A 224,003-nucleotide genomic window follows, 5' to 3' on the forward strand; every position below is an offset into this window, starting at 1 on the left:
GAGGAGTTCACCAACGAGTTCATCAACTCCATCCGCGACGGCAAGGGCGACAGCTTCCGCAAGCGGTACCGCGAGATGGACATCCTGCTGGTCGACGACATCCAGTTCCTCGCGGACAAGGAGTCGACGCAGGAGGAGTTCTTCCACACGTTCAACACGCTCCACAACGCCAACAAGCAGATCGTGCTCTCCAGCGACCGGCCGCCCAAGCAGCTGGTGACACTGGAGGACCGGCTGCGGAACCGTTTCGAGTGGGGTCTGATCACCGACGTCCAGCCGCCGGAGCTGGAGACGCGTATCGCGATCCTCCGCAAGAAGGCGGTCCAGGAGCAGCTCAACGCCCCGCCGGAGGTCCTGGAGTTCATCGCCTCCCGCATCTCGCGCAACATCCGCGAGCTGGAGGGGGCGCTGATCCGGGTGACGGCGTTCGCGTCGCTCAACCGGCAGCCGGTGGACCTGGGCCTGACCGAGATCGTTCTCAAGGACCTCATCCCCGGCGGTGACGACGGGGCACCCGAGATCACCTCGACGGCCATCATGAGCGCGACCGCCGACTACTTCGGCCTCACCGTCGAGGACCTGTGCGGCACCTCACGCGGCCGCGCACTCGTGACCGCCCGCCAGATCGCCATGTACCTGTGCCGGGAGCTGACGGACCTCTCGCTGCCGAAGATCGGCGCGCTGTTCGGCGGCCGCGACCACACCACGGTCATGCACGCGGACCGCAAGATCCGCAATCTGATGGCCGAGCGGCGCTCCATCTACAACCAGGTCACGGAGCTCACGAACCGCATCAAGAACGGCTGACGGCCGCAGAGACACCCGCTGAGGGCGCCCCGGGACGAGTTCCCGAGGGCGCCCTTCTTCATGACGCCGTAGCCCGGTGTTCGAATAGCCGCCGCGTTACGGCCTCCCTCCACAGATTCGGTGACTTTTTCCCGTCCACACCCTGGGGACTGGGAAGTTGTCCAGACTGTGTCCACAGGTGCCCGTGTTGAAAGACCATCAGGGCAGGTCACCTGGTTGTGGATTCGTGGATGAAGGATCTCCACAGACTGTGGACAGAGAAAAGATCCACAGGCTGTGTACGAAGTTGTCCACCGGCAACCCACAGGCTGAGGCGCGTTGTCCCCAGCGATCACCAGTTTCTCCACACCGCTGTCCACTGTTCGGCAACGCGACGCGGCTGCTCACCGGGTCGAGTGAAAGGCGTCACACGAAGGTGCCGGGTTGGCCTGTGGGAAACGTGGGTAAAGCTGGGGACGGCGTTGGGGAGAAGTCGCCTCAGGCTGTGCACGGAGTGTGCAGAACTTTCCGTTCTCCACAGATGAGGCCAGTTGTCCACCGCCTCCGCCCACAGGGCCAGTGGACAAAATTTCCGGTGTGACCTGCGCAAACGCAGTTATCCACCGTTTCCACAGCCCCTACTACTACTCCCAACTAGAGAGAGCTGGGAATCCGTTTCGAAGCGGGCCCTGTGCACAACTCGCTGTCCGGCTCCCGGCTGCCCCTCGTCACGACTTGACCCCGAGAGGCACCTACTGTCAGTGGGGTGCGTCAGACTGTTCCCCGGTGTCCTTCCCCTCACCGGGGCTGACGACACCGAGTCAGACGACGAGGGCCAGGCAGAGCGAAGCGCCGGCAACAGCAGGAGGCGGCAACAGTGAAGATCCGGGTGGAACGCGACGTACTCGCGGAGGCAGTTGCCTGGGCGGCACGCAGCCTCCCGGCCCGTCCGCCGGCGCCTGTCCTCGCCGGCCTTCTGCTGAAGGCCGAGGAAGGCCAGCTGAGCCTGTCCAGCTTCGACTACGAGGTCTCGGCGCGGGTGTCCGTGGAGGCCGAGGTCGAGGAGGAGGGCACGGTCCTGGTGTCCGGTCGGCTCCTCGCCGACATCTGCCGCGCGCTCCCCAACCGACCGGTGGAGATTTCCACAGACGGTGTACGGGCGACCGTGGTCTGCGGCTCCTCGCGATTCACACTCCACACCCTGCCTGTGGAGGAGTACCCGGCGCTGCCGCAGATGCCGACCGCGACCGGCACCGTCCCGGGTGAGGTCTTCGCCTCCGCCGCCGCGCAGGTCGCCATCGCCGCCGGCCGCGACGACACGCTGCCCGTCCTGACCGGTGTGCGCATCGAGATCGAGGGCGACACCGTCACGCTGGCCTCCACCGACCGCTACCGCTTCGCGGTCCGTGAGTTCCTGTGGAAGCCGGAGAACCCGGAGGCGTCCGCGGTGGCCCTGGTGCCCGCCAAGACGCTCCTGGACACCGCCAAGGCGCTCACGAGCGGCGACAGCGTCACCCTGGCGCTCTCCGGCTCGGGTGCGGGCGAGGGCCTGATCGGCTTCGAGGGCGCCGGTCGTCGTACGACGACCCGCCTCCTGGAGGGCGACCTCCCGAAGTACCGCTCGCTGTTCCCGACGGAGTTCAACTCCATCGCCGTGATCGAGACCGCCCCCTTCGTGGAGGCCGTCAAGCGTGTTGCCCTGGTCGCCGAGCGGAACACCCCGGTGCGACTCAGCTTCGAGCAGGGCGTGCTCATCCTGGAGGCAGGTTCCAGCGACGACGCACAGGCTGTGGAGAGGGTCGACGCCCAGCTGGAGGGCGACGACGTGTCGATCGCCTTCAACCCGACGTTCCTGCTGGACGGCCTGAGCGCCATCGACTCCCCGGTCGCCCAGCTCTCCTTCACGACGTCCACGAAGCCCGCGCTGCTCAGTGGCAAGCCGGCGCTGGACGCCGAGGCGGACGAGGCCTACAAGTACCTGATCATGCCGGTGCGCCTCAGCGGCTGACCCTTCAGAGAACCCGCAGGTCGGGGCATACGTTTGAGCGGGTATGCCCACAGGTGTGCGTGAGCGTCCGGGTTTAGGCTCGGACGTGGGTACGAAGGTGCCTCACACGCCACAGCAACCTAAGGAACAACTGATGGAGCTCGGTCTCGTCGGCCTCGGCAAGATGGGCGGCAACATGCGCGAGCGGATCCGCCGCGCAGGCCACACCGTCATCGGATACGACCGCAACCCGGACCTCGCCGATGTCCACAGCCTGGAAGAGCTTGTGGGCAGGCTCAAGGGCCCGCGCGTGGTCTGGGTGATGGTCCCGGCCGGTGCCGCGACCCAGTCGACGGTCGACGAGCTGGCCGAGCTCCTGGAGCCCGGTGACGTCGTGGTGGACGGCGGCAACTCCCGCTGGACGGACGACGAGAAGCACGCCGAGGAGCTCGCGGCCAAGGGCATCGGCTTCGTCGACTGCGGTGTCTCCGGCGGTGTGTGGGGCCTGGAGAACGGCTATGCGCTGATGTACGGCGGCGACGCCGAGAACATCGCCAAGGTGCAGCCGGTCTTCGACGCGCTCAAGCCCGAGGGCGACTTCGGTGCCGTGCACGCCGGCAGGGTGGGCGCGGGCCACTTCTCGAAGATGGTCCACAACGGCATCGAGTACGCGATGATGCAGGCCTATGCCGAGGGCTGGGAGCTCCTGGAGAAGGTCGACTCCGTGACGGACGTCCGGGAGGTCTTCCGCTCCTGGCAGGAGGGCACCGTCATCCGCTCCTGGCTGCTGGACCTCGCGGTCAACGCCCTCGACGAGGACGAGCACCTGGACAAGCTGCGCGGTTATGCACAGGACTCCGGCGAGGGCCGGTGGACCGTGGAGGCCGCCATCGACAACGCGGTACCGCTTCCGGCGATCACCGCGTCCCTGTTCGCGCGGTTCGCGTCCCGTCAGGACGACTCGCCGCAGATGAAGATGATCGCGGCGCTGCGCAACCAGTTCGGCGGCCACGCGGTCGAGAAGAAGTAATCCACAGGGCTGCGCCGCGATCCACAGGACGCAAGGCGCAGTCCACAAGCTGGGGGAGGTCGGCGCCCGACCATGCACGTCACGCATCTGTCGCTGGCCGACTTCCGCTCGTACGCCCGGGTCGAAGTGCCACTTGACCCGGGCGTCACCGCCTTCGTCGGCCCCAACGGACAGGGCAAGACGAACCTGGTCGAGGCCGTCGGCTATCTCGCCACCCTCGGCAGCCACCGCGTCTCCTCCGACGCCCCCCTGGTCCGCATGGGCGCCGACCGCGCGGTGATCCGGGCACAGGTCAAGCAGGGCGAGCGGCAGCAGCTGGTCGAGCTGGAGCTGAACCCGGGCAAATCCAACCGCGCCCGTATCAACAGGTCCTCGCAGGTCAGGCCGCGTGACGTGCTCGGCATCGTGCGGACCGTGCTGTTCGCGCCGGAGGACCTCGCGCTGGTCAAGGGCGACCCCGGTGAGCGGCGCCGCTTCCTCGACGAGCTGATCACCGCGCGCTCGCCGCGCATGGCCGGCGTGCGCTCCGACTACGAGCGGGTCCTCAAGCAGCGCAACACCCTGCTGAAGTCCGCGGCGCTCGCCCGACGGCACGGCGGCCGCTCCATGGACCTGTCCACCCTCGACGTGTGGGACCAGCATCTCGCGCGTGTGGGCGCCGAGTTGCTCGCCCAGCGGCTCGACCTGATCGCTGCGATCCAGCCGCTGTCCGACAAGGCGTACGAGCAGCTGGCCCCCGGCGGCGGCCCGATCGCCCTGGAGTACAAGCCGTCCGCGCCGGGCGAGGCGCACACCCGCGAGGACCTCTACGCGCAGCTGATGGCGGCGCTCGCGGACGCCCGCAAGCAGGAGATCGAGCGGGGCGTCACCCTCGTAGGACCTCATCGAGACGATCTGCTTCTCAAACTCGGCCAGTTGCCCGCCAAGGGATACGCCTCGCACGGCGAATCCTGGTCGTACGCGCTGGCGTTGCGCCTCGCGTCGTACGACCTGCTCCGCGCGGAGGGCAATGAGCCGGTGCTGATCCTCGACGACGTCTTCGCCGAGTTGGACACCCGGCGCCGGGAGCGGCTGGCGGAGCTGGTGGCGCCCGGTGAGCAGGTGCTGGTGACGGCCGCGGTCGACGACGACGTACCGCATCTGCTGGTGGGGGCGCGGTACTCGGTGTCCGAAGGGGTGGTGGAGCGCGTATGAGCAGCCCTCAGGAACCCGCTCCCGAGAAGAGCCCCGAGCCCTCCGGTGTCGACCTCGCGCGCGTGGCGCTCAGGGCGGCCAAAGAGCAGGCGCGCGCGCGTGGGGACGCGGCGCAGCAGAAGAAGCAGGCGCGGCGGGGTGGTCTGCGCTCCGGCGCGCGCGCCGACGGGCGCGACCCGATGGCGCTGGGCTCCGCGATCAACCGGCTCATCAGTGAGCGCGGCTGGGAGGCCCCGGCGGCGGTGGGCGGGGTGATGGGGCGCTGGCCGGAGATCGTCGGCGAGGACGTGGCCAAGCACTGCGAGCCGGAGCGGTACGACGAGGACGAGCGGGTCCTGATCGTGCGCTGTGACTCCACTGCCTGGGCGACCAATCTGCGGCTGCTCGCGCCGACGCTGGTGGCCCGGCTCAACGAGGATCTCGGGCACGGGGCCGTGCGGGTCATCAAGGTGCAGGGGCCCGCGGGGCCCCCGCGGCGCTATGGCCCCTTGCGCGCCCCGGGCAGCACCGGCCCTGGTGACACCTACGGGTGACCGGCAAACCTGTGGGTGACAGACATCACATCCAAGGCCGTCGACGGCTGCGAAGGACCGTCGGCGGCCTTCGTGTCGCAGGACCCCACGCGGTTGCGAACACCGACGTGACTCCCAAGTAGCCAAGGGTTGACAGCCCGAAGCGCTGAGTGCCTCCGTGAGCCTCTTGGAGCCCTCCTCCGTATATGGGGACCCGGAGGAGGAGGATTTAGGGCGGCACATGCGGACTCAGGTACCGGCAAACCCCCATCACTGTCGGCGCTACCGGTAGACTGGAAGCTAATCCCGCCCCACTCGTGGGGACCGCCGGGACAAGCTGAGCAACGCTGAACAAGGCTTACCAACGCAACATGCCGCAGCCGCTCCGGCAAACCGCCGACGAGCCTGGCTCGTGCTGTGCCAGAAAGGGCGCTTCGTGGCCGATTCCGGCAACCCCAACGAGAACATCCCGTCCACCGGCGTCGGAGCGAACGGCGAGGTCACCGCCTCGTACGACGCCAGCGCCATCACCGTCCTCGAGGGTCTGGACGCGGTTCGCAAGCGACCCGGTATGTACATCGGCTCGACCGGCGAGCGCGGCCTGCACCACCTTGTGCAGGAGGTCGTCGACAACTCGGTCGACGAGGCGCTGGCCGGTCACGCGGACACCATCGACGTCACGATCCTCGCCGACGGCGCCGTGCGCGTGATCGACAACGGCCGTGGCATCCCGGTGGGCATCCACCCCGTCGAGAAGAAGCCGGCCGTCGAGGTCGTGCTCACCGTGCTGCACGCGGGCGGCAAGTTCGGCGGCGGCGGCTACGCCGTCTCCGGTGGTCTGCACGGCGTCGGCGTCTCCGTCGTGAACGCCCTCTCGTTCAAGCTGGCCGTGGAGATCAGGACCGACGGCTACCGCTGGACGCAGGAGTACAAGGCGGGCGCGCCCACCGCTCCGCTGGAGCGGCACGAGGCCACCGACGAGACCGGGACCTCGGTCACGTTCTGGGCCGACCCCGACATCTTCGAGACCACCGTGTACTCCTTCGAGACGCTCTCGCGGCGCTTCCAGGAGATGGCCTTCCTCAACAAGGGCCTGACCATCAATCTCACGGACGAGCGTGAGTCGGCGAAGGCCACCGCCGGTGCGGACGAGGCGGGCGAGGACGAGAAGCACGAGGTCAAGACCGTCTCGTACCACTACGAGGGCGGCATCGTCGACTTCGTGAAGTACCTCAACTCCCGCAAGGGAGAGGCGGTCCACCCCTCCATCATCGACCTCGAGGCCGAGGACAAGGAGCGCAACCTCTCGCTCGAGGTCGCGATGCAGTGGAACGGCGGCTACACCGAGGGTGTGTACTCGTTCGCCAACATCATCCACACGCATGAGGGCGGTACGCACGAAGAGGGCTTCCGCGCGGCGCTCACGAACCTGATCAACAAGTACGCGCGCGACAAGAAGTTCCTTCGGGAGAAGGACGACAACCTCACGGGTGACGACATCCGCGAGGGTCTGACCGCGATCATCTCGATCAAGCTGAGCGAGCCGCAGTTCGAGGGCCAGACGAAGACCAAGCTGGGCAACACGGAGGCGAAGACCTTCGTGCAGAAGGCCGTCTACGAGCACCTCAACGACTGGCTGGACCGCAACCCGGTCGAGGCCGCGGACATCATCCGCAAGGGCATCCAGGCGGCCACCGCGCGCGTGGCGGCCCGCAAGGCCCGTGACCTGACGCGTCGCAAGGGCCTGCTGGAGTCGGCGTCGCTGCCGGGCAAGCTCTCGGACTGCCAGTCGAACGACCCGACCAAGTGCGAGATCTTCATCGTCGAGGGTGACTCCGCCGGCGGCTCGGCCAAGTCCGGCCGGAACCCGCAGTACCAGGCGATCCTCCCGATCCGAGGCAAGATCCTCAACGTCGAGAAGGCGCGGATCGACAAGATCCTGCAGAACCAGGAGATCCAGGCGCTGATCTCGGCCTTCGGCACGGGTGTGCACGAGGACTTCGACATCGAGAAGCTCCGCTATCACAAGATCATCCTGATGGCGGACGCCGACGTCGACGGACAGCACATCAGCACCCTGCTGCTGACCTTCCTGTTCCGCTTCATGAGGCCGCTGGTCGAGGCCGGCCACGTGTACCTCTCCCGTCCCCCGCTGTACAAGATCAAGTGGGGCCGGGACGACATCGAGTACGCGTACTCGGACCGCGAGCGCGACGCGCTGATCGAGATGGGGCGCCAGCGCGGCAAGCGCGTGCGCGAGGACTCGATCCAGCGCTTCAAGGGTCTCGGCGAGATGAACGCCGAGGAACTGCGCGTGACGACCATGGACCAGGAGCACCGCGTCCTCGGCCAGGTCACCCTCGACGACGCCGCCCAGGCCGACGACCTGTTCTCGGTCCTGATGGGCGAGGACGTCGAGGCCCGCCGCGCGTTCATCCAGCGCAACGCCAAGGACGTCCGCTTCCTCGACATCTGAGTCGGTCTCAGCTGACCGCACCAGGAAGGATCTTCACCAGCAATGGCCGACGAGAACACTCCTGTCACCCCTGAAGAGGGCGGCATCATCGCCCAGCGTGTCGAGCCCGTCGGGCTCGAGACGGAGATGCAGCGCTCGTATCTCGACTACGCGATGTCCGTCATCGTCTCCCGCGCGCTCCCGGACGTCCGGGACGGCCTCAAGCCCGTCCACCGCCGCGTCCTGTACGCCATGTACGACGGCGGCTACCGACCCGAGCGCGGCTTCTACAAGTGCGCCCGTGTCGTCGGCGACGTCATGGGCAACTACCACCCGCACGGCGACTCCTCGATCTACGACGCGCTGGTCCGCCTCGCGCAGCCGTGGTCGATGCGGATGCCGCTGGTGGACTCCAACGGCAACTTCGGCTCTCCCGGTAATGACCCGGCCGCCGCCATGCGGTACACCGAGTGCAAGATGATGCCGCTGTCCATGGAGATGGTCCGCGACATCGACGAGGAGACCGTCGACTTCACGGACAACTACGACGGCCGCTCCCAGGAGCCGACCGTCCTGCCCGCCCGCTTCCCGAACCTGCTGATCAACGGCTCGGCAGGCATCGCGGTCGGTATGGCGACCAACATCCCGCCGCACAACCTGCGTGAGGTGGCTTCCGGCGCCCAGTGGTACCTGGAGAACCCGGAGGCCTCGCACGAGGAGCTCCTGGACGCGCTGATGGAGCGCATCAAGGGCCCCGACTTCCCGACCGGCGCGCTCGTCGTGGGCCGCAAGGGCATCGAGGAGGCGTACCGCACGGGCCGTGGCTCGATCACCATGCGCGCGGTCGTCGAGGTCGAGGAGATCCAGAACCGCCAGTGCCTGGTGGTCACGGAGCTGCCGTACCAGACCAACCCCGACAACCTCGCGCAGAAGATCGCCGACCTGGTGAAGGACGGCAAGGTCGGCGGTATCGCGGACGTCCGGGACGAGACCAGCTCCCGTACCGGTCAGCGTCTGGTCATCGTGCTCAAGAGGGACGCGGTCGCCAAGGTCGTACTCAACAACCTCTACAAGCACACGGACCTGCAGTCGAACTTCAGCGCCAACATGCTGGCGCTGGTCGACGGCGTTCCGCGCACGCTGTCGCTGGACGCGTTCATCCGCCACTGGGTGACGCACCAGATCGAGGTCATCGTCCGCCGGACGAAGTTCCGGCTGCGCAAGGCCGAGGAGCGGGCGCACATCCTGCGTGGTCTGCTGAAGGCCCTGGACGCCATCGACGAGGTCATCGCGCTGATCCGGCGCAGCGACACCGTCGACATCGCGCGCACGGGCCTGATGGACCTCCTGGAGATCGACGAGATCCAGGCCAACGCCATTCTCGAGATGCAGCTGCGCCGACTGGCCGCCCTGGAACGCCAGAAGATCATTCAGGAGCACGACGAACTCCAGGCGAAGATCACGGAGTACAACGCGATCCTGGCCTCGCCGGTTCGCCAGCGCGGCATCGTCAGCGAGGAACTCGCGGTCATCGTCGAGAAGTTCGGCGACGACCGCAAGACGATGCTGGTCCCCTACGACGGTGACATGTCCATCGAGGACCTGATCGCCGAGGAGGACATCGTCGTCACGGTCACGCGCGGCGGCTACGTCAAGCGCACCAAGACCGACGACTACCGCGCCCAGAAGCGCGGCGGCAAGGGCGTGCGCGGCACGAAGCTCAAGGAAGACGACATCGTCGACCACTTCTTCGTCTCCACGACCCACCACTGGCTGCTGTTCTTCACGAACAAGGGCCGGGTCTACCGAGCGAAGGCGTACGAGCTTCCCGACGCCGGACGTGACGCGCGTGGACAGCACGTCGCGAACCTGCTGGCCTTCCAGCCGGACGAGGCGATCGCCGAGATCCTCGCGATCCGCACCTACGAGGTGGCGCCGTACCTGGTGCTGGCCACGAAGGGCGGCTTGGTCAAGAAGACGGCTCTGAAGGATTACGATTCGCCGCGTTCCGGTGGTGTCATCGCGATCAACCTGCGGGAGACGGACGACGGTTCGGACGACGAACTGATCGGAGCCGAGCTTGTTTCGGCCGAGGACGATCTGCTTCTGATCAGCAAGAAGGCCCAATCGATCAGGTTCACTGCCACTGATGACGCCTTGCGACCTATGGGCCGTGCGACCTCGGGTGTCAAGGGCATGAGTTTCCGCGGGGGAGACGAGCTGCTCTCGATGAATGTTGTTCGACCCGGTACGTTCGTGTTCACTGCCACAGACGGCGGGTACGCGAAGCGGACCGCCGTCGACGAATACCGCGTCCAGGGTCGCGGCGGCCTCGGCATCAAGGCCGCCAAGATCGTGGAGGACCGTGGTTCTCTCGTCGGCGCGCTGGTGGTCGAGGAGACCGACGAGATCCTCGCCATCACGCTGGGCGGCGGTGTGATTCGTACGCGAGTCAACGAGGTCAGGGAGACGGGCCGTGACACCATGGGCGTCCAACTGATCAACCTGGGCAAGCGCGATGCCGTCGTCGGTATCGCACGTAACGCCGAGGCGGGACGCGAGGCGGAGGAGGTCGAGGGCATTGACGCCGTCGACGAGACCGCCGAGGGTGCCGCGACCACCGGCACGGACGAGGGTGAGGCGCCCTCGGCCGAGTAGCACGAGGAGTGAGTCAGCGTGAGCGGAGCCACGGGCGCCGGATCGTCCGGTACCTCTACCGGTTCTCAGGCCGGTACGGACACGGACGGCGGCGGCCGTGGCTCCGCCGCGCAGGCGACAGATTCGCACACGACCCAGCTCAAAGCGATCAAGTCGCCCGCGAAGGACTCACCCTCGCCCGACTCGCATGGATCCCAGGGGGGAACTGTGACGGACACCCGAGGCCCGCAGACCCAGCAGTACGCGGCCGGCGCGGGCTCGGCTGCTCCGGGCGCACAGCCGCAGCAGCAGCCTTCGGCCGAGCAGCCGGCTCCGTCCCCGCTGCCGGGAGAGCGCGGGCCCCAGCAGGCCGCCGGGCCGTACCACCCGCCGCAGGCCTACCCGGCGCAGGCCGCCGTCTCCGCGGGCGCCGTACGCCGCCCGCGCACCGGCGCGCGCACCACGCCGCGCACCCGAAAGGCGCGGCTGCGGGTGGCCAAGGCCGACCCGTGGTCGGTGATGAAGGTCAGCTTCCTGCTCTCCATCGCGCTCGGCATCTGCACGATCGTGGCGGCCGCGGTGCTGTGGATGGTCATGGACGCGATGGGCGTCTTCTCGACCGTCGGCGGCACGATCTCCGAGGCGACCGGCTCCAACGAGTCGAACGGCTTCGACCTGCAGTCCTTCCTGTCGCTGCCGAACGTCCTGATGTTCACGACGATCATCGCGGTCATCGACGTCGTCCTCGCGACGGCTCTCGCGACCCTCGGCGCGTTCATCTACAACCTGTCCGCGGGCTTCGTCGGCGGTGTCGAGCTGACGCTCGCCGAGGACGAGTGACATTAACTCCGATCGCCGTTTCAAACCCCTCCTGAGGGACCGCGGACAACCGATTTTGGGACTGCCCATGTCGTGCGCTAATCTTCAGGAGTCAGCGCGCGGGACACACACCGCAGAGCGCGGCGGGGCTATAGCTCAGTTGGTTAGAGCGCATCCCTGATAAGGATGAGGCCACAGGTTCAAATCCTGTTAGCCCCACCAGCACAAAGACCCCCAGGCGATCACGCTTGGGGGTCTTTGACATCCACGGCTGACATCAACCAATGAGTGGATCTTCCAGCAGCTCGGCGAGCATCGCGGTTGCCTCGCGCTGGTCGGAGCCGACCACGTGCGTATAGACGTCCATGGTCATGCTGATCTGGCTATGCCGGAGGATCGTCTGAGCGACCTTGGGATGCACCTTCAGGAAGGCGAGCAGGGTCCCGCAGGTGTGCCGTGCGAGCCGGACCGTGATCCGACGCACACCGGCCCGCTTCACGAGAGCGTTGAAGGCTCGGGAGAAGCCCACCGGGTCGGTCAGCCCGCCGCGCTCCGACGAGAAGATCACGTCATGATCCGGCGCCTGCTCCCAGGAGTCCCTGACGATCTGCCGCTCTAGATCTTGCAGTTCCCGGCGCTCTTCCAGGGCGCGGGCGCAGAACTCCGGAAGCGGCAGCACGGCCGTCGAAGAATCGGTCTTGAGGTCCTTAAGGATCAGCCCCACGCCCTTCTCCCGCTGCACCTGCTTGGTCGGGGTGAACTGTCGGTTCTCGAAGTCGATGTCTTGCCAGCGCAGGCCCAGCACCTCACTCCGGCGGAGACCGAGGACGAGGATCAGGACGCAGGCCGCGTAGAAGCGGTGAGCGCGGGCGGTCCGCAGGAAGCTGATCGCCTCGCGGGCACTCCAGGCCCGTCCCTTGTCCTTGCTGACCTTGGGCATGTCGACCAGCAGCGCGACGTTGCGCGTCAGCAGTTCCTCGCGGATGGCGCGGTTCAGGGCGTTCCGGAGGGTCCGCAGCACCTCGAAGCGGGTAGCCGCGGGAACCTTCTCGCGAGTCAACGCGGCCATGCACGTACGGATCTGCGCCGGCGAGAGCTTCACCATGGGCTTCTTGCCGAGGTGAGGCACGAGGTAGAGCCGTACCTTCGACTCGTACTTGACGTACGTGTTGTGCTCGCGATCCGGCTTCACGATGTGCTCAAGCCAGTAAGCCAGCCACTCCCCGAGGCTCCAGGACCGGGACGGCACCGGGATGCCGTTGCGCTCCTGGTCTTGAAGCTTGCCCAGCTTCTCAGCGGCTTCGTCCCAGGTCGCCCCGTAGACGTACTTCCGGACGCGATTGCCGTCCGTGTCGGTGACGTACGCGGCTCCCTGGTAGCGGCCGTCAGCCCGCTTGGTGATCGTTCCGCCGCCGTTGGGGCGCCTCTTAGCCATCAGGCAGCCCTCTCGATCTGTCCTCGTATGAAGTCCGCGACCGCATCGGCCGGTATGCGGCGGCAGCCGTCGACCTTGATCGAGACCAGGCGGTGTGTGCGGATCAGGTCGTAGACCTTGGTCCGGCCGACCTTGAGCCGTGCCATGACCTCCGGGACCTTCAGCAACTCGGGGGGAGCGGTGACGGTGGTCATGCGGCGGCTCCTTCCTGATCGAGCACGGTGGGTAGTTCTTCGCGGGCGGTTTCGCGGTTGCGTTGGATGTCGCGGTGGATGTTGGCGGCGAGCCAGGATTCGCCGGGGGTGTAGCCGTGGCCGGCGTAGGTCCAGTGGGCGAGGGTGAGCGTGGTTGCCTCCGCGTCGTCGTCGGGGTCGGGCAGGCCGAGGGCTTGGCGTTGCTGCTGTGCGCGGTAGTCGGCGCGGACCTGGCGGAGGGCGCCGAGGGTGGTGGAGTAGCGGCGGGACTTGGTGGAGAAGTGGCCGCGGAAGCCGAGCATGTGGGCCCAGTCGCGCAGCTTGCGGTCCGGGTAGAGCGCGTGCAGGTCGAGGCACGCTTCGATCAGCCGGCGGGGATGGTCCGGGACGCCGAGCAGGACCAGGGCTTCCTTGTTGCCTATGCGGCGGTCGACGGTGCCGGTGGTCTCGGCGGCTTTGGTGGCGTACTTGGCGACGTAGGAGGCAACGGCAGCTTCAGTGATCTCTTCGCCGTGGCCGAAGGCGCCGATCGGCTGCACGTCGAGCTGAGTGCCCCAGCGCAGCGTGCGGGCCGGCTCATCCCCGGCTGGCGGCACGGCGACTGCGACGCGAGCGGCGGCGGCATGGACCGCGTCGGTGAGCAGGTCGAGGGTGGCCCATGCCGGGGGCGGATCGTCGGGCCCGTGGGGTCCGTCGAAGCGGATCACCGCATGGAAGTGCACAGCTCCGCGCTTCTGGTACTCAGCGACTTTCCCGAAGGCGACCTTCGACTGTTCCCGAGCGTCCTTCTGCGTGAGTCCGGCACGTCGGGCAATCTCGCGGCGGAGGTAGATCGTGAAGTAGCGCCACAGTTCGGAGGCGTGGTTGTTCCACAGCACCGCGCCCGCGTAGTCGTACGAGGCGGGATCGAGCGGGGTGCCGAGTTCGGGTGCGTCCTCGCTGTGGCGGACCCCGCAGCGGCAGGGCCGGTTCCCGGGTCGGTTGTGGACCGGGCCGAAGGAGGGCGCGGTGAGGGTGGCGAAGACCCGCGGGTGGTCCCGGATCGTGGGCGGGGTGCCCTTGTCCGGGTCGCCGACGAGGCCGGCGCGGATGAGGTGGTAGGTGTCGCCGGCGTAGGTCCAGGCGCAGGCCGGGCAGCGCGAGGCACGGCGGTTGCCACAGGCGATGCGGAGGATGCCGCCCGGCTCGTGCTCGGTCGTGTAGGTGTGCAGCACGGTTCGGGTCGCAGGGTCGATCGTCTTCGTGGCGCCCATGAGGCGGATCGGGTCGGAGCATCCGCCGGTGCGCTTGATCTGGTCTTGCCAGCGGTCGAAGTCAGGCTTGCCGGCCACCCTCAGCACGTCGGTGAGGGTGGCCGGGTCTAGCCCCGCCGCCATGGCGGTGTCCGTCACGCGAACACCTCCTGCCGGGCGGTCAGGAAGGCGGTACCGATCCACGTCGTGAAGGCAGGCGGGATCGCCTCGGTCAGTTCCTCGCGGACGTCGGTCCACGTGATGCCCATCGCGGCTTGCATCTCGGGCACGGTGGCCTTGCCGCCGCCATCCCCGTACGCGGCCACGTAGGGACCCTCGCGGTAGACGCCGTGGCGGTGACCGCGCACGTAGCCCCGATGCCGAGGGTGGGCCGGCCGAGCGGTGGCCCAGCGGCCTAACTCGAAGTTGCGGTGACGCAGCACCCCGAGGCCGAACATCTCCCCGCACAGCGACAGGTCTTTGCGGATCTCCGCCTGGCCGTTGGGCTGTTCCATCACGTACGGCAGCCCGGAAGCGTCGAGCAGCACACGGGTGGGCGCCACGAGGTCTTCGTGCTCGCCGCCCCAGCCCTGAGAGGAGTTGGTGCCCACGGTCAGCGCGCACTTGTCCTGGCAGGGCGGGGAGGCGTGCACGAGGGCGTACCGCTCGATGTCGCCGGTGGTGATCAGGCGGGCCAGGTAGTCGAGGGCATCACCCCGGTAGTAGGCGAAGGGGTAGTTGGGGCGGTCGGCGATGTCGCAGCCGTCGACCGCGTACCCGGCAAGGTGGTAGCCCCAACTGGCACCGCCAGCGCAGGAGAACAGGTCGAGGACCCGAGGGCGGGTATCGAGCACGCCGGTCACCTCCCGGCCCGCACGAGGGCGGCACGGGGGGTGTGGCCGGTGCCCTGGCAGACGTGGCAGACGACGCGGAGCAGGGTGCGGGAGCCGTCGTTGTGGCGGTCGCTGATGGCGATCGAGACGACGGGGAAGCCGTCGCAGTTATGGCAGACCGGACGGTTCAGCAGACGGACAGGCATGATGAGTGAAGCCCTTTCGGATCGGAAGATCGGGAAGAGGTGGAGCCGTCCGGGGCGGCGGATACTTGGCGGTAGAGGCCGCCCCGGAGGGCGCTATTTGTGCTTGCTGCGGCGGTTGATCGTGTAGCTGATGCCGCCCGTGGCGGAGAGGACCGCGACGGCCGCACCGGCGACGATGTGAGCGACGAACGCGATCACCAGCAGCACGGCGACGGTTCCGGCGGTGGCGACCAGGGTGAGGACGATCGGACCCGTGTAGTTGCGCGGGGCTTCCTGGACGATCACGACCTTGCGTATGTCGGTGCCGTTGGGGATCTGCCGGTAGAGGTCGGCAGGGATGTGCCCGGCGCGGAACTGTTCGTCGGGCAGTCGCATGGGATCTCTCCTTTGACCGGTCAGGCGGAGCAGCGGTGGGTACGGGCGGCGAGTTCGGCGGCCGAACGGTCCTTGTGTTCGGTGGAGAACCCGCACTTGGGGGCCGTGCATGCGGCCGTGTGCTTGGTCTGGCCCCGGCCGTTGTTGAACGTGCCGACCTGGACGGGGCCGAGGCGGATCACGTCGTAGAAGCGGTTCGGGCGCATGGTGAACCTCCTTGTCGGTTAGGCGAGTTGGGCGACGATCGCGCCGGCGAGGTCTTCCGGGACGCCGAGGCGGACGCGCAGGGTGGCGGTGTCGATGTCGCTTCCGGTCCGCGTGCGGTGTTCGGTGGCGACCTTGCGCGCATGGTCGACCAGGGCCGGCGGTACAACCGGGGTAGGCGCTTCGGGCAGTGCCGGAGCCGGTTCCGGCGCGGTGATCTCCGGTGCCGGGTCGGGAGTTTTGGTCGACTCGACGACCGGTGCGGGTACCGGGATGTTGGGTTGGTGGGCGAGGAGAGTTCCGCCGAGGAAGGCCAGGGCGGGCCAGCCGGCGACGACGATGCGCAGCCAGGCCGGGACGTCGTCGAGGTCGAAGATTCCTGCCGTGGCGATGTTGGCGCCGAGCGAGGCCACCAAGGCGATCACGAACCAGAACCAGGCCGCTGCGGACTGGTCGGCCCGCAGCCGATGGAGCACGCAGACCAGAAGCAGATCGACAGAGACGGGGTAGGCCCAGGCCTTCCAACCGGTCTGTCCGGCGGCGTGGGCCAGGTCTTGCAGGTGGGCGAAGGACAGGGCACCGGCGATCAGGGCCAGGACGAGAACGGCGGCTCGGACCATGCGGGACACAGCTCTTCACCTCCCTTCGGAGATCAGTCGTCGGTGGGGATCTCGCAGGCGCCGAGGCAGGCGAGGCAGATACCGGTCTGCTTGCCGACCGCCCGGCGCTTGCGTCCGACGAGGACGGTGCGGGATACCTCACCGGTGCCGTGGCAGGTCGGGCAGGGCTTGGTCCGGGGCTTGGTGGTCTTGCGGGCCATGGGCGATGTCCTTCCGGTTTTCGGCATGGCTCGGGTAGGGACTTGGCGCGAGGCGGCCGCGCCGACCGTGGAACAGGGGATTCGCGCCGGGGCTACGGCCGCACGAGCGGCGGCTTGGCGGGCATCGGCGGCAGGGCGATCCGGCCGACCGGACGGAACGGTGCCAGGAACGGCAACTCCGGGGTGAGGTCGGCGAATTGGCGGCACACGGCAGCCGCCTGATCGGGCGTGACCTCGGGGGTGCGGATGCGGGACCAGTAGCCGGAGGCGTCACCGGCCACCGCGACACCGGGCCGATCCGCGCGGATGCCGGTCACGGAGACCACCGCGTCCGGGGCGATGTCGCCGAGGCCCATTTCGGCGGTCTGCTTGTCGTTGACGCGGTGCACCACCCGGCCGGTGAGCTGAGCGCGCAGGGCGGTTGCGCCCTTGCCCAGGTCGGAGCCGAAGCGCTGCCCGCAGACCTCCAGGTAGATGCCGACCGCGCGGGCCATCTGCCCGAGCCGGACCAGTTGCATGACCATGTGATCGCGGTCCGGTTCGTCCTTCCTGGACATCACCAGGAACAGTTCCGCCACCTCGTCGATCAGCACGACCAGCGGCACCGGGCGCAGTTCTTCCGGCAGCTCCCACAGATCGGACACCCCGTACAGGGCGAGCAGGTCGAAGCGCTCTTCCATCTCCGTCACCAGCGCGTCGACCAGGCGGCCGGCGGACTCGCGGTCGGTCGCCAGGGCCGACAGGCGCGGCGCGTAGCGGGACTGCTCGACACCGCGCTTGCAGTCGATGCCGACCAAGCCCACCGGCAGCTTCGCCAGTCCCTTGATCAGGTTGCGCTGATACATCGACTTGCCGGACTGGTTGGCGCCCAGCGTGAGGGCGTGCGGGATCTTGCGGTAGTCCCGCTCGAAGACCGTGCCGTCCTCCCGCAGCGCCACCGGCACGATCAGGTCGTGGGATATGGCCTTGCGCGGCATCTGCACCCGGTTGAGCACGTCATAGCCGGTCATCCGCATCTCGACGTACCCGGGCTTGGTCTCCGCCACCATCACCGAGTGCACCCCGAAGGCATGCCGGAGACGCTCGGTCGACGCGGCGATGTCGGCCGGTTCGAGGCCGGCGGGGAGCCGCAGGGTGATCCGCAGGCCGGTCGAGGTCGGGCGAACCCGGCGGACCTTCGGCGGCACCGGACGGACCTCGCTGCGGGCGATGTTGCGCTTGACGAAGGCGCGGAAGCCGGACGGCTGCACCGTCAGCCCGCACACCTCCATCGTGTCCCGGTAGGACCAGGTGAACCGCCCCCAGGTGACCGGCAGACCCACCAGCGACCAGTACAGGCGCGGAGCACGGGACTTGGCGTAGCCGAGCCCGCCCGCGCCGGCCGCTAGGCCGCCGATCTCCAGCCAACTCCCGATGTCGGTCATGGTCAGGCACCCGCCGTGACCGCGACCGCGCGGAACGAGATCCCGTGCCGCTTCTGGCCGTTGAACTCGTTCTCCCAGTCACGGGCCACCAGCCCGATCACCCGCACCGGCGTACCCGGCACCAGGCCCTCGGGGATACCCGTCTCGGGCACGGTGACCTGGTAGAGGTTGCCCTCCCCCTCGTCCGAGACCAGCAGGCCCATCGAAGACAGGGCCGCGCCGGTCTGCGAGTCCATGGCCCGCTCCCCCGTCTTCTTGCTGATGAGCTTCGGCTCCGGTGCCGTCGCCACGAACACCACGGCGGTCGACAGATCGATCTTGAAGCGCATGAGTGCATCCCTCAGCTCTTGGAAGCCGCCCGTTGGCGACCTCTCTAGACATCTTCAAGTAGAGCGCACGTCTCTAGAGACGTCAAGGAAATCTGTATAGAGATGTTGAGGGAGCGGGAATGCGGCTACACGACAGGGCGGGCCCTGCACCCATGGCCTAGGCTGTCTAGAGAAGAGAGGAGGGCTCCCGAATGACCACCACCGACGACGACCGTCGGCCGAAGTACCAGCGGATCGCGGACTCTCTACGCGAGGCGATCCAGTCGGGCGAGTACGGTCCCGGTGATCGGCTTCCGGGAGAGAACGACCTGATGGCCGCGCATGGCGTGGCCCGGATGACGGCCCGTCAAGCCCTGAGCGTGCTCAAGGACGAGGGCGTTGCCGAGTCCCGCAAGGGCGCCGGCGTGTTCGTCCGGTCTTTCCGCCCCTTGAGGCGCCGAGGCATCCAGCGACTTTCGCAAGAGCAGTGGGGCAGCGGTCGGTCCATCTGGTCTGCCGACATCGAGGACCGCACGCTCGTGGTGGACCAGGTGACGGTGTCGGAAGAGGCCGCGCCTGACCAGATCAGGCAGGTGTTGGGCTTGGCGGACGAGGAGACCGTTTGCGTACGACGCCGGCGGTTCGTCCTGGACGGGAAGCCCGTTCTTCTCGCGACGAGCTATCTCCCCACCTCGGTGGTCGCCGGTTCAGCGATCACCCAAGAGGACACGGGCCCCGGCGGAACGTACGCGCGTCTGGCCGAACTCGGCTACAAGCCAGTGCACTTCCGCGAAGAGATCCGCTCCCGCATGCCCACGAAGCACGAGGCGGCACAGTTGAGCATCTCAGCCGGCACCCCGGTCATCCTGGTCTGCCGAACGGCTTTCGCCGACGAGGGGCGCCCCGTCGAGATCAACGAAATGACGCTCGATGCCGCCTCCTACATCCTGGAGTACGACTTCGACGCGTAGGCGACTACGCCCACGTGGCGGGATCCCGGGCCACTTCGTAGATGCGGGCAACCTGGTCGGACGAGAGCAGGGGAGTCAGGCCGGAAAGCACTCGGTCCAACTCGTTGACCGCGAGTACGAGCACGGGTGGCGCAGCGCCCTTCACCTTCAGCGACGCGGCATGCACCACCGAGATGACGGGACGAACGGCGACGGTCATGCCGCACTTGCGGGACAGGACGGCAGAGGTACGCCGGGCCTCGTGCTGGCTGATCGGTATGTGACGCGTCGGTGTCCGGTTCACCGTGATCGCGGAGTCTCCGTACCAAACGGCCTTGCCCCTGTGTCGCTTCGAGTTGATGGTGAAGACGCCCGCGGGGCCGATGGCAAGGTGGTCAATGTCTGCGCCGCTCGCCCACTGCACCGCATGAAGGGTGAACCAGCCGTGATGACGGAGTCTGCGGAGTCGACGCCCCGTCACTTGTTCGCCGACGAGCCCGTTCGCCCAACTGTGGATCTCAGAGCTGCGTGACCAACGGCCCAGCATGCGGCGCAATGGGTTCGGTTCCAGCTCGATGATCTTGCGTCTCACCGCGTCACCCGGTCTATTGGCCGCTAAGTCTCCGATCCCAGGCTGCACCATGCCCCTCCCGGATGAGCCGACTCACTCAGATCACCACGGAGACACGACCGACACCAGATCCGTACCGGCCACGCAGTTGTTACAGGTTTCTCTACCTCATCAAGCCCCGGCTGCGCTTCGCTCCGCCGGGCGCGCTTCCCGGCTCTGGCTGCGCCCGCGCTCCTGCCTTCGGCCCGCTCGGCGCTGCCGCCGCCGACGCGCGCCCACATGTGGATAGGGCCGGTGGCCATGAGTCGATCACCGTATAGAGCGGCCCACGGTCAAGACGATGCCTCCGGCGGGGGATCGGCCGGCACCGGGATGGAGGGGGCGCCGTTCCCGACTGCGGGTCCGTAGTGGCGTGCGCGGGGAGCTCCCATCCCGACCACCATCGACCCAGGCAGAGCCGAGCAGACGCGGCCCATGGCGTCCAGGTCGTTCGTACAGTGGCGCGCTCCACCTGGACGCCATGAACCACGCCCGCTCCACGGTGTGTGGGTCGACGGCGGACGGGATGGGAGCTGGGGTGAGTTGTGGGTTGAGGCATGGAGGATCTGTCACCGTCGAGGAATGTTGCACTTGGCCAGGTCACGACTGCGACCATTGAGGAGTGACTTCAACTCCCCTATGGGTACCGCTAGTAGTCGCTGGTGTCGGCGTCGTAGCGACGCTGGTCGCAGGGACCGTTGGCGCTTTGATCACGCAGCGCTGGTCAGACCGTCGCGAAACAGTCGCCTGGGAGCGTGAGCGACAGCGCGAGCGCGAAAACTGGGCTCGTGAGGACGAGGCCCGTACGTTCGAGCACCGCAGACAGGCGTACGTGGAGTTCTACGAAGCGGTAAAAGCCCTGGCCAGGACCGCTTACAACCATTGCTACGGCTTCACAGAAGAGCCTGAGCTCGAAGAGGGCTGGCAGTCCGATGCTTTCGCCAAGCTCGCGCAGTTGCAGTTCTACGCCGATCGGGCCGTGGCCGCTGCTGCTTCCGCTGCCTACGGCGCCGCCTGGTCGTGGGGTCAGTTCGGTGTACACGATGCTCCCGACGACCCGAGCTTCTACGAACGGCAGGAGAAGTTCGACGAGGCTGAACTTGAGATGCTCCTCCTGATGCGAGAGAGCCTGTCGATTCCCGAAGCTGACCTCACACTTCCACCTCCTGGCTACAGCTACCACGGGGACCGAGGCGGAGACGAAGGACCAGGCGACGAGAGCTAGGGATCGGAAGGTGCCCGTGCCCCTGCCGTGCCCGTTCGACCAGTAACTGACAGGGAACCACGGTGATTGACGGACAGCGCAGGTGAGAGCGGCCCCCGACCGATCTACCTGGTCAGGGGCCGGGATTTGAACCCACGGTGACATCGCTGCCACGACGGTTTTCAAGATCGACCATGGGTTTGACTCACCCATTGAGACTCCATCGATCACGTGGGCCAGCCTGCTGTGGTCGGTTTCACGTGAAACACGAATCGAAGGTATCTGCTCGTTTCACGTGAAACATCAAAGGTGAAGTGGCCCCTGTGAGTTGCCAAACCTTTGATCCGAAGGCTAGGGTCCTTGGATGATGGAGCCGCCCGCAGCGGTGGCCGGGGGTGCGCCTGCGTGCCCTCCGGTGCGGATGGTTGCTCACCCCCTCGACCTGCGCAAACTTTCGCGTGAGCGTGGGTCAGGCGGGGGTGCGGCAGGAAAAACATCGTTCAAACGAGAGGGTAGCCGGAAAATTTCCGGCGTCGACCCTTGCAGGATGCCGTCCTAGCACCTCATGATGGGCGGCACAAGAGAAAAACCCGTCCATGTCGCTCTGCCGGGAAGCTGTCGCGACGTGGACGGGCATCAAGCCTGAAAGGCCTTCGTATGTATCTGTACCTTCCATGTCTTGTACCGTCAACCCCCACGTTCCGGCCTTGGCCCACCAGCGTAGTGATCGTGATCATTCTGCTGTCGGCAACAGATCCAGGAGTGATCAGTGCGGTCGTCGACGCAGTCACCCTGCTGACGTGGCTGCTAGCGGGCGGTAGCCCGCAGCTCACTGACTGCCGGACCTGTCAAGTGAGTGGCTGATGTCTGACATCACCGGCTGACACCAACAGGGGCGTACAACAGCGGCCGACGCCGAACTTCGGCGGAACATCAGTCCAGTCAGGACGGCGATAAGTCCAGCACCCCGAGCGGACGTGATCGACCTGATAAGGATGAGGCCACAGGTTCAAATCCTGTTAGCCCCACAGACAAAGATCGAGAAGTCGGGTGTCTCCCAGTGGGAGGCACCCGTTCTTTGTTTTGGCAGCAGTACGAAGGCCGGGTGATGAGCCCAGTCACCCAAGCACGATGACCCCCCGGTCGATGGAGACCGGGGGGTGTCGCTTGTCTGTACGTCTATGTAGCGGGCGTGTACGCAAGTTCGCCGTTACATCGTGGTGGGGACGGCGCTTGTCAGCGCTGGAGGGGGGTGGCCGGCTCGGCGGCCGAGTCGTCGCAGGGGGACGTGGCCCCGTCGGTGTCCTCCGTGTCCGCGGGCGGGCGGTTGCGGCAGCTGGGGGTCTTGCCGTGCGCCTCGGCTCGGATGCGCTGCTTCATCGTGGGGGGCAGGGACCTGGTGTAGGACCAGGGCCAGAGGGATGACGCCGGTGTCGTGGCCTCGGTGCTGCTGTTGCGGGTCGGCTCGGTCTGCGGTACGGCCGCGGCGGCGGTCGTGGTGATGAGTCCGAGCGTCGTGCACAGCGCCAGAAGGGCGGTGACGATGGCGGTCCACAGGTTCATGACCTTGTTCTGGGCCATGGCCCCTCACTTTCAGGTTGGGCGATTTGCGTACTTTCCTCATGATGTGTATGGGTGCTGCGAAATCACGGACCGACGCCCGTGGCGCGTCGATGTTCAGATGAACACCACTCGGATGGGTGCAAGGAGCCAGAAAAGTGGAGGAGAGTGGAGGAGGCGGTCCAAAGTGACCGTCCGTGGAGATGTGATCACCCTCAGATCGGACGGGCGTCATCCGCTTCTACTGCGGTGTGCAGGACGGAAGTTGAGGGGCTGACGCAGGTCACCGATCGGTATCGGTCGGTGTGTATAGTCGGGCGCCAGAGGTCCCCTACGTCAAGGAAAGACGAGGTCGCACGGTGAAGAAGCTTCTCCTGGTCGCACTGGCCGCCATCGGCGGGCTCCTCGTGTACCGCCAGATCCAGGCGGATCGCGCCGAGCAGGATCTGTGGACGGAGGCGACCGACTCCGTGCCCACGGGTTCGTGAGTACCGATATTCGGTTCTGAACAGACCCCGGCCGCCTCGCGGTCGGGGTTTTGTGTTGCGTGAGACGCAGCCGGGCAGGATGAGCCACGATCAGGCGACGGCGAGGGGTGGCGCGTGATGGGGCGGCGTACGGTGCGGTGGCGCGGTGTGTGCGCGGCTGTCGTGGGAATGGCCCTGGCCGCCCTGCTGCCGGGACAGACGGCCCTCGCGGCGAGCACACCCAGCCCCTCTTACGGGTTCGCCCCCGACGTCCGGTCGGTCACCGGCTCCGCGACCACCTCGGACGCCGAGTCCCTCGACATCGGCGAGACGTACAGGAGCACCCTCCCCGCGAGCGGCAAGCTCCACTACCGCCTCGTACTCGACGAGACGTCGGACACGTACGTCTCCGTCACCGCCGTCCCGCGCGCGGGCACGACGGTCTCCGCCGGCAGCGGCATCAGGGTGTACCTGCAGGACGCCGACAGCCGCTCCTGCTCCTTCGAGAGCGCCTACTTCGGAGCGAGCCGCAGTCCTCGGCCGATCGTCGCCTGGGGGGCGAGGGAGGCCTCCTCCGAGCGCGCCCAGTGCAAGGGCGGCGGTCTGTACTACGTGCGCGTCGAGCGCATCGACGGCACGGACACGTCGCCGGACGACTGGGAGCTGGAGCTCGCTCCGGTGTCGGAGCCGGGCCTGGACCAGGCCGAGGGGACGAGCGCGCCGCAGAGCTGGAACTCCACGCCCCCACAGCCTCCGACGGACCAGGCCGTACGACGTCCGGGCGGCGCGGGCTTCGACGAGGCCGTGCCGGTGAAGCAGGGGGTCTGGAGCGCCGACGTCGCGCCCGGGCAGACACTCTTCTACGAAGTGCCGGTCGACTGGGGGCAGCAACTCCACGTCACCGCCGAACTGGGCAGCACGACCCGCGGCAGTTATGTGGGCAGTGCGCTCATCACGTCGCTGTACAACCCCGCACGCATGCCCGTCGACGACGTGGGCATCGGCTACAACGGCACCCAGAAGACGGACTCCCTCGACCCCTTGCCCCCGGTCGACTACACCAACCGCTACGACTCCTCCCGACAGGTCAGAGCGATGCGGTTCGCCGGCTCGTACTACCTCGCCCTCCATCTCTCGTCGGCCATGGCCGAGAAGTACGGCGACAAGCCGTTCGGCGTGACACTGCGGGTGCGGATCGACGGCACGACCGAGACGGCACCCGCCTACGCGGCACCGTCCGATCCGCGGGGCCTCTTCGAGGTGTCGGCACAGGACCGGGAGGCGGCGGCCGAGGGCGGGGGCGCGGGAGGCGACGCGGTGATGAAGGTGGTCGCCGTGGCGGGGATCGGGGGCGGGAGCCTGGTGCTGGTGGTACTGGGGGCGTGGACGGTCTTGGCTCGACGGAGGGCGGCCGGGGCCGTCGGGTAAAAGCGGGGATTCTGGTGCCGTGCCTGCTCAGATCCGGGTCAGTGCCCAGAAGCCCACGGCGTAGCAGACCAGCGCGAGAAGCAGCATCGGGACGACCACCTTGGCCGGAGGGCCGGGACGCCGTCGTGCCCTGCGCGCTCCTCTGCCTGCGCGGTGCCGCGAAGTTTCCTGGGCCGGAGGTGGAACCTGCGGGACCTGAGCGGTGTACGAAGCAGTAGAGGCATCGGCGCGATGGAGCGGCGGTGACGCCAGGGGCCGCGTCGGGTAGGGCGGAGCCTGCGGTCGGGGGGAGGGCAGCACATGCGTGGGGTCATCGGGGGAGACGCCGGAGGGCTGGTGCTGCGCGTCCTGCTGCGCCGGTGTCCGGGCGTCCGGGGGGCGCACCTGAGGGGAGGAGCCGGTGGCCTGCGGGGGTGGCAACTGGAAGCTGCCGGTGTCCGACATGCTGGGCGGCCGCGCGGCACCGGAGGACTCGGACAGGGACGTCGTCGGCCGCGGGCCGGTGCTCTGACGGGGATCGGGCGGTACGGCACCGGGGGCCTGGCCCCGACGCGGATCAGTCGGCACCGAGTCGGTGCCGGGCCATGCGGAGGCGGAGTCGTCGTCCCGCGCGGACCGTCGGACACCGGTGTCCGCTCCCGGGGCTGCCTGTCCGGACGGTGGGAAGCCGGCACTCGGTCCTGGGCCGGCCTGCCCGGACAGTGGCCGGGGGACGGTTCCCGACCCCGAGGAGTCCCAGCCCTGCCCCGTGTCCGAGAACCCCGTCCGCACCCCTGGAGCGGGCTTGAGCGGACCCGTCGGCCCGAACCCCGGTGGCAGTGGCCCCAGTTGGTCGAAGATCTCGATCAGCTCGTCGTCGGGGCCCGGCTCCGGCAGGAGCTCCGCGGCGGCGGCGAGCGCCTTGCGCGCCCCCGTGGCGGTGCGGAACCGCGCCTGCGGATCCGGCTGCACCAGCGTCGCCACGACCTGCCACAGCGGCTCGGAAATGCCCTTGGGCGCACTCGGCGTCCCATGCGCCGCGAAGTACTGGACGAGAGCCTTGGCGTCCGGCTTGGCGCCCTCCAGGAGATACAGCGCGACCAGGCCGACGGCGAACAGATCGGCGGGAAAGTCCGGCTCCGAGCCCATCATCTGCTCGGGCGAGATGTAACCCGGCGTCCCCACCACGAGGTTGGTCTCCGTCAGCCGCGGTTCGCCCAGCCGCATCGCGATGCCGAAGTCGGACAGCCGCAGCCGGGGCCGACCGGTACCGGTGGCCTCCAGGAGCACGTTGGCGGGCTTGATGTCCCGGTGCACCACATCCTCCGCATGCACCGCGGCCAGCCCCGACAGGAGTTGGTCGAGGAGCGTGCACACCAAGGACGGCGGCAGGGGACCGTAGTCGCCGATCAGATGGGCCAGCGAACCACCGCCGACCAGATCCATGGTGAACAGGACCTTGTCGTCGTCGGCGGCCCAGCTGGCGGGCGCGAGCACATGGGGGTGGTCGATCCGCAGCGCCTGTTCGCGGACGAAGCGCAGCAGTGAGTGCGCGTCGCTCTGCTGCAGCACCTTGGCGGCGACATACCGACGGCGGCGGTGGTCCCAGGCGCGCCACACGGCGCCGACACCTCCGCGCCCGATCGGATCGACGAGTTCGTACCGGCCGGCGAAGACCTCACCCATGGCAGTGCGTCGCTCCTCCCCCTGCGGTCTCCCCCCTTGCCTCCCCCTCCACGAGCGATACGACTCCCGCCGCACCGCTCCAGGATGAGTGACACCCCTCGCACCGCCCTCCGGCGAGTGACAGGGCCCGTCTCCCGGCCGGTGAGTGACACGCCCCCACGTGTCCCTCCCCGGATGAGCGACGACCCCCGTGCCCTCTCCGCGCGGTGCGACTCCCTCGCGCCCCCTCGGCCCGGCTGCCGAACCCCCTTCAGTGACCGGGCCGCGGGGTCAGCTCTGGTGGGACTGGTAGTGCGAGACCGCGTCGGAGGTGCGGCCCGCGCCGTAGACCCGGAGGAACTCTGCCAGTTCCGGATGGGTCGGGGCGAGAGTGTCCGCCGCTTCGATGATGTCCCCCGCGGCCGCGACCGACCGCAGCAGCGACTGGATCTCACGGACGACCCGCTTGACCGTCGGCGCTCCCGAACTGCTCGTCGTGGTCGTGGCGTTGCTGAGCACGGAGCCCCCTTGCGACTTCTTGATCTCGTCCATCCGCTCGGTCGCCTCGGCCGCGCTGACGCTGCCGTCCGCGACCTGCCTCGCCAGGTCCTGCAGCAACTGCACTCGCTGGACCACGGCCGGATTGCCGATCTTCGCCCGCTGACCGCTCATCAGCTGCGACAGCATCGGTGCGGACAGTCCCAGCACCCCCGCGAGACGAGCCTGGTTGAGACCAAGATCGTCGATGAGCTTACGGAAGAGCGCCCCCAGCGGCTCCCCGTACCAGTTCCGCTGCAGTTCCCGCGCTCTTGCGGTCGCTTCCTGCTGTGCGGCGTCCATTGCGTCTCCCCATCGCTTCCCCAAATACCGCGGTTCGCTGTAGCGAACCACGCCGAGCATCTTACGGAGAGTGGTCGTTCATCGGGACCCCCAATCTTTTTGCGAGATACCGGGGGCGACCCGGTACTCTGGTCTGCGACGCCCACCGGTATGAGTCACTTCCGGTCGGACGCTCCCCTTCCGGGGCCTTAGCTCAGTTGGTAGAGCGCTGTCTTTGCATGGCAGATGTCAGGGGTTCGACTCCCCTAGGCTCCACACCTCGGACCGGTCAGACGCCCTTCACGGCGGCTGGCCGGTTCTTGCATGTGCCGGTTTTTCACGCGCTGGATCCGCGCTTGCGGCGGGTGTGGACGGAGAAGGGCCCGCGAGGTGACGTGCGTCACTCGGCAGCGTCTGAGTCGTTGCGGATATTTGCGCAAACGCGAGAGTCGGCAAGGTGTCGGAGGCCTGTCGCGCGAGTAGCCGGCTGAGTTCCGGAGGCAATGATTCCGCTGGTGGAGGCCTTGTGGGGACTGGTGGCGGCGTGCGCCGGTAACCAGGGCGATGCTCTCCGTCAGCGCAGTCTGTACGGAACTTGCACATCCGAACCGTTGCAAACGTCATCGTGGGTGCAGAGGGCAAGCATCCACCGTTCCACGTGAAACATCGTTGTGGGGCAGGAGACCCTCAAGTCTCCTGCCCCACAACGATGTTCGGAGTGCCGGACGTCAGTGCCGTTCGTCGCGGTGTGCGGCCTCTTCCTCGGCTTCCTTGGCCTGCACCTCCGGGTCGAGCACGGACTGGCCGCTGCCGTCGACCGACGTCAGTCGACTCGACTCCGGGACCTCCGTCGCGGCGGGCGGCTCGACCAGCCAGTCGGGGTTGGCCTGCTTGTCCCACCACTTCCAGGCGGCGAAGGCACCGCCCGCGAGGACACCCGCGATCACCAGTGCCTTGGCAAGACGACCGGCCCTCGCCCGACGCTCGTGCTTACGGACCAGCTTCTCGATCTGCTTGGCCGAGACCTGACCGCGCAGCGCGAGCAGCGCGGCCGCACCACGGGATGCGGCCTCGTCCCTCACGGGCCCGGCCGCGGCCACGGCCTGCTCGATCCTCGGACGTGAATAGTCGGCGGCCTGCCGGGCAGCCTTGCGGGTGCGGACGGCAGCCTCATGGGCGGCCTGGTCGACCTTCGGCGGCACATGCGTCAGAGCCTGTTCCAGACGCGGCGCGAGATGCGCGTCGTACTGGACGCGAGCCTGCTCGGCCGCCTGCGACACCTTCGGCGCGAGCCGTACGCGTGCCTCGTGTGTGTAGTGAGCGGCCCTGTCCTTGGCCGTGTCGGCGTAGGGCGCCACCACTTCCGCGGCGTGCAGCACGCTGTCCTTCGCCGAACCGGTCGCGGCGCGCACGCTGTCGATGCGGGTCACGGGAATCCTCCTCCTCGGTGGCGTACGGTAATTCGACTTTCCACCCTTTTACGGATCATGCCTGCCAACGGGCACCTGGGCATGTGAGGGCGGGCATCCGGGTCATGGACGCTGACTCCGGACCATCTCCGATCAAGCGCTGCTGAAGAACCGATCACATGCAATAGCGGATGAATACAGGGCAACGGGAGCTTGTCGTCGACAATGCCACGGATCGCCGACGAACGCCCCCGGCCCGGAACTACTCGACCGGTTTTCTGCAGGCGACATCCCGCGGCGGACACCCGGAGTGGGACGACGGGGGATGGATCGCGTCGACCGTGCGAGGATCGGGGAAGCTACAGAAAGACAACGGAAGGCAGATCGTGGCCGAGCAGCTCTACGCCACCCTGAGGACCAACCACGGCGACATCGAGGTCCGGCTCCTCCCGAACCACGCGCCGATCACGGTCAAGAACTTCGTCGAGCTCGCCACCGGCGAGCGCGAGTGGACCAACCCCGCCACCGGCGAGAAGTCCACGGCCAAGCTCTACGACGGCACGGTCTTCCACCGGGTCATCAGCGGCTTCATGATCCAGGGCGGCGACCCGCTGGGCAACGGCACCGGCGGCCCTGGCTACCAGTTCGCGGACGAGTTCCACCCGGACCTCTCCTTCGACAAGCCCTACCTGCTGGCCATGGCCAACGCCGGACCGGGCACCAACGGCTCGCAGTTCTTCGTCACCGTCGGCACCACGACCTGGCTGAACCGCAAGCACACCATCTTCGGCGAGGTCACCGACGCGGCCAGCCAGAAGGTCGTCGACGCCATCGCGGGCACGCAGACCAACCCGCGCACCTCCCGCCCCCTCAACGACGTCATCATCGAGTCGGTCGTCGTCGAGACCCGCAAGGGCTGATCACCGAGCCCCGCAAGGGCCGAGGCGAACGCCCCGGCCCATCGGCGCCCGGTCCACCAGGGAACCAAACGCCCCGCTCGTCCGTAAGGATGGGCGGGGCGGTTTCATTGCATACGACGACTTAGGGGACCCCATGGACCAGGCGCCAGGCAGCCCACAGGGCCCGGAGGACCAGGGCCCCCAGCAAGCCGAGGGACTGCCCGGCTGCTACCGCCACCCCGACCGCGAAACCGGCATCCGCTGCACCCGCTGCGAACGCCCGATCTGCCCCGAGTGCATGGTCAGCGCCTCCGTCGGCTTCCAGTGCCCCGACTGCGTCCGCGGCGGCTCCGGCACCGGCCACCGCCCCGACGCCGCGATGCCCCGCACGATCGCCGGCGGCACGATCGCCGCCGACCCCCGGCTGGTCACCAAGATCCTCCTCGGAATCAACCTCGCCGTGTTCATCGCCGTCCGGGCATCGAACTCACTGCTCGGCGACCTGGTCCTCATCGGCACCTGGCCGCCGGCCCCCTTCACCGCCACCGAGGGCGTCGCGGACGGACAGTGGTACCGCCTGGTCACCTCGATGTTCACGCACCAGGAGATCTGGCACATCGCCTTCAACATGCTGAGCCTGTGGTGGCTCGGCGGCCCACTGGAGGCGGCCCTCGGCCGTGCCCGCTACCTCGCGCTCTACCTGGTGTCCGGCCTCGTCGGCAGCGTCCTGGCCTATCTGCTGGAGTCCCCGACCACGGCCACGCTCGGCGCCTCCGGCGCCATCTTCGGCCTGTTCGGCGCCACCGCCGTCCTGATGCGCCGGCTCAACTACGACATGCGGCCGATCATCGCGCTCCTGGTGATCAACCTGATCTTCACCTTCAACCCGGCCTTCGACATCTCCTGGCAGGCCCACATCGGCGGCCTCGCCGGAGGCGTGGTCATCGGCTACGCCATGGTGCACGCCCCGCGCGAGCGACGGGCCCTGGTCCAGTACGGCACCTGCGCCCTGGTCCTCGCCCTGGTCGTCGTATTGACGCTGGTGAGGACGGCCCAGCTCACCTGAGCGGGGCAGTTGTCCACAGCGGGTGGCGAATCTTGTGCATAGTGTGCGCGAACAAGCGTGCCCCCTGTCGCTGACCTGTGTTTCCGCAGGTCGGACAGGGGGCGAACATGCTTTCGGGTGACCGGTAGTTCCGTCACACCGGCGTCAACACTGGATGGGTTATCCACAGATCGTCGTTCTTTTTCCCCACTGTGGAAAACGTTGTGGATAACTCAGCGGATAGCCCTGGGCAGAGCTGTGTTCACCGCGAAGCAGCCACTACTTCCACTGCGTGGAGACGCCGAATCCCGCGGCGATGAAGCCGAAGCCCACCACGATGTTCCAGTTGTCGAGCTTGTCGATGGGCAGCGAGCCGTCCGTCACATAGAAGACGACGATCCAGGCCAGCCCGATGACGAACAGGGCCAACATGACGGGTGCGACCCAGGCGCGGTTGGTCAGCTTGATGCTGGTCGCCTGCTTCGCCGGCGGGGGCGTGTAATCGGCCTTCTTGCGGATACGTGACTTCGGCACGAGGGTCTCTCCTGTCGATGCGCTGCGTGGCCGCGCAGGTAACTAGGTCGGGCTCGGGGCAGCGTACAAGGGGACACTTAGTGCTCCCCCGGGCGTCCGTTAGCGTAGTGCTTCCGCGGCGCCGAAGGAGATAAGGGTACGTTGAGCAATTCTGCCGACTCCCCCCAGGCCGGATCCAGCCCTGTCCGCAGACGGGGTTTCCGGCCCGTGCGGCTGCTCACGATGGCCGTCTTCGCTCTCGCGGGCCTCATCTTCTTCACCAGCTTCAATACAGCCAAGGGCACCAATATCCGCACGGATGCCTCACTGCTGAAGCTGTCCGACCTCATCCTGGAGCGCAGCCACAAGAACGGTCAGCTGGACGAGACCACCGGGACGCTCAGGGACGACGTCGAGGCGCTGGCCGAGCGGGACGACGGCAGCACCAAGGCCGAGGACGACAAGCTGGCGGCGCTGGAGAAGAAGGCGGGGACTCAGAAGCTGAAGGGCGAGGCGATCTCCGTCACGCTCAACGACGCCCCGCCGGACGCCACCGCCAAGCTCCCCGGCTATCCCGAGCCGCAGCCCGACTACCTCGTCATCCACCAGCAGGACCTGCAGGCCGTGGTGAACGCGATGTGGCAGGCCGGCGCCCAGGGCATCAAGGTCATGGACCAGCGGCTGATCTCCACCAGCGCCGTGCGCTGCGTGGGCAACACGCTCATCCTCCAGGGCCGGGTCTACTCACCGCCGTACAAGATCACGGCGATCGGGGACCCGGAGAAGCTGCGGACGTCGCTCGCGGCGAGCCCGGCGATCCAGAACTACATGGTGTACGTCAACGTCTACGGGCTCGGCTGGAAAGTCGAGGACGAAGGGACGGTGACTCTGCCCGGCTACTCGGGCACAGTGGATCTGCAGTACGCCAAGCCTGTGGAGTAGGCCTCTCTGGAGCCGCCGGTGCGTGTCGTCGTCAGGACCGTCAGCGAACTCTGCATCACCGTCGGCACGGTCATAGTGCTCTTCGTCGTCTACGTGCTGTTCTGGACCGGCGTGAAGGCCGACGACGTCATGGGCGAGCAGATCGACCAGTTGCAGGACCAGTGGTCGAAGGGGAGCGTGCAGCAGCCGACGGGGGGCGCCCCGTCCGGTGTGCCGGAGCCGACGGCGTACAAGAGCGGCAAGCCCTTCGCGATCATGTACATCCCCCGGCTTGGTTTCACGTGGAACAAGCCCGTGCTGGAGGGGACGGCCGTCGGCACGCTGAAGAAGGGGCTCGGGCACTACGCGCGGACCGCGCAGCTCGGGGAGAAGGGCAACTTCTCGGTGGCCGGTCACCGGCGTACGTACGGCGACCCCTTCAAGGACTTCCCCAGGCTGCGGCGCGGGGACGCGGTGGTCCTGACGGACGGGACGACCTGGTTCACGTATCGGATCGACAAAGGCCCCTACAAAACCGTGCCCACGGACGTTGAGGTGATCGATCCTGTGCCACGTAAGTCGGGGTATACGCGCTCGGGCCGCTATCTCACCTTGACCACGTGCGATCCGGAGTGGGGGCACAGCCACCGGCTGATCGTGTGGGCGCATCTGGACTCCACACAGCCTGTGGAGGAAGGGAAGCCGACGGCCCTGCGCCGTTAGTCTGGTGCGGTACGGCGTGAGTCTGGTGCCGTGGTGCGACGGAAGGGACGGCATGTACGGCTGGATCTGGCGGCATCTGCCAGGGAACGCGTGGGTGAGGGCTTTCATCTCACTCGTGCTGGTGCTTGCTGTGGTCTACGTCCTTTTCCAGTACGTCTTCCCGTGGGCCGAACCGCTGCTGCCCTTCAACGATGTGACGGTGGACAACCAGTGAGTGCGCGGATTCTCGTCGTCGACAACTACGACAGCTTCGTCTTCAACCTGGTGCAGTACCTGTACCAGCTGGGCGCCGAGTGCGAGGTGCTGCGCAACGACGAGGTGTCGACGGCGCACGCCCAGGACGGCTTCGACGGTGTGCTGCTGTCGCCGGGGCCGGGGACGCCGGAGGAGGCGGGCGTCTGTGTCGAGATGGTCCGCCACTGCGCGGCCACCGGGGTGCCCGTCTTCGGTGTGTGCCTGGGGATGCAGTCGATGCAGGTGGCGTACGGCGGTGTCGTGGACCGGGCGCCGGAGCTGCTGCACGGCAAGACGTCGTTGGTGGAGCACGAGGGCAAGGGGGTCTTCGCGGGTCTGCCGACGCCCTTCACGGCGACCCGCTATCACTCCCTCGCGGCCGAGCCGGAGACGGTGCCGGCCGAGCTGGAGGTGACCGCGCGGACGCACGACGGGATCATCATGGGGCTGCGCCACCGTGAACTGCCCGTCGAGGGTGTGCAGTTCCACCCCGAGTCGGTGCTGACGGAACACGGGCACCGGATGCTGGCCAACTGGCTGGTGGAGTGCGGCGACCAGGGTGCGGTGGCGCGAAGCGCGGGGCTGGCCCCGGTGGTGGGCAGGGCCTCGGCGTGACCGCACTGCGCCCCGAGCGCGAGTCCGGGACCTCGTACGGGGAGCAGTCGTACGAGGATGCCGGTGCGCTTGGGGAGTGGTACGACAGCGCGTCGTACGACGCGGGCGGCGGCGGGGCGGATGTGGATGAGCCCTGGGTGCCGCCTGCCGACGACGAGACGGTGGCGCTGCGGATACCGGAGCCGCCGCCGACGCGAATAGACGGGTCCGTGTCGGCGTCTGGATCGGTGTCTGACGCCTCGTCCGCCACAGGAGCCCCCGGAACCCCTGCGGGGGGCCGTGCGGCCCGTAGAAAGGCCGCCAAGCGCCGTGGTGGGCGTCATGGGGGTGGAGCGAGGACTTCCGCGGAGTCGGTGGAGGCGTCGGACGGCGGTAAGCCGTCGGCTCCGCTCTCCCGTGTCGAGGCCCGGCGGCAGGCGCGGGCGAGCAAGCCGGGTCCGGCGGTGCTGGCGAGCCGGGCGGTCGGTGAGGTGTTCATCACGACCGGCGTCCTGATGCTCCTGTTCGTCACCTACCAGCTGTGGTGGACGAACGTGCGGGCGCACGCGCAGGCCGGCAAGGAGGCGAGCACGCTTCAGAACGAGTGGGCGAGCGGGAAGCGGGCGCCGGGCGAGTTCGAGCCGGGGCAGGGGTTCGCGCTGCTGCACATTCCCAAGCTGGACGTGGTCGTGCCGATAGCGGAGGGCGTCAGCAACAAGAAGGTGCTCGACCGGGGCATGGTCGGGCACTACTCCGAGGGTGCGTTGAAGACGGCGATGCCGAGCGCGAAGACCGGGAACTTCGGACTCGCGGGGCATCGGAACACACACGGCGAGCCGTTCCGGTACATCAACAAGCTCAGCAAGGGCGACGAGATCGTCGTGGAGACACAGGACGACTACTTCGTCTACAAGATGACGTCGATGCTTCCGGTGACGGCGCCGAGCAACACGAGCGTGCTCAATCCGGTTCCTCCGCAGTCGGGTCTCACCGAGCCGGGCCGCTACATCACCCTGACGACCTGCACGCCGGAGTTCACCAGCAAGTACCGGTTGATCGTCTGGGGCAAGATGGTCGAGGAACGGCCGCGCAGCAAGGGCAAGCCGGATGCGCTCGTCCAGTAAGGGCAGATGAACAGTGGCAGCGACCGCGGAGCAGCAAGAGGTCACCGACACCACCCCCGCGCCGCGCCGCCGCGGCATGGGCCCGATCGCCACGGCGGTCAGTGTCTTCGGTGAACTCCTCATCACGGCGGGCCTGATCCTTGGCCTGTTCGTCGTCTACTCGCTGTGGTGGACGAACGTCATCGCCGACCGCGCGGCGGGCAAACAGGCCGACAAGGTCCGCGACAACTGGGCCCAGGACCGGGGGCCGGGTGCGTTGAACACCAGGAACGGCATCGGCTTCCTGCATGTCCCCGCGATGAAGAACGGTGAGGTCCTCGTCGAGAAGGGCACGTCGGCGAAGCAGCTCAACGACGGTGTCGCCGGCTACTACACCGACCCGGTCAAGGCGACGCTGCCGATGTCCGGCAAGGACGGCAACTTCTCCCTCGCGGCCCACCGTGACGGTCACGGCGCCAAGTTCCACAACATCGACAAGATCGAGAAGGGCGACCCGATCGTCTTCGAGACGAAGGACAAGTGGTACGTCTACAAGACGTACGCGGTCCTTCCGGAGACCTCGAAGTACAACGTCAAGGTCCTGGGCGCCGTCCCCAAGGAGTCCGGCAGGAAGAAGGCCGGGAAGTACATCACGCTGACGACCTGCACGCCGGTGTACACGTCGCGGTACCGGTATGTGGTGTGGGGTGAGTTGGTGCGGGTGGAGAAGGTGGACAGCGCGCGGACTCCACCGAAGGAACTGCGCTGACCGAGCTCCTTGGAGGAACTCAGTCGCCTAGCATGACGGAGGCCCGAAGCCGCAACTATCTCTTGCGGCTTCGGGCCTCTTGCTGTCTACGCTGCTACTGGCCCAGGACGTTCAGTGGGTCCCCGGCACTCCACTTCTCCAGCGAGGCGCCGTCCGTCGGCGGTGAGCGCGCTGATGTCGACGCCGCGGTCACCGCGGCCTCCTTGTACGGCGATGTTGGTGCAGCCGTCGCGGCGCAGGAGTTCAGCGATGTGGTACTCGAACCTGCGGCCGGTCATGGCGTCCATGGCGGCCATGACTCCGGCGAGGGGGCGGTCGTTGTGCGGCGACTCGAGCCTTTGCAGGCGGGCATGGTGCTGCTGGAGCCGCCGTTCGATTCGCTGGACTCCGGTTCGTAGAGCGATCAGCTCACTGCGGTGCTCGCCTGACGTCTCGATCAGGGCGTTGAACATGGGGACGACGGTCTTGCCGAGGATGTGGGTGATGCGCTGGTCGATGCGAGCGTCGAGGTTGTCGGGGGCGACAGGGGCTGTAGGGGCGGGAGCTTCGGCGGGCAGTGTCCGCGTCAGGTATTCCATGTCCAGCAGGTCCGTACGTACTTGACGGGCGACGTCGCTGTCACGCAGGAGCATGGCGACGTTGAGGATGGCCCGGCGGGAGTAGATGGTGAGGCTCCGGCGGGCCTGTGGATAACTTCCCAGCGAGAGTGACATGTTGTCATTCTCGAATTTCCGCAGGTCAGCACCTCGCAACACTGCCATGCCGTTGACTTCCAGCTCTTCGCGGTGGCGCTTGGTGAGTTGCCGGATGACCTCGACGGTGACGCAGAAGTACGCCGCCATCATCGCCGTAGTCACATGCATGCCGTCCGGCAGCAGCGACAGTCCCTTGACTCTGTCGAGCACATCCGTCCGCTCCAGCACGCTGTCGCGCAGGCTCTTCGATTCCAGCAGCGCCGATTCGTTGATCATGTTCTGCCCTTCTATTTGTGGCGTGGCCACATGACAAGGCAGAGCTCCGGCACCCCACCCCACCCGATCAACGAGTCGTCACATATGAAGACACGATCTATGTGCGCACTAGGGTCCGTCTTCAAAGATCATCGGGTGGTGGATCATGGCGGGGTGATACGCCGCCATGAACTCACCGATCAGGAGTGGGAGTTACTCGCTCCGCTGATACCGCGGGCCGCGACGGGTCGGCCGCGGGTGTCGGACCGGCAGGTCATCAACGGGATGGTCTACAAGATCCGGACCGGGATCTCCTGGCGTGACCTGCCGGAACGCTACGGCCCCTGGCAGACGGTCTACACCCGTTTCCGTCGTTATGCGCTGGATGGCGTGTTCACCCGTGCCTTGCAGGAGATCCAGGCCGGTGCGGACGCGGCCGGTGACATCGACTGGCTCGTCCAGATCGACTCCACCATCGTCCGCGCCCACCAGCACGCCGCCGCCACCGGCCGAAAAGGGGGATCAACCGGCCGGACGACGAACCGGACGATCACGCCCTCGGCCGATCCCGAGGCGGACTGACCAGCAAAATCCACCTCGCCTGTGACGGCAAGGGTCGCCCGCTCGCCGTCCTGGTGACACCCGGCCAACGTCACGACAGCATCTGCGCGCGACCTCTTCTGGAGCGCATCCGGGTCCCGCGCACCGGACCGGGCCGACCCCGCTGCCGGCCTGACCGAGTCACTGCGGATAAGGCCTACAGTTCCCGCGGCTTCCGCGCCTACCTGCGCAAACGCGGCATCGCATGCACCATCCCGGAGAAGACCGACCAGCAGCGACACCGGCATAACCGCGGCCGCCGCGGCGGGCGGCCGCCATCGTTCGACCGGCAGATCTACCGTCAACGCAACGTCGTCGAGCGCTGCTTCAACCGGCTCAAAAGCTTCCGCGGAGTCGCCACCCGCTACGAGAAGACCGCCACCTCCTACGAAGCGGCGGTCACACTCGCGTCATTCCTACTCTGGGCAAGATCCGTTTGACGACGGACCCTAGTTTGCGAGGGGCGGTGGGCGACTTTGGTTGCCGTAGCCCGCTGCTGGAATTCATCCAGCGGCCTCCACGCCGACAGAGGTTGGGGTGGATGGAGAAGGCGGGTGATGAGCGGACGTCTCCGAGGGCGTTGGCTGAGCGAGCACCCTTCGGGAGTTGCCGGGGAGATCATTTCTGGTCATCGAAGAGAGCCGGTGACCGGCTATACCTGGCGTTGATGAGTCGATCCCAAGGGGGTGTTTTGATCGAACTCGACGCGCTTAAGCCCGGGGAGTGGTGTCAGGGCACAGGTTTCTCCATCCGTTCATGGCATAGCCAAGTATCGGCCAATTGTTCGATTACGACTTGTGGTTAACCAAAACTTTAGGTGATCATCGCCGTCGAACGCCGGGAGGCCACGGCATGAGGGAGAGCCGGGCCACCGGCAACCAATGGGGAGGAAACAACGTGAGAAATCGCACGCGTATAGCTGCTACCTGTGCCGCAGTGGCTGGAATCACGATCGGGTTCACCGGTCAGGCGTCCGCGGCGACGCAGACCGCCAGCTGTTCGACGACCGGGGCGCGAGGCAGCATGGGGGCGACTTACCCCACCGGGGACCAGTGGCCGTACGGAGAGTTCAAGATCGCGCTGTCGGTCACGGACACGTCCGCCGATGGTCACCATGTAAGGGTTCGCCTCCTCACCAAGCCGGTCGGGAGCCAGCAAATTTTTACGTGGAAGTGGCACTCCCTCACCTCGGGCTCGGGCGACACTTACACGGTCAGTACCACCGCCGGGAGCTCGTACGGCATTTATGAAACTGGGGTCGAGGTGGCGCGATTCGAAGGCGACACCAAGCTCAACTCCTGCACCGACTGGACCTGACCGCCCAGCAGGATCGAGGCGGCGGCCCTTGGACTGCCGCCTCGATCCTGAACGAAAAGTCCCGGAACTACTTGAGTTCCGGGACTTTTCGTTCAGGGCAGGCGGCTCAGCCCTCCGTGCGGGCCGCCGTTCCGGTGGTTCCGCCGAAGAACGTGCCGCCGTTGCCGTTGCCGCCGTTGTTGTTGCCGCCGACACTGACCGTCGTCAGGGTGATCGTGGTGCCTGCCGGATCGTCGACCTCGTTGTCCGCGTCCGGGTCCTGGTCGGAGACGAACGCGGTGTCGCTCTGGTCGCTGCCGTTGGCGAACTGGATGTTGGTGAAGCCCTGGGCCTGCAGGATCTGCTTGGCCTGCTGCACCGTCCGTCCGACGACGTTCGGGACCTTGGCCTTCTCGGACTTCTTGCCGAGGTGGATCGTCACCGTCGAGTTCTTGTCGACCGAGGAGCCGGCCGTCGGGTCGACGCTGATGACCTTGTTGACGAGGTTGTCGTCCTCGGTTTCCGTGTCGGTGACGCAGTTGCCGGTGAGGTTGCTCTCCGTCATCCGGGCCTTGGCCTCATCGCAGCTCAGGCCGCTGACGTCCGGGACGGTCGACTTCTGGATCTCGGTGGCGACGGTGAGGGTGATCTCCGTGCCCTTCTCGACTTCCTTGCCGAAGACCGGGTTCTGGTCGAGGACGGAGCCCGTTTCCTCGGTGGACTCCTTCTCCTTCTTCTTGACCTTCAGTCCGTAGTCGTCGCCCTCGAGCTTCGCCTTGGCGTCGTCGAACTGGTCGCCGATGACGCTGGGGACGGTGACCTTCGGGGCGCCCGTCGAGACCACCAGTTCGACGGTCGACTGCTTGTCGACCTTGATGTTGGGATCCGGATTCTGGGTGCAGACGTTGCCCTTGGGCTGGTCCTCGCAGGTCTTCTTGGTGATCGACACCTTCAGATCGCTGTTCGTCGCCATGCCCTGGGCGCTTTCCTCGGTCTCACCGATGAAAGTCGGCACCGCCACCTTGTCGTCCGCGCTGTTGTTCCCGCTGAACGCCCACTTCCCGATCAGGATCGCGCCGATCAGAACCAGCACGGCCGCGACGACCAGCAGGATCGTCGAGGTGTTGTTCTTCTTCGGCTGGCGCCGTCGGTCCGGGCGGTCGTCGTAGCCGTAGCCGTCGTCGCCCGGGTTCATGGGCGGGAGCATCGACGTGGCGCCGGCGTCCGCGGAGCGCAGGGCGGTGGTCGGCTGGTCGTCCGGGTAGGCGCCGTAGCCGACCGAGCCCATCGCCGCGGTGGCCGCCACCGGCTGGCCGTCGAGGCACGCCTCGATGTCGATGCGCATCTCGTCGGCGGACTGGTAGCGGTAGTTGGGGTCCTTGACCAGGGCCTTGAGGACGATGGCGTCCATCTCGGGCGTGAGCTCGGGGTCGAAGACCGACGGGGGCTGCGGCTCCTCGCGGACGTGCTGGTAGGCCACGGCGACGGGGGAGTCGCCCACGAAGGGCGGACGTACCGTCAGGAGCTCGTAGAGGAGACAGCCCGTCGAGTACAGGTCGGAGCGCTGGTCGACCTGCTCGCCCTTCGCCTGCTCCGGCGAGAGGTACTGGGCCGTGCCGATGACCGCCGACGTCTGGGTCATCGTCATGCCGGAGTCGCCCATGGCGCGGGCGATGCCGAAGTCCATGACCTTGACCTGGCCGTTGCGCGTGAGCATGACGTTGGCCGGCTTGATGTCGCGGTGGACGATGCCGGCCCGGTGGGAGTACTCCAGGGCCTGGAGGATGCCGATCGTCATCTCCAGCGTGCGCTCCGGCAGCAGCCTGCGGCCGGAGTGCAGCAGCTCACGGAGCGTGGAGCCGTCGACGTACTCCATCACGATGTACGGGATCGAGACCCCGTCGATGTAGTCCTCGCCCGTGTCGTAGACCGCGACGATCGCGGGATGGTTGAGCGAGGCGGCCGACTGGGCCTCCCGGCGGAACCGGGCCTGGAAGGACGGGTCGCGTGCGAGGTCCGCGCGCAGCGTCTTCACCGCCACGGTGCGGCCGAGCCGGGTGTCATGCGCGAGGTAGACCTCCGCCATGCCACCACGGCCGAGCACCTGGCCCAGCTCGTACCGGCCGCCGAGGCGACGCGGCTCTTCCATAGCTACCTACCAGCCCTCTCCGTCGGTCCCGACCGGCACTGGTGTGCGGTCGGAGGCTGCCGTCCGGGCCTACCGTACCCGGCTGGCTTTGTGTGACCTGGCCAAGCCCGTCACCCGATACAGGACCGGTATCGCAACGTGCACCGATGTGAAGGGGACGTGATCGGGGTCACTTGTTGGAGTTGATGACCGCCTCCATCACGCTCTTGGCGATGGGGGCCGCGAGGCCGCTGCCGGAGATGTTCTCGCGGACCGCGTCCTCGTCCTCGACGACCACGGCCACGGCGACCGGCTTGCTGCCGTCGGCGAGCTTGGCATACGAGATGAACCAGGCGTACGGGTTCTTGCTGTTGTTCTCGCCGTGCTGGGCGGTGCCGGTCTTGCCGCCGACCGTGACGCCGCCGCCGATCTGGGCGGTCTTGCCGGTGCCCTTCTCGACGACCGTCTCCATCATCGACTGCAGGATCTGCGCGTTCTTCGCCGACAGCGGCTCGCTGTACTTCTCCGGGTCGGTCTTCTCGATGACGTCGACATTGCTCGCCTGGAGCTCGTCGACCATGTACGGCTTCATGAGGGTGCCGTCGTTGGCGACCGCGGAGGCGACCATGGCCATCTGCAGCGGGGTGGCGGCGGTGTTGAACTGGCCGATGGAGGACAGGGCGACCTGCGAGGGCTCCATGTCGTCGGAGAAGACGGAGGCGCTGGAGCGGACCGGCGTGAACTGCTCCTCGGTGAAGCCGAACTTCTTAGCCTCTTCCAGCATCTTGTCGTTCTTGAGGTCAGCGCCGATCTTGCCGAAGACGGTGTTGCAGGAAACCCGCAGCGCCTCACGGAGCGTGGCGTTCTTGCAGGGGATGTTGCCCTCGTTCTTCAGCTCGGTCGTGGTGCCCGTCATGACCCAGGGCAGCGGCGAGTCCGTCTTCTCGTCGGCGTCGGAGTACAGGCCGTTCTCCAGTGCCGCGGCCGCGGTGACGACCTTGAAGGTGGAGCCGGGCGGGTAGACCTCGCGCAGGGCCCGGTTGAGCATCGGGTCGTCGGGGTTGTTCTTCTTGTCGAGGGCCTTCCAGGCCTTCTCGTCCGACTCGCCGCCGCCGGCGATGGTCCCGGGGTCGTACGACGGGTAGGAGGCCATCGCCAGGATCTTGCCCGTGGACGGCTCAAGGGCGACGACCGCCCCCTTGCCGCGCTTGGCGAGGCCCTCGTACGCGGCCTTCTGGGCGGCGGCGTTGAGGGTGGTGACGACGTTGCCGCCTTCCTTCGCCTTGCCCGTGATCATGTCGAGGGTGTTGCGGAAGAAGAGCCGGTCGTCGTTGCCGGTGAGGATGCCGTCCTCGAGGTTCTCCAGCTGGTTGGCGCCGTAGGCCTGCGAGACGAAGCCCGTGACGGGCGCCCACATCGCGCCGTCCTTGTAGGTGCGCTTGTACTTGAAGTCGCCGGTGGTCGTCTCTTTGTGCCCGGTGATGGCCTTGCCGTCGACGATTATGTCGCCGCGCGGGGTGGCGTACCGCTCGATGGCGACCCGGCGGTTGTCGGTGTCGGTCCTCAGGTCGTCGGCCTTGACGTACTGGAGCCAGTTGTCACGGATGAGCAGGGCCATGACGAGGAGGCCGCAGAAGATCGCGATCCGGCGCAGGGGCTTGTTCATGACGGGCGGACCACCTGGGTCATCTCGGCGTCGGGGCTGGGGGCGGGCGCGGGCGCCGGACGGCGTGCGGTGTCGCTGATGCGCAGCAGGATGCCGATCAGGGCCCAGTTGGCGATGACGGACGAACCGCCGTAGGCCACGAACGGCAGCGTCATACCGGTCAGCGGGATGAGGCCCATGACACCGCCGGCCACGACGAAGACCTGGAGGGCGAAGGCGCCGGACAGGCCGACGGCCAGCAGCTTGCCGAACGGGTCGCGGGCCGCGAGGGCCGTACGCACACCGCGCTCGACGATCAGCCCGTAGAGCAGCAGGATCGCCATGACGCCTGCCAGGCCGAGCTCCTCGCCGAACGTGGCGAGGATGAAGTCGGAGTTGGCGGCGAAGCCGATGAGGTCGGAGTTGCCCTGGCCGAGACCGGTGCCGAGGGTGCCGCCGGAGCCGAAGGCCCACAGGGCCTGCATGGACTGCTCAGTGTGGCCCGCGACACCCTGACGGGAGAGCGTGTACTCCTTCATCGGGTCGAGCCAGGCCTGGACGCGCTGCTGGACGTGCGGTTCGAAGCTGGCCACGCCGACCGCGCCGGCCGCGGACATCAGCAGACCGAAGACGATCCAGCTGGTCCGCTCGGTGGCGACGTACAGCATGATGATGAACATCCCGAAGAACAGCAGGGATGTACCGAGGTCGGTTTCGAAGACCAGGATGAGGATCGAGATCATCCAGACGACGATGATCGGGCCGAGGTCGCGGCCGCGGGGCAGGTACAGGCCCATGAAGCGGCGGCTGGCCAGCGCCAGGGCGTCTCTCTTGACCATGAGATAGCCGGCGAAGAACACCGCTAGGGCGATTTTCGCGAACTCACCGGGCTGGACCGTGCCGAGGCCCGGGATCTTGATCCAGATCTTGGCGCCGTAGATGTTCGCGCCGAGTCCCGGCACGAGCGGCAGAACCAGCAGGAACAGCGCGCCGGCCATCGAGATGTAGGTGTAGCGCTGCAGGACGCGATGGTCCTTCAGGAAGACGAGCACGGCCACCAACAGGGCGACGCCCAGCGCGGAGTAGAGCAGCTGGCGCGGCGCGGCCTCGACGTAGAGAGGGCTCTGCTGGAGCCGCTTCGACTGGTCCAGACGCCAGATGACGACCAGGCCGAGCCCGTTCAGCAGGGTGGCCAGCGGCAGCATCAGCGGGTCCGCGTACGGCGCGAATTTCCGTACGACGAGATGGCCGACGCCCGCGAGCAGGGCGAGGCCGAGGCCGTAGCCCAGCAGGCCGGTGGGCAGCTCGTCGTTGATGGCGAGGCCTACGTTGGCGTAGGCGAACACCGGGATGACCACGGCGAACACCAGCAGCGCGAGCTCGGTGTTGCGTCGGCTCGGTGTGCCGATCGAGCCGATCGTGGACGTGTGGTGCGTCGACGTGTTGGAAGTACTGCTCATCGTGTGACAGGGCCTCTCACGGCTTGCCTACTGCGTACCGCACTGCCCGACGACCTGCTTCTCTTCGTCCGAGAGGGTGGGGCCGGGGGTGGGAGTGGGCGCGGTCGGGGAGGCGGAAGCGTTCGGGGACGGTGAGGTCGTGGTGGACGGGGTCGGTGAGGCCTTGGACGTGAGGGAGGTCTTGGTGGTTCCCGTGGTGCCTCCGGCCTCGCCCTCGCCGGTCTTGGAGTTCTGCTCGCTCTCGGCGGCCTGCTGCTCGGAGCGCTTCTTGCACGCGGAGGCCTGGAGCTTGAGCTCGTCGATTTTCTTCTGGGCGGTCTTGAGGTCGCCTTCGGCGATGGTGCCCTCGACGAGCTTCTGCTGGTACGGCGGCAGGTACTTGAGTTCGATCTCGGGGTGGTCCTTCTCCACCTTCGACAGCGACACCCAGGCCAGGTCCTGGCTGATGCCCCGGTACAGCGCCACGTGCTCGTCGTTGGTGGCCACGTAGTACTGGGTCTGGGTCCAGCGCCAGCCGCCGTAGAGGCCGCCGCCGACGACGGCGAGCGTGAGGGCGATGTAGAAGGATCTCTTCAGCCACTTGCGGCCCTTGCGGGGCTTGACGAAGTCCTCGTCGCTGTAGTCGCCGAAGCCGTCGGTGGGGATGAAGCCGGTGACGTCGCCGGAGCCGGGCGGGCCGAACTGTCCGCCCCCGCCCTGTCCGGGCACCTGGCGGCCTAGCCCGGAGGCGCGGCCCGCGGGGGTCTGCATGATGCCGTTGTCGTGCAGTTGGTGCTGCTGGTTCTCGGCGACCGCGCCGACGACGACCGGGGTGTCGGAGAGCTGCCCGGCGAGGGTGTCCCCGGTGTCCAGGTCCAGTACGTCGGCGACGATGACCGTGATGTTGTCGGGGCCGCCGCCGCGCAGGGCGAGCTGGATCAGCTCCTGCACGGTCTCCTGGGGGCCCTGGTAGCTGGCGAGGGTGTCCTCGAGCGTCTGGTGGGAGACGACCCCGGACAGTCCGTCGGAGCAGATCAGGTAGCGGTCGCCGGCGCGGACCTCGCGGATGGAGAGGTCGGGCTCGACGTGCTCGCCGCTGCCCAGCGCGCGCATCAGCAGGGAGCGCTGCGGGTGGGTGGTGGCCTCTTCCTCGGTGATGCGGCCCTCGTCGACCAGGCGCTGCACCCAGGTGTGGTCCTGTGTGATCTGGGTGAGGACGCCGTCGCGGAGCAGGTACGCGCGCGAGTCGCCGACATGGACGAGGCCGAGGCGCTGGCCGGTCCACAGCAGGGCGGTGAGCGTGGTGCCCATGCCCTCGAGCTGGGGGTCCTCCTCGACCAGGGAGCGCAGTTGGTCGTTGGCGCGCTGGACGGCGGTGCCGAGGGAGGTGAGGACGTCGGAGCCGGGTACGTCGTCGTCGAGGGCGACGATGGTGGAGATGGCCTCGGAGGAGGCGACCTCACCGGCGGCGGCGCCGCCCATCCCGTCGGCGATGGCGAGCAGGCGTGGACCGGCGTATCCGGAGTCCTCGTTGCCCTCCCGGATCATGCCTTTGTGCGATCCGGCGGCGAAGCGCAGTGACAGACTCATGCGCACCTCGCCCGTCGGCTCCGGATACATCCGCACGGTGCCCACCCTCCGGTCGGGAGCGCGCCGGGGCCCGGGGTGGGGGCCCACTCCGCGTGCTCGCTCCGCTCGCGCCTATTCATGATGTAGCACTACTTCCGCAGCTCGATGACGGTCTTGCCGATGCGGATCGGCGCGCCCAGCGGAATCGGTGTGGGGGTCGTCAGACGACTCCGGTCCAGATAGGTGCCGTTGGTGGACCCGAGGTCCTCGACGATCCACTGGCCGTCCCGGTCCGGGTAGATCCTGGCGTGCCTGCTGGAGGCGTAGTCGTCGTCCAGCACGATGGTGCTGTCGTGCGCCCGGCCCAGGGTGATGGTCTGGCCCTGGAGCGCGACGGTGGTGCCGGTGAGGGTGCCCTCGCTGACGACCAGCTTGCTGGGGGCGTTACGGCCGCGGCGGCCGGCGGCGGGCTGCTGGCGCTGCTGCGGGGGCGCCTGTTGGCGCTGGGCCTGCTGCGGCCGGGCGGCCTCTCGCCTGGCCCCCCGCTGGGTGACACGCGTACCGAACAGGTCGCTGCGGATGACCTGTACGGCCACGATCACGAACAGCCACAGTACGGCTAGGAAACCCAGCCGCATGACCGTCAGGGTCAGCTCTGACATTGCCCCCGCTTCACCCTTCGGCTTGCCGGTAAATGATGGTGGTGTTGCCCACGACGATCCGCGAGCCGTCGCGGAGCGTAGCGCGGGTGGTGTGCTGCCCGTCCACCACGATGCCGTTGGTGGATCCGAGATCCTGGACGGTCGAGGGCGTTCCGGTCCGGATCTCACAGTGCCGGCGGGAGACGCCGGGGTCGTCGATCCGCACGTCGGCCTCGGTGCTGCGACCCAGCACCAGCGTCGCGCGGGAGATCTGGTGGCGGGCGCCGTTGATCTCGATCCAGTGGCGGGTGCGTCCGCCTGCCGCGGCTGCGGGAGCGGGTGCGACAGGGGGCCGCTGGCCGCTCGCGGGCTGCGGGTATCCGTAGGCGCCGGGGCGGCCGCCGGGCGGCGGCGCGGCCGGCATGGGCGGGGCGCCCGGGGCTCCGGCGGGAGCCCCGGCCGACGCGGAGCCGTAGCCGCCGGGGGCCGCGGGCCGGCCCGCCGGGGCGGCCGCGCCGGGGGCCTGCTGGTCGGTGGAGGAGGCGAGCGTGCGGCTGCGCACCCGGTACAGGCCGGTGTCGAGGTCGTCGGCCTTCTCCAGGTGGACCTTGATGGGGCCCATGAAGGTGTAGCGCTGCTGCTTGGCATAGTCGCGCACCATGCCGGCGAGCTCGTCGCCGAGCTGGCCGGAGTACGGGCTCAGGCGCTCGAAGTCCGGTGTGCTCAACTCCACGATGAAGTCGTTGGGGACGACCGTGCGGTCGCGGTTCCAGATGGTCGCGTTGTTGTCGCACTCGCGCTGGAGTGCTCCCGCGATCTCCACGGGCTGTACCTCGGACTTGAACACCTTGGCGAAGGTGCCGTTGACCAGACCTTCGAGGCGCTGCTCGAACTTCTTCAGGACTCCCATGGGGCACCTCCTCCGTAGCTGCTGCCGTCCTGCACCCCGCAGAGCGGGTACTGCCTTACCTGGTACTGCTTACTGATCGTATCCACGCGCCGGTCAATCGGCTGGTTCCCCCTGTCGGCCTCGTCGACAGGTGTCGACGCCTCCGAAGTTCCCTGTGGAGCTCCTCTTCGAACTCCCCAGGCCGACTCCTCCTGTCAAGGATCGTAGAGGTGGCCGCAGACAAGTGTCCCGCACCTGACTGTGGACCCCGACCGGCTCCTGGGGAGACGGGCGGTACCGGTACGAGGTTGATACGTGAACAGACACGTGTTGATACGTAGCCGGAAGGACGGTGGGTTGGTGCGGGATGTCTACGGCCCTGGTGAGCGGCTGCCCCTCGATAAGGGATGTGAACCCACCCCTGCCCGCGTGCTAATGTTCTGGGTGTCGGAAGGCGCCAGCCCCAAGGGGAAAAAGCCCGAAGACACACCCAATGCGCGGGTGGCGGAATAGGCAGACGCGCTGGATTCAGGTTCCAGTGCCCGCAAGGGCGTGGGGGTTCAACTCCCCCCTCGCGCACAGCTGAAAGCCCCGTAGGTCTCAGACCTACGGGGCTTTTGCGTTGCCCTCCGGGCGCTGTCTGCCGTGAGGACAATCACACGGCGTGGTCCCGGCTGGAGGCCTACGCGGCCACGCGCTGGGCGAGGTGCTTCGCCCTGGTCTCCGCGTCCTGGTGGGCACGCGCGTGGGAGGCCTCGTAGAGGGGGACCAGTTCGGTCATCGCCGGGTTCTGCGGGGCCATGGTCAGCTCCGGGACGATGAAGTCGACGTCCAGGGCGAGGGAGTCGCCGAGTACCGCCTGCAGGTAGTTCTGCACGTACTCGAAGCCCTCGCGCGGAGTGCCCGGCGCGTAGGAGCCGCCGCGGCTGGCGACGACGGTGACCGGGGTGCCGGTGATCTTCGAGTCCTCGGTCAGGAAGGTGCGGCCCACCAGCATCACGTTGTCCAGCCAGGCCTTGAGGGTCGAGGGGATCGCGAAGTTGTACATCGGGGCGCCGATCAGCACGGCGTCCGCCCCCTCCAGCTCCTCGATCAGCTGCACGCGAGCGTGGAAGGCGGCGGCCTGCTCGGGGGTGTGCGTGGCGGGATCGGAGAAGCCGGCGATGTGGGCGTCGGCGGTGATGTGCGGCACGGGGTCCGTGGCGAGGTCGCGGTAGATCACCGTGCCCTCGGGGTGCTGCTCCTCCCAGGTCCTGCGGAAGGCGTCCGTGACGGAGCGGGACGAGGAGGCGCCGTGGGGGAACACGGAGGAGTCGATGTGCAGCAGGGTGGCCATGGGGATCTCCTGAGGAGCGGTGCGTGGCTAATAGTTCGTACACAGCTATTGATAACACAGGGACTTACTTTTTTTCATCCCCATACGTGAGCGCAGTACCCTGAAGGGCATGACGGTCGAGGAGAGTCACGGCACGGAGGCGTGCAAGCAGGTGGACGACGGGATCACCCGTGTCTTCCAGTTGCTGGGGAAGCGCTGGACCGGGCCGATCGTGGCCGTCCTGACCCCGGGGCCGGCGTACTTCGTCGACCTGCGCCGGGCGATTCCCGGCATCAGCGAGCGGATGCTGTCCGACCGTCTCACCGAGCTCGTCTCCGCGGGGCTCGTGCTGCGCGAGGTCGCCGAGGGGCCGCCGCTGCGGGTGTCGTACCGGCTGACGGCGGCCGGGGCGGCGCTGGAGCCGGCGTTCGCGGAGCTGAAGCAGTGGGCACAGCAACACTTGCCGGAGGGGCCCGCGAGCGGGTGCTGAGGAACTCCGGCGCGGGGCGGGTGCCAAGGAGAGCGGCTGCGGGGACGGTTTTCCACAGCCATGGGGTTGTCCACAGGGTCTGACGCGTTTCGGCCACCGGCTGTACGGTCTGCACGAGTTGATGTTCGGGCGCGTGCATGGTCGGAGAGGCGGTCGCAATGACCGAGGTCGGGGTGGAGGCTTCTGGCGAGGTTTCCGTGGGCGTGGCGCGCAAGCTGCCGCGGGCGCGGGGCTTCGCCGAGTGGCCGGTGCAGGGGTCGCCCAAGCAGGAGGGCAAGGCGCTGCGCAAGCGGGTCCCGCGTGGTGCGCACACCGCGCTCGACCTGGACGGCTCGCGGCCCGACGCGGTGAGCGCGGTCGAGGAGTCCAGCCGCGACCGCATCCCCGGACTCACAGCGCTACGCGTCGGGCGGATGGCGGCCACGCCCTTCGCGTTCCTGCGCGGCTCGGCGGGCCTCATGGCCTACGACCTGGCGCGCACCCCCATGACCCGGATCCGCGCCCAGATCTGCGGCGACGCCCACGCGGCCAACTTCGGTCTGTACGGGGACGCGCGCGGCGATCTGGTCATCGATCTCAACGACTTCGACGAGACGGTCCAGGGCCCCTGGGAGTGGGACCTCAAGCGGCTCGCGGCCTCGCTGGTGCTCGCAGGCCGGGAGGCGGGCGCGGACGAGGAGACCTGCCGCGGTGCGGCGCACGGCGCGGTGGGCGCCTACCGCCGCACCATGCGGCTGCTGGCCAGGCTCCCGGTGCTGGACGCCTGGAACGCCATCGCGGACGAGGAGCTCGTCTCCCACACCGACGCCCACGATCTCGTCGGCACGTTGCAGCGGGTCTCCGAGAAGGCGCGGGCCAACACCAGCGGACGGTTCGCGGCGAAGTCGACCGAGCAGACCGACGACGGCGGGCGCCGCTTCGTCGACGCCCCGCCGGTGTTGCGGCGCGTGCCGGACGCGGAGGCCGCGGCGGTGGCCGGGTCCCTGGAGGAGTACCTGGAGTCGCTCTCCGAGGACCGTCTTCCGCTGCTGTCCCGGCACTCGGTGCACGACGTCGCGTTCCGGGTCGTCGGTACGGGCAGCGTCGGTACACGGTCGTACGTCGTGCTGCTCCTCGACCACCGCGGTGAGCCGTTGGTGCTCCAGGTGAAGGAAGCCCGCCCCTCGGCGCTGCTGCCGCACCTGGTGACCGCCGGGTTCGAGGCGCCCGCCGTCGAGCACGAGGGCCGCCGGGTCGTCCTCGGGCAGAAGCGGATGCAGGTCGTCAGCGACATCCTGCTGGGCTGGACGTCGGTGGAGGGACGGCCGTTCCAGGTACGGCAGTTCCGCAACCGCAAGGGCAGCGTCGACCCTGCGGCGCTCGCCGCCGACCAGATAGACGACTACGGACGTATGACGGGGGCGCTGCTGGCCCGCGCCCACTCGCACAGCGCCGACCCGCGCCTCGTGGCCGGGTACTGCGGCAAGAGCGAGGAACTGGACGAGGCGATGGCCGCGTTCGCCATGGCGTACGCCGACCGTACGGAGGCGGACCACGCGGAGCTGGTGGCGGCGGTGCGGTCGGGGCGGCTCGCGGGGGAGATGGGGGTGTGAGGGGCTTGCGGCCGGTGGGGGGTCTTCGGTGAGGTACGTGGATCTCGACGGGCGGGACGGGGACATCACGGGAATCGTCGACCCGCGGCCCTACCTCGCGAAGCTGCCCGAGTTCGCGGAGAAACTCCCGCCGGGGGCACGCGCCTTCGCCACCGACCCGGGCCACTACGCGTTCTCCGGCAGGCGGTGTGTGAAGGATCTCAAGCCGCAGCGGGTGCGGCGCCTGGGGGACGAGGAGATCGAGATCCGGTTCGGCCACAACTGCTGGAAGCACGACGAGGACCTGGTCGTTCGGTACGAGGGGGTCTCGCGGTTCCAGGTGGATGTCCTGGACGTCTGCGACGTGGCAGCGCTGGGGGACGTGATCCTCGACGAGGTGCTGCCGCACGACGGGGGCTGCACCCATGAGGTGGTGTGCCGGCCGGGGACGCTGCTCGTCGCGTGCCGGGACCTCGCGGCGCAGTGGGTGGCGGCGGATTGCCCGGATGCGCGCGAGGGCTGACACCGGCCGTCCGAGGGCCGACCCGGCCGTGGCCTACGCTGGTCGGGTGACGACCCCGGAAGCTGAGCAGGGTGGTGTCGCCGGCGGGACGCGGGCGGCGCCCGAGGAAGGTGCGCCCCGGCCCGAGGAGCGGCTGGAGCGGGCCGTGCGGGCCGCCGAGCAGGCGCTGATCGAGTACGAGATCGCGGTGGAGACCTTCCGGGTCGAGGTCGAGAACTTCTCCCGGCTGCACCACCAGAGACTCGGCCCGATGTACACCCGGCTCGACGAACTGGACGCCCAGATCGCCGAGGCCACGGCCGAGCGCACCGGTGACCCCGAGGACCGGCGCAAGGCGGACGAGGCCCGTGCCCGGGTGATGCCGATGCCGGCGGTGGAGGAGCTGTTCCACGGCTGGATGGACGGGGACGGGCTGTTCCCGGAGGCCGTGGCGATGCTCACGGAGCAGCCGGTGCGGCCCCCGCAGCGGGTACGGCCCAGCGACGAGGCCCGCAAGCTCTACCGCGAGCTGGTCCGCAAGGCCCACCCCGACCTGGCGCAGGACGACACCGAGCGGGCGCGGCGCGACGAGTTCATCACCCGGGTCAACGCCGCCTACGCCCGCGGTGACGAGACGCTGCTGCGGGAGCTGGCCGAGGAGTGGGCCGCCGGGCCGAAGCCGCCGGAGCAGGGGCCGACGCCGAGCGAGGAGCTCTACGCCCGCCTCGAGTGGCTCGCCCAGCGCAAGGAGCTGCTCAGTGTGGTCGCGCGGGAGCTGGAGGAGAGCGCGATCGGGGCGATGCTGCGGCTGGCCCCGGACGACCCCGACCGGCTCCTGGAGGAGATCGCCGAGCAGCTGCTGGCGCAGCTCGCGGAGCGGGAGCGGGAGCTGGCGGAGCTGCTCGGGCAGTAGGCGGGCCGTTCGCCGGGCGGGCTGGGTGGACTTCGGGTGTCGGCGCGGTGGGTGCGGATCCCGAGGGCGCAGGGCTCGGATGCCAGCGCGATGTGCGTGGGTCCGGTGGCCGCAGGGCTCGGGTGTCGGCAGGTGCGTGCGGGTCCCGTGGCTGGGGGGCTCGGGTGTTGCTCAGGTAGCCTCGGGCCATGAGTTTCGGAGCTTCCCTGCCCTCGGTCGACGTCGCCGGTGTTCCGGCCGACGGTCTCGTTGTGGATGTCCGTGAGGCCGACGAGTGGGCCGCGGGGCACGTCGAGGGTGCGCTGCACGTGCCCATGAGTGACTTCGTGGCCCGGTTCGGCGAGGTGACCGAGGCGGTGGCGGAGGGTCGGCGGGCCTTTGTGATGTGCCGCGTCGGCGGTCGCTCCGCGCAGGTCACCCAGTACCTGGTCCAGCAGGGCATCGACGCCGTGAACATCGACGGCGGCATGCTGGCCTGGGACGGCGCCGGCCGCCCCATGGTCACGGACAACGGTTCGCCGGCGTTCGTCCTCTAGGGCAGGTGCCCGGGCGCGTGTCAGGCCAGAGGGTGCGCCGCCAGCAGGTCGCCCAGCGCCTCCTCATGGGCGGCGGCCGGGCCGAGCGAGAGTTCCAGGTGCTTGGCCCAGGCGTGGTACCGGTGCAGTGGGTAGTCGATGTCGGCGCCGAACCCGCCGTGCAGATGCTGCGCCGTCTGCACGACCCGCCGTACGCCCTCGGAGGCCCAGATCTTCGCGACGGCGACCTCACCGGAGACCGGCAGCGCGCCCTGCGTCCCGGAGCCGGTCCGCCAGGCCGCCTGCCACAGCGTGGCCTCCATCGCCTTCAGATCGATGTAGCGGTCGGCGGCCTGCACGGCGACGGCCTGGAACGTGGCGACCGGGAAGCCGAACTGCTCCCGCTTGCTGGTGTATTCACTGGTCATCCGCAGGACCTGACGGCCCAGGCCGAGCGCCTGCGCACACGTGCCGACGGTCAGCAGATGCCGTAGCGACTCCCACGCGCCGTCCGCGTCGACGATGTCCCGGGCCGTGATCCGCGCCGACTCCAGCCGTAGTTCGCCGAGCCGCTCGCCCGTGGTGGAGAGCTGCTCGGCGAGGGCGACCCCTTCGCCGGCGGGTGCGACCAGCGCGAGCACGGTCTGCCCGGCCGCCGTGTGCGCGGGTACGACGATGCGGTCCGCGTCGAACGCCCACGGCACCGCCGTCTGCACGCCGTCCAGGATCCACTCCGCGCCCTCCTGCCGTGCGGTCACGGCGAGTTCGGCGGGGTCGTGGCCGGTACGGCCGCTCGAGGCGACGGTCAGGACGACCTCGCCGCGGCCCGCCCGGGCGAGCAGGCCGGACCTCGACTCCTCGGTGCCATGGGCCTGTACGGCCGCCGCGGCAGCGCTGCTCTCCAGCAGCGGCACCCGCGCCAGCACCTTCGCCGACTCGGCCAGCACGAGGCACAGCGCGACCGCGTCCAGACCGGCCCCGCCGTACTCCTCCGTCAGCAGCAGGCTCAACAGGTCCGCGTCGGCGAGTCGGCTCCACAGCTCGGTGTCGAACGTGTCGGCGACGGCGCCCGTGGCGAGCGCGGGGCTCGGCACCCCGTCCGGCGCGACCCCGGCGAACACACCCCGTGCCGCCTCTGCCGCCGCCTGCTGCTCCTCGGTGAAGGTGAAGTCCACGGTCCCTGTCCTCCCGACGCGTCAGCCGATCGACGGGTGAGCCGATCTGACGGACCGTCAAGATAGAACAGGTTCTAGAAGAAGGGAACGGGGCGGCCCGCCTCGGGTGCCCTCACCTGTCGAAGTCCAGCTCCACCGTCTCCGTAGCCGGATGCGACTGGCACGCCAGTACGTACCCGGCCTCCGTCTCCTCCGGCTCCAGTGCGAAGTTGCGGTCCATGCGGACCTCGCCGGAGACGAGGAAGGCGCGGCAGGTTCCGCACACCCCGCCCTTGCAGGCGTACGGCGCGTCGGAGCGGTTGCGCAGGACCGCGTCGAGAAGGGACTCGCCGTCCTGGACGGGCCAGGTCCCGCCGCGGCCGTCGAGACGGGCGGTCACCGTGCTGTGCGCGGGCGCGGGGGCCCTGGGCGGCGGGGCCGCTCCCTCGTCGACGTGGAAGATCTCCTCGTGGACGCGGCTCCGGGGGACGCCGAGCTCCCGCAGGGCTCGTTCCGCACCCTGCACCAGCCCGAACGGCCCGCACAGGAACCAGCCCGCCACATCCGCCACCGGCAGCAGCGCGGGCAGCAGTCCCGTCAGCCGCTCCCGGTCGAGCCGTCCGGACGGCAGCCCGGCCTGCTGCTCCTCCCGGGAGAGCACCGTGACCAGCTGCAGCCGCTCCGGGTAGCGGTCCTTGAGGTCGGCGACCTCGTCCAGGAACATCGTCGAGGCGGCCGTACGGTCACTGCGGATCAGGCAGAACCGGGCCTCGGGCTCGCGCGCCAGCAGCGTCGACACGATCGACAGCACCGGGGTGATGCCGCTGCCGCCGACGACCGCCGCGTACAGGCCGGGTGCGGGGGCGAGGGTGAAGCGCCCCGCGGGAGTCATCACCTCCAGCTCGTCGCCTACGGCGATCTCCTTGAGCGCGTACGTCGAGAAGGCTCCGCCTTCCACCAGCCGTACACCGACGCGCAGTCGGCGAGGGGCTTCGCCGTCCGGTGCCGGGGAGCAGATCGAGTACGTGCGCCGGATCTCCTCGCCGTCCGCCGCGCGGCGCACGGCGAGGTGCTGGCCCGGTGCGTACCGGTAGGCCTCGCCGAGCTCCGGCGGCACGGTGAAGGTGAGGGCCACGGAGTCGTCGGTGAGCCGGTCGACCGCCGCCACCTGGAGCGCGTGGAAGCGGGCCATCACAACTCCTTGAAGTGGTCGAACGGTTCACGGCAGTCCAGACAGCGCCGCAGCGCCTTGCAGGCCGTGGAGGAGAAACGGCTGAGCAGCTCGGTGTCGGCGGATCCGCAGTGCGGGCAGCGGACGGGGTCGATGGTGTCGAGCGTCCGGGTGGGGCCCAGGGACACGGTCACCGGTTCTGCCGTCCGCTGCGTGCGCGGCGGGGCGATGCCGAACTCCCGCAGCTTCCGGCGGCCTTCGGCCGAGATGTCGTCCGTCGACCAGGCGGGTGCGAGGACCGTGCGCACGGTGACCTCGCGGACGCCGTGGGCGTGCAGCACCCGCTCGATGTCCACGGACATCGCCTCGATCGCCGGGCAGCCGGTGTACGTCGGGGTCAGTTCGACCTCGGCGGTGCCCTGGCCGCGGACGTGCACCGCGCGCACGACCCCCAGCTCCCGCAGGGTGAGCACGGGCAGTTCGGGGTCGGGCACCGAGCCCGCCACCTCGAGGAGTTCCGCCTCCAGCGGAGTCACGGTCACCATGACGCCCCCGGGTGGCTGCGGTGCAGATGCTGCATCTCGGCGAGCATCCGCCCGAAGGACTCGGTGTGCAGGCCCTGTCGGCCCGCACCGGCCGCCCACGCGCCCGTGCGCGGTCCCTCGGGGACACTCAGGGTGGCGCGGCCCAGGACGTCCGTGACGGACGCCAGCCACGTCGTCTCCAAGGCGGCCCAGTCGACGTCGACGCCCTCCACCGGCTGGAACATCTCGCCGGTGAACCGCCACAGCGCCTCGCACGCCCGGCGCATCCGCTCGTGGCTGACGTCCGTGCCGTCGCCGAGGCGCAGGGTCCACTGCTCGGCGTGGTCGCGATGGTAGGCGACCTCCTTGACGGCCTTCGCGGCGAGCGGGGCGAAGGGGCCCTCGCCCGCGGCCAGTTCGGCGTGGAGCAGGTGCTGGTAGGTGGAGAAGTACAGCTGGCGGGCGATGGTGTGGGCGAAGTCGCCGTTCGGCTGCTCCACCAGCTGGAGGTTGCGGAAGGCGCGCTCCTCGCGCAGATACGCCAGTTCGTCCTCGTCGCCGGCCATCGAGAGCAGGACGCGGGCCTGGCCCAGGAGGTCCAGCGCGATGTTGGCGAGGGCGAGCTCCTCCTCCAGGACGGGGGCGTGTCCGGCCCATTCGCCGAGGCGGTGGGAGAGCACCAGAGCGTCGTCGCCGAGGGCCAGCGCGGCGGCGTGCGTGGTCAGGTCGACGGTCACAGGTGCTTCACTCCGTCCGGGATCTCGTAGAACGTCGGGTGGCGGTAGGGCTTGTCGGCGGACGGTTCGAAGAACGGGTCCTTCTCGTCCGGCGAGGACGCGGTGATCGCGGAGGACGGGACGACCCAGATCGAGACGCCCTCACCGCGGCGGGTGTACAGGTCGCGGGCGTTGCGCAGGGCGAGGTCCGCGTCCGGTGCGTGCAGGCTGCCGGCGTGGGTGTGCGAGAGGCCGCGGCGGGAGCGTACGAAGACCTCCCACAGAGGCCAGTCGGTGTTCGTCATGCGCGCGTGGCTCCCGTCTCGGTGTGCTTGCCGGCGTAGGCCGAGGCGGCCTCGCGGACCCAGGCGCCCTCGTCGTGGGCCCGCCTGCGCTGGGTGATCCGCTGTTCGTTGCAGGGGCCGTTGCCCTTGAGGACGTTCTTGAACTCGGTCCAGTCGATCGGGCCGAACTCGTGCCGGCCCAGCTCCTCGTTCCACTTCAGGTCCGGGTCGGGGAGCGTGAGGCCCAGGGACTCGGCCTGGGGGACGCAGATGTCGACGAAGCGCCGGCGCAGCTCGTCGTTGGAGTGCCGCTTGATCTTCCAGGCCATCGACTGCGCGGAGTGCGCGGACTCGTCGTCGGGCGGGCCGAACATCATCAGGGACGGCCACCACCAGCGGTCCACCGCGTCCTGGGCCATCGCGTGCTGCTCGGGGGTGCCCTTGCTGAGGGCCAGCAGGAGCTCGTAGCCCTGGCGCTGGTGGAAGGACTCCTCCTTGCAGACGCGGACCATCGCGCGCGCGTACGGGCCGTAGGAGCAGCGGCACAGGGGGACCTGGTTGGTGATCGCGGCGCCGTCCACGAGCCAGCCGATCGCGCCGACGTCCGCCCAGGTCAGCGTGGGGTAGTTGAAGATCGAGGAGTACTTCTGGCGGCCGGAGTGGAGCTTGTCCAGCAGTTCGTCGCGGCCGGTGCCGAGGGTTTCGGCCGCGCTGTAGAGGTAGAGGCCGTGCCCTGCCTCGTCCTGGACCTTGGCCATCAGGATGGCCTTGCGGCGCAGCGAGGGCGCGCGCGTGATCCAGTTCGCCTCCGGCTGCATGCCGATGATCTCGGAGTGGGCGTGCTGGGCGATCTGGCGGACCAGCGTCGCGCGGTAGGCGTCCGGCATCCAGTCGCGCGGTTCGATGCGCTCGTCGGCGGCCACGGCGGCGTCGAATGCGCGCTCGTACGCGTCCTGGTCGACGGCGTCCTTCCTGTCGTACGCCTGCGCTGCTGTTGCCATGTGGCCCCCTCGACCCTGTGCGCCGTCCCGGCTTCTGCCCGGAGCCGGCGCCCGACCGATCGTTCGGTTCGTCGATTCCATGGTGTGCCGGGCGCCGTAAGGTGTCAACCGCTGTGGATAACCTGCCGACGGGCTGTGCGGGCGGGAGGGCCTGAGTACCGTTCCCGTGCGAGCGCCGTGGAGTGGTGCGCAAGGGCGGTGGAGCGCCCTGCGGCCTCGTGGCCGGAATACGGAGCGGACATCGGGAGACGGGGCGGAATGGACGCGTACGACACAGGCTCGGGCGCCCGGAACGGGCCTGCCGACGAGCCGGGGGCGCCGAAGGGGGGCGCCTGGCCGCCAGCTGCCCTGCCCGCAGCCGGCGATCCCGCGGACGCGGCTCCCCCGCCCTCGCCGTACGACCTGCCTCCCCCGCACGGCACCGAACCCCGCACCGGTGTGGCCGCCCTCTCGCTCCGCTACCAGATCGGTGCCGCGCTGGCGCTCGCGATCGTGGCGGTCACCGTCTGCGTCCACCTGGGGATGACGTTCCTGCACGTCGCGCCTGCCAACGCGGTCACCAAACAGCACGGCAAGGCGATCGACGACTGGATCTACCCGGAGTTCGAGCAGAACTGGAAGCTGTTCGCGCCGAACCCGCTGCAGCAGAACATCGCGGTCCAGGTGCGGGCCCAGGTCCTCACCGCGGACGGCACGGTGCGGACCACCGGCTGGTACGACCTGTCCGCCGAGGACGGCCGGGCCATCGACGGCAATCTGCTGCCCAGCCACACCCAGCAGAACGAGCTGCGCCGCGCGTGGGACTTCTTCACCGCCACGCACGGCACCGACAACCGCCCCGTCGGTCTGCGCGGCGCCCTGTCCGAGACGTATCTGCGCCGCATCGTGGTGATGCGCCTGGACCGTGACGACGCGGCCGGGTCCGACGGCAGCGTCGAACGCGTACAGGTCCGCTCCCGTACCACCAGCGTGCGACCGCCGAAGTGGAGCCAGGAGCAGGTCTCCGAGAAGCCCCTGTACCGCGAGCTGCCCTGGTGGTCGGTCACGCCGGCCGATCTGCCGGGAGGTGGGCGATGAACCGCTTCGCCCTGTCGCTCTCCACCGCCATCGCCCGTATCACCGAGTCGGCGCTGGGCCCGTACCAGAGCGCCGTGGTCCGCATCGGATTCAGCGCGACCTGGCTGCTCTTCCTGCTGCGCGAGCTGCCCCACCGCCAGGAGCTGTACGGCCCCGACGGCCCGTGGAGCTGGGACCTCGCCGAGCAGCTGATCGCAGGAAACGGCGCCTTCACGGCGCTGATCTGGTCGGACGGCCGGGTCTGGTTCGAGAGCGTCTACGGCCTCGCCGTGCTGTCGAGCGTCCTGCTGCTGCTGGGCTGGCGCACCCGCACCATGTCGGTGCTCTTCATGGTCGGCGTGCTGTCGCTGCAGAACCGCTCCATCTTCATGGGCGACGGCGGCGACAACGTCCTGCACCTGATGTGCGTCTACCTCGTCTTCACGCGCTGCGGCCAGGTCTGGTCGCTGGACGCGCGCAGGGCGCGGCGCGAGAACGAGGCACGCGCGCGTGGCGAGCGGGTCGTGGACCGGGTCGGTCCGGTCCTGTGGATCGTGCTCGGGCTGACGCTGATCGCGGTGACCGGGGCCGGACGGCTGCTGGAGGGCGATCCGTTCATCCCCGCACTGCTGTGGGCGGTGTGGCTGGGGCTCGGCGCGTGGTGGACGGTCCGGCGACTGGCGCGGACGGATCAGCCGCGGATCCTGCTCGACGTCATCGGCAACATCGTGCACAACGGCGCCCTGCTCGTGATCATGGCCGAGGCCTGTCTGATCTACGCCACGGCCGGCTGGTACAAGATCCAGGGCACGCGCTGGCAGGACGGCACCGCCGTCTACTACCCCCTGCACCTGGACTACTTCTCGCCCTGGCCCGCCCTCGCCGACGCGCTGTCGTCCAGTGCCACGATGGTGCTGCTCGTGGCGTACGGGACCGTCGTGGTCCAGGTGGCCTTCCCGTTCACCCTGTTCAACCGGCGGGTCAAGAACGTCCTGCTGGCGGCCATGATGACCGAGCACGCGGTGATCGCGGTCGTCCTCGGGCTGCCGTTCTTCTCGCTGGCGATGATCGCCGCCGACGCGGTGTTCCTGCCGACGCCGTTCCTGCGCCGGGTGGGTGGCCGGGTGGCACGCGCGCGTGAACGGCTGACGGCGGGACGGGGCGGTCCCGCGCCGGTGCCGGAGCCGCGCGCCCAGGAGGGCGCCGAGGAGACGCACGTAGGCTTCACGGCATGACCGACCCCGCCGGGCTCTGGCACCGGCTCGCCGACTCCTCCGTCCTGCTCGACGGCTTCCACGCCCTCAAGCACGCGGTGCGCTTCGGCGCCGAGGTCCCGGTCGCGGTCACCACCGACCGGGAGGCCACGCTCGCCCTCGCGGACGAGCTCGCCCCCGACGTACGCCGGACGCTGGACGCGCTGCTGACCGAGGTCCCGGAGCCGGTGTACGCCTCGCTGGTGCCGCGCCCGCATCCGACCGCGGTCGCCGCCCTGGCGGTACGACCGTCCCGCGCGGCCAACCTGGAGCGGCTGGCCAGGATGGAGCGCACCGCCCCGGTGGTGGTCCTCGACCAGCCGCGCAACCTCGGCAACGCCGGGGCCGTGATCCGGCTGGCGGCGGGCTTCGGCGCGACGGGCGTGGTCACCACCGGCACGCTCGACCCCTGGCATCCGACGGTGGTGCGCGCAGGCGCCGGGCTGCACTTCGCGACGGCGGTGGAACGGGTGACGGTCGGGGAACTGCCTCCGGGCCCGCTGTTCGCCCTGGACCCGGAGGGCGACGACATCCGGGGCACGAAGCTCCCGGACGACGCCGTCCTCGCGTTCGGCTCGGAGCGCAGCGGCCTGTCGGCCGACCTACGCGCGCGTGCCGACCATTTGCTGGCCCTGCCGATGCGCCCGCAGGTGTCCAGCTACAACCTGGCCACCAGCGTGGCGATGACGCTGTACCACTGGAGCGCGGCCGGCTTCTGACCGCTCAGGCCTCCCGACGTACCTCGACCACCCGGAAGCGGTTCGCCACGAACGCCCCGTCGCACAGCGCGGCGTTCGCCGCCGGGTTGCCCCCGGAGCCGTGGAAGTCGGAGAACGCGGCAGTCTGGTTGACGTACACCCCGCCCGTGAGGTTCAGCGACAGCTGGGCCGCCTCCTCCAGGCAGACCTCCTGCACGGACCGCTCGACGTCGTCGTCGGTGGTGTAGGCGCCGACTGTCATGGCGCCCTTCTCGCGGACCGTGCGCCGCAGCAGCTCCACCGCGTCGGCCGAGGAGTCGACCGCGACGGCGAAGGAGACGGGGCCGAAGCACTCGCTCATGAAGGCGGCCTCGTCGTCCGGCTTGGCGCCGTCCAGCTTGACGATGACGGGGGTGCGCACGACCGCGTCCGGGAACTCCGGGTTGGCGATCTCGCGGGAGGCGAGGGCGACTTCGCCGAGTCCTGTCGCGGCCTCCAGGCGGGCCTTGACGTCCGGGTTCACGATCGCGCCGAGCAGAGCGTTCGCCCGCGCGTCGTCGCCCAGCAGGCCGTCCACGGCGCGGGCGAGGTCGGCGACCACCTCGTCGAAGGTGCGAGGGCCCTCGTCGGTGCGGATGCCGTCGCGGGGGATCAGGAAGTTCTGCGGAGTCGTGCACATCTGGCCGCTGTAGAGCGACAGCGAGAACGCCAGGTTGGAGAGCATGCCCTTGTAGTTGCTCGTCGAGTCGACCAGCACCGTGTTGACGCCGGCCTTCTCCGTGTAGACCTGCGCCTGGCGGGCGTTGGCCTCCAGCCAGTCGCCGAACGCCGTGGAACCCGTGTAGTCGATGATCCGGATCTCCGGGCGGCCGGCCAGGGTCTTGGCGATGCCCTCGCCGGGACGCTCGGCGGCCAGCGCGACCAGGTTCGGGTCGAAGCCGGCCTGGCTCAGGACCTCACGCGCGACCTGGACGGTGAGCGCGAGCGGCAGCACCGCGCGCGGGTGGGGCTTGACCAGGGCCGCGTTGCCGGTGGCGAGGGAGGCGAACAGGCCCGGATAGCCGTTCCAGGTCGGGAAGGTGTTGCAGCCGATGACCAGGCCGATGCCGCGCGGGACCGGCGTGAACTGCTTGGTGAGCGCCAGCGGGTCGCGCTTGCCCTGCGGCTTGCTCCACTCCGCGGTGTCGGGCGTGCGGACCTGCTCCACGTACGCGTAGGCCACCGCCTCCAGACCGCGGTCCTGCGCGTGCGGGCCGCCCGCCTGGAACGCCATCATGAAGGCCTGGCCGGAGGTGTGCATGACCGCGTGCGCGAACTCGTGCGTCCGGTCGCTGATCCGCTTGAGGATCTCCACGCAGACCACCGCGCGGATCTCCGCGCCCGCCTCGCGCCACGCGCGCTGTCCTTCGCGCATGGCGGGCAGCAGGGTGTCGATGTCCGCGTGGGGGTAGCTCACCCCCAGCTCGATGCCGTACGGCGAGACCTCGCCGCCCACCCAGTCGTCCGTGCCGGGCTGGCCGAGGTCGACGCGGGTGCCCAGCAGCGCGTCGAAGGCGGCCTTGCCCGCGGCCGCGTCCAGGCTGCCGCTCTCACCGTAGGCCTTGGGGTGCTCGGGATGCGGCGACCAGTACGCGCGCGTGCGGATCGCTTCGAGCGCCTGGTCGAGGGTGGGCCGGTGCTTGGCGATCAGCTCGTGGGCGGTCAGTTCGGCGGCCATGCGGGACCAACTCCTCGTCTTGTGAACTCTTCGTCGAGCTCATGACCTGGGCAGAACCTGGGCAGATACAGCCAGACAGAGTTAGAGTAACCGAACGATCGGTCGGGACAAGGGGGTCCGCCGCAACTGTGGAGAACCCCGTGCGGGAGGATCGCGCACATGACAGCACTCGACCTCAGCAGCCCCGTGGCCGTCGTCGGCACCGGCACCATGGGCCAGGGCATCGCCCAGGTCGCGTTGGTCGCCGGCCATCCCGTCCAGCTGTACGACGCCGCTCCCGGACGCGCCCAGGAAGCCGCTGACGCGATCGGCGCGCGGCTCGACCGGCTCGTCGAGAAGGAGCGTCTCACCGGCGCCGACCGGGACGCGGCACGCGCGCGTCTCACGGCCGCCGACAGCCTCGCCGACCTCGCGGACTGCGCCCTGGTCGTCGAGGCGGCCCTGGAGCGGCTGGACGTCAAGCAGGAGCTCTTCCGGGAGCTGGAGGACGTCGTCGGTGAGGACTGTCTGCTCGCCACCAACACCTCGTCCCTGTCGGTCACGGCCATCGGCGGCGCTCTGCGCAACCCGGGCCGTTTCGTGGGCCTGCACTTCTTCAACCCCGCGCCGCTGCTGCCGCTCGTCGAGGTCGTCTCCGGCTTCGCCACCGACGTCACCTCGGCCACGCGCGCGTACGAGACCGCACGGGTCTGGGGCAAGACGCCGGTCGCCTGTGCCGACACCCCCGGTTTCATCGTCAACCGCATCGCCCGGCCCTACTACGCCGAGGCGTTCGCGGTGTACGAGGCCCAGGGCGCCGATCCCGCCACCATCGACGCGGTGCTGCGTGAGTCGGGCGGGTTCAAGATGGGCGCGTTCGAGCTCACCGACCTGATCGGGCAGGACGTCAACGAGTCGGTCACGCACTCGGTCTGGAAGTCCTTCTTCCAGGACGTCCGCTTCACGCCCTCGCTCGCGCAGCGGCGGCTGGTGGAGTCCGGCCGGCTCGGCCGCAAGAGCGGACACGGCTGGTACGTGTACGGACCCGACGCCGAGCCCGCCGATCCGCACACCGCCGAACCGGCGCAGGCGCCCGCGTACGTCGTCGCCGAGGGCGACCTGGGCCCCGCGTGCGAGCTGCTCGCGCTGATCCGCGAGGCGGGCATCCCGGTCCGCGAGGACGACGAGGACCACGGCACCCGGCTGGTGCTGCCGAGCGGGGGTCAGCTGGCGCTCGCCGACGGGCAGACCTCGGTGGAGTTCCGGGACGTCGTCTACTTCGACCTCGCGCTCGACTACCGCCGGGCCACCCGTATCGCCCTGTCCGCCTCCCAGGACACCGCGCAGCAGACCCTCGCCGAGGCGATCGGCCTCTTCCAGGCTCTCGGCAAGGACGTCAGCGTCATCGGTGACGTCCCCGGCATGATCGTCGCCCGCACGGTCGCCCGGATCGTCGACCTGGCGCACGACGCCGTCGCCAAGGGCGTGGCCACCGAGGAGGACATCGACACCGCGATGCGCCTCGGCGTCAACTACCCGCTGGGCCCCTTCGAGTGGAGCCGCAGGCTCGGCCGCAACTGGGCCTACGCCCTCCTCGACGACCTGCACCTGCGCGATCCGAGCGGCCGCTACGCACCGTCCCTCGCGCTGTACCGCCACGCGTACGCCACCGACAAGAGGGAGGGCAGCACCTCATGACCACCGCCAAGCGCGACACGTACACCCCGGAGACGCTGCTGTCCGTCGCCGTCCAGATCTTCAACGAGCGTGGCTACGACGGCACGTCCATGGAGCATCTCTCCAAGGCGGCCGGCATCTCCAAGTCCTCGATCTACCACCACGTCGCGGGCAAGGAGGAGCTGCTGCGCCGCGCCGTGAGCCGGGCCCTCGACGGGCTCTTCGGGATCCTCGGTGAGGAGCACGCGCGCGTGGGGCGGGCGGTCGAGCGCCTGGAGTACGTCGTGCGGCGCATGGTCGAAGTGCTGATCACCGAGCTGCCGTACGTGACGCTGCTGCTGCGCGTGCGCGGCAACACCGACACCGAGCGCTGGGCCCTGGAGCGGCGCCGCGACTTCGACCACCGGGTCGCCGAGCTGCTGAGGGCCGCGGCCGCCGACGGCGATGTGCGCGGCGATGTGGACGTGCGGCTCGCGACCCGGCTGGTCTTCGGAATGATCAACTCGATGGTGGAGTGGTACCGGCCGGACGGGCGGGGCGTGAGCGAACGCGAAGCGGCCGACGCCGTCGTGCAGTTGGTGTTCTCGGGGCTGTGCAAGGAGCACTGAGCCGCACGCACAAGGCCGCACGCACAAGGCCGCACGCACAAGGCCGCACGCACAAGGCCGCACGCACCAGGCCGCACGCACCAGGGACACGGAAAGGGTTCGCCCCGTCCGGCCCAGCGCAGCCCTGTTCAGCCCTGCGGCTCCAGGTCCTCGTCCTCGAAGACCAGCAGGGTGCGGGTGCTGAGGACCTCCGGGATGGCCTGGAGGCGGGTGAGGACCAGTTCGCGCAGGGCCCTGTTGTCGGGGGTGTGGACCAGGAGCAGGACGTCGAAGTCGCCGCCGACCAGGGCGATGTGGGAGGCGCCGGGCAGCTGGATGAGCTGTGCCCGGACCGTGCGCCAGGAGTTCTGGACGATCTTCAGGGTGATGTACGCCGATGTGCCCTGACCGGCGCGTTCGTGGTCGACACGGGCGCCGAAACCGCGGATCACGCCGTCCTCGACGAGACGGTTGATACGCGCGTAGGCATTCGCGCGCGAGACGTGCACGCGTTCGGCGACCGACCTTATCGACGCGCGGCCGTCCGCCTGGAGCATCTTCAGGATGTCCTCGTCGATGGCGTCGAGGGGCCGAGGGGGCGGCAGCGGGCGACCGCCGTCCGGGCTTTCGGCCATTTGTTCAGGTGCCATGTCCCCCCGCCTCCCTACCATGGACGTACTGCGTTCATTGCAGGCTGTGGAGAACCGTTTGTCCACAGCCTGAGGGTGCCTGTAGCCAAAATGTGCCGACGACCGAACAATCGGTAGGTGAGGCGCATCACAAGCCGTGACGCGCCTGAAGCCGCTCCCACGAGGAGGTGCCGTCATGACGGTCATGGAGCAGCGGGGCGCGTACCGGCCATCGCCGCCGCCCGCCTGGCAGCCCCGTACCGACCCCGCGCCGCTGCTGCCCGACGCGGAGCCGTACCGCGTCCTCGGCACGGAGGCGGCAGGGAAGGCCGACCCCGGCCTGCTGCGCCGCCTGTACGCCGAACTGGTGCGCGGCCGTCGGTACAACACGCAGGCCACCGCCCTCACCAAGCAGGGCCGCCTCGCCGTCTACCCCTCCAGCACCGGCCAGGAGGCCTGCGAGGTCGCCGCCGCGCTGGTCCTCGAGGACCGTGACTGGCTCTTCCCCAGCTACCGCGACACCCTCGCCGCCGTCGCCCGCGGTCTGGACCCCGTCCAGGCGCTGACCCTGCTGCGCGGCGACTGGCACACCGGCTACGACCCGCGCGAACACCGGGTCGCCCCCCTGTGCACCCCCCTCGCCACCCAGCTCCCGCACGCCGTCGGCCTCGCCCACGCCGCCCGCCTCAAGGGCGACGACGTGGTCGCGCTCGCCATGGTCGGCGACGGCGGCTCCAGCGAGGGCGACTTCCACGAGGCGCTGAACTTCGCCGCCGTCTGGCAGGCGCCGGTCGTCTTCCTGGTCCAGAACAACGGCTTCGCGATCTCCGTCCCGCTCGCCAAGCAGACCGCGGCCCCGTCGCTGGCCCACAAGGCCGTCGGCTACGGCATGCCCGGCCGGCTGGTCGACGGCAACGACGCGGCCGCCGTGCACGAGGTCCTCGCCGGCGCCGTACGGCACGCGCGCGAGGGCGGCGGCCCCACCCTCGTCGAGGCGATCACCTACCGCGTGGAGGCCCACACCAACGCCGACGACGCGACCCGCTACCGCGGTGACGCGGAGGTCGAGACCTGGCGGCAGCACGACCCGATCGCGCTCCTGGAGCACGAGCTGACCACGCGCGGTCTCCTCGACGACGACGCCGTCCAGGCCGCGCGGGACGCCGCCGAGACCATGGCCGCCGACCTGCGCGAGCGCATGAACCAGGACCCGGCACTCGACCCGATGGACCTGTTCGCCCACGTCTATGCCGAGCCGACCCCGCAACTGCGCGAGCAGCAGGCGCAGTTGCGGGCGGAACTGGCGGCGGAACAGGAAGGGGCGCACTGATGACGACCGTCGCCCTCAAGCCGGCCACCATGGCGCAGGCCCTCACGCGCGCGATGCGCGACGCGATGGCCGCCGACCCGACCGTGCACGTCATGGGTGAGGACGTCGGCACCCTCGGCGGTGTCTTCCGGGTCACCGACGGCCTCGCCAAGGAGTTCGGCGAGGCCCGCTGCACCGACACCCCGCTGGCCGAGGCCGGCATTCTCGGCACCGCGGTCGGCATGGCGATGTACGGCCTTCGGCCGGTCGTGGAGATGCAGTTCGACGCGTTCGCCTACCCCGCGTTCGAGCAGCTGATCTCGCACGTGGCGCGCATGCGCAACCGCACGCGCGGCGCCATGCCGCTGCCCATCACCGTCCGTGTGCCCTACGGCGGCGGCATCGGCGGCGTCGAACACCACAGCGACTCCTCCGAGGCGTACTACATGGCGACCCCGGGGCTCCATGTCGTCACGCCCGCCACCGTCGCCGACGCGTACGGGCTGCTGCGCGCCGCCATCGCCTCCGACGACCCGGTCGTCTTCCTGGAGCCCAAGCGTCTGTACTGGTCGAAGGACTCCTGGAATCCGGACCATCCGACGGACGTCGAACCGATAGGCCGCGCGACGGTGCGGCGCTCGGGGCGCAGCGCCACGCTCATCACGTACGGGCCGTCCGTACCCGTCTGCCTCGAAGCCGCCGAGGCGGCACAGGCCGAGGGCTGGGACCTCGAGGTCGTCGATCTGCGCTCGCTGGTGCCGTTCGACGACGAGACGGTCTGCGCGTCGGTCCGGCGGACCGGGCGCGCGGTCGTCGTGCACGAGTCGGGCGGGTACGGCGGGCCGGGCGGGGAGATCGCGGCCCGGGTCACGGAGCGCTGTTTCCACCATCTGGAGGCGCCGGTGCTGCGCGTGGCCGGGTTCGACATCCCTTACCCGCCGCCGATGCTGGAGCGCCACCATCTGCCCGGCGTGGACCGGATCCTGGACGCCGTGGGGCGTCTGCAGTGGGAGGCCGAGGGCTGATGGCACAGGTCTTGGAGTTCAAGCTGCCCGACCTCGGGGAGGGGCTCACCGAGGCGGAGATCGTGCGCTGGCTGGTGGAGGTCGGTGACGTGGTCGCCGTGGACCAGCCGGTCGTCGAGGTCGAGACGGCCAAGGCGATGGTCGAGGTGCCGTGTCCGTACGGCGGTGTCGTCACGGCTCGGTTCGGCGAGGAGGGCACGGAGCTTCCCGTGGGGGCGCCTCTGATCACGGTGGCCGTCGGGGCACCGGTCGCCGACGGTTCCATCGACGGCTCCGCCGGGAAGAGCGAGGGCTCCGGGAACGTGCTGGTGGGGTACGGCACGTCCGAGGCGCCCGCGCGGAGGCGCAGGGTGCGGTCGGGGCAGGGGGTGCCCGTGGCGTCCCAGGCGGCGAACGGGCAGGCCGCGGTGCGCGAGGTGGTGGAGGGTCCGGTTCCCGTGATCTCGCCGCTGGTGCGCAGGCTCGCCCGGGAGAACGGCCTGGATCTGCGGGAGTTGACCGGTTCGGGACGCGACGGGCTCATCCTGCGGGCGGACGTGGAGAATGCGCTGCGGTCCGCCGCCGCGCAGGACAAGGCCGCGGAACCGACGCCGACAGTGCTGCCGCAGACGTCGGCTCCCACCTCCGGCGGCATCCGCGTCCCCCTCAAGGGCATCCGCGGTGCCGTGGCCGACAAGCTCTCCCGCAGCCGGCGTGAGATCCCCGACGCCACCTGCTGGGTGGACGCCGACGCGACGGAACTGATGCGCGCGCGTACGGCCATGAACGCGGCGGGCGGAGCGAAGATCTCCCTGCTCGCGCTCCTCGCCCGGATCTGCACGGCTGCCCTCGCCCGGTTCCCCGAGCTCAACTCCACCGTCGACATGGCGGCCAGGGAGGTCGTCCAGTTCGACCATGTGCACATCGGGTTCGCGGCGCAGACCGAGCGCGGGCTCGTCGTGCCCGTCGTACGGGACGCGCACGCGCGGGACGCCGAGTCGCTGACCGCGGAGTTCGCCCGGCTGACCGAGGCGGCCCGGACCGCAGGCCTCACGCCCGGGGAACTCACCGGCGGGACCTTCACGTTGAACAACTACGGGGTCTTCGGCGTCGACGGTTCCACACCGATCATCAACCACCCCGAGGCCGCCATGCTCGGCGTCGGCCGGATCATCCCCAAGCCGTGGGTGCACGAGGGCGAGCTGGCGGTGCGGCAGGTCGTCCAGCTGTCGCTCACCTTCGACCACCGCGTCTGCGACGGCGGCACGGCGGGCGGCTTCCTGCGGTACGTGGCGGACTGCGTGGAACAGCCGGCGGTGCTGTTGCGCACCCTCTGATCCCACGGACCGCACATGCACTGATTGCACGGCCTCCCCTGCGTTCCCTGTGATCGCCACGGCACGCATACTCGGGGGGTGACCGCTTACGACGTCGTCGTGCTCGCCGGGGGTGCCGCCCGGCGGCTCGGCGGTGCCGACAAACCCGGGGTGCGGGTGGGCGGCCGGGCGCTGCTCGACCGGGTCCTGGCGGCCTGCGTCGACGCGCGCACGACCGTCGTCGTCGCCGATCCCCGGCCCACCGCACGGCCCGTGACCTGGGCCCGCGAGGACCCGCCGGGCGGGGGGCCGCTCGCAGCGCTCGGCGCCGGGCTGAGCCACACCACGGCACCGGACGTCGTCGTCCTCTCCGCCGACCTGCCGTTCCTCGCCGCCGACACCGTCCGGCACCTGCTGACCGCCCTGCGGACGGGGGACACCGAAGGCGCGCTGCTCACCGATGCCGAAGGCCGTGACCAGCCGCTCGTGGCCGCGTACCGCGCTGCCGCCCTCCGCCGCGAGCTGGTCGCGCTCGACAAGGAGCACGACGGCCTCACCGGCCTCCCCCTGCGTCGCCTCACCGCAGGCCTCCACCTCACTCGTGTCCCGGACCCCGTCGCGTCGTTCGACTGCGACACCTGGGACGACATCGCCGCCGCCAGGGCACGTATCAGGGAGCATGGGCACGTGTTGGATGAATGGATTTCCGCAGTCAAGGACGAGCTGGGCATCGATCTCGACGTCGACACCGGCGTCCTGCTCGATCTCGCCCGCGACGCCGCCCACAACGTGGCCAGGCCCGCGGCGCCGCTGACGACCTTCCTCGTCGGCTACGCGGCCGCACAGGCCGGGGGAGGCCCGCAGACGGTGGCCGAACTCGCCCGCAAGGCCGCCGACCTCGCACTCGGCTGGTCCGAGGAGAGCGCCCCGGACGCCGGGCCCAAGCCCGACACGGACGCCGGATGACCGCCCGCACCGGCGCGGACGCCGAGGACGCCGAGGATCTGGACGTAGAGGAGGTGCTCGCCCTCGTGAACGGCGACAACGGCCGCACCCCCGCAGACCGGCCGCCCCCGCCGCAGCCCACGTCGCCCACCGGCGGCCACAAGCCCGACACCCACCACCGCGCCACCTCCTGGCCCGAGGCCCGTGCCGTCGCCGGACGCGCCGCCCGGGCCGGGACCCGGGCCGCCCGCCGCGCCCCCGTCTCCGTACCCCTCGGCACCGCCCTCGGCCTCACCCTGGCCGCCCCCCTCACCGCCCTCACCGACCTGCCCTCCTTCGACACCTCCGCGATGGACGGCTGGGCGGTCGCCGGACCGGGCCCCTGGGACGTACGGGACGAAGGCGTCCTGGCCGGGCACGCGGAGCCGCAGCCGCTCACCGACGGGGAGGCCGTCCGGATCGCCACCGGCGCCCGTATCCCCCTGGACACCACCGCGGTCATCCGCAGCGAGCACGGCCGTACCGATGCCCAGGGCCGGCTGCACGCCACCCGCGACACCCGCCACGGTCAGGACATCCGCCCGCGGGGCCAGGAATGTCGTAGCGGAGACCAACTCCTGCCCGTCGGCACCCTCGTGACCCCGGCCGTCCTCGGGCTCGCCGCGGCCGCCGGATACGACACCCTCACCGCGGTCCCCCGCCCCCGCGCCGAAGTCCTCGTCCTCGGCGACGAGTTGCTCACCGAGGGCCTCCCGCACGACGGCCTCATCCGTGATGCGCTCGGCCCGATGCTGCCGCCGTGGCTGCGCGGACTCGGCGCCGAGGTCATCGCCGTACGCCGGCTCGGCGACGACGCCCAAGCCCTGTACAAGGCGATCACCACCTCCGACGCCGACCTGATCGTCACCACCGGCGGTACCGCCTCCGGTCCCGTCGACCACGTCCACCCCACGCTGAAGCGGATCGGCGCCGAACTCCTCGTCGACGGCGTCAAGGTGCGCCCCGGCCACCCCATGCTGCTGGCCCGCACCAAGGAGAACCAGCACCTCGTCGGCCTGCCCGGCAACCCCCTCGCCGCCGTCTCCGGTCTGCTCACGCTCGCCGAGCCGCTGCTGCGGACGCTCGCGGCACGCCCCGCGCCCGAGCCGTACACCCTGCCCGTGCGGGAGGAAGCGCACGGGCACCCGTACGACACCCGGCTCATCCCCGTCGTCCTGCGCGGCGACAGTGCCGTCCCGCTGCACTACAACGGGCCGGCCATGCTGCGCGGCATCGCGGCGGCGGACGCGCTGGCCGTCGTACCTCCCGGTGGTGCCCGCCCCGGTCAGGAGCTGGAACTGCTCGACCTGCCCTGGGCGTCCGCCGGAATCGAGGTGTGTTTCACGTGAAACTTCCGGGCCATGACGCGATCGCCCGCCAGGCGGACGAGCATCTCGTGACTTATCGGGTGAAACTCCCGAGGAAAGTGGTGGAGCACCCGTTCCGGCAGGTCGCCAGGCGGGTCATCATGGCGCTGCTGCTCCTCGCGGGCACGGCTCTGATCGTCTATGCCGACCGTGGCGGCTACAACGACAGCTCCGACGGCTCCGTCGACCTGCTCGACGCCGCGTACTACGCGACCGTCACCCTCTCCACCACCGGGTACGGCGACATCACGCCGGTCAGCGACGGCGCCCGGCTCACCAATATCTTCGTCATCACGCCCATGCGTGTGCTGTTCCTGATCATCCTGGTCGGAACCACGCTCGAGGTCCTCACCGAACGCACCCGGGAGGAATGGCGCCTGAATCGCTGGAGGTCCACCTTGCGCGACCACACCGTCGTCGTCGGCTTCGGTACGAAGGGGCGCTCGGCGATCCAGACCGTCTGTGCGACGGGCCTGAAGAAGGAGCAGGTCGTCGTGGTCGACCCCAGCTCCAAGGTGATCGAGGCGGCCACGGCCGACGGCTACGCGGGGATCGTCGGTGACGCGACGCGCAGCGAGGTGCTGAAGCGGGCCGAGGTGCACAAGGCCCGGAAGATCATCATCGCGACCCAGCGCGACGACACGGCGGTGCTGGTGACGCTGACGGCCCGGCAGCTCAACAAGGGCGCCAAGATCGTGGCCGCGGTGCGCGAGGAGGAGAACGCGCCGCTGCTGAAGCAGTCCGGCGCCGACGCGGTCATCACCAGCGCCAGTGCCGCCGGGCGGCTGCTCGGACTCTCCGTGCTGAGCCCCGCCGCCGGCATGGTGATGGAGGACCTCATCCAGCAGGGCACCGGGCTCGACATCGTCGAACGGCCGGTCATAAAGGCCGAGGTGGGCAAGAAGCCGCGGGAGACGGAGGACCTGGTGGTGAGCGTCGTACGCGGGCATCGGGTGCTCGGATACGACGATGTGGCCGTCGGGACGCTGGAGCTGACGGACCGGCTGATCACCATCGTGCGGGCGACGCCGGGCTCGCAGATCGCGCCCGACGTCCGCCCGATTCCCCAGGACTGAGGCCTACTTCTTGTTGTACAGCCGCATCGTGATCGGCCCGAAGACCGCCACGAACAGGCCCGCCCACCCCAGCGACCAGGCGATCTCGTCGGCGGGCCAGTCGCCCGCCATCAGTTCGCGGACGGCCGAGGAGAGATGGGTGATGGGGCTGTTGTTGACGAAGGCCTGCAGCCAGCCCGGCATGGTCTTCGGGTCGACGAAGATGTTCGACAGGAAGGTCAGCGGGAACATCACCATCATGCTGACGCCCATCACCGACTTCTCGGTGCGCAGCAGCAGTCCGAACATCGTCCAGATCCACGAGAACGCGAACGAGAAGACGATCAGCAGCGCGATTCCGGCGAGCACGCCGCCGAACCCGCCGTCCGGGCGGTAGCCGAGAATCAGGCCGACGGTGAGCATCACGACGGACGCGATCGTGTAGCGCAGGGCGTCGCCGAGCAGATAGCCGACCATCGTCGACGGCCGCCAGATGGGCAGCGTCCGGAAGCGGTCGAAGACGCCCTTCTCGATGTCGGTGTTCACCGAGACACCCGTGTACATCGTGATCATGACGACCGACATCACCATGATGCCGGGCAGCAGGAACTGGATGTACTCCTTCGGGGAACCGGCCAGGGCGCCCCCGAACAGGTACGTGTACATCAGCACCATCATGATCGGGAACGCGGTGACGTCGAAGAGCTGCTCGGGGACGTGCTTGATCTTGAGGATCGCCCGCCAGCCGAAGGTCAGCGAGGCGGACAGGGCGCTGGGCCGCGCCGGCCGTTCCCCGGAGACGAGCAGCGCGGCGAGGGACTCGGCGCTGACGGGGGCGAGGTCCTTGGTCTCGGTCTGCGTCACGGTGCTCATGCCGCGACCTCCTCGTCCTTGGAGGGCTTCGGGTCGTTCTGCGAGTCGTCGCGGGTGTCGTGTCCGGTGAGGGCGAGGAACACCTCGTCCAGGCTGGGCTGGCCCAGGGAGAAGTTGTCGACGGTGATGCCGGTGCGGGCCAGTTCGGCGAGGGCCCGGGAGGCCTGCTCGGCCGCGCTGTCGCTGGTCGTGCCGCCCAGGCGGGCGGTCAGTGCCACGGGATCGGGCTCCAACTGCACGTCCGTGTCCAGCGCCAGCCGCAGCACCTGTTCCGCCTCGGGCCGCTGGGCCGGGTCGCGCAGTCGCAGATGGACGGATCCGGCGCCCACGGACGCCTTCAGCTCGCCCTTCGTGCCCTCGGCGATCACCTTGCCGCGGTCGATGACGGCGATCCGGGACGCCAGCTGGTCGGCCTCGTCCAGGTACTGCGTGGTCAGCAGCACGGTGGTGCCCTGGGCGACGACCGCGCGCACGATGTCCCACACCTGGTTGCGGCTGCGCGGGTCGAGGCCGGTCGTCGGCTCGTCGAGGAACAGCAGGTCGGGAGTATTGAGGATGGACGCGGCGATGTCGATGCGGCGCCGCATGCCGCCCGAGTAGTGCTTGACCTGCTTCGCGGCCGCGTCCGTCAGCCCGAAGGCCTCCAGGAGCTGTCCGGCGCGCACTCGCGCGGCCTTCTTGTGGTGGCCGAGGAGACGGGCGAGCAGGATCAGGTTCTCGGCGCCGGTGAGGTCCTCGTCGACGGAGGCGTACTGACCGGTGAGGCTCACCCGGCCGCGCACCGCGTCGGCCTCGCGGACGACGTCGTGGCCGAAGACGTGGGCCTGGCCGCCGTCGGGGCGCAGGAGGGTGGCGAGCATCTTCACGGTGGTCGTCTTGCCGGCGCCGTTCGGGCCGAGGACGCCGTAGACCGTGCCGGCCGGGACGGAGAGGTCGACTCCGTCGACGGCCCGGGTCTCGCCGAACGTCTTCACCAGTCCCGCCGTCTCGATGGCCAGGCCGGAGGTGTGCTGGCTCATGGTGGGTTGTCCTTCCGCGTGCTTGGGCTAGCGCGTGCTTGGGCTACGCATGGGGAGACCTTTACCGTCGCGCAAACTCATCGGTTCCGCACAGGGATTTCCGAGCGGATCCGCCCAATTGCCGGGGGCGGCTCCGTCCGACGACCGAGGGGGCTGCGACCGGGGACGGAGGAGTAGCGTCCCTCTCATGCGTGCGATCACGATTCCCGAACCTGGTGGGCCCGAGTCGCTGGTGTGGGACGAGGCCCCCGATCCGGTGCCCGGCGAGGGCGAGGTGCTGGTCGAGGTGGTGGCCAGTGCCGTCAACCGGGCCGACATCCTGCAGCGCCAGGGCTTCTACGACCCGCCGCCCGGCGCCTCCCCCCACCCCGGCCTGGAGTGCTCGGGCCGTGTCGTCGAAACCGGACCCGGTGTCTCCGGCTGGGCGGTGGGCGACGAGGTGTGCGCGCTGCTGTCGGGCGGCGGCTACGCGGAGAAGGTCGTCGTGCCGGCCGGTCAGCTGCTGCCCGTGCCCAAGGGCGTCGATCTCCGGCACGCCGCCGCGCTGCCCGAGGTGACCTGCACGGTCTGGTCGAACGTCTTCATGATCTCCCACCTGCGCCCCGGCGAGACGCTGCTCGTGCACGGCGGTTCCAGCGGCATCGGCACGATGGCGATCCAGCTGGCGAAGGCCGTCGGTGCGAAGGTCGCGGTCACGGCGGGCACGAAGGAGAAGCTGGACCACTGTGCCGAGCTCGGCGCGGACATCCTGGTCAACTATCGCGAGCAGGACTTCGTGTCCGAGGTGAAGCAGGCGACCGGCGGTGCCGGAGCCGACGTGATCCTCGACAACATGGGTGCGAAGTACCTCGACCGCAACGTGCAGACGCTCGCCGTCAACGGGCGCCTCGCGATCATCGGCATGCAGGGCGGCATCAAGGGCGAACTGAACATCGCGGCGCTCCTGGGCAAGCGCGCCGCCATCAGCGCGACGTCGCTGCGCGCCCGTCCGCCGGCCGAGAAGACAGCGATCGTGGCGGCGGTACGGGAACACGTCTGGCCGTTGCTGGACGGGGGCCATGTCCGTCCCGTGGTGGACCGCGAGATCCCGATGAGCGACGCGGCGGCGGCCCACCGGGTGGTGGAGGAGAGCGGGCACGTGGGGAAGGTGCTGCTGGTCGTGGAGTAGGGGTGCGCGCGGCAGGCCGGGCCGCAGGGTCCTCAACCCCGTCGCACCCGCAGGCCGACGAACGCGAGTCCCAGACCGAGCCCGATCAGGACCAGACCGCTGCCGAGCGGCAGGATCCGCAGTACGGGCTCGGTGGGGCTCTCGGCACGGGTGACGGCCTCCCGCACGGGCTGCCGCGGTGGCGGGGAGGCGTTCGGTACGGCTTCCCGCGACGGTTCCGGTACGGCGGTGGCGGCACCGTCGGCGGGCTGCTCGGCCTCGTTCCCGACGCCGGCACCCGCGTCCTCCTCTCCGGTCTCCGCGGTCTCCGCTGCCTCCCTCCGCCCCGGCCGCTCCCGCCCCTCACCCGCCCGGCTCCCGGCCCGGGACGGCTCGGCCGAGGGGGGCGCGGTGCCTTCGACGCGCGGGACGGGCCGGGCGCCGTGCAGCGCCGGTCCGGACCGGACGGCCTCCGCCTTCGGCGTCATCCCGCTGTCCGGTACCGCCGACGCTGTCGCGCTGCCTCGCACTCCGGGTACGGCCTGGCTGCCCGGCACCGCCGGTGTCGAGGGGACGTCTCGCGTTTCCGGACCGGCCGCACCGCCTCGCGCCCACCCCGGGGACTCGGCCCACCGGTCCGCCGCGGCCCCGCCCTCCTGCGCCGTGGGCGCGGACTCGCTCTCCCGTACCCTGTGCGCGGGCTCAGCGCCTCGTGCCCCTACTGAGGGCTCCATCCTCCGGTTCGCCGCGGCCTCGCCTTCCTGCGCCCCGCGTGCGGGCACACGGCCTCGCGCCCCGGCCGACGATTCGACGTCCCCCGCCCCCGCCACGGCCCCGCCCCGCACCCCCCGTACCGCCTCGGCGCCGTACGACGTCCCCGCCCCGCACGGAACCGCGACCACTCCCGCTCCCAGGGCGATCACCAGTCCCGTAGTGCGCACGGTGCGCAACCATCGCGTCACGGGACCAGCGTCACACCGGGCCGGGCTTCCGGCATTCCGGGCGCCGCCGAAGTGCCGAAACGGCCGCACAATCCGGGTATGTCGATACGACACGGACTGCTGGCGCTCCTGGCACGCGGCCCCCGTTACGGTTCGCGGCTGCGGACCGAGTTCGAGGCGCGTACGGGCGGGACCTGGCCGCTCAACATCGGGCAGGTGTACACGACGCTCGGCCGGCTGGAGCGGGACGGGCTGGTCGTGCAGGACGGCGTGGACGAGGCGGGGGGGGGGTGCTGTACGCGCTCACGGACGCGGGGCGGGCCGAGCTGCGGGCCTGGTTCGCGCGGCCCGTGGAGCGGGGGATTCAGCAGCGCGACGAGCTGGCCGTCAAGCTGGTGATGGCGGTGGGTGTGGCCGGTGCCGACGTCCGGGAGGTCGTCGAGGCCCAGCGGCGGCACGTCGCGCGGGCGCTGCACACCCATTTTCAGCAGCGGGCCGAAGCCCTCGCGCGGGCGCCCGAGCACCCCGACGAGGTGGCGCGGCTGCTGGTGCTTGAGCAGCTCGTCTGCCACACGGAGGCCGAGCTGCGCTGGCTGGACCACTGCGAGGCGCGTCTGCTGCGGCTCACCCGGTCCCGTGACGCCGGCGAGTGACGGAAACTTCCGCACCGTAAACGGTGGATCACCCTCCACGGGGGGCACCCCAGTGATGAGGTGTACCGGTGCGAGAGAATGGCGGCATGGAGATGCCGAGGAACGAACGGTCGCCCGAACAGCCCCAGATCCTGGTCGTGAGCCAGGACGGAATGGCGCTCGGCGGCACCGGGGACGAGGACTCCCGCGAGATTCCGGTGACGGAGATGGTGGAGCAGCCCGCCAAGGTCATGAGGATCGGCAGCATGATCAAGCAGCTGCTGGAGGAAGTGCGCGTGGCTCCCCTGGACGAGGCGAGCCGGGTCCGGCTCAAGGAGATCCACCGCAGCTCGGTGAAGGAGCTGGAGGACGGTCTGGCCCCTGAGCTCGTCGAGGAGCTGGAGCGGCTCTCCCTGCCCTTCACGGACGAGGCGACCCCGAGCGACGCGGAACTGCGGATCGCGCAGGCCCAGTTGGTCGGCTGGCTGGAGGGTCTCTTCCACGGGATCCAGACCACCCTGTTCGCCCAGCAGATGGCCGCGCGGGCGCAGTTGGAGCAGATGCGGCGGGCCCTGCCGCCCGGCGTCGGCCACGATGGCGAGGACGGCCACACGGCCGGCCGTTCGGGCGGGCCCTACCTGTAAACCACGTAAACGAAGGGGCCGGCGAAGAACGCCGGCCCCTTCACTCATGCCTCACGGCACTCATGCCTCACGCCCAGGTGATCAGCCGCTTCGGCTGCTCCAGGATCGCCGCCACGTCCGCCAGCACCTTGGAGCCCAGCTCCCCGTCCACCAGCCGGTGGTCGAAGGAGAGCGCCAGGGTGGTCACCTGACGCGGCTTCACCTTGCCCTTGTGGACCCACGGCTGGAGCTTGATCGAGCCGACCGCGAGGATCGCGGACTCGCCGGGGTTGAGGATCGGCGTACCGGTGTCGACGCCGAAGACGCCGACGTTGGTGATGGTGACGGTGCCGCCCTGCATGGCGGCGGGCGAGGTCTTCCCGTCCTTCGCCGTCACCACCAGCTCACCCAGCGCCTGGGCCAGCTGCGGCAGCGTCTTGGCGTGGGCGTCCTTGATGTTCGGCACGATCAGACCGCGCGGAGTGGCCGCGGCGATGCCCAGGTTCACGTAGTGCTTCTGCACGATCTCCTGGTTCGCTTCGTCCCAGGACGCGTTGACGTCCGGGTTCCGCTTGATGGCGACCAGCAGGGCCTTGGCGATCAGGAGCAGCGGGTTGACCCGCAGGCCCTGCAACTCCTTGTCCTGCTTCAGCTCTTCGACGAGCTTCATCGTGCGCGTCACGTCGACGGTCACGAACTCCGTGACATGCGGCGCGGTGAACGCCGAGCCGACCATCGCCGCAGCCGTCGCCTTGCGGACGCCCTTGACCGGGATACGGGTCTCCCGTGCCGTGTCGTACGTCGGTACGGGCGCGGGCGCCTGGGCGGGGGCGGCGGTGGGCGCCGGGGTCTCGACGACCGCCGGCTCCGGGGCCGCCGCCGCGTGGACGTCCTCGCGGGTGATGATGCCGTCGGGGCCGGACGGGACGATCGTCGTCAGGTCGACGCCGAGGTCCTTGGCCAGCTTGCGCACCGGCGGCTTGGCCAGCGGGCGCTCCTTGAGCGCCGTCGGCGGTGCCCCATGGCCGTTCAGCTCGGTCTGGATCACGGCCGAGGTCTCCTGGACCGGCGCGGGCTCCTGGACCGGGACCTGGGGGCCCTTGCGGGGGCGCCGCTTGGTCGAGGACACGGCGACGCCGTACCCGACGAGCACGGGCTGGCGGCCCTCGGGCTTCTTCTCGGGCTCGGCAGCGGGTGCCGGTGCCTCGACGGGAGCCGCCCCGCCCGACACGTCCACCGCGATGATCGACGTGCCCACGGCGACCGTGGTGCCCTCGGGGAAGTGGAGCTCCCGGACGACACCGTCGTAGGGGATGGGCAGTTCGACGGCCGCCTTGGCGGTCTCGACCTCGCAGACCACCTGGCCGTCGGTGACCTCGTCACCGGGCTTGACGTACCACTTGAGGATCTCGGCCTCGGTGAGGCCCTCGCCCACGTCCGGCATCTTGAACTCGCGTACGGACGCTTCCGTCATCGTCGTCACGACCCTCTCCTCAGTACGCCAGGGCACGGTCGACGGCGTCGAGTACCCGGTCCAGGCCCGGCAGGTACTCGTCCTCCAGGCGGGCCGGCGGGTAGGGGGCGTGGTAACCGCCGACCCGGAGCACCGGGGCCTCCAGGTGGTAGAAGCAGCGCTCCGTGATCCGCGCCGCGATCTCCGCGCCCGAGCCGAAGAACACCGGTGCCTCGTGCACCACCACCAGGCGGCGGGTCTTCTCGACCGAGGCCTGGATGGAGTCGAAGTCCAGCGGAGACACCGAGCGCAGGTCGAGAACCTCGAGGTTCCTGCCTTCCTCGGCGGCCGCGTCGGCGACCTCCCGGCAGAGCTTCACCATCGGGCCGTAGGCGACCAGGGTGAGGTCGGTGCCCTCGCGGACCACCTGTGCCTTGTGCAGCGGGCCGGGGATGGCTTCGGTGTTGACCTCGCCCTTGTCCCAGTAGCGCCGCTTGGGCTCGAAGAAGATCACGGGGTCGTCGCTCTGGATGGCCTGCTGCATCATCCAGTACGCGTCGAACGGGTTGGAGGGGCTGACGATCTTGAGGCCCGCCACGTGCGCGAAGAGCGCCTCGGGGGACTCGGAGTGGTGCTCGACCGCGCCGATGCCGCCGCCGTAGGGAATGCGCACGACGACGGGGAGCTTGACCTTGCCCAGCGAGCGGGCGTGCATCTTCGCGAGCTGCGTGACGATCTGGTCGTAGGCCGGGAAGACGAAGCCGTCGAACTGGATCTCCACCACCGGGCGGTATCCGCGCAGCGCGAGGCCGATCGCGGTGCCGACGATGCCCGACTCGGCGAGCGGGGTGTCGATGACCCGCTCCTCACCGAAGTCCTTCTGCAGTCCGTCCGTCACCCGGAACACACCGCCGAGCTTGCCGACGTCCTCGCCCATGATGAGGACCTTGGGGTCCGTCTCCAGGGCGCGGCGCAGCGATTCGTTGATCGCCTTCGCCAGAGCCAACTTTTCGGCTGCCATGTCAGACCCCCTCTTCCTCTGCGAACGACGCCTGGTAGGCGGCGAACTGGGCGCGCTCCTCGTCGACGAGCGCGTGTCCGTCCGCGTACGCGTGCTCGAAGATGGCGAAGTGGTCCGGGTCCGGCATGGCGCGGACCGCTTCGCGTACTCGCTTGCCCAACGCCTCGCTCTCGGCCTCGAGTTCCGCGAAGAATCCGTCGTCCGTGTGGTTTGAGGCCTCCAGGTACCGGCGAAGGCGCAGGATCGGGTCCTTCGCCTCCCAGGCCACGCGCTCCTCGTCGGCCCGGTACTTGGTCGGGTCGTCGGAGGTGGTGTGGGCGCCCATCCGGTAGGTGTACGCCTCGACCAGCGTCGGGCCCTCGCCGTTGCGGGCGCGTTCCAGCGCCCACTTGGTGACCGCGAGGCAGGCCAGCACGTCGTTGCCGTCCACGCGCACGCCCGGGAAGCCGAAGCCCTGGGCGCGCTGGTAGAGAGGCACCCGGGTCTGCTTCTCGGTGGGCTCGGAGATCGCCCACTGGTTGTTCTGGCAGAAGAACACGACCGGGGCGTTGTAGACCGCGGAGAAGGTGAAGGACTCGGCCACGTCGCCCTGGCTGCTCGCACCGTCGCCGAAGTAGGCGATGACCGCGCTGTCCGCGCCGTCCTTGGCGATGCCCATGGCGTAGCCGGTGGCGTGCAGGGTCTGGGAGCCGATGACGATCGTGTAGAGCTGGAAGTTGTTGGTGTTGGGGTCCCAGCCGCCGTTGTTCACGCCGCGGAACATGCCCAGCAGGTTGGTCGGATCGACCCCACGGCACCAGGCGACGCCGTGCTCGCGGTAGGTCGGGAAGACGTAGTCGTCCTCACGGGTGGCTCGTCCGGAGCCGATCTGGGCGGCCTCCTGGCCGAGCAGTGAGGCCCACAGGCCCAGCTCGCCCTGGCGCTGCAGGGAGGTGGCCTCGGCGTCGAAGCGGCGGGTGAGCACCATGTCGCGGTACAGACCGCGGAGCTCTTCGGGGGTGATGCCGGCGACGTACTTGTCGTACGTGGCGTCCTTGACGCGCTTGCCTTCGGGCGTCAGCAGCTGCACGAGCTCGGGCTCGGTGCCCGACTGCTTCTTGGCGGTCGTGCGCTTGCCGGCCGTGCTCTTGGTACTGGCGCTGCGTCGCGATGTGCGCGCGGCAGTGCTCTCCACGGTCACGTGTGCTCCTCCGTCGGTCCGGCTACCCGGGTTCGCCGGGCGCCAGTGCGGCTCACCTGAAGCCCTACGGACGCACGGGGTGGGTGCGGCCCGGTCGGGAACAGGCGTGACAGGTGCCCCGGCGAGCGCCCTGCACGATGCACGTTACCCAGTGCCTCACATTTCTGTGAAACCCCTCCTGACCTGCGATTTTGCTTGGATTTCCAAGTAAATCGCGAAAGTCGGGAACAACTCCTGGTCACAGCCTTGCAGGGGGCCGGAACAACGGCACGTTAACCCGGTGACCCAGGTCACGGGAAGAGGCTGCCTGGGGCGAGGTCTCAGAGGCTGTGTGACACTGACCTCGTGCGCGAAGACGGAAAAATCCGGGTATTTCTCCTCGACGACCACGAGGTCGTCCGCCGGGGTGTCCATGAGCTGCTCTCGGTGGAGGACGACATCGAGGTGGTCGGTGAGGCCGGTACGGCGGCCGACGCGCTGGTCCGGATCCCGGCCACCCGGCCCGACGTGGCCGTCCTCGACGTACGGCTCCCGGACGGCAGCGGGGTGGAGGTCTGCCGGGAGATCCGGTCCGGGGACGAGAACGTCAAGTGCCTGATGCTGACGTCGTTCGCCGACGACGAGGCCCTCTTCGACGCGATCATGGCGGGCGCCTCGGGATATGTCCTGAAGGCCATCCGGGGCAACGAACTCCTGGCGGCCGTACGTGATGTCGCCGCCGGCAAGTCCCTCCTCGACCCGGTGGCCACCGCGCGCGTGCTGGAACGGCTGCGGGACGGCGGCAGCGCCAAGGGCGACGACAGGCTCGCGCACCTCACCGAGCAGGAGCGCAGGATCCTCGACCTGATCGGCGAGGGGCTCACCAATCGCGCGATCGGCGAGCGGCTGCACCTGGCGGAGAAGACGATCAAGAACTATGTGTCGAGTCTGCTTTCCAAACTCGGTATGGAGCGTCGCTCGCAGGCGGCGGCGTTCGTGGCGCGGATGCAGGTCGAGCAGGAGCGTCGCTGAGGATCGTGGCGGGCGCATCGCGGGCGTATTAGGGACCAAAGACCCCTGCCCCGGGAAGCGTGTACGACCGACATTGGTCGTATGCCCTCCGACGAACAGCTCGCCGTCGAACTGCTCGCCCGCACCGACTACGGTCGGGTGGCCACCAGCATGCGCGCCCTGCCCTTCCTCGCCTTCGCCCGGCACGTCGTGGACGACGGGCGGGTCCTGCTGCGGCTGCCCAGGAGCTGCGGCTACCACCGGGCGTGCGTCGGCGGGGTCGTCGCGTACGGCGCGGACAACCTCAGCTCGGCCCGGCCGGGCGAGGGGCTGTGGTCCGTCCAGGTCGTGGGCGAGTGCACGGCGTACGAGCCGACGGCCGCCGAGCTCGAGCGGTTCGGGCCCACGCCCCGGGTCGCCGACGGGGAGCCCTACGAGCCCGTCTATCTGCGCGTCGAGCCGCAGTTCGGCACGGTCCACTCGACCGACGGCGCTCTGGAAAGTCGCTTCGCGCACATGCCGTGACCGAAAGCGACTGTCTGTGACAACGCCCAGCTCACAGGCCCGGCTCGTGCCCTAGCATCTGGCGCGTGCCGCGCCCTTGTGTACCACCCCCCATGCCTCACGCGCCCCCGTTGCGGGCCCTCCTCAGCCAGTACGCCGCCGGCTCCGCCGTCACCTGCGAACCCGTCGACCAGGGGCTGCTGAACCGCGGCTACCGCCTGCGCACGACCCGCGGCCACTACTTCCTCAAGCACCACTTCGACCCCGAGACCGCCGACCCGGCCGCCATCGCCCGCCAGCACCGCGCCACCGAGCGGCTGGCGGTCCTGGGCGTCCCGGTCGCCCCGCCCCTGCCCGACCGCCACGGACGCACGGTCGCGGTCGTCGGCGGCCACTCCTACGCACTCCACCCATGGATCGAGGGCCGCCACCGCCACGGGGGCCAGCTGACGCCGCAGCAGTGCGGCCGGCTGGGGGCGCTGCTCGGGGTGGTGCACGCGAGTCTGGAGCGGGTGATGCCGGTGCAGGGGCGAGTACCGGGCGCGCGCAGTGAGGCGTGCGCCGGGCCTCAGGACCGCACGCCCGCGCCCACCGCGGACCCCCGCGCCGGGAGCGCCGACCCCGCCGACACCTTCGCCCTCATCGACGACCTGCTCACCCGCGTACGCCGGCACCGTCCCGCCGACTCCTTCGACGAGCTGGCCCGGCACCGGCTCCTGGAGCGGCGGGCGCTGCTGGAGCGGCACGCGGACCGGCGGCCGCCGCGGGGCGGGTGCGTGGGGTGGGTGCACGGGGACTTCCACCCGTTCAACCTGCTCTACCAGGGGGATGCCCCGGCCGCGATCGTCGACTGGGACCGGCTGGGCGTGCAGCCCCGCGCGGAGGAGGCCGTACGTGCCGCCGCGATCTTCTTCGTACGGCCCGCGGGCGCGCTCGACCTGCCGAAGGTGCGGGCGTACGCGCGCGCGTACCGGCGTACGGCGGGTGCCACGCCCTCGGAGTTGACGGCGGCCGCCCATCGGGTCTGGTGGGAGCGCCTCAACGACTTCTGGATGCTGCGCTGGCACTACGAACGCGGCGACACCCGCGCGGACCCCCAGTTCCCGGCGGCCTCGGCGCTGGTGGTGTGGTGGACGCGGGAGTACGAGGCGGTGTGCGAGGCCTTCGCCGACTGAGCCGCCCGTCCGGGAAAACGCCACGCGCGCGTACGGTCCGTTTCCGGTCCGTACGCGCGCGTGGTGGCGTACTGCTGCGTCAGCCGCCCTCTACGTCACCGGTGGTGCCGCCCGCGTCGGTGCCGCCGTCCGTCTCCGTCGGCTCCTCCGTCGGTTCCGTCGTCGTCGGCTCGGCGGTCGTCGGCTCCGCGGTCGTCGGCTCGCCCGTCGGCTCCGTGGCCGTCGCCGTGGGGGTCGGCGAGGGCGTGTACGACGGGGTCGAGGTCGGGGACCAGGACGAACCGGTGCTCACGGAGCCGTCGTCGGTCTGTTCGTCGGTCGCCTCGTCCGTCGGCTCGTCGCTCGGCGACTCGCTGGTCGTCTCCGAGGGCGTCGTGGAGGTGGTCGGCTTCTCGGTGGTGTCGTCCCCGCTGCCGTTCCCGCCGCCGCCGTTCAGCGCCAGCGCGACACCTGCCGCTATGGCGACCACCGCGAGCACGGCGAGGATCCACAGCTTGCCGCGGCCGCTGCCCCGGTTGCCGTGCCCCTCGAAGCCGCCGTCGTCCCCGCCGCCGTAGCCGCCGGGCAGGATCGGCTGCGGGATCTGCGTGGTGCCGGAGGCGTCGCCGGAGTGGTGCATGACGGTGGTGCCGGCGAAGCCGCCCGAGGGGGTGTGCCGGCCGTCGTGCATCGCGACCGGCCCGGTGTTCCAGGTGCCGGTGTGACCGCCCTGCTCGTACAGCATCTGCAGCCCGTACTGGATGAGCCCGCGCATCTCCTCGGCCGTCTGGAACCGGTCGTCCGGCTCCTTGGCGAGCGAGCGCATGACCAGGCCGTCGAGCTCCGGAGGCGTGGCGTCGGAGACCTCGGACGGAGGCGTCGGGATGTCCTGGACGTGCTGGTAGACGACGGACAGCGGCGTCTCGCCGGTGAACGGGGGCCGCAGCGCGAGGAGTTCGTAGAGGAGGCAGCCCGTCGCGTACAGGTCGGAGCGGTGGTCCACCGCCTTGCCGAGCGCCTGCTCGGGCGACAGGTACTGAGGGGTGCCCATGACCATGCCGGTCTGCGTCATCGTCGACTGCGCGCCGTGCAGTGCGCGGGCGATGCCGAAGTCCATCACCTTCACGGCGCCGCCGTGGGTGATGATGACGTTGGCCGGCTTGATGTCCCGGTGCACGATGCCGTGCTGGTGCGAGTAGGCGAGCGCCTCCAGGACACCGGAGACGATGATCAGAGCCTGCTCGGGCCCGGGGGCCTCGGCGTTGATCAGCAGGTCCCGGATCGTGCGGCCCTCGACGATCTCCATGACGATGTACGGAACGGCATGGCCGTTCACGAAGTCCTCGCCGGAGTCGTAGACCGCGACGATCGCGTGGTGGTTGAGGCCGGCCACGGACTGGGCCTCGCGGGTGAAGCGGGCCTTGGAGACCGGGTCCTCGGCGAGGTCGGAGCGCAGCAGTTTGACCGCCACGGTGCGGCCGAGACGTACGTCCTCGGCGGCGAAGACCTCGGCCATGCCGCCCCGGCCGAGTCTGTGTGTCAGCCGATACCGGCCATCGCCGACCAGTCCGCCGTTGCCCCACATCTCCGGCGCGTCTGACATCCCGCCGCCAGTCGCCTCGGGGTCGGACGGGCCCTGAGCGCGCTGCTGCTGTGCCATCGGTCCTCGCCGTCGTTTCTGCCCGCGGTGCGCGCGGTGTTGTTACGGTCTCCGTCGGCCACGCTACAGCCTCCACGCAAGCCTCCGGTCCGGGATGAGCCCGGGGACCGGTCCGAGACGGACCGGTCATCAAAGCGGTAGCACGCGCTGTCGTGCAAATTCTGTGTACCGGCGGTACGCCACCTGTAACGCTTCCGCGACGCTTCTTTCGCGTACGGTCACGGAACGGGCACCCGGCTTGACCTGTCAGTGCCGTGGGGCAGACTTGGCCGGGAATGAGCCATTCGATCAACGACAGTCGGGCCGGCGCCTGATGGCCGATGGGGGACGCGGAACATGAGCCAGGACGGCGCACACGGCCGGTATGCGGGGCGGGCGATCGCCAACAACCGCTATCAGCTGCGCGACTTGCTCGGTGAGGGTGGCATGGCCTCGGTGCACCTCGCGCACGACACCGTGCTCGACCGCCCCGTCGCCATCAAGACCCTCCACACCGAGCTGGGCCGGGAACAGGCCTTCCGCGAGCGCTTCCGCCGCGAGGCCCAGGCCGTGGCCAAGCTCACGCACACCAACATCGTCTCGGTCTTCGACACCGGCGAGGACAACCTCGACGGCATGACGATGCCGTACATCGTCATGGAGTACGTCGAGGGCCGCCCGCTCGGCTCGGTGCTCGACGAGGACGTACGGCAGCACGGCGCGATGCCCGCCGACAAGGCGCTGAAGATCACCGCGGATGTGCTGGCGGCGCTGGAGATCAGCCATGAGATGGGCCTGGTCCACCGCGACATCAAGCCCGGCAACGTGATGATGACCAAGCGCGGCGTGGTCAAGGTCATGGACTTCGGCATCGCGCGCGCCATGCAGTCGGGTGTCACGTCGATGACGCAGACCGGCATGGTGGTCGGCACCCCCCAGTACCTCTCCCCCGAGCAGGCGCTGGGCCGCGGCGTGGACGCCCGCTCCGACCTCTACTCGGTCGGCATCATGCTGTTCCAGCTGGTCACCGGGCGGCTGCCGTTCGACGCGGACTCGCCGCTGGCGATCGCGTACGCGCATGTGCAGGAAGAGCCGGTGGCCGCGTCGCAGGTCAACCGCGCGCTGCCGCCCGCGGTGGACGCGCTGATCGCCCGCGCCCTGAAGAAGAACCCGAACGAGCGCTTCCCGAGCGCCGAGGCCATGCGCACCGAGTGCCTGCGGGTGGCGGCGTCCTTCCAGGCGGCCGCGCCGAGCATCGTCCCCGGCGCGCAGACGTCGAGCGGGGCGGGCGTGGGCTCGGCGGTGTTCCCGCCGGTGGACCAGGGGACTCCGGCGCCGACGGGCCCGGTCCAGACGCCGTACCAGCCGACGCCGAACCCCTACGGCACCCCGCCGCCCTCGACCCCTTCCCCGGCGTACGGATATCCGCAGCAGGGCGGGTACCAGACCCCCACGCCGGCGCCGAACGCGTACGCCTCGACCCCGCCGCCGTACAACCTCACCCCGCAGCAGGCACCGCCCTCGGGCGGCGGCCGCAGGAGCAACAAGCCGGTCATCCTCGGCTCGATCATCGTGTCCGTCGTGGCGGTCGGCGGTCTGATCGCGGCGCTGGCGCTGAACGGGGGCGGGACGGACGACGACGCCGGCGGTGACACCACGCCGACCACCTCGTCGACGCCGTCGGGATACCGGACCGGGGATGCGAACCGGACGGTCGAGACGACCGAGTGCACCGAGCCGCAGGAGTCGAACAACGACCCCGACCAGGTGCAGATGCCGGACTTCGCGTTCAAGAACTGGGACTCGGTCAAACTCTGCCTGCAGGCGGCGGGCTGGTCGTACGACCCCAATGACTACGCCGAGAACACGTACGGCCAGGGCACGATCATGAACCAGTTCCCCAAGGCCGGGACGGACTTCGACCCGAAGAACCCGCCGGACATGCAGTTCGACGTCTCGACGGGCGTCTCGGCCGGCTAGCCGACGGCCTGTTACCCCCGTCACAGGTACGTCGATCACGGGGGTGGCATGGTCATGCCCCTCATAGGATCCCGCCTGCAAGACAATCGATCTTGGACACAGGGGGAACCCTTGAAGAAGAACCTCAGCAGAATCCTCGCGGTGGGCGCCGCGGCCCTGGGCGCGTTCGCCTTCTCCGTGAGCCCGGCGGCCGCCGGCGGCGTCGCCGAGTCGATCTCCGGGGCCCAGGGCACCGGGGACTTCTACTACTCGAGCAAGACCGTCGCCAACAAGATCTACCTCACGGTGACCGACACCGCCCCCGACGGACACCACGTCCGGATCCGGGCGCAGTCCCTCACCCCGGAGCGCGTGGTGACCAGCTACGCCTGGCGCTCGGTCACCGCCGGCTACCAGCACTCCGACACCTGGGTGACATCCCTGACGGACACCCGTGGCATCTGGGCGATGCGCATCCAGGTCTGCGTCTACGAGAAGGACGACCAGCTGGGCTGCGACGAGTCGGACTGGGACGGCAACACCTACTACTAGGCCGAAGCGGGTGCGGGGCGCGTGGCAGGTTCGGGGCGAGGCGGCAGGGACACCTACACCGGTACGTGCACCGTCTCCACCCGGCTCGCCACCAGCCGCTCCCGCTCCCGGCGGATCGCCCGCTTGCGCAGCCGCAGGATCTGGCTGATCCCCAGCGCCTGCAGCACGAAGACCGCGGAGAAGGCGACCCGGTAGTTGTTCCCGGTCGCGTCCAGCAGCACCCCGATCGCGAACAGGGTCGTCATCGAGGCGACGAAGCCGCCCATGTTGGTGATGCCGGACGCGGTGCCCTGCCGCCCCGGCGGGTTCGCCGGACGCGCGAAGTCGAAGCCGATCATCGAGGCCGGCCCGCAGGCGCCCAGCACCGTGCAGAGCACCACGAGCAGCCACATCGGCGCATGCTCGCCCGGGTACGCCAGCGTCACCGCCCACATCAGCCCCGTCGCCCCCACGGTCCCCAGCGCCAGCGGCAGCCGCGCCTCGTGGTGCCGGGCGACGACCTGGCCGTAGACCAGCCCGATCACCATGTTCGACAGCACGACGAGGGTCAGCAGCTCACCGGCGACCGCCCGGGACAGCCCCTGCGCCTCGACCAGGAACGGCATGCCCCACAGCAGCAGGAACACCATCGCCGGGAACTGGGTCGTGAAGTGCACCCACAGGCCGAGCCGCGTGCCCGGCTCCCGCCAGGAGGCGGCGATCTGCCGTCGTACGTAGGCCGCGCCCTGGTGCGGGAAGGGCTCCGGCTCGTGTCCCTCGGGGTGGTCCTTGAGGAAGAGCAGCAGCAGGACCAGCACGACCACACCCGCGACCGCGCTGCCCGCGAAGGCCGCCGTCCAGCCGATGCCGTGCAGCAGCCGGGCCAGCACGAGGGTGGAGACCAGGTTGCCCGCCATGCCGACAAGACCCGCGAACTGCGCGACCATCGGCCCGCGCCGGGCCGGGAACCAGCGGGTGCCGAGCCGCAGCACGCTGATGAACGTCATCGCGTCACCGCAGCCCAGCAGCGCGCGCGAGGCGAGGGCCATGCCGTACGAGGGGGAGAAGGCGAAGCCGAGCTGTCCGGCCGTGAACAGCACCACCCCGATGGCCAGCACCTTCTTGGTGCCGAGCCGGTCGACGAGCAGGCCGACGGGTATCTGCATGCCCGCGTACACGAGCAGTTGGAGGATGGAGAAGGTCGACAGCGCGGAGGCGTTGACGTGGAAGCGGTCGGCCGCGTCGAGGCCGGCCACCCCCAGTGACGTACGGAAGATGACGGCGACGAAGTAGACGGAGACGCCGATGCCCCAGACGGCCATCGCGCGGCGGCCGCCCGGCGGGTCACCCGGCAGAGTGGCGCTCATCGGACCTCGCCCCGCGCCAGGTGGGAGAACCACTCGACGTGCCCGTGGATGAGCCCGACGACCGCCTCCGCGTCGCCGGAGCGCAGCGCGTCGAGGATCTGCTCGTGCTCGGTGAGGGTCTTGGTGATGCGGTCGGGGTGGGCGTGCATCACGGCGACGCCCATCCTCAGCTGCCGGTCGCGGAGCTGGTCGTAGAGCCGGGACAGGATCTCGTTGCCCCCGCTGCGGACGATCTCGGCGTGGAAGCAGCGGTCGGTGACGGCGGCGCCGGCCAGGTCCCCGGCGGCGGCCTGCTCCTTCTGCTGGGCGAGGAGCTCCTCGAGCCGTGCGATGAGCCGCGGTGACGCCGGTACGGCCTTGCGCGCGGCGTGTTCCTCGACGAGCTGGCGGGTCTCCACCACGTCCGCGATCTCCTGTGCGGAGACGGGCAGGACCAGCGCGCCCTTCTTCGGGTAGAGCTTGATCAGCCCCTCCACCTGGAGCCGCAGCAGCGCCTCGCGCACCGGTGTCCGCGAGACCCCCACGGCGTCGGCGAGCTCGCCCTCGGTGAGCAGGGTGCCGCCCTCGTAGCGACGCTCCAGGACACCCTGCTTGACGTGGTCGTAGACACGGTCGGCGGCGGGCGGCTGCTTGGTGTGAGCGGTGGACGGGGCGGGTGGGGCTGAAGGCATGCGCACATCATAGATACAACGCGTACGCATGTCGGAGACCCGTCCATATCGCGGACCCCAGGGGTCCCGCAGGACAGGGAAACCCAAACCCGCCCCAGCGGTCGCACAACCTTCTGTGCTACTTACGAGTCAGACACGTGCGGCCCCAACAACTTTCAGGTCTCAACTCGGCCGCACGCCAGGGGCATTCAACGTATTCGGGGTACCTCACTTGATTACCGGCATTCAGGGCATCCGTATCCGCAGAGCCGTAGCCGTGGCCGTGACCACCGGCTCGCTGCTCGCCACAGGAGCCCTCACCGCGGCGCCGGCGCAGGCCGTCACCGCGCCCACCATCACCGCCAAGGGCGGGTTCCTGATGAACAGCGCCACCGGCACGACGCTCTTCGCGAAGGCCGCCGACACCAAGCGGCTCACCGCGTCCACCACGAAGGTCATGACCGCGAAGGTCGTCCTGTCGCAGTCGAACCTGAACCTGGACGCCAAGGTCACGATCAAGAAGGCGTACAGCGACTACATCGTCGCCAACGGCGCCTCGTCCGCGAACCTGATCGTCGGCGACAAGGTCACCGTCCGCCAGCTGCTCTACGGGATGCTGCTGAAGTCGGGCTGCGACGCCGCGATGGCGCTCGCCGACAAGTACGGCTCCGGCTCGACGGTCGCGGCCCGCACCAAGAGCTTCATCGGCAAGATGAACACCATGGCCAAGAGCCTGGGCATGAAGAACACGAAGTTCGACTCGTTCGACGGCATCAGCAGGGGCGCCAACGCCTCGACGCCGCGCGACCTGACGAAGCTCGCCCGCAGCGCCATGAAGAGCTCCACCATGAAGACGGTCGTCAAGACCAAGTCGTACACGGCGAAGACGATCACGAAGACGGGCTCCACCCGCACGATGGCGGCCTGGAAGAACACCAACACCCTGCTCGGCTGGAACGGCACGCTCGGCGTGAAGACCGGCTCCGGCACCGAGGCCAAGTACTGCCTCATCTTCGCCGCGACGAAGAACGGCGAGTCGGTGATGGGCGCGGTCCTCACCGCTTCCTCGGAGGCCAACCGCACCGCCGACGTGAAGAAGCTCATCAACTACGGCTACACGAAGATCAGCTGACGCAAGAACGCGAACATGAGTAAGGGGCCTGCACCGCAGGCCCCTTACTCATGTTCCGGACTCATATGACGGGCAGAAAGAACCGCCGCTTGTCCTTGGACGTGGCCCCGATCCGCCCGTAGAAGCGAATGGCCCCGTCGTTCCACGCGGGCGTCTGCCACTGCACCTGTCCGAGCCCGAGAGCCCGCGCCTCGTCCCGTACGGCGGTCATGAGCGACTCCCCGATGCCGAGCCCGCGGTGCCCGTCGCGCAGGAACAGACAGTCCATGTGGAGGTACTCGGCACCGTCCCAGGTGGACACCTCGGCGGAACAGGTGGCGTAGCCGACGACGGTCCCGTCCACCTCCGCGACGAGACACCGCAGCCGCGGCTCGGGGCTCCCGAACAGCAGGGACCGCAACCGCTCCTCGAGCCCGGGGGCGGGCGGCTCGGCCTTCTCGTACACGGCGTGCTCGGTGATCAGCGCGACGACGTCCGCCAGCTCCTCGGACCGCACCCGCCGCACGACGGGATCGCCGCTCACCGGACCTCCCCCTCCAGCACATCCACGGACCAGGCGGCGAGCCGTGCACCGATCTCCCCGTCCCCGTCCAGCACATGCCGCACCCAGGCATCCCGCTCGTACGCGAACACGGCCGCCTCCCACACACAGGGAGCCAGCCCCAGCCGCCCCGGCCGCAACCCCTCCGGCTCACCGACGGGCCCGACGAAGACGGCGAGGTCGGACATGTCCCCCTCGATCCACGTGTGCACGAGCACATAGTCGCCGTCCCCACCGGCGTGCACCAGCAGCACGGCGACCCCGAGAGAGCCCCGCAGACCGGCGGTGGCGAGGTGCGCCTCGGCGATCGCCAACGCCGCGTCCGCCCCCTCGACCTCCCGCCCGGGCGCTTCGATGCCGTACGCCTTCACCAGATGGCCGGCGACCTCGTGCGTCCCCAAGGGCCTTACGGCACGGGCGTGATGAGTGTCGGCGAGGTTCTTCATCGCGGACACGTCCATGGCTGCGGGCACCTTTGCGACTGTTCGAAGATCGGCCATACGGCCATGATGCCCGGTCACGCCACACGAGCAGGTGAATCGTTCAGCCACTCCGTCATACACTGCCCGGCCACGCCCCGTAGTGGAATCGCTGGATCTTTCCCTCGCAATCGCGAACATCCCTGCGCAGACTGGATAGTTCGATTTGCTCCGCTCTACGTTCCGCAGCGGAGGTGGTTCATATGATCGAACCCAGCAAGCATCAGCCCGACCCCCGGACGCAGCGTGACGCGATCGACGTCAGCGACTTCGTGTACGCGGCCACCGGAGTGCGTGTCCGGCGGCTGACGATGCCGGACGGGACGCATTGGTTTCCGGCGGTGGACGTCTGTAAGCGATTGGGGCACAGCAATCCCCAGAAGGCACTCTCCGACCATGTCCCGGAAGGCCATCGAGAGACTCTCGAGACCCTAACTGGAGGTTATGGTCTCAGCATTCCCGCAGGTAGAGAGTGGCGCCGAGACCTGAATGTCATCTCTCTCCAAGGTCTCATCCTCCTCGTCAACGCCTGCACCAAGCCGGCCTGTGCCCCCTTCAAGGAGTGGGCCACGGAGGTCATCGTGACCGTCCAGCAAGAGGGTTCCTACACCCTCGAAGAGGCCGAGGTGCAGTCCGCCGAGCCGGGTGCGCCGATCGCCTACGCGATGCCGGAGCAGGTCGCGGAGGCCATCGTCCGGCTGGAGGCGCACAACCTTCAGGTCGACGAAGAGCTCGCGAACGCACAGCGCGAATCGCTCGCGCTGCATAGGGAGATGCTGGAGATGCAGCGCGCGACGCTCACGGCGCAGCAGGCCATCGCTCAGGCCATGGACCGCATCGCGAACCGACTCGACGTCATCGCCCTCGACCGTCCGACATCCACCGCCGGCCTCTCCGCCCACCCGACCGCCGAGGCCGTACTGGCCGACTGGCGGCAGCGGCTCTCCGTGACCGCGGACGTCTGGGCAGTGGCGGTGGTGATCGCTCCCGTGCTGGTCGAAGAGGGCGAGCTGCGGCAGCCGCTCGACTCGATCGCCGCTCGCACCGGCTTGTCCGTCCACCGCGTCAACGAATGCCTGCGCCTGCTGCGCAAGCACGCCTGCATCCACCCCCGGGGCGGTGACGAGGACGGGACGCCGATCTACGTACTCAGGCGTTCATGACCGAGTCCTCGCTCGCAGGTGCTCATAGGTGAAGGGGCGGCCGCAATCCGAAGTTGCGGCCGTCCCTTCGGGTTGCAATCTACTGCTTCGGAGCGCCTCGGCGTGACTACCGCGTCACCGTGAAGTTCCGCAGGATCGCCGCCGTCAGGGCCGGGTCGCCCTCCGCCTTCACCCGGTCCGGTACCGCGTCCGCCGTCACCCGGCCGCAGGCCAGGCGGACGTAGGTCTCCCAGTCGAGGGTGAGGGTGGCGGCGGGGCCGAGGGCGGGGGCCGTTTCGAGGGTGCCGCGGCCCTGGATGTCGACGCGGATCGTGCGCAGGAACTCGATCGGGCCGTGGACGTCGAGGACGATCGCCGAGCTGCGAGGGGCGTCGGCCTTCTCGGCGACTATGGCGGGCAGCTCGGCGAGCAGGACGTCACGGGCGATGTGCGCGCCGGGGGAGTCCAGGTTGCCGGGGCGGCCGAGGGCGGCGCGGAGGTCCTGCTCGTGCACCCAGACGTCGAAGGCGTGCTTGCGCATGGACTCTTCGAGCGTCAGTTCGCTGCCGAGGGGGCCGCGCACCTTCGTGCCCGGATCCCGCGACTCGTTGCGCAGCTGGCGGTTGCGGCGGATGATCACGTACTCCAGCTCGGACGTCATCTCCGGCGCGGTGTGGTGACGGCGGACGTCGACCTGCATCTCCGTGTACCGCTGGTGCTCATTGGTGACGTGGTAGAGGTCGCGAGGCAGTGAGTGGATGGGGCGCGGGTCCCCCAGCATCTCGGTGTCCAGACCGATGACGTGGGACACGACGTCCCGCACCGACCAGCCGGGGCACGGGGTACGCCGGTTCCACTCTCCCTCCACGAGCGGGGTCACCAGCTCGGATATCGCGTCGATGGAGTGGGTCCAGGCGTCGGCGTAGGGCTGGAGGGTGGGATGCAGACTCACGGAACGGGACCCCTCGGCGGTCGGTGCACGGGCTGGTGATGGCGTCGTTGCCAGTGGGAGTGTGGCTGTCGGCGGGTGTCTTGGAACGCTAAGTTACGCTGCTGTGAGGCACCCCGGCAGTGCTTTCGTGTGACGATCGTAGGCCCGTGTGAACGGCTCGAATGCCAGGACGGTGGTAGTGTGCGCGCCTCGTTGATTCAGATCGCCGTAAGTGAGGGCGAATCGGTCGAATCGCGCCGACGGCGGGTGGCCTCCCTGGTACGGGACCAGGCCGGTGCCGATCTGGTCGTGCTGCCGGAGCTGTGGACCACGGGCGCGTTCGCCTACGAGGGGTTCGCCGGCGAGGCCGAGCCGCTGGAGGGACCGACGTACGAGGCCATGGCGAAGGCCGCGAGCGACGCGGGCGTCTGGCTGCACGCGGGCTCGATCCCGGAGCGCACCGCCGACGGCACGCTCTACAACACCTCTCTCGTCTTCTCCCCCTCCGGCGACCTGATCGCCGCCTACCGCAAGATCCACCGCTTCGGCTTCGACAAGGGCGAGGCCGTGCTGATGGGCGCGGGCCGGGACCTGGTGACGGTCCGTCTGCCCGAGACCACCCTCGGCGTGGCCACCTGCTACGACCTCCGGTTCCCCGAACTCTTCCGCGGCCTCGTCGACGCCGGTGCCGAGACCCTGGTGATTCCCGCGGGCTGGCCGGAGCGCCGCCGGGCGCACTGGACGCTGCTGGCCCAGGCGCGGGCGGTCGAGAACCAGGCGTACGTGCTCGCCTGTGGAACGGCCGGGACGCATGCGGGGGTTCCCCAGGCCGGTCACTCGATCGTGGTGGATCCGTGGGGCGAGGTACTGGCCGAGGCCGGCGCCGGCGAGGAGGTCCTCAGCGTCGAGTTCGACCCCGCGAAGGTGGCCGTGACACGGGATCAGTTCCCGGCGCTGAAGGACCGGATGCTGGGACTCGACGCACCCCGGCGCTAGGCCTGTCCGGCGGGCCCTAGTCCTCCCGCTCCTTCTCGGCGAGGTGGATCACGCACACCGCCACCGCGATCAGCAGCGCCGGGTCCGTGTCCTCCCGCACGACATCGACGCCGTAGGTCTCCCGCACGTGCAGCCACCGCCGGGAGACCACGGCGAGCAGCTCACCGTCGTACTCGACTGCGAACTCCCGGTCGAGGATCTTCCCGCTGACGTCGAGTTCGGTGCTGCCGTCCGCCAGGGACACCCGGTAGTGGTTGCGCAGCAGGGACAGCCGCTTGCGCTTGATGGTGGCCAGCGGTTCGCCGTCCCGCTCGATGAGCATCGTGTCCCGCAGGGCGAACATCTTCTGCCGGATGTCGATCAGGACGCGCCCACGGGTGTCCTTCAGCTCGAAGGTGTCCCGCAGCCGCATGGCCTTGCCGTCGACGAGGAACACCTTGTTGCCCTGGTCGTCCTCGATCCAGTAGTCGTCACCGAAGCCGAGGAGCCGGTCGCGTACGAGGAATCTCATGCCGTTACGGCTTCCCCGACCTGCGCGACGGAACGCAACCGATAGGCCGTCGGGATGGTCGACACGCCGGGGTCGGTGTGGTGTCCGAGCTGCGACAGCTCAGGTCCGAGACCACGGCGCCTCCGTCGCCGACGTCCCGAACCGTCTCCGGTACGCCGACGGGCTGAGCCCCGTCTCGCGCCGCACGCGCGCGCGGAGGTTCGCGGCCGTCCCCAGGCCGCTGCGGGCGGCCACCACGTCCAGCCGTTCCTCGCCCCGCTCGATCAGCCGGCAGGCCAGCGCCACGCGCTCCCCCGTCAGCCAGGCCAACGGCGTCGTGCCGAGCTGGGCCTGGAAACGGCGGTGCAGCGTGGCGGGGGAGACGGCCGCACGGGCGGCGAGCTCCGTCACCGTCAGCGGCTCCCCGAGCCGTTCCTGCGCCCACGCCAGCAACGGCGCCAGCGACTCGGCCGGCACGTCGGGCACCGGACGCTTCACGAACTGCCGCTGCCCGCCGTCCCGATGGGCGGCGAAGACCAGCCGCCGGGACACCGCGTTGGCGGCCTCTGCGCCGTGGTCGCGCCGCCAGATGTGCAGCCCGAGGTCGAGCGCGGCGGCACTGCCGGCGGCGGTGAGGAGGTCGCCCTCGTCGACGAAGAGGACGTCGGGCTCCAGGAGAACCTTGGGATGCAGCTCGCGGAACGCGTCCGCCCACAGCCAGTGGGTGGTGGCCCGCCGCCCGTCCAGCAGCCCCGCCTCGGCAAGCGCGAAGCTGCCGGTGCACAGGCTCATGACGCGGGCGCCACGCGCGTGCGTGCGGCGAATGGCGTCGAGTACCGCGCCCCCGCGCGGTACGACGTTGTCCGGCCGCCCCGGTACGACCAGGGTGTCGGCCTCGTCCACGGCCTCGAGCCCGGGCACACCGCTCAGCGTGAAGAATCCGTGGTTCATCCGCACCCCGGGCGCGGGCGTGCACAGCGTCACCTCGTACAACGGCCCCGGCAGCCCCAGTTCGGGCCGCGGCAGCCCGAACAGCTCGGTGGCGACGCCGACTTCGAAGGGGTTGGTGCCCTCGTCGACGATGACCGTGACCCGGTGCGGACGTATGTTCGGTTGAGAGGATCCTTGCGGCATGTGCAATTCCTAGCACTCGTGCACGTGCCGGGCCACGGCCGACGATGACGGACATGAGCGAACCCGTCTCCCTCGAGCCGATCTCCCTGGAAAAGGCCCTCGCGTCCTTCACGGACCAGTGGAGCCCCCGCATCGTCACGACCGTCAACGACTACGACGTACGCATCGCCAAGGTCGAGGGCGAACACCTCTGGCACACCCACGACCACACCGACGAGTTCTTCCTCGTCCTCGACGGCGAACTCCACATCGCCCTGCGCGAACCGACCGGCGAACGCACGGTCGTCCTCCCCAAGGGCTCGGTCTTCACGGTCCCCCGCGGCACCGAGCACAAGCCGTACGCCCTCGTCCCGTCGGCGATCCTCGTCCTCGAACCCACCGGCACCCTCACGGTCGGCGACCGCCACGAGGACGTACCGGAGCATGTGGACGCGACCACGGGGCACGCGCTGAACCAGGCGTGACCGAACGGAACAGGACCCGGGGTGTGCCGGTCCGTCTCGCCGAGGGCGGTGCGGACCGGCTGCCCCTCGTGCCGGCCGGTATGGAGATCAGGCGCTGTAGCCGCCCCCGCGCCGGTGGTGGTCGTCCTCGACCACCGTCGTCGTGGACGGCGGTACCACCACGCGCCGACGCCTGGCGATGCTGCTGAACGTCGCGACGCCGATCAGTCCGACGATCATGAAGATGACGCCGACCAGGTCGAGATTGACTCCCTGCATCTCCCAGTCGGTCGCGAACGTGAGGATGGCTCCCGCGGCGATGAGGATGATGCATCCGCCGAGGCCCATAGTGTCGCCTCCCTGTCCGGTCCGGTCGGTCCGGTCCGGACGCCGGGTACCCACTCCTCGTGAACTACCCCTCCAGGAACGCCACCAGTGCGTTCGCCAGCAGATGCGGGTCGTCCGCGCCGCACAGTTCGCGGGCGCTGTGCATCGACAGGATGGCGACGCCGATGTCGACGGTCTTGATGCCGTGCCGGGCCGCCGTGATGGGGCCGATCGTGGTGCCGCAGGGCATGGAGTTGTTGGAGACGAAGGACTGGAAGGGGACGCCGGCCTTCTCGCAGGCGGCGGCGAAGACCGCGCGGCCCGAACCGTCCGTGGCGTAGCGGTTGTTGACGTTGACCTTGAGGATCGGGCCGCCGTTGACCCGCGGGTGGTGCGTGGGGTCGTGGCGCTCCGCGTAGTTGGGGTGGATCGCGTGGCCCGTGTCGGAGGACAGACAGACCGTGCCGGCGAAGGCTCTCGCCCGGTCCTCGTAGGACCCTCCGCGCGCGAACACCGAACGCTCCAGCACACTGCCGAGCAGCGGCCCGTCCGCGCCGGTGTCCGACTGCGAGCCGTTCTCCTCGTGGTCGAAGGCGGCGAGTACGGGGATGTGGGACAGGGCCGAGCCGGCGGAGACCGCGCTCAGCGCGGCGACCTCGGCGTGCACGGACAGCAGGTTGTCCATGCGCGGGCCGGCCACCAGCTCCTTGTCGCGGCCCAGATAGGCCGGGGGCTCCACGGAGTGCACCATCAGGTCCCAGCCGGTCACCTCGCCCGCCGGGAGCCCGTTCTCCTCCTCCAGGAAGGCGATGAGGTCGCCCTCTCGGATGTCGTCGCCGAGCCCCCAGATGGGTTGCAGATGCCGCTGCTTGTCGAGCTTGAGGCCCTCCGTCGACACCGAGCGGTCCAGGTGGACGGCGAGCTGCGGGACTCGCAGCAGCGGCCGGCCGACGTTGACCAGTCGCGTCGAGCCGTCCCGCAGGGTCAGCCGGCCGGCCAGGCCCAGGTCACGGTCGAGCCAGGAGTTCAGCAGCGGTCCGCCGTAGATCTCCACGGCGACCTGGCGCCAGCCGTGCGCCCCGGCGTCCGGCAGGGGCTTGACCCGCAGGTTGGGGGAGTCGGTGTGCGAGCCGACGATCCGGAAGGGGGTGTGCGGCTCGGCGCCCTCGGGGACGTACCAGGCCACGATCGCGCCGCCGCGCAGCACGTACTTGCCGCCGGTCGTCCCGTCCCAGGCATCCGTCTCCGCGACCTGCCTGAAGCCCGCCTTCTCCAGTCGCTCGGCGGCGTTCGCCACGGCGTGGTACGGCGAGGGGCCGGCAGCCAGGAAGGACATGAGGTCGTCGGTGTGACCGCGGTCGAAGCGGGAGGGTTCGCTCATGGGGTTCACCTTAACGACGTACGAAGGCCCGCTCCGGTGCTGGGAGCGGGCCCTCGGGAGAGCTGTGCGGGTGTGTCCTAGAACGCGGCCTCGTCCAGCTCCATCAGGTCGAGCTCGACGCCCTGGGCGAGCTTGCGGGCGCCGGTGACGCCGGGCAGGACGTTGGCCGCGAAGAACTTCGCCGCCGCGATCTTGCCGGTGTAGAACGCCTTGTCCTTGGCGGAGGCCGTCTCCAGCTTCTCGGCGGCGACCGCGGCGCCCTTGAGGAGCAGGTAGCCGACGACGACGTCGCCGGAGGCCAGCAGCAGGCGGGTGGTGTTCAGGCCCACCTTGTAGATGTTCTTGACGTCCTGCTCGGTGGCCGCGAGGTCGGTCAGCATCAGACCGACGATGGCCTCCAGCTCGACGGCCGCCTTGGCCAGGTGCTCGCGGGCGCCCGCGAGGTCCTCGCCGCCCGTGCCGAGCGCCAGGAACTTCTTGATGTCCTCGGCGAGACCGTTCAGGGCCGCGCCCTGGTTGCGGACGATCTTCCGGAAGAAGAAGTCCTGGCCCTGGATGGCCGTGGTGCCCTCGTACAGGGTGTCGATCTTGGCGTCGCGGATGTACTGCTCGATCGGGTACTCCTGGAGGAACCCGGAGCCGCCGAAGGTCTGGAGCGACTGGGCGAGCTGCTCGTAGCCCTTCTCCGAGCCGTAGCCCTTCACGATCGGCAGGAGCAGGTCGTTGAGCGCGTGCTCGGCCTTGGCGTCCTCGCCCGCGGCCTCCTTGACGGCGATCGCGTCCTGGATGGAGGCGGTGTAGAGGACGAGGGCGCGCATGCCCTCCGCGTACGCCTTCTGCGTCATGAGCGAGCGGCGTACGTCGGGGTGGTGGGTGATGGTGACCTTGGGCGCGGCCTTGTCGCCGAAGGCCGCCAGGTCGGAACCCTGGACGCGCTCCTTGGCGTACTCCAGCGCGTTCAGGTAGCCCGTGGACAGCGTGGAGATCGCCTTCGTGCCGACCATCATGCGGGCGAACTCGATGATGCGGAACATCTGGCGGATGCCGTCGTGCTTGTCGCCGATCAGCCAGCCCTTGGCGGGGTGCTGGTCGCCGAAGGTCATCTCGCAGGTGTTGGAGGCCTTCAGGCCCATCTTGTGCTCGACGTTGGTGGCGTAGGCGCCGTTGCGCTCGCCCAGCTCGCCGGTCTCGAAGTCGAAGAGGTACTTCGGGACCATGAAGAGGGACAGGCCCTTGGTACCGGGGCCGTGGCCCTCGGGGCGGGCGAGGACGTAGTGGAGGATGTTCTCCTCCATGTCGTGCTCACCGGACGTGATGAAGCGCTTGACGCCCTCGATGTGCCAGGAGCCGTCCTCCTGCTGGATCGCCTTGGTGCGGCCGGCGCCGACGTCCGAACCCGCGTCGGGCTCGGTCAGCACCATGGTCGAACCCCAGGTCTTCTCCACGGCGATCTGGGCGATCTTCTTCTGTACGTCGTTGCCCTCGTCGTAGAGGATCCCGGCGAACGCCGGGCCGGAGGAGTACATCCACACGGCCGGGTTCGCGCCCAGGATCAGCTCCGCGTACGACCAGATCAGGGACGGCGGGGCGGTGGTGCCGCCGATGGCCTCCGGGACGCCCAGCCGCCAGTACTCGGAGTCCATGAAGGCCTTGTAGCTCTTCTTGAAGGACGCGGGAACCGGCGCGGTGTTGGTCTCCGGGTCGAAGACCGGCGGGTTGCGGTCGGCGTCCGCGAAGGACTCCGCCAGCTCGTTCTCCGCGAGGCGCGTCAGCTCGTCGAGGATGCTCTTCGCGGTCTCGACGTCCATCTCCTCGAACGGACCGGTGCCGTACAGCTTGTCCCGCCCGAGGACCTCGAAGAGGTTGAACTCGATGTCGCGGAGATTGGACTTGTAGTGCCCCATGGCGACGGCTCCCGTAGAGAGTCGGGCGAGGCACTGGATCCTCGCGTTAGTTCACGTACCGACAAGTAGCTTCGATACGATGATGCTACCCGTCGGTAATAAACCGCAACCCTGATCCAGTCATCTGTGACGGTTCACACCGGAATCGTGAGGGTGGCGGTGTAACCCCTCTCGACACTTCCGGTGACGGCCGCCATCTGCTGGTCGTACCCATCACTGAAAACCATGTCCGTCTCGATGGAGAGCCGACCGAGGTTGGACACACTCTCGCTGTAGCCGTCCGTCGCGTACACCGTGTCGCAGACGTCCTTGGGGAACGCGAGCTGCGAGGTGTTGGTGATGGAGGTGGCCGCGGTCGCGTCCTCCAGGTCGGCGTAGACCTCGAAGTGGACGTGCGGCCAGCGGCCGGTGTAGCAGCCCGGGAAGACGCTGGTGAAGGTGACCTGCCCCTTGTCGTCGGTCTCCTGCACACCCCGCAGATAGTTTTCGTCCGTGACGCCCTCGGTGTACAGGGAGTAGTTCCCTTCGCGGTCGCAGTGCCAGACGTAGACCGCGGCGCCCTCTCTCGGGGTCCCGCAGCCGGAGGCGGCGTCCACGACCGTCAGCGTGAACGTCAGGGGCACCCCCTCGGCGGTGCCGCCCCCGGAGTCGCCGAAGCTCGTGCGGATGTCGCTGCGGACGACACCGCTCTCCCTGAGGACGTTCACACCGTTCGATCCGTCGCCGGGGTAGGGCCCGGCGGTCTCCTCGGGAATGGTGGCGCATTCCGAGGAGGACGACGAGCCGGCCGTGGCAGAGGATGAGGTGGACGCGGTGGAGTCGTTGTCGGCGGAACAGCCGACCAGCGGTACCAGGCTCGCTCCCGCCATCAGCCGGATCATCCGCCGGCGGGCGAGGACGGGAAGATCGTGGGCGAGTCCTCCGTCGTGCTCGTGAGCTGCGTCGTCGTGGTGTCCGCGCATGGCTGTCCTCTTGGTGGTGGGCCGCTGTCCGTGCCGCTCCCCTCGGCACTACAGACGCTACGAGGGGCGGCCGCCGGAAACCACGGCCGCCGCCTGTCAAGCCGCTGTCGGTCTGCCCGGTCCCCATTGCCGCCCGCCGCCCCCGCCCCGATCGGTACTCTTGCGCCCATGTACGGCTACGACCAGAGCGCGGGTACGCAGCAGCAGTACGCCGCCCCACAGCAGCAGATGCCGGGCGGGTACGGCCAGCAGCCGCCGCTGTATCCCGAGCCGTCCCCGCCGTCCCTCGCGGACGCCGTGCGGGCCTTCACGACGGGCCAGCTGGCGGCGGAGGACTTCCAGCAGGTCTTCGCCACGTCCAAGGTGTACTGCCCGCGCGGCGACAACCCCGGATTCCTCGCCCTGCACAACACCCAGCAGCCGGTGATCCCGATGTTCACCTCGCTCAAGGAACTGCGCCGGTACGCGGGCAAGGAGTCCAAGTACTTCGTGATCACGGGCGCGGAGGTGATCGACCTGCTGCCCACCGGCTACGGCTTCGTCCTCGACATGGAGGGCGAGCACCGGATGGTCTTCGACGCGAAGGCCGTGGAGCAGATGGTCGAGTTCGCGATGCGCCGGATGTACGGCTGAGTGCCGCATCCACGACCGCTACGACTGAACCGCTCCTTCCGGTCCCCGGGCTCGCCTACTGTGCCCGCGTGACCGAGATCGACACATCGCCGCTGGTCCTGCACGGTCGGCGGCGTTCTGTTGCCCGCCTCCGGGCGGGCGCCGTGCTGCTGGAGACCGGTGGAGTGCGCCACCGGATCCCCGTCGCGGCGATCGCCCGCGTCGACGTGACCGGCCCCGGAGGCCGGGTGCTGACGGTCGTCGTGGCCACGACCCCCACCGATCCGGTGACCTACTCCTACTCCCTCACCTCCCGCAGCGCACCGGCCGTACAGGCGTTCGCCGAGGCGGTACGCCGGGCACTGCCCGTGCGCGACGCCGACGAGCCGCGTCCACAGGTGTCGGCGGAGCCGGTCGAGCGGTCCGGCCCACATCTGGGATACGCGATCCTCGGCGCCCTGCTCCTCACTTACGTGCTGGTCGCGGTGGTGCTGGTGAACCGCGGTGCGGGGGAGCGGGCCGTCGTCCTCTGGCTGGCCGGTCCGATGCTGACGGGCGCCGGGAGCACCGTCCTGCCGGGCGGCGTGCGCACGGTGCGGGAGGCTGTCGTGCTGCGCCGCCGGGGGATCACGGTGGAGGGACGGCGCGAGCGGTCGTACGAGGTCGGGACCGGCGAGGACGCCGTCACGCATCACACGTACGCGTACGTCGACGCCCTGGGCAACGCGCGTACGCGCAGCGGGCGGCAGGGCGGGGCGGACGAGGTCGACATCCTGTACGACCCCGAGGATCCGGAGGGCACCACCAAGGTCGGGCACCGTACCGCCGGGCACCTCGCCCTCGGTCTGTTCCGCCTGGTCCTCGGGCTGTCCACGGTGTCGGCGGGCCTGTGGGCGATGGGCGTCGGGACGGTGGCCCTGTTGCATTGACGGCGGCGGGAATGTGCCTGCGGACCTCGTGGTTAGGGGTGGCAGGAAGTTCAATGCTCAACTAAACTGGACGCACCAAGGAGGTACCGACATGCCCGCAGTGACCGTGGAGAACCCGCTGACGCTCCCCCGCGTGGCCGCCCCGGCCGACGCCGTGGCCCGTCCCGTGCTCGGCGTCACGACCGCGCCGAGCGGTTTCGAGGGTGAGGGCTTTCCGGTGCGCCGTGCGTTCGCCGGGATCCATTACCGGCAGCTGGATCCGTTCATCATGATGGATCAGATGGGGGAGGTTGATTACGCGCCTGGGGAGCCGAAGGGCACCCCCTGGCACCCGCACCGTGGCTTCGAGACCGTCACCTACATCATCGACGGCGTCTTCGACCACCAGGACAGCCAGGGCGGCGGCGGCACCATCACCAACGGCGACACCCAGTGGATGACCGCCGGTTCGGGCCTGCTCCACATCGAGGCGCCGCCGGAGTCCCTGGTCATGTCCGGCGGTCTCTTCCACGGCCTCCAGCTGTGGGTGAACCTCCCTGCCAAGGACAAGATGATGGCCCCGCGCTACCAGGACATCCGCGGTGGCAACGTCCAGCTGCTGACGACGCCCGACGGTGGCGCACTCCTTCGAGTGATCGCCGGTGAGCTGGACGGTCACGACGGTCCCGGTATCACTCACACCCCGATCACGATGGTCCACGCGACGCTGGCGCCGGGTGCGGAGCTCACGCTGCCGTGGCGGGAGGACTTCAACGGACTTGCGTACGTCCTCGCCGGCCGGGGGTCGGTGGGCGCCGAGCGGCGACCGATCCACCTGGGTCAGACCGCGGTCTTCGGCGCAGGTGGGTCCCTGACCGTCCGCGCGGACGAGAAGCAGGACTCGCACACGCCGGACATGGAGGTCGTACTTCTGGGCGGCCAGCCGATCCGTGAGCCCATGGCCCACTACGGCCCGTTCGTCATGAACACCCGTGAGGAACTCCAGCAGGCGTTCGACGACTTCCAGAAGGGGCGGCTGGGGACGATCCCGGCCGTGCACGGGATGTCGCAGGGTGGCCTGTAAAGCGGGCTGAGACTCGGTAGGTTGTGAGAAGGCCCGAAGCCGCAAGTTCGAGGTGCGGCTTCGGGCCTTCTCTCCGTGGGCGCTACCGGATCACGGCAGTACGTAGAACGGCGCGCCGTCCGGAGCGCGGCCCACCTGCCGCACGCACCCGTTCTCGGACAGCAGCTCCAGGCTGTTCTGGACCCGGGAGGGCGACAGCCCGGTGCACACGGCGATCTCCTCCACGCTGTAGTCGGCCCCACCGTGCAGGAGGGCGGGGGCCAGGTGGGCGGCCACCGTGTGGATGTCCTCGGTGACCACCAGGTTCCTGGTCCTCCAGTTGGACAAGAGCTGTTCGGGCGTCAACTCCGGTGCCTGGACGGTGCGGGCGAGATCGTTGCGGCCTCGGAGGGTCTGGGCGATGTCCCGGAGTACCTCGACGATGGTGTTCTGGCTGTTGTTGATCTGCTGGAGTGCCTCGTTCGTCTGGATGCTGCGTTCTTCGAGCCGGACCAGGGCGTCAGCGAGCTGTTCAGGCACGGCGTATGCGGTGCAGCCCGTGGCGGCGGGCTGCTGCACGGGGGCGGGTTCCAGGGAGTAGGAGCCGTCGCGCTGGATGGTGGCGATGACTTCGGAGACCCATGCCTTGAAGGGCTGGGCCGACGGTTTGGTGCAGCCGTTGACCAACCGGATCAGACCCTGGAGGTCCACAAGATTCATGTCTCGGCGCCACTCCCGACCTGCGGGAATGCTGAGAGCGTACCCTCCAGTTACGCTCTCAAGACTCTCTCGGTGCTCGGTGGGGACATGGTCCGCCAGAGTCTTCCGGGGGTTCCTGTATCCCAGCTCCTTGAGTACGTCCGCCGTGGGAAACCAGTGCGTCCCGTCCGGCATCGTCAGCCTCCGTACCCGGGCCCCTGTGGCCGCGAACACGAAGTCGTTGATGTCGATCGCGTCCTTGCGCGTGTTGTTCTGCTCGTTCATCGAGCATCACCTCCGCTCCGGAACCTAGAGACGCGGAGGGGTAACTCATGTCCATAGCAAGGACGTTCATCCGAAAGGTGGACAGACGTACCGATTCTGCCGACCGCGTTATTCCGGTGTCTCCGCCGCCGTGGACTCGTAGAGCTCGAACCAGATGCTCTTGCCCTCGCCCTGCGGGTCCACGCCCCAGGTGTCGGCAAGCAGTTCGATGAGGACCAGACCGCGGCCCGACGACGCCAGTTCGCCGGGGCGGCGGACGTGGGGGAGGTCGTCGCTGGTGTCCGTCACCTTCACATGTATATGGCGGGCGCCCTGTTCGCCGCGTACCTCCGCCAGGAGCAGCGCGTCCGCGTCGGTGTGGACCAGGACGTTCGTCAGCATCTCGGACAGCAGCAGTACCGCCGAGTCCACCTGGTCCTCCGACGGCCAGTCGTGGAGGAGCTCCTTCAGTTGCTGGCGGGCCACTGCCACGCGTTCCGGTTCCGCCTGGGCGACCGACAGCATCGTGCGGCGGATCGGCGGTGTCGTCACGACGGTGTCGCCGCAGCCGCAGCCCGCTCCCTCGCGGCACAGCAGCAACACCGCTATGTCGTCCTCGCGGCGGTCCGCCAGAGGGCCCGTCGTGTGGTGGGAGGAGGGGCCGTGCACTGCCTGGACCAGGGCGTCCGCCAGTTCCTCGAGATCGCCCTTGTGCTCCTCCAGGATCGTGCGGACCCGCTGCCAGCCGGTCTCCAGGTCGTGGCCGCCCGTCTCGATCAGGCCGTCGGTGCAGACCATCATCGTCTCGCCGGGCTCGAGGGTGAGGCGGGTCGTGGGGTAGTCGGCGTCGGGGTCGATGCCGAGGGGGAGGCCGCCGTCCGTGCGGCGGACCAGGACCGTGCCGTCCGCCATGCGGATCGCGGGGTCGGGGTGGCCGGCGCGGGCGATGTCGAGGCGGCCGGTGGCGGGGTCGACCTCGACGTAGAGGCAGGTCGCGAAGCGATGGTCGGCGGGGTCGTCGGCGTCGTACGTCATGCCGTGCAGGAAGCGGGAGGCGCGGGACAGGACCGCGTCGGGGCGGTGGCCCTCCGAGGCGTAGGCCCGCAGGGCTATGCGCAGCTGGCCCATGAGGCCTGCCGCGTGGACGTCGTGGCCCTGTACGTCGCCTATGACCAGGGCGAAGCGTCCTCCCCCGGGCAGCGGGATCATGTCGTACCAGTCGCCGCCCACCTGGAGGCCGCCGCCGGTGGGGACATAGCGGGCCGCCACGCTCATGCCCGGTATCTCGGGGCCCAGTTTGGGGAGCATGGAGCGTTGGAGGCCGTCGGTGAGCTCTCTGGCCGACTCCGCCGCCTCCGCGCGGGACAGTGCCTGGGCGAGCATCCGGGCGACCGTCGTGAGCACGGATCTCTCGTCCGGGGTGAAGGCGACCGGGTAGGCGAAGGCCGCCATCCACGCGCCCATCGTGCGGCCCGCGACCGTGAGGGGGATGAAGGCCCAGGACTGGCGGCCGAAGTGGGCCGCGAGGGGCCAGGTGACCGGGTAGCGGTTCCGGTACTGCTCGGGGGTGGAGAGGTAGACCGCGCGGCCGGTGCGGACCACCTCGGCGGCCGGGTAGTCCGTCTCCAGGGCCATGTGGGAGAAGGGGCCCTCGTCGCCGGGCTGCTGGCCGTGGTGGCCGATGATCTTCAGGCGGTCGCCCTCGACGCCGAAGACCGCGAGGCCGTCCGGGGAGAAGCCCGGCATCGACAGGCCCGCGGCGACCCGCAGGACCTCCTCCGTCGAGCGGGCCTCGGCCAGGGCGCGGCCCGCGTCCAGCAGGAACGCCTCCCTGGATCGCCGCCAGTCGCCGGTGATCGCGCTGCGGGCGGCCGGGGTGCCGGGTGAGGGCTCGGTGACCTCCTGGAGGGTGCCGATCAGGACGAAGGCGCGGCGCGCGGCGTCGTAGGAGGGGTTCGAGCGGCTGCGGACGACCCGCACCACCCGGTTCTGCTCGTCCATGATCCGGATGCGGACCTCGGCGAGGGTGCCCTCGGCGACGGCGAGCTGGATGACGCCGGTGATCTCGTTCCAGTCGACGGCGTGCATACGCGCGCGTGCCTGGACCTCCGTGAGGGTGGTCGGCTCGGCGGGCAGCCCGAGCAGGCGTGCGGCCTCGGCGTCCACGGTGACCTGGCCCGTTGCGGTGTCCCAGTGCCACAGGCCGGTCGCGAGGGCGGCGAGGACGTCCCCCACGGCGGGCAGGGGCTCACCAGTGCGCATTGCCCCACTGTAGGGAGAGGTGATCGGGGGCTGCCACCGATGGCCGGGCCCGCGTCCCGTGATTAATGGTGGGGAGCCGATCTTGGGGCGGCCGGTACCCTTGGCAGGTCCGGGCACCATGGCCCGTTCCTTGTCGGGGAGTGACCCTCGGCACAGCCCAAGATGTAAGGACGATGAACGACGATGCATCGGTACAGGTCCCACACCTGCGGCGAGCTCCGCGCCTCTGACGTCGGTACCGACGTCCGGCTGAGCGGCTGGCTGCACAATCGGCGCGACCTGGGCGGCATCCTCTTCATCGATCTGCGCGACCACTACGGCATCACGCAGCTCGTCGCCCGGCCCGGCACGCCCGCGTACGAGGCCCTGGACAAGGTCTCCAAGGAGTCGACGGTCCGTGTAGACGGCAAGGTTGTTTCACGTGGAACCGACAACGTGAACGCCGACCTGCCCACCGGTGAGATCGAGGTCGAGGTCGGCGAGGTCGAGCTGCTCGGCGCGGCCGCCCCGCTGCCGTTCACGATCAACACCGAGGACGGGGTCAACGAGGAGCGGCGCCTGGAGTACCGCTTCCTGGACCTGCGCCGTGAGCGGATGCACAAGAACATCCTGCTGCGTACGTCGGTCATCTCCGCCATTCGTCACAAGATGACGGCCCTCGGGTTCAACGAGATGGCGACCCCGATCCTGTCCGCCACCTCTCCCGAGGGCGCGCGTGACTTCGTCGTGCCGTCGCGTCTGAACCCGGGCAAGTTCTACGCCCTCCCCCAGGCGCCGCAGCAGTTCAAGCAGCTGCTGATGATCTCCGGCTTCGACCGGTACTTCCAGATCGCGCCCTGTTTCCGTGACGAGGACGCCCGTGCGGACCGTTCGCCGGGCGAGTTCTACCAGCTCGACGTCGAGATGAGCTTCGTCGAGCAGGAGGACGTCTTCCAGCCGATCGAGAAGCTCATGACGGAGCTGTTCGAGGAGTTCGGCAACGGGCGTCATGTGACGTCTCCCTTCCCGAGGATCCCGTTCCGTGAGGCGATGCTGAAGTACGGCTCCGACAAGCCGGACCTGCGGGCCCAGCTGGAGCTCGTCGACATCACCGATGTCTTCGAGGGCTCGGAGTTCAAGGCGTTCGCCGGCAAGCACGTGCGGGCGCTGGCGGTGCCGGACGTCTCCGCGCAGCCGCGGAAGTTCTTCGACCAGCTCGGCGACTACGCCGTCTCGCAGGGTGCGAAGGGTCTGGCCTGGGTCCGCGTGGCCGAGGACGGTTCGCTGTCCGGGCCGATCGCGAAGTTCCTCACCGAGGAGAACGTCGCCGAGCTGACCAAGCGGCTGTCGCTGGCCGCCGGGCACGCGGTGTTCTTCGGCGCGGGCGAGTTCGACGAGGTCTCGAAGATCATGGGCGCGGTGCGGGTCGAGGCCGCCAAGCGCGCCGGGCACTTCGAGGAGGGCGTCTTCCGGTTCTGCTGGATCGTCGACTTCCCGATGTACGAGAAGGACGAGGAGACCGGCGCGATCGACTTCTCGCACAACCCGTTCTCCATGCCGCAGGGCGGTCTCGAGGCCCTGGAGACCCAGGACCCGCTGGACATCCTCGGCTGGCAGTACGACATCGTCTGCAACGGCGTCGAGCTGTCCTCCGGCGCGATCCGGAACCACGAGCCCGAGATCATGCTGAAGGCCTTCGAGATCGCGGGCTACGACCGCGAGACGGTGGAGGAGAAGTTCGCCGGTATGCTGCGCGCGTTCCGCTTCGGCGCCCCGCCGCACGGCGGGATCGCGCCCGGCGTCGACCGCATCGTGATGCTGCTGGCCGACGAGCCGAACATCCGCGAGACCATCGCCTTCCCGCTCAACGGCAACGCCCAGGACCTGATGATGGGCGCGCCGACGGAGCTGGAGGAGGCGCGGCTGAAGGAGCTGCACCTGTCGGTGCGCAAGCCGCAGCCGAAGTAAGGCAAGCCTTGTAACTCGGTTGATCGCAAAGGGACTTGAAATCGACGGACGATTTCAAGTCCCTTTTGCGTGCGCGCCGAAATCGGGCTGTTTTCTCAGCTCGCTGACAGCCTTCTTGCCTAGCTTCCAGCCGCATGACAGCGAATCACCAGCCTCAAGAAGCAGCAGAAGTACGGGATGTGACGCGCCGTAAGGTCGTCGCGGTGGGCGCCGGCGCGGTCGCGGCGGCGGGCCTGGGCGGCAGCGCGTACGCGGCGAACGCCAGGGCGGGGGAGAAGAGACGGCCACCGGCGCAGGCGGCCGAGGAGTGCTATGTGCTGACCTCGGAGACCACCGAGGGTCCGTACTACATCGACGCGGACAAGATCCGCCGGGACGTCACCGAGGACCGGCCGGGTATCCCGTTCCTCCTCAGGATCAAGGTGATCGACAACGAGACCTGCCGGCCGGTCCGGAACGCGGCCGTGGACATCTGGCACTGCGACGCGGTGGGCGTCTACTCGGGGTACGAGGACATGGGCAGCGGGGGCGGCGGTGGCCCGGCTCCCACGGGCACCCCGACCGGCACCCCCACCGACGCTCCGACCGGCCCTCCCCCGGGCGGTGGCGGCGGGCACCAGGAGCCCACCGACGACACCCGCTATCTGCGTGGCACCTGGCGGACGGACCGGCAGGGGTTCGTCACCTTCAAGACGGTCTTCCCGGGCTGGTACCGGGGCCGTACCGTCCACATCCACACCAAGGTGCATGTCAACGGTGAGTGGACGGACGCCGGTTACGAGGGCGGCAACACCTGCCACACCGGCCAGTTCTTCTTCGACGAGGAGTCGGTCATCGCGACGACGACGCTGGAGCCGTACGTCTCCAACGCCGCCGAGCGCACCACGCTCGACGAGGACACGATCTACGACGGCAGCGGCACCGCGGGCGGTCTGCTGAAGCTGCACTACCGCAAGGACGACATCGGCAAGGGCGTCCGCGGGTCGATCACGGTCGGCGTGGACCCGGAGGCGGCCAACGACGGGCAGGACTCCCCGCCCCCGGCGAGTGCGTCCCCGTCTCCGTCCGCCACCTGATCCACCGGGCCCCGCCCCCTACCCGACCTGCGGTTTCGGGAGGAGCGGGGCCCTCCCCCGTTTGTTCACACCTGTGGACGTACCGCCAACCCCCGGGCCGATCCATTGACCCGGAAGGGACCCCTCCGTATGGTCGCGCAGATACGTGATGCAAGTTCATGTATGTGTACGTCGATCGTGGGAGACAACGATGTCAGAACCAACGATGTCAGAACCCGAGAGCCGCGCCGTCGGCAAGTTCCTGCGCCGCATGATGCCGCTGCTGGTGCTGATGCTGCTGGTCAACAATCTGGACCGGACGAACATCGGGTTCGTCCAGGACGAGCTCCAGGCCGACGTCGGGATCGGTGCGACCGCGTACGGACTCGGCGCCGGCCTGTTCTTCATCGGGTACGCGCTGTTCGAGGTGCCCAGCAACATGCTCCTGGAGCGCTTCGGCGCCCGGATCTGGCTGACCCGGATCATGATCACCTGGGGCCTGGTGATCGTGGCGATGTGCTTCATCCACAACGTCACGATGTTCTACGTCCTGCGCTTCCTGCTGGGTGTCGCGGAAGCCGGCTTCTTCCCCGGCGCGATGCTCTACATGACCCAGTGGCTGCCCGACGCCCACCGCGGCCGGGCCAGTGCGATCTTCCTCGGCGGATCGGCCGCCGCCGGCATCATCACCGGCCCGGTCACCGGCGCCCTGCTCGAACTCCACGGGGCGGGCGGACTGGCCGGCTGGCGCTGGATGTTCGCGCTGGAAGGCGCCTTCTCCGTGGCCGTCGGTATCGCCGTCGGGTTCTTCCTCGTCTCCCGGATCGAGGACGCGCGCTGGCTGTCGGCGGAGGAGAAGCATGCGCTGCGCGCGGCGGTCGCGCGGGACGAGGACGTCCGCAGCCGCGCCCCGCGGACCTCGCGGCTGAAGCTCATCCTGCATCCCCAAGTCGCCCTGCTCACCGGCGCGTTCTTCTCGATGACGCTGACCGGGTACGCGATCACCTTCTGGCTGCCGAGCCTGATCGAGGAGATCGGCGGGCTGTCGTCCTTCCAGGTCGGGCTCCTGTCGGCGATCCCCGCGGTCTGCTCGATGGTCGCCATGTACTCGATGAGCCACTTCACGGACCGGGCCCCGGACCGCCGGCCCTTCCTGGCGCTCACGCTCCTCCTCTCGGCCATCGGCACCTATCTGGCCACCCTCGGCTCCCCCTGGTTCGGGCTCGCCGCGATCACCCTCGCGGGGGTCGGCTCGAAGTGCGCGGCCACGCTGTTCTGGCCCATGGCGCAGTCCGGGCTCGACCTGAGGATCGCCGCGCCAGGACTCGCGCTGATCAACTCCATAGGAAACCTGGGCGGGTTCGTCTCGCCCACGCTCTTCGGCTATCTCAAGGACACGACGGGCAGCACCAACGGCGGTCTCTACACACTGTCGGCGGCCTCGCTGCTCGCGGTGGTCGCGGCGCGGTTCATCCGCGGTGCGCGGGCCTCGGACGGTCTGCCGGAGACGGCCGTTGCGACCGCGACGACGGGCTCAACTGCCAAGTAAGGCAAGGCTTCCCTATCGTATTCCTTTGAGAACACCACAGTGCTCTCCCACGCCCCTGACAGCCTTCTTACCTAACTTCCCTTCACATGACGGGAAACCACCAGGACAACGGGCCGAAGCACAAGCGGGACCTGACGCGTCGCAAGGTCGTCGTCGCCGGCGCGGGAGCGGCCGTGGCCGTGGGCGCCGGCGCGGCACTCGCCTCGGGCGCCTTCGCGGACGAGAAGAAGGGCACCGCGACCGCCTCCGCGAGCAGCACCTCCTCCGCCGAGGTCTGCTACAAGCTCACCTCGGAGACCACCGAGGGTCCGTACTACATCGACGCCGACAAGCTCCGCCGTGACATCACCGAGGACAAGGAGGGCATTCCGCTCGTCCTCGACCTCAAGGTGATCGACTCGGAGACCTGCAAGCCGATCCGCAACGCCGCCGTGGACATCTGGCACTGCGACGCCCTGGGCATCTACTCGGGCTACGAGAGCCTGTCGACCGGCGGTGGCGGCACCGCCCCCACGGACGCCCCCTCCGGCACGCCGTCCGGCACCCCGACCGGTGAGCCGCCGTCGGGCGCGCCGTCCGGTGGCACCGGCGGCGGGGTCCACGAGGAGCCCACCGACGACGAGCGCTATCTGCGCGGCACGTGGAAGACGGACAAGCACGGCAAGGTCACCTTCAAGACCGTCTTCCCGGGCTGGTACCGGGGCCGTACCGTCCACATCCACACCAAGGTGCACGTGGGCGGAGAGTGGACGGACGCCGGTTACGAGGGCGGCAACACCTGCCACACCGGCCAGTTCTTCTTCGACGAGACGTCCGTGCTCGCCTCGGCCGAGGTCGAGCCGTACTCGACCTCGACGACCGAGCGCACCACGCTCGACGAGGACACCATCTATGACCAGAGCGGCACCTTGGGCGGCCTGCTCAAGCTGAAGTACAACAAGAAGAACATCGCCAAGGGCGTCGTCGGCTCCATCACGATGGGCGTCGACCCCGACGCGACGAACGAGGGCACCTCGCTGTAACCACGGACCTGTACAAGGGCGCCCGGGACGGTCACGTCCCGGGCGCCCTTTGCCGTGAGCCGCCATGGCGTTCTCACAGGAGCCGTACAGACGGCTCGGCGGCTGCGCACAGCGGCCCGGGGTCTCATGGGGACATACGGGGTCGGGTCGCCCCGCCCCGTGGGAGACCGCAAGCGCTGGAGGAAGCGATGGGATACGTCGTACTCGCACTGTTGCTGATCGTCGGAGCGGCCGCCGCGGTCGTCGCACAGCGGAGGCAGGGCGGTCGGGCGGAGCCTGTCGTGCCGGTGGCCGTGCCGCCCGCTGTCCCCGATCCCGATCCCGATCCCGAGCCCGGGACGGATGCCCGTGTCGAGGCCGAGCGGTGGGTCGAGCGGCTCGGGGCCGGGCCGGCGGGGATCGACGCGGCGGGCGACAAGGCGGCCGTGCAGGCCCTCTCCGACGCGACCGAGCGGTACCGCGCCGCGAAGGGGGAGCTCGCCGCCGGGCGGTACGACTCGGCCACGGCGGCCGCCGTCGAGGGCCTCCACTACGTCCGCGCCGCCCGCACCGCGCTCCGCCTGGACCCCGGGCCCGTCCTGCCGGGCCTCGGCACGCCCGCGGTCACCGCCCGGGACGGGCGGGTCATCCTGGACGAGCGGACGTACACGGTCTCCAACCGCTGGCGGGACGGGGTGACGCCGTACTACTACGCGGGCGGGGTCGTCGCCGGGCGCCGGGTCCCCGGGGGCTGGTACAGCTCGCCCTGGTGGAACCCGGCGATGGCGGTCGCCTGAGCGGTCAGATCGCCCAGAGCAGGCCGAGGCCGCCGAGCGTCGTACCGAACTGCTGGGTGAGGCCAACCGACGAGGCCGTGAACAGCTTGCTGCCCGAGGCCGTCGGACGGGACGAGCCGCCGGGGAACACCCACACCGCGCCGGTGGCGTTGTTCTCGCCGGACGCCCCGACGAACAGCTCCGGCTTGCCGTCCTTGTTCACGTCCCCGGCCGAGACCGTCGTACCGAACAGGTCGTCGGTCTCGGCGGCACCCGGGACGGACGCGGTGTCCTGGGAGAAGGAGTACGAGCCGGTGCCGAGGGATCCCGAGGCGCGGCCCGGGATGACCGTCACCTGACCGGCCCGGTTCTTGGCGAGGTCCTCGTACGGGGTGCCGACGACGATGTCCGCGAGCCCGTCCCGGTTCAGGTCGGCGACGGCCAGCGCGCCGCCGAAGGCGTCGTCCTTCTCGCTCGCGCCGGGGACACCGGCCGTGTTCTGCGTGATCTGCACCGGCGCGGTGTCAGTCGCGACGCCGGTCGCCGAGCCGTACCAGACCAGCACCCGGCCGCCCGAGGCGCCGTCCACGCCCGCCGCTTCCGGTTCGTCCGGGTCGCCGGCCACGAGGTCGGCGTATCCGTCGCCGTCGATGTCGCCGGTGGCCACGATGAGGCCGTTGCCCTGGAGTTCGTTGCCGTAGGCGGGGTTCGCGTAGACGTCGCCGCCGCTCCGGCCGCTCAGGCGGACGGTCGCGGAGGCCGGGTCGGGAACCTTGTCGCCGTTGAAGTCGCCGAGCGCGACGGAGCCGGTGGAGGGCGTGTTGTCGTTGTAGGTGACGGATCCGAAGCCGCCGCCGCGCGTGAAGGGACCGCTGAAGTACACGGACGCGTCCCACCCGGCCACCGCCACCCGGGTCTTCGCCCCGGCCCCGGTGCCGAGCGCGGTGATGTCCAGCCCGTAGTGGCCCGGGCCGTCCGCCGGTGTCGGCAGATCCGTCCCACTGGTCAGTCCGTCGGCGCTCCCCCAGAGCACGGTCACCGCACCGGAGTCGGTGCCCTTCGACGTGTCCTCCTCGGGCGACCCCACCACCAGGTCCGCATACCCGTCCCGGTTCAGATCCGCCGTAGCGGTCGCCTCGCCGAACCGGTCGTACGCCTCCGCCGTGCCCGGCACCCCGGCCGTGTTCTGCGTGATCGTCTTGCGGTGGCTCGCGGCCAGGCCCGACTTCGAGCCGTACAGCACGACCACCGCCCCCGCCGCCTCCTTGCCGGACACGTCCGCCCCCGGCGCCGGCAGTACCGCGTCCTTGTAGCCGTCGCCGTTGAAGTCACCCGGCACGCCTCCGTGCACGGCCGCCGCCGGAACCGCCGGCAGCAGCGCCCCGCCGATCACCCCGGCGATCACGAACCACTTGCGCATCAGATCCCCCTCCTGATTCTTCGCGGGAAGTGTAAGGGAGCGAACTCCTCTTTCAGCAGGGGAACTTGTAGCCACCCGACCCGGAGCGGCCGGACATCGCCAAGACTTCTTAAAGTCGCTTAACGCTTCTCAAAGGGACCTCACAGGCTGTTCCCCGAATGTTCTCCCATGACGTCAACAGCCGTTCACCAGCTGGTTCTTGTCGCCTCCGACCTCGCCGCAGTCTCGGTGCTCGTCTTCGGCGTCTACTTCCCGCGCCACCACCGCCGCGACCTCGTCGCCTCCTTCCTCGGCGTCAACGTCGGGGTGCTCGCCGTGGCGATGACCCTGAGCTCGGCGTCCGTGGGCATCGGGCTGGGGATGGGCCTGTTCGGCGTGCTGTCGATCATCCGGCTGCGGTCGTACGAGATCGCCCAGCACGAGATCGCGTACTACTTCTCCGCCCTGGCCATCGGTCTGCTCGGCGGACTCCCCGCCGAGGCCAACCCGCTGACCGCCGCGATGACGGCGCTGATCGTCGCCGTGATGTACGTCGCCGACCACCCCCGCCTCTTCCCCCGTCACCGCCAGCGCAGCCTGCGCCTGGACTCGGCCTACACCGACGACGACGCCCTGCGCGCCCACCTCGAAGTCCTGCTCGGCGGCCGGGTGGTCAACCTGACGGTGCGAAGCGTCGACCTCGTCAACGACACCACCCAGGTCGAGGTCCGCTACATCGTCTCCGGCACCCCGGTCCCGCAGGAGGCCGGTGTCCCCGCCGAACAGGACATACGGGCGTGACCGCGCTCGACTCCGTCCACACGGCCGTACGGCTCCTGCGCCCCGTCGGTCTCGACGAACTCCCGCCGCTGCTGACCCGCCTCGACCGCAAGTACGTCCTGCCGCCGGCCGACCTGCCGATCCTGTTCGGCGGCCTGGGCGAGGACGTACGGGTCCTGGAGATCGACGGCGAGCGGCGGTTCGGCTACCGGTCCCTGTACTTCGACACCCCGGGCCTGGACGGCTACCTCGGCGCCGCCCGGCAGCGCAGACGCCGCTTCAAGCTGCGCATCCGCACCTACCTGGACTCCGGGGAGCGCTTCGTCGAGGTCAAGACGCGCGGCCCGCGCGGCATCACGGTCAAGGACCGCATGCCGTACGACGGTGATCCGCACCGGCTGTCCCCCGAGGCCCGCGCCTACGCCGACGACACGCTCGCCGGGGCCGGCATCGACATCCGGCACCTCCGACTCGAACCCACCCTGACCACGGCGTACCGCCGCACCACCCTCCACCTCCCCGCCACCGACAGCCGCCTCACCGTGGACACCGGTCTGACCTGGTCCCTCCCGGACGGCGCGGCCGAACTGCGCACCCCCGACCGCGCGATCGTCGAGACCAAGTCCGGCCGGGCCGGCTCCGGTGCCGACCGCCTGCTGTGGTCCCTGCGCCACCGCCCCCTCCCGGTGTCGAAGTACGGCACGGGCCTCGCCGCCCTCCGCCCCGAACTGCCCGCCCACCGGTGGCTGCCCGTGCTGCGCCGCCACTTTCCGACCGCGCGAAGCGCTCCGCCGGGACAGCGGTGACGGCGCCGTGGGCCGGTGGGGGCCGGTCGCTGCCACTCGGTGGAGCCGCATATCGGGCGCGGTGCCGCGCCGTACCTCGCCCGGACCGCCCAGACAGGAGTTCCGCATGAGAATCCGTACGACGTCCGTCCGTACGAAGGCCATGGGTGCCGTGGTGTCCGCCGTGCTCGGCGCCGCCGCGCTGGCCGGGTGCTCGTCGTCCTCGGAGTCGGAGGAGGAGACCGGCGGGAGCTCGTCCTCGGCCGCTGCCTCCGTCGACGGCGCTCAGAAGGCCGCCGCCGTTCTCGCCGCCGACAAGGAGGCCCATGACGGGGACCTCAGCACCTCTGGTGCCCAGGACGTCGCGCTCGACGGGAAGAGCGTCACGCTCACCGAGGGCGGGACGTACCGGCTCAGCGGCAAGCTCTCCGACGGGCAGGTGCTCGTCAACGCCCCCGACCAGAAGGTGACGTTGATCCTCGACGGGGTCGACATCTCCAGTTCCTCCGGTGCGGCGATCGCGGCGACGGAGGTCGAGGAGCTGGTGGTCGTCCTGGCCGACGGCAGTGAGAACACCCTCTCCGACGCCGACTCCTACGAGGAGGACGCGGATGCGAACGCCGCTCTCTTCAGCGCCGGGGACCTCACCGTCGGGGGCGAGGGCTCGCTCACCGTGCACGGGAACGGCAACGACGGGATCGTGAGCAAGGACGGCCTGGTCATCGCGTCCGGCACGGTCACGGTCGAGGCCGCCGACGACGGCGTACGCGGCAAGGACTACCTCGTCGTGAAGGGCGGCTCGGTGAAGGTGAGCGCCCGGGGCGACGGGCTGAAGTCCGACAACACCGAGGACACGAAGGCGGGTTACATCGCCCTCTCGGCAGGGACGGTCCAGGTGACCGCCGCCGGCGACGGCGTCGACGCGGCCACCGACCTGGTCGTCACCGGCGGCACGCTCGACGTCACCGCGAAGGCGACCGACGACTCCTCGGCGCACGGACTGAAGTCCGGTGTGATCACGGTCCTGGAGAAGGGCACCGTCGAGGTCGACGCGTCCGCCGACGGGCTGCACAGCGACGCGGCCGTGCACCTGGGCGGGGCGAAGGTGACCGTCGCGGCCGGGGACGACGGGGTGCACGCCGAGGGCGACCTGGTCATCAGCGGGGGCGCGGTCGAGATCGCGCGGTCGAACGAGGGCCTTGAGGGCAAGGACATCACCGTCGCGGGCGGCTCGACCAAGGTCACCTCGGGCGATGACGGGGTCAACGCGTCGGGAAGCACGACGAGTTCCGACGACCAAGGAGACGACCAGGGCGGCGGTCAGGGCGGTGGCCCGGGCGGCGGCGGCCCCGGCGGCGGTGGCGGCGGCGAGTCCGTGGGCGACTACAGCCTGAAGGTCACCGGCGGCACCCTCGTCATCGACGCGGACGGCGACGGGTTCGACTCCAACGGCACCGCCGAGATCACCGGCGGCACGCTCGTGGTCAACGGCCCCGAGATGGGCGGCAACGGGGCGCTGGACGTCAACGGCAGCTTCACCGTCAGCGGCGGAGTGCTGCTCGCCGCGGGCAGCGCGGGGATGGCCGTGGCGCCGGACGAGGAGTCCGGGCAGGGGTGGCTGTCGGTGACGCTCGACTCGACGGTGGAGGCGGGGACGACCCTGCACGTCGTCGACTCCGACGGCAAGGTGGTCGCCTCGTACGTCACCTCGAAGGCGATCCAGAACGTCGTCTACTCGTCGTCGGCCCTCAAGAGCGGCTCGGAGTACCGGATCTGGTCGGGCGGCAAGGCCTCGGGCGAGGAGACCGGCGGGATGTACACGGCGGGCGACCTCGACGGGGCCGACGAGATCGCCACGGTCACGGCGGGCGACGCCCCCGAAGGAGGCTTCGGGGGCGGCCCGCGCAGGTAGGACTAGCGCGCGACGTACTGGGTGAGGATCGCCTGCACCTCGTAGATGTCCACGCCCTTGGTGAAGGTCTTCTGGATCGGCACGGAGTTGCCGGAGACCCAGATCTTCAGCTCGGCGTCGAGGTCGAAGGTGCCGGCCGTCTCCACCGCGAAGTGCGTGATGCTGCGGTACGGGATCGAGTGGTACTCGACCTTCTTGCCGGTGATGCCCTGCTTGTCGACCAGGATCAGCCGGCGGTCGGTGAACATGATGACGTCGCGCACCAGCTGGTACGCCGCCTGCACACCCTCACCGGCGCCCAGCAGCTTGCCGAAGTCCGATGCCGCCTGGGCCGGATCGATGGTGTGCGCGTTGCCGAAAAGTGCCATGGATGAAACCCCCCACTAGTGATCTTCGGGCATGTATAGCGCCTTGTGGGGGCGTCTGCCTAGATCAGGTGGGCAACCCGTGCAGAACCGGTGCGCATCAGGTGTCGTAACTCCCGTCCCAGGGTGGCCCGAAGCCCAGATTGTCCGGGTACAGCTCGGCCCAGAGCTCGTCCTCGTCCTCCCCGGTGACCAGACCGAACAGGACACCGTCGACGATGAGCTGGAAGGGCCGTACGGCGATGTCGGTGTACGTGCGCCGGGGCAGACTGCGCAACAGTGTGGCGAGGTGGGCCCGCGCCCGTCCGAGCACCGAACCGTCGCGCTGCTGCTCCGCCCAGGTACCGGCACACCAGATCTGCGAGTCGCGGTAGTTGCCCTCCGCGTCGAAGGTGTGCAGCACGGCGTAGAGGCGCTTGTGCTCCTCCCAGCCGCTGTCGAGCCGGAACCCCTTGGGGAAGGCGTACGAGACCGACCCGAGGAACTGCCCGTCCGCGTATAGCCCGATGGCCTCGGTACGGCCGTGCGGCTCGTAGGCGATCGGGATGATCCCAGGTACTGCCATGGCGCAAACCATACGTAGCTTCTCTGGCAAGTTCCGCCCCCCATCCATCAGTTGATCACCGATCGGGCAAAAGTTTTACGGCAACCTTTTGGATCTCCACGACCACAGAAGAGTCGGAACTACCCCCCAAGTACGTAAGGACTCATCCGTGGCTGCTCCCGCACACCGCCGGTCTCTCCGTAAGCGCCGCACCCTCGTCGTCTCCGCCGCCGTGGTGGCGGCCGGTGTCGGCGCGGGCGCGCTGGTGCTGAACGCGAACGCCGGGACCGTCGACCTGTACCACGAGACCCTCGCCGCCAAGGACGGCTGGGCCTCCTCGGGGACGGGCACGACCGGCGGCACGAAGGCCGACGCCGCGCACACCTTCACGGTCTCCACCCGCGCCCAGCTGGTCAAGGCGCTGGGCTCGGCCTCCGACACCACGCCCCGGATCATCAAGGTCAAGGGCACGATCGACGCCAACACGGATGACGCGGGCAAGAAGCTGACGTGCGCGAACTACGCGTCGGGCACGGGCTATTCGCTCGCCGCCTATCTGAAGGCGTACGACCCGTCGACGTACGGCCGCTCCAAGCTCCCCTCCGGCACCCAGGAGAAGGCCCGAGCCGCGGCCCAGTCGAAGCAGGCGAAGAACATCGTCTTCAAGGCGCCGGCGAACACCACCATCGTCGGCGTCCCCGGCACCAACGCCGGGATCACCGGTGGCATGCTCCAGATCCAGAACGTGGACAACGTCATCGTCCGCAACCTCGCCTTCTCCGCCACCGAGGACTGCTTCCCGCAGTGGGACCCGACCGACGGTGACGACGGCAACTGGAACTCCAACTACGACTCGGTGACCCTGCGCGGCGCGACCCACGTCTGGGCCGACCACAACACCTTCACGGACGCGCCGCACCTGGACTCGGCGAACCCGAAGTACTACGGCCGCGAGTACCAGATCCACGACGGCGCGCTGGACATCACCAAGAGCTCCGACCTCGTGACGGTTTCCCGCAACCAGTTCACCAACCACGACAAGACGACGCTGATCGGCAGCAGCGACAGCGAGCCCGCGGGCAAGCTGCGTGTCTCGATCCACCACAACATCTACAAGGGCATCACCCAGCGCGCCCCGCTGGCGCGCGTGGGCCAGGTCCACATCTACAACAACTACTACGACGTGACCCCCCTGAACGGCTACGCGGTGCAGTACAGCATCAACTCCCGCGCCAAGGCCCAGGTCGTCGCCGAGAACAACTACTGGAAGGTCCCGTCGAGCGTGAAGGTCGCCAAGCTCCTGAGCGGCGACGGCACGGGCTCGGTCAAGGGCTCCGGCAACCTGGTGAACGGCGCGGTGACGGACCTGGTGGCGGCGTACAACGCGGCGTCGTCGAAGGACCTGAAGACGACGGTGAACTGGACGCCGACCCTGACGGCGGGGCTGGAGTCTGCGACTGCTGCGAAGAACCTGCCGACGACGCTGGGGACTTCGGCGGGCGCGGGCGTCCTGAAGTAGCGCATACGAAAGGGGGCCCGGATTTCCGGGCCCCCTTTCGTCGTACGTGCCCTTACGCGGCCGGCTCGCCGCCGAAGCGCTCCTTGTACGTCTCCAGGTCCTCGTCCGTGAGCTTGGCGAAGAGGACCGGGGGGACGGTGAAGGGGGTGCCTGTCGGGACGGCGGTGAGGGAGCGGGCGGCTTCCGGGCTGATCCAGGTCGCCGTGTCGTTCTTGAGGGCGAAGGCCTGGCGCATGGCCGCCGAGGTGGCCGGGATGAAGGGTTCCGAGACCACCGCGTAGAGGTGGATCAGGTTCATCGCCGTGCGCAGGGTGAGGGCGGCGGCTTCCTGGTCGGTCTTGATCTCCAGCCAGGGGGCCTTCTCCTCCAGGTAGGAGTTGCCGGCCGACCACAGGGCGCGGAGGGCGGCCGCGGCCTTGCGGAACTGGAGGGACTCCAGCTGGGACTCGTACTCCGCGAGGAGTTCGGCGATCTGCTCGCCCAGCTTCGTCTCCGCCGCGCCCGGCTCGCCGCCCGCGGGGACCTCCTCGCCGAAGCGCTTCTTGGAGAAGGACAGGACGCGGTTGACGAAGTTGCCGAGGGTGTCGGCGAGGTCCTTGTTCACCGTGGCGGTGAAGTGCTCCCAGGTGAAGGACGAGTCGTCGGACTCGGGAGCGTTGGCGATCAGGAAGTAGCGCCAGTAGTCGGCCGGGAGGATGTCCAGGGCCTGGTCCGTGAAGACGCCCCGCCGCTGGCTCGTGGAGAACTTTCCGCCGTAGTACGTCAGCCAGTTGAAGGCCTTGACGTAGTCGACCTTCTTCCACGGCTCCCGGACGCCGAGCTCCGTCGCCGGGAACATCACCGTGTGGAAGGGGACGTTGTCCTTCGCCATGAACTCGGTGTAGCGGACGGGGTTCTCACCGGAGTCGGCCTCGTACCACCAGGACTTCCAGTCCCGGTTCTCCGGGTCCAGGTCCGACCACTCCTTCGTCGCGCCGATGTACTCGATCGGGGCGTCGAACCAGACGTAGAAGACCTTGCCCTCGGCCGCCAGCTCCGGCCACGTGTCCGCCGGGACCGGGACGCCCCAGTCCAGGTCACGGGTGATCGCACGGTCGTGCAGGCCCTCGGTCAACCACTTGCGGGCGATGGAGGAGGCCAGCTGGGGCCACTCGTCCTCGTGGCGGGAGACCCACTCCTCGACCTCGTGCTGGAGCTTCGACTGGAGGAGGAAGAGGTGCTTGGTCTCACGGACCTCCAGGTCCGTGGAGCCGGAGATCGCCGAGCGCGGGTTGATCAGGTCGGTGGGGTCCAGGACGCGGGTGCAGTTCTCGCACTGGTCGCCGCGGGCCTTGTCGTAGCCGCAGTGGGGGCAGGTGCCCTCGACATAGCGGTCCGGGAGGAAGCGGCCGTCGGTGGGGGAGTACACCTGGCGGATCGCCCGCTCCTCGATGAAGCCGTTCTCGTTGAGGCGGCGTGCGAAGTGCTGGGTGATCTCGACGTTCTGCTCGCTGGAGCTGCGGCCGAAGTAGTCGAAGGCCAGCGCGAAGCCGTCGTAGACCGCCTTCTGGGCGTCGTGCGCCTGGGCGCAGAACTCGGCGACGCTGAGCCCCGCCTCCTTCGCGGCGAGCTCGGCGGGGGTGCCGTGCTCGTCGGTGGCGCAGATGTAGAGGACGTCGTGGCCGCGCTGGCGGAGGTACCGGGAGTACACGTCCGCCGGGAGCATGGACCCCACCATGTTGCCCAGGTGCTTGATCCCGTTGATGTACGGAAGGGCGCTGGTGATGAGGTGTCGAGCCATCGGGGGCTGCTCCCAGGTCGGAATTCTCGGTGCTTTGCGAACCAAGAAATCGTATCCGACATGGGTGGGCCGCCCGCTTTCCGTCCTGAGGGGTGGAAAGGGGCGGCCCGGGGGTGGTGGGGACGGTGGGGGCTACGGGCGCCAGTCGATCAGTACGCCGTCGTAGAGCTCCGCGTCCGTGAGCTCCTTGGGGGTCGGGCCCGCGTGGAAGAAGGCCGTGTTGTCGGTCTTCAGTTTGCGGAGGTAGTCGAAGGCCTTGTTCTCGTGCTCGCCGAACGCGACGAAGGAGAAGAACACCGAGGGGTGGGTCTTCGCGGCGTCGGTCAGGGCCTGGGTGGCGGGGGTCTTCGCGTCGGGGGCGCCGTCGGTCTGGAAGACGACCAGGGCGGGGGTCTTCGCGTCGGGGGTGTTCTCGTCGTAGTGGGCGAGTACGGCTTCCACGGCGGCGTGGTAGCTGGTGCGGCCCATGCGGCCGAGGCCGCCGTGCGCCTCGTCGATCGCGTCCTTCGGGGAGGCGGGGGTGAGGTCGGTGGTGCCGTCGACCTCGGTGGAGAAGAAGACGACGTGGACGGCGGGGGTGTCGGCTTCGGCGTCCGGGGTGAGCTGGGTGGCGAGAGCGAGGGTCTGGTCGGCGAGGGCCTGTGCGGAGCCGTCCTTGTAGTACGGGCGCATGCTCGCGGAGCGGTCCAGGACGAGGTAGGTCCTGGCGCGGGCGGTGGTGAGGCCGGCCTTGGCGAGGGCGAGGGCGGCGGCGTCGTGGGCGACCGCGGGTTGCCCCTGCGGGGCGGACTCGCCGTCGGCGGCCGCGGCGATCGGTTCGGGAGTGGTGGGTTCCTCGACGACCGGCTGCGGCTCGGCCTCGGCGACGGGCTCTGCCGCCGGCTCGGGGGCGACCTCGGCGGCAGTCACCGCGACCGGCTCGGGCTCCGCCTCTACGGCGGGCTCGATGGTCTCGGTTTCCACGGCAGCGTCGGCCTCGGCCGCCACGGCGGGCTCCGCCTCGGGCGCCGTTTCCGCAGCTGCTTCCGGGGCGGGCTCGTCCGCGACAGGAGTCTCGGAGGAGGGCGCCTCTTCTGCGGTCGGCTCTTCGACGACGGGCGTCTCGTCCGTGGCCGGGGCCTCGGCGGCAACGTCAGAGACCGCCTCCGGCGAGGTTTCCTCGACGACCGGCTCGGTCTCGGCCGCCGCGGCGGGCTCCTCGGCCGTCGTCGGCTCCTCCGTGACGGCTTCTGCGGCCGCCTTCGGCGCGGACTCCTCGACCGCAGGAGCCGGCTCGGGGGCGGTTTCGGCGGTGGGCTCCGGCTGGGTCTCCGCGACCGGCTCCGGGGCGGTTTCCGCGACCGGCTCGGTCTCGGCTGCCGCGGCGGGCTCCTCGGCCGTCGTCGGCTCCTCCGTGACGGGTTCGGCAGCCGTCTCGGCCACGGCGGTCTCTTCGACCGGCTCCGCTACGACGGTCTCCGCCGCAGCCTCCTCGGCGGGCGCCGGCGTCGGTTCCGCCGCATGCTCCTCGGTGACCGGCGTCGGGTCCTCCGCCACTGCCTCGTCGGCGGCCACCGGCGCAGTCTCCGCCGAGCCCGCCGCAGGCTCCCGTTCCTCCGCCGGGCCGGCCGGCTTCGGTACCGCCACTTTGTCGAACGCCGCCGACACCAGATCGTGCTCGTCCTTCGTCGACAGGGACGCCGACGTCGACGGACGCTGCTCCGGGACCTGGACCGAGGCCGAGGCCGGAGTCGAGGTCGGGGTCGAGGGCTCGGGTGACGGGGAGGGCACCGTCGGCTTTGTCCCTTCCGCACCCTCTGCCTCGGCGCTACGCCCCTTGCGTGACCGGCCGAACGCGTTCCGCAGGAGAGTGAGAATGCCCATGTGCGCAACCCTTCGCATGAGTTGATGCCCGTAAATCCCTGGCCAGGACGGACACGTAAGGTTAGCGGCCTCGGATGGTGATCTTGGGGAGGGGCGGACACAGGACCCTGCCTCCGTCAAGACCGCCAACCGGCCACAGGCCGGTCCCCATCCTCTCCCGGGCCCCCAACTCTCTTACCGCTACCTCGGATTCACCGGCAGTTCACCGAGAGTCCCCGCTGCCGCACAAACGGGCTCCTAGCGTCCGTGACGCGGATTCAAGGGGATTCCATGGGGAAGCAAGGGGAACACAAAATGCGCAAACTGCTGCCGTTGATCAGAACGTCGTCGTCCGACGCACACCCGGGCGGCCGCTCCGCCCTGACCTGCCTGTACCGGTGCGGCAACGCCTGCTTCCACGAGGCGCCCAACACCAGCGCCAACGAGTACGTCGGCGACGTCATCGCCGGTGCCGTCAGCCGGCGGTCGATCATGCAGGCCGCCGCCGTCGTGACGGTCGCCGCGGCCGCCGGTTCCGCCACCGTCGTCGGCGCACCCCAGGCCCACGCCGCGGACGCCACCGACGCGACCGCAGCCTCGTACAAGCCCGGCCACGGCAAGGCCGCCCGCGGGCTCCGGTTCACCCCGGTCGCGCCCAACACCGCCGACCAGGTCACCGTCCCGGACGGCTACGCCCAGAACGTCGTCGTCCGCTGGGGCGAGCCCATCCTGCGCGGTGCGCCCGCCTTCGACCCGGAGAACCAGAGCGCCGCCGCCCAGGCCGGACAGTTCGGGTACAACAACGACTATCTGACCCTGCTCCCGCTGGGCCACGGCAAGCAGCTCCTCGTCGCCAACCACGAGTACACCGACGAGGTGCTCATGTTCCGCGGCTACGACGCCGCCAACCCCACCCGCGAGCAGGTCGAGATCGCCTGGGCGGCGCACGGGCTGTCCGCCGTCGTCGTCGAGGAGAGCCGCAAGACCGGCAAGCTGACCGTCGTACCCCGCCATCCCCTCAACCGCCGTGTCACGGCCACCACCGAGTTCCGGCTCACCGGCCCGGCCGCCGGCTCCGACCTCCTGAAGACCTCCGCCGACCCGACGGGTACGAAGGTCCTCGGGACGCTCAACAACTGCTCGGGCGGTACGACCCCCTGGGGCACGAGCCTGCACGGCGAGGAGAACTTCAACCAGTACTTCGCCAACAGCGGCCGGGCCACCGACAAGCGGTACGGCATCGGGACGGGCGCGACCGAGCGCAAGTGGGAGCGTTTCGACAAGCGGTTCGACGTCGCCCAGGAGCCCAACGAGGCCCACCGGTTCGGCTACGTCGTCGAGTTCGACCCGTACGACCCGACCTCCACGCCCCGCAAGCACACCGCCGTCGGCCGCTTCAAGCACGAAGGCGCCACCATCCGGCTCACCGACGACGGGCGCCCCGTCGTCTACTCCGGTGACGACGAGCGCTTCGACTACTTCTACAAGTTCGTCAGCAGCAAGCGCATGAAGAGGGGGACGGGCCGCGCCGTCCGCGAGCACAATCTCTCGCTGCTCGACGAGGGCACGCTCTACGTCGCCAAGCTCACCGGCGACTCCCCCGCCATCGAGATCGACGGCACCGGCAAGCTGCCCTCCGACGGCGAGTTCGACGGCAGCGGCGAGTGGATACCGCTGGCCACCGCGACCGCCAAGGGCGCCGTCTCGCACGTCGACGGCATGAGCGCCGACGAGGTCTTCGTCTTCACCCGCCTCGCCGGTGACAAGGTCGGCGCGACCAAGATGGACCGGCCCGAGGACATCGAGCCGAACCCGCACACCGGCAAGGTGTACGTCGCCCTCACCAACAACACCAACCGCGGTGTCGGCAGCAACGCCCCGGCGGACGAGGCCAACCCGCGCAATGCCAACAAGCACGGTCAGATCCTGGAGCTGACCGAGCGCTGGAACCGGCCGGAGAGCACGAAGTTCGCCTGGCTGCTGTTCCTCGTCGCCGGTGACCCGAACGACCCGGCCACCTACTTCGCCGGTTTCCCCAAGGACCGCGTCAGCCCCATCTCCTGCCCGGACAACGTCGCCTTCGACCCGCACGGCAACCTGTGGATCTCCACCGACGGCGCCCAGCTCGGCTACCACGACGGCCTCTTCGGCGTCGCTACCAAGGGCGACCGGCGCGGTGAGCTCAAGCAGTTCCTGACCATGCCGATCGGCGCCGAGACCTGCGGCCCGATCGTCCAGGACCGCCGTGTCCTGGTCGCCGTCCAGCACCCGGGCGAGATCAGCGGGGCGACGGTGGAGAACCCGGCGAGCGTCTGGCCCGACGGGCCGGGCCGGATCGTCCGCCCGGCGGTCGTGGCGGTGTGGCGCAAGGACGGCGACGACATCGGCGTCTGAGCGAGATCTGCCCGAGCGAGGTCTAGCGGGTGGCCGGGACGGCGCGTTCCAGCCACTCCCGGTACGCCGGCGCCTGCCGGGCCGCCTCCCAGTAGGCCTCCTCCAGCGCGGGGCGCACCCCGTCCAGGTCCGTCTCCGTGCGGGCCGCGAGCAGCAGCCGTACGCCGAGCGGGTCGCCCCGCAGCCGGCGTACGGCCATCTCGGGGCGGGGCAGACAGGACGGCTGGCAGACGGTGACGACCTCGCCGGTGGCGACCAGGGCGGCGGCCGTGTGGTAATCGCCGTGCAGGACCCGGGGGTTGAGCCCGGCGGCACGGAACATGCGGTGTACGGCGTCCCATTCGCCGTCGACGGTGGGGTCGATCATCCACCGGTCCTGGGCCAGGTCGGCGAGGTCGACGACGGGCTTGGCGGTGGCGGGGTGATCGGCGGGCAGGGACACGAACTGCGGCTCCCGCTCGACGAGCACGCGCAGCCGCAAGCCCTCCGGTATCCGCAGGGGACACCCCTCCACCTCGTGCACGAAGGCGACGTCGAGCTGTCCGTCGGCGACCATGCGCAGCAGGGCGTTGGGCGAGACGTCCATGTGGAGGGTGGGCTCCTGGCCGCGCGCTCTGAGTCTTCGCAGCCAGCCAGAGAGGGCTCTGCTCGCGGTGGACCCGACCCGCAACTGCGGCCCGCCCACGGCGGCGGCCCGTGCCTCGGTGACCAGGGATCGCATCTCGGCCACGAGCGGCCGGGCGCGACTGAGTACCAGCCGCCCGAGCGGGGTGGGCCGGCACCCGGTCCGTTCCCGTCTGAACAGCGCCCCGCCCAGCTCCTGTTCGATGCGTCTGAGCTGGGTGCTCAACGAGGGCTGCGCGACACCCAGTTGACGGGCGGCGCGGTGCAGACTGCCGGTGTCGGCTATGGCGCACAGCGCGCGAAGGTGCCTCACCTCGAGCTCCATGCCCTGGAAGACTAAAGCGGGCGCACAGGTTCCACCAGACGCACAAACCGCCGCCGACGCACGCGAATCGGGGCCCTGATAGCCCCGCCCTATCCCCGATTGCCATCATCACAGCGGGCGCACAGCACCCGAGACTCACATCGACGACTCACCCCCCACCAAGGAGTCTTCGATGCGCAAGTCCTTCATCACGGCCGCAGTAGGCCTGAGTCTGGCAATGCCACTCCTGGGCACGGCGGTTCCCGCCGCCGCGGCGGCCCCCGCAGCCGGCTACACGTCCACCACGTCCACCGACGCCAACGAGGCCTTCTTCCAGGCGGTCCTGAAGTCGGTGGCGGAGAAGCGCGCCGCGAACCCGACGAGCACGGCGGCCGTGACGGTCGTCTACGACGCGTCCCGCGCACCCACGTTCAGCGCGCAGATAGCCTCCAGCACCCAGATATGGAACAGCGCGGTCTCGAACGTGAAGCTCCAGTCCGGCTCGGCCGCCTCCGCAGACTTCTCCTACCGCGAGGGCAACGACTCCCGAGGCTCCTTCGCCTCCACGGACGGTCACGGCAGCGGCTACATCTTCCTCGACTACCGGCAGAACCAGCAGTACAACTCCACCCGCGTGACAGCACACGAGACCGGCCACGTCCTCGGCCTCCCCGACCACTACTCGGGCCCCTGCAGCGAGCTGATGTCCGGCGGCGGCCCCGGCACGTCCTGCACCAACGCCCAGCCGAACGCGACCGAGCGCTCCCGGGTGAACCAACTCTGGGCGAACGGCCTCGCCGCGGCCATGGACAAGGCACTCCAGAAGAACTGACCCCACCCCCCACCCGGTGCGGCCGCCCTCCTGCACAGGGCGGCCGCACCCATTCGTCGATACGGCGTGGTGTCAGTGCGGCGACGCGATCGCCCGGGCCGCCGCCACCTCCTGACGCAACGGCTCCAGCACGCTCCCCGCCGGCCCGGTCAGGTCGGTGCGGACGGTGTAGAGCGTCTCGGCTTCCCGTACGCCCTGCGCCAATTCCCGGAGTTGCAGGACCACTTGGGCCACCTCGGCGTCCGACGGCAGGGCGGCCCCGTGCTTGGTGCGCACCCTCGCGGCGGTCGTCGCGTCGACGATGCGTTCCACGGCGACGACCAGCGGCCACCATGCCGCCGCCCGGCGTCCCGTCGGCGGCGGCTCGGTCAGGGCGCGCTGGAACTCCGTGCGGATGACCGACAGGTCGCGGTACAGGCGGCGGCGCATACGGGCGCGGGCCGGTGGGTCCACGGCCTGCTCGCCGAAGGCGCACTCCACGTAGCGCGCGGTGTCCGCCACCGCGTCCGCCAGCCGGTCGCCGACCCTGGTGTGCCAGCTCTCCGGCCAGAGCAGATAGCCCGCGACCAGGGCGATCGCGCAGCCCATCAGCGAGTCCACCAGGCGGGGCAGGAGCAGACCGGTGCCCTGGTGGTTCAGCACGTCCGAGAGCAGCAGGATCACGGGGGTGATCGCCGCCGTCTGGTAGCCGTATCCGCGAGGTGTCAGCGCCGGGATCAGCGGGGCCAGGACCAGCATCACCGGTACGTCCCACCAGCCCCGCGGCACCTGCGACAGGACGGCGGCGGCGATCACCAGGCCCGCCACCGTGCCCAACGCCCGCAGCAGCGCCCGCGAGAAGACCGAGCCGAAGTCCGGCTTCAGGACGAAGGTGATGGTCAGCGCCACCCAGTACGAGCGGGGCACCGGGATGATCGAGACCAGCACCTGGGCCACGCCGATGCAGAGCGCCAGGCGCAGACCGTAGCGCCAGGAGGCCGCCGAGAGGGCCACGTTGCGGGTGGCCCGCGCGGCGCGGGTGCGCAACGCGGCCGGGCGGCCGAGGCGGTCGGCGATGGCACGGGGGTCCACGTCGGGGGCCGCGACGACCTCGGCCGCGTGGCGCAGGGCGTGACCGACGGCGCGGGTCGTCTCGTTCACGGCCACCGGCAGCTGAAGCCCTATGGGGCCCGTGTAGCCCGTCTCCACCGCCTGGGCGAGGTGACGTACCGCCTCCGGGACCTCCGACGGGAGCGGTTTTCCCGTCAGATGGGCCGCGGGGGCCGCCTCCACCACGGGGGTGATCGCGTTCAACTGGGCGAGGAGGCGGGTGAGTTCGGGGCTGCGGCCGTGGTGGCGGGCGCGGCGCGCGAGGACGAGGTCGTACGACTGGTTCAGGGACTGCGTGACGGCCTGGCGGGCCTCGGCGTAGTCCGGAGTGCCGCACGCCGTCAGCAGGTCGGCCACGGTCCGGTACGTCCCGGCCACCGCCGCCCGCTCCGGCACCCCGGAGCGCAGCGGCCAGGCCAGCAGGGCGAGGACGAGGACGAGGAGGCCACCACCCGTCATCAGCGCCGGCGCCAGCCACCACGGGCCCGGCATGGGCAGCCCCGCGCCCACCACGGAGTTCAGCAACAGCAGCAGACCCGACACCGAGGCGACCGCGCCGATCGTCGAGATCATTCCGGACACGAGGGCCACGCCCGTGACCACCGCCACCGCCAGCCATCCTTGGCCGTACACCAGCGACCCCAGCGTCACCCCCACGGCGCCGAACAGCTGCGGGATCGCGATGTTGAGGATCCGCATCCGGTACGCGTCGGCGGTGTCGCCGATCACGCCGGAGAGGGCGCCCATGGAGGCGAGGGCGCCGTACTCCGGCTCGCCCGCCGCCAGTCCGACGGCCAGCGGCAGGGCCATCGCGATGGCCGCGCGCGCCACGGCCGCCCAGTTGACGGGTGTCGGCTGGGTCTGGAGGTTCCGGACCAGCCAGTCGGGCGGTGTGAGGCCGATGCGGGACATGCGCCTATTACACGTCATCCCCGCACGTCACTCCCGCACTTCATTGCCGCACTTCACTGCCGTGCGTGCAGCGTGATCCTCACCAGCAGGGCCCGGTGGTCGGTGTCGGCCAGATCCAGGAAGCGGGCCGTCTCCGCCGAGAAGTCCGAGGACAGCAGGACGTGGTCGATCTGCGCCCCGAGCGTCGGCGCGGTCCGGGCCGGCCAGCTCGGTGCGCGGTCGTCGCCGGCGAGCCGGGCGGCGTCGCGCAGCCCGGTGTCGAGGATGCGGCGGAAGGCGGCGTGGTCCTGGGAGGCGTTGAAGTCGCCCGCCAGCAGGGTCGTCCCGCCCGTCTGCTCCGCCGCGAAGTCCCGCAGTGCGCCCAGCTCACGCCGCCACACGTCCACCTGCCCGGGCAGCGGCGGCATCGGGTGCGCGAGCTGAAGCCGTACGGCATGCCCGCGCACATCGGCGACGGCCCCGGGCATCCCCATCGTGCCGGGGATCGGATCGGTGGCCTTCAGCGGAAAGCGGCTGAGGACGACGGACCCCGCGGAGCCGCCGCCCTCGACGGCCTGCCGGTGCGGATAGGCGCCGCCCAGGGTCCGCTTCAGCTCGGCGTCGCAGACGTACTCACACTCCTGCACGAACACCAGGTCCGGCTTCTCCCGCCGTACGGCGTCGATCAGCGCCCCGGTGGCCTGCCCGAACTCCACGTTCGAGGTCAGCACCCGGAAGGAGGCGACCGCGGGCCCGCCCGGCTCGGTGCTCTTGCCGTACGGCTCGATGAACCAGGCCAGCAGCCCGAGCAGGACGACACTCCACACCACGCCGGGCCACCAGCGGGCGAGCAGCACGAGGGCGAGGCCGACCGCGGTGGGCGCCACCAGCCAGGGCAGGAAGGCGAGGAACTGGGGGACGGGCGTGATCCCGTCGACGTCGGCGAGCCGGCACCCCATGACGACACTGACGACGACGAACAGCACGGCGGCCATCCGGATGCCGAACTTCTGTCGTGCTCGGCGTTCTCGTCGTACGGGCCGTTCCTCGGGGCTGCTCACCGCTCCGAGCCTATGAGGACGCGTCCACCTTCGCCAGGAACGCCCCCAACGCCTCGTTGAACTCCGCCGGCCGCTCCAGGTTCGGCATATGGGCGGCGCCCTCGATCACCCGCAGCTGCGAGGAGGGCAGTGCCGCGTGCATCGCCTCCGCGTCGGCGACGGGGGTGTACTCGTCGTCCGTCCCCACGACGACCAGGGCGGGGACCGTGACCCGGGTGAGCAGGCCGCGGTAGTCGGGACGGCCGGCGCGGGCGCGCAGGGCCGCCGCGGCGCCCTGCGGGGAGGTGGCCGTCATCATGCGGTGGACGTGGGTCTTCACCTCGGCATCCGCGTACGGGGCGACCATCTTCGCCAGGACCTCGTCGGCGTAGCCCCGCATGCCCTCGCGGAGCAGGCGGTCCGCCATGGCGTGCCGGACCTCGACGCCCTCGGGTGTCTCCGGCGCCGGGAACGTGTCGGCGAGGACCAGCCCCCGGACGCGTTCGGGGAACTGGCGGTAGCAGTCCATGACGATCTGACCGCCCATGGAGAGGCCGGCCAGCACGCACGCCTGCACGTCCAGCTCGTCCAGCAGCTCCCGGATGTCCTGGGCGAACTGCTCGAAGCGCGTGACCTCGGGGCCTCGCGGTGCGGTGCCGTAGCCGCGCAGGTCGGGGGTGATCACCTGACGGTCGGCGGAGAAGGCCGCGCGCTGCGGGTTCCACATCGTGTGGTCGAAGGGGTGGCCGTGGACCAGGACCAAAGGGACTGTTGCCATGACGTCGACCCTAGGTCGCCCCAACTCCTCGGTGCAATAAGATCTTTGCCCTCGGTGCAATCGTGGGAACGCGAAGAGCAGTGACGCAAGAGCAGTGACACAAGAGGGGGACCCGTGGACGACTACCGGCGCATCGCCGACCGACTCGCCGACGACATCGCCACCGGACGGCTCAAACCTGGTGAACGACTGCCGCCGCAACGGCAGTTCGCCCGGCGGCGCGGGATCGCCGGGTCGACGGCGGGGCGGGTGTACGGCGAACTCGTACGGCGGGGACTGGTGGTGGGGGAGGTCGGACGCGGCACCTTCGTGCGGGCCGCCCCGGCCGGACCCGCAGGGCGGGCGCTGACCGAGCAGGCGACCCGGGCGCCCGTGAACATGGAGCTCAACTACCCTTCCGCGCCGGGCCAGTCGGAGCTCCTCGCCCCCGTCCTCGAGCCCCTGCTGCGCCCCGACGTCCTCGCCGAGGCGCTCCTCCCGGCCGCCGCCACCGGCACCGCGGCGGCGCGCGAGGCGGCGGCCGCACTCCTCGCGACCCCCGGCTGGCACCCCGACCCGGCCCAGGTGCTGTTCACCGGCAACGCCCGCCAGGCCATCGCCGCCACCCTCGCCTCCCTGGTCCGGCCGGGCGGCCGGGTGGGGGTGGAGTCGCTGACGTATCCCCTGGTGAAGGAGATCGCCGCGAGGCTGGGCATCACCCTGGTTCCGCTGGCCGTGGACGAGGACGGACCGCTGCCGCAGGCCATCGCCGCCGCCCATCGCACGGCCCCGCTGTCCGCGCTCTACCTCCAGCCGACGCTGCACAACCCCACGTCCCTGACGATGAGTTGGGACCGGCGCCGCGAGATCGCGCTCACCGTGGCCGACCTGAACCTCCCGGTCGTCGAGGACCGCATCTGGTCCTTCCTCCACCCGCACGCCCCCGACCCCCTCGCCGTCCACGCGCCCGGTCTCACCCACGTCGTCGACAGCCTGTCCAAGCGGGTCGCGCCGGGGCTCACCGTCGGCTTCGTCGTCGTACCGCGCGACCGCCGCCACGCCGTGGCCGCCGCGATCCGCTCCGGCGGGTGGAGCGCGGGACGGTTCGCGCTGGAGGCGGCCGTACGGCTCGTCGGGGCGGGGGTCGTCCAGCGGTTGGTGGAGGCCAAGCGGGCGGACGCGGCCGAGCGGCAGCGGCTCGTCGCCCAGGAGCTCGACGGGTTCGTCGTAAGGGCTCATCCGCAGGTCTACTACGCCTGGTGGGAGCTGCCCGCGCCGTGGCGTGCCGACACCTTCACGGCCGCCGCCGCGGCGCTAGGGATCGCCGTGACGCCGGGGCCCGCCTTCGCCGTCGACCCGAACCGGACGCCGGACGCGGTCAGGCTCGGGCTCGCGTCGGCCGCACCGCGGGATCTGGAACGGGCGCTGCGGACGCTCGCCGGTGTCGTGCGCAAACGGCCGTGAGCCAGGTGGCGCAGGCCGCGGTGAGGCCGAGGGCGACCAGCAGCCAGGAGACCGTGCGCAGGGTGGCGGTGAGGGCGTCGTAGATGGCGCCGGCGGCCGGGCGACGGGTCTCGTGCAGGTCGGAGAGGGTCAGATGGCGGCCGAGCGCCACCGCGAGGCCCAGGAACGCGCCGCCCAGCGCTGTGCCCAGCGAGGTCGCCGTGACCGCGCGGCGGCGGCAGGCGGCGACCGTGATACCGGCGGCGGCGAGGACCAGCGCGGTGACGGGGAGCCAGAATCCGGCGACCTCGAACGGCACATAGGGGTCGGCGAGTTGATGCCTGAGCCGGGGGAGCTCGGCATTCCTTCCGTAGGTCGCCCAGGCCGCGAGCACCCCGAACGGCACGAGCAGACAGGCCAGGGCGATCAGGGCGGCCGAGACGGCGTTGCGGAGGGGTGGGCGCACGGTTCCAGGCAAGGGGGGCGGGGGCGGGTGCGCGACCGGGGTGACTGCATATGGCCGCATGACGACACCCCCGGCCGAGCTCTCCGGTGGAGGGTTCACCCGAACGGGTGTTTCCTGGATCTGGGGAGAAGGAGGCCGATCTATGCGCACCACTCCGGCCCTGCGGACCCTGGCCGCGGCCCTGCTCACCGGCGGCACCCTGGCCGTCGCGGCAGCGGGCACCCCGGCAGCGGCCGCCGCCCCGCCGACTTACGCCGACGGGCATGGCGGCGGCGGATCCGGCGGTCCGATCTGGGGCACCATCGTCTCCGGCGTCGACCTCAATGTGAGAGCCGCGCCCACCACTCACTCGCCCGTCGTCACCCAGCTCTCGCCGTGGAGCCAGGATCGCGTGGACTGCAAGGTCCAGGGGCAGCGAGTCAACGGCAATCCGTACTGGTACTGGCTCGAAGGCGCCCAGGGCTGGGCCAGTGCCGCCTTCGTCGACACCGGCGGTCGCTCGGTGCCGAGCTGTGCCGATCCGTGTCCCGAGTGGAAGGACGGGGCCTGGAGGAACTGGGACGACCCGTACGAGAACGACTCGTGGAGCGCGTCGGGGTCCGGATCCTGGACTGTCTCCGGCTCGTGGAGCTGGAGCGTCACCGGGTCCTCGGCGGACGCCTGGGACATCTTCCCGGGCGGTGGGTGAGAGAGGGAGACGAAGGGGCCCGGCAGCGGCTGCCGGGCCCCTTTGCCCAGGTCGTCCAGGGTCAGCGCAGACGGTTTCCCGCCCCGTCCTCGCGCGTGTAGTAGCGGTAGAAGAACACGCCGAAGACGCCCGCCGTGACCACCAGTCCCAGGACCGCGGACCGCAGCACGCTCTCGCCGGTCTGGCTGTACAGGAAACCGACCGCGGCGCCCGCGAAGCCGGACTTCACCAGAGAGTGCAGCTCGCGCTTGAGCAGCGGCGCGAACGTCGCCACCGCGATGCACAGCACGATGAACGCGAGCGCGGTCACGAAGCCGAACAGGATGTTCCAGCCGGTGATCTCACCGCCGCCGCGGCGGTTGGCCGCGGCCCAGTAGCCGTAGACCAGGCCGAGGACGACGGGGATCCCGTACCGCGCCACCCTGTGGACCTGCTCGCTGAAGACATCAGGTGTTCCGCGGGTCTCCCCCAGCCTTCGGCCGGGGGGACCCCCATATCGCTTCGCTCCGCCGGACGCGGGTGCCGCATGAGCCATGAGAGGACTCCTCTCTCTCGCCCCCGGATTGCCCCCGGATTCCAGAGCACACCTGGGAGGAGCCCCTGGCAAGTCGGCGGAACGCGGTATTCGGCGCCCGGATGGCGACTGCGGATACCCCGTGCTTCGCTGAACGGCATGAAGCGCGACGTCCGCAGCCGCGGTGAGCTGCTGCGGGTCCGCGGCCGCAGCGTCGCCTGGGTGCCGCCGCTGCTGATGCTCATCGGCATCACGGTGATCGACTTCAACTCGGCCGGCGAGTTCCGGATGATCAGCTGGGTCGTGCTGGTGCCCGGTATCGCCGCCGCGATCTGCGGGGTGTGGGGCACAGCGGTCTTCGCCGTGCTCGCGCTGCTGGACTATCTCCTCGCGGACACCTCGTACCCGAACCAGTACCAGAGCGGACTGCCCGACTTCATCCTCGTCGGCATCGGCGGCGTCCTCGCCGTGCTGGCCTGTGCGGTCCGGGTGCGCGGTGAGCGGCTGATGCTGCACATGCGGGACGTCGCCGACACCACACGCCGCACGGTGCTGCGCCCCCTGCCCGCGGACTGGGGCGGCCTGGAGCACGCGGCGGTCTATCTCGCCTCCGACGTCGAGGCCCGGGTCGGCGGCGACTTCTACGACATCCAGCCCGGTCCGCACGGCACCCGGGTCCTCGTCGGCGACGTCCAGGGCAAGGGCCTCGCCGCGGTGGAGGCGGCCGCCGCGTTGCTCGGTACGTTCCGCGAGGCCGGGTACCACGAGGCGGACCTGACGACGGTCGCGGACCGGCTGGAGGTACGGATGGTGCGGCACCGCCGCCACATCAAGGCTCTGGGCCGCGGCGACGGCGACGGCAACCGCTTCGCCACGGCGGTGCTGCTCGGCTTCCCCGACGACGACACCGGCGTGGTCGACGCCGTCGTCTTCGGCCACGAACCCCCGCTGGTCGTCGGCCCCGCCGGGGTACGGCACCTGCCGCCCGGCGAGGCCCTCCCGCTCGGACTCGGTGAATTCGCCACCGGCGGCCCGCCCCCGGTGCTGCGGGTGCCCCTGGCGCCCGGCGAGACCCTGCTGCTGACGACGGACGGCGTGACCGAGGCCCGTGACTCCGGCGGCCTCTTCTACCCGCTCGCCGCCGAGGTCACCGACGCCGTCGCCACCGATCCGCGCATCGCCGAACCGCACCGTCTGGTCGCCTTCGTCCGCGACGGCACCCTGCGGCACTGCGGGGGACGGCTGGCCGACGACACGACGGTGTTCGCGGTACGGCGGCCGGTGGGCAGTCCGTCAGGAAAGGGACGTTTGCAGTCCTGAGGTCCACCTTTGCAGCCGCAGCGGTTACGGTGCTGCCGTACGTGATCGACGGGGGATGGGGAGGGACCGATGCCCGGAACCGTGCTGCTGCTGGCCGCCGCACCGGCGGGCAAGGGGTGTTTGGTCGACGCGGCCTCCGTGCTCCCCGTCCTCGCCGCCGTACCGCCCGCCGTCCTGTCCGGCACGGACACGGCCAACGTGGTCGAGCTCGCGGACCCGTTGGAGCCGCAGGCGGTCCTGACGCGGCTGCGTGCCGCCGCGGCGGCCCCCGGCCCGCTCACCGTGTTCCTCACCGGCCAGCTCCAGTTGGACCGCCGCCAGCACCTGCCCCACCTCGCGCTGGCCCGCACCACCCCCTCGACGGTCCGCTACACCGCCTTCCCCTGGCACTGGTTCCGGGAGGAGCTGCGGCTGCGCCCGGCCGGCGCGACGGCCTTCGTCCTCGATCTGCACGCCGACCCGGAGACCTGGGAGTGGCTGCGGGCCAACCCCCTGGACACGGGCCGCAACAACGCCGTCTACGGCCGGATCGCACCGCCGCCGTCCCGGCGCACGGTGTCGACGCCCGCGTACATGAAGGCCGTGGCGACGATCCTGCGCAGTGGGCACCGGCCCCCGCTGGAGCAGTTGCACCAGCAGGCGCTGACCCGGACCCCGCAGGAGGGCGTGGGGTACGTCCTGAGCGCGCAGGGGCCCACGGCGGGCGACCCGCACGTGCTGATCTCGGCCGCCGTCGCGGCCCGGCGGCACGGGGACGCCGACTCACTGGCCGCGCACCATGAGCTGACCGCCGTACGCGCGCACGGGCCGGCCTCCGAGGAGGCGCTGCACTGGACCGAGGTCCGGGCGGATCTGGCGATGTTCGCCGGGGACCCGGCGCGCAGCTGCCGGGCCTGGCTGTCCGTGGCCACCGCGCGGCTGGCCGCCGGGCAGGCCCCGGACGCGCCCGCCGTGGAGGCCGCCGCCGACCGGGCCCACCATCAGTGGGGGCGGATCGACGACCCGGCGCGGGCCCGGGAACTAGGGCCCGCGCTGGCCGGCCTGAGGGCGCGGGTGCCAGGACGCCGCGAGGGCGCCCTGGACCATGTGCACAGGCAGCTGGGCCGCCTTCAGACGATCAGCTCGTGAAGATGAAGTACTTCCACGCGCCGTGCGTCGTCGAGTTCACGGTGTCGCCCGACGAGGAGTTGATGTACGAGGAGCGGACGCGCATCCGGTAGCCCGTCTCGTGCTCACCGGTGAGCTCCACCTTCGAGATGCCCGCGGAACCGAGCGCGAAGTACTCCGAGCCGAGGTCGTACCACGTGCCGTCGTAGTAGAACTCGAACTCCATCCGCTGCTTGCGGCCCGGGTACGCCGTCATCGTGGTCGTGAACACCGGGTTCTTGGACTTCTTGAAGTAGTAGTAGGTGTGACCCCACGTGTACTTCGTCTTGTAGTGCTTGCTGACGGCCGTCGACACCTTCACCTTGGCGCCGACCGTGCTCGACACCGTCTTCGGCGCGTACCGGGAGTCGCCCAGGAACTTCGCCGTGACCTTGGTGTCCCGCTTCAGGTCGAGGGTGACGGACAGGTTGCCGCTGGAGTTGACCGTGGCGGACTTCACCAGCTTGTTGGCCTTGTCCCCGCCGAACGGGTCGGCCCAGATCTCCACCTTGCGGTTCTTGTACGTCGTACCGAGGTGCGCGGTGAACTTGACGTCCTTGCCGTACGAGTAGACCTTGCCGTTGTTGTTCAGCGTCAGGGTCGGCTTGGCACGGGAGACCTCGACGGTGTCGGAGGCGGACACCGCGGTGTGCTCGGCGTCGCCCGCGTACGTCACCGTGTACTTGACCTTGCTGCCGGCCGGCGGCTTGTCCGTGAAGGAGTACTTGCCGCCCGTGCCGAGGGTCTTGGTGCCCAGCGACTTGCCGTTCGGGGAGTCCAGGTCGGTGCGCGTGACGGTGATCGGCGTACCGGCGGGCAGCGCCAGCGTGGAGGTGAGCTTGCCGGTGACGGTGAGGGTCTTGGCGCGCTCCGCGGTGGCGGGGGCGCTGACCGTCAGGGTGCCGACGTACTTGCGGGGCTCGGTGACCGCGTGGAACTGGGTCGTGTAGTAGGTGTCGGTCATCACGAACAGCCGGGAGCCGTCCGCCGACCAGGCCGTCGAGTGACCGCCCCACGGCATCCAGTCGTGCGACAGGTTGCGCACGCTGGCGGGCTTGGCCGCGTCCGTCGGGAAGACGTAGGTGTCGCCCTTGTCGTCGGTGTCCAGGACGGTGGCCGCGACCGTGCCGTCCGGGGCGACCGAGACCGTCTCGGGCTGGTCGGCGACGGGGTAGGTGCGCACCACCGACAGGTCGGAGAGCCGGTACTCGGTCAGTGCCCGGGTGCCGGGACCGGCCACGACGACGTTCTGCCCGTCCGCGGTCAGCGCCGCGTCCTTGTAGAAGCCGCCCTTGTCCTCGGTCACCCGGATCGTCGGGGTGGCCGTGGAGACGTCGTAGACGACGATCGGGCCGGAACTGATGCCCGCGTCGAGGGCGAGGAGCGTGCCCGGGTTGTCGGGGTCGGCGTAGAGCTTGGGCGGGGACGCGAAGTCGTGGGCGCCCGCCAGATCGAGGGTGACCGTCGGGGTCTCGGCGGTCAGGTCGAGGACGCCGAGCCCGGAGTCCCACTGGTCGCCGTAGCCGAACCACAGCCTGCCGTCGGCGTAGGCGAGCCGGGAGGGGATCGTCCTGTCGCCCGTCGGGTACTCGGCGGTCCGGGTGAGCGTCGCGGTGTCGAACGCGACGATCTTGTCGGCGCCGTAGAGCGCGGCGTACAACGTGCCGGAGTCCGGGCTCAGTTCCAGGTCCAGGACCTGCGACAGGCCGGTGAGCTTGGTGAGGACCCGGCCGGTGGTGTCGGTGACGACGATCTGGTTCAGATACCGGTCGCTGATGTAGATCCGCTGGTGGACGTCGTCCACGACGGTGTCGTACGGCTCGTCGACCGCGACGGACCTGACGGTGTCGGCGACGGCGGGCGTGGCGGCGAGCGCCGCCGAGCTGAGGAGGACCGCCAGTGCGGTGGCGGTCGTAAGGGTGCGTCTGCGCACGCTGATCTCGAACCCCCCGGAACGAAAACGTGAAGGAGTGCCACAGACGGCCGGCCCCTTTGTGTGGGGCCTGTGCTCCGCGTGTGGCGAGTGAGCGAAGAGTAAGTCATGCCACTGACAACGTCGGCACAGGGGTCTCGTACTAACCCTCCCGTGCACACAACTCCGCTGCCATGATGGTGAGTTATGGCTGAGGGGGATGGAGTGGCCGACCAAGGCATACGCGTACGGCTGGACGGGACCGCGAGCGAGAGCGACATCGACGCCCTGCGCAAGTGGCTGGAGCGGGAGCAGCGGCTCGACGAGCGGGTGCGGGCCGGCGAGCTGCAGATCCTGGAGCGGCCGCGGACCGACGAGTCCGGCGCGCCGATGGGCATCGGCATGGACATCGTCGTGGCGATGGCGGGCGGCGCCGGGGCCGCGCTCTTCAAGGAGCTGCTGGAGTACGTCAAACGATCCGTGGAGGAGTGGCGGGACGTCCGCCGGGGCGTGGAGAACGGGGATCCGCCCACGGGCCGCGTCGACATCGTGGACCTCCACGACGACAGGTAGGCCGGTGACCCGCTTCGACCCGCGAGGACGGGCCAACCGGGCGCTGCTGGTGGGTGTCTCCGAGTACGAGTTCACGGAGCCGCCGCACGGGGTGCCCGGCGACCTGCCGGCCGTCAAGCACGACGTGAACCGGCTGCGGGACGCGCTGCTGCGTGGCCGGGTGTTCGACGAGCACGACGTCGTCGTCTCCCGCTCGCCGTCCCAGGACGAGTTCAACCGGGCCCTGCACACCGCCGCGGGCGAGGCCGAGGGCCTGCTCCTGCTGTACTTCGCCGGGCACGGGGCCATCCCGAGCGCGGGCGACGAGCTGTTCCTGCAGATGCACAACGCGCGCGTGGTCCCGGGGCGGCACGCGGTGTTCCCGGGCGCGGAGATGTTCACCACCGTGCTGACGGTGCTCGCGGGCAGCCCGGCCGAGCGGGTCGTGGTGATCCTCGACTGCTGCTTCGCGGGCAACGCGGCCTGGCTGTGGGAGCGGTTCGAGAGCAAGCGCCGGGTGCTGCTGCTGATGAGCGTGCAGGCCAACCACCGGGTCGACGCGGGCGATCCGGGCACACCGACGCCGTTCACCGGCGAGCTCGTACAGATCCTGGACGAGGGCGGCGAGCTGGGGTTCCGGGAGCTGTCGGACGCGTTACGGGCCCGGATGGCCGCCGACGGGTACGAGACCGTGCGGGGCGATCCGTGGGAGCCGCAGAGCAGATCCGAGCCCGACGAGGACGTCCTGCTGTCGGCCCCCGGGGTGAAGCCGCCCCCGCCGCCGCCCCCGCCGCCGCCCCCGCCACCCGTGCCGCCCCGGCGTCCCCTGACCGCCTTCCTCGCACTCCTCGGCACCTGGGCCGACACCGTCGCCGCCCGGCTGCGCCGCTCCCGACTCCCCGGCCTGCTGCACGCGGTGGGCCCCACCCGCCTCACCGCCCTGCTCGCCCTCGCCGCGATCGGTCTGGGCTCCTACGGCATCGTCGCCCTGACCTCCGACAGCGACCCCTGCGCCCCGCCCCTGGAACTGCGCGTCCTGACCGACCCCGATCTCGCGCCGACGGTCACCGCGGCGGCCGACGCGTATCTGACGTCGGACGCCAACACCACCGGCGACGGCTGCCGGCGCAGCGGGATCACCGTCTACAGCGCGGGTTCCGCCGACACGGTCGCCGCGCTCGGCCAGGACTCGGTGGCCTGGCAGGAGCCACGTGACGAGGAGTCCAACCCGCAGCGGGACGTCGGCCCGCAGCCGGATGTGTGGATCCCGGCCTCCCCCGCCGACGCCGCCCGGGTCGATGTACTCCAGGACACCGACGCCGTGGCCGAACTGGAGCCGGACGAGGAGCCCTTCGCGCACTCGCCGGTCGTGCTCGCGGTACCGGAGCGGATCGCCGCGAAGTCCCTGGGGGACCGGGTCGGCCTGTCCCTGTCCCGGATGATCGACCATCTGCGGGTGCGCGACGAGAAGGCCGCGGTACGCCGTCCCGACCCGGAGTTCGCCGACGCGGCACTGCTCGCCACGGTCGGCCTGTACACCGCGAACGCCGACGCGGCCGGCGCCGAGCAGAAGGTCGCCCAGCCGGGGCCACCCGCCCCGACTGCCGCCGACCTGCTGTGCACGCTGCCCGCCGACGACGACGTGGACAACCGTACGGCGGCCCTCGTACCGGAGTTCCTGCTGCGCAGCGGCGTCGCCTGCGAACGTACGACACGTATCCCGCGCACGGCCCAGTACCCGAACGACGTGCCCGGTGTGCAACCGACTTTCGTCCGGGTGCGCTGGGAGGGCGCCGACCGCGACGAGTCCGCGCGCGACCGGGCCGCCGGGGACTTCCGGGAGTGGCTGACCGGGGAAGGGGGGCGGGCGGTGTTCGCCGGGGACGGCTTCCGCTCCACGGACGGGGAACTGCAACCGCCGCTCGCCACCGGTGTGCTGCCCGATCCGGAACCGCTCGACGAGTCCGCGGGCGGGGGCGAGATGACGAGGGTCCTCGACCGGTACCGCGCCGCGCACGGCCCCGGCCGGGTCCTCTATCTCCTCGACAGCTCCGGTTCGATGGCCGGCCTGTGGGAGGGCCCGAGCGGTGGCCCCGGTCTGCTGAAGCAGTCCCTGGGCGGGCTCGGCGCGCAGGACGAGTACGCGGTGTGGGGCGTCTCGGGAACCTCCGGCGACCGCCCGTACGAGACCGTGCTCCCCTTCGGCCCGCACACCCGCAAGGAGGCCGAACGCGCCGTCGACACCCGCGCCGACGTCCGCGACGCCCAGGCCGACCCGCACGCCGCGCTGCTCGCCGCGCTCGACGAGATGGCGGAACGCGGCACCGCCGACGACCGCCCCCAGCTCATCGTCCACATCACCGACGGCGAGGACGACACCGCGCTGACCGCCGGCAACCTCGACGACGTCCTGACCCGCGCCCGCTCGGCGAAGATCCCGGTGGCCACGGTCTCCCTGGACTCCGCCGGCTGCGACCGCACCGAACCGGCGGCCCGTATCGCCACCGCGAGCGGCGGCCGCTGCCTGGACGCCGGCGACGACCTCGGCGCGGCCCTGACCGACGAGGTGGCCCGCACCGGAACGGGGGAGGACTGATGGGCCGAGGATCCCGACTGCTCATCGCTGCCCTGTTGCTGGCCGTCACCGCCTGCACCGGCGGCTCCGGCACCCCCGCCGCTCCCTCTCCCGACGTGGCCGGGGACATCGTGGTCGCCGGGGGGCGGGACGTGACCGGGCAGAACGGGATTAGGCAGCAGCTGATCGACGAGTGGAACGAGCAGGAGAAGAAGACGAACTCCGGGTACCGTGCCCGGCTCGTCGAGCTGCCGGGCAGCGCCGACGAGCAGCGCAGCCAGCTGCTCGGCGCCCTGCAGTCCGGCAGCGCGGTCTACGACGTCGTCAACCTCGATGTGACATGGGTACCGGAGTTCGCCGCGGCCGGGCTGATCCGCCCGCTGCCCCGGGGAGTGCTAAACCGCGATCACATCGAGTCCGTCGCGGATACGGCCCGTTGGGGCGACAAGGTGTACGCGGTGCCGTTCAACAGTGACGTCGGGCTGCTCTACTACCGCCGCGATCTGCTCGAGGCGGCCGGTGTCCAGCAGACCGACCTGAGCGCGGGCCTCGACTGGGGGCAGCTGGAGGACCTGATCGAGGAGATCGACGAGCACCCCGCCGTGGGCGCCTACCAGAAGGGCTGGACCACTCAGCTCGCCCCCTACGAGGGCCGTACCGTCAACGCGGTCGAGGCGTTCGCGTCGGCGACGGAGGACTTCCACTTCACCGGCACCGACGGCCACTACGACGCCGACATCGCCCAGCTGACCGCCGGTGTCGCCGAACTGCGCCGCCGTACCGAGTCCCCGTACACCCTCCAGGGCGCCGTCCACTCCGACGAGGCCGGCACGCTGAGCGACTTCGCCGACGGCCGCACCGCGTTCCTGCGCCACTGGCCGTACGCCTACCGCACCCTCCACCAGTCCTTCGACGAGACACAGCTGGGCGTCGCCCCGCTCCCCGGCCGGGCGGTGCTCGGCGGCCAGAACCTCGCGGTGACCGAGAGCTCGCGACGGGCGCGGAAGGCGACCGAGCTGATCAGGTACCTCACCGGCCAGGAGAGCGAACGCTGCCTGCTGGACGCGGGGTTCGCGGCGACCCGTATCTCGGCCTACACCAAGGACGTCCGCTGCCCCCTCACCCCCACGGCCCCCTCCACCTCCCCCACCGGCGAGCGGGCCGACCGCATGCCCCGCGACGGCGAGGGCCGCCCCCGCTACGCCCGCGGCATTCTGCTTCCCGCTCTCCAGGACGCGGTCCAGCGTCCGCGCACCCCGCTCTACGGAGCCTTCACCCAGACCTTCACGGCACAGCTGGGCCCGCTGCTCGGAGACAGCCCGCCGGGGGACGCGGAGTTGGCGGCCGCGCTGGACGCCGCACTGAAGAAGGCCCTACCGGACTAGGTAGCTGAGCGCGCCCGCCACCAGCGTCCGCACCCCCGGCCCCACCACTGACAGATCCGGCGCGAAGTGCGGGCTGTGGTTGCTCGGCAGCGCGTCCAGGCGGGCAAGCAGGTCGTCGCCGCCGGGCGCCGCGTCCCAGATCTCGGCCGGGGTGGTCGTCACGAACCAGTAGGCGTACGGCTGTCCGTCCGCGGCCAGCCGGGAGAAGTCCTCGCTGCCCATCGCCGGGCCGGGATCGAGCACCGTGCCCTCGCCGAACACCTCGCGGTGCACGTCGGCGACCCGGCGGTCGGTCTCCGCGTCGTTCACGGTCAACGGGTAGGACCCGCCCAGTGTCACCTCCGGCTCGCGCGGGCACCCCGCGGCCAGGCACTCGCCCTCGGCGATCCGGCGGATCGCGGCGATCATCCGGTCGCGTACCGCCTCCGACTGGGTGCGCAGGTTGAGGGAGATCCGGGCGGTGGACGGGATGATGTTGGCCGCCGTGCCCGCCTCGATCCGCCCGACCGTCAGCACCGCGGACTCGCGGGGCGCCACCTCCCGGCTCACCACGGTCTGCAGCCGGGTGACGATGTACGCCGCCGTCACCACCGGATCCACGGTCGTCTCCGGGCGCGACCCGTGCCCGCCCCGCCCGTGCACCACGATGCCGACGTCGGTGGTGGCCGACATGATCAGCCCGGGAACGTGCGGATACAGGCCCACGGGCCCCGGCACCGCATGCTGCCCGAGCAGTACGTCGGGGCGCGGCACGCGCGCGTACAGCCCGTCCGCCACCATCGCCGCCGCCCCGCCGCCGCTCTCCTCGGCGGGCTGCCCGACCACCACCAGCGTCCCGGACCAGGCGTCCCGCCCCGCCGCCAGCGCCTGGGCCGCGCCGGTCAGCCAGGTCACGTGCAGGTCGTGCCCGCAGGCGTGCATCACACCGGGGGTCCCGGAGGCGTACGGCAGTCCGGTCTCCTCCTGGACCGGCAGCGCGTCCATGTCGGCGCGCAGCAGGACCACGGGTCCGTCCCCGTTGCGCAGCACCCCGGCGACTCCGGTGCCGCCGATGCCCTCGGCGGTGTCGTACCCCGCCGTCTTCAGCCGCTCGGCGAACCGCGCGGCCGTGCGGTGTTCCTGGCCGGAGAGTTCGGGGTGGCGGTGCAGGTCCCGGTAGAGGTCCTCCAGGTCCGGGACCGGGAGGTCGGCGGTGAGGTCCAGCGCGGTACGGGCGGCGGTGGAGGTCATGGAGGGCAATCTATGCCGGGGACCCGTCGTGGAACCTTTTCGGGGGCGGGGCCGTTTCCGGGGTGAGATCGATCAGACGAGTACCGAGGTGACGGCAATGGCACTGTTCGACCGGCTCAAGGACCAGGCCAAGAGCTTGCAGCAGCAGGCACAGGGCGGGCGCGGCACGACCGGGGGACACGGCTCGCAGACCGGTTCGCGCTCAGGCTCGCACGGTGGATCGGGCAGTGGATCCCGCGCCCAGCTGGTCGGCCTGCTGAAGAACCAGCTCGGCTCGATCAAGACCGAGCTGAAGAGCGGTGCGTACCGGGACGCGAGCATGGCGATGTGCGCGCTGGTCGCGGCTGCCGACGGTCAGGTGGACGCGTCCGAGATGCAGCAGATGGAGCAGATGATCCTCAGCAACGAGGTGCTGCAGAACTTCCCGCCGGAGCAGCTGCGCCAGCGCTTCCACAAGCACGTGGAGCAGCTCACCCGTAACTTCCCGCAGGGGAAGGCCGAGGCGATGCAGGACATCGCCAAGGCCGCCAAGAAGCCGACCGAGGCCCGGGCCGTGATCCAGACCGGCATCGTCATCGCCGGTGCCGACGGGCACTTCTCCCAGGCGGAGCAGATGGTCCTCCAGGAGGCATGCGCGGCACTGGGGCTGAACCCCGCGGAGTTCCAGCTCTGACGGCTCGACAGCTCTGCTCGACAGTTCTGAGAGGGAAGCGGCCGCCGACGCAGAAGGTTGAGTGCGCGTCGACGGCCGCGGTACGGGAGCATGCGTCAGAAGGCGGGGACCGCCGAGGGCCGGGCCTTGTTGACCTTGCTGAGGAAGTTCCTGCCGATCTGGAAGGTGGCGTTGCCTCAGGCCCGGCCGGATAGCGCGGCTTCCCCTCGCCCTGCTTCTGGAAGGACGCCGAGGCGGAGGTGGCGGGGCCCGCGAGGACGACTGGGGCGTGGCGCCGCCGTACCGGGGCCTGACCCGGTTCGAGCCGGCCGACCGGGGTCCGCTCTTCGGCCGGACCGGCTGGTGGAGGAACTGACCGGGGCAGCCCGGCGGTGCTGCGGGTGCCGACCCCCGGGGACCGGCCCGCCACCACGTACGCCCATCTGCCGGCCCCGGCGGCGGACGAGCCGGAGGCCTGGCCGATCAACCTCCGGCCCCGTGACCATCGACGCGTTGCCGCCCCGGTCCGACTCCCCCTCGGCCGGGGCGGCGGCACGTCCGACGTGATCCGGGACCGCAGCCCCGGACCTAGCCCCGCTCGGCGTGCCCGACCTGCTCCACCCGCTCCACATGGTCGGCCCGATGGCCCTCCGTGGCCTTCGCCGGACCCGCGTTGGCCGCCAGGACCAGGGCCGCCACCGCGACCACGGCGGCGATGGCGCTCCTCACGAAACGCTCGGTGGTGCTGGTGCGTTCGAGCACGACGACCTCGCAGTGACGACAGATGCAACAGCAACAACAGCAGCAACGCATTAAGCAGGCTTAATACGCCGTTTAACCTAGAGCCCGGCGTTGCCCAACGGCAAGAGGCGCAGGGGGAGTTGGCTCATGGTGGAACGTGACGATCCGGAGACCATCGGGCGAAGGGTCCAGCAGCTGCGCGTCGAACGGGGCCTCACCCAGCGGCAGGTCGCCGAACCCGCCTACACCGCCGCCTATGTCTCCACGCTGGAGGCGGGCCGCGTCCGGCCCTCCGATCAGGCCCTGCGGCATCTCGCCGAGCGGCTCGGCGTCGAGTTCGACGAGCTCGCCACCGGGCGGCCCGCCCATCTCGTCACCGATCTGCGGCTGCGGATCGTCGAGGCCCAGCGCGTCCTCGCCACCGGCGAGGCCGAGGAGGCCGGCCGGCAGTACGCCGCACTGCTGGCGGAGGCGGACGCCCTGCGGATCGCCGAGGTACGGGCCGCCGCCCTTCTCGGACTCGGGGAGTGCGCCGTCGAGACCGGTGAGCTCGTCGAAGGACGGCAGTACTTCGAGCGGGCCGAGCAGACGCTGGCCGACGCTCCCCTGCCCGCCCGCGTCCCCGCCCTGCGCGGTCGCGCCCTGGCCCACTACCTCGCCGGTGAACTCCGCTACGCCGTCTACCTCCTGGAGTCCACCCTCGACGAGCTCAACCGCGGCGGACTGCACGATCCCGACGCGCTGCTCCTCCTCTACGCCAGCATCATCGGGCCCTACATGGACATGGGCGCCCACGCCCGCGCCGCCCAGGCCGCCGAGTTCGCGCTCGCCCTCGCCCCGCAGGCCGGCGATCCCGCCCTGGTGGCCCGCATGCACCGGTCGGTCGCCCGCACCCTCATCGCCGAGGGCCGGGTCGCCGAGGCCGACGCCTCGCTCGCGAAGGCGGCCGAGCTGTACCGGCAGCTCCAGCTCCGCACCGAGCTGGCCAACTGCCACTGGATGCGCGGGTACGTGTACGCGCAGAACAACGAACTGGAGCGCGCCGAGGACGAGCTGAGGCAGGCCCTCACCATGCTCTCCGCCTCGCGTGCCGCCCTCTACAGCAGCCAGGCCGCCGTCGAGCTGGCCGACGTACTGCACCGGCGCGGCAAGTCCGGCGAGGCCGCCGCCCTGCTCCAGGACGTGCTCGGGGACCTGTCCTCGGAGCGCGGCGCCGTCCACTCCGCCGCCGCGCACCGGCTGCTCGGCATCATCGCCGAGGACGCCCGTGACCCGGAGGCCGCCGAGGAGCACTACGTGCGGGCGCTGAGCCTGCTGGAACGGGCGGGGGCCGCCGGTGACCTGGCCGACCTGTGCCGGCTGCTGGGGGACCTGCTGCGCAGGGAAGGGCGGGTGGAGGCGGCCCTCGACGCCTACCGGACGGGCCTCGGACACCGTACGGCCCCCGGCACCACCACCCTCGGGCCCGCACCCGCACAGCCTCCTCTATGACCGTCCCGATCCTGCGCACAGGCCCCACCGGTTAGCCTGCGCGGGGACGAGAGGGCAGGTGTGGAGAACCAGCGGAGTGTGGTCGACGGGCTGCGGTTCGTCGTGCGCGCGCTCGTGTACGCCGTCCTCGGCGGGACCGCGCTGCTCGCCATCGCGACCGTCGTCTCCGTGCTCGGGCCCACTCTCGCCCTCGATCTCTACACCCCGCCCGTCGCCGCCTGGTGGACCGTCTTCACGGCGATCACCGTCCAGGGAGTGCCGTTCCTGCTGCTGGGGACCGTCGTCTCGGCGGCCATCGGCGCGTTCGTGCCCGAGCGGGTCTTCACCCGGCTGCTGCCCCGCAACCAGGCCCTCGCCGTGCCGATCGCCGGGGCCGCCGGGGTCGTACTGCCCGGTTGTGAGTGCGCCTCCGTGCCCGTGGCCGGGAGCCTGATGCGGCGCGGGGTCGCGCCCGCCGCCGCCCTCGCCTTCCTGCTCTCCGCGCCCGCGATCAACCCCGTCGTGCTCGTCGCCACGTCGATCGCCTTCCCCGCCCAGCCGGAGATGGTGCTGGGCCGGCTCGTCGCCTCGCTGGCGACGGCCGTGGTGATGGGGTGGCTGTGGGCGCGGTTCGGGAAGGAGGCGTGGCTGCGGCTGCCCCAGCGGCACGCTCCCGAGGCCCGGGGGATCAAGGCCTTCGGCGCCGGGCTCCAGCACGACTTCCTGCACGCGGGCGGGTTCCTCGTGCTCGGCGCGGCGGCCGCCGCCACCTTCAACATCGTCGTCCCCCGCTCCGTGCTGGACGTCTTCACCGGCTCCGCCTGGCTGTCGGTGCTGCTGCTGGCCGTCCTCGCGGTCGTGCTGTGCGTGTGCAGCGAGGCCGACGCGTTCGTCGCGGCCTCGCTGAGCGGGTTCTCGCCCACCGCGCGGCTCGCGTTCATGGTGGTGGGGCCGATGGTCGACCTGAAGCTGATCGCGTTGCAGGCGGGCACGTTCGGGCGGGCCTTCGCGGTGCGGTTCTCCGCCGTGACGTGGGTGGTGGCCGTGGTGAGCAGTGTGCTCGTGGGGTGGTGGCTGCTGTGAGGCGGTACGGGCCGGCCCTGCTGCTGGTGCTCGTCGGGGCGGCGATCCTGCGGATCTCGGCGTTCAGCGCGCTGTATCTGCGGTATGTGCAGGCGGGGCTGAGGCCGTATCTGGTGGTCTCGGGTGCGGCGCTCGTACTGCTGGGGATCGCCATGGCGGTCGTACGACGCTCCGCGGACGACGGCCATGACGACGATGGCCATGACGACGACGGCGACCACCACGACCACGCCCACCACGGCCCCCGTGTGGCCTGGCTCCTGACCCTCCCCGCTCTCGCCCTGCTGCTCTTCCCGCCCCCGGCACTCGGCTCCTACAGCGCCGAGCGTGAGGCGGCCCAGCGGGCGGCGCAGGGCGTCGGGGTCTTTCCGGCGCTGCCCGCCGGGGACCCGGTGGAGCTCGGCGTGGGGGAGTTCTCCTCACGGGCGATCTACGACAGCGGGCGGTCACTGAAGGGCCGTACCGTGCGGATGACCGGGTTCGTGACCCACGGCGACGACGGGACCTGGTACGTCACCCGGCTCCTCGTCTCCTGCTGTGCCGCCGACGCCACCACCAGCAAGGTCGAGATCCGCGGCGCCGACGCGCTGCCCGCCGACACCTGGGTCACCGTCACCGGCACCTGGCACCCCAAGGGGAAGCTCGGCACGGACGGGGCGTGGCCGCCGGTGCTGGACGCGGCGTCGGTGAAGCGGATGAAGCAGCCGGCGGATCCGTACGAGAAGAGGTGAGGGTGAGGGAGCGGCCACCGTCCTGATGGCCGCTCCCTCCGCGAGGACGCACGGCTCCCCTGCGTGGCCCTCGCCGGTGATCCCCGTTCCCGCGCGGAGCGGCGGGAGACGCTCCGCGTCGGCGTCGCGGGCACGGGGACGCGGACCGGGGTCTCATGGTCCGGACTGCGTCCGCCGGCGGGCGGCACGCGTGGTCGCGGTCACGACGGGCAGGGACATGAGCGGCTCCGGCACGGATGCACCACGTGGGCGGCCGCTTCCTGACTCGCCACAACCGAAGGTAGCGACTCGCCCGCGGATTGTGAAGGCCGCTCCTGGGCCCTCGTGCCGCAGGAATCCGCCATGCTCCGCCGCAGCGGGGTACCCGAGGACCGGAGCCCGGTTTCTCGCACGATGGAGGTTCGTCGTGACGGACACACATCCCGCCGGACCGGCGCGCGGTGAGCTGTTGCTGGCCCGGATGCAGACACTGCTGCTGGAGGCCGACCGGCTGGAGGAGTTCCTGGCGGAACTCGTCAACCTGGCCGCGAGCGCCCTTCCCGTGCCGGCGCACTGCTCGATCACCCTCGGCGTCGAGGGCAGCAGCAACCCCTACACGGCGGCCGCCAGCGACAAGGCCGTGGACCGCTTCGACCGGCGGCAGTACGAGGCGGGTGACGGCCCCTGCCTCGAGACGCTGCGGACGGGCAGCCCGCGCCATGTCGACGACATCCATGACGAGCAGCGGTTCGGTGTCTTCCCCGGCCTCGCCCGTGACTGCGGTGTGCGCAGCATGCTCGCGCTGCCCCTGGTGCCGCCCCGCCAGCGCATCGCCGGCGTCATGAACCTGTACTCCACCGAGCCGGGCAGCTTCACCCACCAGGTGCGGGAGGAGGCCGCCGTCTTCGCCGGGCACGCCTCCGGCGCGCTGGGCGTCGCCCTGAAGATCTCCGGACAGCTCCAGTTCAGCCTGGACCTCCAGCACGCGATCGCCTCACGCACCGTCATCGACCAGGCCCTCGGCATCCTCATGGCCCAGCAGCGCTGCTCCGGCGAGCGGGCCTTCGAAATCCTCAGCCGCGCCTCGCAGAACCGCAACGTCAAGCTGCGCGACCTCGCCCGCGACATCGTCGAGAACGTCACCGGGCGGCCGCCTTCCCCGCGCCCCCCGAGGCCTCGGGGGACTCCGCCGGGCGACGGGCGGGCGGACGCGTTTCGTCTGACGGGCGAGGGGTAATCGGGGTTCGCGTGGAAGGGGCGGACCACCGGTCACGGCTACTGCTCCGGGTGAATCCGCGCCGAGCCCATGGATGACGACTGGCCACGCCGAGCGAAGGAGGCGGGGGCCGTGGGCCCCAGGGACGACCGCCACGGAGCATCCGGCGACGACCGCGGTCCGTACGGGGCGTCGGGCAGTGACCCCGGAAGGCTCGCACGGGACGCGGAGCGCGACCGCGACCGGGTGCGTGCCATCGATGTGATCGCCGAGGGGGTCCGGGGAGCGGGACCCGGCGAGATGCCCCACCGACTGTGCGTGGTCGCGGTCGAGCTGCTGCCGGTGACCGGCGCGAGCGTGTCGCTGTCCGCCAACGGGATACCCGTCCAGCTGAGCGCGAGCAACGAGCAGGCGGCTCATGTCGGGGAGATCCAGGCCACCCTGGGCGACGGTCCCTGTCGGCACGCGGCCCGGCTCGGCGCCCCCGTGCTCGCCGCCGACCTCACCGACGGCCGGGACCCCGACCGCTGGCCGGTCTTCGCCCAGCAGGCGACGGCCGCCGGGGTGCAGGCGGTGTACTCGATCCCACTGGGCAACGACGCCGTGTGCGTGGGCACCCTCGACCTCTACCGCGACACCCCCGGCGAGCTCAGCGCCCGCGAGCTGCGCACCGCGCGACTGGTGGCCGGTGTGGTGACCGTCGCGCTGATGGCGCTGCCCCATGCGGAGGACAGCGGAACCCAGGGCGAAGAACCGTGGCTGGGTGGCCTGGCCACCGATCACGACCAGGTCTACCAGGCCATCGGAATGATCATGGCGCAGCTCGGGGTCGGCGCGGACGAGGCGCTGGCCCGGCTGCGTGCCCACGCCTTCGCGCACGACCGCACCGCTGTGGAGGTGGCGCACGCCGTGGTGTCGCACCGGAAGAGGTTCGAACGCGACTGAGCACGCCCGTGCCCGGCCGGTCGTGCTGGGCCGGCGGCAGCCGCCCATGGGCACAGCCCCGCGCCCCTTCAGGGCGCGGCCGGCTCCGTCCGACCTGCTCAGACCTCGGCGCGGGCCTGCTTGCGTACGTCCGTCAGACGCTTGACGCCCAGTTCCGCGACCGCCCGGGTGATCTCGGCGTACACGTCGCCCAGGCCGCCGTTGGTGAGGACGATCGTGTCGTCGCCGACGCGGACGGCGGCGAGGTCCAGGGTGAGCGTGGTCTCCTCGCCGTCCGCGCTCTCGCCGTTCAGGGTGAGCCGCAGACCCTGCCGGGCGTCCCCCGACTTCTCCAGCTGCACCTCGGTGACCTCGGCGTTCTGGACGGCGCCGGTGGCGGTGGCGGCCGTGAACCGCCCGCACTTCTTGGGCAGGGTCTTCAGCCAGGCCAGCGACTTGTCCACGTCCGCGGGGCGGTCGGCGACGACCTGATGGTGCAGCTGGGCGTCGTTCCAGGTGTCGTCCAGACCCGTCCTCGCCCGTACCTGGGCGTCCGCGCCGAAGAACTTCTCGGTGTAGAGGGTGTCCAGCAACCGCTGGCAGTCGGGTGCGTTCGCGGTGGCCTTGAGGAGCCCGTCCCGCCAGGTCGCGGCGCCCTCGGTCATGGTCCAGGGCTCGCCGAGGTCGGTGTCGGTGATCAGGGCGGCCTGGGCCTGGGCCGGGGTGAGGGCGGGGGCCGTGGCGGGGGACGGGGGCGCGGTGGTGGGGGCGGCCGAGGCCGTGGTGGGGGACGCGGCGGGCTTCTTGGCGGGGAGCGCCTTGTCCGTGGCGATGGCGGAGCAGGCGGTCGTGGCGAGGAGGGCGGCCAGCGGGAGGGCGAGGAGAGGGCGGCTCATGTGTCCACGGGAGCACCGCGGGTGAGGGGCCACCAGCGCGGCGGGCCGGATGGGGTACGGGCGTTGGTGCCGAGGAGTGGAAAACCCCTGGCGCCCGTCCGCTCCCCATCGCTACCGTCGTCCCCATGAAGCGCGCCAATCCGTCTGCCACGACGACGCCGGACCACGTCCCGGCGCGCTGACCCATGAGCTGACGCGAACCCCGGGGCGAGTGCCCCGGGGTTCTCTGCTGTCCGGTGGCTCTCGCCCTCTCACCGAGAGGAAACCGCCATGTCCGACCACCGCCGCCTCGGCCGAGAGCTCGACCTGTTCGACACCGACCCCCTGATGGGCGCGGGGCTGCCGTACTGGCTCCCGGACGGGGCCGTCGTACGGCACACCCTGGAGGAGTACGTCCGGGAGGCCGAGCGGGCCGGCGGCTACCGGCATGTGTACTCGCCCGTGCTGGGCAAACGGGAGCTGTACGAGATCTCCGGGCACTGGGACCACTACAGCGAGGACATGTTCCCGCCCATGGAGCTGGGCAGCGAACAGGTCGTGCTGCGCCCCAGCCTCTGTCCCCACCACGCCCTCATCTACCGCTCCCGCTCGCACAGTTACCGCGAACTCCCCCTCCGAATGGCCGAGTTGGGTGGCATGTACCGCTCCGAGCTGTCCGGGGTGCTCGGCGGGCTGACCCGGGTCCGGGCCATCCAGCTCAACGACGCCCATATCTTCTGCACCCTGGAGCAGGCCGTCGACGAGGCCCGCGCCGCCCTCGACCTGATCCGCCGCGCCTACGCCGACCTCGGCATCCGGGCCGCCCGGTACCGGCTGTCGCTGCCCGGGGAGGGCAACAAGTACGTGGCGGATCCTGACCTGTGGAAGCGAGCCACCGCTCTGTTGGAGCAGGTCCTCGAAGGGGTCGAGTACGAGGCGGTGGAGGGCGAGGCGGCCTTCTACGGTCCGAAGATCGACGTACAGATCACCGACCGCGCCGGCCGCGAGTCCACCCTCTCCACCGTGCAGATCGACTTCCACCAGCCCGAACGCTTCGACCTGCACTACATCGGCGCCGACGGGGCCAAGCACCGGCCGGTCATGGTGCACCGCAGCGTCATCGGCAGTGTGGAACGGGCGGTCGCGCATCTCATCGAGGAGCACGGCGGGGCGTTCCCGGCCTGGCTGGCACCGGTGCAGCTGGTCGTGCTGCCCGTCTCGGAGGAGCAGTACGAACAGGCGGACCAGGTCGTACGCCGCGCCCTCGGCCTCGGACTGCGCGCCGAACTCGCCGGCCCCGAGCACGGCACCCTCGGCGCCCGCATCCGTGCGGCCCGGCTCGCGCCGTACGTCGCGGTGATCGGCGCACGGGAGGCCGACGGCGACCTGACCGCCGTACGGCTGCGGGACGGACGCAGACCGGGAGCCGTGCCGGTGGAGGAGCTGCTGCACCGCGTCCGGTCGGTCGTCGAGGCTCGCGGGGCTGAACCGTGGGCGGCTGCGTAAGGTCGGTCCCGACGGAAGGAGTCCACCGTGACTGCCCAGCCCATTCCCGTGATCATCGATTGCGACACCGGTGTCGACGACGCCCTGGCCCTGCTGTTCGCCGTACGTCACCCGGGTCTCGACGTACGGGCGATCACCTGCGTGGCCGGGAACACCGACGTCGAGGGTGTCGTACGCAACACCCTGACCGTCCTGGAGCAGGCCGGGGCCGGTGACATTCCCGTCGCGCGGGGCGCAGAGCGGCCGTTGGTCGAGCCGGCCCGGTCGGCGAAGCATGTGCACGGGCAGGACGGGATGGGCGATCTCGGGCTGCCCGCGCCGACCCGGCGGCCGGTCGACGTGGACGCGGTGACACTGCTGCGGCGGGAGATCCTGGCGTCGCCGCGGCCCGTGACGCTGATCCCGACGGCGCCGCTGACGAACGTCGCGCTGCTGCTGCGGACGCATCCCGAGGTGGTGCGGAACATCGAGCGGATCATGTTCATGGGCGGGGCGGTGGCGACGGGGAACGCGACGCCGGTCGCCGAGTTCAACGTGTGGCACGACCCGGAGGCGGCGGCGGTGCTGCTGACCGCGGGGGTGCCGATCACCATGTACGGGCTCGATGTGTTCAAGCGGGTGCTGGTGCCGGCGGCGGATGTGCAGCGGTTGCGGGCGAGTTCGGAGCCGCGGCTTCGGATGGCGGGCAAGTTGCTGGCCCACCGTGATCCGGCGACGTCCGGGGATCCCACTCCTACGGGGGGTCTGGGGGACGCGGGGGCGGTGTGTGCGGTGGTGGATCCGGGGGGTCTGAGTACTGAGCTGCTGCCGGTCGAGGTGAGCCTGGCGCCGGGGGCGACCCGGGGGCAGACCATTGTCGATCGGCGGCCGCGGCCGGGAGAGGCCGAGATTCACGAGGGTGAGCGCGAACTCGCCCTGGTGGATGTGGGGTTGGACGTGGATGTGGAGCGGTACGTGAAGTTGTGGCTGTCGGTGGTGGAGGGCGACTAGGCGGTGACTCGGCTGCGGGCCGGCAGGGGCTGGTCGCGCGGTGACCCGCGCCCCTGAAGGGGCGCGGGTCACCGCCGTCTCGTACTGCTACTACGCGCGCGTCGCCTTACGACGGCGCGTCGCCAGGACGATGCCCGCGCCGCCGGCCAGCAGGACGGCCGCGCCGATGGCGATCGGGCCGGTCGCGCTGGAGCCGCCGGTCTCGGCGAGGTCGCCGCCGCCGTTCGGGGTGGCCGCGGGGGCCGTGGTGGACTCCGAGGCGGACGGGGTCGGGGTGCCCGTCGACGGGGTCTCGGAGGCCGGAGGCGTGGACTCGGAGGCCGGGGGAGTCGACTCGGAGGCCGGCGGGGTCGACTCGAACGCCGGGGGAGTCGACTCGGCGGGCGGGGTCGCCGGAGGCGTGCTCTGCGTCGTCGAGCAGTCCTTCGTGCCGCCGTTCCAGGCCGCGATCAGCTTGTCCTTGATGACCGGGCGGTCCGGACCCTTGGGCAGGTCACCGTGGGTGAAGCCGTCGTCGGCGTCGAGGTTGCCGTCGAACTTCGTTGCGCCCCGGTAGAGGTCGATCTGCGCGTAGCAGCCGGCGTCGGGCACCGCGATGTCGAGGGAGTCGGTCTGGCCCTGCTTGACGGTCACCGTGTCGAAGTCGACGAAGATCTGCTCGCCGGAGGTCGCGAAGGTCGGACCGTGGGCGATGTAGGAGGCCAGCGAGGCCGTGCAGGTGGCCGCGTCCTGAGCCGCGCGGACCTTGATGTGGACCTTGCCGTCCTCGGTCGGCTTCAGGTTCTGGTCGTCGACCTTGACCGAGTCGAAGAAGCTGACCCCGTCCAGGGAGAACTGGCAGCGGTCGGTCCCGGTCTCCGTACCCGCGCCCGTGCCGGGCTTGTAGGTACCGCCGTGGTTCCAGCCGTCGCCGCCGGGCCCGGTGGCCCAGGCGGCGGATGCGCCCGAGGCGCAGAGGGCGAGCGTCGCGGCGCCCGTCCCCAGCAGGCGGCGCACAGTGACACGTCTCGCTATGGACATGCGTATCCCATCAGGGTGGAGTGATCCGAAAACGCCGAGGGCACAGAAAAGCACTCGGCAACACTGGGCTCATTGGTCACATGCGCCACAGCTGCGGACATCGTGGATCTCGCCGCCGAAGGGTGTCAACCTGCGGGAATGCAAGGTCTGTTCATCGGCCATCACAATTCCGCCACACAAGGAACGGGACGCTCCGCACCTTGCGGAGGTTCGTCCCTCCACAGGTGTGGACAGATTCCCCTTTGTTCGTCTTTGCCGTACGCACAAAGCACTCAGGAGATCGTGTGACCCCCGACCTCTCGTCCAGGGACCCGAACTGGTGGCGGCAGGCTGTCGTCTACCAGGTCTACCCCCGAAGCTTCGGCGACGCCGACGGCGACGGGCTCGGTGACATCAGAGGCGTCACCGAGCGGCTCACGCATCTGAGCGGCCTCGGCGTCGACGCCCTGTGGCTGAGCCCCTTCTACCCGTCCGAGCTCGCCGACGGCGGCTACGACGTCGCCGACTACCGGGACGTCGACCCGCGCCTGGGCACCCTCGACGACTTCGACGCCATGGTCGCCGAAGCCCACCGTCTCGGACTGAAGGTCATCGTCGACCTCGTCCCCAACCACAGCTCCCACCAGCACGTGTGGTTCCAGGAGGCCCTCGCCGCCGGGCCCGGCTCGGCCGCCCGCGAGCGGTACGTCTTCCGGGACGGGCGGGGTGCCCACGGGGAACTGCCGCCCACCGACTGGCAGTCCGTGTTCGGCGGCAGCGCCTGGAAGCGGGTGCCGGACGGGCAGTGGTATCTGCACCTGTTCACACCCGAGCAGCCCGACTTCAACTGGGACCACGACGAGGTCCGCGCCGACTTCCGCACCACCCTGTGCTTCTGGTCCGACCGGGGCGTCGACGGCTTCCGCGTCGACGTGGCCCACGCCCTGGCCAAGGACCTCGCCGAGCCGCTGCGCGACCTCGGGGCACCCGAACTCAGCGGCGAGGAGGCGCTGACCGAGTTCGCGCCCGGCACCCACCCCTTCTTCGACCGCGACGAGGTCCACGAGATCTACCGCGACTGGCGCAAGGTCTTCGACTCCTACCGCCCGCCCCGCATGGCGGTCGCCGAGGCCTGGGTCCCGAGCGCGGCCCGGCGCGCGCAGTACGCCCGCCCCGAGGAGCTCGGCCAGGCCTTCAACTTCGCCTACCTGCTCGCGGGCTGGGACGCGGCGGAACTGCGCCAGGTCATCGTCGACTCCCTCGCGGGCGCCCGCGAGGCCGGGGCCTCGGCCACCTGGGTGCTCTCCAACCACGACGTCGTACGCCACACCTCCCGACTGATGCTCCCGCCGGGCACGGACGACAACGCCTGGCTGCTCTCCGGCGGCCACGCCCCGCAGGTCGATACCGCCAAGGGGCTGCGCCGTGCGCGCGCCGCCACGCTCCTCATGCTGGCGCTGCCCGGATCCTCGTACGTCTACCAGGGCGAGGAACTCGGGCTGCCCGAGGTCGCCGACCTGCCCGTCGAGGTGCTCCAGGACCCGATCTGGGAGCAGACGGGACGTGTCCGCAAGGGCCGCGACGGCTGCCGGGTGCCGCTGCCGTGGACGCGGACCGGGCCGTCGTACGGCTTCGGCGCGGGCGGGGCCTGGCTGCCGCAGCCGGAGAGCTTCGCGCAGTACGCCGTCGAGGCGCAGGACGGCAGGGAGGGATCCACCCTGGAGCTGTACCGCACGGCCCTGAAGCTGCGCCGCAAACTGCTGGAGGGAGAGGCGCTGACCTGGGCGGACGGGGCCGCCGACGGGGTGCTGGACTTCGTACGGCACGACGGGTGGCGGTGTGTGGCCAACCTGTCCCCGGCGGCGGTGGAGCTGCCGCCGGGTGAAGTGCTGCTCGCCAGCGGCCCGTTGGAGGACGGGCTGCTGGCACCGGACACCACGGTCTGGCTGGCGTAGCGGAATCAGCCGATGGTCGGGCTCGGGCTGGCGCCCGCGGCCGGTGTGGTGCCCGACTGTTCGCCCGGGATCGCGATCGGTGTGGACGTCGGGTTCGCCGGCGGGCTGAGCACGACCATCGGCTCGCCGGGCTGCGGCGCCGGCGGGGTCAGGTCGGTGAGCGGCAGCTTCGGCGGGGTGGTCTGCTGGAACAGGGCTTGGTCGAAGTTGACGAAGCCGGTCTTCTCCATGACCGTGATGTGGTCCAGGACCGTGTTGTTGGCCATGTCGGCCAGCGATCGCACCAGCGAGTTCTTCGTGGTGGAGCGGATCTTGGCGATCGTGTTGAAGATCGACCCGTGGGTGATGCGCAGGATGTTGGCGAAGTTCGAGTCGTACTCCCTGCCGGAGCTGGAGTCGATCTGGTTCACGAAGGCGACCTGCTGCGGACTCGCCACGTTCGGCAGGGTGATGTTGAGCATCGGGGCGATCTTGCGGCAGGCGGCGTCCAGGGCGGCGTGTCCGTCGATGAGATGCCGTCCCGCCTCCTTGACCTCCTCCGTCGTCCCGTTCTTCAGGGCGCTGTTCCCCAGCGGGTACTCCCACAGGCCCGCCGCCCGCACCTTGACCACGAAGTCCCGGTCCTGTTCGGTCAACGGACCCCACTGGGTCTGGGCGATCACGCGGTCCTGGGCGGTGGACACCTTGTCGAAGCCGAGCATCGCGGGGTAGGCGAGTGCGACCAGGGTCATGCTGAGCGCACCGCCCACGAAGAGCGTTCCCGTGGTATTCCGCGAAAAGCGCACCGTGGCTCCTGTTCCGATCGGGGTTGTTCGGACCTGTAGTACGGACGGGGAGCTGACGGTGTTCATGATGCGTACGTCACTTCGCCGGTCTCCCGGTCTCCTGGGCGTGGACACCGACGACGAGCAACCCGTACGGACGCGCAGCGCAGGCACTCCACCCCGACGCCCCGTCAGAATCAAGGAATGAGCCGGAAGACAGCCGCCCTCGGTATCACCGCACTCACCCTGATCATGTCGGCCTGGACGCCCGCCCACGCGCACGGCGGCCGTGACCTCTGGGCCACCGTCACCATCGTGCCCGGTCGCGAGGGCATCGTGGAGGCCGCCGGATACACCGGCCCCGCCCTCGGCGCAGGGTCACGCCTGACACTCACCGCCCCCGCGGGCACCGAGGTCACCGACACCCCCCTCGACGCCCACGGCTACCGCGGCGCGGTCGACACCGACGGCGACAGCGCCACGTACACCTACACGGGCACCACGAACGGCAGCGCCTGGCAGGAGCAGACCTTCCCCTTCGTCCTCGCCGTACCGGCCGACGCGGTGCCCGGCACCCGCCTGACCGGCTGCGCGATGCGGCTCACGGACGCGCGCGGCACCCGCAAGGACCACGGAACCTGCGCGGTGATCGTCGGCCTGCCCGAACCGACGCTGGCCCGGCCCGAGTCCGGGGTGCCGCTCGGCGCGCGGCCGGAGATGGCCGGGACCGCGTATCCGGGGGCGCAGGTGACCGTGCGGCACGAGGACGCGAAGGACGAAGGGGTGACAGGACAGGGACCGGAGCCGGGGGCCGAGGTGTGCACCACGACGGCCGGCGCCGGCGGCACATGGTCCTGCCGGCCCGCTCTGCCGCTTCCCGCCGGCCCGGGACGGCTCCAGGCGACCGCTTCCCTCAACGGGGTCAGCGCGGTGAGCGAGCAGAAGAACGTCACGGTGGGGTCCGCCACGCGGTGACGGGTCACGACGGGTTCGCGTGGGACACCCTGCGCAGCACCGTCGGATAGGGCAGGGCCGTGGCGAGTTCGCGCACCCGGGCCGCACACCGCCCGGCCTCGTCCGTGCGGCCCAGTACCGCCAGCGCCGTCGCCTGGGCGGTACGGGCCTCGCACTCGGTGACCGCCTCGCCCGCCCCGGCGGCCCGTACGGCTTCCTGCGCGGCGAGCCGGGCGGCGCGCGCGGGATCGCCGGCCGTGAGGTGGGCCCAGGCGGCGATGACGGGGACGCCGGTGCCGGACACGGTTTCCAGCAGGGCGAGGGCGCGGTCGGGGCGGACGTCGCGGAGCGCCAACTCGGCCTGTGCGGTGCGTACTTCGTAGTCGGCCTGGTGGTCGGGGCGGCGGGACACACAGTGGGCGGCGCGGGTCAGCAGTTCCCGGGGGTCGGGGAGCGCGGGGCGGGGGCCGCCGCGCAGCTGGACGCGGGCGAGGGCGGTGAGGGCGTACGGCAGGCACCAGCCGGAGTGGGCCTGGGCCTCGGCGACGGCGTCGGCGGCGAGTTCCGCGGCCGCTTCGAACTCGCCGAGCAGGACGTGTACTTCGGCGAGGTTGGCGCGTTCGAAGGCGGCGGCCTCCGGGTCCCCGCAGCCGTCGGCCAGGTCGAGGGCGCGGCGGCCGATCGCGGCGGCTTCCCGTAGCCGGCCCGAGCGTCTCGCATGCTCGCGCAGGATCGACAGGACCCTTGCCAGCAGTCGGGGGTCGCCGTGTGCCTCGGCGTGCGGGAGGGCGGCGTCCGCTGCGGCGCGGGCCTGCGGGAGCCTTCCGGTGAGGGCGAGTGACGTGGACTGTTGGGCCAGTGCGCGGGCTCGCAGACCGTGGGGGGTGTTCTCGCCGTCGGCGGGTGCGGGCTCGTCGTGGCTGGTCGCGCCCCGCGGCGGAGCCGCATATCGATGCGGCCCCGCGCCCCTGGGGGCGTCACACTCACCGGCGCTTTGTTCCGCCGTACGTGCCGCCCCCAACGAACCCTCGTAGTCGCCTGTCACGAAACACAGCACACCCCGCGCCATCCAGTACGCCGTGACCGTCTCCGCCGGCATCTCCCCACTCGGGCGGTACGCGTCCAGCAGACGGAACCCTTCCTCCGCCGCCCCGGTCTTGGCCAGGGTCTCCGCCAGCTGGGCGGCCACCCAGACCTGTTCGTCCGCGGTGCCATGTCTCCGCAGATCCGTCAGCGCCTCCCTCAGGACCCGCGCCGCGTCCTCGTGGCGGGCCATGCGGCGCAGTACGGCGGCGTGGTCGAGGCGGATGCGGGCGGCCTCGACGGCGACCGCGTCGAGGCGGGCGGTCAGTTCGCCGTAGTAGTGGTCGGCGGTGTCGTCGGCGCCGACGGCCGCGGCCCGGCGTGCCGCGAGGTGCAGATGGTCTGCGGCGCGCGGGTCGTCGGCGCCCGTGAGGTGCGCGGCCACGGCGTCGACCGCGCCGGGGCGTCGGCGCAGCAGCAACTCGGCGTACGCGGCGTGCAGTCGGCGGCGCCGCGCGACCGAGAGGCGCTCCCGGCACACCAGCCGGATGAGCGGATGCCTGAAGCCCAGGCCGGGCACGGTCCGCCCGTCCGTCGGTACGGCCCGTTCCTCCAGTACGGCGGCGGCGAGCGCGGCGTCGATGCCGTCGGCCACCTCCGCCGTGGCGCCCGCGACCTCCTGCACCTCCGTCAGCGCCGCGACCCCGCCGCACGCCATCGCCACCGTCTCGATGACCTGGCAGGCGGCCGGGCTGAGGCGGGACAGACGTTCGGCGACGAGGAGGCGGACGCCCTCCGGTGGGGTCAGGTCCCCGTACCCGGACATCCCGGATGTCGCCTTGGCCAGTTCCACGGCGAACAGGGGGTGGCCGAGGGAGAGCTCCCAGACGCGTTCCAGGGTCGTGGAGTCGCCGTCGCCGCTCATCGCGTTCGCCGCCAGTGTCAGGCAGTCCGTGCGGTCCAGGCGGGGCAGGCGGAGCCGGTGGGCGGCTCCCTGGCGCACGAGGGTGTCGACGAGAGTGCGGCGCGGGTCCGGCTCGGGGAGGTCCTCGGGGCGGTACGTGGCCAGGAAGCGCACGTTCGCGGACCCCTGGGTGCGGCGGGCCAGGCGGCTCAGCAGGTGCAGCGACGCCGTGTCGGCCGTATGGACGTCGTCCAGCACCACCAGCACACCGCCCGGTGCCGCCGCCGAGGCCAGCAGGCCGCGGACGGCGGCGAAGATCCGCTCGCGCTCGTACTCGGGGCCGCCGCCGCGCCCAGGCGCCGGGCCGATCTGGCCCAGCGCCGGCAGCAGCGCCGCCAGCTCGGGGTACTCCGCGCCCGCCCGGGCCCGTTCGGCCGCCGGACGGCCGGCCAGCCAGCCCTCCAGGGCCTCCACGAACAGGCCGTACGGTGCCTGCTCCGCCGTGTCGTGGCTCGCGCCCCACAGCACGGCCGCCCCGTCCGCCGCGGCCCGCCGTGCCACCTCCGCGGCCAGCCGGGTCTTGCCGATGCCCGCCTCGCCGCCGATCACGGACAGGGCGGGGCGGGTGGGGTCGAGAAGGTGTTCCAGTTCGGCGCGGCGGCCGACGAAGGGCGAGGCCGCGAGGGTGTCGATCACGGCCGGCGGCGGTGTCGGAGCGGCGGGAGCGGGATGTCGTACGACCGTCGTGGAGGTGGCCAGCGCCGCACGGTGCAGTGCCTCGGTCTCGGGGCCTGGCCGGATGCCCCACTCGGCGTCCAGCGCGCGTCGGCACTGGTGGTACTGGGCGAGGGCGCGGCGCCGCATGCCCTGGCGGAGGCAGGCGCCGATCAGGACCCGGTGGGCGCGTTCCTCGGCGGCGCTGTCGGCGAGGATCCGGCGGGCGGTGGCCGCGGCCCGTTCCGTCTCGCCGTCCGCCAGGTACGCCTCGGCGAGGGTGAGCCGTACGGAGTCGCGCAGCGCGTCGAGCCGCTCGCGCCGTGCCTCCACCCACGGGGTGTAGCGGTGCTCGGGGAGCAGTTCGCCGGTGAAGGCCTCGAGGGCGGCGGCCAGGTGGGCGGTGGTTGCGGTGCGCAGGGCCCGCTCGGCGAGGGTCTCGGCCTCGTCGGCGTCGATCCACACTGTCTCGTGCGCCAGCCGGAGCAGTGCGCCCTCGCCGACCAGGTACGAGGAGGGGGTACGGGCCGTCAGCTCCGGCTCCAGGGCGCGGCGGGCGGCGTGCAGGGCGACGCGGAGGCTGCCGAGGGCGGCGGGGGTGCCGGCCGTGTCGGGCCAGCACATCTCGATGATCTCCTCGCGGTGCCTGACCCGGCCGGGGGAGACGGCCAGCAGTTCGACGAGGCGACGGGAGCTGGGGCGGGGCCAGCGATCGGCGACGGGGGCCCCGTCCGTCCGTTCGGTGCGGAAGCCGCCGAGCAGGTACAGCCGCAGGACGGGCGGCGCCGGCCGGCGCGCGGCACCGTCGGCCGTTTCCGCGTTTCTGCTGCTCATGTGGGCCGCACTCTAGCCCGGTTTCCTGTTTTGGCCAGAATATGACCGGACAAACAAAATGTCCGGACATGTGAAACGCCCGGACCGGTCACCGGAGGCCCCGCGGTTGGTGACCTCATCGGTCTCGCGGGGCTCCCGGCGTGTATCCCTACCCCCCACAGGAGGGATACGGCGGCTCCCGTCCCGAGGGGCATGACTCGGCCCTGCTCGTGGCCAATGTGTCGGAACAGGGCCGATGTGAGTGACCTTAGGCAGCGGGCGTTACTGGCAAATTACTGACACATGGGGTTCGGAATGCGGACAATTATGCGCGTGATATCCCGTATTCCGTGCGCCCGTTGACGGAAGGTTGACCACTTCGCGGGAGAGTCAAGACCCCTTTGCGGGAGAGTCAAAAGAAGGCCCGGCCCTAGATTCGGCGCATGCCCCCACACCCCCCTGTCACGCTTCCCGTGCTTCCCTACCGCAAGCCCACCAAGGGGCGTGACTACTGGGTCCTGGACGACGTCCTGCCCGACGCGGACGCCGTACGGGAGCGGTGTCTGGCCAAGGACGACTGGGTCGAGGGCCACCCGCACAAGCCGGAGGCGTGGCCGGGGCTGCGGGCCATGCCGGGCCTGGAACCGGACGAACTGGCCCGGGTCGAGCGGCTGGTGCGACAGGCCACCGGTGCCAAGGAGCTGTGGGTCCAGCGCACACCCGGCGGCGGCACCCTCAACCACAACTGCGTCCAGGTCGTCGGCGAGGGCGAGAGTACGCCCCGCCCGCACACCGACTCGCGCAACCTGTGCCGGTACGCGGCGGTGCTCTACCTCAACCCCGGCGTCCCCAAGGACTGCGGGACCAGCTTCTACCGCCAGTCCCTGCCCGGCGGCCGCCTCGGCGGCAACGTCATGCAGGCCCCGCACAACAACCTCGTCGACGCGCTCGGCACCCGGTTCGTGGCGCCGGACGCCTTCGAGGAGGACGTACGCGTGCCGCACCGGTACAACCGGCTGCTGCTCTACAGCGCCAACCTGGTGCACAGCGCGACCGGTTACTGCGGCGCCACCCTGGAGGAGAAGCGGATGACGGCGGTCTTCTTCTGGATGGCGTGAGGTCTCGGCGCGGGAGTCGGCAGCGGCTTCAGTAGCGGACCGCCCTGTCCACCTCCGCCTTCACCGCACCGGACAGATCGCGGTTGCTGCGGGCCGTCGCCTTCCCGGAGCTGCCCGCCGCCACGTCGGAGACGGTCACCGCGACCGAGTCGAGGAAGTTGCCGTCGCCGTCGGTGAAGTTCACCTGCACCAGGAAGGACTTCTGCGAGCCGGCGGTGTTGGTCGCGCTCACCTCGGCCTCGGCGCGCCCGCCCGAGGTGGTGACCGTGCCGAGCTTCACGTCGTCCTTGACGTCGACGCCGTTCTTGATGTCGTCGAACCTCTCGCCGACCTCGGCCGTCGCCGACGCGAACACGTCAGCGCCCTGGGATGCGGCGGACGCGGCCCTGCTCGCCACCGACGCGGGTGTGTCGTCGTCGGAGCAGCCGGTGAGTCCGGTGAGCGCGGCGGCCGCGACGGTCGCCGCCAGTGCCCGGCGGTAGCCGGTCATATCGCCTCCAGGGTGCTGCGGGGGTTCCTCCAGTGAAGATCGGCCCGCCCGCGACCGCACCCCGGCCGTCACCCGTACGGCCCTGCCCCCGTGGTGCCCGACGGGGCCCGGGCAGATCGTCGAACCATGACTCAGCAACCGCATGCGACGCCGCCCCCCGCGACACCCCCCTCCGCGACACCGCCCGTATGGGACAAGGAGCACCAGCAGGCCGCGCCCACCCCGGCCGACATGCCGGCGGGCAGCGGGTTCGCGACCGGCGGGCTCGTCTTCGCCGGTGTCCTGATGCTGGTGAACGGCGTGCTGGCGATCCTCCAGGGCATCTCCGCGCTCGCCACGGACGATGTCTACAACCGGGTCGCCGACTACGTCTACAAGATCAGCCTCACCGGCTGGGGCGTCATCATGCTCGTCCTGGGCGTCGTCCTCCTGGCCGTGGGCTACGGCGTCCTCAAGGGTGCCTGGTGGGCCCGGATGACCGGCATCTTCCTGGCCTCGGCGAGCATGGTCCTGCACTTCCTGTTCCTGCCGTACTCCCCCGCCTGGTCCATGATCATGGTCGGCGTGGACTTCTTCGTGATCTGGGCCCTGGCGACGGCGCCCCACGTCTCAGGGCGCGGTACCGCTCCAGCAGGGCGCTGATTCGGGCCGGATCCCTGACGGCACAGGCGAAGAGGGGCTGCCCGCCTGGTCGGCGGGGCAGCCCCTGGCGTCACACCGTCACACGTGTCCCAGGCCGCCGCTGCCGAAGGATCCGCTGGACCCGGGCAGCCAGCGCTTTCGCTGCTGGTCCTTGCCTCGTTTACTGCCGTGATGGAGCTGATACGGCATGAGCCGCTCCCGCTCCGCGAGCGGGACCACGTTCGGCTCCCGCATCTCTCTGATCTCGTGGATCGCGCCGGTGCTGGGAAGGGTGGGCTGCTCGTCCGGGCGGGGCCTGACAAGTTCCCGGTCCTGTACCCGCATGCCGAACTGCACGGCCAAGATCAGTGCACCGGCGATGAACGCACCACCGACGAAAGCGGCGATCACGTTGAGCACGTCGCTTCCCGCGGCCGCTACTACAAACGTTGCGGTACTCATATTGCAAGTATCGCCGAAATGCCTCAAAAGGACAGTTCTGAATTCGAGGAACCTGTCCAAGTGCTGTCTTCGGGATTTCCGGGAACTCGGCTTTACGCCGTGCCGTTGCCAACTAAAGGAACGGTAAACGGAGTTGGATTCCACGGAGGTCCCCACCATGATCCAAAAACCGAGCCGCAGAGCCGTCCTCGGCGGCGCCGCGGCCCTGGCCGCACTGGCGGTGACGGCCACCCCCGCCACCGCACAGACCGCCGCCTGGCCCACCGACTTCCCGCTGCCGAACGGCTGGCTGCCCGAGGGCATCGCGATCGGCTCGAAGCCCTACGCCTACTTCGGCTCCCGTGGCACCGGCGGCATCTACCGCGTCGACCTGCGCACCGGCGAGGGCAAGATCCTCTACGCCGGAGCCACCGGCCAGATAGCCGTCGGCCTGAAGATCGACCGCGACGGCCTGCTGTACGTCGCGGGCAACACCGGTGTCGCCCGCGTCCACGACTCGCGCACCGGCGAGGTCGTCCGCACCTTCCAACTGAGCGAGGCCACCGGCCACTTCATCAACGACGTCACCCTGCTCGGCGACCGCGCCTGGTTCACCGACTCCCGCGCCGCCCAGCTCCACAGCGTCCCCCGCGGCCGCGACGGCGCCGTCCGCACCCTCCCGCTCACCGGCGACTGGGTGCAGCTCCCCGACGTCAACAACGCCAACGGCGTCGTCGGCGCCCCCGACGGCCGCGGCCTGATCGTCGTCAAGTCCACCCCCGGCGAGCTCTACAACGTGAACCCGAAGACCGGGCACGCCACGAAGATCACGCTGGTCGGCCAGGACACCGTCGTCAACGGCGACGGTCTGTGGCGCATCGGTCGCACGCTGTACGTCGTCCAGAACCGTCTCAACCTGGTGAGCGTCTGGGACCTGGACGCCAGGGCCACCACCGCGACCCTGCGCACCACGATCACCGACCCGCGCTTCGACGTGCCGACCACGGCCGCCCGCTTCGGGGACCGGCTGTACCTGGTCAACGCCCGTTTCACGACCCCGCCGACACCGGAGACGACGTACAACGCCGTCGCCGTGTCCCTGTGACACCCCGCGCATGAGTCCGCCCTCTCCGGCCGCGCCGGAGAGGGCGAACGTCTGTACGCCGGGCTTCAGTTGACGGTACTGCCCCGTCGGTACGCCACCCAGCCGGCGCCCGTCAGGGCGGCCGCGAGGGCGGCCACGGACAGCACGGTCACGCCGGTGGAGGCGAGGCTGCCGCCCGTGGAGCCGGTGGCGACGGTGCCTCCGGCGGAGCCGCCGGTCGTGGCGTTGCCCGTGCCGCCGGTGGTGCCGCCCGAGCCGGAGCCGCCGGAGTCCGAGTCGTCCGGGGTGTCCGTGCCGTCGTCCGTGCCCGGGTCCGTGTCGACGGGGTCCTGGCCGACGAAGCTGACCGGGACCTTCACGTCCTGGGAGCGGTCGCCGGAGAGGGTGTGGTCGGCGCGGGTGGCCAGGACGCACTTCGCCGCGAAGCAGTCGGTGAACTCGTCCTTGGCGTCCACCGTGAGCTCGACCTCGAAGGAGCCGCCGTCCTCGTACGGGGTCGCCAGATCCTCGCCGTAGTCCGGCGGGTTGGAGGAGATCCACGCCGAGGAGTGGGACCCGCCGGTCATGTCGACGCCGCCGACGCACGGGGTGGGCAGTTCACCGTCGCCGTTGTCGACGCACAGGGCGACGTAGATGCCCTTGTCCTCGTCGTAGCCGGAACCGGTGATCTTCAGGGTCTGGTTCTCGGTGGCGAGGTTGTTGACCGGGGTGACGGTCAGCTTCTGCCCCTCGGAGCCGGTGCCGGTCCTGGATCCTGAGGGCTTGTCGTCCTCACCGTCGGTGGGGGGCGGGGAGCTGTTGTCGTCGTCCGGGTCCTCTTCCTTCACGACCGTCAGGGTGACCGGCGAAGTCCGGGTCGTGCCCGCCGTGTTGGTGAACTCGGCGCGGTACTCGCGGCCGTCCTGGACCGCCTTCGCGGTGAAGGTGAACGTGGGGTCCGTCGCGCCCGCGATCTTCCCCCAGGTCTGACCGCCGTCGGAGCTGACGCTCCAGCTCACCGTGGGCGCCGGGGTGCCCTCGGCGGCGGCGGCGAAGGTGACCTTGTCGCCGGGGGCGACGGTCCGGTCGGCGGGGGACAGGGTGACCTTGGGGGACGAGCGGAAGCCGAGCTTGAGGACCTTGCTCTCCGCCCACTTGGTGACGTACACGGTCGCGGCGCCCGGGGTCACGGCGATGCCCGCGTACGTGGACGCCTCGGCGCCCGGCAGCACGGTCGGCGCCGTCGCCTGCCGGAAGGTCCTGCCGTCCAGGATCTCCAGGGCGCCGTTGCCGTCCTGGGCGGAGTCGTTGTCGGAGTGGTCCTGGCGCAGGACGAAGGCCCGGCCGGTGAGCTCGTCGAAGGCCGCCGCCGTGGCCCGGTCCGTGCCCGTCAGGGTGGTCAGCGGCTTGCCGTCCCTGTCCAGGACGAGCACCGAGGTCTCCAGGCCCAGCCAGACGTTTCCGGTGGCCGGGTCGGGCTCGACGAAGTACACGGCGCCCGTGTCCGCGGGTAGTTCGACCGTGGCGGTGACGTGGAAGGACGCGGTGGCCACGCGGCGCAGCACCTTCTTGCCCTCTGCGGTGCCGACGGACCAGGCCACGCCCCGGGCGGCGTCCACCCCGAGCTCCCTGCCGCCCTCGAGGGTGAGGGTGCTCTCCACGGTGCCGGTGGCGAGGTCGACGCGGCGCAGCTCGGGTCCCGCCGCGACCAGCACGCTGGAGGTGTCGGCGTCCTGTCCGACGCCGGTGAACCCCGTGCCGGTGTACGAGTAGCCCTTCGCGGCCGCGTCGCCGTCCTTGGCCATGCCGATGCCGCGCAGCGGGTAGTGGAAGAGCACGCCGTCGCCGGTGAGCGGGGCGATGATCCTGCGGCCCACGAGGGCTGACGTGGCGGGCACACCGGGGGCCTGGGCGACCTTGCTGAGGAGCGTGCCGTCCTTGGGGTCCAGGGCGTACAGGCCCGACTCGATGACGTCGGCGGTGTCGGGGATGTTCTCCGAACCGACGTACAGCTTCCCGGAGTCGGGGTGCAGCAGCAGGTCCAGGGGACGCCCGGCGGCGGTGAACTCGGCGGTCTGCGCGTAGCTGGGCGTGCCCGGCGGGACGTCCACGCCGTCGCCGCCGTCCTCGCCGCCGTCACCTGGGTCCTGGCCCTCGAAGAAGATCGGGATGCGGACGTCCTGGGACCGGTCGCCACTGGCGTTGTGGTCGACGCGGGTGACGACCGAGCAGGCGACCTGGAGGCAGTCGAGGCCGCTTTCCTTGGACTTGACGCCGAGGGTGACGTCGAAGGTACCGCCCTCGCCCCAGCGTTCGGCGACCGTGCCGGCGCCCTCGTCGGAGGCGTCCCTGGGGATGATCCACTTCGAGGCGCCGCTGCTGCCGTCCTGGTCGGCGCCGCCGAGGCAGGGGGTGGGGAGACGGTTGTCGCCGTTGTCCTTGCAGACGGAGACGTAGATGCCCTTGGTGTCGTCGTAACCCGCCCCGGTGACCTGGATCGTGTCGCCGTCCGGGTCCAGGTTCGCGGAGGCGGAGACGGTCAGCTTCTGACCGCTCTTGCCCAGTGCCGTCTTCGGGGTGTCGGCGGCATGGGCGGCGGGAGCGACGACGGCCGTCACGGCCGCGGCCGTCAGCGCGACGGCCCCCAGAAGCGCCGCGGGACGTCTGAGACGGAGTCCGCCCGCTCCGTCCGGTCTGTCAACTGCCATGAAATGAACCTCACTTGTCGGGTGCGCCCGGTACTCCGGTGGTGCGAGAGCCGGGCCCCGCGCCTCACGTGGGATGCGCACCTTTTTCGGCTGTCGGACGTGCCGGAACGGGCCGGCCGATGGGGGCCGGCCCGTGGACCAGTCGGAGCTGCCGGCGCCTAGCTGAAGGTGACCGGGACGTGGACGTCGTACTTGCGGTCGTTGGTGTCGAAGTGGTCGGCGCGGGTGACGATGGCGCAGTCGACGGTCGAGCCGCAGACGTTGCCGTCACCGAGGTCGGGGTTGACGTAGATGTTCACGTCGAAGGTGCCGCCGGTGCCGAACTTGGAGCTGTTGGCGAACATGCCGCCGAAGGTGTTGTTGACCCAGTGCGAGGCGCCGGTGGCGCCGGTCTCGTCCTGACCGCCCAGGCAAGGAGTCGGCTTGTTCACGCCGGCCGCGCCGTCGACCACACACAGACCGACGTAGATGCCCTGGCCGGTGTTGAAGCCGGAGCCGGTGACGTTGACGACCTGGCCGGTCGCGGAGGCGGTGCTCGGGGCGGTCACCGACAGGTTGTAGGTGGTGGTGCCGTCGACGATCGTGCGGGTCGACGTCGCGGCGGACGCGGAGGTCGCCAGGCCCAGGGTGAGGGCGGAGGCGGCGGCGACGGCGAGGCCGGCGCGGGCGGCGAGGTTGGCTCTCATGGGGAGGAGCACCTTTCTCTCAAGTTAGGTAAGGCAAACCTAAGTACGAGATCGCGCTGTTTGTCAACGGACGGCAAAGAAGTCTCAAGTCCCTTTGGGTATAAGGGATTTGGGCATGCCGAAGAGCGGGCCGGCCCGACCCGCTCCCTGCCCCCTGAGGGGATCATTCCGGGGCCCGCACCCCGAACTCCGCGACGGCAGCGCGCCCGCCGGTCACCGTGTACAGCTCCACGGTGTGGACACCCTCGACGGCCGTGTCGTACACCGGGAAGGCCCGCGAGACCTGCCCCCGCTCGTCGGCCACCGTCTGGTACCGGGTGTCCTGGTCGATCGAGACCAGCACGACCTCGCCGGGCTCGAATCCCTCGCCGGTGACCTGCTGTTCGGCGCCGGGGGCGAGGGCGGAGCGGGCGACCGAGGCGGTGGGTGCGGCCGGTTCGGGTGCGGCCTGGCTCGTCTGCGCGGGGGACGGCGAGGGTGTCGAGGCCGGCGTCGGCTCCGGCCGCGGTGTCTGCGGGGCCGCGTCCTCGGACTCCGTACCCACCGTCACGTCCAGCACCCCGAACGGGTCCCCCGCGGCGAACTCGGCCCCGCTCCATCCGGACAGCAGCACGGCGCCGTCCTCGGTGAGCGCCGCCCGCAGACCGCTCCAGGTCACACCGCTTGTCCGTACGACGGGTGCGGCGCCGGACGTCACATCGGCCAGGACGAGTTCGCGGGTCTGCCCGTCGACGGCGGTACGGGCGTGGAGCGCGCCCGTACCGCCGTCCAGCTCCAGCCGGAGTCCACTCAGGGGCAGCTGTTTCCCGGCGGCGGAAGTCAGCAGGGCCGTACCGCCCAACTCCACGTCCGCGTCCCCCGTTTCGGGATCCGCCCCGCCGCCGGTCGCCGGGAACCAGGCACGGTCCCCCGATCCTCGTACCGCAGGTTCGGCGACGTCGAGCGAGACGTCCTGGTCCGCAAGGGTGAGGGCCGTGTAGCCGCCGGTCACCTCGCGTGGCAGCGCGTCCGCCGTCGCGACGCCCGGACACAGCAGCGCGAGCAGCGCGCCGCCCGTCACGGCGGCGGCGCCGGGTCTCTTCGCCATCTTCAACTCTCCCTGGGGGAAGTGGGGTGGGGTCAGCCGGCGTTCGCGGCCGTCCGGCGCCTGCGCGCCCACAGCCAGGTGCCGGTGCCGGCCGCGACCAGGCCGGCCGCGGTGAGTCCGGCGGTCAGGGCGGTGGAGCCGGTCGAGGCGAGGGGGCCGTCCGAGGTGGTCTCCGACGTGCCGGAGCCGGTGCCGGAGCCGCCCGTCGTGGTGCCGCCGCCCGTCGTGCCCGCCGAGGCGGTCGCGCTCGGCGTCGACGTGGCGGTGCCCGAACCGGTCCCGCCGAACGTCACCGGGATCCGCACCGTCTGGCTCTGGTCCCCGCCCCGGGTGTGGTCGTTGCGCGTGATGACGGCGCATGTGACGCCCGACTTGGTGCAGTCGGTGTTGGCGTCCTTGGCGCGGACCTTGAGCTGCACGGAGAAGGAGCCGTCGTGTCCGCTGCCCTTGTAGGGCTTGGCGAGGCCCTCTCCGTAGGAGGGCGGGTCGGAGGAGACCCACACGGAGGCCCCGGACTCGCCGGACATGTCCACGCCGCCGACACAGGGGGTCGGGGTCCTGCCCGCCCCGTTGTCCACGCAGAAGGCGACGTAGATGCCCTTCTCGGTGTTGTAGCCGGTGCCGGAGACGGTGACCGTCTCGCCCGCCGGGTCCAGGCCCGAGCTCTTGGAGACGGTGAGTTTCTGCCCCTCGGGACCGGTCGTCGTATCGGCCGCGGCGGCCGGTGAAACCGCGGTCAACACCAGTCCCGCCGAAGCGGCAACCCCGGCGAAGCGGACAACTCCTCGGCCACGCAGGGCACTTGAGGACAGCAAGACGGCACCCCCACCACGAGTCAATAAGGTAAACCTAACCTAATCTATTCTCAACTGTGCGGGACCCAGGAGACTCGGAGGAACTTCGGCGATGCGTAGGTCAGGAAGACGGATCGGACTGGCGCCGTGGGCCCTGGCCCTCGCGCTGCTGACGGGAGCCTGTGCGGGCGGCGGCCCGGACAAGGCGTCCACCGGGGCCACACCGGTCTCCGCGAGCGCACGGGCGGCGGCCGCCGAGAAACAGCTGGCGAAGAACACCCTCGTGCCGCTGGCGGGCGAGGCGCCCACACCGAAGCTGCCGGTGACGGTCGACTCCTCCGACGGGCGCGAGGTGACGGTGCGGGACGCGTCGCGCATCCTGCCCCTCAACGGCGGCGTCGCGGAGATCGTGTTCACGCTCGGGCTCGGCGACCAGGTCGTCGGCCGGGACATCACCGCCACCTTCGCGGAGGCCAAGAAGCTCCCGCAGGTCACCAAGGCGCACGACGTGAGCGCGGAGAGCGTGCTGTCGCTGCGTCCGACGGTCGTGCTCGCCGACACCGACACCGGCCCGAGCGAAGCCATCGACCAGATCCGCGACGCGGGCGTCCCGGTCGTGGTCCTGGACCCGGCGACGAAGCTGTCCGACGTCCCGACGCGGACCACCCGGATCGCGCAGGCGCTCGGCGTCCCGGAGGCCGGGAAAGCCCTCAACTCCCGTATCGCCGAAGACCTTTCCGCGGCGAAGGCGGGCGTCCCCGAGGGCAGCAGGCCCAAGGTCGCCTTCCTCTACATGCGCGGCAGCGCGGCCGTCTATCTGATGGGCGGCAAGGGCTCCGGCGCCGACTCGCTGATCGAGGCCGCGGGCGCGGTCGACGCGGGCGTCGAGGGCGGCCTGGACAAGCCCTTCACCCCGCTCACCAGCGAGGCCCTCATCGCCGCCGGGCCGGACGTGATCCTGATGATGGACAAGGGTCTGGAGTCGGTCGGCGGTATCGACGGCCTCGTCGACATCCCCGGCATCCGCGAGACCCCGGCCGGCGCCGACCGCCGCATCGTGACCCTGGAGGACGGCGTGCTGCTGAGCTTCGGGCCGCGGACGCCGTTGGTCATCGACATCCTTGTGGACGCCATCCACAGGGTGTGAACAACGCGTCGGCAACCTGGCCGTCGGCCGGCGGCGACCTGGAGGTGAAGTCCCAACCCCACGAAGGGAGTTCACCTCCATGCGCACCCGGATCGCACGTTTCGTCACCATTCTCACCGCCCTGCTGGCGGCGGCCTTCACGACGGCCGCCCCGGCCCAGTCGGCCGACAACTGGAATCCGCCGTCCAACCTCGTGCAGCCACTGGGCGAGGTCTGGAACCACGTCGAGTCGACGTACCCGAACCTCTACGGCTTCCGCAATTACGGCTGGGACCAGGTCATGGCCAACAAGGGGAGCATCAACTACTGCGTCCGCTGGGAGTCCGACGCCCCCGTCAGCACCGCGCTGCGCGACCAGATCCACGCCCAGCTGAAGAAGCAGTTCGGCAAGTGGATGGCGGCCATGCTCGACAACGGCACGGGCACCAACGCCTGGCCGTACACCAATGTGCCCGTCAACATCGTCGGCTGGGCGGTGAAGAACCGCTCCACGCTCCAGTGGACCGACAACTCGGTCGACATCTACGTCAACAACCTGGACGGCGGCGGCGCCCCGCAGTGCGCGCCCGACTGCGGCCGCTTCTTCCACCAGGACGGCAACTACTCGAAGTGCCCCGGCGGCGTCACCCGCCACTACGACCAGTCGCTGTGGCTCACCAAGGGCTTCCAGGGCGGCGCGGGCGGGGACTGGGGCCAGCGGGTCGGCCAGGAGTACTTCACCGGGGCCCTCGGCCAGGAGAACATCCACATCTATCTCCACGAAGTCGGCCACACCTTCGGGCTCGACGACTTCTACGACTGGACGCCGACCGGCCAGTGCTGTTTCCTCATGAAGGCCGGATCGGCCGCGCAGATCACGGAGTTCGACAAGTGGATGGCGCGTGACTTCTGGCGTCATCTGAAGAGCCGCTACGGGCTCTGACCTGTTCTGTTCGAGGAGCGCGGGTGGACGACGTGGAGAGGACCCCGGTCCTGGTGACCGGCGGCAGCGGCTTTGTGGGCAGCCACTTGGTGAAACGGCTCCTGGAGCGCGGCCATCGGGTCCGTACGACGGTCCGCGCCGCCGCCGACTCGCCGAAGACCAGGCCCCTGCGGGCGATGCAGGCCGAATTCCCGGACAGGCTCGACCTGTTCGAGGCGGATCTGCTCGCCGAGGGCTCCTTCGACGAGGCGGCCCAGGGCTGCGGGACCGTCTTCCACGTCGCCTCCCCGTTCCTCGTACCGGAGAGGATCAAGGACGGCCGGAAGGACGTGGTGGAACCCGCGCTCCTCGGCACCCGTAACGTGCTCGGCACCATCGACCGCACCCCGGCCGTCCGCCGGCTCGTCCTCACCTCCACCGTCGGCGCGATCTTCGGCGACTACGCCGACGTACTGGAGATGAAGGACCGGATCCTCACGGAGGAGTACGTCAACACCACCAGCACGGTGGAGAACAACCCGTACCACTACGCCAAGACGGTCGCCGAGCAGGCGGCCTGGGACGCGGCGAAGGGGCAGGACCGCTGGAGCATGGTGGCGGTCAACCCGGGTCTGATCCTGGGCCCTTCGCTCACCCCCGCCTCGGAGTCCGGCAGCCTCTTCCTCCTGGAGGAGCTCTTCAAGGGCTACTTCTTCTACGGCGCCCCGGACTTCAGCTTCACCACGGTCGACGTGCGGGACGTCGCCGACGCGCACATCGCCGCGGCCGAGAACCCGGAAGCGCACGGCCGCTACATCCTCGCCGCGCCGACCATGACGTCCTTCCACGACATGTCCCGCATCCTGCGCGCCGAGCACCCCAGGGACCTCCGGCTGCCCCGAACCCGGCTGCCGCACTGGCCGGTTCGCGTCCTCGGTCCGGCGTTCGGCCTCACCCAGGACTACATCCGCAAGCACCTCGGCATCCGCTTCGAGGTCGACAACAGCCGCAGCATCGACGAACTGGGCCTCACCTACCGCCCGATCGAGGAGACCGTCCTGGACCACTACCGGGCGTGGCGGGAACCGGCGGGATGACGGGACCGCCTACGCGGGGATGTCGCGCGGTACGACCGTCACCCGCCGGAAGTTGCACGTGGCCGCGGACTCGCCGGGCTGTCCCTGATACGCCTTGAGAGCCATGCTGACCAGGCTCATCAGCAGGTCGACGTCGGTGTCGCAGTCCAGGTGGACGGTGACCCAGCGGGAGCCGGGGACCAGGTGGATGGCGGTGGACCCCTGGAGGTCCCTCGCGAAGCGCTCGATCGCGCGGCCGGTCAGATGCAGGTCCACGTCCCGGTCGGAGTGGAAGTGCACGATCTCGCCGTGCGGGGAGCGCAGGGCCCGTCCGGTCCCGCAGCTGGGATGCCCCGTGCTGAGGTCGGGCCAGGCGTGGAGGCGCTCGAAGGCGCGCTCGGCGAGAGTCATGAGCCCATCGTCGCCTGCTCACCCCTGCGCAACCAGGGGTTGAGGGAAAAGTAACCGGGGCGTGAGGTGCGCGGACGGGCGCCGCCCGATCGATGGATTTCCGTCCCAACAGGCAACCTGAACACCCTCTTTACCGGTCTCACAGGTCGCTCACAGGTGTGCCGGAGTGCATGTGGGGTCGCATGGGGGTGCGTCCACACCGTCGGCCGCCCGTGGGTTGTCCAGTCCGATGCCCCTGACCAGGGCACTCGCAGACGAGGAACCGATGACCAGTCAGCAACACCGCAACCGCGGCCGTTGGAAGCGCCCTGCGCTTGCCGCCGGCGCCGCGCTCACCGTCGTCGTCACCGCCGCCGGAGCGGCACCCGGCGCCGGAGCCGCGCAGGCCGCCACACCCGGCAAGCCGAAGCTCAAGCTGATCGCCGCGTCGAACTCCGTGACGCTCGACCGGTGGGAGGGGGAACCCGGGGTCTACCTGGACCTCGGCACGTATGTCACCGTCGACAACGCGCCCCTGGAGTTCAAGGTGACGCGCAAGTCGTACAAGGACCCTGTCGTCGCCAAGCAGGTCTTCCGCCACGACGGCACAGCGACGACCAAGGCGCTGCCCACCGGGCTCGTGAAGGACTTCTCGGGGCTCCCCGGGTTCCTGGAGGTGTCCGTCAAGGACGCGAACGGGACGGAGGTCGCCAAGAGCAAGGGGAACTTCTGCCCCAACAACGCCTCCGGCCGGCTCCGGCCGGACGCGCCCGCCACCTCGCACTATCCGGAGAGCTGCCCCACCAACCCGTTCACCCTCGGGTCGGTGTGGGGTGTCGAGAAGGGCTGGGCGTCCAACTCCAGCACCGTCGACTACGACAAGCCCGTGGACCTGCCGGTGGGTGAGTACACCGCGAAGGTGTCCGTGGCGAAGAAGTACCGGGACCTCTTCGGGATCCCGAACGACTCGCCGACCATCAAGGTCACCGTCCGGCAGCCCAGCGAGAGCGGCGGCGTCGGCCGGGGCATGACCGCCCACCAGGGCGGCGCGCACGGCTCGGCCCATGGCTCGGCTCACGGGTCGGCCCAGGGAACGGCCCACCACTACGGCCCGCGCGGTGCCGACGAGCCCACCCCGGGAGCCCTCTCCCACGCCCTGGAGGACCGTGGCCTGGCCCATCACCTGGGCGACGGTCGCGGCCACACCGACGGCTCGCGCATCGCGGCCGCACTGCGGCCCAACAGCACTCGGCCCACCGGTCGGGCCGGTGTCCCGGCCAACGTGCCCAAGCCGGACCTGCGTTCCCTCCCGGCGTGGGACATCGCCATCACCGACGGCGAGGACGGCGACGTACCCGGCAAGGACTACCTGGCCTTCAGCGCCAACGTGTGGAACGCCGGTCCCGCGCCCCTCGTCGTCGACGGCTTCCGCAAGCCGGGCGGCGATCTGATGGACGCGTACCAGTACTTCTACGACGCGAACGGCAAGCAGATCGGCTACACACCCACCGGCACCATGGAGTGGGACCCGCGCATCGGCCACGAGCACTGGCACTTCACCGACTTCGCCAGCTACCGGCTGCTGAGCGAGGACCAGACGAGGGAGGTGCGCAGCGGCAAGGAGGCGTTCTGTCTCGCCAACACCGACGCCGTGGACTACACGGTGAAGAACGCCAACTGGAAGCCGTACAACACGGACCTGTCGACCGCGTGCGGTCAGCAGAACTCCATCTCGGTCCGCGAGGTCCTCGACGTCGGCTCCGGCGACACCTACACCCAGTACCGCCCCGGCCAGTCCTTCGACATCACGGACCTGCCGAACGGCACGTACTACATCCAGGTCATCGCCAACCCGGAGAAGCGCCTCAAGGAGACGAACCTGAACAACAACGTCGCCCTGCGCAAGGTGATCCTGAGCGGTGAACCGGGCAAGCGCACGGTCAAGGTTCCGCCGCACGACCTGATCAACGCGCCGTAACCGAACGGCTTGACACCGGCGCGGGTGTCGGACAGTGCCCCCTGCGGCATTCGACGACACCCGCGCCCTTCGCGGATCTCCTCGGTCATTCGGCCGAGAGCGGGAACGCGGCCCTGATCTCCCACCCGTACCCCGCACGCGGCCCGGCCGTCAGCTCGCCGCCCAGCGCCGTCACCCGCTCCTTCAGCCCGACCAGCCCGAAGCCACCGCCGTGCGCCGCGTCCGGGAGCTGGGTGCCGCCCCGGCCGTCGTCGGCCACGGACACGGTCAGACGGCCGCCGTCGAGGCCCAGCCGGACGGTGATCTCGGTCGCGTCGGCCGCATGCCGCCGTACGTTCGTCAGCGCCTCCTGCACCACCCGGAAGGCCGCCGCCTGCACCTCGTGCGGCAGGTCGTCCGGGACGCCCCCGCGGTCCAGGGCGGCCTTCTGGACAGGACCGCCGAAGCGTTCCACCAGGTCCGCGATGCCCGCGAGGTCGCCCACCGGGCGCCGGTCGGCCTCGTCCGCGTCCCTCAGCACACCGACCGTGCGCCGCATGGACGCCAGCGCCTCGGTCGCAGCGCCCTCGATGCCCGCGAGAACCGGGTCGAGGTCCTCGGGCTGGGTGGTGGCCATCATGCGGGCCATCTGGGTCTGGACGAGGATGCCGGTCACGTGGTGGGCCACGAAGTCGTGCAGGTCGGCGGCGATGGCGAGGCGTTCCTCGCGGCGGGTGTCGGCGACCGCGACGGTGCGGCGGTAGTCGAGGGCGCGCAGATAGGCCGCGAGGGAGGCGACGAGCCCGGCCAGGACCAGGCCGACCAGGACGTAGCCCGGCGCCTCGCCCGTGGTCAGGTGCTGGAAGAAGCGGACGGGCTGGGTGAGCACGGCGGCCAGGTCCAGCAGACCGCACACCACGGCCCAGCGCGGCGGGCAGTGCCGTACCGCGATGAACAGCAGACACAGCAGGATGGCGACCTCGCCCGGGCCGAAGGGCGCGACCCGGTGCAGGACGAGCGACGACGACGTGTACAGGAGGGAGGCCAGGGCGGGTACGGCGGTGCGCAGCTGCGGGGTGAGCCAGCCGGGCTGCCGCGCGGCCGGCCACAGCAGCGCGGTCAGGCCGACGGCGAGGACGGCCGCCGGCCGCCAGGCGCTGTAGCCCGTGTCGTACGCGGTCAGCACGTCGACGAGGCACAGCGCGAGCAGTGCGCCCACGACGGCACCGCGGGCGCAGCCCCGTGGGGAAGCGGACTTCATGGGGATCACCGTATGCGCGCCGGTCCGGCCGCGGGATCGGCCGAACGGCCGAGGAGCGAGACTGGGGGGAGGGACGAAGCTGGAGGTCCCCCTCACCTCAGGAGTACGCACGCCATGCCGGACAGCAGGTTCCTCCTCGGTGTCGTCGGCGGTGCCGCCACGGTGCTCGTCCTCGGCGGGATCGGCACCTGTCTGCTCTCGAACACCGAGTCGACGACCCGGCTCGACGTGTACGACACCGTCACGGTCGACGGCCACAAGGCGCTCGCCCCGAAGATCGTCGCCGGCCGCACCCAGAGCCTCTACCACCCGCTCCCCTGGGTCGGCGTGAAGGTCCACGTCTCCTGTCCCGAGGGCCTGAAGGCACAGGCCGGGGCGACCCTCACCTGCACCGGCCGGCGCACCGACGGCACGACGCTCGACATCCCGGTGACGGTGGTGAGGGCGACGGACACGCACATCACCTGGCGGTTCGGGCGCTGATCAGCCGAACCGCAGAGGCAGCTCGGCCAGCCCCCGCAGCAACGTGCTGCTGCGCCAGGTGAGTTCCGCCGGGTCGGTCGCGAAGGCGAGCGCGGGACGGTGTCGCAGGAGCAGTCGTACGGCGATGGAGGCCTCCATCCGGGCCAGCGGGGCGCCGAGACAGTGATGCAGGCCGTGCCCGAAGCCGAGGTGGCCCGTCGTGCGCCGGGTGATGTCGAAGCGGTCGGGGTCGGGGAAGCGGAGCGGGTCACGGGAGGCCGCGGCGAGTGAGACGAGCACCGCGTCACCGGCGGCTATGCGGACGCCCGCGAGCTCCAGGGGCTCGGTGGCGAACCGGAACGTGGTGGTGTGCACGGGTGAGTAGTGGCGCAGTGCCTCCTCGACGGCGGACTCGGTCAGGCCGGGGTCGTCGCGGAGGAGGGCGAGCTGGTCCGGGTGGGACAGCAGCCCGTGGAGGGTGGCCGAGATCAGGTTGACGGTCGTCTCGTGACCGGCGACGAGGAGCAGGAAGGCCATGCCGAGGAGTTCCTCGCCGTCGAGCTCTCCCGCCAGGTCGCCGAGAAGGGTTCCCCTGCGTCCGGTGAGCTCGGTCAGACATGCGGTCAGTGCGGCCCCCGCCGCGGCCGCCGCCTCCGGCGAGGTGGGCATGACCAGCTCGTTCGACCAGGCGTGGAAGCCGTCCCGCTGCTCGGCCGGAACCCCCAGCAGCTCGCAGATCACGGTGACGGGCAACGGCAGCGCGTAGTGCCCGACGATGTCCACGGTCCCCTGCCGGGGCAGTACGGCGACCAGTTCCCCGGCGATCTCCTCGACCCGCGGCCCCAGTGCACCGATCCGCCCGGCGCTGAAGTGCCCCGCGACCAGCCGCCGCAACCGGGTGTGCTGCGGCGGATCGCTCTGCAGCATGTTCCGCCCGAGGGCATGCCCGCCGTCGCTCTCCCAGGACCCCGAGTGCCGGATGTCATTGCACAACCGAGGATCGGTGAGCGCGCCCCGCGCGACATCCCACCCGACGACCAGCCAGGCGTCGCCGCTGCCGGGGACGTGGATGCGATGGACGGGAGGTTCGGTTTGCATGAGGATGCCTTCCGTTTCGTGTTTCTCAGCCTGTCCGGCGCGCGAGGACGCCCGTCCGGCGTTTGAGGACGAGGCCCTTTCGGGGCCGACAGCGGGGGTCTGGGGGCGCAGCCCCCAGGGATGGGACGGGTAGGGGCGGCGGGGGCGAGAAAAGCCCGGCGCGCACCCCCGCTACCCCTGCCACACCCCACCCACCGCCTCCACGACCCGCTCCGCCTGCGCCCGCCCCGCCAACGCCGCCCCCACCCGACGCGCATCGGAGGTCAGATCCCGCCCCATGGCCCGCCGCGAGGCGGTATCCGGCACGAGCAGGCTGACAGCGGCACCCCCGGCACGGAGCTCGGCCGCCTGCCGCTCCGCACCGGGATGCGGCCCGACAGCCTTCGCGACCGGCGCGACGGCCAGCACCCGCTCATACCCACCGGCCAGTTGGAGATTGGCCGTGGACCGGCTGCCCCCGTCGATCCAGTGCCGCCCACCGACGGAGACCGGAGAAAAGACCAACGGCACCGCACAACTCGCGGCGACCGCCTCGACGACCGAGACCTTCGCATCACGGTCGAACGCCTCCACGGCCCCCGTACGAGCGTCGACCGCGGCGATCCGCAGCCCGACCCCCGGCCACTCCTCCACCCCACGCAGCACCTGCCGCACCAGCGGGACCACATCGCCCCCGGCCCTCGCGGCCAGCGCGGCCCGCCCCAGCCGCCGTACGGACCGCTCGGGATCCCGGGACCCCAGCGCCGCCCACAGAAAGCGCGCGGTCTGTGCCGCGGTCACGCTCAGGACCAGCCGGTCGGCCCCGCTGAGCTGACGCTCGTACAGCTCACGCGGCGGCTCCCCGTACGCCAGCCGGGTGCCGAAGACGGCCCCGGCCGAGGTGCCGATGACGACGTCGGCACGGGCGAGGTCGACACCGCCGTCCGCGAGGCCGGCCAGCACCCCCGTCAGCCACGCGCCCCCGACCGGCCCTCCGCCGCCGAGCACCAGTGCCGTCCCGCCCATGCCACGCCCCTCCGCGTCAGAAGTGGGGAGTACTCCCCACTTTGTGTTCCGAAGATAGCATCACGACCGGGGAGTGCTCCCCACTTGGGTACGGAGGACAGGACATGGGCGCACTGCGACGCGACGCGCGGCGCAACCGGGAACTGCTGACGGAAGCGGCACACGACGTCTTCACCGAGCAGGGCCTCGACGCGCCGCTGGACGTGATCGCCCGCCGGGCCGGCGTGGGCAACGCGACCCTCTACCGCCACTTCCCGACCCGCGCCGCCCTCATCGACGCCGTCTTCCGCGACCAGCTGACCGGCACGATGACGGCGGGCGAGGAGGCGAGAAGCGCCCCGGACGCCTGGACGGGCCTGACCGTCTACCTGGACGCCGTGTTCACCACCCTGGCCGCCGACCGCGGCACGAACGACCTGATGACCACCCGCGTGGACGGCGTCGACTCCCTGGCGGCCGTGCACGCCCACAACCGCGAGACGCTGGAACTCCTCCTGCGCCGCGGCCACGAGGAGGGCACCGTCCGCCCCGACGCCACCGTCGAGGACGTCCTGTTCACCTTGGCCGCCCTGGGCCGCGCGGTCCCCGCCCTGACCTCCGCGACGACCCCGGACGCCTGGCGCCGCCCGCTGGCCCTGCTCCTGGCGGGCCTGCGCACCGACGCGCTCCGGTCACCCCTCCCGGGCGCGGCCCTCACCCCCACTGAACTGGACGACGTACTCCAGGAGTTGGGCCCGCACCGCATGACGTGAGGGCGGACCCGGCGCCCGGCAGCCACTTCACTGGTCAAATGTGAAACAAGGCGTGGTGGGTGGGGGAGATTCGGTACGGGTCTCCTGTGAGCGGTTTTGGCGCGAGACGCTCGAAGCGCTCTGCCGCTCCACTGCTCGGAAGGCACGTCAGTGAACGTTCGTAACGCCCCCCACAGAACCGCTCTCCTCACCGTCGCCTCGGCGCTGCTGCTCACCTCCTGCGGTGTCGTCGACGCCGTCAGCGGAAGCGAGAGCTCCGCGAGTCCGAAGAAGGGCGACGACATCACGGTGGGCCTGCTCCTGCCCGACAAGGAGACCAAGCGCTTCGAGAAGTTCGACTACCCCCTCATCAAGACGCGGGTCGCCGACCTCACCCACGGCAAGGGCACGGTCCGTTACGCCAACGCCCTGGCGAGCGCGGACAAGCAGAGCCAACAGTTCGAGCAGATGATCGCGGCCAAGGTGGACGTCGTCCTGGTGGACGCCGTCGACGCCAAGGCCATCGCGCCGGACGTCCAGAAGGCGAAGGACGCGGGCATCCCCGTCATCGCGTACGACCGCCTCGCCCAGGGCCCGATCGACGCGTACATATCCCACGACAACGAACTCGTCGGCGAGGTACAGGCCCGCTCCATCCTGGAGGCGCTCGGCGACAAGGCCCAGTCCAGCAAGATCGTCATGATGAACGGCTCACCCGCCGACCCCAACACGGCCCGCTTCAAGGCCGGCGCGCTCAGCGTGCTCGCCAATCACGTGGTCATCGCCAAGTCGTACGACACGGAGGAGTGGAAGCCGGAGATCGCCAAGGCCAACATGACCAAGGCCATTCAGGCCGTCGGGCTGAGCAACATCTCCGCCGTCTACTCGGCGAACGACGGCATGGCCGGCGCCGTCATCGACGCGATGAAAGCCGCCGGCGCCACCAGGATCCCACCTGTCACCGGCCAGGACGCCGACCTCGCGGCGGTCCAGCGGATCGTCTCCGGCGAGCAGTACATGACCGTCTACAAGTCCTTCCTCGATGAAGCCAACAACGCCGCCGAAATGGCCGTCGCCAAGGTCAAGGGCCGCTCCATCGAGTTCGACTCCCTCGCCCAGGACTCGGTCGACAGCCCCACGGAGCAGGACATCCCGTCGATGCTGGTGCCGGTGGTCGCGCTCACGAAGTACAACATCAAGGACACGGTGATCCGGGATGGGGTGTACACGGTGAAGGAGATCTGTACGGCGGATTATGCGGCGGACTGCGCGGCGGTCGGGCTGAAGTAGCTCAGGCCGGTTCGGAGGTGGGCCGCGGGAGTTCGGCGTCGTCGGTGAAGAGCTCCTGCACGTCCGTGACCGTACCGGCCCGGTCGAGCCAGTCGTCGAGGCGGGTGAGGTCGGTGCAGGACGTGATGCGTTCGCGTGCGGTGTCGGAGACGGGGAGGCCGCGGACTTCGAGGACGCGGAGAATGCCCCTGGCCTCACCGGCGGCTTTGCCTGCGGCCGCTCCTGGAAGATGCGGTGCATGCCCTCGTGGGCTGAGGTGACCGTGGATGTCACGCAAGCCGATCAACGGCTGGGATTTCCAGAAGATCGGAAGTCGTTCACTTCTTCGGGGGCGGAAAAAACGTTCGGCCGAGCCTTGGTTGATGAAGGGGTCAGGCCGGCCCGGGGGGCAGTGGTGGGTTCGGCTGCAGCACGGCTCGGAGGCCGGGGGCCTGGACGTCCGGGTGGTTCTCGCCCAGGACACGGAGTCGTCGGTCGAGGGTGTCCCCAGCCAGGGCCCCGGCCCGTTCCGTTTGGTGCAGGGCCCTGAGGCGGATGGCGAAGTTGGCGGCGGTGGTCAGGGTGGTGGGGTGGTCCTCCCCGAGGACGCGGCGCTGTCGGTCGAGGGTGTCTTCCGCCAGGGCGACGTACTGCTCTGCCACCTCCCCGGCCGCGAAATAGGTGGCGAGGTTGCCCGCGGTGACCAGGGTGTCGGGGTGGTCGTCGCCCAGGACGCGGCGTTGCCGGTCGAGGGTGCTCGCGGTGAGGACTCGGGCCTGATCCGCTTCGCCCAGGGCTCCGAGGTGGATGGCCAGGTTGCCGGCGGTGCGCAGGGTGTGGGGGTGGTCCTCGCCCAGTACCTCTCGGCGGTGCTCCAGGATGTTGTCTTCCGTGGCCCGGGCCTGGGCGGGTTCACCGATGTCGGCAAAGGCGCGGGCGAGGTAGGCGGCTGCCCACAGGGTGTCTTCGACGCTGGCGCCCAACTGCTGCGTCCAGGTTCGATGCAGATCCTGCAGGCGGGGCAGCGCGGTACGGGTGGCTCCCCGGTCCATCAGATACCAGCAGGCTTCACAGGCCGCGTACCGCGAACGCGCGCTGGAGAGGTCGGCGGGGGCGATGTGGAGGAGGTGGGGCAGCATGTCGGGCCAGCGGGGCCAGGTGTCGGGGTCGGCTGCCTGGCCGGGGTAGGCCGTGGCCAGCAGGAGGCTGGCAAAGCGGGCCGCGCGGCCGTCGTCGATGAGGACGGGGCGGTGAGTGGCGCTGGAGTTCTGATCACGCGAAGAGGGACGTTCGCGCAGGACGGCCTGGGTCAGGCGGTGCACCTGGATACGGCCGCCGGCCACCCTGGCCAGCCCGAACCGTTCCACCGTCGTCAGGATCTGCCGGAAGAAGCGCTGGTCGGACATCATCCGCACCAGCCCGTCACTGTCACGGGAGACGGTCCTTTCGACCTTACGCGGGTCGCAGACGTGCAGGGGAAAGGGCTCCGGTGCCAGCCGGGCGCACGCCTGCAACAGGTCGTCCGACTCGGGGTTCTGCTCCTTCGCGCGCTTCATGTTGAGGCGCAGTTGTTCCGTCAGGGACCGCGGATAGTCGAGGGGGGTGCCGTCGCTGAGCGCCGCGTCGGCATGGTGTTCCAGCTCGTGCAGGTACTGGTCCGGGGAGAAGATGTACAGGGCCTCCGCAGCCTGCACCAGCGCCAGCGGAAGGTCGTCCAGAGCCTCGGCCAGCCGTGCCGCGTCCCCCTCGCTCAGGTCCCGCCTGTGGGAGCGCAGCAGGCTGATCGACTCCGCGCGGGACAGGACGTCGACGTCGACCGGCGTGGCGACCTGGTGCCAGTGCGGGTTGCGGGAGGTGATCAGCACATGCCCTTCGCCGCCCGGCAGGTACTTGGCGAGTGCGGCCGGATCCTGGGCGTTGTCGAAGACGAGCAGCCAGCGGGGCAGGGCCCGCAACTCCATGTTGAGGGACTGCACCGCGATATGCCCGGGGGTATCGGGCTGGGCGAGGCCCATGACCACCGCGAGCGAGGTCAGCTGAGAGACGATCGAGTTGGGGTCCTCCGCATTCACCCACCACACCAACTTGTACGAGCCGCTGAACCGGTGGGCGTACTCGAGCGCCAGCTGCGTCTTGCCCACCCCGATCCGCCCGCCCACCGACACCGCCGATGCGCGCGCATCCGCCAACTCGGCGCGCACCTCGACCAGCAGATCGTCCCGTCCGGTGAAGCGGGCATTGCGAGGCCGGATGTTCCACACTCGCGGCAGACTCCCCGGCAGCCGTGGCCCGGTCGCCCTCGATCTGCGTGACCGGCCACCCCCCGGAAGGCCGGGCGCGCCGCTCGGCACACCGAGCGGACCGGACACCGCCCGCAGCAACTCGGCCCGTGCGTCCTCCTCGTCCAGTCCGAACAGGTCGGGGGCCGTCAGCCCGCGCAGATTCTGTGGCGGAACGGTCGCGTCGATGCGTACCGGGACAAGCCGCTCCCGTGCGGCCAGATCCGTGATCCACGCTTCCGTGATGGACCAGTCCGCCTCGAAGTACGCCCGCGAGAACAGGGCCAGTGTTCGCCCCTGCTCGCTTCGCCCCTGTCTGTCCAGCTCGACCGTGTAGCCGGCACTCTGCAGGTGCCAGTCCGCCCACTCCGCCCACGGCCGGTCCGAGTCGGCGTACGAAATGAACAGGCGTTCGTCCGACGGGACATGGCCCGCCTCGGGAACCGCGCTCACCGGGGCATCCCCCCGCATCCGGGCGATGATCGCCCTCGCGACACCCGGCAGACCGTCCTCGGAAAGGGTGTAGGGCGGGATCGACTGCGCGAGCCCCGGCAGTTCGCCCAGGACGTGCCGGGGCGTGATGACGGGGAACAGGGTGCGGTCCGTCTGCTCGTCCAGGGTCTGCCGCAGGAAGTGGCTCAGCTCGGACCGTTGCCGTGCGGAGACGTTGTCCCGGGCGAGAAGGATGAAGTGCCGGCAGGTGTCGATGACCGGACGCAGGTCGTCCGGCAACGGATGCGAGTCCAGCGGGAGCGAGTAGATGCTGGAGACGTTCTCGGTCGCCAGCAGCCCGGACAGCTTTCTCGCGTCGTCGCGTGTGCTCGGCGCGTTGCTGATGAAGAAGTCGTACTGGTACTGCCCCCCACGCCGCCCCGTCCTGATCGCGGCATCCACATAGGAGTCCCGGCTCTCGGTGAAGAGCCGCACATCCGACAGGTTCCGTGCGATCAGCCCCGCGATCGAAGCGAGGCTGTAGCTGATGAGCTGAGGGTTCCTGAAGTCCTCGGTCAGGACCGGGAGTTCCTCGCCGAACGACCAGTACGCCGAGTACGGCACGGTGCAGTGATCCAGCACCCGCTCGACCGCCGCCCCCTCCGGAACCCAGGCGTTGTAGCTGGACTTGAGCGCGGGCTGGAGCTTCCGGCGCCATTCAGCCGCCCGCTCGTACTCCTCGCTCATGTCGAACCGGCAGAGCAGGGGGAGCGTGAGGAGGCGGGAGCGGTCGTACGGCAGGCCGTTGCGCGCCTTGGCCGCCCGGGTCACCACGTCCAGCACACCGTCGACGTTCTGCTGGTTCGCGGTGAAGGCGTACGCCAGGATGTGCGGCAGCTGGGCCGTGCAGATACCACCGGAGTCCGAGATCCCGGTCCTGCTGTCGACGAAGACGACGTCGTACGACTCGATCCAGCGCCGCCGCCAGTCCTCCAGTACGTTGCCGAAGTCCTGGTTCTCGTAGAGCGCGTCCCAGTCGATGCCCTGCACGTTCGGGATGTAGTCGCTGCCTACCCCGCCCGCGGCGATGAGATCGAGTCGCGAGCCGTCCGGGAAGGTGACCGGCGTGATGTGCCCCAGTGCGTCCACCGGCTGCCCGTCGCGAGCGCCCAGCACCATTTCCACCAGGCCGGTTTCCGGGGTCTCCATATGAGGGCGGAAGTAGTAGTGAAGGCCCGGGGCCTCCAGATCCCAGTCGATGCAGAGGACCTTGTATCCCCACTGGGCGAGCAGCGTGGCGGTGTTGGAGAGCAGAAAGCTGCGGCCCACCCCGCCCTTGTAGGAGTAGAACGTCACGACCTTGCCGTCGAGTTTGTTCATCACAACCTCGGCAGACGGCTCTGGGGGATCTTCGTATAAGGGTCCGGACGGTCCACCGGCCAGCCCGCCTGCCACTCCGGCGCACAGTCGAGGAGCGACGCGATCTCCTCGGCCACCGTCCGCATTTCCTTCTGGAACGCCACGTAGTCGGGAGTGTTCCGGAACTGCTCACCGTCGTGCCCGTACTTGCTCAGGTCTCTGCAGTGCTGGGTCGCCTGGGCATCGGGGTGGAAATGGTCGCCGTCCGCGAACCTGATCGGATAGATGAGGGTCGGCGCCTGACCGTTCGTCTCCTCCAGGGCCGCCTGGCGCTTCCGCATACTCGTCCACTCCGCCATGCACCACTCGGAACGGAAGTAGGGCGGCGACCATATCGCCACGAGGCAGCGGCTTTTCAGGAGGGCGTTCTCGAGTTTGTCCGGCCATTGTGTTCCCACCGGTATCTCGTAATCCACGAAGATACGGGGGTCGTTGGGGAGCACGTCCTCCAGGGACTTCGTTAACTCTTCCTGGAAATGGTTCTTCACCCAGCCTTTTACGTGGCCCTTGTGGCTGTAACTGATGAAGACGTCGTACTCGTAATCCACCCCGCGCTACCTGTGGGCGACAAAGGCGGCCCAGGCGTCCGGAGCGACGGCGAGCTGCGGACCGGACGGGTTCTTGGAGTCACGGACGTGCACTGCGGTGGGCTGGGTGGCGATCTCTACACAGTCGCCACCCTCACTGCCGCTGTAGCTCGACTTGAACCACTGAAGCGCGGTGCCGCTCATTGCTCTCCTAGCAGACGGTCCAGCAGATCCCTCGTGTCCTCCGGAGTGAGGGCCTGTGACCGCAGCATGGCATATTTCTGGTTCAGGATCGCCACCTCGTCCTGATCCGCGATGAGTTGACTGCCGCGCTGTGTCTCCGCGTAGACGAGCCGCTGGTGTTCGGGGGTTTCCAGGAGGACGAACGGGCCGTCCAACCCGGCGTGGGCGGTGCGCTCCAGCGGCAGGATCTGAAGCATGAGGTTCGGGAGTTCGGAGCAGGCGCGCAGATGCCGCAACTGCTCGATCCGGACAGCCATCCCGCCCAGCGGCGCATGCACCACCGGCTCCCAGACCACAAAACTGGTGATCGGCCCGTTCTTCCCGTGGAGGATCGCCTGACGCTCAACGCGCCCCGCCACCAGCCGCGCGATCTCATCCTCGTCGTACACCGGCACACGACTGCGGAACACCGCCTCCGCGTACGCATCCGTCTGCAACAGACCCGGCAGCACCTGGTTCTGGTACGACGAGATCGCGATCGCCTCCCGCTCCCGCTGTAGAAACTCCTCCGCCCACAGCGGGACGAGATCCACCTCCGGCATCTTGCTCAACGCAACGGACAACGCCCCCTTCGTATCGAGGAGTTCATCGAGCCGCGAGGCGACGTCCGGCATCAACCGCCGTCTGCCCTGCTCGATCGAGGCGACGGTCTGTTCCCCGAGGCCGAGCATGTCGCCCAGCTGCTGCTGCGTGTACCCGGCGGCCGTCCGGAAGACGGCGAGCAGCGCGCCCACCATCCTCATCGCGGAGGCGTTCCTGCGTGCGGTCCGTGAGCGTGGACCTGTCGTCGTTCCCATGGCGTTGAACTCCCCCGCCGCGCCCGTACGTTCACCGCGATGCACCCGTACAAACGCGTTGTACGGGTGCGCGCAGGGTTCCATGATGGACACGGAGAGTGACTCGCGTCAGGGGAATGCCGGGATCAGCCCTCCTTGGGCCCGGCGGACTGCACCACCTCGAAGGACCACAGCGTCGCCCCGGTCGCCGCGGGCTTCTGCGCGCCGCCGCCTCCGCCGCTGCCGTGCGAGGAGCCCATGTTGGACCGCCACTTCTCGAAGTCCTCCTCGGAGCGCCACCGCGTGTACACGAGGTAGGTGTCGGTGCCCTCCACGGGGCGGAGGAGCTCGAACCACTCGAAGCCGTCCGAGCCCTCCACCGCGCCGGCCCGGGCCGCGAACCGCTTCTCCAGCTCCGCGCGCTGCTCTTCGGGGACCGTGAGTACGTTGATCTTGACGATGCTCATGCCCCCATTGTGCGCCGCGCGCCCGGTGTCAGCCCCGGGGACCCACGGGCTCGTCGCCGCGCAGGGTGATGCGGTGCATGACGCGGTGCCGGTCGCCGTAGTCGCGGTTGGCGTAGTGGGCGGTGCTGCGGTTGTCCCACAGCGCCACGTCGCCGCGCCGCCAGCGGTGGCGTACGAGGTGTTCGGGCTTGGTGAGGTGGGCGTAGAGGATGTCGAGGAGGCCCCGGCTCTCGTATTCGGAGACGCCCGCGATGTGCGAGGTGAAGCCGGGGTTCACGAACAGGCCCTTGCGGCCGCTGTCGGGGTGGACGCGGACCACGGGGTGCTCGACCGGTGTCAGCGCGGTGACGACCTCGCCGTCCCAGACGTTTCCGCGGCCCTGGCGGCGCTGGGCGAGGTAGTAGCCGAACTCGCGGTTGCCGTCGTGCACGGCGGTGAGCGTGTCGACGTACGCCCGCAGGCCCGGGGAGAGCGATTCGTAGGCGAGCTGGCTGTCGGCCCAGGTGGTGTCGCCGCCGTTCGGGGGGAGGACGACGGCTCGGAGGACCGAGATCGCGGGCGGGCGGCGGACGAAGGTGACGTCCGTGTGCCAGACGTCGGAGAAGCCGCCGTCCTGGCTGTCCAGCGCGTACACCTCGGGCGCCACGTCGCCGGAGTCGTGGACCGGGTGCCCGGCGGTGACCTCGCCGAGGCGGCGGCCGAACTCGATCTGTGCGTCGTCGTCGAGACCGTCCTGGCCACGGACGAAGAGGACCTTGTACGCCACGAGCGTTTCCCGGAGCGACCGGACCTCGTCGTCGGTGAGGCGGGCGAGGTCGATGCCGTCGATCTCGGCGCCGAAGTTCGGGCCGAGGGGTGTGAGCCGGAGCTGGGGAGGGGTGCTGACCGTCATGTCCGCTTCCTTTCTTCGATACGGCGATACGGCGATGGCGATACGGCGTTCAGGCCGCCGCCGACTTCACCGCGTGGGACACCTGGGCGCGCAGCTCGGTGAACTCGCGTGACCCGCGCAGCGCGTCGGCGTCGATCTCGCCGCGCGGGAGGTCGATCGGCAGGTCGAGGGCGACGGTGCCGGGGGCCTTGGTGAGGACGACGATGCGGGAGCCGAGGAAGACCGCCTCCTCGGCGGAGTGGGTCACGAACACCGTCGTACGGCCCGTGACCCGGCGTACGTCCTCCTGGAGCCGCTCCCGGGTCAGCGCGTCCAGTGCCGCGAACGGCTCGTCGAGCAGGAAGAGGGGGTTCTCGGCGGCCAGCGCGCGGGCGATGGCGACGCGCTGCTGCTGTCCGCCGGAGATCTCCCACACGCGCCGCCTCTCGGTGCCCTCCAGGCCGACGCGGGCCAGCAACTCGGCCCGTCTGGACGGCCACTGGGCGCGCTCGACGCCCGCGTACCGCAGCGCCAGGTCGATGTTGCCCCGCACGGTCCGCCACGGGAACAGCCGAGGCGACTGGAACACCACCCCGGCGGCCTCGCCGGGCTTCGGTGGGTTGCCGGACACCCGTACCGCGCCCTGCGCGGGCTGCTCGAACCCGGCGATCAGCCGCAGCAGGGTGCTCTTTCCGCAGCCGGAGGCGCCCACGAGGACGAGGAACTCGCCCGCGGGGACGGTGAGATCGACCGGGCCGACAGCGGTGACAGGACCGTAGTGGTGGGTGACGTTCTCGATCCGGACGGAACCGTCGACGGTGGTCTCGACGGGCGCTTCCGTGGTCTCACTTGAGGACATCGGGCAGTCCCTTCAGATAGAACGCCTTGCGGACCGCGGCCTCGCTCGGCGCCGCGTCGATCTGCTTCTGGCCGGCGAGGAACGTCGCGGTGTCGGTGACGTAGGTGAGCAGCTTGCCGGGGCTGCCGTCGGTGCCCAGCCAGTCGGCGGAGGCGACCTCCTCGGGGGTGAGGAACACGCCCTGGGCGAGCTGGGCCTTGGCGTCGGCGGTGCTGATGCCGAGCTCGGTGGCGACGTCCTTGACCGTGCCGTCCGGGTCGGACTTCAGCAGCCGCAGGGCCTCCGCCTCGACCGAGCGCCAGGTGTCGATGGCCTGGGGGTCGCGGGAGATCAGCTCGTCGGAGACGACGGCCAGGTCGAGGGTCGGCTTGCCGGCCGCGCCGATCTCCTTGCTGCTGGTCAACTGGGTGCCGGTCGTGCGGAGTTCGTCGAGGGTGGGCAGCCAGACGTACGCGGCATCGATGTCGCCGCGCTGCCAGGCGGCGAGGATCGGCTGCGGCTGGAGGTCGACGAGCTTGACGTCGGAGGTCTTGAGCCCGGCCGCGGTGAGCGCGGCGAGCAGGCTGTAGTGCGAGGTGGAGGCGAAGGGCGTGGCGATGGTCTTGCCCTTGAGCCCGGCGACGTCGGTGATGCCGGTGGACTTGCGGGCGATCAGGGCTTCGTTCTCGCCGGCCACGTCGAGGATGAAGGCGACCTTGTACGGGATCGGCGAGCTGCCCGACACCCCGCGGGCGAACGGGCTCGAGCCGAGGGCCGCGATGTCGAGGGACTTGCCGAGGAAGGCCTGGTTGACGCTGGCGCCGGAGTCGAACTTGATCCAGGAGATCTTGTAGTCAGGCAGGGCCTCCTCCAGGAGCTTTCTCTGCTTGACGATCAAGTCGCCGCTGGGGAAGGCGAAGTAGCCGATCCGCAGCTGCTTGGCGCCGCCGGAGGAGGCGGCCTCGCTGTCGGAGGAGCAGCCGGTGAGGGCGGCGGAGACGGTGGCGAGGGCGCCGGTGAGGAGGAGTCGACGGGAGGGGCCGGGGGAGGCAGGGGACATGGCGGTGCCGTTTCTGTGCGGGGAGTCGAGGGGACGGGTGGGCCTATGCGCGGCCGCGCCAGGGCACGAGGGCCCGCTCCAGCCGTAGCAGCAGCCCGTCGATGACCAGCCCGGAGACGCCGATGGCGATGATGCCGACCAGCACGACCGGGGTGTTGTTGTAGTTGGCGGCGTCCTTGACCATGCCGCCGATGCCGGGCAGGCCGTTGACCAGTTCGGCGGCGACGAGGGAGGAGTAGGCCACGCCGACGGCGAGGCGTACGCCGGTGAGGGTCTCGGGGAGCGCGGAGGGCAGGACGACGTCCTTGACGACGTCCCACCGGGATCCGCCGAGTGCCCGGGCCGCCTCGACCAGGCTTCGCGGTACGGCGGCGACGGCTGCGGTCGTGGACACCGCGACCGGTGGGAACGCGGCCACGGCCAGCAGGGTGACCTTCGGCTCCTCGTTGATGCCGAGCCAGATGATGAGCAGCGAGAAGTACGCCAGCGGCGGGAGCGTCCGCAGGAAGGTGATCCAGGGCTCGAACAGCGCGCGGAACCAGCCGACGGTGCCCATGAGCACGCCGAACAGCACTCCGACGAGGATGCCGATACCGGCGCCGAGCGCGATGCGGCGCAGGCTGATGCCGAGGTGCTCGATGAGGGTGGTGCCGTTGTAGCCCCGTACGCCGTCATGCGTGCTGGACACGTCGACGAACGCGTCCCACACCTTGGCCGGCGTCGGCACCAACGTCTCACTCCACGTCCCGCTTGCCGCGAGCAGCTGCCACAGGGCGAGGAAGAGGAGAAGCGATCCGAAGGGCAGCGCGAGGTTGCGCGCCCGCGCCCAACTTCGCTTGTTTGCAGCGGAGTTGATGTCGGCTATCGGAACGGGATCGGCCTTCGACAGCCGAGGTGTCGTGGACACGGGCAGCCTCCAACGGGCGCCGAGGGGTGAGCGGTCGCGGCCGTCGCAACGGGGACGACGGCCCGAAGAAGAGGCACCGGAGGTGCGAGGAGGAAACGCCCCCGTGGAGGAACCGGAATCAGACGCGCATCAGACGCACGTCACCAAGGGATCACCACGGGGTCAGCGTGTGATCAACGACAACACGAAGCCGGGCGTCGGCACAGGTCGATGACCAGGCGTCGCACAAGCGGCTTGTGAATCATGGACAAAGTTGTACAGCAGCCGCAGCCCCCCACCAAGAGGCGTCTTACTTCCTGGACCGGGCCGCTCTCAGAACGTGCCGAAGAAGCGGTGCCACCAACTGGCCCGGTGGATGTGCTCCCGCAGTCGGCTCGGCCCGTCGTAGTCGTCCTCGATCAGCTCTTCGGGAATCACCGCGTACCCGAGGTCGGCCAGCGCCCGGTCGACCCTGGCGAGATCACCGGCGTCCAGCACCCCCTCGGCCTGTGCATCGTCTGTGCCGAAGTAAGCGCCGGGATTGTCGGCACAGACGAGGGCGAGGGAGCCGAACCTGCTCACACAGACCACGATCCGTGTCCCGCACACGGTCGCCTCCGCGGGCACGGTGACGCGGCCGTACTCGCTGGAGTCCTGGGTGTCCTGCTCGGTGTCGCATCGAGTGGCGAAGTCGCCTTCGAGCCGCGCCGCCAGGGTGCCGAAGAGCCTGCCGGTGCCTTCACGGTCGTAGCCCCGAGGCTTCTCCAGCCACTGCGGATCGTCGAGTTCCCGCAGCAGTGCCAGGAGTTGTCGGCTGTCGCCCGTCACAACATCCGGCCCTCCTGAAGCCGCACCCCGTCCACCGTGACCAGGTCCGTCCGTTCCGAGCCGCCGACCACTCGGACCCAGCTGTCCACGCTCAACCCGCTGCCCTGGAGCTTGATGTGGAAGCCGCCGTACATGCCGGGGACGGGGAACCAGAGGTGGGGGATGTCGAGTTCCGTCAGGACCGTCGGGTCCGGGAGGCGCAGTGCGTGGCGGGTGGCGAGGTCGTCGGTGCCCGTGCCGCCGCCCGAGCGGTGGTGGATCAGGCGGTGGAGGTGGGTGCGGAGGCGGTCCAGGGTGTCCTGGGGCAACGGGTGGCGGTAGGCCGGGGAGAGGAGTGCGGTGAGGTGCTGGTGGCCGCGCTGTACGGCGATGTCCACCGGGCGGGTGCCGTCCGTGGAGCGCAGGGTGCGCCAGGCGCCGCGGGCGAGGAGACGGCCCACCGTCTCGACGTCGGCGCCGTGCCAGGCGGCCTGGTGCAGGGGGCCGTAGGCGCTACGGCCCTCCAGGCGCCCGGAGTTGATCCATTCGGGGCTCTCGTCGAGGACCCGGAATGCGGTCTCCCAGTCACCGCTGTGCGCGGCGTCGGACAGCCGGTCCCGCTCCGCCGCCCACTTCTCCTTGATGGAGTCCCGGCGGACGACCCCGTCCCACTGCGCGCTGCTCTCCACGGCCATGGCGTCGAGTCTACGGATCATGAGGACGAGGATCGGTGGGGCCCATGGACGAGGCGCCGGCCCGGACAACGGACCGGCGCCTCAAGGGAGTCAGCGCAGGGTGCCGATGCGTTCCACCCGGTCGCTCACCCCGTTCCGCAGCTCACTCAGCGTCGTACCGGAAGGAGCCACCGTGGGCGTCGACGACGGCGGCTGTGTCTCGTCCGCGCAACTCGCGCCCCGCTTGGGGACCTTCAGGTCGACCAGGTAAGCCGTCACCGCGTCCGTCGCGCACGCGCTGCGCCCGAACGCCGTGTGCCCCTCGGCCTTGAACGTGAGCAGCCGCCCGTTGTCGAGCTCCCGCGACAGTGCCACCGCGTCGCGGTACGGGGTGTCCGGGTCACCGGTCGTGCCGAGGACCAGGATCGGCGCGGAGCCCTCCGCCTCGAAGGGACCGCCGTAGCGGCTGACCTGCTCGCCGGGCCACTGGACACAGGCCGTGGCGTGCTGGTGGTCGTAGGTCGGCGGGCCGAAGGCCATGGCGGGGCCGAGGAGGGGCGCCAGCCGCGCGTTGGTGGTGACCTCGCGCTTCAGCCGGGCCGCGCTGCCCGGGTAGTCCTTGTCGACGCACTCGACGACCACGTTCGGGCCGAGGAAGTCGAAGCTGGCCGGGGACGGCGGCCGCAGCAGGAAGGACGTGTTGTCACGCTGCTGCGCCTTGCGCAGGGCCTCGCCGAAAGAGGGCCAGATGACCTTGCCCTCGTTGATGTTGAACATCAGGCGGTATACGAGGGTGTAGCCGTTGGCCCGGCCGCCGCTCGCGGTCACGACCGGGTTCGCGTCCAGGTCCGCCTTCAGCTTCGCGAAGGCCGCACGCGGGTCGCCGTCGCCGAACCCGCAGGTCGCCTGGTCCGCGGCGCACCAGTCGAGGAAGCGGCTCATCGCGCCGTCCAGGGCGAGGTACTGGGTGCGGTCATAGGCGTACGGCTCGTTCGCGTAGCGCTCCGGGTCGTACGCCCCGTCGAGCGCGAGGGCCCGCACCCGCTCCGGGAACAGGGACGCGTAGACCGTGCCGATGTAGCTGCCGAACGAGCGGCCGTAGTACGTGAGTTGATCCTCGCCGAGCGCCTGGCGCAGCAGGTCGATGTCCCGGGCGACGTACTCCGTGCCCACATATGGCAGCAGCGCCCCCGCGTTGTCCTGGCACGCCTGGTCGAAGGCGGCGGCCTGGCGTACGGCGGGTTCGTAGGCGTCGGGGCCGGGGACGCCCTTGGCCGCGGTGACGGCGGCCGTGTACGTGGGGTCGTCCCAGCACTGGAGGGGTGAGCTGCGGCCGACGCCCCGCACGTCGTAGCCGAAGACGTCGAAGGAGTCGCGCAGGTCGGCCGGCAGGTCGGCGTAGTTGTTGCGGACGAAGTCCACGCCGGAGTTGCCGGGGCCGCCGGGCTGGAGGAAGAGGGTGCCCTTGCGTTCGGCCTGGTCAGTGGCCTTCTTGCGGATGACGGCAAGGGTGATGGTGGTGCCTTGCGGGTCGTCGTAGTCGAGCGGCACGGCGGCGTTCGCACACTCGAAGCCGCCCTGGCAGTCCGCCCAGGCAAGGGTCGGTACCGGGGCCGGGGCGGTCCGGGCGGGTGCTGCCTGGACTGCCCCGGCCCCGGCTATGACGAGCGCGATCGCCGCCGCGCCGACGGTTTTCAGTGGTCTGAGCACGGTGTGTTCCCCCTGTAGCTGATGTGACACCAAGAACCCGTGGATGAAGAGGAGTTCGAGGGGTTTCCAGTTCCACAGAGAACGCACGGTTGTTTCCGGGATGCCTTCCCTGGCGTTCTCTCATGTGAACAGAAATCAGCTACCGGACTATTGACGTGCTCAGGCCAGCACTCCTACCTTCCGGGGGAAAGCGCTTTCCAAGCCTTGCTTCGACGCACCCGCTCCACCCCTCTGGCACGACCCGCACCGTCCTGGAGATGGAGATCCACGATGCACCTGAGACCCGCCATAGCCTGCGCAGCCCTTCTGGGCGGCACCTTCGTCGCCCTGTCCGGCCCCACCGCGCAGGCCGCCACCGCCCGCTACGAGGCCGAGACGTCCCCGGCCGTCTGCACCGGCGCCATCGAGAGCAATTGGACCGGCTACTCCGGCAGCGGCTTCTGCAACGCCACGAACGCCACCAGCGGCTACGCCCAGTTCACCGTGACCGCACCCGCGGCCGGCACGGCAACCGTGGCCGTCCGCTTCGCCAACGGCACCACCACCGCCCGACCGGCGAACATCATCGTGAACGGCACGACGGTCAGCACGGCCTCCTTCGAGGGCACGAGCACCTGGACGGGCTGGACCACCAAGACCCTGACCGTGCCGGTCAGTTCGGGCAGCAACACCATCCGGCTCAGCCCGACCACCGCCGACGGCCTGCCCAACGTCGACTACCTCGACGCCACGACCCCCGACGGCGGCACCACACCTCCCGCGAGCGGCGCGCTCTACGTCTCGCCCAGCGGCACCGCGGGCGCGGCCGGCACGATCGACGCCCCGACCACCCTCGCCTCGGCGATCAGCAAGGTGTCCTCGGGCGGCACGATCTACCTGCGCGGAGGGACGTACAACCACTCCGCGACGGTCACCATCCCGGCCGGCAGCAACGGGACCTCGTCCGCCAGGACCACCCTCGCCGCCTACTCGGGTGAGAAGCCCGTCCTCAACTTCTCGGCACAGACCGAGAGTTCTTCCAACCGCGGGCTCCAGCTGAACGCCAACTACTGGCACATCAAGGGGCTCGTCGTCGAGCGCGCTGGCGACAACGGGATCTATGTCGGCGGCAGCAACAACGTCATCGAGCGCACGGTGACCCGCTACAACCGTGACACCGGGCTCCAGCTCGGCCGGATGGCCTCCTCCACTCCGACCAGTCAGTGGCCGGCCAACAACCTGATCCTCAGCGCCGAGTCGCACGACAACGCCGACTCCGACGGCGAGGACGCGGACGGCTTCGCCGCGAAGCTGACCGTCGGCGCCGGGAACGTCTTCCGCTACGCCGTCGCGCACCACAACATCGACGACGGCTGGGACCTCTACACCTACTCCGACTACGACCCGATCGGCACGGTGACCATCGAGGACTCCCTGTCCTACGGCAACGGCACCCTCACCGACGGCTCGCAGGCCGGAAACGGCGACCGCAACGGCTACAAGCTCGGCGGCGAGGACGTGCCGATCAACCATGTCGTGCGGCGCAGCATCGCCTACGACAACGGAAAGCACGGGTTCACCTACAACAGCAACCCGGGCACGATGACGATCTCGAACAACCTGAGCATCGACAACACCGAACGCAACTTCAACTTCGACGCCGGTACCTCGGTGTTCCGGAACAACACCTCGTGCCGCAGCGGCAGTGGCACCAACGACCGGATCATCGGCAACTCCGACAGCTCCAACCAGTTCTGGTCCGGCACCAACGGCTCCCGCTGCTCCGCCTACGCCGGCGCCCTGGCCTGGTCCTTCGCCTCGGACGGCACGCTGGTCGTGACGATCGGCGGCACCAGGGTCACGCTGTAGGGCCACGTTCCGCGTGTGAGGCCCGGGTCCCCGATCCGGGCCTTCCGCGCGCGATACGGCAGTCTGGGACCCGTGAGCGAGAACTCCAGCGAAACCCTGTTCATCAAGATCTGCGGCCTGAAGACCGAGCGGGACGTCGACACGGCCGTCGAGGCGGGCGCCGACGCCATCGGCTTCGTCTTCTCCCAGAGCCCGCGCCGTGTCGACGCCGCCACGGCCGCCCGGCTCAGCCGCCGGGTGCCCGAGCACGTCCTCACGGTCGGCGTCTTCCGCAAGGAGCCCCTGGACTTCGTACGTGCCATGGCCGACGAGTCCGGCATCGGGGCCGTCCAGCTGCACGGCCCCGAGGACCACGCGTACTACGCCGACCTCGCCACCGGCGACTGGACCCTGATCCGCGCCGCGGCCTTCGGCGACTCCGTGCCCCGCGTCGGCGAGTACGGGGAGGACATGCTCCTGCTCGACGCCCCCGTCCCCGGCTCCGGCATCGCCTGGGACTGGTCCAGCAAGCCCCTCGCCGCCCCCGGCGAGAAGTGGCTCCTCGCCGGGGGGCTCACCCCCGACAACGTCCGGGTGGCCGTCGAGGCGACCAGCCCGTGGGGCGTCGACGTCTCCAGCGGAGTGGAACACGCCCGCGGCGTGAAGGACCCGGCCCTGATCACGGCCTTCGTCAAGGCGGCCCGCCCGCTGGGCTGACGCGGCGGGGAAAGGCGAGTTCCGGGCCTTCCGTCGAGCCGACGCGTCCGGACAATGGGGGCATGGGGGTGCGATGGCTGGACTGGTGCGCCTCGCGCAGGGCACCGATGCTCCGACAGCGGGCGCTGCGGGCCGTCTCCGGCCTGGAGCGGACCGCCTTCACACGGCCCGAGAACGCCCGTGGCCGGCGCGACCGGGAAGGCGACCGGGAGCGCGCCCGGCACGCACTTGTCCGCCTCGCCGTCGGTGACCGGCCGGCGGCGGACGCGGCGCGGCAGGTGATGCAGGGGAGCAGGTTCGCGGTCGAGTATCTGCTGGCAGAGGGCCGGCACGGCAGCGTGCCGTCGGCCGACGGGGCGCGCAAGCTTCTGGTCTTCCTGGAACCCGACGCGCCCGCCGAGGTCCGCGCGTACCTGTGCGCCCGGGCGCCGTACGAGGAACTCGCCCGCAGCGTGGTCCTCAACCACGGCTGGCTGCCCGCGGACGAGCGGCAGCACCCCTGGTTCCTGGTGATCACCGGGCAGTGGCTGCGCTACGTCGCACTCGACCCGGAGGGCCTGCGGCTGCGCCCCACCTGCCGTGCCGCGACGGACGACGACTGGGAGTGGATGGTGGAGGCCCGGTACCGGTACGAGCGGGTGCCGGGGGCCTCCGTCTTCGCGAATCGCGTACGTCCCTCGCTGCTGATCTTCGACGAGATGATCGCCGAGCGGGAGCGGGCCGCACAGCGTGCGCGGCCCAGCAGGTCCGGGTCCGGGTCCGGTCGTGGGAGCGGCGTACGGCCGTCCGACCCCCCGTCCGGCAGGGGTGGCTCCGGTGCCGCTCGGCGACGCGGCGGCAACTGGGCGGAGCGGGCCGAGGATGCCGCGGACGCCGTGTCCGGAGGGGACGAGGAACAGGACGACCCCGGCGACTCCGACCGCTGACCCGGGAACCGGAGGGGCGTCAGGGCGCCAGGCACTTCAGGCACAGAGCCTCCACCGCGCCGATCACCTCCTCGACCGTGTGGCCGGGCGGCGGTTCCAGGAGGGCCCCGTGCAGCTGCGCCTCCACGCCCTGCACCAGCAGGAGTGCGGTGAGGGCCGGGTCGGGTCCGCCCACGCCCAGCCGGCGCAGATGGAACTCGACCTCGCGGGCGATGCCGTCCTGTACCGCGCGGAGTCGGGCGGCGGCCTCCGCCGGGCGTGGCGCCTGGTCGTAGAGCAGCCGGTGCACTCGGGGCCGGGTCAGATGCGGTGCGGCGAGGCCGTGCACGAGCGCGCGGACGCAGTGGGCGAGTTGGGGGAGTGTGTGTCGCAACTCTTTGGTGAGGGCGGCGATTTCCGCGACCAGTTGGTGCATGTGCCGCTCGCCGATGGCGTACAGCAACGCGTCCTTGTTGGGGAAGTACTGGTAGAGCGAGCCGATGGAGACGCCCGCGCGTTCGGCGATGCGGTTCGTGGTCGACTTGGTGTAGCCGTCCCGTTCGAAAAGCTGAGCAGCGGCCTCCACGATGGCGTCGTAGGTTTCCTGGGACCGCTCCTGACGTGGCCTTTTACGCGGTGTGGCGGGTGGGGGCACGGCTCGTCCAATGCGAGTTGTTCCGGGGTTGGATCGCGCCCACTCTAGAGCGATGTTCACCTTCGATATCGCCCCCGAGGCGCTCTTCGGCGAACGCGCGCGCCAGTTCACCGCCTGGGGCGTCCCCGTCCCCACCGTCGCCCTGGCACGCGCCGAGATCACCGACATGTGGGGGGCCGGCCCGCACAGCTGGCTACCGGTGTGGTCCCGGCTGGCCCAGGAGGCCGAGTCCGACGGCCACTGGCTCCGCGCATCCCAACTCTGGGGCGCGGCCCGCTTCCCGGCCCTGGCCACACCGGAACGCCAGGAGGCGTACGAGCGCCAGCGGGCCGCGTACGGGAGAGCGACGTCCGACCGCCGACTACCGGTGCGCTTCGCTCGGGGGGTCGTGGAGGTGCCGGTGGACGCGGGCGCGGGGGTGGTGTCGGCCGGTGTTGCGTTCTCGGGCGGCGGGACGGTTGCGTTGCCCGTGCATCTCATGGCCCGGCGGCGGTTTCGGCGTTCCGGTGTGGTGGTGCTGTCGGGGGGTGTCGATACCTGGAAGGTCGAGCTGCATCGCATGGCCGTGGCGACCGCGCTGGCGACGGGACTGCTCGTGGTGGTCGTCGACATGCCCGGCACCGGCGAGGCACCGGGCCCTCTGGCCCCGGACGCCGACCGTCTGCTGACCGGCCTCGTCGCGGAGATACGTCGGTGGAGTCCCGGCGCGCCCGTCGCCTACCTGGGTCTGAGCTTCGGCGGGCACTGGGCGGTCAAGCTGGCCCGGCGGGGCGTGGTCGACGCGGCGATCGACATCGGCGGCCCGACCGGCGCGGCCGAGCCCGAGGAACCGGTCGACGTCCTGGCCCTCCCGTACGGCATGCCGGGCATCCTCGCCAACACGCTCGGTCTGGACGCCATGCCGGAGGCGAGCGAGACCGACGAACTCCTCGCCAGGTTCTCACTGCGTCGCCAGGGCCTGTTGAACCCGTCGCCGACCGAAGTCGGCGTACCCCTCCTCGCCGCGAACGGCGCCGACGACCACTTCATCCCCCGCGGTGACACCGAACGCCTCACCGCCCTCCCGAACACGACGGTCTGGATCGTCCCGGGCGCCACCCACTGCGCGGCGGAACACATCCGCCCTCTGCTCGCGGCGAGTTGGGCCTGGCTGTTGACCCGGCCGGCATTCCGGACACCGTCGGGAAGCGGTGGCGTGAGCAACCCGTGAACAACCCGCCTGTGGCACACCGCCGACGCCCTCGCCGAGGGCACCAGGGCCGCGGCGGCGAGGGAGCAGGTCACCTTCCTCGATGAATGCAATGCCGGGACCGAGGTCTTCCATCCCGCCCCGGCGGGCTATGTCGCGGCCTACTTCGGGCAGTCGGAAGCCACCCGGCGCTGATCCGTACGCCGGCGCCCTGGTCAGTCGGTCATTGCCTCGCGGACGAGGGCGGTGTCGACGAACTGTTCGAAGCGGACGATGAGTCCGCCGCGTACGACGAAGTGGTGGGCGACGCGGACGTCGATCGGTTTGCCGGTGGCCTTGTGGGCGGCGGTGTAGCGGGCCAGGACGACGACGTTCTCGCCGTCGACGACGTAGGTGTCGTCGTGGGCGGTCCAGCGGTCCCAGTCCTGGCCGAGCTTTTCCATGACGTTGGCGGTGACGCCGTCGGGGGTGCGGTAGGTGCCGGCGAGGGGGAAGCCGGCCATCTCGGTCCACTCGACGTCGGGGGCGAGGGTGGCGCGCAGGGCTTCGAGGTCGGCGGCGGCGGAGGCCAGGTACTGGCGGCGTACGACGTCGGCGGGTGCGGTGGAGGTGGCGAACTCGGTCATGGTCAGCCCCACTTCATCTCGCCCTTGGCGACCTTCGCGCCGATCTGGGCGGCGATCAGCATGCCGTTGTCGGGGTAGCGGGCGATGAGTGCCTCGGTCAGCGCGGCACCGTCGGCCGCCTTGGCGAGTTCCTCCTCGAAGGCGAGGAGGTAGTCGCGGGTGGCGGTGATGGCGGACGTGTCGGCGGCGGTGTCGGGCAGGCGGTGGCCGGGGACGACGAGCTGCGGGTCGAGGGCGGCCATCTCGTCCAGGAGCCTGGTCCAGGCGGCGCGGGAGGCGGGGGTGGCGGTGTCGGCGACCCAGACGTGTTCCTGCTGGAAGAGCAGGACGCCGCCGAGCAGGGCGCGGTGCTCGGCCTGCCACAGGTAGTGGCGGTCGGGCAGGTCGGCGGTGCCGCCCTTGAGCTCGAAGCGGTGGCCCTCCAGGGTCAGCTCGTCGCCGGTGAGGGGGGTGAGGTCGACCAGGCGGGTGGGCAGGTTCGGGCCGAGCGCGGCCCAGGCCTTGAGCTTGCCCTCGTAGGAGTGCTTGATGTGGTCGATGACGATCGGGGTGGCGACGAAGGCCGCGTCGGGGAAGGCGTCGGCGATCACTTCGGCGCCGAAGTAGAAGTCGGGGTCGGCGTGGGAGACGAAGACGGTGGTGAGCTGCTTGCCGGAGTCGAGGATCTCGGCGGCCAGGCGGTGGCCGTCGGCGCGGGTGAAGGCGGCGTCGACCAGCAGTGCCTCGGTCTCGCCGGTGACGAGGGTGGCGGTCTTGTTCCTGCTGCCGGCCGGGAAGTCCAGGTCGAGGATCTTGAAGGAGAGCGTGCTCATGCGGGGGCTCCTCTGAGGGGGGTGGGGTTCAGCGGGCGGTGGTGGTCAGGGTGGCCAGCCGGCGGTCGATCTCGTCGGCGGTGGCGTGGCCGTGGGCCAGCACGGCGATGGAGTCGCCGTCGACCGCCAGGAGGGTGGGGAAGCCGGTGACGCCCAGTGCGGTGCCGCGGCGGAAGTCGGCCTCGGCGGCGGCCCGTGTCCCGGGCGCCTCGAAGGCGGTGGCTACGGCGTCCGCGTCGAGCCCGGTCGCCTCGGCCACCGTGCGGTAGGTGGCCGGGTCGGACAGGCTCAGGCCGTCGACGTAGAAGGCGTCCTGCAGGGCCGCGGCCAGCTCCGCCGCGCGGTCGGGGGCCGCCTGGCGCAGGGCGGCGACGCCACGGGCGGCGGCCTCGGAGTCCATCACGAACGAGCCGTCGGCGATCAGCCGCTCGTAGCCCTCGCCGAACTCGGCACCGGTCAGCTCGGCGATCTTGGCGTTCGCGCCCTGGACGTAGCCGAACTCGCGGATCGGGACCCGGCGCGGTCCGGTGAACAGACCACCGGAGACCACCTCCACCGCCAGCTCGGGATGGCGGGAAGCGGCCTCGCGGAGCGTCCCGGAGAAACCGTGGGACCAGCCGCAGTAGGCATCGAAGACGTAGACGAGCCGCATGGGAGACCTCGAGAGGGTGTGGCACCCGCCGATTGCGAGCGATTCACCTGACAAAACAGTAACTGACGTGTCAGATATTTCCTGTCAGGTGTGACGGCTGCCACATCAGTGGCTCTCCGGCCATTAGAGCAAGGCCGGCGCCCGGCCGCAGCTCGGGGCGCCGGTGTCAGGGCAGGCGGGGGAGGATGTCCCGCGCCGAATGGCTCAGGATGCGCAGGTCCTCCGCGAACCGCTCGCGGTCCTCGGCCGGGAGCGGGGCCACGAAATAGCGGCGGATGTTCTCCACATGCACCCGTGCGGCGGCGACCGCGGTCTCCTCGCCCCGGGGAGTCAGCCGCACCAGACGCCCACGCCGGTCACCGGGATCCTCGGCCCGCTCGACCAGACCCGCCGCCTCCATACGGTCCACCAGCCGGGTGGCGCCGCCGGTCGTCAGCACCTGCTCCTGGGCGACGGCCCGCATCGACAGCCCCGGCTCACCCGCCCGGCCCAGGATGAGCAGCACCTCGAACATGAGATGGCTGATCCCGCACTCCACCTCCAGGGCCCGCCCCAGGATGTACTCCAGCCGGTTCGCCGCGCCCTGGAGCCGCCCGAAGGCGAGCACCAGTTCATTGCCCGCGGCCTCCTTCGCCGTCGAGATCTCCACCCGCTCGTCCACGGCCCAGCCGCCCTTCTCCTCGTCCCCGCCGGTGCACCCCTGATCATGCCGTGCCGGTCAGCCCGAACAATCCCGCCGCGTTGTCGTGACACACCCGCCGCAGCCACTCCTCCCCGAGGTCCAGCCGCTCCAGGGCACGCAGCTGGTGCAGATATGGATAGGGGATGTTGGGGAAGTCGGTGCCGAGCAGGATGCGGTCGCCGAGGTCGGTCAGGCGGGGCAGGGCCGGGCGGGGGAACGGGATGAAGTCCTCCGTGAAGTCGGTGAACGCCATCGTCGTGTCCAGCCGCACCTCCCCGTACCGCTCCGCGAGGCCGAGGAAGTCCTCGTACTCGGGCATCCCCATGTGCGCCACGATCAGCCGTAGTCGGGGATGGCGACCCAGCACCCGGGCGACCGGCTCGGGGCCGGTGTGCTTGCCGGGCGCCGGCCCGGAGCCGCAGTGGATGACGACGGGGACCCCGGCCTCCGCCAGCAACCCCCAGGCCCTGTCCAGGAGTTCGTCGGCCGGGTCGTACGCCCCCACCTGCACATGGGCCTTGAAGACCCGCGCGCCCGTCTCGACGGCCTCGCGGACGTAGGCCTCGGCGTCCGGCTCGGGAAAGAGCGTGGCGGTGTGCAGACAGTCGGGGGTGCGGCGGGCGAAGTCGGCCGCCCAGTCGTTCAGCCAGCGGGCCATGCCCGGCTTGTGCGGGTAGAGCATCGAGGTGAAGGCGCGTACCCCGAACTCCCGCAGCAGCGCCGCTCGTTCCGCTTCCTCCTGCCGGTAGGTGATCGGCCACTCCAGGCCGCCGGTCAGCGGTCCGAGCGCGTCGAAGTACTCCCAGACCTTGCGCAGGACCCGCTCGGGCATGAAGTGCGTGTGCACGTCGATCAGCCCGGGAAGCCCCAGCCGCCCCCAGAAGCGGCGCACCTCGCCGGCTTCCTCGTCCGAAGGCACGCCGCTCATGGCCGCTTGATCGCTCATGCCGCCCACGATCGCCTCTGACGAGGCCGCGCGTCCACCCGCACCGCAACCCCACGGGGCTTCGCCAAGAACGCCGCGCCCTCCTTGCCCAGCAGCTCGGACACGACGCCGTCGCCGTAGAGAGCCGTTCCTGGAGCGACACCGTGGCGGACGGCCGGACCAGGACCTTCCGGTCGGCTTGCGTCTCATGCCGGGCCCCTCGGGTGGTGGTGTCCGCCGTCGACGGCGCCGATGCTGCGGCCGGCCGTTCCCGAACGGTTCCCGCACCGGTCCCGCAAGGGGAGGGACGACGTGTCGCCGCCGCGGCGGGAAGGCTGAGCTGTCATGGAAGCGACCCTTCTGTCGTCACCGGTCACCTCAAGGGTTCTACGAGTGGATTCCGATCCGTTCCCGTCCGATTTCCCCGCCCCGCGGCCGGGCTCCGCCGCAACTCCCCGCAACGGCGGCGGGCGTAGTCTCGAAGGCACCGAGGGCTCTTCGCGCGCCGGCTCCGCTCCGGTGCCGTTCTCGGCGAACGACGATGCCGGGCCGGCCACCGTCGGACCCGGGGCAGGGTTCGCCCCATGACCTCGAACAGCCCCGACCGCCCGGCGACCGCCCACCCCGGGACCCCGGTCCGGGGCCGACCGCATCCACCGCGGCACCGACAGGGGCCCTCACCCGAGGAGGGCGAACTCCTCCGCCCGCTGACCCGCCGCCAGATCGCCGACCGCATGGCCGAACTCGGCGAGCTGTACACACAGACCACACCGAGCGGACCACGCACACCACGCACCTCGAACCACTCGGCCCGCTGGGACACCTCGGCCCGCGGATCTGCCTCGAACAGCTCGGCCCCCTCGATCCAGGCCAGGTCCGCCGCCTTCCGCCGACGGCTCGCGGACCATATGCGGCGGCCCGGGTTCGAGCTGCTGGTGGCGGAGACCACCCGCCCCTCGGGCGCCACCGTCCTCACTGCCTGCGCCTACGGCTTCCCCGTACTCGGCGACGACGCCTGGTGGCAGGAGCTCGACGGACACCTCCCCGCGAACCTGCCGGGCCTCGCCGCCCCCGGAGGCCTGTTCGTGATCGGCGACATCCTGGTCGAGCGCCGGGTGCGCACCCAGGACCAGAGCCGCGAGTGGAACCTCGCCCGGCGTCTGCAGAAGCGGCTGCTGAGCGATCACACCGCGGCGGTCGGCGTCATGCTCGTCGACCGCGGCGACACGGACACCTTCGAGGCACTGCTGTCCTGGGGCTGGCACTGTCTGCCGACGGCCGGGGTCCGTGGGGCGTCCCGCGCGGCCGACCGCCGGCTCCTGGTGCTCCGCTGACATGGATTCTGTGCTCGCCACAGCAGAATTTCCACGGAGCCGACTAGAATTCCGGTCAGGGAACCAGTTCCCTGTGCGGGCCGTGACATCGGCGGTCCGCGGGAAGGCACACATGCCCTCGGAAGACCGGTCGCACGCTGTCGACCGGCTCGACGACGACCACCACCCCGCGTACACCATGGGCCGTGCCGCGGAGGTCATCGGCGCCAGCCCCGGGTTCCTCAGGGCGCTCGGCGAGGCCGGACTCATCACGCCGCTACGGTCGGAGGGCGGCCACCGCCGCTACTCGCGCCACCAGCTGCGCCTCGCCGCACGCGCCCGCGACATGGTCGACCAGGGCACCCCGGTCGAGGCGGTCTGCAAGATCATCGGCCTCGAGGACCAGCTGGCGGACGCGCTGCGCGCCAACGAGAAACTGCGCGGCGACGGGTGAATATCTGACAGCGCCAGGGTAGAAACCTGACCGGTTAGGAAAAAGTATTTTCGAGGGCGCCGACAGTTTTTCCGCCGTCTGCCCGCTTATTCTTGTTGTCGATTTCGTCCGTGCTAGGCTGAATATCAGTTGCAGTTGTGGTTGCCATTCTTGCCATTCTTGCCGGTTTTCCGGGGCAGGTGATCATCACAGCGATGAGGGAGCTCGCGAGGTGCGGGTTCCAGCACTGCCTAAGTAGGAGAAAACACATGGCCACCGGCACTGTGAAGTGGTTCAACGCGGAAAAGGGCTTCGGCTTCATCGAGCAGGAGGGTGGAGGCCCCGACGTCTTCGCTCACTACTCGAACATCGCCACCCAGGGCTTCCGCGAGCTTCAGGAAGGCCAGAAGGTGACTTTCGACGTCACGCAGGGCCAGAAGGGCCCGCAGGCGGAGAACATCGTCCCCGCCTGACACACGGCTGAGCAGGGGCCCGCACCTTGGGTGCGGGCCCCTGTCCGTTTCTCCGGCCCCGTTCGCACGCCGGATCCGCCCTGACCCTGGTGAGGCACCATGCGCTGTGTGATCGCCCGTTACCCCTTCGACCTGTCCAAGGCCGAGGTGGAGAAGTCGATGGAGAAGGTCCGACCCGAACCGGTGACTGACGCCTCCGTCGCCTCGGTCACCATCGGAGGCCGGGCGTACCCCGTCAAGCAGGTGGGAGCGGTGATCACGGGTCAGGATCCCCGTGACTTCACCGCCGCGGAAGTGGTCCGTGCCCTGGTTCGTCTCGGCTTCACCTGCGAGAACGCGCCCGCCAAGGCGGCCCCGGCCCCCGACCTGTCCTACGGCTCGGTCGACCGCCTCCTCGGCTGACCCGCCCCCCGCCCCTCCTTCAGGTGTCCGTGACCGACGGTCGCCAAGGTGTGCGGTCGGTTAATTTTGGTGAAACCTGTGAGCGGCTCCGCTAACATGTTCGAGCTCGCGACGAACACCCCCATCGGGCGCGATACGTAGCCACTTCACCTCACACTCAAAAAATCGGTCAAAGTTGATAAATATATCATCACGGGTGCTTTCGCGAGTGAAGGGTCAGTCGCGAGCGGTGCTGTGGGTCGCCGCGGGCGTGGTGACCCTCGCGTTCCTCCTCATGCTGGAGATCGCCGCGCGTCACTACGATCTGCCAGGACCGCTCACCTGCCAGCTGCGAGAGCTGATATCCGCCCCCAAGTCGGGTGGACTGCTGTACGCCGGCCTGGCGTTGACGCTGGTCGTGCTTCCCTGGCGGCAGCGGTTCCTCGCGCTCGGCACCGCGATCGGCATCGACGTAGCCATCGCGCTGGTCCGATGGGCGGCCGGCATCAAGGTGACGGAGGGCCATCCCTTCGGTATCGGCGCGCTGTGGGTGATCCTGGGCTGTGCGGTCTTCGCGCTCACCCGTCGCACCGGCGCGGAACGCGTTCTGCTGCTGAAGGGCGCGGGCCTCGGACTGCTGCTGGGAGCCGGCCGGAAGGCCGGAGACACCTGGCTGCTCCTCACCTCGAAGACCCGTCCGACGGTGCTCGACCAGTACGTCGCGACCGCCGACCACGCGCTGGGCGACCCGTCGTGGGTGGTGGGCCGGATCGTCGAGGCCACCGGCAAGTTCGGCTTCAATCTCCTCGACTTCGTGTACGGCAACCTCGCGGTCGCCGCGGTCCTCGTCGCCCTGTACCAACTGCGCAACGTGGCCGCCGACCGCCGCTTCCCGCGCCACCACCTGGTGCGCACCTTCCTGGTGATCGGCCTCCTGGGGCCGGGCATCTACATGATCTACCCGGTGGTCGGACCGATCTTCGCCTACGGCAACGGCACCGAGCACTGGGCCGGCGTCGCCATCTGGGCGGAGACGCACTCCACCGGGCAGTGGGCGGTGGCCCAGCTCTGGCCGGACACGGTGGCGCCGATCACCACCCCGCACTCCATGCCGTTCGACGACATCACGCCCCGCAACTGCATGCCGAGCCTGCACACGGCATGGGCCGTCGCGATCTTCATCCATTCCCGCAAGGGCCCGAGGGCGCTGCGCTGGGCAGGTACGTTCTGGCTGGTGGCCACGCTCGCCGCGACGTTGGGCTTCGGCTACCACTACGGCGTCGACCTCGTCGCCGGAGTGGTGTTCGTGCTCACCATCGAGGCGGCCCTGCGCACCTACGACCGCGGCTGGGACCGGTCGGGGCTCCAACTGGTCGCCTACGGCGCCACGGTCTTCGCCGGGCTCCTGCTGGCGTACCGCTTTCTGCCGGTGGAGATGGCCGGGCAGCCGTGGCTCTACGGTCCGCTGCTCCTGCTGGCGATGGCCTCGGTGATCTACGGCTATGTACGGACCACCGGACAGTGGGAGACGGCACCCGTTCCGGTGGAGCAGCCGGAACGGCAGTCCGAGCCCGTCTGACCCCCGCCGCCCGCCGGACGCTCAGCCGGTGATGTCGGGCTCGTACTCGTCGCGCCCCCACTCGGAGGCGCCGAGCGGATAGTCGTAGGCGGGCCGTCCCACGTTTCCGCTTGTCCGGAAGGGGTGCCCCTTGTCGTCGATGCGTACGGTGCCCTTCCTGTCGCCGTTGGACCAGTCCAGCTCCAGGTACCAACTGACGTTGTGGGCCCGCGCGTCCGCGAAGACGTAGAAGACCTCCGGATCGGACTCGCTCACCTTGTAGGGGAAGTCGCGCTGACCGGCCTTGGGGGAGACCGCGGGCCGCCCGGCGTCGAGGTTCACCTCGAAGGCCGTCGTGTCCACGCCGCCACCGCAGCCGACGCCCATCGAGAAGTCGTTCCAGTCGAGCGGCGCGCTCTTCTCCACCACCCGCACATGCAGGTCGTCCAGGACGACGGTGGCCTTCCCGGTGCCCTGCACGGTCAGCGCGAGCATCTGCTGCCCGGCGGAGACCGCGCCGAGCGCGTTGACCCACCCGCGCGCGTCCTGCTCGCCCGGCGGCGGAGGTACCTGCTCGGGATTGCGGTCGACCAGGAAGTGCGGGCCGCACGGGTCTTCCCACTTGTACGGATTGACGGCGACGGCGGGCGCGGTGGCCTTCTCCGCGACACCGCCGTCGCCCTGGGCGGCCCCGGTCCCACCACTGCGGGAGGCGGAGGCGGAAGCCGTGGGACTGCCACTGGCGGAGACGGACGGCGAGGCCGACCCGCCCTTCGCGCCGGCCGGCCCGGAAGCGCGGGCACTCTCGTCGGCGGACGGGGCGGCAGCCCCCACGGACCGCTTCCCGCCCTGCTCGTCATCGCCGTCGCCGGGCACGAGATTCGCCACGAGCGCGGCCGACACGAGGACGGCGGCCACGGCCGTCCCGGCGAGGACGACGGTGCGTCGGCGAGTGGTCCCGGCCGCCGCGGCCGTCCGTGCCCGCGGTTCCTCCGCGGCAGGGGTGTCAGGTGCCTCAGTCGTTTCAGGAGCCTCCGTGGCTTCGGGCGCCGCGCCGGCCTTCTGCCCCCGGCGGGCATCGGCGAGAACCCACCGCCGATGCAGTTCCACCAGTTCATCGGGCGTCGCCCGGCACGCCCGCGCGAACCGTTCCACGGGTGCGTAGTCCGTCGGCACGGCGTCCCCGTTGACGTACCGGTGAAGGGTGGACGTACTGGTGTGCAGCCGCTTCCCGAGCACCCCGTAACTGAGCCCGGACCGGTCCTTCAACTGGCCCAACAGCTCCGCGAATTCGTCGCCCGCCACTCTTCCGATCTCTCCCCACGTCCCGGACCACCGTTCCAGGGGGAGGTCATTCCCCCAGGTCAGAGCTGTTCCAAGCGTTCCAGCGTCCCGGATACCCCGGCAACCGTGGCGGTCGGGACGGATCACCGCACAAGCTGTTGTCATCCAAGCACGCCGCTCCCGGCACCCGGTCGAGCGGCCCATGCCAACACCCGTACCGCACAGGGGGATTCACATGTTCACTCGCACCCACCGCACCCGTATGCTCGCCGCCGCCGCACTCGCGGCCGCCACGCTGACGCTGACGGCGTGCAACAACGGAGAGGGCGTCAACGACGAGGGTGCGTCGGCCGGCTCCTCCGCCACGGGGACGGCCGCCACCCCGTCCGCGTCCTCGCCCGAGGCGGGCGGGGCTTCCAAGGGCTCGACGGGCGGCGCGGCCGGTTCGGGCGACGGGGCGACTCCCTCGGCCTCCAAGGGCTCCTCGGGTACCTCGGGCTCCTCGGGTGGCTCGGGTGGCTCGGCGGACTCGGCGTCGGACTCGTCGGCCACCACGGTCGCCTGCGCCAACACCTCCACCCGGACGACCGCCACGCCGGTCTCCCGGCCCCTGAACCACCTTCTCCTCACCGTCACCAACACCGGCTCGAAGAACTGCACCCTCATCGACTACCCGGCCGTCCGGCTCGGCGAGGGCCAGACCGTTCCGCCGGTCTTCGAGGACTCCATGCCGCAGGCGGTGGTCACGCTGGCCCCCGGAGAGTCGGGTTACGCGAGCGTCCTGCTCTCGTCCGCGGACGGCAGCGGCTCCAACGGCTACACGGCCAAGTCCATCGAGGTCTACTTCAACTCGGCCGCGAAGACCGCGGCCCGTCCGTCGCTCCCGGCGAAGGGCGTGTACATCGACAGCTCGATCCAGGTCTCGTACTGGCAGTCGACGATGGCCGACGCTCTTGCCTGGTGACCTGGGCATCCGGGTTGTGACCAAGCTGTCGAATTAACAGCATGCTTAACCATTGGCCAACGCCGTAGGCTCCGTGTGATCCACACACAGACTCCACGGGGGGACATCCATGCGCGCAACCACGCGCCTCGCCCTGCTCGCCACGAGCGTCGCACTGGTCGCCACCGCGGCCGGTGCCACCTCCGCGCAGGCGGAGGACGGCGGCTCGGGCGACATCACGATCGACAAGGTCGTCGTCAACGGCGGCAAGCCGGTCGTCGTCGGCACCACCAACGTGGTGACCGCCAAGGTTTCCGTGACCCTGACGGACAACTCGGGCATCGCCGAGACCTCGTACATCAGCGGCTGGGGTCCGAACCCGAACTACGCGCAGATCAGGTACGAGGACGGCGAGATCACCTGCGTCGAGGTGAGCGACACCACGTCGACCTGTTCGGGCAAGCTGACGTTCGACCCGCAGGCGGCGACCGGCTTCGTCAACAACGCCGCGGCGGCCACCTGGGACCTCAGCGTGCTGGCCTCCGCCAACGACGCCAACTACATCCACCGGGACGCGGCCACCACCTTCAAGGTGCAGCGCGCTTCGAAGCTGACGGTCAACGCCTCGCCGGAGCCGGTGAAGAAGGGCAAGACCGTCACGGTCACCGGCAAGCTGACCCGCGCGAACTGGGAGACCAACAAGTACGCGGGGTACGCGACCCAGTCGGTGAAGCTGCAGTTCCGCAAGAAGGGCAGCACCACCTACACCACGGTCAAGACCATCAAGACCAACTCGACGGGCAACCTGAGCACCACCGTCAAGGCATCGGTCGACGGCTACTACCGCTACAGCTTCGCGGGCACCGCCACGACCCCGGCGGTCAGCGCGGCCGGCGACTACGTGGACGTCAAGTAGCCACGTACCGACAGCGTTTCAGCAGACGCACGACCAGGGCGCCGTCCACACCGGGACGGCGCCCTCGTCGTACCCCGGGCGGCCGTTGTACGGACACCGCATACGACGCCGACGGGGGGTTCTCACCAGGGGGAAGCGCACATAAGCTGGCGGTGTTCGGTCGCCCGCGGAAATCCGCCGGAACGCACACTGTTCGGCAGCTGTCAGCTGCCCGTGCCCCATGACCCCGGGCAAGTACCGATTCGCAGCGCAGTCGGCCCTCAAGGCCCGCTCCGGCCGACCCCTGCGTCCCCCTCGTCCCCCTGCCCCCGCCTACCCCTCGTCGCGAGACCTGCGCGGTGCCTCCCGCGCGCCGTCGCACGGCCCGACGCGGGGAACCCGGCTCCCGAACGCGCGCCCGACTTGGGGGGACGGCCGCGTTCGGGAGCCCTGACGGCCGCCGTCCGGACTCGGACGAACGGACGGCGGCCGTCAGCCGAGCTGTTCCCCGGGGCCGTCCGGCACCGGGGCCGGGATGGCCGCGGTGTCGAAGCCGCCCGAGATGATCTGGCTGGCGAGGTCCGACAGCCGCAGATGGCGGGCGCGGGCGTACGACCGGAACGCGGCGAAGGCATCGTCGACGGACGTCTCCCAGCGCTCCGCCAGCACACCCTTGACCTGCTCTATCAGGATGCGGCTGGTGAGCGCGTTCTGCAGCTGGCTGTTCTCGACGTGCGACCGCTCCAGGGTGCGCTGCTGCAGGATCGTGATGGTGGCCACGTCGGCGAGTGCCTGGGCCAGGGCGATGTCGTCGTCGCCGAGGCGGTGCGTGGTGGTCTGGAAGAGGTTGAGGGCGCCGACGATCCGGTGGCGCAGGCGCAGCGGAATGGCGTGGGTGGCCATGTACCCCGTCTCGCGGGCCCGTGCGGTGAAGTTCGGCCAGCCCGTGGTGGTCTCCGGGCGGGTCAGGTCGATGTTGGTGCGGGGGCTGCCTGTGCGGTAGCACTCGACGCAGGGTCCCTGGTCGTGCTGGAGCGCGAAGAGTTCCAGCAGGCGGGTGTGTTCGTCGGAGGCGGCGATGATCTGCAGTTCACCGTGCGCGTCCGCGAGCAGGATCCCGGCGGCCGACACGTCGAGGAGCTCGACGCAGCGGGTGGACAGTCGCTGTAGTAGGTCGATGACGTCGAAATCCTCGACGAGGGAGTCAGCGACTTCCACGAAGATCTCGGCCAGACGTCGTTCGCGGGCCATGCCGATCATCCCTTTCCACCGTCGGGCGAATGCGGCCCGCTCTTATCGTCGTTGAATCGGAGCCGTCGGGCCACCACGTCCTTCGCCACTTCGCCGAGGGCGCGGTCGCCGGCGTAGGCGTGGGCCCGCAGCCGCAGGAGGGCGATCTCCATGGTCACGCCCAGCTGGACGCTGACCATGCCGGTGGCCTGGTGCACGGCCGCGCGGTGCAGGAAGGACGTCTGCGGCTCGTTGATGGCGGGGGGCTCGTTGTTCCGCCGGTCCGGTCTGTCCCCGTCCAGACAGGCCATGGTGAGTGCGGCGGCCAGTGCGGTGGCGTCGGCGTACTGCTGATCGTCCGGCAGCCGGGCCGGGTCGCACAGCACGGTCAGGACGCCGACGCGGATGGCTCCGATGCCCAGCGGGAAGCAGCACACACCGTGTACGCCCATCTTCCGCGCGGCCGGCAGCAGCGCGGGCCACCGCGCGGGGCGGACCCGGGCCAGGTCCGGTTCCAGCACGGGTGAGCCGGTGCGGATCGCGTCGTGTGCCGGGCCCTCACCCAGCGTGAACTGCAGCTCCTCGAACCGCGCGCTCAGCTCCGGATGACACCACAGCGGTTCGGCCGGCCGGTCCGGGCCCACCAGCACCGACAGCGCGACGCCCTCGGCGCCCAGGGCCTGTGCGGACGCCTGGGCGGCACCGTTCACCCCGCTCAGTCGCAGTGAGCGCAGGACCTCGGCCATGCCCTCGCTGATCAACGTGCTCCGTTCCGCGGCGGGCGGTACTCCGAGGAGCGGGGCGCCGCCCGGGCACCGCAGTACATCACGTATCCCGAGCCATCGTGGTCATGTCGGCGGGTACGTCCAGCCAGGCATCGCCGACGTTGGCGTACCGGGGGAAACGCGTCAGCAGACCGACGGCGCGGAACACGAGCCCCGGTCCCCGGCCGGTATGGACGACCCGCATCCACCCGTCCCTTCCGCGGCAGTCGTGCCACGCCGCGCACAGCGGGTCCAGGACGCTTCCGTCCATGAAGGTCACGCCGCGCAGATCGACTATCAGGAACAGCCGATCGCCGCCGAGGCGGGCGTTCTCCAGGTCACGAGCGAAGGCCGGCGCGGTCGTCAGGTCCAGCTCACCGCTGGCTCGGACCAGGCGGCAGTCGTCGAGCAGCTCCGGATGCGGGCTCATAGGGCCCCATCTCTTCCGTCATGGAATGGCTTGCGCCTGCGCAGGGCCTCTGTTGCGCGGGACGGACCTTCACGGAGAGGGCCGGGGTCACGGGCTGCCGTACGGCCAGCCTACTGCCGTACGGCACGTCGATGGGCACAGTGCGCCGATTCGGCACCCGGTCCCGACAGAAGGCAGGCCCAGGCCGACGACCTGGGCCTTTGCTCTGTCAGCGGCCGTTACCCCTGGCGGGGGAGGAACGGCGGCGGCTCTGGCCCGGACGGCCTCCGCGGCGGCTGCGCCGGGCGGCCGCCGTGGGCTCGGGGCGGGTCTCGGTGACCGGCGGAGCGATGACGACGGGTACGCCCGAAGGGGCCTGGGCGCCGGTGATGCGGCTGAGTTCGTCGCCGCCCGAGCGGACCCTGGTGGTCGTCGGGGTGATACCGGCGTCGGTCATCAGCCGGGTCATGTCGCGGCGCTGGTGGGGCAGGACCAGGGTGACGACGGTGCCGGACTCGCCGGCGCGGGCGGTACGGCCGCCGCGGTGCAGATAGTCCTTGTGGTCGACGGGCGGGTCGACGTTGACGACGAGGTCGAGGTCGTCGACGTGGATGCCGCGGGCGGCGACGTTGGTGGCGACCAGGGCCGTGATGTGGCCGTCCTTGAACTGGGCCAGGGCCCGGTTGCGCTGGGACTGCGACTTGCCGCCGTGCAGGGCGGCGGCGCGCACCCCGACGGCCAGGAGCTTCTTGGCCAGCCGGTCCGCACCGTGCTTGCTGTCGATGAACATGATCACCCGTCCGTCACGGGCGGCGATCTCGGTCGTGGTGGCGTGCTTGTCGTCGTCCTCCACGTGCAGCACGTGGTGGTCCATCGTCACCACGGCGCCCGCGGACGGGTCGACCGAGTGGACGACCGGGTCGTCCAGGTAGTTGCGCACCAGCTTGTCGATGTTGCGGTCCAGGGTGGCCGAGAACAGCAGCCGCTGGCCGCCGGGACGCACCTGGTCGAGCAGCGCGGTCACCTGCGGCATGAAGCCCATGTCGGCCATCTGGTCGGCCTCGTCCAGGACGGTGATCTCGACCTGGTCCAGGCGGCAGTCGTCCCGCTCGATGAGGTCCTTGAGCCGGCCGGGCGTCGCCACGACGACCTCGGCCCCGCCACGCAGCGCGCTCGCCTGCTTGCCGATCGACAGCCCGCCGACCACGGTGGCGAGCCGCAGACGCAGCGCGCGGGCGTAGGGGGTGAGGGCGTCGGTGACCTGCTGGGCGAGTTCCCGGGTGGGTACGAGGACGAGGGCCAGCGGCTGGCGGGGCTCGGCGCGCTGTCCCGCCGTACGGGCCAGCAGGGCGAGGCCGAAGGCGAGCGTCTTGCCCGACCCGGTGCGGCCACGGCCCAGGACGTCACGGCCGGCCAGCGAGTTCGGAAGTGTCGCGCCCTGGATGGGGAACGGGGTGGTCACCCCTTCCGCGGCGAGGGTGGCCAGCATCTGCTTGGGCAGGTCGAGTTCGGTGAACGCCTCGACCGGCGGCAGCGCCGGTGTGACGGTGACCGGCAGCGCGAACTCCCCGCCGGGTGCGGCGGCACGGCCTCCGCGCCCGCTGCGGCCGGCCTTGGACGTGCCGTTCTTGGCCGCCGTGTTCTTGGCCGTGCGGGACGGGGCGCTCTGGCGGCCCGTCCCCTGCGCGCGGGTGCGGGAGGAGCTGGGGTTTCTACGGGCGGGGCGGTTCAATGGGGGACCTTCCTCTATACGGCGGTTCACGCGTACGCGACCAGCGTCAGGCGGGGGCGATGTTCTCGGCCTGGGGCCCTTCTGGCCCGGCGTGACCCCACGGGAAGATCTGAAAAGCCCCGGAAGGTCCCGAAACGAAAAGAGTGCCCGTCGACGAAGGTCGAAGAGCACTCGAAGCCTCTGATAACCAAAACTGCCACTTTACATCAAGGTAGCACAGGTCCACGTTCCTCGGCGCGGCCCGTCCGGACACCCCCGGTCGGGCGCTCTCTCGTGGACGCGCCGCTGCCGCTCCTCGCCTCGAACCGGTGGATCAGGCGGGTCGCGGCGACGATCAGGATCAGCAGGGCGCTGACAGCCAGGGCGGTGACCACGGCGGTCACATCCCCACGGCGCTCTGGTGGCTCGGGCCGTGCGACCGGAGGGTGCCGCCGCTGCCGTACATGTCGGCTTCCATGCATCCCTGGCGGGCTCGTTCCGCCGTCATGAGCGCGGTCGCGGTGACCGGCGGGCCGGTGTCCGCGCTCGCGGCGGCCATCAGCCGGGCGGCCGAGGGAGCGCCGGTCTCCGGGGGCACGACCAGGAGGTTCCAGCGGCCCGCGGTGAAGGACAGCAGCACGATCGCGTGCGGATCCAGCTCCGTGGTGAACCAACCGACCTTCACCACATGGCCGTTGACGTAGATCCTGGGCGGGAGGATCGGCCAGTTACGGGGGTTGACCGCGATACGGGTGATCCGTCCCCACAGCGGATCCAGCATGTCCGCCAGGGCGGAGAGCTCGCTCGTCAGGTCACGTGAACGAGGCCACCATGCGCCGTCCAGCTCGGCGGGCCCGCCGGAGCGGCTCTCGGACTTCAGCGCGAGGCGCGCGGTCGGGGGCATGAAGGGAACGGTCCGTAGCGGGGTGGGCGAGCCGGTCGCGGACATCGCGCAAACCTGTCTCCGAGCCCCTGCGGGAGGGCAGCCGCCCGGTGTTGTCGCTCACCGGGAACGACACCGGCGTCGGGGCCGGTGCGCGAAGTGCTCCCGATGCCTTCACGCTACTCCCCGAAGGGGCCGGGCGGGACGTTCCGGGCGCCGCCTCACGTCCGCCGGCCGGCTTCCTCCGTGGATTCGCTGGTCTCCAGCCACGACCGTGCGGGTTCCGCGGCACGGGTGGTGTCCACGGTGAGCTGGAGGCGGGTTCCGCCGTCGGCGGACGCGGGGTAGCTGCGCTGTTCGGTGGCGGCGAAGCAGTGGCGGAGAACCTCCGCGACCCGGCGGGCGACCTCGGGCGAGGCGGCGACGATGCGGACTTCGGCGTGCCCGTCCGAGGGTGTTTCCGTGGGCTGCATGGCGACCTCGGAGTTCGATGTCCCGGTGTGAGACGGGCCGGTGTGAGACGGGCCGGACTCCTCACTCTACTCCGGCAGGTCCCACGCCCCCCGCGAGTGACCGGCCTCCCGCCGGGCGCCACGACCGGCGGGGAGTGCCCGGACTCTTCTCAGCGCAGCGCGCTCTTCTGCTGCCACTCGGTCCAGGTGAGGTTCCACGCGCCGAAGCCGTTGCCGGGCGCGACCACGCCCTTGGTGTCCTTGCCGGTGATCTCGAACGGGTCGCCGGGCCGCACCTGGTCGTAGAACCAGGCCGCGTCCGCGTCGCTCATCCCTATGCAGCCGGAACTGTGGTTGGCCCTGCCGAAGTAGGCGGCGTTCCACGGGGCGGCGTGCGCGTACATGCCCGACCAGGTCAGCCGCATCGAGTGCTCGACCATCTTGTCGTAGGCGTCGCCGAGGCCCACCGTCTCGGAGTTCATGTTGATCGTGCCCTCCTTGGCCATGAGCACGGCCGTTCCGTGCCAGGAACGCTTGTCACCGCCGGGTGTGCCGCCGGAGACCGGTATGCGGCGGACCGTCCTGCCGTCGCGGACCAGGGTGAGCTGGTGGCTGTCGAGGTCGACCTGGGCGATCTGCCGGGCGCCGATGGTGAAGGTGGTCGTGTAGTCGCGTACGAACCAGCCGCCGGCCGTGCCCGAGTCGGTGCCGTTCAGCTCGGCGTTCAGGGTGACCTCGGTGCCGGGCTTCCAGTACGACTTGGGCCGCCAGTCCAGCCGGTCCCTGCCCGACCAGTCGGTCAGCCAGCCCCAGGAGCCCTCGGTGTCGTTCGAGGTGGTGATCCTGAGCTGCTTCTCGACCTCGGCCCGGTTCTTGACCGGGTTGTCGAAGACCAGGGAGATCGGCTGGGCGACACCGACGGTGGTGCCGGTGCCCGGTCGCCAGTCGACCTTGTTGACCTTGTCCGCCGCAGCCGTGGTGAAGGAGGACCTGGTGCTCTTGACGGTTCCGGCCGCGGTCCGGGTCGCCGCCGTCACCGTGTACGACGTACCGGGTACGGCTTTGCGGCCGGAGACCCACGAGCGGCCGTCGGCGGCGACCTCGCCGACGAGCTTGTGGCCCTCGGCGTCGGTGACGGTCACCGAGGTGAGCCTGCCGCCCGAGGCCGTGATCCGCACGGAGTCGCCCGCCCGGACCTGGTCTCCTTCGGGCGTGACGGTGACCGTGACCGGGCGTTCGTCGGCCTTGGGCGTCACCTCGGTGTCCGGGGCGCCGCCGGAGGAGGTCGACGAGCAGGCGGCGAGCGGTGCGAGCAGGGCGGCCACGACGGCGGCCCGGACGCGGGTATGGGCGAGTGCACGAGTGCGCGACAACAGGACCTCCGAAGGGAAGGAAAGGGCGGGAAGGGGGTGGACGAGTCGGCGATGTCGTGACTGTAGAGCCGGAAAACCCGAGGTCAGCCGCTATGGGGCAATGTGACGGCGACTGGTGAGGAACGGTCATGGTCCGGTCACATTCGCCGCGCGGAGCGGTCACGGACCGCTGTGAGCATCCTTTGCGTCCCCGCGACCGGGCCGGGGAGAAGGAGAGGCTCAGACTGTGTCAGCGCTGCTCGTTCCGCCCAGCCGCGTGTGCCAAGCACGGAACCAGGGCACGGCCCTGCGGACCATCACCGCGGAGACCTACCGCGCCTTCCTCGCCTCCCCCGACGGCGCCGCTCTCGGCGCCGGTTTCCTCCAGTGCCCCTCCTGGGCCGACGTCAAGGAGGGCTGGCGTGCCCAACTGCTCGGCTGGGGTCCGGATCCGGAGGCCGGCGCCCTGACGGGTGTGGCCCTGGTGCTGCTGCGGCAGTTCCCCGGGACCCGCAAGTACTTCGCCTACCTTCCCGAGGGGCCGGTCGCCGACTGGAACGACCCCGACGTGGACGGCTGGCTCGGCCCGCTCCTCGAACACCTGCGCCGCGCGGGCGCCTTCGCCGTGCGCATCGGCCCCTCGCCCGCCTACCGGCGCTGGGACGCCGCCCGGCTCAAGCCGCTCACCGGCCCGGGCCGGCGCCTCGGCGACGTCCTCGCCAGCGAGGTCGACCCGCTCGGCACCGCCGTCGCCGAGCGGCTGCGCGCCCGGGGCTGGCGCCGCTGCGGCGGTGACGGGACGGGAGGAGAGGGGACCGGAGGGGACGGGGACGCCCAGCCCCGGCACGTCTTCCACGTACCGCTCGCCGGGCGCACCACCGAGGACCTGTGGTCGGGGCTCAACCAGGAGTGGCGCCGCAATGTGCGCCGGGCCCGGAAGGAGGGCGTGGAGGTGGTGGTGGGCAGTTCGGCCGAACTCCCCGAGTTCTACCGGCTCCTCGGCATCACCGAGCGACGCGACGGGTTCCGGCTCGGCCGCTCGCTCGCCTACTACGAGCGCCAGTACGCGGCGCTCAACGCCGAGGAACCGGGCCGGATGAAGCTGTACCTCGCCCGGCACCGAGGGGAGATCCTGGCCGCCCACACGATGATCACGGTGGGCCGCCGGGCCTGGTACCAGACCGGCGCCTCGGCCGACCACCGTCGCGAGGTCCGGCCCTCCAACGCCCTGCAGTGGCGGATGCTGCAGGACGCCCTCGCCCTGGGCGCGGACGTCTACGACATGCGCGGGGTACCCTCCACTCTCGATCCTGAGGAACGTGCGTACGGATTGCTGCGGTGGAAGCTCGGCACCGGGGGACAGGTCGTCGAGACGTTGGGGGAATGGGAGAGGCCATTGGGCGGCAGCGCCAACCACGCGCTCTACCGCGCCTTCCAGGCGTATCTGAACCGCCGATGACGCAGACGGCGCCGACCACCACCGCACCGATGGACACGGCGGCCCGCAGCAGTGCCGTCATGGCCGTCGGCTCCATCGTGTCCCGGGCCACCGGCTTCGCCCGCTCCGCCGTGGTCGCGGCAGCGCTGGGCACCATCGGGCCGACCGCCGACGGCTACGCGGTCGGCAACGCCCTGCCCACCATCGTCTACATGCTGCTCCTCGGCGGCGCGCTGAACGCCGTCTTCGTCCCGGAACTGGTCAGGGCCGCCAAGGAGCACGACGACGGGGGCACCGCGTACACCGACCGCCTCGTCACCGTGTGCGTCGTCGCCCTGCTGGCGATCACCGCGACCGCGGTGTGGGCGGCACCCGCGATCGTCGACGCGTACACCGACTACACCGGCCCGCAGGCGGCCATGACCACCGCGCTCGCCCGCTACTGCCTGCCCCAGATCTTCTTCCTGGGACTGTTCACGCTGCTCGGACAGGTACTCAACGCACGGGGCCGGTTCGGCGCGATGATGTGGGCGCCGGTCCTCAACAACCTCGTCGTCATGACCGTGTTCGGGCTGTACCTCGCCCTGGCCATGGGCGACGGGGACACGCTCACCGCGACCGAGACCGCCGTGCTCGGCTGGGGCACGACCGCCGGTATCGCCGTCCAGGCCCTCGCCCTGGTCCCCGCCCTGCGCGCCGCCCGCTTCCGCTGGCGGCCCCGCTTCGACTGGCGCGGCAGCGGACTGACCCGCCCCCTGCGCGCGGCAGGCTGGCTGGTCCTGCTGGTCCTCGCCAACCAGGCCGCCTACTGGGTCACCACCCGCCTGGCCACCACCGCGGGCCTCGACGGCGGCCCCGGATACGGGGCGTACAACAACGCCTATGCCCTGTGGGTCGTACCGCACGGCATCATCACCGTCTCCCTGGTGACCGCGCTGATGCCCCGGATGAGCGCGGCAGCCGCCGACGGGGACACCGCGGCCGTGCGGCGCGACGTCTCCCACGCCCTGCGCGTCAGCGCCTCGGCCGTCGTCCCCGCCGCCTGCGCCCTGTTCGCCCTCGCCCAGCCGGTGATGGCCCTCGTCTTCGGATACGGCAGGACCGGCGCCGACGACACGGCCGCCATGGCCGGGATCCTGATGGCCTTCGCGCCGGGACTGATCGCCCTGTCCGGCCAGTACGTCCTGTCCCGCACCTTCTACGCGCTCTCCGACACCCGTACGCCGTTCCTGCTCAACCTGCTGATCGTCGCCCTCAACGCGGGACTGTCGCTGGCCGCCGCCCACCTGCTGCCGGCCCGCTGGGCGGTGACCGGCATGGCGGCGGCCTACTCCCTGGCGCTGTGCGCGGGCTGGGCGGTGACCGGTCTGGTGCTGAGCCGCCGGCTCGCCGTCGCCCGCCCCCTGCGTTCCTCCGCCGTCGGCGCCCACGCGCGCCTGCTGCTCGCCGCCGTCCCCGCCACCGCACTGGGCCACCTCGCGGTCCTGGGCACGGTACGGGCGGGGGCCCTGGTCGCCGCAACTGCCGGGGCGGTCGCCGTCGTCCTCACCTTCGCCCTGCTCACCCGTCCGCTGCGACTCGCCGAACTCGACGCACTGCTCTCGCGCGTACGCCTCGGACGGACCCGGCCCTGACCATCACCGAGGGAGAACTGCCGATGCCCCGCGTGCTCCTCATCGAGGACGACCCCTCCGTACGCGAGGGGGTCGAACTCGGTCTGCGCCGCCGCGGCCACGAGGTACGGGCGGCAGCGACCGGCGAGTCCGGCCTCGCCGCGCTGGCCGAGTTCCGCCCCGATCTGCTGCTGCTCGATCTGATGCTGCCCGGAATGAACGGCGTACAGGTCTGCCGGCAGGTCCGCGAGCAGAGCCAGCTGCCGATCATCATGCTCACCGCGCGCGGTGACGACTTCGACGTGGTCATCGGCCTGGAGGCAGGTGCCGACGACTACATCGTCAAGCCCGCCCGTCCCGAGGTGATCGAGGCCCGGATCCGTGCCGTACTGCGCCGCCTGGACGACAGCGGCCCGGGCCGCCCGGCCATCGAGGTCTACGGCGACCTCACCGTCGACCGTGTCGGACTGGCCGTCACCAAGGCCGGCCGCCCGCTCGCACTCGCTCCCTCGGAGCTCAAGCTCCTGCTGCACCTCTGCGCCGCCCCCGAGCAGGTGTTCAGCAGGCAGCAACTGCTGGAGCACGTCTGGGACCACAGCTACCACGCCGACGCCCGCCTGGTCGACGCGTGCGTCCGCCGTCTGCGCGGCAAGATCGAGGACGAGGCCGGCAGCCCCCGCTACGTCCAGACACTGCGGGGCTTCGGCTACCGCTTCGGGCCGCTGTGAGCAGCGGCGAGCAGCGCTCGCGGTTCAGGGCGTTCGGGCTGCGCGCGCGGTTGTTGCTCGCCTTCCTGCTGGTCGCCGCCGTCAGCGCCGGCACGACGGCCGCGCTGACCTACCGTGAGGCCCGCAACTCGCTGCTGGAGACAGCCCAGGACACGGCGGTCACGTCGTTCCGCGACCACGTCCAGCAGACGGGCTTCCCCCTGCCCGTGCGGAAGGAGGGCATGGAGGACGTCCTGCGGGACATCGCCCGCAAGGGCAAGCCCCACCCCTGGGTGGTCTTCGCCGAGTACGGCTCGCTCCGCGCCTCCTCGGGCGAGAACCCCGTCTCCACCGTCATCACCCCCGAACTGCGCCGCGCCGCACGGGCCAACCCCCACGGCAGCTTCGAACGGGTCGTCAAGGACGGCGTCCCCTATCTGACCATCGCCATGCCGACCGTCTTCAAGACCAGCCCGGACAGCCTGCTGCCCACCGGGCTCGTCCTGTACG

212 protein-coding genes, 3 tRNA genes and 2 pseudogenes (2 of these 217 running past the window's edge) are annotated in these 224,003 nt (G+C 70.3%); 109 read left to right on the forward strand and 108 right to left on the reverse strand.

Annotated elements, in window-relative coordinates; all coding sequences use genetic code 11:
* The 9 genes from dnaA to ACWD3I_RS07175 all read left to right on the forward strand — a co-directional run.
* Positions 1-807, forward strand: the end of a protein-coding gene (gene dnaA, locus ACWD3I_RS07135) for a chromosomal replication initiator protein DnaA (protein ID WP_365393444.1). The gene continues 1,122 nt to the left of window position 1, outside the view; the window shows 807 of its 1,929 coding nt (coding positions 1,123-1,929); the start codon falls outside the window, past its left edge; its stop codon occupies positions 805-807.
* An 856-nt stretch (positions 808-1,663) separates the two neighbouring features.
* On the forward strand, positions 1,664-2,794 hold the full coding sequence (dnaN, locus tag ACWD3I_RS07140; RefSeq protein WP_067436160.1) for a DNA polymerase III subunit beta: 1,131 nt from the start codon (positions 1,664-1,666) through the stop codon (positions 2,792-2,794).
* Positions 2,795-2,927: 133 nt separating this feature from the next.
* Positions 2,928-3,803: a phosphogluconate dehydrogenase (NAD(+)-dependent, decarboxylating) gene (gene gnd, locus ACWD3I_RS07145; RefSeq protein ID WP_365393448.1), complete on the forward strand. Its 876-nt coding sequence runs from the start codon at positions 2,928-2,930 to the stop codon at positions 3,801-3,803.
* A gap of 72 nt (positions 3,804-3,875) precedes the next feature.
* Positions 3,876-4,997, forward strand: coding sequence for a DNA replication/repair protein RecF (gene recF, locus ACWD3I_RS07150; RefSeq protein ID WP_365393451.1), 1,122 nt, complete (start codon positions 3,876-3,878; stop codon positions 4,995-4,997).
* Positions 4,994-5,530 (forward strand): DUF721 domain-containing protein, encoded by a 537-nt coding sequence (locus ACWD3I_RS07155; protein ID WP_266890070.1) that lies wholly within the window; start codon positions 4,994-4,996, stop codon positions 5,528-5,530. Before recF ends, ACWD3I_RS07155 begins: the two co-directional genes overlap by 4 nt.
* Positions 5,531-5,945: 415 nt before the next feature.
* A complete protein-coding gene (gene gyrB / locus ACWD3I_RS07160; RefSeq protein WP_365393454.1) occupies positions 5,946-7,985 on the forward strand; it encodes a DNA topoisomerase (ATP-hydrolyzing) subunit B in 2,040 nt (679 codons plus the stop codon).
* A 42-nt stretch (positions 7,986-8,027) separates the two neighbouring features.
* Positions 8,028-10,622 (forward strand): DNA gyrase subunit A, encoded by a 2,595-nt coding sequence (gyrA, locus tag ACWD3I_RS07165; RefSeq protein ID WP_365393457.1) that lies wholly within the window; start codon positions 8,028-8,030, stop codon positions 10,620-10,622.
* 18 nt (positions 10,623-10,640) lie between these two features.
* Positions 10,641-11,441: a DUF3566 domain-containing protein gene (locus ACWD3I_RS07170; RefSeq protein WP_365393459.1), complete on the forward strand. Its 801-nt coding sequence runs from the start codon at positions 10,641-10,643 to the stop codon at positions 11,439-11,441.
* Between the two features lie 124 nt (positions 11,442-11,565).
* Positions 11,566-11,642: transfer RNA gene (locus ACWD3I_RS07175), tRNA-Ile, on the forward strand.
* Positions 11,643-11,697: 55 nt separating this feature from the next.
* On the opposite strand, the gene ACWD3I_RS07180 is transcribed toward ACWD3I_RS07175, so the two are convergent.
* The 11 genes from ACWD3I_RS07180 to ACWD3I_RS07230 all read right to left on the reverse strand — a co-directional run bounded on the left by ACWD3I_RS07180 (position 11,698) and on the right by ACWD3I_RS07230 (position 18,472).
* Entirely contained in the window at positions 11,698-12,855 is a 1,158-nt protein-coding gene (locus tag ACWD3I_RS07180; RefSeq protein WP_365393461.1) for a tyrosine-type recombinase/integrase, read from the reverse strand.
* Positions 12,855-13,049 (reverse strand): helix-turn-helix domain-containing protein, encoded by a 195-nt coding sequence (locus ACWD3I_RS07185; RefSeq protein WP_365393463.1) that lies wholly within the window; start codon positions 13,047-13,049, stop codon positions 12,855-12,857. Before ACWD3I_RS07185 ends, ACWD3I_RS07180 begins: the two co-directional genes overlap by 1 nt.
* Positions 13,046-14,440 carry a replication initiator protein RepSA gene (gene repSA, locus ACWD3I_RS07190; protein WP_365393465.1) on the reverse strand — a complete coding sequence of 465 codons (1,395 nt, stop codon included), beginning with the start codon at positions 14,438-14,440 and terminating at the stop codon, positions 13,046-13,048. The genes ACWD3I_RS07185 and repSA overlap by 4 nt, the downstream gene beginning before the upstream one ends.
* A complete protein-coding gene (locus ACWD3I_RS07195) occupies positions 14,437-15,135 on the reverse strand; it encodes a DNA cytosine methyltransferase (RefSeq protein ID WP_365393467.1) in 699 nt (232 codons plus the stop codon). Before ACWD3I_RS07195 ends, repSA begins: the two co-directional genes overlap by 4 nt.
* A 5-nt stretch (positions 15,136-15,140) precedes the next feature.
* On the reverse strand, positions 15,141-15,320 hold the full coding sequence (locus tag ACWD3I_RS07200; RefSeq protein WP_365393469.1) for a hypothetical protein: 180 nt from the start codon (positions 15,318-15,320) through the stop codon (positions 15,141-15,143).
* A 93-nt stretch (positions 15,321-15,413) separates the two neighbouring features.
* On the reverse strand, positions 15,414-15,695 hold the full coding sequence (locus ACWD3I_RS07205) for a hypothetical protein (RefSeq protein WP_365393471.1): 282 nt from the start codon (positions 15,693-15,695) through the stop codon (positions 15,414-15,416).
* Positions 15,696-15,715: 20 nt separating this feature from the next.
* Positions 15,716-15,901: a mobile element transfer protein gene (locus ACWD3I_RS07210; RefSeq protein WP_365393473.1), complete on the reverse strand. Its 186-nt coding sequence runs from the start codon at positions 15,899-15,901 to the stop codon at positions 15,716-15,718.
* Between the two features lie 18 nt (positions 15,902-15,919).
* Positions 15,920-16,519: a DUF2637 domain-containing protein gene (locus ACWD3I_RS07215; protein ID WP_365393710.1), complete on the reverse strand. Its 600-nt coding sequence runs from the start codon at positions 16,517-16,519 to the stop codon at positions 15,920-15,922.
* Between the two features lie 32 nt (positions 16,520-16,551).
* Positions 16,552-16,719, reverse strand: a complete 168-nt coding sequence (locus tag ACWD3I_RS07220; RefSeq protein WP_365393475.1) for a hypothetical protein — start codon at positions 16,717-16,719, stop codon at positions 16,552-16,554.
* A 92-nt stretch (positions 16,720-16,811) separates the two neighbouring features.
* Entirely contained in the window at positions 16,812-18,143 is a 1,332-nt protein-coding gene (locus ACWD3I_RS07225) for an FtsK/SpoIIIE domain-containing protein (RefSeq protein ID WP_365393477.1), read from the reverse strand.
* A 2-nt stretch (positions 18,144-18,145) separates the two neighbouring features.
* A complete protein-coding gene (locus tag ACWD3I_RS07230; RefSeq protein WP_365393479.1) occupies positions 18,146-18,472 on the reverse strand; it encodes an SCO3933 family regulatory protein in 327 nt (108 codons plus the stop codon).
* 191 nt (positions 18,473-18,663) lie between these two features.
* Between ACWD3I_RS07230 and ACWD3I_RS07235 the strand changes: the two genes are divergently transcribed.
* Positions 18,664-19,422, forward strand: a complete 759-nt coding sequence (locus ACWD3I_RS07235; protein ID WP_365393481.1) for a GntR family transcriptional regulator — start codon at positions 18,664-18,666, stop codon at positions 19,420-19,422.
* Positions 19,423-19,426: 4 nt separating this feature from the next.
* On the opposite strand, the gene ACWD3I_RS07240 is transcribed toward ACWD3I_RS07235, so the two are convergent.
* Positions 19,427-19,993 carry a nuclease-related domain-containing protein gene (locus tag ACWD3I_RS07240; RefSeq protein WP_365393483.1) on the reverse strand — a complete coding sequence of 189 codons (567 nt, stop codon included), beginning with the start codon at positions 19,991-19,993 and terminating at the stop codon, positions 19,427-19,429.
* Between the two features lie 724 nt (positions 19,994-20,717).
* On the opposite strand from ACWD3I_RS07240, the gene ACWD3I_RS07245 reads away from it, so the two are divergent.
* The gene (locus ACWD3I_RS07245; RefSeq protein WP_365393485.1) at positions 20,718-21,236 is read left to right on the forward strand and encodes a hypothetical protein; all 519 of its coding nucleotides are present in this window, start codon (positions 20,718-20,720) and stop codon (positions 21,234-21,236) included.
* 1,215 nt (positions 21,237-22,451) lie between these two features.
* Here the strand turns inward: ACWD3I_RS07245 and ACWD3I_RS07250 are convergent.
* The gene (locus ACWD3I_RS07250) at positions 22,452-22,796 is read right to left on the reverse strand and encodes a DUF6344 domain-containing protein (protein ID WP_365393487.1); all 345 of its coding nucleotides are present in this window, start codon (positions 22,794-22,796) and stop codon (positions 22,452-22,454) included.
* Positions 22,797-23,134: 338 nt separating this feature from the next.
* Here ACWD3I_RS07250 and ACWD3I_RS07255 point away from each other — a divergent pair, with 338 nt between their 5' ends.
* Both ACWD3I_RS07255 and ACWD3I_RS07260 read left to right on the forward strand, forming a co-directional pair.
* Positions 23,135-23,263 carry a DLW-39 family protein gene (locus ACWD3I_RS07255; protein ID WP_003999697.1) on the forward strand — a complete coding sequence of 43 codons (129 nt, stop codon included), beginning with the start codon at positions 23,135-23,137 and terminating at the stop codon, positions 23,261-23,263.
* 117 nt (positions 23,264-23,380) lie between these two features.
* Positions 23,381-24,670 carry a hypothetical protein gene (locus ACWD3I_RS07260; RefSeq protein WP_365393490.1) on the forward strand — a complete coding sequence of 430 codons (1,290 nt, stop codon included), beginning with the start codon at positions 23,381-23,383 and terminating at the stop codon, positions 24,668-24,670.
* A gap of 27 nt (positions 24,671-24,697) precedes the next feature.
* Here the strand turns inward: ACWD3I_RS07260 and ACWD3I_RS07265 are convergent, their stop codons facing one another.
* Positions 24,698-26,335, reverse strand: a complete 1,638-nt coding sequence (locus tag ACWD3I_RS07265) for a serine/threonine protein kinase (protein WP_365393492.1) — start codon at positions 26,333-26,335, stop codon at positions 24,698-24,700.
* Between the two features lie 270 nt (positions 26,336-26,605).
* On the reverse strand, positions 26,606-27,154 hold the full coding sequence (locus ACWD3I_RS07270) for a helix-turn-helix domain-containing protein (RefSeq protein ID WP_046256534.1): 549 nt from the start codon (positions 27,152-27,154) through the stop codon (positions 26,606-26,608).
* Between the two features lie 182 nt (positions 27,155-27,336).
* Between ACWD3I_RS07270 and ACWD3I_RS07275 the strand changes: the two genes are divergently transcribed.
* Positions 27,337-27,409: transfer RNA gene (locus tag ACWD3I_RS07275), tRNA-Ala, on the forward strand.
* A gap of 452 nt (positions 27,410-27,861) precedes the next feature.
* Here ACWD3I_RS07275 and ACWD3I_RS07280 read toward each other — a convergent pair.
* A complete protein-coding gene (locus ACWD3I_RS07280) occupies positions 27,862-28,563 on the reverse strand; it encodes a DUF5324 family protein (protein ID WP_365393494.1) in 702 nt (233 codons plus the stop codon).
* A gap of 365 nt (positions 28,564-28,928) precedes the next feature.
* Here ACWD3I_RS07280 and ACWD3I_RS07285 point away from each other — a divergent pair, with 365 nt between their 5' ends.
* Both ACWD3I_RS07285 and ACWD3I_RS07290 read left to right on the forward strand, forming a co-directional pair.
* Positions 28,929-29,462, forward strand: coding sequence for a peptidylprolyl isomerase (locus ACWD3I_RS07285; RefSeq protein WP_365393496.1), 534 nt, complete (start codon positions 28,929-28,931; stop codon positions 29,460-29,462).
* A 133-nt stretch (positions 29,463-29,595) separates the two neighbouring features.
* Positions 29,596-30,507 carry a rhomboid family intramembrane serine protease gene (locus tag ACWD3I_RS07290; RefSeq protein WP_365393498.1) on the forward strand — a complete coding sequence of 304 codons (912 nt, stop codon included), beginning with the start codon at positions 29,596-29,598 and terminating at the stop codon, positions 30,505-30,507.
* Positions 30,508-30,765: 258 nt separating this feature from the next.
* Here the strand turns inward: ACWD3I_RS07290 and crgA are convergent, their stop codons facing one another.
* A complete protein-coding gene (crgA, locus tag ACWD3I_RS07295; RefSeq protein WP_046256538.1) occupies positions 30,766-31,020 on the reverse strand; it encodes a cell division protein CrgA in 255 nt (84 codons plus the stop codon).
* Between the two features lie 141 nt (positions 31,021-31,161).
* Between crgA and ACWD3I_RS07300 the strand changes: the two genes are divergently transcribed.
* Genes ACWD3I_RS07300 through ACWD3I_RS07325 form a run of 6 tightly spaced genes read left to right on the forward strand, consistent with a single transcriptional unit; the run spans position 31,162 to position 35,343 of the window.
* Positions 31,162-31,941 (forward strand): DUF881 domain-containing protein, encoded by a 780-nt coding sequence (locus tag ACWD3I_RS07300; RefSeq protein WP_365393501.1) that lies wholly within the window; start codon positions 31,162-31,164, stop codon positions 31,939-31,941.
* An 18-nt stretch (positions 31,942-31,959) separates the two neighbouring features.
* Positions 31,960-32,643, forward strand: coding sequence for a class E sortase (locus ACWD3I_RS07305; RefSeq protein WP_365393503.1), 684 nt, complete (start codon positions 31,960-31,962; stop codon positions 32,641-32,643).
* A 16-nt stretch (positions 32,644-32,659) separates the two neighbouring features.
* The gene (locus ACWD3I_RS07310) at positions 32,660-32,857 is read left to right on the forward strand and encodes a hypothetical protein (protein ID WP_307028428.1); all 198 of its coding nucleotides are present in this window, start codon (positions 32,660-32,662) and stop codon (positions 32,855-32,857) included.
* Positions 32,854-33,492: an aminodeoxychorismate/anthranilate synthase component II gene (locus ACWD3I_RS07315; protein ID WP_266890041.1), complete on the forward strand. Its 639-nt coding sequence runs from the start codon at positions 32,854-32,856 to the stop codon at positions 33,490-33,492. Before ACWD3I_RS07310 ends, ACWD3I_RS07315 begins: the two co-directional genes overlap by 4 nt.
* Entirely contained in the window at positions 33,489-34,595 is a 1,107-nt protein-coding gene (locus tag ACWD3I_RS07320) for a class E sortase (RefSeq protein WP_365393505.1), read from the forward strand. The genes ACWD3I_RS07315 and ACWD3I_RS07320 overlap by 4 nt, the downstream gene beginning before the upstream one ends.
* Positions 34,596-34,608: 13 nt before the next feature.
* The gene (locus tag ACWD3I_RS07325; RefSeq protein ID WP_365393507.1) at positions 34,609-35,343 is read left to right on the forward strand and encodes a class E sortase; all 735 of its coding nucleotides are present in this window, start codon (positions 34,609-34,611) and stop codon (positions 35,341-35,343) included.
* 86 nt (positions 35,344-35,429) lie between these two features.
* Here ACWD3I_RS07325 and ACWD3I_RS07330 read toward each other — a convergent pair whose 3' ends face one another.
* Positions 35,430-36,314: a DUF2034 domain-containing protein gene (locus tag ACWD3I_RS07330; protein WP_365393509.1), complete on the reverse strand. Its 885-nt coding sequence runs from the start codon at positions 36,312-36,314 to the stop codon at positions 35,430-35,432.
* A gap of 156 nt (positions 36,315-36,470) precedes the next feature.
* Here ACWD3I_RS07330 and ACWD3I_RS07335 point away from each other — a divergent pair.
* Together ACWD3I_RS07335 and ACWD3I_RS07340 are read left to right on the forward strand one after the other, a co-directional pair.
* Positions 36,471-37,333 (forward strand): IS5 family transposase gene (locus ACWD3I_RS07335; RefSeq protein ID WP_451084051.1). Its coding sequence is split into 2 segments (ribosomal slippage): positions 36,471-36,840 and positions 36,840-37,333, totalling 864 coding nucleotides; the frame shifts between segments, so codons are not numbered across the junction.
* Positions 37,334-37,829: 496 nt separating this feature from the next.
* Positions 37,830-38,210, forward strand: a complete 381-nt coding sequence (locus ACWD3I_RS07340; RefSeq protein WP_365393511.1) for a hypothetical protein — start codon at positions 37,830-37,832, stop codon at positions 38,208-38,210.
* Between the two features lie 106 nt (positions 38,211-38,316).
* On the opposite strand, the gene pknB is transcribed toward ACWD3I_RS07340, so the two are convergent.
* The 6 genes from pknB to ACWD3I_RS07370 form a co-directional block, all read right to left on the reverse strand.
* A complete protein-coding gene (pknB, locus tag ACWD3I_RS07345) occupies positions 38,317-40,338 on the reverse strand; it encodes a Stk1 family PASTA domain-containing Ser/Thr kinase (RefSeq protein ID WP_365393513.1) in 2,022 nt (673 codons plus the stop codon).
* A 169-nt stretch (positions 40,339-40,507) separates the two neighbouring features.
* Positions 40,508-41,983, reverse strand: a complete 1,476-nt coding sequence (locus tag ACWD3I_RS07350; RefSeq protein ID WP_365393515.1) for a penicillin-binding transpeptidase domain-containing protein — start codon at positions 41,981-41,983, stop codon at positions 40,508-40,510.
* Positions 41,980-43,422, reverse strand: a complete 1,443-nt coding sequence (locus ACWD3I_RS07355) for an FtsW/RodA/SpoVE family cell cycle protein (RefSeq protein ID WP_365393517.1) — start codon at positions 43,420-43,422, stop codon at positions 41,980-41,982. Before ACWD3I_RS07355 ends, ACWD3I_RS07350 begins: the two co-directional genes overlap by 4 nt.
* A gap of 27 nt (positions 43,423-43,449) precedes the next feature.
* On the reverse strand, positions 43,450-45,021 hold the full coding sequence (locus ACWD3I_RS07360; RefSeq protein WP_365393711.1) for a Stp1/IreP family PP2C-type Ser/Thr phosphatase: 1,572 nt from the start codon (positions 45,019-45,021) through the stop codon (positions 43,450-43,452).
* Between the two features lie 98 nt (positions 45,022-45,119).
* Positions 45,120-45,632, reverse strand: a complete 513-nt coding sequence (locus tag ACWD3I_RS07365) for an FHA domain-containing protein FhaB/FipA (RefSeq protein ID WP_266824712.1) — start codon at positions 45,630-45,632, stop codon at positions 45,120-45,122.
* A gap of 10 nt (positions 45,633-45,642) precedes the next feature.
* Entirely contained in the window at positions 45,643-46,521 is an 879-nt protein-coding gene (locus ACWD3I_RS07370) for an FhaA domain-containing protein (RefSeq protein ID WP_451084044.1), read from the reverse strand.
* A 474-nt stretch (positions 46,522-46,995) separates the two neighbouring features.
* On the opposite strand from ACWD3I_RS07370, the gene ACWD3I_RS07375 reads away from it, so the two are divergent.
* A tRNA-Leu gene (locus tag ACWD3I_RS07375) sits at positions 46,996-47,079 on the forward strand.
* A gap of 103 nt (positions 47,080-47,182) precedes the next feature.
* Here the strand turns inward: ACWD3I_RS07375 and ACWD3I_RS07380 are convergent.
* The gene (locus ACWD3I_RS07380; RefSeq protein WP_365393521.1) at positions 47,183-47,836 is read right to left on the reverse strand and encodes an FMN-dependent NADH-azoreductase; all 654 of its coding nucleotides are present in this window, start codon (positions 47,834-47,836) and stop codon (positions 47,183-47,185) included.
* A 109-nt stretch (positions 47,837-47,945) separates the two neighbouring features.
* Between ACWD3I_RS07380 and ACWD3I_RS07385 the strand changes: the two genes are divergently transcribed.
* From ACWD3I_RS07385 to ACWD3I_RS07405, 5 genes are all read left to right on the forward strand, one after another.
* A complete protein-coding gene (locus ACWD3I_RS07385; RefSeq protein WP_365393523.1) occupies positions 47,946-48,305 on the forward strand; it encodes a winged helix-turn-helix transcriptional regulator in 360 nt (119 codons plus the stop codon).
* A 158-nt stretch (positions 48,306-48,463) separates the two neighbouring features.
* The gene (locus ACWD3I_RS07390) at positions 48,464-49,897 is read left to right on the forward strand and encodes a DUF2252 domain-containing protein (protein WP_365393525.1); all 1,434 of its coding nucleotides are present in this window, start codon (positions 48,464-48,466) and stop codon (positions 49,895-49,897) included.
* 28 nt (positions 49,898-49,925) lie between these two features.
* A complete protein-coding gene (locus tag ACWD3I_RS07395) occupies positions 49,926-50,399 on the forward strand; it encodes a hypothetical protein (RefSeq protein ID WP_365393527.1) in 474 nt (157 codons plus the stop codon).
* Between the two features lie 46 nt (positions 50,400-50,445).
* The gene (locus ACWD3I_RS07400) at positions 50,446-51,291 is read left to right on the forward strand and encodes a J domain-containing protein (protein ID WP_266890019.1); all 846 of its coding nucleotides are present in this window, start codon (positions 50,446-50,448) and stop codon (positions 51,289-51,291) included.
* Between the two features lie 188 nt (positions 51,292-51,479).
* Positions 51,480-51,827, forward strand: coding sequence for a rhodanese-like domain-containing protein (locus ACWD3I_RS07405; RefSeq protein ID WP_365393529.1), 348 nt, complete (start codon positions 51,480-51,482; stop codon positions 51,825-51,827).
* Positions 51,828-51,847: 20 nt separating this feature from the next.
* Here ACWD3I_RS07405 and ACWD3I_RS07410 read toward each other — a convergent pair whose 3' ends face one another.
* The 6 genes from ACWD3I_RS07410 to paaA form a co-directional block, all read right to left on the reverse strand.
* A complete protein-coding gene (locus ACWD3I_RS07410; protein WP_365393531.1) occupies positions 51,848-52,981 on the reverse strand; it encodes an acyl-CoA dehydrogenase family protein in 1,134 nt (377 codons plus the stop codon).
* Positions 52,982-53,093: 112 nt separating this feature from the next.
* Positions 53,094-54,152, reverse strand: coding sequence for a 2Fe-2S iron-sulfur cluster-binding protein (locus tag ACWD3I_RS07415; protein WP_365393533.1), 1,059 nt, complete (start codon positions 54,150-54,152; stop codon positions 53,094-53,096).
* Positions 54,152-54,676: a 1,2-phenylacetyl-CoA epoxidase subunit PaaD gene (gene paaD, locus ACWD3I_RS07420; protein ID WP_365393535.1), complete on the reverse strand. Its 525-nt coding sequence runs from the start codon at positions 54,674-54,676 to the stop codon at positions 54,152-54,154. The genes ACWD3I_RS07415 and paaD overlap by 1 nt, the downstream gene beginning before the upstream one ends.
* Positions 54,670-55,392: a 1,2-phenylacetyl-CoA epoxidase subunit PaaC gene (gene paaC, locus ACWD3I_RS07425; protein WP_365393537.1), complete on the reverse strand. Its 723-nt coding sequence runs from the start codon at positions 55,390-55,392 to the stop codon at positions 54,670-54,672. The genes paaD and paaC overlap by 7 nt, the downstream gene beginning before the upstream one ends.
* A complete protein-coding gene (paaB, locus tag ACWD3I_RS07430; RefSeq protein ID WP_046256561.1) occupies positions 55,389-55,676 on the reverse strand; it encodes a 1,2-phenylacetyl-CoA epoxidase subunit PaaB in 288 nt (95 codons plus the stop codon). The genes paaC and paaB overlap by 4 nt, the downstream gene beginning before the upstream one ends.
* On the reverse strand, positions 55,673-56,656 hold the full coding sequence (paaA, locus tag ACWD3I_RS07435) for a 1,2-phenylacetyl-CoA epoxidase subunit PaaA (protein ID WP_365393540.1): 984 nt from the start codon (positions 56,654-56,656) through the stop codon (positions 55,673-55,675). Before paaA ends, paaB begins: the two co-directional genes overlap by 4 nt.
* Before the next feature lie 258 nt (positions 56,657-56,914).
* Between paaA and ACWD3I_RS07440 the strand changes: the two genes are divergently transcribed.
* From ACWD3I_RS07440 to ACWD3I_RS07450, 3 genes are read left to right on the forward strand one after another with little or no spacing between them, the layout of a single operon-like run.
* Entirely contained in the window at positions 56,915-57,733 is an 819-nt protein-coding gene (locus tag ACWD3I_RS07440; protein WP_365393542.1) for a DUF5819 family protein, read from the forward strand.
* Complete coding sequence (locus ACWD3I_RS07445; RefSeq protein WP_365393544.1) at positions 57,730-58,947, forward strand: HTTM domain-containing protein; 1,218 nt, start codon at positions 57,730-57,732, stop codon at positions 58,945-58,947. Before ACWD3I_RS07440 ends, ACWD3I_RS07445 begins: the two co-directional genes overlap by 4 nt.
* Positions 58,944-59,684 carry a TrmH family RNA methyltransferase gene (locus ACWD3I_RS07450; protein WP_365393546.1) on the forward strand — a complete coding sequence of 247 codons (741 nt, stop codon included), beginning with the start codon at positions 58,944-58,946 and terminating at the stop codon, positions 59,682-59,684. Before ACWD3I_RS07445 ends, ACWD3I_RS07450 begins: the two co-directional genes overlap by 4 nt.
* Positions 59,685-59,688: 4 nt before the next feature.
* Here ACWD3I_RS07450 and paaN read toward each other — a convergent pair whose 3' ends face one another.
* Positions 59,689-61,380 carry a phenylacetic acid degradation protein PaaN gene (gene paaN, locus ACWD3I_RS07455; protein ID WP_365393548.1) on the reverse strand — a complete coding sequence of 564 codons (1,692 nt, stop codon included), beginning with the start codon at positions 61,378-61,380 and terminating at the stop codon, positions 59,689-59,691.
* A 159-nt stretch (positions 61,381-61,539) separates the two neighbouring features.
* Between paaN and ACWD3I_RS07460 the strand changes: the two genes are divergently transcribed.
* Both ACWD3I_RS07460 and ACWD3I_RS07465 read left to right on the forward strand, forming a co-directional pair.
* Positions 61,540-63,057, forward strand: coding sequence for a 3-hydroxyacyl-CoA dehydrogenase (locus ACWD3I_RS07460; RefSeq protein ID WP_365393550.1), 1,518 nt, complete (start codon positions 61,540-61,542; stop codon positions 63,055-63,057).
* Positions 63,054-63,644: a TetR/AcrR family transcriptional regulator gene (locus tag ACWD3I_RS07465; RefSeq protein WP_365393552.1), complete on the forward strand. Its 591-nt coding sequence runs from the start codon at positions 63,054-63,056 to the stop codon at positions 63,642-63,644. The genes ACWD3I_RS07460 and ACWD3I_RS07465 overlap by 4 nt, the downstream gene beginning before the upstream one ends.
* A 128-nt stretch (positions 63,645-63,772) precedes the next feature.
* On the opposite strand, the gene ACWD3I_RS07470 is transcribed toward ACWD3I_RS07465, so the two are convergent.
* Positions 63,773-64,258: an Lrp/AsnC family transcriptional regulator gene (locus ACWD3I_RS07470; protein ID WP_046256569.1), complete on the reverse strand. Its 486-nt coding sequence runs from the start codon at positions 64,256-64,258 to the stop codon at positions 63,773-63,775.
* Between the two features lie 190 nt (positions 64,259-64,448).
* On the opposite strand from ACWD3I_RS07470, the gene pdhA (ACWD3I_RS07475) reads away from it, so the two are divergent.
* From pdhA (ACWD3I_RS07475) to ACWD3I_RS07500, 6 genes are all read left to right on the forward strand, one after another.
* Positions 64,449-65,582, forward strand: coding sequence for a pyruvate dehydrogenase (acetyl-transferring) E1 component subunit alpha (gene pdhA, locus ACWD3I_RS07475; protein WP_365393554.1), 1,134 nt, complete (start codon positions 64,449-64,451; stop codon positions 65,580-65,582).
* Positions 65,582-66,586 (forward strand): alpha-ketoacid dehydrogenase subunit beta, encoded by a 1,005-nt coding sequence (locus tag ACWD3I_RS07480; protein WP_365393556.1) that lies wholly within the window; start codon positions 65,582-65,584, stop codon positions 66,584-66,586. The genes pdhA (ACWD3I_RS07475) and ACWD3I_RS07480 overlap by 1 nt, the downstream gene beginning before the upstream one ends.
* Positions 66,586-67,902, forward strand: coding sequence for a dihydrolipoamide acetyltransferase family protein (locus ACWD3I_RS07485; RefSeq protein WP_365393558.1), 1,317 nt, complete (start codon positions 66,586-66,588; stop codon positions 67,900-67,902). Before ACWD3I_RS07480 ends, ACWD3I_RS07485 begins: the two co-directional genes overlap by 1 nt.
* Before the next feature lie 78 nt (positions 67,903-67,980).
* Complete coding sequence (locus ACWD3I_RS07490; RefSeq protein ID WP_365393560.1) at positions 67,981-68,847, forward strand: NTP transferase domain-containing protein; 867 nt, start codon at positions 67,981-67,983, stop codon at positions 68,845-68,847.
* The gene (locus tag ACWD3I_RS07495; protein ID WP_365393562.1) at positions 68,844-70,214 is read left to right on the forward strand and encodes a molybdopterin molybdotransferase MoeA; all 1,371 of its coding nucleotides are present in this window, start codon (positions 68,844-68,846) and stop codon (positions 70,212-70,214) included. The genes ACWD3I_RS07490 and ACWD3I_RS07495 overlap by 4 nt, the downstream gene beginning before the upstream one ends.
* A complete protein-coding gene (locus ACWD3I_RS07500) occupies positions 70,211-71,308 on the forward strand; it encodes a potassium channel family protein (protein ID WP_365393564.1) in 1,098 nt (365 codons plus the stop codon). Before ACWD3I_RS07495 ends, ACWD3I_RS07500 begins: the two co-directional genes overlap by 4 nt.
* A 3-nt stretch (positions 71,309-71,311) precedes the next feature.
* Here the strand turns inward: ACWD3I_RS07500 and ACWD3I_RS07505 are convergent, their stop codons facing one another.
* The gene (locus tag ACWD3I_RS07505; RefSeq protein WP_365393566.1) at positions 71,312-72,160 is read right to left on the reverse strand and encodes an ABC transporter permease; all 849 of its coding nucleotides are present in this window, start codon (positions 72,158-72,160) and stop codon (positions 71,312-71,314) included.
* Positions 72,157-73,179, reverse strand: coding sequence for an ATP-binding cassette domain-containing protein (locus ACWD3I_RS07510; RefSeq protein WP_365393568.1), 1,023 nt, complete (start codon positions 73,177-73,179; stop codon positions 72,157-72,159). Before ACWD3I_RS07510 ends, ACWD3I_RS07505 begins: the two co-directional genes overlap by 4 nt.
* A 187-nt stretch (positions 73,180-73,366) precedes the next feature.
* Between ACWD3I_RS07510 and ACWD3I_RS07515 the strand changes: the two genes are divergently transcribed.
* Positions 73,367-74,347 carry an NAD(P)H-quinone oxidoreductase gene (locus ACWD3I_RS07515; RefSeq protein ID WP_365393570.1) on the forward strand — a complete coding sequence of 327 codons (981 nt, stop codon included), beginning with the start codon at positions 73,367-73,369 and terminating at the stop codon, positions 74,345-74,347.
* 32 nt (positions 74,348-74,379) lie between these two features.
* On the opposite strand, the gene ACWD3I_RS07520 is transcribed toward ACWD3I_RS07515, so the two are convergent.
* Entirely contained in the window at positions 74,380-75,267 is an 888-nt protein-coding gene (locus ACWD3I_RS07520; RefSeq protein ID WP_365393572.1) for a hypothetical protein, read from the reverse strand.
* A gap of 99 nt (positions 75,268-75,366) precedes the next feature.
* On the opposite strand from ACWD3I_RS07520, the pseudogene ACWD3I_RS07525 reads away from it, so the two are divergent.
* Positions 75,367-75,920 (forward strand): annotated as a pseudogene (locus ACWD3I_RS07525) (PadR family transcriptional regulator).
* A gap of 86 nt (positions 75,921-76,006) precedes the next feature.
* Entirely contained in the window at positions 76,007-76,543 is a 537-nt protein-coding gene (locus ACWD3I_RS07530; protein ID WP_365393574.1) for a bacterial proteasome activator family protein, read from the forward strand.
* A gap of 67 nt (positions 76,544-76,610) precedes the next feature.
* On the opposite strand, the gene ACWD3I_RS07535 is transcribed toward ACWD3I_RS07530, so the two are convergent.
* The 3 genes from ACWD3I_RS07535 to pdhA (ACWD3I_RS07545) are packed head-to-tail and all read right to left on the reverse strand — an operon-like array spanning position 76,611 to position 80,176.
* Positions 76,611-78,005 (reverse strand): dihydrolipoamide acetyltransferase family protein, encoded by a 1,395-nt coding sequence (locus ACWD3I_RS07535; RefSeq protein ID WP_365393576.1) that lies wholly within the window; start codon positions 78,003-78,005, stop codon positions 76,611-76,613.
* 10 nt (positions 78,006-78,015) lie between these two features.
* Complete coding sequence (locus ACWD3I_RS07540; RefSeq protein ID WP_365393578.1) at positions 78,016-78,996, reverse strand: alpha-ketoacid dehydrogenase subunit beta; 981 nt, start codon at positions 78,994-78,996, stop codon at positions 78,016-78,018.
* Position 78,997: 1 nt separating this feature from the next.
* Positions 78,998-80,176: a pyruvate dehydrogenase (acetyl-transferring) E1 component subunit alpha gene (pdhA, locus tag ACWD3I_RS07545; protein ID WP_266889965.1), complete on the reverse strand. Its 1,179-nt coding sequence runs from the start codon at positions 80,174-80,176 to the stop codon at positions 78,998-79,000.
* 345 nt (positions 80,177-80,521) lie between these two features.
* Here pdhA (ACWD3I_RS07545) and ACWD3I_RS07550 point away from each other — a divergent pair, with 345 nt between their 5' ends.
* The 3 genes from ACWD3I_RS07550 to ACWD3I_RS07560 all read left to right on the forward strand — a co-directional run bounded on the left by ACWD3I_RS07550 (position 80,522) and on the right by ACWD3I_RS07560 (position 82,845).
* Positions 80,522-81,187: a response regulator transcription factor gene (locus tag ACWD3I_RS07550; RefSeq protein WP_365393581.1), complete on the forward strand. Its 666-nt coding sequence runs from the start codon at positions 80,522-80,524 to the stop codon at positions 81,185-81,187.
* 81 nt (positions 81,188-81,268) lie between these two features.
* On the forward strand, positions 81,269-81,691 hold the full coding sequence (locus ACWD3I_RS07555; protein WP_365393583.1) for a pyridoxamine 5'-phosphate oxidase family protein: 423 nt from the start codon (positions 81,269-81,271) through the stop codon (positions 81,689-81,691).
* 92 nt (positions 81,692-81,783) lie between these two features.
* Positions 81,784-82,845, forward strand: coding sequence for a phosphotransferase (locus tag ACWD3I_RS07560; protein WP_365393585.1), 1,062 nt, complete (start codon positions 81,784-81,786; stop codon positions 82,843-82,845).
* Between the two features lie 79 nt (positions 82,846-82,924).
* On the opposite strand, the gene ACWD3I_RS07565 is transcribed toward ACWD3I_RS07560, so the two are convergent.
* On the reverse strand, positions 82,925-84,484 hold the full coding sequence (locus ACWD3I_RS07565) for a protein kinase domain-containing protein (protein ID WP_365393587.1): 1,560 nt from the start codon (positions 84,482-84,484) through the stop codon (positions 82,925-82,927).
* Between the two features lie 336 nt (positions 84,485-84,820).
* Between ACWD3I_RS07565 and ACWD3I_RS07570 the strand changes: the two genes are divergently transcribed.
* Positions 84,821-86,443, forward strand: coding sequence for a protein kinase domain-containing protein (locus ACWD3I_RS07570; RefSeq protein WP_365393589.1), 1,623 nt, complete (start codon positions 84,821-84,823; stop codon positions 86,441-86,443).
* Positions 86,444-86,554: 111 nt separating this feature from the next.
* Positions 86,555-86,974, forward strand: a complete 420-nt coding sequence (locus tag ACWD3I_RS07575) for a hypothetical protein (RefSeq protein ID WP_365393591.1) — start codon at positions 86,555-86,557, stop codon at positions 86,972-86,974.
* 53 nt (positions 86,975-87,027) lie between these two features.
* Here ACWD3I_RS07575 and ACWD3I_RS07580 read toward each other — a convergent pair whose 3' ends face one another.
* Both ACWD3I_RS07580 and ACWD3I_RS07585 read right to left on the reverse strand, forming a co-directional pair.
* Entirely contained in the window at positions 87,028-88,320 is a 1,293-nt protein-coding gene (locus ACWD3I_RS07580; RefSeq protein ID WP_365393593.1) for an MFS transporter, read from the reverse strand.
* Positions 88,317-88,991, reverse strand: coding sequence for a GntR family transcriptional regulator (locus ACWD3I_RS07585; RefSeq protein ID WP_365393595.1), 675 nt, complete (start codon positions 88,989-88,991; stop codon positions 88,317-88,319). Before ACWD3I_RS07585 ends, ACWD3I_RS07580 begins: the two co-directional genes overlap by 4 nt.
* A 211-nt stretch (positions 88,992-89,202) precedes the next feature.
* On the opposite strand from ACWD3I_RS07585, the gene ACWD3I_RS07590 reads away from it, so the two are divergent.
* Entirely contained in the window at positions 89,203-90,102 is a 900-nt protein-coding gene (locus ACWD3I_RS07590) for a D-alanyl-D-alanine carboxypeptidase family protein (protein ID WP_365393597.1), read from the forward strand.
* 61 nt (positions 90,103-90,163) lie between these two features.
* On the opposite strand, the gene ACWD3I_RS07595 is transcribed toward ACWD3I_RS07590, so the two are convergent.
* Both ACWD3I_RS07595 and ACWD3I_RS07600 read right to left on the reverse strand, forming a co-directional pair.
* Positions 90,164-90,625: a GNAT family N-acetyltransferase gene (locus ACWD3I_RS07595; RefSeq protein WP_365393599.1), complete on the reverse strand. Its 462-nt coding sequence runs from the start codon at positions 90,623-90,625 to the stop codon at positions 90,164-90,166.
* Complete coding sequence (locus ACWD3I_RS07600) at positions 90,622-91,104, reverse strand: hypothetical protein (RefSeq protein ID WP_365393601.1); 483 nt, start codon at positions 91,102-91,104, stop codon at positions 90,622-90,624. The genes ACWD3I_RS07595 and ACWD3I_RS07600 overlap by 4 nt, the downstream gene beginning before the upstream one ends.
* A 221-nt stretch (positions 91,105-91,325) precedes the next feature.
* Here ACWD3I_RS07600 and ACWD3I_RS07605 point away from each other — a divergent pair, with 221 nt between their 5' ends.
* Positions 91,326-92,285: a BRO-N domain-containing protein gene (locus ACWD3I_RS07605; RefSeq protein ID WP_365393603.1), complete on the forward strand. Its 960-nt coding sequence runs from the start codon at positions 91,326-91,328 to the stop codon at positions 92,283-92,285.
* Between the two features lie 106 nt (positions 92,286-92,391).
* Here the strand turns inward: ACWD3I_RS07605 and ACWD3I_RS07610 are convergent, their stop codons facing one another.
* Entirely contained in the window at positions 92,392-93,216 is an 825-nt protein-coding gene (locus ACWD3I_RS07610; RefSeq protein WP_365393605.1) for a maleylpyruvate isomerase family mycothiol-dependent enzyme, read from the reverse strand.
* 180 nt (positions 93,217-93,396) lie between these two features.
* On the opposite strand from ACWD3I_RS07610, the gene ACWD3I_RS07615 reads away from it, so the two are divergent.
* Complete coding sequence (locus tag ACWD3I_RS07615) at positions 93,397-94,191, forward strand: carbon-nitrogen family hydrolase (protein ID WP_365393607.1); 795 nt, start codon at positions 93,397-93,399, stop codon at positions 94,189-94,191.
* A 16-nt stretch (positions 94,192-94,207) separates the two neighbouring features.
* Here ACWD3I_RS07615 and ACWD3I_RS07620 read toward each other — a convergent pair whose 3' ends face one another.
* Both ACWD3I_RS07620 and ACWD3I_RS07625 read right to left on the reverse strand, forming a co-directional pair.
* The gene (locus tag ACWD3I_RS07620; protein WP_365393609.1) at positions 94,208-94,702 is read right to left on the reverse strand and encodes an LURP-one-related/scramblase family protein; all 495 of its coding nucleotides are present in this window, start codon (positions 94,700-94,702) and stop codon (positions 94,208-94,210) included.
* A gap of 99 nt (positions 94,703-94,801) precedes the next feature.
* Positions 94,802-95,815 (reverse strand): helix-turn-helix domain-containing protein, encoded by a 1,014-nt coding sequence (locus ACWD3I_RS07625; RefSeq protein WP_365393611.1) that lies wholly within the window; start codon positions 95,813-95,815, stop codon positions 94,802-94,804.
* Positions 95,816-95,868: 53 nt separating this feature from the next.
* On the opposite strand from ACWD3I_RS07625, the gene ACWD3I_RS07630 reads away from it, so the two are divergent.
* Positions 95,869-96,279: a cupin domain-containing protein gene (locus ACWD3I_RS07630; RefSeq protein WP_365393613.1), complete on the forward strand. Its 411-nt coding sequence runs from the start codon at positions 95,869-95,871 to the stop codon at positions 96,277-96,279.
* Between the two features lie 87 nt (positions 96,280-96,366).
* Here ACWD3I_RS07630 and ACWD3I_RS07635 read toward each other — a convergent pair whose 3' ends face one another.
* The 4 genes from ACWD3I_RS07635 to ACWD3I_RS07650 form a co-directional block, all read right to left on the reverse strand.
* Positions 96,367-96,606, reverse strand: coding sequence for a DUF6458 family protein (locus tag ACWD3I_RS07635; protein WP_365393615.1), 240 nt, complete (start codon positions 96,604-96,606; stop codon positions 96,367-96,369).
* Between the two features lie 64 nt (positions 96,607-96,670).
* The gene (locus ACWD3I_RS07640) at positions 96,671-97,966 is read right to left on the reverse strand and encodes a M18 family aminopeptidase (protein WP_365393617.1); all 1,296 of its coding nucleotides are present in this window, start codon (positions 97,964-97,966) and stop codon (positions 96,671-96,673) included.
* A gap of 77 nt (positions 97,967-98,043) precedes the next feature.
* Complete coding sequence (locus ACWD3I_RS07645) at positions 98,044-99,870, reverse strand: acyl-CoA dehydrogenase (RefSeq protein WP_365393619.1); 1,827 nt, start codon at positions 99,868-99,870, stop codon at positions 98,044-98,046.
* Between the two features lie 134 nt (positions 99,871-100,004).
* A complete protein-coding gene (locus ACWD3I_RS07650) occupies positions 100,005-100,832 on the reverse strand; it encodes an intradiol ring-cleavage dioxygenase (RefSeq protein WP_365393621.1) in 828 nt (275 codons plus the stop codon).
* A gap of 168 nt (positions 100,833-101,000) precedes the next feature.
* On the opposite strand from ACWD3I_RS07650, the gene ACWD3I_RS07655 reads away from it, so the two are divergent.
* From ACWD3I_RS07655 to ACWD3I_RS07665, 3 genes are all read left to right on the forward strand, one after another.
* Positions 101,001-101,465, forward strand: coding sequence for an SseB family protein (locus ACWD3I_RS07655; protein ID WP_046261114.1), 465 nt, complete (start codon positions 101,001-101,003; stop codon positions 101,463-101,465).
* Positions 101,466-101,533: 68 nt separating this feature from the next.
* A complete protein-coding gene (locus ACWD3I_RS07660) occupies positions 101,534-102,373 on the forward strand; it encodes a hypothetical protein (protein WP_365393624.1) in 840 nt (279 codons plus the stop codon).
* Positions 102,374-102,464: 91 nt separating this feature from the next.
* Positions 102,465-103,436, forward strand: coding sequence for a pirin family protein (locus tag ACWD3I_RS07665; protein WP_351675558.1), 972 nt, complete (start codon positions 102,465-102,467; stop codon positions 103,434-103,436).
* Positions 103,437-103,526: 90 nt separating this feature from the next.
* Here ACWD3I_RS07665 and ACWD3I_RS07670 read toward each other — a convergent pair whose 3' ends face one another.
* Both ACWD3I_RS07670 and ACWD3I_RS07675 read right to left on the reverse strand, forming a co-directional pair.
* A complete protein-coding gene (locus ACWD3I_RS07670; protein WP_365393626.1) occupies positions 103,527-104,399 on the reverse strand; it encodes a BRO-N domain-containing protein in 873 nt (290 codons plus the stop codon).
* A 108-nt stretch (positions 104,400-104,507) separates the two neighbouring features.
* Entirely contained in the window at positions 104,508-106,640 is a 2,133-nt protein-coding gene (locus ACWD3I_RS07675) for an ATP-binding SpoIIE family protein phosphatase (RefSeq protein WP_365393628.1), read from the reverse strand.
* A gap of 183 nt (positions 106,641-106,823) precedes the next feature.
* Here ACWD3I_RS07675 and aspS point away from each other — a divergent pair, with 183 nt between their 5' ends.
* From aspS to ACWD3I_RS07700, 5 genes are all read left to right on the forward strand, one after another.
* A complete protein-coding gene (gene aspS, locus ACWD3I_RS07680) occupies positions 106,824-108,587 on the forward strand; it encodes an aspartate--tRNA ligase (protein WP_365393630.1) in 1,764 nt (587 codons plus the stop codon).
* Between the two features lie 134 nt (positions 108,588-108,721).
* On the forward strand, positions 108,722-109,663 hold the full coding sequence (locus ACWD3I_RS07685; protein ID WP_365393632.1) for an intradiol ring-cleavage dioxygenase: 942 nt from the start codon (positions 108,722-108,724) through the stop codon (positions 109,661-109,663).
* Positions 109,664-109,868: 205 nt separating this feature from the next.
* Entirely contained in the window at positions 109,869-111,191 is a 1,323-nt protein-coding gene (locus ACWD3I_RS07690; RefSeq protein ID WP_365393634.1) for an MFS transporter, read from the forward strand.
* An 86-nt stretch (positions 111,192-111,277) separates the two neighbouring features.
* Positions 111,278-112,213 carry an intradiol ring-cleavage dioxygenase gene (locus ACWD3I_RS07695; RefSeq protein ID WP_365393636.1) on the forward strand — a complete coding sequence of 312 codons (936 nt, stop codon included), beginning with the start codon at positions 111,278-111,280 and terminating at the stop codon, positions 112,211-112,213.
* Positions 112,214-112,401: 188 nt separating this feature from the next.
* Positions 112,402-112,989 carry a hypothetical protein gene (locus tag ACWD3I_RS07700; protein ID WP_365393638.1) on the forward strand — a complete coding sequence of 196 codons (588 nt, stop codon included), beginning with the start codon at positions 112,402-112,404 and terminating at the stop codon, positions 112,987-112,989.
* 4 nt (positions 112,990-112,993) lie between these two features.
* Here the strand turns inward: ACWD3I_RS07700 and ACWD3I_RS07705 are convergent, their stop codons facing one another.
* A complete protein-coding gene (locus tag ACWD3I_RS07705; RefSeq protein ID WP_365393640.1) occupies positions 112,994-114,388 on the reverse strand; it encodes a VCBS repeat-containing protein in 1,395 nt (464 codons plus the stop codon).
* A gap of 168 nt (positions 114,389-114,556) precedes the next feature.
* Here ACWD3I_RS07705 and ACWD3I_RS07710 point away from each other — a divergent pair, with 168 nt between their 5' ends.
* From ACWD3I_RS07710 to ACWD3I_RS07720, 3 genes are all read left to right on the forward strand, one after another.
* Entirely contained in the window at positions 114,557-115,168 is a 612-nt protein-coding gene (locus tag ACWD3I_RS07710) for a DUF4956 domain-containing protein (protein WP_266889894.1), read from the forward strand.
* Positions 115,165-115,953, forward strand: a complete 789-nt coding sequence (locus tag ACWD3I_RS07715) for a polyphosphate polymerase domain-containing protein (RefSeq protein WP_365393642.1) — start codon at positions 115,165-115,167, stop codon at positions 115,951-115,953. Before ACWD3I_RS07710 ends, ACWD3I_RS07715 begins: the two co-directional genes overlap by 4 nt.
* A 106-nt stretch (positions 115,954-116,059) precedes the next feature.
* Positions 116,060-117,844: a carbohydrate-binding domain-containing protein gene (locus tag ACWD3I_RS07720; protein WP_365393644.1), complete on the forward strand. Its 1,785-nt coding sequence runs from the start codon at positions 116,060-116,062 to the stop codon at positions 117,842-117,844.
* 2 nt (positions 117,845-117,846) lie between these two features.
* Here the strand turns inward: ACWD3I_RS07720 and ACWD3I_RS07725 are convergent, their stop codons facing one another.
* Positions 117,847-118,212 (reverse strand): PH domain-containing protein, encoded by a 366-nt coding sequence (locus tag ACWD3I_RS07725; protein WP_365393646.1) that lies wholly within the window; start codon positions 118,210-118,212, stop codon positions 117,847-117,849.
* 97 nt (positions 118,213-118,309) lie between these two features.
* The gene (locus tag ACWD3I_RS07730) at positions 118,310-118,774 is read right to left on the reverse strand and encodes a hypothetical protein (protein ID WP_365393648.1); all 465 of its coding nucleotides are present in this window, start codon (positions 118,772-118,774) and stop codon (positions 118,310-118,312) included.
* 148 nt (positions 118,775-118,922) lie between these two features.
* On the opposite strand from ACWD3I_RS07730, the gene ACWD3I_RS07735 reads away from it, so the two are divergent.
* Positions 118,923-120,272, forward strand: coding sequence for a pectate lyase family protein (locus ACWD3I_RS07735; RefSeq protein WP_365393650.1), 1,350 nt, complete (start codon positions 118,923-118,925; stop codon positions 120,270-120,272).
* Between the two features lie 52 nt (positions 120,273-120,324).
* Here the strand turns inward: ACWD3I_RS07735 and metG are convergent, their stop codons facing one another.
* Positions 120,325-122,052, reverse strand: coding sequence for a methionine--tRNA ligase (gene metG, locus ACWD3I_RS07740; protein ID WP_365393652.1), 1,728 nt, complete (start codon positions 122,050-122,052; stop codon positions 120,325-120,327).
* 132 nt (positions 122,053-122,184) lie between these two features.
* Positions 122,185-123,915 (reverse strand): VWA domain-containing protein, encoded by a 1,731-nt coding sequence (locus tag ACWD3I_RS07745; RefSeq protein WP_365393654.1) that lies wholly within the window; start codon positions 123,913-123,915, stop codon positions 122,185-122,187.
* Between the two features lie 294 nt (positions 123,916-124,209).
* Between ACWD3I_RS07745 and ACWD3I_RS07750 the strand changes: the two genes are divergently transcribed.
* Complete coding sequence (locus tag ACWD3I_RS07750) at positions 124,210-126,288, forward strand: PhoX family protein (RefSeq protein WP_365393656.1); 2,079 nt, start codon at positions 124,210-124,212, stop codon at positions 126,286-126,288.
* A gap of 22 nt (positions 126,289-126,310) precedes the next feature.
* On the opposite strand, the gene ACWD3I_RS07755 is transcribed toward ACWD3I_RS07750, so the two are convergent.
* Entirely contained in the window at positions 126,311-127,237 is a 927-nt protein-coding gene (locus ACWD3I_RS07755) for a LysR family transcriptional regulator (RefSeq protein WP_267015395.1), read from the reverse strand.
* A gap of 172 nt (positions 127,238-127,409) precedes the next feature.
* On the opposite strand from ACWD3I_RS07755, the gene snpA reads away from it, so the two are divergent.
* A complete protein-coding gene (gene snpA, locus ACWD3I_RS07760; protein ID WP_365393658.1) occupies positions 127,410-128,048 on the forward strand; it encodes a snapalysin in 639 nt (212 codons plus the stop codon).
* A 72-nt stretch (positions 128,049-128,120) separates the two neighbouring features.
* Here the strand turns inward: snpA and ACWD3I_RS07765 are convergent, their stop codons facing one another.
* The 3 genes from ACWD3I_RS07765 to ACWD3I_RS07775 form a co-directional block, all read right to left on the reverse strand.
* Positions 128,121-130,049 (reverse strand): FUSC family protein, encoded by a 1,929-nt coding sequence (locus tag ACWD3I_RS07765; RefSeq protein WP_365393660.1) that lies wholly within the window; start codon positions 130,047-130,049, stop codon positions 128,121-128,123.
* Positions 130,050-130,102: 53 nt separating this feature from the next.
* Complete coding sequence (locus tag ACWD3I_RS07770) at positions 130,103-131,023, reverse strand: endonuclease/exonuclease/phosphatase family protein (protein WP_365393712.1); 921 nt, start codon at positions 131,021-131,023, stop codon at positions 130,103-130,105.
* 76 nt (positions 131,024-131,099) lie between these two features.
* Complete coding sequence (locus tag ACWD3I_RS07775; RefSeq protein ID WP_365393662.1) at positions 131,100-131,846, reverse strand: alpha/beta fold hydrolase; 747 nt, start codon at positions 131,844-131,846, stop codon at positions 131,100-131,102.
* A gap of 114 nt (positions 131,847-131,960) precedes the next feature.
* Here ACWD3I_RS07775 and ACWD3I_RS07780 point away from each other — a divergent pair, with 114 nt between their 5' ends.
* Complete coding sequence (locus ACWD3I_RS07780; RefSeq protein ID WP_365393664.1) at positions 131,961-133,289, forward strand: aminotransferase-like domain-containing protein; 1,329 nt, start codon at positions 131,961-131,963, stop codon at positions 133,287-133,289.
* Here the strand turns inward: ACWD3I_RS07780 and ACWD3I_RS07785 are convergent.
* Entirely contained in the window at positions 133,204-133,734 is a 531-nt protein-coding gene (locus ACWD3I_RS07785) for a hypothetical protein (protein ID WP_365393666.1), read from the reverse strand. The genes ACWD3I_RS07780 and ACWD3I_RS07785 overlap by 86 nt on opposite strands.
* Before the next feature lie 142 nt (positions 133,735-133,876).
* Here ACWD3I_RS07785 and ACWD3I_RS07790 point away from each other — a divergent pair, with 142 nt between their 5' ends.
* Positions 133,877-134,422: an SH3 domain-containing protein gene (locus ACWD3I_RS07790; protein ID WP_365393668.1), complete on the forward strand. Its 546-nt coding sequence runs from the start codon at positions 133,877-133,879 to the stop codon at positions 134,420-134,422.
* 61 nt (positions 134,423-134,483) lie between these two features.
* Here the strand turns inward: ACWD3I_RS07790 and ACWD3I_RS07795 are convergent, their stop codons facing one another.
* On the reverse strand, positions 134,484-134,957 hold the full coding sequence (locus ACWD3I_RS07795; RefSeq protein ID WP_365393670.1) for a hypothetical protein: 474 nt from the start codon (positions 134,955-134,957) through the stop codon (positions 134,484-134,486).
* Between the two features lie 138 nt (positions 134,958-135,095).
* Here ACWD3I_RS07795 and ACWD3I_RS07800 point away from each other — a divergent pair, with 138 nt between their 5' ends.
* Both ACWD3I_RS07800 and ACWD3I_RS07805 read left to right on the forward strand, forming a co-directional pair.
* Positions 135,096-136,256 (forward strand): PP2C family protein-serine/threonine phosphatase, encoded by a 1,161-nt coding sequence (locus ACWD3I_RS07800; RefSeq protein WP_365393672.1) that lies wholly within the window; start codon positions 135,096-135,098, stop codon positions 136,254-136,256.
* A gap of 69 nt (positions 136,257-136,325) precedes the next feature.
* The gene (locus ACWD3I_RS07805) at positions 136,326-137,384 is read left to right on the forward strand and encodes a serine/threonine-protein kinase (RefSeq protein ID WP_365393674.1); all 1,059 of its coding nucleotides are present in this window, start codon (positions 136,326-136,328) and stop codon (positions 137,382-137,384) included.
* Here the strand turns inward: ACWD3I_RS07805 and ACWD3I_RS07810 are convergent.
* Positions 137,374-139,335 carry an NHL repeat-containing protein gene (locus tag ACWD3I_RS07810; protein WP_365393676.1) on the reverse strand — a complete coding sequence of 654 codons (1,962 nt, stop codon included), beginning with the start codon at positions 139,333-139,335 and terminating at the stop codon, positions 137,374-137,376. The genes ACWD3I_RS07805 and ACWD3I_RS07810 overlap by 11 nt on opposite strands.
* A gap of 186 nt (positions 139,336-139,521) precedes the next feature.
* On the opposite strand from ACWD3I_RS07810, the gene ACWD3I_RS07815 reads away from it, so the two are divergent.
* From ACWD3I_RS07815 to ACWD3I_RS07825, 3 genes are read left to right on the forward strand one after another with little or no spacing between them, the layout of a single operon-like run.
* Complete coding sequence (locus ACWD3I_RS07815; RefSeq protein ID WP_365393678.1) at positions 139,522-139,887, forward strand: effector-associated constant component EACC1; 366 nt, start codon at positions 139,522-139,524, stop codon at positions 139,885-139,887.
* A gap of 4 nt (positions 139,888-139,891) precedes the next feature.
* Complete coding sequence (locus ACWD3I_RS07820) at positions 139,892-142,462, forward strand: vWA domain-containing protein (RefSeq protein WP_365393680.1); 2,571 nt, start codon at positions 139,892-139,894, stop codon at positions 142,460-142,462.
* Positions 142,462-143,826 (forward strand): extracellular solute-binding protein, encoded by a 1,365-nt coding sequence (locus tag ACWD3I_RS07825; RefSeq protein WP_365393682.1) that lies wholly within the window; start codon positions 142,462-142,464, stop codon positions 143,824-143,826. The genes ACWD3I_RS07820 and ACWD3I_RS07825 overlap by 1 nt, the downstream gene beginning before the upstream one ends.
* Here the strand turns inward: ACWD3I_RS07825 and ACWD3I_RS07830 are convergent.
* A complete protein-coding gene (locus ACWD3I_RS07830; protein ID WP_365393684.1) occupies positions 143,815-145,056 on the reverse strand; it encodes an amidohydrolase in 1,242 nt (413 codons plus the stop codon). The genes ACWD3I_RS07825 and ACWD3I_RS07830 overlap by 12 nt on opposite strands.
* A gap of 97 nt (positions 145,057-145,153) precedes the next feature.
* On the opposite strand from ACWD3I_RS07830, the gene ACWD3I_RS07835 reads away from it, so the two are divergent.
* The gene (locus tag ACWD3I_RS07835; protein WP_365393686.1) at positions 145,154-145,729 is read left to right on the forward strand and encodes a tellurite resistance TerB family protein; all 576 of its coding nucleotides are present in this window, start codon (positions 145,154-145,156) and stop codon (positions 145,727-145,729) included.
* A gap of 567 nt (positions 145,730-146,296) precedes the next feature.
* Here ACWD3I_RS07835 and ACWD3I_RS07840 read toward each other — a convergent pair.
* Positions 146,297-146,470 carry a hypothetical protein gene (locus ACWD3I_RS07840; RefSeq protein ID WP_365393688.1) on the reverse strand — a complete coding sequence of 58 codons (174 nt, stop codon included), beginning with the start codon at positions 146,468-146,470 and terminating at the stop codon, positions 146,297-146,299.
* A 126-nt stretch (positions 146,471-146,596) separates the two neighbouring features.
* On the opposite strand from ACWD3I_RS07840, the gene ACWD3I_RS07845 reads away from it, so the two are divergent.
* The 5 genes from ACWD3I_RS07845 (at position 146,597) to ACWD3I_RS07865 (ending at position 151,873) form a co-directional block, all read left to right on the forward strand.
* Positions 146,597-147,940, forward strand: a complete 1,344-nt coding sequence (locus ACWD3I_RS07845) for a helix-turn-helix domain-containing protein (RefSeq protein WP_365393690.1) — start codon at positions 146,597-146,599, stop codon at positions 147,938-147,940.
* Between the two features lie 60 nt (positions 147,941-148,000).
* Positions 148,001-149,002: a permease gene (locus tag ACWD3I_RS07850; protein ID WP_365393692.1), complete on the forward strand. Its 1,002-nt coding sequence runs from the start codon at positions 148,001-148,003 to the stop codon at positions 149,000-149,002.
* Positions 148,999-149,733, forward strand: coding sequence for a TIGR03943 family putative permease subunit (locus ACWD3I_RS07855; RefSeq protein WP_365393695.1), 735 nt, complete (start codon positions 148,999-149,001; stop codon positions 149,731-149,733). Before ACWD3I_RS07850 ends, ACWD3I_RS07855 begins: the two co-directional genes overlap by 4 nt.
* Positions 149,734-150,139: 406 nt before the next feature.
* Positions 150,140-150,949 (forward strand): GAF and ANTAR domain-containing protein, encoded by an 810-nt coding sequence (locus ACWD3I_RS07860; protein ID WP_365393697.1) that lies wholly within the window; start codon positions 150,140-150,142, stop codon positions 150,947-150,949.
* 111 nt (positions 150,950-151,060) lie between these two features.
* Complete coding sequence (locus ACWD3I_RS07865) at positions 151,061-151,873, forward strand: GAF and ANTAR domain-containing protein (RefSeq protein ID WP_365393699.1); 813 nt, start codon at positions 151,061-151,063, stop codon at positions 151,871-151,873.
* Positions 151,874-151,971: 98 nt separating this feature from the next.
* Here the strand turns inward: ACWD3I_RS07865 and ACWD3I_RS07870 are convergent, their stop codons facing one another.
* Complete coding sequence (locus ACWD3I_RS07870; protein WP_365393701.1) at positions 151,972-152,748, reverse strand: hypothetical protein; 777 nt, start codon at positions 152,746-152,748, stop codon at positions 151,972-151,974.
* 264 nt (positions 152,749-153,012) lie between these two features.
* Between ACWD3I_RS07870 and thrS the strand changes: the two are divergent.
* Positions 153,013-154,233: pseudogene (gene thrS / locus ACWD3I_RS07875) on the forward strand (threonine--tRNA ligase); the annotation flags it as partial.
* Positions 154,234-154,260: 27 nt separating this feature from the next.
* Complete coding sequence (locus ACWD3I_RS07880; RefSeq protein ID WP_365393703.1) at positions 154,261-155,223, forward strand: nucleoside hydrolase; 963 nt, start codon at positions 154,261-154,263, stop codon at positions 155,221-155,223.
* A 90-nt stretch (positions 155,224-155,313) separates the two neighbouring features.
* On the opposite strand, the gene ACWD3I_RS07885 is transcribed toward ACWD3I_RS07880, so the two are convergent.
* On the reverse strand, positions 155,314-156,243 hold the full coding sequence (locus ACWD3I_RS07885) for an LAETG motif-containing sortase-dependent surface protein (protein ID WP_365394719.1): 930 nt from the start codon (positions 156,241-156,243) through the stop codon (positions 155,314-155,316).
* Positions 156,244-156,527: 284 nt separating this feature from the next.
* Here ACWD3I_RS07885 and ACWD3I_RS07890 point away from each other — a divergent pair, with 284 nt between their 5' ends.
* Complete coding sequence (locus ACWD3I_RS07890) at positions 156,528-158,177, forward strand: glycoside hydrolase family 13 protein (protein WP_365394718.1); 1,650 nt, start codon at positions 156,528-156,530, stop codon at positions 158,175-158,177.
* Between the two features lie 5 nt (positions 158,178-158,182).
* Here ACWD3I_RS07890 and ACWD3I_RS07895 read toward each other — a convergent pair whose 3' ends face one another.
* The gene (locus ACWD3I_RS07895) at positions 158,183-158,908 is read right to left on the reverse strand and encodes a DUF4142 domain-containing protein (protein WP_365394716.1); all 726 of its coding nucleotides are present in this window, start codon (positions 158,906-158,908) and stop codon (positions 158,183-158,185) included.
* A 237-nt stretch (positions 158,909-159,145) separates the two neighbouring features.
* Here ACWD3I_RS07895 and ACWD3I_RS07900 point away from each other — a divergent pair, with 237 nt between their 5' ends.
* Positions 159,146-159,916 (forward strand): carboxypeptidase regulatory-like domain-containing protein, encoded by a 771-nt coding sequence (locus ACWD3I_RS07900; RefSeq protein ID WP_365394714.1) that lies wholly within the window; start codon positions 159,146-159,148, stop codon positions 159,914-159,916.
* A 4-nt stretch (positions 159,917-159,920) separates the two neighbouring features.
* On the opposite strand, the gene ACWD3I_RS07905 is transcribed toward ACWD3I_RS07900, so the two are convergent.
* The gene (locus tag ACWD3I_RS07905) at positions 159,921-163,370 is read right to left on the reverse strand and encodes an AAA family ATPase (RefSeq protein WP_365394712.1); all 3,450 of its coding nucleotides are present in this window, start codon (positions 163,368-163,370) and stop codon (positions 159,921-159,923) included.
* Between the two features lie 422 nt (positions 163,371-163,792).
* Here ACWD3I_RS07905 and ACWD3I_RS07910 point away from each other — a divergent pair, with 422 nt between their 5' ends.
* The gene (locus ACWD3I_RS07910; RefSeq protein ID WP_365394710.1) at positions 163,793-164,467 is read left to right on the forward strand and encodes a DUF6445 family protein; all 675 of its coding nucleotides are present in this window, start codon (positions 163,793-163,795) and stop codon (positions 164,465-164,467) included.
* A gap of 28 nt (positions 164,468-164,495) precedes the next feature.
* Here ACWD3I_RS07910 and ACWD3I_RS07915 read toward each other — a convergent pair whose 3' ends face one another.
* Complete coding sequence (locus ACWD3I_RS07915; RefSeq protein WP_365394708.1) at positions 164,496-164,957, reverse strand: hypothetical protein; 462 nt, start codon at positions 164,955-164,957, stop codon at positions 164,496-164,498.
* 126 nt (positions 164,958-165,083) lie between these two features.
* Between ACWD3I_RS07915 and ACWD3I_RS07920 the strand changes: the two genes are divergently transcribed.
* Positions 165,084-165,599 carry a DUF7144 family membrane protein gene (locus tag ACWD3I_RS07920; RefSeq protein ID WP_365394706.1) on the forward strand — a complete coding sequence of 172 codons (516 nt, stop codon included), beginning with the start codon at positions 165,084-165,086 and terminating at the stop codon, positions 165,597-165,599.
* Between the two features lie 78 nt (positions 165,600-165,677).
* Here the strand turns inward: ACWD3I_RS07920 and ACWD3I_RS07925 are convergent, their stop codons facing one another.
* Positions 165,678-166,040 carry a DUF6479 family protein gene (locus ACWD3I_RS07925; protein WP_365394705.1) on the reverse strand — a complete coding sequence of 121 codons (363 nt, stop codon included), beginning with the start codon at positions 166,038-166,040 and terminating at the stop codon, positions 165,678-165,680.
* Positions 166,041-166,197: 157 nt separating this feature from the next.
* Between ACWD3I_RS07925 and ACWD3I_RS07930 the strand changes: the two genes are divergently transcribed.
* Positions 166,198-167,124 carry an SMP-30/gluconolactonase/LRE family protein gene (locus tag ACWD3I_RS07930; RefSeq protein ID WP_365394704.1) on the forward strand — a complete coding sequence of 309 codons (927 nt, stop codon included), beginning with the start codon at positions 166,198-166,200 and terminating at the stop codon, positions 167,122-167,124.
* A gap of 65 nt (positions 167,125-167,189) precedes the next feature.
* Here ACWD3I_RS07930 and ACWD3I_RS07935 read toward each other — a convergent pair whose 3' ends face one another.
* The 4 genes from ACWD3I_RS07935 to ACWD3I_RS07950 all read right to left on the reverse strand — a co-directional run bounded on the left by ACWD3I_RS07935 (position 167,190) and on the right by ACWD3I_RS07950 (position 172,327).
* Positions 167,190-169,811, reverse strand: coding sequence for an immunoglobulin domain-containing protein (locus ACWD3I_RS07935; RefSeq protein WP_365394703.1), 2,622 nt, complete (start codon positions 169,809-169,811; stop codon positions 167,190-167,192).
* Between the two features lie 158 nt (positions 169,812-169,969).
* The gene (locus ACWD3I_RS07940; protein ID WP_365394702.1) at positions 169,970-170,497 is read right to left on the reverse strand and encodes a hypothetical protein; all 528 of its coding nucleotides are present in this window, start codon (positions 170,495-170,497) and stop codon (positions 169,970-169,972) included.
* 163 nt (positions 170,498-170,660) lie between these two features.
* The gene (locus tag ACWD3I_RS07945; RefSeq protein WP_365394701.1) at positions 170,661-171,584 is read right to left on the reverse strand and encodes an HtaA domain-containing protein; all 924 of its coding nucleotides are present in this window, start codon (positions 171,582-171,584) and stop codon (positions 170,661-170,663) included.
* A 32-nt stretch (positions 171,585-171,616) separates the two neighbouring features.
* Complete coding sequence (locus ACWD3I_RS07950; RefSeq protein ID WP_365394730.1) at positions 171,617-172,327, reverse strand: LPXTG cell wall anchor domain-containing protein; 711 nt, start codon at positions 172,325-172,327, stop codon at positions 171,617-171,619.
* 163 nt (positions 172,328-172,490) lie between these two features.
* Between ACWD3I_RS07950 and ACWD3I_RS07955 the strand changes: the two genes are divergently transcribed.
* The 3 genes from ACWD3I_RS07955 to ACWD3I_RS07965 all read left to right on the forward strand — a co-directional run bounded on the left by ACWD3I_RS07955 (position 172,491) and on the right by ACWD3I_RS07965 (position 175,523).
* Positions 172,491-173,525 (forward strand): heme/hemin ABC transporter substrate-binding protein, encoded by a 1,035-nt coding sequence (locus ACWD3I_RS07955; RefSeq protein WP_365394700.1) that lies wholly within the window; start codon positions 172,491-172,493, stop codon positions 173,523-173,525.
* A gap of 79 nt (positions 173,526-173,604) precedes the next feature.
* Entirely contained in the window at positions 173,605-174,447 is an 843-nt protein-coding gene (locus ACWD3I_RS07960; RefSeq protein WP_365394699.1) for a hypothetical protein, read from the forward strand.
* A gap of 23 nt (positions 174,448-174,470) precedes the next feature.
* Positions 174,471-175,523, forward strand: a complete 1,053-nt coding sequence (locus ACWD3I_RS07965) for an NAD-dependent epimerase/dehydratase family protein (protein WP_365394698.1) — start codon at positions 174,471-174,473, stop codon at positions 175,521-175,523.
* 9 nt (positions 175,524-175,532) lie between these two features.
* On the opposite strand, the gene ACWD3I_RS07970 is transcribed toward ACWD3I_RS07965, so the two are convergent.
* Positions 175,533-175,913: a luciferase domain-containing protein gene (locus ACWD3I_RS07970; RefSeq protein ID WP_365394697.1), complete on the reverse strand. Its 381-nt coding sequence runs from the start codon at positions 175,911-175,913 to the stop codon at positions 175,533-175,535.
* A 265-nt stretch (positions 175,914-176,178) separates the two neighbouring features.
* On the opposite strand from ACWD3I_RS07970, the gene ACWD3I_RS07975 reads away from it, so the two are divergent.
* Positions 176,179-177,870 carry a lysyl oxidase family protein gene (locus ACWD3I_RS07975; RefSeq protein ID WP_365394696.1) on the forward strand — a complete coding sequence of 564 codons (1,692 nt, stop codon included), beginning with the start codon at positions 176,179-176,181 and terminating at the stop codon, positions 177,868-177,870.
* An 85-nt stretch (positions 177,871-177,955) separates the two neighbouring features.
* Here the strand turns inward: ACWD3I_RS07975 and ACWD3I_RS07980 are convergent, their stop codons facing one another.
* Positions 177,956-179,110, reverse strand: coding sequence for a sensor histidine kinase (locus tag ACWD3I_RS07980; RefSeq protein ID WP_365394695.1), 1,155 nt, complete (start codon positions 179,108-179,110; stop codon positions 177,956-177,958).
* Between the two features lie 114 nt (positions 179,111-179,224).
* Between ACWD3I_RS07980 and ACWD3I_RS07985 the strand changes: the two genes are divergently transcribed.
* Positions 179,225-179,593: a DUF4333 domain-containing protein gene (locus ACWD3I_RS07985; protein WP_365394694.1), complete on the forward strand. Its 369-nt coding sequence runs from the start codon at positions 179,225-179,227 to the stop codon at positions 179,591-179,593.
* On the opposite strand, the gene ACWD3I_RS07990 is transcribed toward ACWD3I_RS07985, so the two are convergent.
* Positions 179,594-180,670, reverse strand: a complete 1,077-nt coding sequence (locus tag ACWD3I_RS07990; RefSeq protein WP_365394693.1) for a cytochrome P450 family protein — start codon at positions 180,668-180,670, stop codon at positions 179,594-179,596. It lies immediately after the preceding gene.
* Positions 180,671-180,841: 171 nt separating this feature from the next.
* Complete coding sequence (locus tag ACWD3I_RS07995) at positions 180,842-181,675, reverse strand: patatin-like phospholipase family protein (protein WP_365394692.1); 834 nt, start codon at positions 181,673-181,675, stop codon at positions 180,842-180,844.
* A gap of 104 nt (positions 181,676-181,779) precedes the next feature.
* On the opposite strand from ACWD3I_RS07995, the gene ACWD3I_RS08000 reads away from it, so the two are divergent.
* Together ACWD3I_RS08000 and ACWD3I_RS08005 are read left to right on the forward strand one after the other, a co-directional pair.
* Positions 181,780-182,427 (forward strand): TetR/AcrR family transcriptional regulator, encoded by a 648-nt coding sequence (locus ACWD3I_RS08000; protein WP_365394691.1) that lies wholly within the window; start codon positions 181,780-181,782, stop codon positions 182,425-182,427.
* A gap of 150 nt (positions 182,428-182,577) precedes the next feature.
* On the forward strand, positions 182,578-183,696 hold the full coding sequence (locus ACWD3I_RS08005; protein WP_365394690.1) for a sugar ABC transporter substrate-binding protein: 1,119 nt from the start codon (positions 182,578-182,580) through the stop codon (positions 183,694-183,696).
* Position 183,697: 1 nt separating this feature from the next.
* On the opposite strand, the gene ACWD3I_RS08010 is transcribed toward ACWD3I_RS08005, so the two are convergent.
* The 13 genes from ACWD3I_RS08010 to ACWD3I_RS08070 all read right to left on the reverse strand — a co-directional run bounded on the left by ACWD3I_RS08010 (position 183,698) and on the right by ACWD3I_RS08070 (position 196,664).
* Positions 183,698-183,973: a hypothetical protein gene (locus ACWD3I_RS08010; RefSeq protein WP_451084045.1), complete on the reverse strand. Its 276-nt coding sequence runs from the start codon at positions 183,971-183,973 to the stop codon at positions 183,698-183,700.
* A 94-nt stretch (positions 183,974-184,067) separates the two neighbouring features.
* Positions 184,068-187,766 (reverse strand): FxSxx-COOH system tetratricopeptide repeat protein, encoded by a 3,699-nt coding sequence (fxsT, locus tag ACWD3I_RS08015; RefSeq protein ID WP_365394688.1) that lies wholly within the window; start codon positions 187,764-187,766, stop codon positions 184,068-184,070.
* Positions 187,766-188,353, reverse strand: a complete 588-nt coding sequence (locus ACWD3I_RS08020) for a toll/interleukin-1 receptor domain-containing protein (RefSeq protein WP_365394687.1) — start codon at positions 188,351-188,353, stop codon at positions 187,766-187,768. Before ACWD3I_RS08020 ends, fxsT begins: the two co-directional genes overlap by 1 nt.
* A gap of 6 nt (positions 188,354-188,359) precedes the next feature.
* Positions 188,360-188,536 carry a DUF397 domain-containing protein gene (locus tag ACWD3I_RS08025; RefSeq protein ID WP_365394686.1) on the reverse strand — a complete coding sequence of 59 codons (177 nt, stop codon included), beginning with the start codon at positions 188,534-188,536 and terminating at the stop codon, positions 188,360-188,362.
* Positions 188,533-189,372 (reverse strand): helix-turn-helix domain-containing protein, encoded by an 840-nt coding sequence (locus tag ACWD3I_RS08030; protein ID WP_365394685.1) that lies wholly within the window; start codon positions 189,370-189,372, stop codon positions 188,533-188,535. Before ACWD3I_RS08030 ends, ACWD3I_RS08025 begins: the two co-directional genes overlap by 4 nt.
* A 125-nt stretch (positions 189,373-189,497) precedes the next feature.
* The gene (locus tag ACWD3I_RS08035) at positions 189,498-189,818 is read right to left on the reverse strand and encodes an antibiotic biosynthesis monooxygenase family protein (RefSeq protein ID WP_365394684.1); all 321 of its coding nucleotides are present in this window, start codon (positions 189,816-189,818) and stop codon (positions 189,498-189,500) included.
* A gap of 28 nt (positions 189,819-189,846) precedes the next feature.
* Positions 189,847-190,710, reverse strand: a complete 864-nt coding sequence (locus ACWD3I_RS08040; protein ID WP_365394683.1) for a TauD/TfdA dioxygenase family protein — start codon at positions 190,708-190,710, stop codon at positions 189,847-189,849.
* 49 nt (positions 190,711-190,759) lie between these two features.
* Positions 190,760-191,548: an ABC transporter ATP-binding protein gene (locus ACWD3I_RS08045; protein WP_365394682.1), complete on the reverse strand. Its 789-nt coding sequence runs from the start codon at positions 191,546-191,548 to the stop codon at positions 190,760-190,762.
* On the reverse strand, positions 191,535-192,587 hold the full coding sequence (locus ACWD3I_RS08050) for a taurine ABC transporter substrate-binding protein (RefSeq protein WP_365394681.1): 1,053 nt from the start codon (positions 192,585-192,587) through the stop codon (positions 191,535-191,537). Before ACWD3I_RS08050 ends, ACWD3I_RS08045 begins: the two co-directional genes overlap by 14 nt.
* Positions 192,588-192,630: 43 nt before the next feature.
* Positions 192,631-193,452, reverse strand: a complete 822-nt coding sequence (locus tag ACWD3I_RS08055) for an ABC transporter permease (RefSeq protein WP_451084052.1) — start codon at positions 193,450-193,452, stop codon at positions 192,631-192,633.
* Positions 193,453-193,806: 354 nt separating this feature from the next.
* Positions 193,807-194,301, reverse strand: coding sequence for a hypothetical protein (locus ACWD3I_RS08060; RefSeq protein ID WP_365394680.1), 495 nt, complete (start codon positions 194,299-194,301; stop codon positions 193,807-193,809).
* Positions 194,298-194,996, reverse strand: a complete 699-nt coding sequence (locus tag ACWD3I_RS08065) for an ankyrin repeat domain-containing protein (RefSeq protein ID WP_365394679.1) — start codon at positions 194,994-194,996, stop codon at positions 194,298-194,300. The genes ACWD3I_RS08060 and ACWD3I_RS08065 overlap by 4 nt, the downstream gene beginning before the upstream one ends.
* 69 nt (positions 194,997-195,065) lie before the next feature.
* Positions 195,066-196,664 carry an alpha/beta hydrolase gene (locus ACWD3I_RS08070; RefSeq protein WP_365394678.1) on the reverse strand — a complete coding sequence of 533 codons (1,599 nt, stop codon included), beginning with the start codon at positions 196,662-196,664 and terminating at the stop codon, positions 195,066-195,068.
* Between the two features lie 270 nt (positions 196,665-196,934).
* Between ACWD3I_RS08070 and ACWD3I_RS08075 the strand changes: the two genes are divergently transcribed.
* The 3 genes from ACWD3I_RS08075 to ACWD3I_RS08085 all read left to right on the forward strand — a co-directional run bounded on the left by ACWD3I_RS08075 (position 196,935) and on the right by ACWD3I_RS08085 (position 200,134).
* Positions 196,935-198,512 (forward strand): CBM35 domain-containing protein, encoded by a 1,578-nt coding sequence (locus ACWD3I_RS08075; protein WP_365394677.1) that lies wholly within the window; start codon positions 196,935-196,937, stop codon positions 198,510-198,512.
* Between the two features lie 72 nt (positions 198,513-198,584).
* Positions 198,585-199,208 (forward strand): phosphoribosylanthranilate isomerase, encoded by a 624-nt coding sequence (locus ACWD3I_RS08080; protein ID WP_365394676.1) that lies wholly within the window; start codon positions 198,585-198,587, stop codon positions 199,206-199,208.
* Between the two features lie 62 nt (positions 199,209-199,270).
* Entirely contained in the window at positions 199,271-200,134 is an 864-nt protein-coding gene (locus tag ACWD3I_RS08085) for a hypothetical protein (RefSeq protein WP_365394675.1), read from the forward strand.
* Between the two features lie 19 nt (positions 200,135-200,153).
* Here ACWD3I_RS08085 and ACWD3I_RS08090 read toward each other — a convergent pair whose 3' ends face one another.
* Positions 200,154-200,699, reverse strand: coding sequence for a TetR/AcrR family transcriptional regulator (locus ACWD3I_RS08090; RefSeq protein WP_365394674.1), 546 nt, complete (start codon positions 200,697-200,699; stop codon positions 200,154-200,156).
* Positions 200,700-200,820: 121 nt separating this feature from the next.
* Between ACWD3I_RS08090 and ACWD3I_RS08095 the strand changes: the two genes are divergently transcribed.
* Entirely contained in the window at positions 200,821-201,978 is a 1,158-nt protein-coding gene (locus ACWD3I_RS08095; RefSeq protein ID WP_365394673.1) for an alpha/beta hydrolase, read from the forward strand.
* Between the two features lie 194 nt (positions 201,979-202,172).
* Here the strand turns inward: ACWD3I_RS08095 and ACWD3I_RS08100 are convergent, their stop codons facing one another.
* From ACWD3I_RS08100 to ACWD3I_RS08120, 5 genes are all read right to left on the reverse strand, one after another.
* Positions 202,173-202,583 (reverse strand): nuclear transport factor 2 family protein, encoded by a 411-nt coding sequence (locus ACWD3I_RS08100; protein ID WP_365394672.1) that lies wholly within the window; start codon positions 202,581-202,583, stop codon positions 202,173-202,175.
* Positions 202,584-202,585: 2 nt separating this feature from the next.
* Positions 202,586-203,395, reverse strand: coding sequence for an MBL fold metallo-hydrolase (locus tag ACWD3I_RS08105; RefSeq protein WP_365394671.1), 810 nt, complete (start codon positions 203,393-203,395; stop codon positions 202,586-202,588).
* Positions 203,396-203,423: 28 nt separating this feature from the next.
* On the reverse strand, positions 203,424-204,047 hold the full coding sequence (locus tag ACWD3I_RS08110; RefSeq protein ID WP_365394670.1) for a DsbA family protein: 624 nt from the start codon (positions 204,045-204,047) through the stop codon (positions 203,424-203,426).
* A gap of 166 nt (positions 204,048-204,213) precedes the next feature.
* Entirely contained in the window at positions 204,214-204,708 is a 495-nt protein-coding gene (locus tag ACWD3I_RS08115; protein ID WP_266889757.1) for a MarR family winged helix-turn-helix transcriptional regulator, read from the reverse strand.
* 43 nt (positions 204,709-204,751) lie between these two features.
* Positions 204,752-205,675, reverse strand: coding sequence for an amidohydrolase family protein (locus ACWD3I_RS08120; protein WP_365394669.1), 924 nt, complete (start codon positions 205,673-205,675; stop codon positions 204,752-204,754).
* Between the two features lie 563 nt (positions 205,676-206,238).
* Between ACWD3I_RS08120 and ACWD3I_RS08125 the strand changes: the two genes are divergently transcribed.
* From ACWD3I_RS08125 to ACWD3I_RS08145, 5 genes are all read left to right on the forward strand, one after another.
* A complete protein-coding gene (locus tag ACWD3I_RS08125; protein WP_365394668.1) occupies positions 206,239-206,988 on the forward strand; it encodes a hypothetical protein in 750 nt (249 codons plus the stop codon).
* Positions 206,989-207,100: 112 nt separating this feature from the next.
* Complete coding sequence (locus tag ACWD3I_RS08130; protein ID WP_365394667.1) at positions 207,101-207,421, forward strand: MerR family transcriptional regulator; 321 nt, start codon at positions 207,101-207,103, stop codon at positions 207,419-207,421.
* Positions 207,422-207,669: 248 nt separating this feature from the next.
* The gene (locus ACWD3I_RS08135; RefSeq protein ID WP_046247661.1) at positions 207,670-207,873 is read left to right on the forward strand and encodes a cold-shock protein; all 204 of its coding nucleotides are present in this window, start codon (positions 207,670-207,672) and stop codon (positions 207,871-207,873) included.
* A gap of 99 nt (positions 207,874-207,972) precedes the next feature.
* Positions 207,973-208,275 (forward strand): SCO5918 family protein, encoded by a 303-nt coding sequence (locus tag ACWD3I_RS08140; protein WP_365394666.1) that lies wholly within the window; start codon positions 207,973-207,975, stop codon positions 208,273-208,275.
* Positions 208,276-208,483: 208 nt separating this feature from the next.
* The gene (locus ACWD3I_RS08145; protein WP_365394665.1) at positions 208,484-209,833 is read left to right on the forward strand and encodes a phosphatase PAP2 family protein; all 1,350 of its coding nucleotides are present in this window, start codon (positions 208,484-208,486) and stop codon (positions 209,831-209,833) included.
* Between the two features lie 21 nt (positions 209,834-209,854).
* On the opposite strand, the gene ACWD3I_RS08150 is transcribed toward ACWD3I_RS08145, so the two are convergent.
* A complete protein-coding gene (locus ACWD3I_RS08150) occupies positions 209,855-211,117 on the reverse strand; it encodes a transcriptional regulator (RefSeq protein WP_365394664.1) in 1,263 nt (420 codons plus the stop codon).
* A 214-nt stretch (positions 211,118-211,331) separates the two neighbouring features.
* On the opposite strand from ACWD3I_RS08150, the gene ACWD3I_RS08155 reads away from it, so the two are divergent.
* Both ACWD3I_RS08155 and ACWD3I_RS08160 read left to right on the forward strand, forming a co-directional pair.
* Positions 211,332-212,060 (forward strand): DUF4232 domain-containing protein, encoded by a 729-nt coding sequence (locus ACWD3I_RS08155; protein WP_365394663.1) that lies wholly within the window; start codon positions 211,332-211,334, stop codon positions 212,058-212,060.
* Between the two features lie 109 nt (positions 212,061-212,169).
* Positions 212,170-212,955 carry a calcium-binding protein gene (locus ACWD3I_RS08160; protein ID WP_365394662.1) on the forward strand — a complete coding sequence of 262 codons (786 nt, stop codon included), beginning with the start codon at positions 212,170-212,172 and terminating at the stop codon, positions 212,953-212,955.
* 471 nt (positions 212,956-213,426) lie between these two features.
* Here ACWD3I_RS08160 and ACWD3I_RS08165 read toward each other — a convergent pair whose 3' ends face one another.
* The 7 genes from ACWD3I_RS08165 to ACWD3I_RS08195 all read right to left on the reverse strand — a co-directional run bounded on the left by ACWD3I_RS08165 (position 213,427) and on the right by ACWD3I_RS08195 (position 219,756).
* A complete protein-coding gene (locus tag ACWD3I_RS08165) occupies positions 213,427-214,194 on the reverse strand; it encodes a GAF and ANTAR domain-containing protein (RefSeq protein ID WP_365394661.1) in 768 nt (255 codons plus the stop codon).
* A complete protein-coding gene (locus tag ACWD3I_RS08170) occupies positions 214,191-214,925 on the reverse strand; it encodes an ANTAR domain-containing protein (protein ID WP_365394660.1) in 735 nt (244 codons plus the stop codon). Before ACWD3I_RS08170 ends, ACWD3I_RS08165 begins: the two co-directional genes overlap by 4 nt.
* A gap of 64 nt (positions 214,926-214,989) precedes the next feature.
* Positions 214,990-215,358 carry an STAS domain-containing protein gene (locus tag ACWD3I_RS08175; protein WP_365394659.1) on the reverse strand — a complete coding sequence of 123 codons (369 nt, stop codon included), beginning with the start codon at positions 215,356-215,358 and terminating at the stop codon, positions 214,990-214,992.
* Between the two features lie 208 nt (positions 215,359-215,566).
* Entirely contained in the window at positions 215,567-217,069 is a 1,503-nt protein-coding gene (locus ACWD3I_RS08180) for a DEAD/DEAH box helicase (protein WP_365394658.1), read from the reverse strand.
* A 379-nt stretch (positions 217,070-217,448) separates the two neighbouring features.
* Positions 217,449-217,952 carry a DUF5994 family protein gene (locus ACWD3I_RS08185; protein WP_365394657.1) on the reverse strand — a complete coding sequence of 168 codons (504 nt, stop codon included), beginning with the start codon at positions 217,950-217,952 and terminating at the stop codon, positions 217,449-217,451.
* A gap of 200 nt (positions 217,953-218,152) precedes the next feature.
* Positions 218,153-218,404, reverse strand: coding sequence for a hypothetical protein (locus ACWD3I_RS08190; RefSeq protein WP_365394656.1), 252 nt, complete (start codon positions 218,402-218,404; stop codon positions 218,153-218,155).
* Positions 218,405-218,553: 149 nt separating this feature from the next.
* Entirely contained in the window at positions 218,554-219,756 is a 1,203-nt protein-coding gene (locus ACWD3I_RS08195; RefSeq protein WP_365394655.1) for a L,D-transpeptidase, read from the reverse strand.
* 226 nt (positions 219,757-219,982) lie between these two features.
* Here ACWD3I_RS08195 and ACWD3I_RS08200 point away from each other — a divergent pair, with 226 nt between their 5' ends.
* The 4 genes in view from ACWD3I_RS08200 to ACWD3I_RS08215 are tightly spaced (at most 23 nt apart) and all read left to right on the forward strand, a layout consistent with a single transcriptional unit that may run on beyond the window.
* Positions 219,983-221,194 (forward strand): lipid II:glycine glycyltransferase FemX, encoded by a 1,212-nt coding sequence (locus ACWD3I_RS08200; RefSeq protein ID WP_365394654.1) that lies wholly within the window; start codon positions 219,983-219,985, stop codon positions 221,192-221,194.
* Positions 221,191-222,807, forward strand: coding sequence for a murein biosynthesis integral membrane protein MurJ (gene murJ, locus ACWD3I_RS08205; protein ID WP_365394653.1), 1,617 nt, complete (start codon positions 221,191-221,193; stop codon positions 222,805-222,807). The genes ACWD3I_RS08200 and murJ overlap by 4 nt, the downstream gene beginning before the upstream one ends.
* Positions 222,808-222,830: 23 nt before the next feature.
* Positions 222,831-223,514, forward strand: a complete 684-nt coding sequence (locus ACWD3I_RS08210) for a response regulator transcription factor (protein ID WP_365394652.1) — start codon at positions 222,831-222,833, stop codon at positions 223,512-223,514.
* Positions 223,511-224,003 carry the 5' portion of a HAMP domain-containing sensor histidine kinase gene (locus tag ACWD3I_RS08215; protein ID WP_365394651.1) on the forward strand. Its footprint extends 980 nt past the window's final position, so the window shows 493 of its 1,473 coding nt (coding positions 1-493); it begins with the start codon at positions 223,511-223,513; its stop codon lies beyond the right edge, outside the window. Before ACWD3I_RS08210 ends, ACWD3I_RS08215 begins: the two co-directional genes overlap by 4 nt.

It is taken from the genome of Streptomyces sp. NPDC002817 (assembly GCF_053592055.1).

Excerpts from the sequence above, each read along its gene's own strand:
- gnd (WP_365393448.1), top strand. The coding sequence starts at position 2,928 with ATGGAGCTCGGTCTCGTCGGCCTCGGCAAGATGGGCGGCAACATGCGC.
- recF (WP_365393451.1), top strand. The coding sequence starts at position 3,876 with ATGCACGTCACGCATCTGTCGCTGGCCGACTTCCGCTCGTACGCCCGG.
- ACWD3I_RS07155 (WP_266890070.1), top strand. The coding sequence starts at position 4,994 with ATGAGCAGCCCTCAGGAACCCGCTCCCGAGAAGAGCCCCGAGCCCTCC.
- gyrA (WP_365393457.1), top strand. The coding sequence starts at position 8,028 with ATGGCCGACGAGAACACTCCTGTCACCCCTGAAGAGGGCGGCATCATC.
- ACWD3I_RS07180 (WP_365393461.1), bottom strand. The coding sequence starts at position 12,855 with ATGGCTAAGAGGCGCCCCAACGGCGGCGGAACGATCACCAAGCGGGCT.
- ACWD3I_RS07185 (WP_365393463.1), bottom strand. The coding sequence starts at position 13,049 with ATGACCACCGTCACCGCTCCCCCCGAGTTGCTGAAGGTCCCGGAGGTC.
- ACWD3I_RS07200 (WP_365393469.1), bottom strand. The coding sequence starts at position 15,320 with ATGCCTGTCCGTCTGCTGAACCGTCCGGTCTGCCATAACTGCGACGGC.
- ACWD3I_RS07205 (WP_365393471.1), bottom strand. The coding sequence starts at position 15,695 with ATGCGACTGCCCGACGAACAGTTCCGCGCCGGGCACATCCCTGCCGAC.
- ACWD3I_RS07210 (WP_365393473.1), bottom strand. The coding sequence starts at position 15,901 with ATGCGCCCGAACCGCTTCTACGACGTGATCCGCCTCGGCCCCGTCCAG.
- ACWD3I_RS07215 (WP_365393710.1), bottom strand. The coding sequence starts at position 16,519 with ATGGTCCGAGCCGCCGTTCTCGTCCTGGCCCTGATCGCCGGTGCCCTG.
- ACWD3I_RS07220 (WP_365393475.1), bottom strand. The coding sequence starts at position 16,719 with ATGGCCCGCAAGACCACCAAGCCCCGGACCAAGCCCTGCCCGACCTGC.
- ACWD3I_RS07225 (WP_365393477.1), bottom strand. The coding sequence starts at position 18,143 with ATGACCGACATCGGGAGTTGGCTGGAGATCGGCGGCCTAGCGGCCGGC.
- ACWD3I_RS07230 (WP_365393479.1), bottom strand. The coding sequence starts at position 18,472 with ATGCGCTTCAAGATCGATCTGTCGACCGCCGTGGTGTTCGTGGCGACG.
- ACWD3I_RS07235 (WP_365393481.1), top strand. The coding sequence starts at position 18,664 with ATGACCACCACCGACGACGACCGTCGGCCGAAGTACCAGCGGATCGCG.
- ACWD3I_RS07250 (WP_365393487.1), bottom strand. The coding sequence starts at position 22,796 with ATGGCCCAGAACAAGGTCATGAACCTGTGGACCGCCATCGTCACCGCC.
- ACWD3I_RS07260 (WP_365393490.1), top strand. The coding sequence starts at position 23,381 with ATGGGGCGGCGTACGGTGCGGTGGCGCGGTGTGTGCGCGGCTGTCGTG.
- ACWD3I_RS07265 (WP_365393492.1), bottom strand. The coding sequence starts at position 26,335 with ATGGGTGAGGTCTTCGCCGGCCGGTACGAACTCGTCGATCCGATCGGG.
- ACWD3I_RS07270 (WP_046256534.1), bottom strand. The coding sequence starts at position 27,154 with ATGGACGCCGCACAGCAGGAAGCGACCGCAAGAGCGCGGGAACTGCAG.
- ACWD3I_RS07290 (WP_365393498.1), top strand. The coding sequence starts at position 29,596 with ATGGACCAGGCGCCAGGCAGCCCACAGGGCCCGGAGGACCAGGGCCCC.
- ACWD3I_RS07330 (WP_365393509.1), bottom strand. The coding sequence starts at position 36,314 with ATGATCAACGAATCGGCGCTGCTGGAATCGAAGAGCCTGCGCGACAGC.
- pknB (WP_365393513.1), bottom strand. The coding sequence starts at position 40,338 with ATGGAAGAGCCGCGTCGCCTCGGCGGCCGGTACGAGCTGGGCCAGGTG.
- ACWD3I_RS07350 (WP_365393515.1), bottom strand. The coding sequence starts at position 41,983 with ATGAACAAGCCCCTGCGCCGGATCGCGATCTTCTGCGGCCTCCTCGTC.
- ACWD3I_RS07355 (WP_365393517.1), bottom strand. The coding sequence starts at position 43,422 with ATGAGCAGTACTTCCAACACGTCGACGCACCACACGTCCACGATCGGC.
- ACWD3I_RS07360 (WP_365393711.1), bottom strand. The coding sequence starts at position 45,021 with ATGTATCCGGAGCCGACGGGCGAGGTGCGCATGAGTCTGTCACTGCGC.
- ACWD3I_RS07365 (WP_266824712.1), bottom strand. The coding sequence starts at position 45,632 with ATGTCAGAGCTGACCCTGACGGTCATGCGGCTGGGTTTCCTAGCCGTA.
- ACWD3I_RS07370 (WP_451084044.1), bottom strand. The coding sequence starts at position 46,521 with ATGGGAGTCCTGAAGAAGTTCGAGCAGCGCCTCGAAGGTCTGGTCAAC.
- ACWD3I_RS07380 (WP_365393521.1), bottom strand. The coding sequence starts at position 47,836 with ATGGCCACCCTGCTGCACATCGACTCCTCCGTGTTCCCCCACGGCGCC.
- ACWD3I_RS07385 (WP_365393523.1), top strand. The coding sequence starts at position 47,946 with ATGACGGTCGAGGAGAGTCACGGCACGGAGGCGTGCAAGCAGGTGGAC.
- ACWD3I_RS07390 (WP_365393525.1), top strand. The coding sequence starts at position 48,464 with ATGACCGAGGTCGGGGTGGAGGCTTCTGGCGAGGTTTCCGTGGGCGTG.
- ACWD3I_RS07405 (WP_365393529.1), top strand. The coding sequence starts at position 51,480 with ATGAGTTTCGGAGCTTCCCTGCCCTCGGTCGACGTCGCCGGTGTTCCG.
- ACWD3I_RS07415 (WP_365393533.1), bottom strand. The coding sequence starts at position 54,152 with ATGGCCCGCTTCCACGCGCTCCAGGTGGCGGCGGTCGACCGGCTCACC.
- paaD (WP_365393535.1), bottom strand. The coding sequence starts at position 54,676 with ATGGTGACCGTGACTCCGCTGGAGGCGGAACTCCTCGAGGTGGCGGGC.
- paaB (WP_046256561.1), bottom strand. The coding sequence starts at position 55,676 with ATGACGAACACCGACTGGCCTCTGTGGGAGGTCTTCGTACGCTCCCGC.
- paaA (WP_365393540.1), bottom strand. The coding sequence starts at position 56,656 with ATGGCAACAGCAGCGCAGGCGTACGACAGGAAGGACGCCGTCGACCAG.
- ACWD3I_RS07440 (WP_365393542.1), top strand. The coding sequence starts at position 56,915 with ATGGACGCGTACGACACAGGCTCGGGCGCCCGGAACGGGCCTGCCGAC.
- ACWD3I_RS07445 (WP_365393544.1), top strand. The coding sequence starts at position 57,730 with ATGAACCGCTTCGCCCTGTCGCTCTCCACCGCCATCGCCCGTATCACC.
- ACWD3I_RS07450 (WP_365393546.1), top strand. The coding sequence starts at position 58,944 with ATGACCGACCCCGCCGGGCTCTGGCACCGGCTCGCCGACTCCTCCGTC.
- paaN (WP_365393548.1), bottom strand. The coding sequence starts at position 61,380 with ATGGCCGCCGAACTGACCGCCCACGAGCTGATCGCCAAGCACCGGCCC.
- ACWD3I_RS07460 (WP_365393550.1), top strand. The coding sequence starts at position 61,540 with ATGACAGCACTCGACCTCAGCAGCCCCGTGGCCGTCGTCGGCACCGGC.
- ACWD3I_RS07465 (WP_365393552.1), top strand. The coding sequence starts at position 63,054 with ATGACCACCGCCAAGCGCGACACGTACACCCCGGAGACGCTGCTGTCC.
- ACWD3I_RS07470 (WP_046256569.1), bottom strand. The coding sequence starts at position 64,258 with ATGGCCGAAAGCCCGGACGGCGGTCGCCCGCTGCCGCCCCCTCGGCCC.
- pdhA (WP_365393554.1), top strand. The coding sequence starts at position 64,449 with ATGACGGTCATGGAGCAGCGGGGCGCGTACCGGCCATCGCCGCCGCCC.
- ACWD3I_RS07480 (WP_365393556.1), top strand. The coding sequence starts at position 65,582 with ATGACGACCGTCGCCCTCAAGCCGGCCACCATGGCGCAGGCCCTCACG.
- ACWD3I_RS07485 (WP_365393558.1), top strand. The coding sequence starts at position 66,586 with ATGGCACAGGTCTTGGAGTTCAAGCTGCCCGACCTCGGGGAGGGGCTC.
- ACWD3I_RS07495 (WP_365393562.1), top strand. The coding sequence starts at position 68,844 with ATGACCGCCCGCACCGGCGCGGACGCCGAGGACGCCGAGGATCTGGAC.
- ACWD3I_RS07505 (WP_365393566.1), bottom strand. The coding sequence starts at position 72,160 with ATGAGCACCGTGACGCAGACCGAGACCAAGGACCTCGCCCCCGTCAGC.
- ACWD3I_RS07510 (WP_365393568.1), bottom strand. The coding sequence starts at position 73,179 with ATGAGCCAGCACACCTCCGGCCTGGCCATCGAGACGGCGGGACTGGTG.
- ACWD3I_RS07515 (WP_365393570.1), top strand. The coding sequence starts at position 73,367 with ATGCGTGCGATCACGATTCCCGAACCTGGTGGGCCCGAGTCGCTGGTG.
- ACWD3I_RS07530 (WP_365393574.1), top strand. The coding sequence starts at position 76,007 with ATGGAGATGCCGAGGAACGAACGGTCGCCCGAACAGCCCCAGATCCTG.
- ACWD3I_RS07540 (WP_365393578.1), bottom strand. The coding sequence starts at position 78,996 with ATGGCAGCCGAAAAGTTGGCTCTGGCGAAGGCGATCAACGAATCGCTG.
- ACWD3I_RS07555 (WP_365393583.1), top strand. The coding sequence starts at position 81,269 with ATGCCCTCCGACGAACAGCTCGCCGTCGAACTGCTCGCCCGCACCGAC.
- ACWD3I_RS07560 (WP_365393585.1), top strand. The coding sequence starts at position 81,784 with ATGCCTCACGCGCCCCCGTTGCGGGCCCTCCTCAGCCAGTACGCCGCC.
- ACWD3I_RS07565 (WP_365393587.1), bottom strand. The coding sequence starts at position 84,484 with ATGGCACAGCAGCAGCGCGCTCAGGGCCCGTCCGACCCCGAGGCGACT.
- ACWD3I_RS07570 (WP_365393589.1), top strand. The coding sequence starts at position 84,821 with ATGAGCCAGGACGGCGCACACGGCCGGTATGCGGGGCGGGCGATCGCC.
- ACWD3I_RS07580 (WP_365393593.1), bottom strand. The coding sequence starts at position 88,320 with ATGAGCGCCACTCTGCCGGGTGACCCGCCGGGCGGCCGCCGCGCGATG.
- ACWD3I_RS07585 (WP_365393595.1), bottom strand. The coding sequence starts at position 88,991 with ATGCCTTCAGCCCCACCCGCCCCGTCCACCGCTCACACCAAGCAGCCG.
- ACWD3I_RS07600 (WP_365393601.1), bottom strand. The coding sequence starts at position 91,104 with ATGGACGTGTCCGCGATGAAGAACCTCGCCGACACTCATCACGCCCGT.
- ACWD3I_RS07605 (WP_365393603.1), top strand. The coding sequence starts at position 91,326 with ATGATCGAACCCAGCAAGCATCAGCCCGACCCCCGGACGCAGCGTGAC.
- ACWD3I_RS07620 (WP_365393609.1), bottom strand. The coding sequence starts at position 94,702 with ATGAGATTCCTCGTACGCGACCGGCTCCTCGGCTTCGGTGACGACTAC.
- ACWD3I_RS07625 (WP_365393611.1), bottom strand. The coding sequence starts at position 95,815 with ATGCCGCAAGGATCCTCTCAACCGAACATACGTCCGCACCGGGTCACG.
- ACWD3I_RS07630 (WP_365393613.1), top strand. The coding sequence starts at position 95,869 with ATGAGCGAACCCGTCTCCCTCGAGCCGATCTCCCTGGAAAAGGCCCTC.
- ACWD3I_RS07635 (WP_365393615.1), bottom strand. The coding sequence starts at position 96,606 with ATGGGCCTCGGCGGATGCATCATCCTCATCGCCGCGGGAGCCATCCTC.
- ACWD3I_RS07640 (WP_365393617.1), bottom strand. The coding sequence starts at position 97,966 with ATGAGCGAACCCTCCCGCTTCGACCGCGGTCACACCGACGACCTCATG.
- ACWD3I_RS07645 (WP_365393619.1), bottom strand. The coding sequence starts at position 99,870 with ATGGGGCACTACAAGTCCAATCTCCGCGACATCGAGTTCAACCTCTTC.
- ACWD3I_RS07650 (WP_365393621.1), bottom strand. The coding sequence starts at position 100,832 with ATGCGCGGACACCACGACGACGCAGCTCACGAGCACGACGGAGGACTC.
- ACWD3I_RS07655 (WP_046261114.1), top strand. The coding sequence starts at position 101,001 with ATGTACGGCTACGACCAGAGCGCGGGTACGCAGCAGCAGTACGCCGCC.
- ACWD3I_RS07665 (WP_351675558.1), top strand. The coding sequence starts at position 102,465 with ATGCCCGCAGTGACCGTGGAGAACCCGCTGACGCTCCCCCGCGTGGCC.
- ACWD3I_RS07670 (WP_365393626.1), bottom strand. The coding sequence starts at position 104,399 with ATGAACGAGCAGAACAACACGCGCAAGGACGCGATCGACATCAACGAC.
- ACWD3I_RS07675 (WP_365393628.1), bottom strand. The coding sequence starts at position 106,640 with ATGCGCACTGGTGAGCCCCTGCCCGCCGTGGGGGACGTCCTCGCCGCC.
- aspS (WP_365393630.1), top strand. The coding sequence starts at position 106,824 with ATGCATCGGTACAGGTCCCACACCTGCGGCGAGCTCCGCGCCTCTGAC.
- ACWD3I_RS07685 (WP_365393632.1), top strand. The coding sequence starts at position 108,722 with ATGACAGCGAATCACCAGCCTCAAGAAGCAGCAGAAGTACGGGATGTG.
- ACWD3I_RS07690 (WP_365393634.1), top strand. The coding sequence starts at position 109,869 with ATGTCAGAACCCGAGAGCCGCGCCGTCGGCAAGTTCCTGCGCCGCATG.
- ACWD3I_RS07695 (WP_365393636.1), top strand. The coding sequence starts at position 111,278 with ATGACGGGAAACCACCAGGACAACGGGCCGAAGCACAAGCGGGACCTG.
- ACWD3I_RS07700 (WP_365393638.1), top strand. The coding sequence starts at position 112,402 with ATGGGATACGTCGTACTCGCACTGTTGCTGATCGTCGGAGCGGCCGCC.
- ACWD3I_RS07705 (WP_365393640.1), bottom strand. The coding sequence starts at position 114,388 with ATGCGCAAGTGGTTCGTGATCGCCGGGGTGATCGGCGGGGCGCTGCTG.
- ACWD3I_RS07710 (WP_266889894.1), top strand. The coding sequence starts at position 114,557 with ATGACGTCAACAGCCGTTCACCAGCTGGTTCTTGTCGCCTCCGACCTC.
- ACWD3I_RS07720 (WP_365393644.1), top strand. The coding sequence starts at position 116,060 with ATGAGAATCCGTACGACGTCCGTCCGTACGAAGGCCATGGGTGCCGTG.
- ACWD3I_RS07725 (WP_365393646.1), bottom strand. The coding sequence starts at position 118,212 with ATGGCACTTTTCGGCAACGCGCACACCATCGATCCGGCCCAGGCGGCA.
- ACWD3I_RS07730 (WP_365393648.1), bottom strand. The coding sequence starts at position 118,774 with ATGGCAGTACCTGGGATCATCCCGATCGCCTACGAGCCGCACGGCCGT.
- metG (WP_365393652.1), bottom strand. The coding sequence starts at position 122,052 with ATGGCTCGACACCTCATCACCAGCGCCCTTCCGTACATCAACGGGATC.
- ACWD3I_RS07745 (WP_365393654.1), bottom strand. The coding sequence starts at position 123,915 with ATGGGCATTCTCACTCTCCTGCGGAACGCGTTCGGCCGGTCACGCAAG.
- ACWD3I_RS07750 (WP_365393656.1), top strand. The coding sequence starts at position 124,210 with ATGCGCAAACTGCTGCCGTTGATCAGAACGTCGTCGTCCGACGCACAC.
- ACWD3I_RS07755 (WP_267015395.1), bottom strand. The coding sequence starts at position 127,237 with ATGGAGCTCGAGGTGAGGCACCTTCGCGCGCTGTGCGCCATAGCCGAC.
- snpA (WP_365393658.1), top strand. The coding sequence starts at position 127,410 with ATGCGCAAGTCCTTCATCACGGCCGCAGTAGGCCTGAGTCTGGCAATG.
- ACWD3I_RS07765 (WP_365393660.1), bottom strand. The coding sequence starts at position 130,049 with ATGTCCCGCATCGGCCTCACACCGCCCGACTGGCTGGTCCGGAACCTC.
- ACWD3I_RS07770 (WP_365393712.1), bottom strand. The coding sequence starts at position 131,023 with ATGGCCGCCGTGCTGTTCGTCGTCGTCAGTGTCGTCATGGGGTGCCGG.
- ACWD3I_RS07775 (WP_365393662.1), bottom strand. The coding sequence starts at position 131,846 with ATGGCAACAGTCCCTTTGGTCCTGGTCCACGGCCACCCCTTCGACCAC.
- ACWD3I_RS07790 (WP_365393668.1), top strand. The coding sequence starts at position 133,877 with ATGCGCACCACTCCGGCCCTGCGGACCCTGGCCGCGGCCCTGCTCACC.
- ACWD3I_RS07795 (WP_365393670.1), bottom strand. The coding sequence starts at position 134,957 with ATGGCTCATGCGGCACCCGCGTCCGGCGGAGCGAAGCGATATGGGGGT.
- ACWD3I_RS07800 (WP_365393672.1), top strand. The coding sequence starts at position 135,096 with ATGAAGCGCGACGTCCGCAGCCGCGGTGAGCTGCTGCGGGTCCGCGGC.
- ACWD3I_RS07805 (WP_365393674.1), top strand. The coding sequence starts at position 136,326 with ATGCCCGGAACCGTGCTGCTGCTGGCCGCCGCACCGGCGGGCAAGGGG.
- ACWD3I_RS07815 (WP_365393678.1), top strand. The coding sequence starts at position 139,522 with ATGGCTGAGGGGGATGGAGTGGCCGACCAAGGCATACGCGTACGGCTG.
- ACWD3I_RS07825 (WP_365393682.1), top strand. The coding sequence starts at position 142,462 with ATGGGCCGAGGATCCCGACTGCTCATCGCTGCCCTGTTGCTGGCCGTC.
- ACWD3I_RS07830 (WP_365393684.1), bottom strand. The coding sequence starts at position 145,056 with ATGACCTCCACCGCCGCCCGTACCGCGCTGGACCTCACCGCCGACCTC.
- ACWD3I_RS07835 (WP_365393686.1), top strand. The coding sequence starts at position 145,154 with ATGGCACTGTTCGACCGGCTCAAGGACCAGGCCAAGAGCTTGCAGCAG.
- ACWD3I_RS07845 (WP_365393690.1), top strand. The coding sequence starts at position 146,597 with ATGGTGGAACGTGACGATCCGGAGACCATCGGGCGAAGGGTCCAGCAG.
- ACWD3I_RS07870 (WP_365393701.1), bottom strand. The coding sequence starts at position 152,748 with ATGAGCCGCCCTCTCCTCGCCCTCCCGCTGGCCGCCCTCCTCGCCACG.
- ACWD3I_RS07885 (WP_365394719.1), bottom strand. The coding sequence starts at position 156,243 with ATGTCCATAGCGAGACGTGTCACTGTGCGCCGCCTGCTGGGGACGGGC.
- ACWD3I_RS07895 (WP_365394716.1), bottom strand. The coding sequence starts at position 158,908 with ATGACCCTGGTCGCACTCGCCTACCCCGCGATGCTCGGCTTCGACAAG.
- ACWD3I_RS07900 (WP_365394714.1), top strand. The coding sequence starts at position 159,146 with ATGAGCCGGAAGACAGCCGCCCTCGGTATCACCGCACTCACCCTGATC.
- ACWD3I_RS07905 (WP_365394712.1), bottom strand. The coding sequence starts at position 163,370 with ATGAGCAGCAGAAACGCGGAAACGGCCGACGGTGCCGCGCGCCGGCCG.
- ACWD3I_RS07910 (WP_365394710.1), top strand. The coding sequence starts at position 163,793 with ATGCCCCCACACCCCCCTGTCACGCTTCCCGTGCTTCCCTACCGCAAG.
- ACWD3I_RS07915 (WP_365394708.1), bottom strand. The coding sequence starts at position 164,957 with ATGACCGGCTACCGCCGGGCACTGGCGGCGACCGTCGCGGCCGCCGCG.
- ACWD3I_RS07920 (WP_365394706.1), top strand. The coding sequence starts at position 165,084 with ATGACTCAGCAACCGCATGCGACGCCGCCCCCCGCGACACCCCCCTCC.
- ACWD3I_RS07925 (WP_365394705.1), bottom strand. The coding sequence starts at position 166,040 with ATGAGTACCGCAACGTTTGTAGTAGCGGCCGCGGGAAGCGACGTGCTC.
- ACWD3I_RS07930 (WP_365394704.1), top strand. The coding sequence starts at position 166,198 with ATGATCCAAAAACCGAGCCGCAGAGCCGTCCTCGGCGGCGCCGCGGCC.
- ACWD3I_RS07935 (WP_365394703.1), bottom strand. The coding sequence starts at position 169,811 with ATGGCAGTTGACAGACCGGACGGAGCGGGCGGACTCCGTCTCAGACGT.
- ACWD3I_RS07940 (WP_365394702.1), bottom strand. The coding sequence starts at position 170,497 with ATGAGAGCCAACCTCGCCGCCCGCGCCGGCCTCGCCGTCGCCGCCGCC.
- ACWD3I_RS07945 (WP_365394701.1), bottom strand. The coding sequence starts at position 171,584 with ATGGCGAAGAGACCCGGCGCCGCCGCCGTGACGGGCGGCGCGCTGCTC.
- ACWD3I_RS07955 (WP_365394700.1), top strand. The coding sequence starts at position 172,491 with ATGCGTAGGTCAGGAAGACGGATCGGACTGGCGCCGTGGGCCCTGGCC.
- ACWD3I_RS07960 (WP_365394699.1), top strand. The coding sequence starts at position 173,605 with ATGCGCACCCGGATCGCACGTTTCGTCACCATTCTCACCGCCCTGCTG.
- ACWD3I_RS07970 (WP_365394697.1), bottom strand. The coding sequence starts at position 175,913 with ATGACTCTCGCCGAGCGCGCCTTCGAGCGCCTCCACGCCTGGCCCGAC.
- ACWD3I_RS07975 (WP_365394696.1), top strand. The coding sequence starts at position 176,179 with ATGACCAGTCAGCAACACCGCAACCGCGGCCGTTGGAAGCGCCCTGCG.
- ACWD3I_RS07980 (WP_365394695.1), bottom strand. The coding sequence starts at position 179,110 with ATGAAGTCCGCTTCCCCACGGGGCTGCGCCCGCGGTGCCGTCGTGGGC.
- ACWD3I_RS07985 (WP_365394694.1), top strand. The coding sequence starts at position 179,225 with ATGCCGGACAGCAGGTTCCTCCTCGGTGTCGTCGGCGGTGCCGCCACG.
- ACWD3I_RS07990 (WP_365394693.1), bottom strand. The coding sequence starts at position 180,670 with ATGCAAACCGAACCTCCCGTCCATCGCATCCACGTCCCCGGCAGCGGC.
- ACWD3I_RS07995 (WP_365394692.1), bottom strand. The coding sequence starts at position 181,675 with ATGGGCGGGACGGCACTGGTGCTCGGCGGCGGAGGGCCGGTCGGGGGC.
- ACWD3I_RS08000 (WP_365394691.1), top strand. The coding sequence starts at position 181,780 with ATGGGCGCACTGCGACGCGACGCGCGGCGCAACCGGGAACTGCTGACG.
- fxsT (WP_365394688.1), bottom strand. The coding sequence starts at position 187,766 with ATGAACAAACTCGACGGCAAGGTCGTGACGTTCTACTCCTACAAGGGC.
- ACWD3I_RS08025 (WP_365394686.1), bottom strand. The coding sequence starts at position 188,536 with ATGAGCGGCACCGCGCTTCAGTGGTTCAAGTCGAGCTACAGCGGCAGT.
- ACWD3I_RS08030 (WP_365394685.1), bottom strand. The coding sequence starts at position 189,372 with ATGGGAACGACGACAGGTCCACGCTCACGGACCGCACGCAGGAACGCC.
- ACWD3I_RS08035 (WP_365394684.1), bottom strand. The coding sequence starts at position 189,818 with ATGAGCATCGTCAAGATCAACGTACTCACGGTCCCCGAAGAGCAGCGC.
- ACWD3I_RS08040 (WP_365394683.1), bottom strand. The coding sequence starts at position 190,710 with ATGACGGTCAGCACCCCTCCCCAGCTCCGGCTCACACCCCTCGGCCCG.
- ACWD3I_RS08045 (WP_365394682.1), bottom strand. The coding sequence starts at position 191,548 with ATGTCCTCAAGTGAGACCACGGAAGCGCCCGTCGAGACCACCGTCGAC.
- ACWD3I_RS08050 (WP_365394681.1), bottom strand. The coding sequence starts at position 192,587 with ATGTCCCCTGCCTCCCCCGGCCCCTCCCGTCGACTCCTCCTCACCGGC.
- ACWD3I_RS08065 (WP_365394679.1), bottom strand. The coding sequence starts at position 194,996 with ATGATCCGTAGACTCGACGCCATGGCCGTGGAGAGCAGCGCGCAGTGG.
- ACWD3I_RS08075 (WP_365394677.1), top strand. The coding sequence starts at position 196,935 with ATGCACCTGAGACCCGCCATAGCCTGCGCAGCCCTTCTGGGCGGCACC.
- ACWD3I_RS08085 (WP_365394675.1), top strand. The coding sequence starts at position 199,271 with ATGGGGGTGCGATGGCTGGACTGGTGCGCCTCGCGCAGGGCACCGATG.
- ACWD3I_RS08095 (WP_365394673.1), top strand. The coding sequence starts at position 200,821 with ATGTTCACCTTCGATATCGCCCCCGAGGCGCTCTTCGGCGAACGCGCG.
- ACWD3I_RS08100 (WP_365394672.1), bottom strand. The coding sequence starts at position 202,583 with ATGACCGAGTTCGCCACCTCCACCGCACCCGCCGACGTCGTACGCCGC.
- ACWD3I_RS08105 (WP_365394671.1), bottom strand. The coding sequence starts at position 203,395 with ATGAGCACGCTCTCCTTCAAGATCCTCGACCTGGACTTCCCGGCCGGC.
- ACWD3I_RS08110 (WP_365394670.1), bottom strand. The coding sequence starts at position 204,047 with ATGCGGCTCGTCTACGTCTTCGATGCCTACTGCGGCTGGTCCCACGGT.
- ACWD3I_RS08120 (WP_365394669.1), bottom strand. The coding sequence starts at position 205,675 with ATGAGCGATCAAGCGGCCATGAGCGGCGTGCCTTCGGACGAGGAAGCC.
- ACWD3I_RS08125 (WP_365394668.1), top strand. The coding sequence starts at position 206,239 with ATGACCTCGAACAGCCCCGACCGCCCGGCGACCGCCCACCCCGGGACC.
- ACWD3I_RS08130 (WP_365394667.1), top strand. The coding sequence starts at position 207,101 with ATGCCCTCGGAAGACCGGTCGCACGCTGTCGACCGGCTCGACGACGAC.
- ACWD3I_RS08135 (WP_046247661.1), top strand. The coding sequence starts at position 207,670 with ATGGCCACCGGCACTGTGAAGTGGTTCAACGCGGAAAAGGGCTTCGGC.
- ACWD3I_RS08140 (WP_365394666.1), top strand. The coding sequence starts at position 207,973 with ATGCGCTGTGTGATCGCCCGTTACCCCTTCGACCTGTCCAAGGCCGAG.
- ACWD3I_RS08155 (WP_365394663.1), top strand. The coding sequence starts at position 211,332 with ATGTTCACTCGCACCCACCGCACCCGTATGCTCGCCGCCGCCGCACTC.
- ACWD3I_RS08160 (WP_365394662.1), top strand. The coding sequence starts at position 212,170 with ATGCGCGCAACCACGCGCCTCGCCCTGCTCGCCACGAGCGTCGCACTG.
- ACWD3I_RS08165 (WP_365394661.1), bottom strand. The coding sequence starts at position 214,194 with ATGATCGGCATGGCCCGCGAACGACGTCTGGCCGAGATCTTCGTGGAA.
- ACWD3I_RS08175 (WP_365394659.1), bottom strand. The coding sequence starts at position 215,358 with ATGAGCCCGCATCCGGAGCTGCTCGACGACTGCCGCCTGGTCCGAGCC.
- ACWD3I_RS08185 (WP_365394657.1), bottom strand. The coding sequence starts at position 217,952 with ATGCCCCCGACCGCGCGCCTCGCGCTGAAGTCCGAGAGCCGCTCCGGC.
- ACWD3I_RS08190 (WP_365394656.1), bottom strand. The coding sequence starts at position 218,404 with ATGCAGCCCACGGAAACACCCTCGGACGGGCACGCCGAAGTCCGCATC.
- murJ (WP_365394653.1), top strand. The coding sequence starts at position 221,191 with ATGACGCAGACGGCGCCGACCACCACCGCACCGATGGACACGGCGGCC.
- ACWD3I_RS08210 (WP_365394652.1), top strand. The coding sequence starts at position 222,831 with ATGCCCCGCGTGCTCCTCATCGAGGACGACCCCTCCGTACGCGAGGGG.